170 protein-coding genes, 11 tRNA genes, 2 rRNA genes, 1 pseudogene and 1 riboswitch are annotated in these 193,726 nt (G+C 44.9%); of the genes and pseudogenes, 37 read left to right on the forward strand and 147 right to left on the reverse strand.

The features are described 5' to 3' along the window. Positions 1 to 499: 499 nt before the first annotated feature. The gene (locus tag M3636_RS24695) at positions 500 to 1,381 is read right to left on the reverse strand and encodes a nucleotidyltransferase-like protein (protein ID WP_251384338.1); all 882 of its coding nucleotides are present in this window, start codon (positions 1,379 to 1,381) and stop codon (positions 500 to 502) included. Between the two features lie 122 nt (positions 1,382 to 1,503). Here M3636_RS24695 and M3636_RS24700 point away from each other — a divergent pair, with 122 nt between their 5' ends. Beyond that, positions 1,504 to 1,875 carry a DUF2614 family zinc ribbon-containing protein gene (locus tag M3636_RS24700; RefSeq protein ID WP_128103538.1) on the forward strand — a complete coding sequence of 124 codons (372 nt, stop codon included), beginning with the start codon at positions 1,504 to 1,506 and terminating at the stop codon, positions 1,873 to 1,875. 215 nt (positions 1,876 to 2,090) lie between these two features. Here M3636_RS24700 and M3636_RS24705 read toward each other — a convergent pair whose 3' ends face one another. The 15 genes from M3636_RS24705 to uptA form a co-directional block, all read right to left on the reverse strand. Then, positions 2,091 to 3,842, reverse strand: a complete 1,752-nt coding sequence (locus M3636_RS24705) for a glycosyl hydrolase family 18 protein (RefSeq protein WP_483311543.1) — start codon at positions 3,840 to 3,842, stop codon at positions 2,091 to 2,093. A gap of 108 nt (positions 3,843 to 3,950) precedes the next feature. After that, positions 3,951 to 4,373: a peroxide-responsive transcriptional repressor PerR gene (gene perR / locus M3636_RS24710; RefSeq protein ID WP_056693464.1), complete on the reverse strand. Its 423-nt coding sequence runs from the start codon at positions 4,371 to 4,373 to the stop codon at positions 3,951 to 3,953. Between the two features lie 170 nt (positions 4,374 to 4,543). Then, positions 4,544 to 5,947 carry a DUF4097 family beta strand repeat-containing protein gene (locus M3636_RS24715; protein WP_251384340.1) on the reverse strand — a complete coding sequence of 468 codons (1,404 nt, stop codon included), beginning with the start codon at positions 5,945 to 5,947 and terminating at the stop codon, positions 4,544 to 4,546. Between the two features lie 26 nt (positions 5,948 to 5,973). After that, positions 5,974 to 6,540 carry a hypothetical protein gene (locus M3636_RS24720; protein ID WP_128103540.1) on the reverse strand — a complete coding sequence of 189 codons (567 nt, stop codon included), beginning with the start codon at positions 6,538 to 6,540 and terminating at the stop codon, positions 5,974 to 5,976. A gap of 147 nt (positions 6,541 to 6,687) precedes the next feature. After that, positions 6,688 to 7,398, reverse strand: coding sequence for an MgtC/SapB family protein (locus M3636_RS24725; RefSeq protein ID WP_128103541.1), 711 nt, complete (start codon positions 7,396 to 7,398; stop codon positions 6,688 to 6,690). Between the two features lie 99 nt (positions 7,399 to 7,497). Further along, positions 7,498 to 7,926 carry a GNAT family N-acetyltransferase gene (locus M3636_RS24730; RefSeq protein WP_186323562.1) on the reverse strand — a complete coding sequence of 143 codons (429 nt, stop codon included), beginning with the start codon at positions 7,924 to 7,926 and terminating at the stop codon, positions 7,498 to 7,500. 218 nt (positions 7,927 to 8,144) lie between these two features. Then, positions 8,145 to 9,584 (reverse strand): Asp-tRNA(Asn)/Glu-tRNA(Gln) amidotransferase subunit GatB, encoded by a 1,440-nt coding sequence (gene gatB / locus M3636_RS24735; protein WP_251384342.1) that lies wholly within the window; start codon positions 9,582 to 9,584, stop codon positions 8,145 to 8,147. A gap of 26 nt (positions 9,585 to 9,610) precedes the next feature. Beyond that, a complete protein-coding gene (gene gatA / locus M3636_RS24740; protein WP_128103544.1) occupies positions 9,611 to 11,068 on the reverse strand; it encodes an Asp-tRNA(Asn)/Glu-tRNA(Gln) amidotransferase subunit GatA in 1,458 nt (485 codons plus the stop codon). A gap of 27 nt (positions 11,069 to 11,095) precedes the next feature. Then, on the reverse strand, positions 11,096 to 11,383 hold the full coding sequence (gene gatC, locus M3636_RS24745) for an Asp-tRNA(Asn)/Glu-tRNA(Gln) amidotransferase subunit GatC (RefSeq protein ID WP_128103545.1): 288 nt from the start codon (positions 11,381 to 11,383) through the stop codon (positions 11,096 to 11,098). A gap of 276 nt (positions 11,384 to 11,659) precedes the next feature. Then, positions 11,660 to 15,823 (reverse strand): S-layer homology domain-containing protein, encoded by a 4,164-nt coding sequence (locus M3636_RS24750; RefSeq protein ID WP_251384343.1) that lies wholly within the window; start codon positions 15,821 to 15,823, stop codon positions 11,660 to 11,662. A 223-nt stretch (positions 15,824 to 16,046) separates the two neighbouring features. Then, positions 16,047 to 16,430 carry a hypothetical protein gene (locus M3636_RS24755; protein ID WP_056693448.1) on the reverse strand — a complete coding sequence of 128 codons (384 nt, stop codon included), beginning with the start codon at positions 16,428 to 16,430 and terminating at the stop codon, positions 16,047 to 16,049. A 499-nt stretch (positions 16,431 to 16,929) separates the two neighbouring features. Next, positions 16,930 to 17,190: a hypothetical protein gene (locus M3636_RS24760; RefSeq protein ID WP_128103547.1), complete on the reverse strand. Its 261-nt coding sequence runs from the start codon at positions 17,188 to 17,190 to the stop codon at positions 16,930 to 16,932. A gap of 293 nt (positions 17,191 to 17,483) precedes the next feature. Further along, positions 17,484 to 18,116 (reverse strand): MBL fold metallo-hydrolase, encoded by a 633-nt coding sequence (locus tag M3636_RS24765; protein WP_251384344.1) that lies wholly within the window; start codon positions 18,114 to 18,116, stop codon positions 17,484 to 17,486. 6 nt (positions 18,117 to 18,122) lie between these two features. Next, positions 18,123 to 18,692, reverse strand: coding sequence for a thioredoxin family protein (locus M3636_RS24770; protein WP_128103548.1), 570 nt, complete (start codon positions 18,690 to 18,692; stop codon positions 18,123 to 18,125). Continuing rightward, positions 18,692 to 19,309, reverse strand: coding sequence for an undecaprenyl phosphate transporter UptA (gene uptA, locus M3636_RS24775; protein WP_128103549.1), 618 nt, complete (start codon positions 19,307 to 19,309; stop codon positions 18,692 to 18,694). Before uptA ends, M3636_RS24770 begins: the two co-directional genes overlap by 1 nt. Positions 19,310 to 19,469: 160 nt before the next feature. Here uptA and M3636_RS24780 point away from each other — a divergent pair, with 160 nt between their 5' ends. Next, a complete protein-coding gene (locus tag M3636_RS24780) occupies positions 19,470 to 19,817 on the forward strand; it encodes a dehydrogenase (RefSeq protein WP_082560313.1) in 348 nt (115 codons plus the stop codon). A 93-nt stretch (positions 19,818 to 19,910) separates the two neighbouring features. Here the strand turns inward: M3636_RS24780 and M3636_RS24785 are convergent, their stop codons facing one another. The 5 genes from M3636_RS24785 to yyaC all read right to left on the reverse strand — a co-directional run bounded on the left by M3636_RS24785 (position 19,911) and on the right by yyaC (position 26,646). Further along, entirely contained in the window at positions 19,911 to 21,368 is a 1,458-nt protein-coding gene (locus M3636_RS24785) for an O-antigen ligase family protein (RefSeq protein WP_353056314.1), read from the reverse strand. A 1,504-nt stretch (positions 21,369 to 22,872) separates the two neighbouring features. Further along, positions 22,873 to 24,102, reverse strand: coding sequence for a class I SAM-dependent methyltransferase (locus tag M3636_RS24790; RefSeq protein ID WP_440131382.1), 1,230 nt, complete (start codon positions 24,100 to 24,102; stop codon positions 22,873 to 22,875). A gap of 95 nt (positions 24,103 to 24,197) precedes the next feature. Continuing rightward, entirely contained in the window at positions 24,198 to 24,902 is a 705-nt protein-coding gene (locus M3636_RS24795) for a DUF6483 family protein (protein ID WP_251384345.1), read from the reverse strand. A 302-nt stretch (positions 24,903 to 25,204) separates the two neighbouring features. Next, positions 25,205 to 26,002, reverse strand: a complete 798-nt coding sequence (locus tag M3636_RS24800) for an alpha/beta fold hydrolase (RefSeq protein WP_251384346.1) — start codon at positions 26,000 to 26,002, stop codon at positions 25,205 to 25,207. An 86-nt stretch (positions 26,003 to 26,088) separates the two neighbouring features. Further along, positions 26,089 to 26,646 carry a spore protease YyaC gene (gene yyaC, locus M3636_RS24805; RefSeq protein ID WP_251384347.1) on the reverse strand — a complete coding sequence of 186 codons (558 nt, stop codon included), beginning with the start codon at positions 26,644 to 26,646 and terminating at the stop codon, positions 26,089 to 26,091. A 155-nt stretch (positions 26,647 to 26,801) separates the two neighbouring features. On the opposite strand from yyaC, the gene M3636_RS24810 reads away from it, so the two are divergent. Next, complete coding sequence (locus tag M3636_RS24810) at positions 26,802 to 27,023, forward strand: DUF1128 domain-containing protein (protein ID WP_056693416.1); 222 nt, start codon at positions 26,802 to 26,804, stop codon at positions 27,021 to 27,023. Positions 27,024 to 27,257: 234 nt separating this feature from the next. On the opposite strand, the gene M3636_RS24815 is transcribed toward M3636_RS24810, so the two are convergent. Together M3636_RS24815 and M3636_RS24820 are read right to left on the reverse strand one after the other, a co-directional pair. After that, on the reverse strand, positions 27,258 to 27,983 hold the full coding sequence (locus M3636_RS24815) for a pirin family protein (protein ID WP_251384349.1): 726 nt from the start codon (positions 27,981 to 27,983) through the stop codon (positions 27,258 to 27,260). Between the two features lie 150 nt (positions 27,984 to 28,133). After that, positions 28,134 to 29,153 (reverse strand): asparaginase, encoded by a 1,020-nt coding sequence (locus M3636_RS24820; protein WP_251384350.1) that lies wholly within the window; start codon positions 29,151 to 29,153, stop codon positions 28,134 to 28,136. 177 nt (positions 29,154 to 29,330) lie between these two features. Here M3636_RS24820 and M3636_RS24825 point away from each other — a divergent pair, with 177 nt between their 5' ends. The 4 genes from M3636_RS24825 (at position 29,331) to M3636_RS24840 (ending at position 31,347) form a co-directional block, all read left to right on the forward strand. After that, positions 29,331 to 30,029: a phosphatase PAP2 family protein gene (locus M3636_RS24825; RefSeq protein ID WP_251384352.1), complete on the forward strand. Its 699-nt coding sequence runs from the start codon at positions 29,331 to 29,333 to the stop codon at positions 30,027 to 30,029. A gap of 146 nt (positions 30,030 to 30,175) precedes the next feature. After that, a complete protein-coding gene (locus tag M3636_RS24830; RefSeq protein ID WP_056693407.1) occupies positions 30,176 to 30,433 on the forward strand; it encodes a GlsB/YeaQ/YmgE family stress response membrane protein in 258 nt (85 codons plus the stop codon). Between the two features lie 64 nt (positions 30,434 to 30,497). After that, complete coding sequence (locus M3636_RS24835) at positions 30,498 to 30,905, forward strand: YtxH domain-containing protein (protein ID WP_251384354.1); 408 nt, start codon at positions 30,498 to 30,500, stop codon at positions 30,903 to 30,905. Between the two features lie 76 nt (positions 30,906 to 30,981). Further along, positions 30,982 to 31,347, forward strand: a complete 366-nt coding sequence (locus M3636_RS24840; RefSeq protein ID WP_440131381.1) for a DUF5665 domain-containing protein — start codon at positions 30,982 to 30,984, stop codon at positions 31,345 to 31,347. Between the two features lie 17 nt (positions 31,348 to 31,364). Here the strand turns inward: M3636_RS24840 and M3636_RS24845 are convergent, their stop codons facing one another. The 11 genes from M3636_RS24845 to M3636_RS24895 form a co-directional block, all read right to left on the reverse strand. Next, a complete protein-coding gene (locus M3636_RS24845) occupies positions 31,365 to 32,402 on the reverse strand; it encodes a magnesium transporter CorA family protein (RefSeq protein ID WP_251384355.1) in 1,038 nt (345 codons plus the stop codon). Between the two features lie 135 nt (positions 32,403 to 32,537). Then, a complete protein-coding gene (locus M3636_RS24850; RefSeq protein WP_056693399.1) occupies positions 32,538 to 33,311 on the reverse strand; it encodes a sigma-70 family RNA polymerase sigma factor in 774 nt (257 codons plus the stop codon). After that, positions 33,308 to 33,760, reverse strand: a complete 453-nt coding sequence (rsbW, locus tag M3636_RS24855) for an anti-sigma B factor RsbW (protein WP_128103561.1) — start codon at positions 33,758 to 33,760, stop codon at positions 33,308 to 33,310. Before rsbW ends, M3636_RS24850 begins: the two co-directional genes overlap by 4 nt. A gap of 18 nt (positions 33,761 to 33,778) precedes the next feature. Next, positions 33,779 to 34,117 carry an STAS domain-containing protein gene (locus M3636_RS24860; RefSeq protein WP_128103562.1) on the reverse strand — a complete coding sequence of 113 codons (339 nt, stop codon included), beginning with the start codon at positions 34,115 to 34,117 and terminating at the stop codon, positions 33,779 to 33,781. Between the two features lie 84 nt (positions 34,118 to 34,201). Then, entirely contained in the window at positions 34,202 to 35,875 is a 1,674-nt protein-coding gene (locus M3636_RS24865) for a response regulator (RefSeq protein ID WP_128103563.1), read from the reverse strand. A 15-nt stretch (positions 35,876 to 35,890) separates the two neighbouring features. Beyond that, positions 35,891 to 36,763 (reverse strand): CheR family methyltransferase, encoded by an 873-nt coding sequence (locus M3636_RS24870; RefSeq protein WP_251384357.1) that lies wholly within the window; start codon positions 36,761 to 36,763, stop codon positions 35,891 to 35,893. A gap of 256 nt (positions 36,764 to 37,019) precedes the next feature. Next, positions 37,020 to 40,739 carry a response regulator gene (locus M3636_RS24875; protein ID WP_251384358.1) on the reverse strand — a complete coding sequence of 1,240 codons (3,720 nt, stop codon included), beginning with the start codon at positions 40,737 to 40,739 and terminating at the stop codon, positions 37,020 to 37,022. Continuing rightward, a complete protein-coding gene (locus M3636_RS24880) occupies positions 40,736 to 41,905 on the reverse strand; it encodes a PP2C family protein-serine/threonine phosphatase (protein WP_128103566.1) in 1,170 nt (389 codons plus the stop codon). Before M3636_RS24880 ends, M3636_RS24875 begins: the two co-directional genes overlap by 4 nt. Before the next feature lie 336 nt (positions 41,906 to 42,241). Further along, the gene (locus M3636_RS24885) at positions 42,242 to 42,586 is read right to left on the reverse strand and encodes a YflT domain-containing protein (RefSeq protein ID WP_056693378.1); all 345 of its coding nucleotides are present in this window, start codon (positions 42,584 to 42,586) and stop codon (positions 42,242 to 42,244) included. 94 nt (positions 42,587 to 42,680) lie between these two features. Beyond that, the gene (locus tag M3636_RS24890; protein WP_128103567.1) at positions 42,681 to 43,214 is read right to left on the reverse strand and encodes a hypothetical protein; all 534 of its coding nucleotides are present in this window, start codon (positions 43,212 to 43,214) and stop codon (positions 42,681 to 42,683) included. A gap of 76 nt (positions 43,215 to 43,290) precedes the next feature. Next, positions 43,291 to 43,800: a DUF948 domain-containing protein gene (locus tag M3636_RS24895; protein ID WP_128103568.1), complete on the reverse strand. Its 510-nt coding sequence runs from the start codon at positions 43,798 to 43,800 to the stop codon at positions 43,291 to 43,293. Positions 43,801 to 44,020: 220 nt separating this feature from the next. Here M3636_RS24895 and M3636_RS24900 point away from each other — a divergent pair, with 220 nt between their 5' ends. Next, entirely contained in the window at positions 44,021 to 44,185 is a 165-nt protein-coding gene (locus M3636_RS24900; RefSeq protein ID WP_017692264.1) for a DUF1328 domain-containing protein, read from the forward strand. A 400-nt stretch (positions 44,186 to 44,585) separates the two neighbouring features. Next, positions 44,586 to 45,062 (forward strand): hypothetical protein, encoded by a 477-nt coding sequence (locus M3636_RS24905; RefSeq protein WP_128103569.1) that lies wholly within the window; start codon positions 44,586 to 44,588, stop codon positions 45,060 to 45,062. 119 nt (positions 45,063 to 45,181) lie between these two features. Here the strand turns inward: M3636_RS24905 and M3636_RS24910 are convergent, their stop codons facing one another. Next, positions 45,182 to 46,072, reverse strand: a complete 891-nt coding sequence (locus M3636_RS24910) for a cation diffusion facilitator family transporter (protein WP_251384359.1) — start codon at positions 46,070 to 46,072, stop codon at positions 45,182 to 45,184. A gap of 174 nt (positions 46,073 to 46,246) precedes the next feature. Between M3636_RS24910 and M3636_RS24915 the strand changes: the two genes are divergently transcribed. Then, positions 46,247 to 46,435 (forward strand): hypothetical protein, encoded by a 189-nt coding sequence (locus tag M3636_RS24915; RefSeq protein WP_145409877.1) that lies wholly within the window; start codon positions 46,247 to 46,249, stop codon positions 46,433 to 46,435. Between the two features lie 149 nt (positions 46,436 to 46,584). Here M3636_RS24915 and M3636_RS24920 read toward each other — a convergent pair whose 3' ends face one another. The 6 genes from M3636_RS24920 to M3636_RS24945 all read right to left on the reverse strand — a co-directional run bounded on the left by M3636_RS24920 (position 46,585) and on the right by M3636_RS24945 (position 55,535). After that, positions 46,585 to 48,210, reverse strand: a complete 1,626-nt coding sequence (locus M3636_RS24920) for an ABC-F family ATP-binding cassette domain-containing protein (protein ID WP_145409876.1) — start codon at positions 48,208 to 48,210, stop codon at positions 46,585 to 46,587. 396 nt (positions 48,211 to 48,606) lie between these two features. After that, positions 48,607 to 49,695 carry an MBL fold metallo-hydrolase gene (locus tag M3636_RS24925; protein WP_251384360.1) on the reverse strand — a complete coding sequence of 363 codons (1,089 nt, stop codon included), beginning with the start codon at positions 49,693 to 49,695 and terminating at the stop codon, positions 48,607 to 48,609. 64 nt (positions 49,696 to 49,759) lie between these two features. Further along, positions 49,760 to 49,912 carry a cytochrome bd oxidase small subunit CydS family protein gene (gene cydS / locus M3636_RS24930; protein ID WP_156395355.1) on the reverse strand — a complete coding sequence of 51 codons (153 nt, stop codon included), beginning with the start codon at positions 49,910 to 49,912 and terminating at the stop codon, positions 49,760 to 49,762. Between the two features lie 5 nt (positions 49,913 to 49,917). After that, entirely contained in the window at positions 49,918 to 50,952 is a 1,035-nt protein-coding gene (locus tag M3636_RS24935) for a cytochrome d ubiquinol oxidase subunit II (protein WP_128103572.1), read from the reverse strand. Beyond that, the gene (locus tag M3636_RS24940; RefSeq protein ID WP_128103573.1) at positions 50,949 to 52,295 is read right to left on the reverse strand and encodes a cytochrome ubiquinol oxidase subunit I; all 1,347 of its coding nucleotides are present in this window, start codon (positions 52,293 to 52,295) and stop codon (positions 50,949 to 50,951) included. Before M3636_RS24940 ends, M3636_RS24935 begins: the two co-directional genes overlap by 4 nt. Positions 52,296 to 52,682: 387 nt before the next feature. After that, positions 52,683 to 55,535 (reverse strand): ATP-binding protein, encoded by a 2,853-nt coding sequence (locus tag M3636_RS24945; RefSeq protein ID WP_251384361.1) that lies wholly within the window; start codon positions 55,533 to 55,535, stop codon positions 52,683 to 52,685. Between the two features lie 365 nt (positions 55,536 to 55,900). Here M3636_RS24945 and M3636_RS24950 point away from each other — a divergent pair, with 365 nt between their 5' ends. Next, entirely contained in the window at positions 55,901 to 56,596 is a 696-nt protein-coding gene (locus M3636_RS24950; protein WP_128103575.1) for a response regulator transcription factor, read from the forward strand. Between the two features lie 59 nt (positions 56,597 to 56,655). Here the strand turns inward: M3636_RS24950 and M3636_RS24955 are convergent, their stop codons facing one another. Next, the gene (locus M3636_RS24955; protein WP_251384362.1) at positions 56,656 to 57,084 is read right to left on the reverse strand and encodes a hypothetical protein; all 429 of its coding nucleotides are present in this window, start codon (positions 57,082 to 57,084) and stop codon (positions 56,656 to 56,658) included. 228 nt (positions 57,085 to 57,312) lie between these two features. On the opposite strand from M3636_RS24955, the gene M3636_RS24960 reads away from it, so the two are divergent. Then, positions 57,313 to 58,455, forward strand: a complete 1,143-nt coding sequence (locus tag M3636_RS24960) for a virulence factor (protein ID WP_128103577.1) — start codon at positions 57,313 to 57,315, stop codon at positions 58,453 to 58,455. A 144-nt stretch (positions 58,456 to 58,599) separates the two neighbouring features. Continuing rightward, positions 58,600 to 58,867, forward strand: a riboswitch (Lysine riboswitch). 125 nt (positions 58,868 to 58,992) lie between these two features. Then, positions 58,993 to 60,459 carry an amino acid permease gene (locus tag M3636_RS24965; RefSeq protein ID WP_251384364.1) on the forward strand — a complete coding sequence of 489 codons (1,467 nt, stop codon included), beginning with the start codon at positions 58,993 to 58,995 and terminating at the stop codon, positions 60,457 to 60,459. A 195-nt stretch (positions 60,460 to 60,654) separates the two neighbouring features. Here M3636_RS24965 and M3636_RS24970 read toward each other — a convergent pair whose 3' ends face one another. From M3636_RS24970 to xylA, 9 genes and pseudogenes are all read right to left on the reverse strand, one after another. Then, complete coding sequence (locus M3636_RS24970; RefSeq protein ID WP_128103579.1) at positions 60,655 to 61,782, reverse strand: transglutaminase domain-containing protein; 1,128 nt, start codon at positions 61,780 to 61,782, stop codon at positions 60,655 to 60,657. 200 nt (positions 61,783 to 61,982) lie between these two features. Then, positions 61,983 to 64,358, reverse strand: a complete 2,376-nt coding sequence (locus M3636_RS24975; protein WP_251384365.1) for an S-layer homology domain-containing protein — start codon at positions 64,356 to 64,358, stop codon at positions 61,983 to 61,985. Positions 64,359 to 64,564: 206 nt separating this feature from the next. After that, positions 64,565 to 65,488 (reverse strand): alpha/beta hydrolase, encoded by a 924-nt coding sequence (locus tag M3636_RS24980; RefSeq protein ID WP_251384366.1) that lies wholly within the window; start codon positions 65,486 to 65,488, stop codon positions 64,565 to 64,567. 193 nt (positions 65,489 to 65,681) lie between these two features. Beyond that, entirely contained in the window at positions 65,682 to 66,314 is a 633-nt protein-coding gene (locus M3636_RS24985; RefSeq protein ID WP_145409859.1) for a bifunctional 4-hydroxy-2-oxoglutarate aldolase/2-dehydro-3-deoxy-phosphogluconate aldolase, read from the reverse strand. Between the two features lie 201 nt (positions 66,315 to 66,515). Beyond that, positions 66,516 to 67,586: a glycosyltransferase gene (locus M3636_RS29845; protein WP_353056321.1), complete on the reverse strand. Its 1,071-nt coding sequence runs from the start codon at positions 67,584 to 67,586 to the stop codon at positions 66,516 to 66,518. Between the two features lie 426 nt (positions 67,587 to 68,012). Further along, positions 68,013 to 68,465, reverse strand: a pseudogene (locus tag M3636_RS29850) (glycosyltransferase); the annotation flags it as partial. Between the two features lie 16 nt (positions 68,466 to 68,481). Further along, complete coding sequence (locus M3636_RS24995; protein ID WP_251384369.1) at positions 68,482 to 69,198, reverse strand: glycosyltransferase family 2 protein; 717 nt, start codon at positions 69,196 to 69,198, stop codon at positions 68,482 to 68,484. Between the two features lie 352 nt (positions 69,199 to 69,550). Further along, positions 69,551 to 71,044 carry a xylulokinase gene (gene xylB, locus M3636_RS25000; RefSeq protein WP_251384370.1) on the reverse strand — a complete coding sequence of 498 codons (1,494 nt, stop codon included), beginning with the start codon at positions 71,042 to 71,044 and terminating at the stop codon, positions 69,551 to 69,553. Positions 71,045 to 71,458: 414 nt separating this feature from the next. Then, entirely contained in the window at positions 71,459 to 72,775 is a 1,317-nt protein-coding gene (gene xylA / locus M3636_RS25005; protein WP_128103584.1) for a xylose isomerase, read from the reverse strand. A 200-nt stretch (positions 72,776 to 72,975) separates the two neighbouring features. Here xylA and M3636_RS25010 point away from each other — a divergent pair, with 200 nt between their 5' ends. Next, positions 72,976 to 74,142, forward strand: coding sequence for an ROK family transcriptional regulator (locus M3636_RS25010; protein WP_251384371.1), 1,167 nt, complete (start codon positions 72,976 to 72,978; stop codon positions 74,140 to 74,142). Positions 74,143 to 74,286: 144 nt separating this feature from the next. Continuing rightward, positions 74,287 to 74,484: a hypothetical protein gene (locus tag M3636_RS25015; RefSeq protein WP_056693310.1), complete on the forward strand. Its 198-nt coding sequence runs from the start codon at positions 74,287 to 74,289 to the stop codon at positions 74,482 to 74,484. 148 nt (positions 74,485 to 74,632) lie between these two features. Here the strand turns inward: M3636_RS25015 and M3636_RS25020 are convergent, their stop codons facing one another. The 3 genes from M3636_RS25020 to trxB all read right to left on the reverse strand — a co-directional run bounded on the left by M3636_RS25020 (position 74,633) and on the right by trxB (position 78,097). After that, positions 74,633 to 76,618 (reverse strand): AraC family transcriptional regulator, encoded by a 1,986-nt coding sequence (locus tag M3636_RS25020; RefSeq protein WP_251384372.1) that lies wholly within the window; start codon positions 76,616 to 76,618, stop codon positions 74,633 to 74,635. A gap of 233 nt (positions 76,619 to 76,851) precedes the next feature. Then, positions 76,852 to 77,082: a glutaredoxin family protein gene (locus M3636_RS25025; RefSeq protein ID WP_056693307.1), complete on the reverse strand. Its 231-nt coding sequence runs from the start codon at positions 77,080 to 77,082 to the stop codon at positions 76,852 to 76,854. A gap of 73 nt (positions 77,083 to 77,155) precedes the next feature. Further along, positions 77,156 to 78,097 (reverse strand): thioredoxin-disulfide reductase, encoded by a 942-nt coding sequence (gene trxB / locus M3636_RS25030; protein WP_251384373.1) that lies wholly within the window; start codon positions 78,095 to 78,097, stop codon positions 77,156 to 77,158. 253 nt (positions 78,098 to 78,350) lie between these two features. Here trxB and M3636_RS25035 point away from each other — a divergent pair, with 253 nt between their 5' ends. Beyond that, positions 78,351 to 79,082, forward strand: a complete 732-nt coding sequence (locus M3636_RS25035; RefSeq protein WP_128103587.1) for a ZIP family metal transporter — start codon at positions 78,351 to 78,353, stop codon at positions 79,080 to 79,082. Positions 79,083 to 79,276: 194 nt separating this feature from the next. Here M3636_RS25035 and M3636_RS25040 read toward each other — a convergent pair whose 3' ends face one another. From M3636_RS25040 to M3636_RS25140, 21 genes are all read right to left on the reverse strand, one after another. Beyond that, positions 79,277 to 81,226 carry a heavy metal translocating P-type ATPase gene (locus tag M3636_RS25040; protein WP_251384421.1) on the reverse strand — a complete coding sequence of 650 codons (1,950 nt, stop codon included), beginning with the start codon at positions 81,224 to 81,226 and terminating at the stop codon, positions 79,277 to 79,279. A 422-nt stretch (positions 81,227 to 81,648) separates the two neighbouring features. Beyond that, a complete protein-coding gene (locus tag M3636_RS25045) occupies positions 81,649 to 82,956 on the reverse strand; it encodes a homocysteine synthase (RefSeq protein ID WP_251384374.1) in 1,308 nt (435 codons plus the stop codon). Between the two features lie 245 nt (positions 82,957 to 83,201). Next, on the reverse strand, positions 83,202 to 84,050 hold the full coding sequence (locus M3636_RS25050) for a sugar phosphate isomerase/epimerase family protein (protein ID WP_353056315.1): 849 nt from the start codon (positions 84,048 to 84,050) through the stop codon (positions 83,202 to 83,204). A 33-nt stretch (positions 84,051 to 84,083) separates the two neighbouring features. Continuing rightward, on the reverse strand, positions 84,084 to 84,836 hold the full coding sequence (gene kduD, locus M3636_RS25055) for a 2-dehydro-3-deoxy-D-gluconate 5-dehydrogenase KduD (protein WP_251384375.1): 753 nt from the start codon (positions 84,834 to 84,836) through the stop codon (positions 84,084 to 84,086). A gap of 43 nt (positions 84,837 to 84,879) precedes the next feature. Further along, entirely contained in the window at positions 84,880 to 85,638 is a 759-nt protein-coding gene (locus M3636_RS25060) for a DeoR/GlpR family DNA-binding transcription regulator (RefSeq protein ID WP_251384376.1), read from the reverse strand. A gap of 59 nt (positions 85,639 to 85,697) precedes the next feature. Next, positions 85,698 to 86,537, reverse strand: coding sequence for a 5-dehydro-4-deoxy-D-glucuronate isomerase (kduI, locus tag M3636_RS25065; RefSeq protein ID WP_128103590.1), 840 nt, complete (start codon positions 86,535 to 86,537; stop codon positions 85,698 to 85,700). Positions 86,538 to 86,842: 305 nt separating this feature from the next. After that, complete coding sequence (cyoD, locus tag M3636_RS25070) at positions 86,843 to 87,172, reverse strand: cytochrome o ubiquinol oxidase subunit IV (protein WP_056693282.1); 330 nt, start codon at positions 87,170 to 87,172, stop codon at positions 86,843 to 86,845. Beyond that, entirely contained in the window at positions 87,173 to 87,793 is a 621-nt protein-coding gene (gene cyoC, locus M3636_RS25075) for a cytochrome o ubiquinol oxidase subunit III (RefSeq protein ID WP_110898411.1), read from the reverse strand. Then, positions 87,794 to 89,764 (reverse strand): cbb3-type cytochrome c oxidase subunit I, encoded by a 1,971-nt coding sequence (locus tag M3636_RS25080; protein WP_251384377.1) that lies wholly within the window; start codon positions 89,762 to 89,764, stop codon positions 87,794 to 87,796. 20 nt (positions 89,765 to 89,784) lie between these two features. Then, the gene (cyoA, locus tag M3636_RS25085) at positions 89,785 to 90,756 is read right to left on the reverse strand and encodes a ubiquinol oxidase subunit II (protein WP_128103592.1); all 972 of its coding nucleotides are present in this window, start codon (positions 90,754 to 90,756) and stop codon (positions 89,785 to 89,787) included. Between the two features lie 318 nt (positions 90,757 to 91,074). Beyond that, positions 91,075 to 91,338: a hypothetical protein gene (locus tag M3636_RS25090; protein WP_056693273.1), complete on the reverse strand. Its 264-nt coding sequence runs from the start codon at positions 91,336 to 91,338 to the stop codon at positions 91,075 to 91,077. 360 nt (positions 91,339 to 91,698) lie between these two features. Beyond that, on the reverse strand, positions 91,699 to 93,045 hold the full coding sequence (locus tag M3636_RS25095; RefSeq protein ID WP_128103593.1) for a GH1 family beta-glucosidase: 1,347 nt from the start codon (positions 93,043 to 93,045) through the stop codon (positions 91,699 to 91,701). A 3-nt stretch (positions 93,046 to 93,048) separates the two neighbouring features. Continuing rightward, positions 93,049 to 95,442: a glycoside hydrolase family 95 protein gene (locus M3636_RS25100; RefSeq protein WP_251384378.1), complete on the reverse strand. Its 2,394-nt coding sequence runs from the start codon at positions 95,440 to 95,442 to the stop codon at positions 93,049 to 93,051. A 273-nt stretch (positions 95,443 to 95,715) separates the two neighbouring features. Continuing rightward, a complete protein-coding gene (locus M3636_RS25105) occupies positions 95,716 to 97,419 on the reverse strand; it encodes an ABC transporter substrate-binding protein (protein WP_251384380.1) in 1,704 nt (567 codons plus the stop codon). 189 nt (positions 97,420 to 97,608) lie between these two features. Continuing rightward, a complete protein-coding gene (locus M3636_RS25110; protein WP_128103594.1) occupies positions 97,609 to 99,300 on the reverse strand; it encodes an ABC transporter substrate-binding protein in 1,692 nt (563 codons plus the stop codon). Between the two features lie 540 nt (positions 99,301 to 99,840). Beyond that, positions 99,841 to 100,743 carry a carbohydrate ABC transporter permease gene (locus tag M3636_RS25115; protein ID WP_056693260.1) on the reverse strand — a complete coding sequence of 301 codons (903 nt, stop codon included), beginning with the start codon at positions 100,741 to 100,743 and terminating at the stop codon, positions 99,841 to 99,843. Between the two features lie 15 nt (positions 100,744 to 100,758). After that, the gene (locus tag M3636_RS25120; protein ID WP_056693257.1) at positions 100,759 to 101,742 is read right to left on the reverse strand and encodes an ABC transporter permease; all 984 of its coding nucleotides are present in this window, start codon (positions 101,740 to 101,742) and stop codon (positions 100,759 to 100,761) included. Positions 101,743 to 102,019: 277 nt separating this feature from the next. Beyond that, complete coding sequence (locus M3636_RS25125; RefSeq protein WP_251384382.1) at positions 102,020 to 104,917, reverse strand: glycoside hydrolase family 2 protein; 2,898 nt, start codon at positions 104,915 to 104,917, stop codon at positions 102,020 to 102,022. 206 nt (positions 104,918 to 105,123) lie between these two features. Next, entirely contained in the window at positions 105,124 to 106,728 is a 1,605-nt protein-coding gene (locus M3636_RS25130) for a response regulator transcription factor (RefSeq protein ID WP_251384383.1), read from the reverse strand. Further along, positions 106,721 to 108,511, reverse strand: a complete 1,791-nt coding sequence (locus M3636_RS25135; RefSeq protein ID WP_251384384.1) for a sensor histidine kinase — start codon at positions 108,509 to 108,511, stop codon at positions 106,721 to 106,723. Before M3636_RS25135 ends, M3636_RS25130 begins: the two co-directional genes overlap by 8 nt. 125 nt (positions 108,512 to 108,636) lie before the next feature. After that, positions 108,637 to 109,107: an Lrp/AsnC family transcriptional regulator gene (locus M3636_RS25140; RefSeq protein WP_353056317.1), complete on the reverse strand. Its 471-nt coding sequence runs from the start codon at positions 109,105 to 109,107 to the stop codon at positions 108,637 to 108,639. 206 nt (positions 109,108 to 109,313) lie between these two features. Between M3636_RS25140 and M3636_RS25145 the strand changes: the two genes are divergently transcribed. Next, positions 109,314 to 109,736, forward strand: a complete 423-nt coding sequence (locus M3636_RS25145; protein ID WP_251384385.1) for a carboxymuconolactone decarboxylase family protein — start codon at positions 109,314 to 109,316, stop codon at positions 109,734 to 109,736. Here the strand turns inward: M3636_RS25145 and M3636_RS25150 are convergent, their stop codons facing one another. The 5 genes from M3636_RS25150 to M3636_RS25170 form a co-directional block, all read right to left on the reverse strand. Continuing rightward, complete coding sequence (locus tag M3636_RS25150; protein ID WP_128103598.1) at positions 109,737 to 110,159, reverse strand: OsmC family protein; 423 nt, start codon at positions 110,157 to 110,159, stop codon at positions 109,737 to 109,739. A gap of 21 nt (positions 110,160 to 110,180) precedes the next feature. Further along, positions 110,181 to 110,927 (reverse strand): amino acid ABC transporter ATP-binding protein, encoded by a 747-nt coding sequence (locus M3636_RS25155; RefSeq protein WP_128103599.1) that lies wholly within the window; start codon positions 110,925 to 110,927, stop codon positions 110,181 to 110,183. Between the two features lie 17 nt (positions 110,928 to 110,944). Beyond that, on the reverse strand, positions 110,945 to 111,595 hold the full coding sequence (locus tag M3636_RS25160; RefSeq protein WP_056693229.1) for an amino acid ABC transporter permease: 651 nt from the start codon (positions 111,593 to 111,595) through the stop codon (positions 110,945 to 110,947). Positions 111,596 to 111,626: 31 nt separating this feature from the next. After that, complete coding sequence (locus M3636_RS25165) at positions 111,627 to 112,490, reverse strand: substrate-binding periplasmic protein (protein ID WP_145411298.1); 864 nt, start codon at positions 112,488 to 112,490, stop codon at positions 111,627 to 111,629. 199 nt (positions 112,491 to 112,689) lie between these two features. Continuing rightward, positions 112,690 to 113,322: a TetR/AcrR family transcriptional regulator gene (locus M3636_RS25170; protein WP_128103602.1), complete on the reverse strand. Its 633-nt coding sequence runs from the start codon at positions 113,320 to 113,322 to the stop codon at positions 112,690 to 112,692. A 215-nt stretch (positions 113,323 to 113,537) separates the two neighbouring features. Here M3636_RS25170 and bacA point away from each other — a divergent pair, with 215 nt between their 5' ends. Then, the gene (gene bacA, locus M3636_RS25175) at positions 113,538 to 114,347 is read left to right on the forward strand and encodes an undecaprenyl-diphosphate phosphatase (RefSeq protein WP_082560308.1); all 810 of its coding nucleotides are present in this window, start codon (positions 113,538 to 113,540) and stop codon (positions 114,345 to 114,347) included. A 162-nt stretch (positions 114,348 to 114,509) separates the two neighbouring features. Here bacA and M3636_RS25180 read toward each other — a convergent pair whose 3' ends face one another. The 6 genes from M3636_RS25180 to M3636_RS25205 form a co-directional block, all read right to left on the reverse strand. After that, on the reverse strand, positions 114,510 to 114,692 hold the full coding sequence (locus M3636_RS25180; protein ID WP_056693213.1) for a hypothetical protein: 183 nt from the start codon (positions 114,690 to 114,692) through the stop codon (positions 114,510 to 114,512). 223 nt (positions 114,693 to 114,915) lie between these two features. After that, the gene (locus tag M3636_RS25185; protein ID WP_128103603.1) at positions 114,916 to 115,242 is read right to left on the reverse strand and encodes a thioredoxin family protein; all 327 of its coding nucleotides are present in this window, start codon (positions 115,240 to 115,242) and stop codon (positions 114,916 to 114,918) included. A gap of 130 nt (positions 115,243 to 115,372) precedes the next feature. Continuing rightward, complete coding sequence (locus M3636_RS25190) at positions 115,373 to 116,281, reverse strand: aldo/keto reductase (protein WP_251384386.1); 909 nt, start codon at positions 116,279 to 116,281, stop codon at positions 115,373 to 115,375. Between the two features lie 279 nt (positions 116,282 to 116,560). Then, complete coding sequence (locus M3636_RS25195; protein WP_164848570.1) at positions 116,561 to 116,725, reverse strand: hypothetical protein; 165 nt, start codon at positions 116,723 to 116,725, stop codon at positions 116,561 to 116,563. A 299-nt stretch (positions 116,726 to 117,024) separates the two neighbouring features. Then, on the reverse strand, positions 117,025 to 117,768 hold the full coding sequence (gene gpmA / locus M3636_RS25200; RefSeq protein WP_128103605.1) for a 2,3-diphosphoglycerate-dependent phosphoglycerate mutase: 744 nt from the start codon (positions 117,766 to 117,768) through the stop codon (positions 117,025 to 117,027). An 83-nt stretch (positions 117,769 to 117,851) separates the two neighbouring features. Next, positions 117,852 to 118,436 (reverse strand): DUF420 domain-containing protein, encoded by a 585-nt coding sequence (locus M3636_RS25205; protein ID WP_251384387.1) that lies wholly within the window; start codon positions 118,434 to 118,436, stop codon positions 117,852 to 117,854. A gap of 372 nt (positions 118,437 to 118,808) precedes the next feature. Here M3636_RS25205 and M3636_RS25210 point away from each other — a divergent pair, with 372 nt between their 5' ends. Further along, positions 118,809 to 119,999, forward strand: a complete 1,191-nt coding sequence (locus tag M3636_RS25210; RefSeq protein ID WP_128103607.1) for a cation:proton antiporter — start codon at positions 118,809 to 118,811, stop codon at positions 119,997 to 119,999. Positions 120,000 to 120,194: 195 nt separating this feature from the next. Here M3636_RS25210 and M3636_RS25215 read toward each other — a convergent pair whose 3' ends face one another. The 11 genes from M3636_RS25215 to M3636_RS25265 form a co-directional block, all read right to left on the reverse strand. Beyond that, entirely contained in the window at positions 120,195 to 120,785 is a 591-nt protein-coding gene (locus M3636_RS25215) for a DUF6036 family nucleotidyltransferase (RefSeq protein ID WP_251384388.1), read from the reverse strand. Positions 120,786 to 121,255: 470 nt separating this feature from the next. Further along, the gene (locus M3636_RS25220; protein ID WP_128103609.1) at positions 121,256 to 121,741 is read right to left on the reverse strand and encodes a DedA family protein; all 486 of its coding nucleotides are present in this window, start codon (positions 121,739 to 121,741) and stop codon (positions 121,256 to 121,258) included. Between the two features lie 14 nt (positions 121,742 to 121,755). Beyond that, on the reverse strand, positions 121,756 to 122,301 hold the full coding sequence (gene pssA, locus M3636_RS25225; protein WP_145410543.1) for a CDP-diacylglycerol--serine O-phosphatidyltransferase: 546 nt from the start codon (positions 122,299 to 122,301) through the stop codon (positions 121,756 to 121,758). 21 nt (positions 122,302 to 122,322) lie between these two features. Further along, positions 122,323 to 124,083 (reverse strand): sensor histidine kinase, encoded by a 1,761-nt coding sequence (locus M3636_RS25230; protein ID WP_128103611.1) that lies wholly within the window; start codon positions 124,081 to 124,083, stop codon positions 122,323 to 122,325. Then, positions 124,080 to 124,760, reverse strand: a complete 681-nt coding sequence (locus M3636_RS25235; RefSeq protein WP_251384389.1) for a response regulator transcription factor — start codon at positions 124,758 to 124,760, stop codon at positions 124,080 to 124,082. Before M3636_RS25235 ends, M3636_RS25230 begins: the two co-directional genes overlap by 4 nt. A 240-nt stretch (positions 124,761 to 125,000) precedes the next feature. Next, positions 125,001 to 125,813: a bifunctional hydroxymethylpyrimidine kinase/phosphomethylpyrimidine kinase gene (gene thiD, locus M3636_RS25240; RefSeq protein ID WP_128103613.1), complete on the reverse strand. Its 813-nt coding sequence runs from the start codon at positions 125,811 to 125,813 to the stop codon at positions 125,001 to 125,003. 106 nt (positions 125,814 to 125,919) lie between these two features. Next, a complete protein-coding gene (locus M3636_RS25245; RefSeq protein WP_251384390.1) occupies positions 125,920 to 126,618 on the reverse strand; it encodes an ABC transporter permease in 699 nt (232 codons plus the stop codon). Beyond that, positions 126,611 to 127,534: an ABC transporter ATP-binding protein gene (locus M3636_RS25250; RefSeq protein ID WP_251384391.1), complete on the reverse strand. Its 924-nt coding sequence runs from the start codon at positions 127,532 to 127,534 to the stop codon at positions 126,611 to 126,613. The genes M3636_RS25245 and M3636_RS25250 overlap by 8 nt, the downstream gene beginning before the upstream one ends. A 386-nt stretch (positions 127,535 to 127,920) precedes the next feature. Next, the gene (locus M3636_RS25255) at positions 127,921 to 128,853 is read right to left on the reverse strand and encodes a sensor histidine kinase (protein ID WP_483311544.1); all 933 of its coding nucleotides are present in this window, start codon (positions 128,851 to 128,853) and stop codon (positions 127,921 to 127,923) included. Beyond that, a complete protein-coding gene (locus tag M3636_RS25260) occupies positions 128,853 to 129,527 on the reverse strand; it encodes a response regulator transcription factor (protein WP_483311545.1) in 675 nt (224 codons plus the stop codon). Before M3636_RS25260 ends, M3636_RS25255 begins: the two co-directional genes overlap by 1 nt. A 301-nt stretch (positions 129,528 to 129,828) precedes the next feature. Then, entirely contained in the window at positions 129,829 to 130,671 is an 843-nt protein-coding gene (locus tag M3636_RS25265; RefSeq protein ID WP_251384393.1) for a DegV family protein, read from the reverse strand. Positions 130,672 to 131,018: 347 nt separating this feature from the next. On the opposite strand from M3636_RS25265, the gene M3636_RS25270 reads away from it, so the two are divergent. Further along, positions 131,019 to 131,696, forward strand: a complete 678-nt coding sequence (locus M3636_RS25270) for a succinylglutamate desuccinylase/aspartoacylase family protein (RefSeq protein ID WP_251384424.1) — start codon at positions 131,019 to 131,021, stop codon at positions 131,694 to 131,696. A 105-nt stretch (positions 131,697 to 131,801) separates the two neighbouring features. Here M3636_RS25270 and M3636_RS25275 read toward each other — a convergent pair whose 3' ends face one another. From M3636_RS25275 to M3636_RS25315, 9 genes are all read right to left on the reverse strand, one after another. Beyond that, the gene (locus M3636_RS25275) at positions 131,802 to 132,227 is read right to left on the reverse strand and encodes a MerR family transcriptional regulator (RefSeq protein ID WP_128103619.1); all 426 of its coding nucleotides are present in this window, start codon (positions 132,225 to 132,227) and stop codon (positions 131,802 to 131,804) included. Between the two features lie 169 nt (positions 132,228 to 132,396). Next, positions 132,397 to 133,890, reverse strand: coding sequence for a glycoside hydrolase family 32 protein (locus M3636_RS25280; RefSeq protein ID WP_483311546.1), 1,494 nt, complete (start codon positions 133,888 to 133,890; stop codon positions 132,397 to 132,399). 297 nt (positions 133,891 to 134,187) lie between these two features. Beyond that, positions 134,188 to 134,997 carry a carbohydrate ABC transporter permease gene (locus M3636_RS25285; protein ID WP_440131394.1) on the reverse strand — a complete coding sequence of 270 codons (810 nt, stop codon included), beginning with the start codon at positions 134,995 to 134,997 and terminating at the stop codon, positions 134,188 to 134,190. Between the two features lie 17 nt (positions 134,998 to 135,014). Beyond that, complete coding sequence (locus M3636_RS25290; RefSeq protein WP_128103621.1) at positions 135,015 to 135,899, reverse strand: carbohydrate ABC transporter permease; 885 nt, start codon at positions 135,897 to 135,899, stop codon at positions 135,015 to 135,017. A gap of 187 nt (positions 135,900 to 136,086) precedes the next feature. After that, positions 136,087 to 137,409 (reverse strand): ABC transporter substrate-binding protein, encoded by a 1,323-nt coding sequence (locus M3636_RS25295; RefSeq protein ID WP_128103622.1) that lies wholly within the window; start codon positions 137,407 to 137,409, stop codon positions 136,087 to 136,089. Positions 137,410 to 137,521: 112 nt separating this feature from the next. Beyond that, complete coding sequence (locus M3636_RS25300; protein ID WP_128103623.1) at positions 137,522 to 138,502, reverse strand: LacI family DNA-binding transcriptional regulator; 981 nt, start codon at positions 138,500 to 138,502, stop codon at positions 137,522 to 137,524. A 96-nt stretch (positions 138,503 to 138,598) separates the two neighbouring features. Beyond that, positions 138,599 to 139,006, reverse strand: a complete 408-nt coding sequence (locus M3636_RS25305; RefSeq protein ID WP_186323614.1) for a FixH family protein — start codon at positions 139,004 to 139,006, stop codon at positions 138,599 to 138,601. A gap of 93 nt (positions 139,007 to 139,099) precedes the next feature. Then, positions 139,100 to 139,552, reverse strand: coding sequence for a disulfide oxidoreductase (locus M3636_RS25310; protein WP_056693144.1), 453 nt, complete (start codon positions 139,550 to 139,552; stop codon positions 139,100 to 139,102). A gap of 296 nt (positions 139,553 to 139,848) precedes the next feature. Then, complete coding sequence (locus M3636_RS25315; protein WP_251384425.1) at positions 139,849 to 141,480, reverse strand: copper amine oxidase N-terminal domain-containing protein; 1,632 nt, start codon at positions 141,478 to 141,480, stop codon at positions 139,849 to 139,851. A 524-nt stretch (positions 141,481 to 142,004) separates the two neighbouring features. Between M3636_RS25315 and M3636_RS25320 the strand changes: the two genes are divergently transcribed. From M3636_RS25320 to M3636_RS25325, 3 genes are all read left to right on the forward strand, one after another. Next, positions 142,005 to 143,009 (forward strand): hypothetical protein, encoded by a 1,005-nt coding sequence (locus M3636_RS25320; RefSeq protein ID WP_251384396.1) that lies wholly within the window; start codon positions 142,005 to 142,007, stop codon positions 143,007 to 143,009. A 105-nt stretch (positions 143,010 to 143,114) separates the two neighbouring features. After that, positions 143,115 to 143,315 (forward strand): DUF6199 family natural product biosynthesis protein, encoded by a 201-nt coding sequence (locus M3636_RS29855; RefSeq protein ID WP_353056319.1) that lies wholly within the window; start codon positions 143,115 to 143,117, stop codon positions 143,313 to 143,315. Between the two features lie 235 nt (positions 143,316 to 143,550). Further along, entirely contained in the window at positions 143,551 to 143,751 is a 201-nt protein-coding gene (locus tag M3636_RS25325) for a hypothetical protein (RefSeq protein ID WP_128103625.1), read from the forward strand. A gap of 42 nt (positions 143,752 to 143,793) precedes the next feature. On the opposite strand, the gene M3636_RS25330 is transcribed toward M3636_RS25325, so the two are convergent. After that, positions 143,794 to 144,672, reverse strand: coding sequence for an aminoglycoside phosphotransferase family protein (locus M3636_RS25330; RefSeq protein WP_251384397.1), 879 nt, complete (start codon positions 144,670 to 144,672; stop codon positions 143,794 to 143,796). 214 nt (positions 144,673 to 144,886) lie between these two features. On the opposite strand from M3636_RS25330, the gene M3636_RS25335 reads away from it, so the two are divergent. Beyond that, the gene (locus M3636_RS25335) at positions 144,887 to 145,996 is read left to right on the forward strand and encodes a stalk domain-containing protein (protein WP_251384398.1); all 1,110 of its coding nucleotides are present in this window, start codon (positions 144,887 to 144,889) and stop codon (positions 145,994 to 145,996) included. Between the two features lie 171 nt (positions 145,997 to 146,167). Here the strand turns inward: M3636_RS25335 and M3636_RS25340 are convergent, their stop codons facing one another. The 8 genes from M3636_RS25340 to M3636_RS25375 form a co-directional block, all read right to left on the reverse strand. Further along, a complete protein-coding gene (locus M3636_RS25340; protein ID WP_251384399.1) occupies positions 146,168 to 147,217 on the reverse strand; it encodes a hypothetical protein in 1,050 nt (349 codons plus the stop codon). 34 nt (positions 147,218 to 147,251) lie between these two features. After that, complete coding sequence (locus M3636_RS25345; protein ID WP_353056320.1) at positions 147,252 to 148,952, reverse strand: DUF6138 family protein; 1,701 nt, start codon at positions 148,950 to 148,952, stop codon at positions 147,252 to 147,254. Positions 148,953 to 149,390: 438 nt separating this feature from the next. Beyond that, positions 149,391 to 149,636 (reverse strand): aspartyl-phosphate phosphatase Spo0E family protein, encoded by a 246-nt coding sequence (locus M3636_RS29635; RefSeq protein WP_128103629.1) that lies wholly within the window; start codon positions 149,634 to 149,636, stop codon positions 149,391 to 149,393. Between the two features lie 220 nt (positions 149,637 to 149,856). Next, a complete protein-coding gene (locus M3636_RS25355; RefSeq protein WP_251384400.1) occupies positions 149,857 to 150,879 on the reverse strand; it encodes a hypothetical protein in 1,023 nt (340 codons plus the stop codon). 13 nt (positions 150,880 to 150,892) lie between these two features. After that, entirely contained in the window at positions 150,893 to 151,891 is a 999-nt protein-coding gene (locus tag M3636_RS25360) for a C39 family peptidase (RefSeq protein ID WP_251384401.1), read from the reverse strand. Between the two features lie 24 nt (positions 151,892 to 151,915). Further along, positions 151,916 to 152,836, reverse strand: a complete 921-nt coding sequence (locus M3636_RS25365; protein WP_251384403.1) for a helix-turn-helix transcriptional regulator — start codon at positions 152,834 to 152,836, stop codon at positions 151,916 to 151,918. Between the two features lie 115 nt (positions 152,837 to 152,951). After that, positions 152,952 to 153,140 (reverse strand): hypothetical protein, encoded by a 189-nt coding sequence (locus tag M3636_RS25370; RefSeq protein ID WP_251384404.1) that lies wholly within the window; start codon positions 153,138 to 153,140, stop codon positions 152,952 to 152,954. A gap of 187 nt (positions 153,141 to 153,327) precedes the next feature. After that, positions 153,328 to 153,651: an ArsR/SmtB family transcription factor gene (locus tag M3636_RS25375; RefSeq protein ID WP_145410560.1), complete on the reverse strand. Its 324-nt coding sequence runs from the start codon at positions 153,649 to 153,651 to the stop codon at positions 153,328 to 153,330. A 207-nt stretch (positions 153,652 to 153,858) separates the two neighbouring features. Here M3636_RS25375 and M3636_RS25380 point away from each other — a divergent pair, with 207 nt between their 5' ends. Next, complete coding sequence (locus tag M3636_RS25380; RefSeq protein ID WP_251384405.1) at positions 153,859 to 155,229, forward strand: MFS transporter; 1,371 nt, start codon at positions 153,859 to 153,861, stop codon at positions 155,227 to 155,229. A 215-nt stretch (positions 155,230 to 155,444) separates the two neighbouring features. On the opposite strand, the gene M3636_RS25385 is transcribed toward M3636_RS25380, so the two are convergent. The 3 genes from M3636_RS25385 to M3636_RS25395 form a co-directional block, all read right to left on the reverse strand. Continuing rightward, positions 155,445 to 155,894 carry a nuclear transport factor 2 family protein gene (locus M3636_RS25385; protein ID WP_128103634.1) on the reverse strand — a complete coding sequence of 150 codons (450 nt, stop codon included), beginning with the start codon at positions 155,892 to 155,894 and terminating at the stop codon, positions 155,445 to 155,447. 264 nt (positions 155,895 to 156,158) lie between these two features. Beyond that, positions 156,159 to 156,578 carry an Rrf2 family transcriptional regulator gene (locus tag M3636_RS25390; protein ID WP_128103635.1) on the reverse strand — a complete coding sequence of 140 codons (420 nt, stop codon included), beginning with the start codon at positions 156,576 to 156,578 and terminating at the stop codon, positions 156,159 to 156,161. A 184-nt stretch (positions 156,579 to 156,762) separates the two neighbouring features. Then, positions 156,763 to 157,599 carry an AraC family transcriptional regulator gene (locus M3636_RS25395; RefSeq protein ID WP_145410562.1) on the reverse strand — a complete coding sequence of 279 codons (837 nt, stop codon included), beginning with the start codon at positions 157,597 to 157,599 and terminating at the stop codon, positions 156,763 to 156,765. Positions 157,600 to 157,718: 119 nt separating this feature from the next. Between M3636_RS25395 and M3636_RS25400 the strand changes: the two genes are divergently transcribed. Beyond that, a complete protein-coding gene (locus M3636_RS25400; protein ID WP_251384406.1) occupies positions 157,719 to 158,723 on the forward strand; it encodes a Gfo/Idh/MocA family protein in 1,005 nt (334 codons plus the stop codon). 111 nt (positions 158,724 to 158,834) lie between these two features. Continuing rightward, complete coding sequence (locus tag M3636_RS25405; RefSeq protein WP_128103638.1) at positions 158,835 to 159,785, forward strand: aldo/keto reductase; 951 nt, start codon at positions 158,835 to 158,837, stop codon at positions 159,783 to 159,785. 159 nt (positions 159,786 to 159,944) lie between these two features. Here the strand turns inward: M3636_RS25405 and M3636_RS25410 are convergent, their stop codons facing one another. After that, positions 159,945 to 160,964: a Gfo/Idh/MocA family protein gene (locus M3636_RS25410; RefSeq protein ID WP_128103639.1), complete on the reverse strand. Its 1,020-nt coding sequence runs from the start codon at positions 160,962 to 160,964 to the stop codon at positions 159,945 to 159,947. A gap of 67 nt (positions 160,965 to 161,031) precedes the next feature. Continuing rightward, positions 161,032 to 161,808, reverse strand: coding sequence for a sugar phosphate isomerase/epimerase family protein (locus tag M3636_RS25415; RefSeq protein ID WP_128103640.1), 777 nt, complete (start codon positions 161,806 to 161,808; stop codon positions 161,032 to 161,034). Positions 161,809 to 162,051: 243 nt separating this feature from the next. On the opposite strand from M3636_RS25415, the gene M3636_RS25420 reads away from it, so the two are divergent. Then, on the forward strand, positions 162,052 to 162,870 hold the full coding sequence (locus M3636_RS25420; RefSeq protein ID WP_128103641.1) for a helix-turn-helix transcriptional regulator: 819 nt from the start codon (positions 162,052 to 162,054) through the stop codon (positions 162,868 to 162,870). A gap of 186 nt (positions 162,871 to 163,056) precedes the next feature. Here M3636_RS25420 and M3636_RS25425 read toward each other — a convergent pair whose 3' ends face one another. Next, positions 163,057 to 163,590: a GNAT family N-acetyltransferase gene (locus tag M3636_RS25425; RefSeq protein ID WP_251384407.1), complete on the reverse strand. Its 534-nt coding sequence runs from the start codon at positions 163,588 to 163,590 to the stop codon at positions 163,057 to 163,059. 351 nt (positions 163,591 to 163,941) lie between these two features. Here M3636_RS25425 and M3636_RS25430 point away from each other — a divergent pair, with 351 nt between their 5' ends. The 5 genes from M3636_RS25430 (at position 163,942) to M3636_RS25450 (ending at position 170,792) form a co-directional block, all read left to right on the forward strand. Further along, on the forward strand, positions 163,942 to 165,126 hold the full coding sequence (locus M3636_RS25430) for a hypothetical protein (RefSeq protein WP_251384408.1): 1,185 nt from the start codon (positions 163,942 to 163,944) through the stop codon (positions 165,124 to 165,126). A 241-nt stretch (positions 165,127 to 165,367) separates the two neighbouring features. Then, positions 165,368 to 166,066 carry a response regulator transcription factor gene (locus M3636_RS25435; protein WP_128103644.1) on the forward strand — a complete coding sequence of 233 codons (699 nt, stop codon included), beginning with the start codon at positions 165,368 to 165,370 and terminating at the stop codon, positions 166,064 to 166,066. An 18-nt stretch (positions 166,067 to 166,084) separates the two neighbouring features. Continuing rightward, entirely contained in the window at positions 166,085 to 167,527 is a 1,443-nt protein-coding gene (locus M3636_RS25440; protein WP_251384409.1) for a HAMP domain-containing sensor histidine kinase, read from the forward strand. Positions 167,528 to 167,626: 99 nt separating this feature from the next. Continuing rightward, positions 167,627 to 168,385: an ABC transporter ATP-binding protein gene (locus M3636_RS25445; protein WP_174715317.1), complete on the forward strand. Its 759-nt coding sequence runs from the start codon at positions 167,627 to 167,629 to the stop codon at positions 168,383 to 168,385. Positions 168,386 to 168,389: 4 nt separating this feature from the next. Next, positions 168,390 to 170,792: an ABC transporter permease gene (locus tag M3636_RS25450; protein ID WP_251384410.1), complete on the forward strand. Its 2,403-nt coding sequence runs from the start codon at positions 168,390 to 168,392 to the stop codon at positions 170,790 to 170,792. 85 nt (positions 170,793 to 170,877) lie between these two features. On the opposite strand, the gene M3636_RS25455 is transcribed toward M3636_RS25450, so the two are convergent. The 4 genes from M3636_RS25455 to M3636_RS25470 form a co-directional block, all read right to left on the reverse strand. Then, positions 170,878 to 172,080: a Ger(x)C family spore germination protein gene (locus tag M3636_RS25455; RefSeq protein ID WP_128103647.1), complete on the reverse strand. Its 1,203-nt coding sequence runs from the start codon at positions 172,078 to 172,080 to the stop codon at positions 170,878 to 170,880. Further along, positions 172,077 to 173,189 (reverse strand): GerAB/ArcD/ProY family transporter, encoded by a 1,113-nt coding sequence (locus M3636_RS25460; RefSeq protein ID WP_483311547.1) that lies wholly within the window; start codon positions 173,187 to 173,189, stop codon positions 172,077 to 172,079. The genes M3636_RS25455 and M3636_RS25460 overlap by 4 nt, the downstream gene beginning before the upstream one ends. A gap of 27 nt (positions 173,190 to 173,216) precedes the next feature. Beyond that, the gene (locus M3636_RS25465; protein ID WP_251384427.1) at positions 173,217 to 174,929 is read right to left on the reverse strand and encodes a spore germination protein; all 1,713 of its coding nucleotides are present in this window, start codon (positions 174,927 to 174,929) and stop codon (positions 173,217 to 173,219) included. A gap of 233 nt (positions 174,930 to 175,162) precedes the next feature. Further along, positions 175,163 to 176,083: a methyl-accepting chemotaxis protein gene (locus tag M3636_RS25470; protein WP_251384411.1), complete on the reverse strand. Its 921-nt coding sequence runs from the start codon at positions 176,081 to 176,083 to the stop codon at positions 175,163 to 175,165. A 303-nt stretch (positions 176,084 to 176,386) separates the two neighbouring features. Here M3636_RS25470 and M3636_RS25475 point away from each other — a divergent pair, with 303 nt between their 5' ends. Together M3636_RS25475 and M3636_RS25480 are read left to right on the forward strand one after the other, a co-directional pair. Beyond that, on the forward strand, positions 176,387 to 177,586 hold the full coding sequence (locus M3636_RS25475) for a glycosyl hydrolase family 28-related protein (protein WP_251384412.1): 1,200 nt from the start codon (positions 176,387 to 176,389) through the stop codon (positions 177,584 to 177,586). A 292-nt stretch (positions 177,587 to 177,878) separates the two neighbouring features. Further along, positions 177,879 to 178,385 (forward strand): hypothetical protein, encoded by a 507-nt coding sequence (locus M3636_RS25480; RefSeq protein ID WP_251384413.1) that lies wholly within the window; start codon positions 177,879 to 177,881, stop codon positions 178,383 to 178,385. Positions 178,386 to 178,402: 17 nt separating this feature from the next. On the opposite strand, the gene M3636_RS25485 is transcribed toward M3636_RS25480, so the two are convergent. Next, on the reverse strand, positions 178,403 to 178,783 hold the full coding sequence (locus M3636_RS25485; RefSeq protein ID WP_251384414.1) for a helix-turn-helix domain-containing protein: 381 nt from the start codon (positions 178,781 to 178,783) through the stop codon (positions 178,403 to 178,405). Between the two features lie 105 nt (positions 178,784 to 178,888). On the opposite strand from M3636_RS25485, the gene M3636_RS25490 reads away from it, so the two are divergent. Beyond that, positions 178,889 to 179,539: a nitroreductase family protein gene (locus M3636_RS25490; protein WP_251384415.1), complete on the forward strand. Its 651-nt coding sequence runs from the start codon at positions 178,889 to 178,891 to the stop codon at positions 179,537 to 179,539. A 404-nt stretch (positions 179,540 to 179,943) separates the two neighbouring features. On the opposite strand, the gene glmS is transcribed toward M3636_RS25490, so the two are convergent. From glmS to ppc, 8 genes are all read right to left on the reverse strand, one after another. Continuing rightward, on the reverse strand, positions 179,944 to 181,776 hold the full coding sequence (gene glmS, locus M3636_RS25495; protein ID WP_128103654.1) for a glutamine--fructose-6-phosphate transaminase (isomerizing): 1,833 nt from the start codon (positions 181,774 to 181,776) through the stop codon (positions 179,944 to 179,946). 189 nt (positions 181,777 to 181,965) lie between these two features. After that, positions 181,966 to 182,223, reverse strand: a complete 258-nt coding sequence (locus M3636_RS25500) for a hypothetical protein (RefSeq protein WP_251384416.1) — start codon at positions 182,221 to 182,223, stop codon at positions 181,966 to 181,968. A gap of 321 nt (positions 182,224 to 182,544) precedes the next feature. Then, positions 182,545 to 183,885 (reverse strand): phosphoglucosamine mutase, encoded by a 1,341-nt coding sequence (glmM, locus tag M3636_RS25505; RefSeq protein ID WP_145410809.1) that lies wholly within the window; start codon positions 183,883 to 183,885, stop codon positions 182,545 to 182,547. Between the two features lie 142 nt (positions 183,886 to 184,027). Beyond that, positions 184,028 to 185,515, reverse strand: a complete 1,488-nt coding sequence (locus M3636_RS25510; protein ID WP_251384417.1) for a CdaR family protein — start codon at positions 185,513 to 185,515, stop codon at positions 184,028 to 184,030. Continuing rightward, positions 185,508 to 186,347 carry a diadenylate cyclase CdaA gene (gene cdaA, locus M3636_RS25515; RefSeq protein WP_251384418.1) on the reverse strand — a complete coding sequence of 280 codons (840 nt, stop codon included), beginning with the start codon at positions 186,345 to 186,347 and terminating at the stop codon, positions 185,508 to 185,510. Before cdaA ends, M3636_RS25510 begins: the two co-directional genes overlap by 8 nt. A 424-nt stretch (positions 186,348 to 186,771) precedes the next feature. Beyond that, positions 186,772 to 187,386, reverse strand: a complete 615-nt coding sequence (locus tag M3636_RS25520; protein ID WP_128103660.1) for a zf-HC2 domain-containing protein — start codon at positions 187,384 to 187,386, stop codon at positions 186,772 to 186,774. Positions 187,387 to 187,519: 133 nt separating this feature from the next. Next, complete coding sequence (gene sigW, locus M3636_RS25525) at positions 187,520 to 188,086, reverse strand: RNA polymerase sigma factor SigW (protein ID WP_056693475.1); 567 nt, start codon at positions 188,084 to 188,086, stop codon at positions 187,520 to 187,522. Between the two features lie 268 nt (positions 188,087 to 188,354). Beyond that, positions 188,355 to 191,147: a phosphoenolpyruvate carboxylase gene (gene ppc / locus M3636_RS25530; RefSeq protein WP_128103661.1), complete on the reverse strand. Its 2,793-nt coding sequence runs from the start codon at positions 191,145 to 191,147 to the stop codon at positions 188,355 to 188,357. 638 nt (positions 191,148 to 191,785) lie between these two features. Between ppc and M3636_RS25535 the strand changes: the two genes are divergently transcribed. Then, entirely contained in the window at positions 191,786 to 192,109 is a 324-nt protein-coding gene (locus tag M3636_RS25535; protein ID WP_251384419.1) for a WGxxGxxG family protein, read from the forward strand. A gap of 303 nt (positions 192,110 to 192,412) precedes the next feature. Here M3636_RS25535 and M3636_RS25540 read toward each other — a convergent pair. The 13 genes from M3636_RS25540 to M3636_RS25600 form a co-directional block, all read right to left on the reverse strand. Continuing rightward, positions 192,413 to 192,483: transfer RNA gene (locus M3636_RS25540), tRNA-Gly, on the reverse strand. Between the two features lie 11 nt (positions 192,484 to 192,494). Further along, positions 192,495 to 192,568 (reverse strand) — tRNA-Pro (locus M3636_RS25545). Between the two features lie 16 nt (positions 192,569 to 192,584). Then, a tRNA-Arg gene (locus M3636_RS25550) sits at positions 192,585 to 192,661 on the reverse strand. Between the two features lie 5 nt (positions 192,662 to 192,666). Continuing rightward, positions 192,667 to 192,741 (reverse strand) — tRNA-Gly (locus M3636_RS25555). A gap of 10 nt (positions 192,742 to 192,751) precedes the next feature. Further along, positions 192,752 to 192,832: transfer RNA gene (locus M3636_RS25560), tRNA-Leu, on the reverse strand. Positions 192,833 to 192,838: 6 nt separating this feature from the next. Continuing rightward, positions 192,839 to 192,914: transfer RNA gene (locus tag M3636_RS25565), tRNA-Lys, on the reverse strand. 9 nt (positions 192,915 to 192,923) lie between these two features. Continuing rightward, positions 192,924 to 192,998: transfer RNA gene (locus M3636_RS25570), tRNA-Gln, on the reverse strand. A 9-nt stretch (positions 192,999 to 193,007) separates the two neighbouring features. Continuing rightward, positions 193,008 to 193,083: transfer RNA gene (locus M3636_RS25575), tRNA-Val, on the reverse strand. Between the two features lie 7 nt (positions 193,084 to 193,090). Next, positions 193,091 to 193,162: transfer RNA gene (locus M3636_RS25580), tRNA-Glu, on the reverse strand. 11 nt (positions 193,163 to 193,173) lie between these two features. Then, positions 193,174 to 193,246 (reverse strand) — tRNA-Thr (locus tag M3636_RS25585). A 3-nt stretch (positions 193,247 to 193,249) separates the two neighbouring features. After that, positions 193,250 to 193,325: transfer RNA gene (locus tag M3636_RS25590), tRNA-Asn, on the reverse strand. A gap of 83 nt (positions 193,326 to 193,408) precedes the next feature. After that, a 5S ribosomal RNA gene (rrf, locus tag M3636_RS25595) occupies positions 193,409 to 193,525 on the reverse strand. Between the two features lie 76 nt (positions 193,526 to 193,601). After that, positions 193,602 to 193,726, reverse strand: a 23S ribosomal RNA gene (locus M3636_RS25600); the annotation flags it as partial.

The following is a 193,726-nucleotide window of genomic DNA, read 5'->3' on the forward strand; positions in this document are numbered from 1 at the left end:
CAGCGTTCGTCCTGAGCCAGGATCAAACTCTCCAATAAAGTATTGAAAAGAGCGATTAGCTCATTTTGAATCTGACGAGATTAAAAATCTCATTTGTGCTTCGAAATCATCCAGTCCGAAGACATGTGCCAATTTCTTAGCGTCGATCTTGCAAGCAAGATCGTTACTCACTCGTTGTTCAGTTTTCAAAGATCAAACTTGAATCATGTTACTCATTTTTGTGTCAACTACGTTTTCAGCGGCGACTTTTATAATGTAACACATTTCAGTTATTTTCGTCAAGAACTTTTTTTATTTCTTTTTTTGAAGCGTTTTGTTCTCGATGTTCTCCAGCAGAATTTGACTGTTTGTTACAACATTCTGCGTTTGAGGAACGAAATATAATGTATCATAAATCATAATTAAGAGTCAACATTTTTTTATAAATTATTAAACAAACAAAAAAGGAAGGTTTCCCCTCCTCTTTTTACACAGTTAAACTGTAGAGTGCAGCAGTCATTTAACTCTCGATCCAGTAGCGGATCTCGCGCCCTTCTCCCCCGATCAAGGAAGGCCAGCCAGGTGATTCCTTCACTAATGAACGGAAAACCAGCTTACGCAGGACAAGTGGAAGATCTTTGGCTACAAACCTTAATTGAGGATGATGAACAAGTTCGTCCATACTCCAAGGTTCTTTCCGGCTACCAAGCACACGTAGTAGCAATCCCGAGCTTTCACTCATTTTAGACATGACAGAAAACTCGCAAGCTAGTAGAACAAGCTCCACACGTTGCTCCAGTGTCTCTGAGCTGACGGTAAGCTCCTGATATAGCTTCCATAATGCCCGATCCAAGCTCTGTACATGTGTCCAAACAGCATGATCCGGGTATATTCCCTGTTCGATTAATACGATTCTAGCCCAGTTCCCTAGAGCCTCAAGTACATTGTAATATGCATCCACCACATGCCCTTCCTGAATGTAGCGTTTCGACTCCACATACATTCTAAGAAAGCTAGCAAATTCATGCAGAAGCTTCTGCTCTCTCAATTCTTGGCTAAACGTAGACAGCTCATCTCGCAGGGCACTTATGGCACCGTCAACTTCCCAGATGATCTCTCCTTCTATAAGGCATTGCATCATGTTGTCATTGTCACCAGTGATCACACTGCTTCGCAGCTCGTGTCGACTTGCATACATGATCTGATAACGCAGATCACCATATTTATAGTGCCCTACCTTAGATGCAACCTCATCTGATTCACATATAATAAGTACAAGCAATTCGAAATCCTGAATCAGGGAGCCGTGGAATCGCTCTCCTGGGTGGGAATAAGCGATAGCCCCAACTGCTCCCGTCTCTTCCGACTGTCCGGATAAAAAGGCTAGGTTCTTTAATTCCACGAGTCCCTCCATACAATTCATGGCAGATATGCGCCAAGTCAGTTATAATATAATTCTACAAGCAGGCTGAAGTTTCCTTCTTTTCCAGGTACGATACTACTCATACGTTAGGAGCATTTTTCATGATTTTTAAATCAGCTAAAATTAATGCTTTTCGCACTTGGGGACTGTTGCTCACCATGCTAGGTATGGGTCTAATGGTCCTGGGTACGGCCGGAATTGTATTCTGGGGACATGCTGGCAAGGTATTTGCTGCTGTAGGACTCGTTATTGGGCTAGTTGCTATGCTAGCTAGTTTGGCGATCTACTTTTGGGCAGGGATGCTGTCAACGAGCGCTGTGCAAGTTGATTGTCCAGAGTGCGGCAAGTTAACCAAAATGCTAGGTAAGACGGATCGTTGCATGTTCTGTCATACCATCCTCACCCTAGATCCCACACAGGCCAATACAATTGCCCCACAACTGAAAGCGCCTTCTCCTTCGAGTACAGACTAGGAATTAAACAGACGAGAAAGATAAACTCAACTCCTTAGATACCCCTCATTCGCGACCGTTGTTAGTGCCCACAAGATTTCAATAACAAAAAGACCCGGAATAATCACTCCGGGCCTTTTTGAATTCAACAATGGGATTAACGAAACGAAGATTATAATCTTATTGCGTTGTTCATTAGGTTCTTAATTGTGTACCGATGATAAATTAAAATAAGTTCATTTGCCATAACCAGCTTGTTTCAATACTTCCCATGCAGAGGCGTTTGCAAAACTGCGATTCCACGCAGCAACGCCGCCCAGTTCCAGCGAATCAATCAGATCTACACGTGCCTGGAGCGACACAGCGTCTTCTATCCATATTTTCTTCGTTGCGCCATCTTCCTCATATTCCACATAGTTCTGTCCACTGGCTTGATCCAGCACAGGCTTTAATTTCTTTTCCTTAATCAGATCTGTAACAGTATTCATACCTACTGCCTTCGAAGAAACCTTGACTTCTCCCTGTTCATTCTTCTCTTCAGTCCATATCCGTGTGTATAACGGCACAGCCATAATTAGTTTATTGGCAGGCACTTCGTCTTCTTCTAAAATACGACGCATAGATGCCTCTGTCCATGGCAGTGATGCTACTGATCCCGCCTTTGGACTTGCAGCCCAGTGTTCATCATAAGCCATCACAACAATATAGTCTGCGAAAGCACCTAACGAACGACGATCTAGAAAAGCCGACCACATCTCACTGTTGGATTTTGGTGTCACATCAACAGAGAGCATCAAACCATGAATACGTGCCATCGCTTTAATTTCACGCACAAATTGAGTTATGTTAGGACCGTCATCCGTATAGACATTCTCAAAATCAATATTGATCCCATCTAGCTGATAGGTCTGCGCATATGTCAACATCTGCTCAATAATATGTGTCCGTGTCTCATACGATGCCATTGCTTCCTTCGTAATATCCGGATCAAAACTATTGTCCATCAGTCCCCATACTTCCATACCAGAGCGGTGAGCCCAGTTCACATAGCTTTTGTCTGCTTTGCTTCTCAGGCTGCCTTGGCCATCTGTAATGTGGAACCAGGTTGGACTAACTACATTCACTCCTGGCAACTTGCCAATGGACGCAATATCTGGTTGCCGATTATACACGGCCTCCCAAACCAAGTTTACAGGCTTACTCTGCCACTTCTTCTCGGCTTCGGTAAGTGTGAACTGGGGCTTGTCCAGCTCCTTTTGCTCAGTGAGGGTGATATTTTTATTGTCCATGTAACCGGCATACCCATTGTCGAGCTGTACAAAACTTTGTTCATCCCCCGTCTGCCATACCCGTACCCGGTCGTCTTGCAGCATATCCGCAATAATAGGAGAACGTTCTTCCCCTTGCTTGTAGAGTGGAACCGTCTTATCTGCTTTGGTTGAGCCGGTATTCACTGTGGCATATTGAATCGTATCTCCCCCGCGCATGAGTAGAACTGCACCGGTTGTTGAATCTTCTTGTATCGCTATGCCATAGACTTCCTTCAGAGGTTTAAGCGGAATGTAAGCTTCATCCCCCACTATCTCCGGCTCTACCGACATCGGAAAGTCTTTATGATTCAATTCTGCTTGTGTACTACCTACCTTCATATGCAGCACTCGTTGAGGCGAAGCAATAATAATATCACCTGTAGCCGCTTCATAACGAATGCCTGGATCAATTACGTCCTGCAAAACGCTGACAGGTAACTTGAGTTCGTTGCCTGTACCTGAAGCCTGCCCCTCCATACGCTGTCCTTCTACAAAAATAGGTTGCTTCATCCCAATCCAATCGGGTTCCTCATAGGTTGGATTAAGCCATACACTCGTAATGAGCCAGTACGCAGCGCCCGCAACGATACAAGCCCCAAGTAAACCAGGCCAGAACGAGCGACGTTTCTGTCGTGTATATCTGTTTTTTCTACTCAACAGTCTACCTCCGTTATTCATGCTGAATCTTAGTCACTATGCATACATAACATCATCTAATCGCCTTAAAAACAAAAAACGTGAAGAATTCAACCGAATTCCGCACGTTAATATTGTAATTCAACTCTCTTAAGTCCTGCAACTTTTACATACACCGTACACTTCCAGTCGATGACCATGTACTTCAAATCCAGTACTTGTCTCCGCCTGCAGCTCCACGCTTTTTAAAGAAGGATAGCTGAAATCTTCGATCTTGCCGCATTGATCACATATCACATGATAATGATCCGTGACATTGGCATCGAAGCGACTTGAGTTGTCTCCGTATGTTAATTCCCGAACCATGCCGGCTTCCAAAAACATCTTCAAATTGTTATATACAGTCGCCACGCTCATACTGGGAAATTGGGGTTCAAGCGCACGGTAAATTTCATCGGCTGTTGGATGCCCCATAGATTCCATCAGATAATTCAATATGGCATGACGCTGGGGTGTAATACGGACACCGGTCGTTTTCAGATGCTCCAACGCATGTTGGACACGTGTTGCCATAAAACCCACCGCCTTACCTTTCGTTCTCTGAAGGGAGATCACATTACCATGTAACGTCATTCAGAGTTTGATCTTAGGCAGGAACAACGGCCAACCGTCTATCCTACCGTGTCACCTTACCTTATGATAGTTATTGTACGGCGACTACAAGTTTGTTGTCAACGCGGCAGTCACGGAACTTCCGGTGGATTGTCCTGGGAATTTTGTTCATTCTCATTCACCTGTTCCACGTCATCCCCTGTGTTATCTACATCTTGTGCATCTACACTGGGTGTCATGACTTCAGGATTCTCATTAATCGTTAGATCGCTGTTTCCTTCAACTTTGACCGTATATTCCCCTTCGCCTAATTGACCTTCAATCGTTTTGTTCCGCACTGTAAACGGCAAATCTGTTACTAGGTCGCCATAGCTGCTGGAACCATTCAATTTATAGTCACCTAAATTTGGTATCAATATATTAATTGCGCCGACCGCACTGTACACTTCCCAATCGCCGCCTATCTTGGTCGAAGTAATACTAATGCTTCCATTTAACGATTGAGCTCTGATTCCCAGATTCGCATTGTCTAGGGTGATATTTCCGTTCCTAGTCTCCGCCGTAAACTCACCAACAGAATCGGTAATACTGATGCTGCCAACTTGTGTGGTTAGATCCACATCTCCAGATATCCCGCGGGCTTTCATATCTCCACGATTACTGTCCAAATCAACATTGCCGATTGCATTAGCTATAATCACATCACCATTAAGCGTTTTACCAGAAATATCGCCAACCGCATTCGTAATTCGAATACGCCCGTTTCCCGTCTCAGCCAAAATCGTGCTAATCGCTTCAGGACGATTTAATAAGATCGCTCCATTGGATGTACGAATATCCAGATTGAAACGACGGTCGTCAGGGACAGTAATGGTCATATTCATACGTGGCTGTGTTTTTTCATTTTCTCCATAAGTCTTGCCCGTAGCTCTGACATAAATAACCTTCGTGCCTTCTGTCTCAACAAAAGAAGCATCTGCTACAGCTTTAGCCTGTACCTCTGAAGCATTGTCCACCCAGACAACCGTACGAACTTCAATTTCGTCAGTGTCTCCGCGCTGAACGGCAATATCTCCATTCACGCCCTGAACGACTATATCCGACGTCTCCATCTCTACTGGCACACGTATGGTTCCTTTATCTTGCATGTATCCAGCAGCTTGGCTATAGTCCATTGATGCAGCTCCGAGATTAAGACTCACCCTGTTCCATAAATGCATGTAGTGATCCTGCTCTGTCACAATAAACACAGAAGCGGTAAGCACAAGAGAGGCCAGAATGCCTTTTGCATCAGGTCTAAAACGCATTTTCACCTTCTCGCCCTTTACTTCCTCGTTTAAGGTCTTTCTCTTGCGAAGATACCAAAGAAATAATAGGATGCACTCAAAACCAAATGCAATGAGCAGCAATGGCCACCAATCCACGATTTCATAGAAGTAGTCGGTTCCCCACTGCTTATCCATTATCAATAAAATACCAACTGTTATGATTAAGGAGGCAGCCGTATAGCGACCCACTCGGATTTTACGGTTCATCGTTTCCCCTCCTAAAATAACGTCATCTATACTTTCGTTTTACGCAGCATAACCCATATTTCACGACCGAATAAAATTAGGCCACCTATAATTAATAAAACTGCAAACACATATCCCCCATACAGCGCCAAAATCTCTTGGAACCAACGAGGCTTACGGAAGAAAAGTACCATAAGTGCTCCTCCTACAATGAGCAACAATCCAAATGATACCCCTCTCTCCCAGACCATAAGCGCCTCTCCTGCAGCACGCTCATTCGTTTCAGGCTTGTCCGAACCCCCAAGCACACTTACTCTACGCCTGCGCATCATAACCCAGTCTGCAGATTGTAAGACATCATACACATTGTAGAAATAAATAATCGGGATGAACAAAGCCAGAAGGATCAACAGTGGTACATTAATCTGTATGCCAATCGACGAGAAATACAAAAGCGCCGACAAGTCCAGTAGAATGAGCAGCATAAACGTAAGACCTCTCATATACAGGCGCAAATAGATATGCCCCATGCCAGGAATAATCGCACTTAATAACCCCGCGAGGAATTTATGTGTTCGATTCCGAACGGGTTTGGGTTGCTTCTTGCTTACCATGACATGCCCCTTTCCTCAAAAAATGATGCTCACGTTCTCGTGCATTTGGTTAGATAGTACCCTAAAGCGACAGAAGAGTAACTGGAAGAAAAATGGATACAAGCAAAAACCCTCCGCCACTACTGGCCTGGGGAGGGTTCAATTCATTTATTCTACAGATACCTTGGTAATATGCTCTCGTTGTCTCAATTTGGATACAAGCTGTACTGTACTATAATCATGCGGTACATGGACATGCAGTACAACTTCAATTTTACGCTCGACTGAGATTACTTCAGCAAAAGCCAAATCTTGTTCATTTACTGTAATTTTGCGTATTTTGATCTTCTCATGTTCCAAAAAGGCAGAGATCTGCTCCAGAAAGCCGGGTTCAGATAACGTATGAAGTGTGACGACATGAAGCTTGTTGCCCCGAATGTACCTTAACTCCAACTTGTTAAACACCCAAAGATTAAGCAGAACTAAAACTGTGGATACGATCGATGCAAAAAAGAATCCTGCGCCTGCGGCAAGCCCAATGGCTGCAACCACCCAGATTGATGCTGCAGTCGTTAAACCAGTGATTGATTTTCCGGTAAAAAGAATCGTACCCGCTCCTAGAAATCCGACACCCGTAATAACCGCCGTCGCTAGACGCGCCGGATCGATCCGTACATTTAATTCATTTGCAAAATCTTTAAATCCATAAACAGATAACATCATAATTAGTGCAGAGCCAAGACATACCAAGATATGCGTACGCAAACCAGCCGCATGATTCGAACGTTCTCGTTCTAATCCTACAAGCCCTCCCAATAACATCGCAAGTAATAACCTTAACAAAATATGCCACTCATCAATAAACCAAGGATTACCCAAAGCCGGTGTTCCCCCTCCAAGTTGTTAACAGCTTTAATCGTTAATATCTAATATTTATTCCCTAATTAATGTTTCATACCTAGGGTGGCTGAGATGAGACTATCTCTTATGAAACGTCGTTAGCTCCACGCCAGGTGCAATTTGGACAGTCTCTACGGGGTTGAAGCCGAATTTAGTGTACAGATTCACTGCGGGCTGGTTCAAAGTACCTGTAGACACGATATATCGAGGCACATGGGGATACTGCTCAAACACATGAGACATTAATGTAGCAGCGATTCCTTGACGAAAATGATCCGGATGCACCATCATTCGTGTGATCGTCAACGTATCTTCCTCTTCTTTAGCAACTGCGACAGCTCCGAGAAGCTCACCATCAGCATCTATGCAACCATAAAACGTCTCCCCACAGTTCTGGAGTGTCTCGATCGTATCCATCAGAGGAGGAATCTCTTGAAATCCGATGATTTCAGCTTCTAAGCGATATGCCACATGCTGAAGCCGCCAAAGCTGGCTCACGGTCTCCATATCGTCCAGTGCCAATGCTTGGATATGCACTTTTCTTCATCTCCCTCCTGCGTAATCTAAGTAAACCCTTGTGAATAAGGTGTCCAGCTGTAAAAAACATGTACATGGATACTCCATAGATAGAACATGCTTCTATCGTCGTTATCCTTAGTATATTTTTTACAAAAAAGAGGCTGTCACAGGGACGAGCCTCTTTCGATCCGGTCTCACCGGCTGGATTAGCGGTTCAGTACGTCTGTCAGTAGTTTATTGGCTAAGCCTGGATTGGCTTTCCCCTTACTTTCTTTCATAACCTGACCAACCAAGAAACCGATGGCTTTTTGTTTACCAGCCTTGTAATCCTCAACGGATTGAGGGTTGTTTGCAACAACCTGCTCAACAATCGTAAGAATAGCTCCCTCGTCACTAATTTGGACAAGACCTTTCTCTTCTACGATTTGTTGTGGAAGTTTGCCACTTTCCAGCATTTCTTTGAATACTGTTTTGGCAATCTTGCTGCTAATTGTGCCCTTCTCAAGCAGTCCAATCATCTCACCAAGACCTTGTCCTGTCAGTGGAACCTGAGACAACTCTAAGTTACTGGTGTTCAAGTGAGCGAGCAATTCACCCATGATCCAGTTGGATACCGTTTTGGCATCTTGTGTGTATTTCAAGCTATCTTCAAAAAGATCTGCAATCGCTTTGGATGAAGTAATGACCTCAGCATCATAACTTGGCAGCCCATAATCCGCAGTATAGCGAGCTTTACGCTGGTCTGGAAGCTCAGGAATTGAAGCTCTAATCCGCTCTTTCCAAGCATCATCAATATGCAGGTTAACTAGATCTGGATCTGGGAAATAACGATAGTCATGCGCTTGTTCTTTGCCACGCATCGTTAGTGTTTTGCCTTGAGCCTCGTCCCAACGACGAGTCTCTTGCACCACTTCACCGCCATCATCCAGGATCTCAGCTTGACGGAATTGTTCATATTCCAAACCACGCTGAACACCACGGAAGGAGTTCATGTTTTTGAGCTCAGCCCGTGTACCCAGCTTCTCTTGTCCATGTAGACGCAAACTGATGTTGGCATCACAACGAAGCGAACCTTCTTCCATCTTCACGTCAGACACTTCACAGTACTGCATAATTGCACGCAGCTTCTCAAGATAAGCACGAGCTTCTTCAGGTGAAGAAATCTCTGGTTCAGAGACAATCTCGACAAGCGGTGTTCCTACACGGTTGAAGTCCACCAATGACGCATAGCCGCCATCAACGTGAGTCAGCTTACCTGCATCTTCCTCCAAATGGAGACGTGTAATGCCGATCCGTTTCGTTTCACCATTCACTTCGATATCAATCCAACCGTTCTCACCAATAGGCTGATCAAATTGGGAGATCTGGTACGCTTTTGGAGAATCCGGGTAGAAGTAGTTTTTACGGTCAAATTTACTGACATCAGCAATCGTACAGTTCAGAGCCATTGCCGCTTTCATCGCGTAATCAACTGCTTGACGATTCAATACCGGCAATACACCTGGGTGTCCGAGACAGACAGGGCAAGTATGCGTATTAGGCGGTGCTCCAAAGGCTGTGGAGCAACCGCAGAAAATTTTGGAGTTCGTGTGCAACTCGACGTGGACCTCAAGTCCAACGACCGTTTCATATTTAGATGCGGACATTTCTATATTCCTCCGTTCCGGGCAGTCTACAGCTGCGGACGCTGCTTGTGGAATTCCGTATTTTGTTCAAACGCATGCGCTACACGCAGTACGGTTGTTTCATCAAAGGCTTTACCAATAATCTGCAACCCAACAGGAAGTCCATCTGAGAAGCCACATGGAATGCTAACTGCAGGTACACCAGCAAGACTGACCGGAATCGTCAGAATATCATTAAGGTACATTGTCAGTGGATCGTCCACTTGAGAACCTAGTTTGAACGCGGTTGTTGGAGCAGTTGGTCCGATAATCACATCATATTTAGCAAATACATTGTCGAAATCTTGCTTGATCAATGTACGTACTTTCTGTGCTTTCAGGTAATAAGCATCATAGTATCCGGAGCTAAGCGCATACGTACCCAGCATGATGCGTCGTTTCACCTCTGGTCCAAAGCCCTGACTACGGGACTGATGATACAGATCGAGCAGATTTTCAGGATTCTCTGCACGCACACCATAACGAACACCATCAAACCGAGCAAGGTTCGATGAAGCTTCGGAGGAAGAGAGCAAGTAATAGGTAGCAACTGCATATTCGGTATGCGGGAGTGATACTTCTTCCCAAGTTGCTCCAAGTCCTTCCAATACCTTGAGTGCCTCCATAACCTTATCTTTAACCGCTGGATCAACACCTTCACCGATGTATTCCTTCGGAACAGCAATGCGAAGACCTTTGACATCACCAGTAAGACCGCTCAAATAATCAGGAATGTCGACTTTGGCAGATGTCGAATCTTTGGCATCATAACCAGCAATAGCTTGCAGAACATAAGCAGAATCTTCGACATTTTTGGTCAATGGGCCGATCTGATCCAATGACGATGCAAAAGCTACCAGACCAAATCGAGATACTAAGCCATACGTTGGCTTCAGACCGACTACACCGCAATACGAAGCCGGCTGTCTAATTGAACCACCTGTATCTGATCCAAGGGTGAAATATGCCTCGCCGGCTGCAACAGCTGCTGCCGACCCACCGCTCGATCCACCAGGTACACGATCCAGTGCCCATGGATTACGAACAGGATAGAAGCTTGAATTTTCATTTGATCCGCCCATAGCGAATTCATCCATGTTCAATTTACCGATCGTCACAGTATCTGCCGCTCTAAGTTTCTCCACAACCGTTGCATCATACACCGGGTCGAAATTACTCAGAAATTGGCTAGCACATGTCGTACGCAATCCGTTCGTAACGATATTGTCCTTGATCCCTACTGGCAATCCAAAGAGCAGACCTTTCTCCTCTCCACTAACGAGACGGTCATCCAGCTGACGTGCACGGGTACGAGCGCGTTCCTCATCCAATGCCAAATATGCCCTTACCTTATCTTCACGTACACCAATGTTCTCATATGCCTGATTCACGAGATCGCTGACCGACAATTCCTTGGCGTGCAGCTTGTTATGTATCTCCGGCAACGATTGTTCAAATAAACTCACGATGTTCGTCCTCCTTCCGGTTATCGGTTATTCCATTACAGCAGGCACTTTGAATTGGCCTTCTTCTTCATCCGGTGCATTGTGCATGACCTGTTCGATTGACAAACTTTCTTTTGTCTCATCTTCACGCATCACGTTGCTTACGTGCAGAACGTGACTGGTAGGTGCAATATCGTCTGTGTTCAGCTCATTCAGCTTCTCTGCATATTTTAAAATCGCGTTCAACTGTCCTGTCAGCATCTGCTCTTCATCCGAGGTCAGATTGAGCCTAGCCAGCTTGGCCACATGCTGAACGTCATTGTTTGAAATACTCATTTTCGGATGGCCTCCTTCATTTCGTTCAACTTCCCGAAACCGCCTAAAACGAATCGCTCGTTTAACGGGCTAAAGTCCCAAGATAACTTTTTTTATTATAGGGGAGATAGTTCGACAATTCAATGCAAATGACCTGTTCTCCATACTATCCAATATTCGTTCTTGTTCATAACTGCCAAAAAGGCAGCGCTAAACGCACTGCCCTTGGTTACCAACCTGTTTAGAATTAATACTAGTGCGTGTTCAAAAAAAGGTTGGACTTTTGGAATTACCTTATTAAATAAGACCTGATTGCTGCAACAGCCGTCGAACAAGCACAGCTGTCTCTGCCCGAGTAATCATAGATTTCGGAGAAATGTTCTCGTTACTTCGACCAGATACAACTCCAGATTGTAGACTGATGTCCACCGCTTCTTTGGCCCAATCGGACACTTGATTCATATCGGTAAACCGTGAAAAATCTTGGCTTGCATTTATATCCAGCTTACGATCCAAGCCAGTGATTTTCATCGTCCGATGAATTATCATCATCGCTTCCTCACGAGTGATATCCTGTGCAGGATGGAACCCACCGTCTGTGTAACCATCGATAAGACCATAATCAGCCGCAGCGCTAATTACACCTGCATACCAATCACTTGGACTCACATCGCTAAACTGGTCATTAGCTGTATTGCTTGGCAGCCCCAACGCTCTTACCAGAACAGCCGTGAATTCAGCACGTGTAATACGCTCATCTGGGTTAAATATTGTATCCGTTACTCCACGAATAACCATACGTGAGCCCATATCGTTTACTTCTGCTTCTGCCCAGTGTCCCGCAACATCCGTGAAAGTTCGTGGATTCCAGACCAGACCATATACACTATTGGTCAAACTATTGATCTTCGCATAGTTCACACCGTTAATATTCGAAATCTTGGTTGGTACATGACGTATGCTGCCATCCTTCTCAACAACTACTCCTGTCGTCACCTGCATGGAATCGATCTCACTAGTTAGTTTTATTGCTCGTTCCACATACTCGTTAAATTGGTCTACACTCACAGATTTACCCTCATATGTGGCCGTGATATTGAATTCCAACAGCGAACCAATCAAGCTAAAGCCGTTTACACGTCCTGCTTCCTCCACTTCGGATACGCTATCTGCTGAAGCAGGGGAAATTTGCAAATGAAGAATCATATCCTCAAGATGGTTATCCACGCCAAGTTGTTGGGCTAGCATACTAATATCCACCAAACGCGAAGGCAAGGAATACGTAGCCGCATCTGTCTGTAGCACAAATACAGCTTCTTGATCTGCCATGAACTTCACTAATCTTCCAGTCAGTTCACCGTTAACCTGGTCTTTATCGCCGCTTTGCACAGGAAGGGTCACTATGGCTCCCTTGCCTTCTGCCTGCAATTTTTGCATAACAGCTTGCTCATCAACGGTCAAAGTCAACACATTCTGCCCATTCAATTGAGTTTTGCTCAAGGTTCCAACTGTTTCCGGCTTTCCATTTACTAAGATCGTGACACCCGAGTTGGTTGCACCCTCACCAGAAGATGATGCTCCTCCGCCAGATGGTGATGCACCTGTCGCTGCGTTTCCAGAACCTCCAGAATTGCTACCACTACCCGGAGTCGTACCACTTCCTCCATCGGATGATCCGCCAGAACCTCCAGATCCACCGGAGCCTCCAGATCCACCATTATTCGAAGCAGTCCACTTCGCGTACAAGATAACGTTAGATTTTCCTACGAGCAGAATATCCCCTGCACCATAGTTATGTCCACTACCATCGGCAGCCGTATTCCATCCTGCAAAAGTATGTCCTGTCTTCACTAGATTGCCTGTGTTACCCAAAATGGTCACCTGCGATTGTGACTTATACATCTGGTCATCTAAAGGTACACTTCCTGATATAGCCCCGTTACTGTCATACCGAATTTGATAGCTCTTAGATGGAACATAAGACATCACTGTTGATTTGGGTGCACTAATTCCTTCTCTAAACGCAAGGTAAAGGGCTCCATCTTTGTTAATCGCCAGTCTGGTATCCATTGCAATTCCTTCTGAGACTCCAGCTCCCCCTAACGCTTCCCAACCGTTAACCTCGCTATACTTCATAACCGTTGCTTTGTTCATATTGGCAAAGTCCATAAACGTTACATACGGATTTCCTTCTTGATCAAGCACCATTGAAAAATAATTGGCTTGGTGCTCTGAAAAATTAGGCTCTCCAACATTTTTCCATATGCCCGAATCATCAAATTTCATTACGGTTGGTTTAAGTCCACCTCGTGGATCTGTATAGCCTGCGTACACCGTTTCGTTCTGATCCACTGCGAGCGCAATTTCAGCTACATCCGTATGAGAAAATGCACGTTCACCAACCAACGACCATGAATCATCGGCTTCGTTGTATTTCGTTACGGATAATTTGAAGCCTGCATTAGTATCACTGTATGCAGCATACAGAGTACCGTTTGGACTTATAGATAGTGTTCCGCCCGCCGCGGCTGCCAGGTCGTAGCCCGGGTTACCGATGTACTCCCATTGATCCGATTCGTCATTATATTTCATCACCTTAAGATCATAACCCGTATTAGGTGCAACATAAGGCACACCATTTAGATCGAGTTTCAAATCAAGAGTCCTTAAACTATTCTGAGTGAAACCCGGTGATCCAACAACCTCCCAGCCATCATGCTCCGTGTACTTCATGACGGTGGCACTGCCAATACGATTGCCATCACTATAAGCAACATATATTGTTCCATTCTGGTCAATTGCTATTTTGTTTTTGGATGTAAAACTCTGAGTAAAGCCTGGTTCGCCTACTGCAATCCATCCGTTATCTTTGGTATATTTCATTACAGTCGCTCTATAGTCTTTAGCACTATCCGAATATATAACATATGGCGTACCATTCCCATCAACGGTAATATCCTGGTCTGAAGCTATTGCTTCTGAGAAGCCTGCTTGACCAAGAATATTCCATTTATCCTCCTCCAGATCCGGGTTATCTGTACCCCCAGAAGAAGACGGTGTCCAAATCGCATATAGTGTTACGTTGGAAGAACCCATGATTAACGGATCGCCAGCCTCATAGCTCGTTCCACTTCCATCACTTGCTGTATTCCAGCCAGTAAATGTATATCCCGCTTTTTCCAAAGCGCCTGTGTTGTCTTGAACAGTTACACCTGCTTGTTCATGGTATTGCTGATTATCGATGGGTGCACTGCCTGTCTGAGCTCCATTTCCATCGTAAGTGATGGTGTACAGGGGTTTAGATCCAAAACGCATCACGGTTGCTTTGGATTGCTCAGATGTATCCTGATAAACCACATAGGGTTTGCCATATTGAGGATCTAGTGCAAGTGCAGGCGTAGCTACCACATCTGCTGAGAAACCAGCTTGTCCTACATACTGCCAACCATTTTGGCTATAACTCATAACGGTTACTTTATGACCGTTTGCACCATCCTTAAAGGCAACATAAGTTACACCCATCTGATCTACTACAATTGACGGTGAAGCAATGGAACCTGGAGAGAACCCCGATTCACCAACGGTTTCCCAGCTTTCTGTCTCACTCTTGAATCTCATTACTGTCAATTTAGATGTATCGTCACTAAATGCGATATATGGCCTACCTGAAGAATTCAGTGCAAGCGATGGTGAAGAAGTATATCCTGGTGAGATGCCCGCTTGTCCTACCAATTCCCAAGTATCAGCGCTATATCTCATAACCGTCGTATTGGAGGAACTATCCTGAAAAGCTACATATGGTGTTCCTGCTTGATCAAGCACCAATGACACAGAGCTATTCACGTCTGGGGAGAAATCGGCTGTTCCGACCAAATCCCATCTCATCAAATCGCTGTTATATGCCATTACTGATGCCTTTCCACTAACACCGTCTTTAAAAGCAACATAAGGATTGCCCGCCTGATCCAGCGCAAGCGAAGGATAGTTCGCACTATTTGGTGTAAAACCAGCTTGTCCTACCGGTTCCCACCCATCATCGACCACATTATATCTCATAACTGTTGCTTTACCATCCGCATTATTATCCTGAAATCCGATATACGGAGTACCTTGTTGATCTAGTACAAGCGTAATTCCAATTGCTGAACCGCTCGATAAACCTCTCTCACCAACAAGCTGCCAGCCATCGGAGACACTATACTTCATCACCGTAGCTTTGAAACTGTCACCTAAATCCGTATAAGCCACATATGTATTACCTGATTGATCCATCGCCAGCTTGGGAGCAGAAGCTTCTCCTTCAGAAAAACCAGCATTCCCGAGCGATGTCCATTCTTCATCAACAGAAGCATATGCCTGGTCTGCAACCCATGTCGGAAAGATTGGAACGCCTCCCAAAATGACTACACAAGCCAACAACATCATAATGAATTTCTTACCATTCTGATGAATCCTTCTCATATTCATATCTTCCTCTCTCACCTACGTAAGATTGATAGGGATTACCCTTCTTCAACGGAAGATATTCTATCAAATATCTCTGAACCGATTCTGAACATTATATAAATAGATATCAATTTATTGATGAGTCCGATCTATATCAAGTTCTGCTTAAAGTAGCTAAAGATTTATCAAATTGATCATTATATTAGAAAATAAAAAAGAGTCGGCATCAGCCGACTCTCTAAATCCATGCTCGCAGATTAACCTGCTTTATAAAATCCGCCTGTGACATCACTTCGTCCGCGGTTTCCTCTTCCTCTTCCACAGCTTGAAAATCTCCGTTCATCAGATGATGAAACAGCTTCTCATTGTGTGTCGCAAGGGCGTAATCTATCAACGCTTCTCGCTCGACCCGCTCAGCTTCTTGCTTCAGCAGAACCTCTTCCAGATCAACGTCACCGGCTGGAACAAAAAAGTTCCGGTTCATTTGCGGCACTCGAAGCACGTAATCGAACGCATTGTCCGGATTCCGGTCATAAGCGATGATGAATCCATATTCCCCCACAGGAAGATTCTGCTCAAACGCATCCGCGACGATGACAACCTTCTCTCCTAAACGTAGCATCGTCTAACCTCCTGGTAGTCTAACTTTTAATTATTTGTATAGTCTACTAGAAAAGAATAGCGATGTCTAGGAATACTAGAATTATACAACATATTTGTGCAAAATCTTTTTGGAAGGTCATTCCTTAAACGATTGTTGCCGTGTTCTGCCCATTATCGCAAGGCTCAATTGATCCAGTGACCAGAGTCCACATGATAAAACTTTATTGTTTTGACTACACAACTTACATACAAACTAAATGAAAAGTGATTATAGCATGAACAGGTTAATTAAGAGTAGTGTATTCCATACCTCATTCATTTCCAGCAGTAAGTCAAGCAATCGTATCGAATCCCCTGGCTACAAGCATCTGAGCTTGAAAATCCAACTCCATCAACTATTCTTCAATTCTTACTTAATCGACCACGTTAGACTCAAAGAGAAGCAAAATGACATTGTCTAACCGCAATTCACCTCAAAAAACTCCATTAAAATTTAAACCTGACAATTTCCCGGGCAATCAGACTGGATTCCTGTAATCTTGCAACTTGTCAAACCACGGTTGGTTATGCGCTTTGTTTCTTAACACATGGCTTATCCATATATTCTGCTCAGACTTCAACTCTTCATTATTCACGCTAGGATTATGTATTAAATCTTGTTCGGTTCCTACTTCTCTTTTTCCACTTTCTATTATACGACAGCTCTCTTCAATGACCGGATACTTGAAACTTTGTGCCATTGGAATAACTCTTGTTTTCTCCACTTCTAGATTCCTCACTCTCATGATCTCCTATTTGCTATCTTCATCATCATTCTAAACAATCTCTACTTCCTAATTTCTACTGAATTGCAGTGATAAAATGTCTATAAACAAAAAAAGAACGCAAACCGGGTATAGACCACAGTCTGCGTGCTTCGCAAGGTTGGGTATTTCTGATTAACGCTTCAGTTAGATGATGCTGTACAGCTTGTAACAACTAATTGCTATTCTAATGAAAAAAATGTCACTTGTCCAGACTTTCTTCTCATCAAAATGACAGATTGTTATCATTCGCCCATAAGCTTGTCGAATTACCTTGCGGATACGTAAGGATTATTCTGCTTCTCATATCCGATGGTTGTTTTTGGTCCATGACCAGGGTGCACTCTAACTTCATCGCCAAAGGTGTACAGCTTATTCTGGATCGAATCGATCAGATCGCGTTCACGTCCACCTGTTAGATCGGTTCTTCCTACACCCATACGGAATAGAACATCTCCAGCAAATAGATCTTCACCACACAACAAGCTCACACTACCAGGTGAATGACCTGGAGTATGGAATACGTTGAATGTATGACCGATAAAGTTCAGTTTCTGTCCCTCGTCCATCGCATATTCGGCAGGATCTGTCGAAAGCGGCGGTGTTGCTTGTGGCCAGTTCATCGACCCATTTAACTTCGGAGATGACAACCATTCGCTCTCCAAATCGTGCAAGTAAACAGGACAACCCTTCAATTTGCGGATTTCGTCTACACCACCCATATGATCAAAATGAGCATGCGTCAACAAAATTGCTTCAATCTCCAGATCCTGAATCGCCTTCACCAGTGCACTCGGGTTCATTCCTGGGTCGATGATGACTGCTTTGCCCGGATCCTCCCCCTGCACAAGATAAGCGTTGGTCTGTAGCGGGCCGAGTGTAAACGTACGAATCTTCAACATATCGAATCAATAACCCGAAATCAGTTCACGCAGCTCGCTAACGATAACTGCATGTGATTCCGTCCCTTCCCCATAACGTTTAGCCATTTCCTGACGTGCCACAGCGATATTATCCTGATAATCTGCCGCTTCACGATCTGGATTGAGACGTTTGAACTCAACCATGACTTCTTGTACATGCTGTGGACGTGGTCCCCACTGACCAAGCACATGACCACCTGTGTCTGCAAAAATAACGATCGGCACAGAGCGTCCACCCATAGTCAAGAATTCATCCATTACTTCCGGGTGATTCTCCATAATAAGCACTTCTGTCGGTATACCAGAGATTTCTAGAGCCTGAAACACAACTGGGATATTACGTACAACATCGCCACACCAGTCAGCAGCAAGAATCAGAACACGCAGATCGTCACGGAAGTTAAGGCTTTCGAAAAACTCACGATCCTCTTCGCTAGCCCAAGTAAAGCTATCATAGTTGGCCTGAAATTCACTTTGGTTCTTGGTCATACTCTCAATAAATTCTTTCGGAGGCAGACCTTTACCGAATTTGTGAGATAAGTTAGGTTTACTCATTACTCAACACTTCCCTTCTTTTTACGAGCATTCATCCATTTAATTAGTACATAAATAATCATAAGTGCCAGTGCTACAAGCAAAATCGGCATAATGTACGGTGCCGCTTTCTCATCAATATGTTCCCATTGATCTCCAAGAATCATCCCTAAATATATAAACAAAGCACTCCAAGGTATAACAGCGAGGGTAGTAAGCAAGATGAATTTTCCTGTATGCATTTTCGTGATGCCAGCCGGAATAGAGATTGCATGCCTTACCACCGGAACAAACCGCGCCGTGAAAATGACACCTGTACCATACCTGCGGAACCACTCTTCGGAATGGTCAATATGTTTTTTCTGGATGAGTATGTATTTCCCGTAGCGTTCAAGTACAGGTCTGCCACCATAACGACCGATCCAGTAAATAAATAGCTGTGCGATCACACCGCCCACTGTACCGAAAATCATAGCACCGAAAAAGTTGATGTTTCCCTGTGATACGAGAAAACCTCCATACGCCAGCACAATTTCACTCGGAATGACCTCAAGCATTAATCCAAGCATGATTCCAAAGTATCCAAGACTTTGAATCCAATCGAACAATTGGCTGACTATATTATGAATAGCGTCCATCTCAACCCTCTTTCTTCATCCTGATTAGCAGTGCCCGTTCGCACGATGGATGTTCGTCCTTATTTTATCACAGGGCTGTAGACGTTGCTACATTGCCCGGCTGGGATTGTGTCCTGTAAGAGGAACTCCGCATATGGTATCGGAAGAGGAGCGTGATGAGATGTCAAGCAAAACCACACCCGGCACTCCCCCGGTAAAACATAACATGCCTGGTCAGAAGCTGCCCTCGGCAAGAGGCATTCGGCGAGCTTGTAGCAAGGAGCTATATCGTACAGCCAAACGACTTAAATTGTATGTTTCCCCGGAGCTGATGAAACAAGCAGAAGAGCTATATTACGGTAAAGTGATTGGCAATCTGCTCTGGATCGGGGAAAATCGTGATAATCGCAAAAAACTGTGTGATTGGTGGAACGCAGATGTAAGCTCAGAGCTTGCTGCATTATGGAGCGTAGAGCTAGAGCCTCTTCAGCGTGCATTTCAACAGGCGTTTGGTGGTTATCGTCTATAGAGAAGTGGAAGCAAGAGAGCGGGAGCAGCTTCTTTTCTACTGCCCTCTCTCTGCTCCTCTCTCATCCATGGTTAGGTGAACCTGTGTACATCGTTAACGATCGATACTGAAATCTTTAGAGGAATAAGTATTGGCAGCTATTGTAGCTATTGTGCGCAGGCTTGCTTCATACGCGGTCACCTCTGGATGAAACACGAAGTGGCGGTCATTACGATCATTATTTATCGCCACCTCTTCAACCAACTGCCTATAATGTTCAACAATATGCACTCCAGCCGCAGCAGTGTGCCTGGCTTGATCGAGTTGTCCTGCCTTCAACTCTCGCCGCGCGATCTGCTCCATCCAATATAAAGCCTCGGAATGAAGCATTGAATCATACCGATTCAATGCAATCGCCTCATTAAAGTAATGTATGGCTTGTTCGCTCTTAAGCGATTGGGCTTCAAGTCTTCCTACTTCAAAATACATTCTGGGATCGGATTGGACATGGGACAAGCTCTGTCGCAGCATCTTCTCTCCATCAACCGCAGGAAGTATTCGAGCTAGCGAAATAGCGATATCCGGACGGTATGGATTCGCTCGGTAGGCCTGAATAAGTATCGATGTTTCTTCCTCTGATAGATTCGGTGATTGTACAACTTGACGATAATGCATCTCCGCTGCAACCTGCTGCCCAGCAAGCCAAGCTGTTCCGCCAATCCAACAGAACGCAGTGAGTAGAATCAAACCGGATCTAGTCCATATATCCACCACTTGATACTTATGTACACTAGCCCCTATTTCATACCTGCATTCCGAGAGTGCCTTTTGCGAATAAGCTTCCTCATGTGTCGATCTCCGCCATTCACGCTGCCCTGAAGGAATTGGATTAGTGCTAAAATCGAACAGTGAAACAACAGGACTATGTTCCAAGTTACTGCCTTTGGCACGGTGCACAGATGGCTGTGCTTCCAGCGTTCGTTGCAAATTAAATCGCAAGGCATATGCCCAGCCACCAAGCCAGATAAACATCATCCACAGCAGCGTGAAGCTCCAGTCAAAGTCGATTGCACCATGAATAGCAAAAACCAGGATGCAAGGAATCAGGTGAGTGGCATTTTGCCATGCGATGCGTAGTGTAGAGATAAACCACAACGCAACGAGCACTAGTCCGATTATGCCAGTATCCAGAGCAAGATCAAGGATGCCGCTGTGAACCTCGCCGCCGACATACGGCGAGGATTGTATGGCGCGATACATGCCGCGCCAGGTCTCTCCCCCGTGGCCAAGCCATGCGGCCTCGGTCCACAGCTTCAGGGCGTCCTGCCACATCCGTAGGCGGGACAGCCCTGTGCCGACACCTGCCGTGAGACGCTCGGCGGTGGAGGTCACGGCCAGCGCGGCTGCGGCAACTGCCGCCAGCGCCGTGGCCGTTATGGCGGCTGCGCGCGAACCCGCGCGGCCGTGCCATAACCGGCACAGCAGCAGCGTGCCGAGCAGCGCAGCTGCCCATGCCCCGGCCAGTGCCAGCAGGCCGGGCACAGGTGCAGGCGCCAGTTGGGCAGCAGCCAACTGGCGATATAGCCACGCCGCGCTCGCCAGAGGCGCGGCCGTGGCCAGCAGCAGCGGCAGGCGGTATGCGCGCCGCTGTAGGGCGAAGGCGCAACCGGCCGCGCAGCCGGTTGCGAGCCAGGCGCCGCGCGACTCGCTCAGCAGGAGCGCGGCGATCGCGGGCATCAGCGGCGCCGCAGCCGCGATGAGCTGCGCGGCGCGCGGCGGATGCACGGCTGGCAACGGCCGCACGCCTTGCTGTGGTCGCCAGCCGATGACGCGCGCGGCGGCGCCTAGCCGCTCCAATGTGTACATGCCAACTACGGCACCGTACGCATTGGGGTATTGCAGCAATCCGCCGAGCCGTGCTCCGGCAGAGCTAATCTCAGGGTCGGCTGTTCGCATGACCCCAAAAGGCAGCGGTATGACACCACACACGGTTAAGATGCCGCTCAACACTAGCACGCCGCCTGTAATCTGCCAGCCGAGATTAAACCATCCTGCTCCTTGCGGGAGCCAAGCCAATATTGCTACCAACAGAGCAAAAATGGCTAGCAAGCTCCACCGGAGCATTTCATCTAAACTGCCCTGTGTACTGTGTGAGCCGATTAACGCATGCATGGCAAACCCTACCATCATACCTAGCGGCCACATCGTCGACGAAAAACATCTCAAGAAAGATAACTGTATTGACTTATCCTCTGGTCGGGTCAGATCTAATCCATTTATGCTCAGCAAACCTCGTTTAGAATTCGTTTGATCTGCATGATACAACAAGAAGATGAAAATGAAGAGGAATGCGAGTAGTGCCCCTGCACAAGCCATCAAAAGAGTTTCATAGACATCAGTAGCATAAAACAATCCCTGGCGTAGAGATGCCATCCACAAAAGCATACAAACGAGCAACCCCAATGCTGCGGTTAAGCATGATTCCAGCGAATTTCTCCCTTTTCGTTTGGACGTATCCCTCTTTGCCAACACATGACACCTCCTACCTGTAGTGCTTAAACCCTTTTAGAGGTTGTTCAAAAAGTCCTCTTTTGATTACGAAGGATGCGCGAGCGGCATCTCAGCGTCGAAGATGGAATTCAGCCGAAATGTCCGTTGCTCACGTAGGTTTGCCTACGCTCCGCTACTCCATTTCTATCTTCATCCCATCTTCTCGGTACTGAAAACCGACCTTTTTGAACACGCACTTTTATTGAGTCGTGAGATCCTCTATGTCAAACTGCCTTATATAAGCAATCTACGTGACGTAGCAATTCCGATACACTTCCATAAGCTTTCCATTCTCATTATCAGTATGGTCAGGATGTTTATGAAACATAAACGAGCATATCCACGTTTCATCATTCGACTCTATCCATTCGTTTGTTAAACTCTAACAATTTGATGCTGACGATCTCATCCACCCAATGAGTCACTGCACTGAAAGCACAAAAAAGGTCAACCAACAATTACTGACTGACCTGAAAACACAAAAAAGCCAGCCAGAACAATTCTGGCTGACCTCCACAAATATTCATTAACAGTCCTTACAATCACTTGAAGAAGGCGTACCCTCATCTGTACCAGATGCTTCCCGAGAAGCGCCTCCTGGCAACAGGTCTGCACAAGCTCGTTCCAGATACGGATCGGCATGAATGAAATCACGGAACGCTGTGTATTCATCCCACAACTGCTTCGTTGGACCTGCTTGGCCCCGTACAGCTCGTATGAGAATGTTTTTGGGCGTATGCTCCATATCGATAAATTCGAGCAACTGCGTTTTGTATCCCATTAGATCGAGCAACTTAGCACGAATGGCATCTGTCGCGAGCGCGGAGAAGCGCTCTTTGAGAATACCATGGGATAACAACGGATTCATAACCGTAGACTCGATCTGGTCAAACAGTTCATGCTGACAGCATGGAACCGATAAAATAACGGAGGCTCCCCAACGGACTGCCTTTTCCAGTGCAGCATCTGTCGCCGTATCGCAGGCATGTAGTGTTACAACCATATCTACTGCATTCAGCTCATCATAGTCTGCAATGTCTCCAACCAAGAACTTAAGATCACCATAATGCAGCTTGTTCGCTAGATCGTTACAATGTTCAATGACATCCGCTTTCAGATCCAGACCTATAACTTTCAAGGATCTGCGTTGCTGTACGGACAGGTAGTGATACAGAGCAAAGGTCAGATACGATTTACCACAGCCAAAATCAACAATGGTCAGCGGGCGACCTTCAGGCAGGTGGGGAATTACATCCTGCACCATCTCAAGGAAACGATTGATCTGTCTAAACTTATCGTATTTACGAGCGAGTACCCTACCTTCTTCATTCATAATTCCTAATTCAACTAAGAAGGAAACGGGTACTCCATCCTCCAGCACATATTGCTTCTTCCGATTGTGGGACAGATCCACAGCCGTTTTGGATGCAGATTTGGTTAGAATCGACACTTTATATTTTTTGCTGATCAAAATCTGATAGTCTGCTTCTGTAGTACAGAGCAGCCCTTGACGAAACGTCTCTTCGGCCAGTTCAGTCATGCGTTCAGTCGCTTCAGCCGGAGTCAAATTCTCATGCAACACTTTGTTGTTATAATGAAATGCGAATTGATAATGCAACTGATTTTTGAGCGTTACCGGCTTGACTTGCACTTTCGTATACGAGACATTGTCCCGTCTGCGCAGCTGGCTCCAGGTCGCCGTAATCAGCGAGTTCTGTTCAAAGATGTCTTGTATAAGCTTTCGCAATGAATCCACGGGGGTACATCTCACTTTCGATTTGGTTTGGTCAACCGTTACCATACCACAATTCCGTCCCCGCTCCAAGCAAGGACATCTAACAAGCTGTGTTCCTATCCGTTCGCCACTTCCCGATGTAACTGAGCAAGCCCCTCTTCCACTTCCTCACGAGGGAGTCCTCCCGCCGCAAGCTTGGTATCTTCAAGTTCACTTAGCCGTTCATAGAATGCCTGCACTTCATGACGATAATTCACAGGGTGCTCCTCACCAACATGTAACAGCCTATACCAGCTGTTCTCCGCCTGGTCATACCTTCCTTGCTGTTCACGGTACAGGGCAAGCTGCTTCTCCGTTCGTGCAGGTCGCTCGTATTCTTTCGTTAACTCCAGAATGGACTCGGTACGATCAGACGCATCAAGCAGCTTTGGATTAGCTCCGTTATTTAGTGCATATAGATAAAAATGAAGTGATTTCATTAATCGAATAAGTTTTTCATCCAATGAATGCTGTCGTTCCTCATCATCTATGCCTTCAACCCTCGCTTTTTCACCATATATATAAGCTTCCTCTTCAAGTAGGCGTGCCGCTTGCTGTAAGTTATCGACTTCAATCATGCCACGAAAACGGAATAACTCGATAACATCCTCTGAAGGCAATGAATTCAGCAAAGATGAATTCAAGCCAAAATTTCTGCGCAAAAGCTCATCCAGTTCAGACAGTGCCTCGGCATGTTTCCGCTGTTGCTTCAATGTAAACACTTTGCCGATCGCTTCAGTCATTTCCTCCATCATACGGAGCAGGTAGTCCTTTCTAAACATCCAGTATGCCCCCCCCTTAACGTTCGCTTGTCGATTCAAACCTCGGCCTAGCAGTCTATAAGTACGTGTTCAAAAAGGACGGACTTTTGAACAACCTCTATGAACATTATTTTAATGCATGTACTATCAAAAAGCCAAAGTACGTAGTTCCAACGTCCCCTCAACATAAGAACCCCCCTGCCTTCCCGAATAGGGAATTTGGCAGAGGGTTGATATGTGAATCATAGTAGTTGTTAAATAATTAGACAGATCATCACTTCAAGCTGTCAATGAAGCTAAGCAATCTTCCTCAGTTCCATGCGTTATTTCGATGAAGACAATCCATCCATGAATTGCTTAATCACCTGAATTAACTTTTCTGGTGCCTCATACATGCTCATATGACCAACCCCAGGGATTACCGCTTGTACGATATGTGGCTTATCACTTGTGAAAGTGCGTTCTGGTGGAATAACAGCATCCTTCTCTCCCGCAACCAACAATACAGGTAATGGTGTGGCTGACAATACATCACGACGATCTGGACGTTCACGCATAGCGAGCGCGGCGCCAGCAGCTCCTTGTGGTGCTGTCTGATACCCGATTTCCTTCACACGTGTAACCTGTGCCGACATGGACTCTACATGCTCTGGAGCAAATAACGCGGGAACCAAGCCATCCACGAATTTCACGATTCCCTCTGTCTGTATCGTTGACACAGCACGAAGTCGTTTTTCTTTCCCCTCTTCGCTATCCGGATAAGCCGTAGAATGAATCAAGCCAAAGGCATGAAGACGTTCCGGATGTCGCTGAGCAATAGACAAAGCAATGTAACCTCCCATGGAGTGACCCAGCAGGGTTGCCTTTTCTACTTTTAACTCATCCATTAATTGCAACACATCATTGCCCATCTGATCAATCGTATAACTACCTACAGGGGCATCTGTTTTCCCGTGTCCACGCAGATCAGGTACGATACAGCGGTAGCTCCGTGCAAGCTCGGGGACAACTTCATCCCAATAAGAGGAACTGCCACAGTATCCGTGGAGTAAGATCAACGTATCTCCTTGACCTTGCTCAGCATAACAAATTGTCGTTCCATCACACATCACTTTTTCCATATGTATCCCTCTCTCTACACATAATAAATGCACTTGCGTTCATTGTAATGAATCTGGTTCAGGTTGTATATTATTAAGCATTCCCATCAGGAATGAAACGTTTGGCCCGAAACTGCTGCTTGCAACACGGCTTCTGCGATCATCTGGGACATGTTCATCACCTGGTGAAGAGACGTCATTTGCAACACCGTATATGGTCTTGGCCCGTTCGCATTCACCACAGCGGCTACACTATAATGTCCAACAGACGGCAGATTGCCCCCTACGGATTCTGCTGGGGTCAAGGCTTGATTGAAAAGGTAAAAGTCGCCCACCGCAGCCTTCGGCCCAAGACATGCATCAATGGCTATGATGACATGATGTGGTGGGATGCATGCTAGCTTCTGCTGTAGCGTGTCTGCATCACAAGGATATGGCATTGTTCCTATAACATGCCCCGCCCCTTTTCCCTCTAACAAACTTCCTGTTAATGGCCCAAGTGCATCACCTGTGGAACGATCCGTACCAATACATACAAAGGTAATCTCATCTGGCGAGTGAAGCTGATATATGTTGTGAAAAAACAAAGCCAGCTCTTCTCCCTGCACACTTCTGCGGGTTTCTCGATTCTGTTTGCGGACCAATTCCCGCTTATATGCTGCCAAAACCATTTCCTCCTTCACACATCGCTTGCATGTGGACTGTTATTGTATCCATCATTTTACCTGATGCCTTCTTTTCCCGCAAAAGCATTCGCCTGAGCCTGTCCAATCATGATACAATGACAACAGTTTCCGATAGGGAAGGGATGGGCATAACGATGGATTTAACACAAGCAAGCACTGCCAACATGGAATATATGATTGAGGCAATCAAAACCAAATTGCGGATGGCGAGTGGAGCAGCAATGCAAGGATCGTCTTTTCCACTGGAAAAGTATGAAGACCTACACGATCTGTATGAGATGGTCATGGGAAAAGAACACTTGAGCATCTCTGAGGTTGAAGCCGTAGCTTCTGAACTTGGTAACCTGCGCAAGTAACCTTCTCTACTGTCAGCTTGTCAGACAGTTTGATAACTGACTGAAGCTGATCCTACATCACAGATTGTAGCGAAAGAAGCTGTGCAACAGAAGAGGATCTATTCTCCACATCATTGTGGGAACAGATCCTCTTCTGTTTGTTTATTTTCCAATATTCATATGAACAGGTTATATACAGATTCGTATCATCCTGAACAATAATGTTTACGAACATAATTCTCATGATAGATCATCTTATGGTAGATCAACCAGTACAAATTCAGCAGCTTCGCTACCTGTTCCCGTGATCTGCAGATCACAGCTCTTACGAATTCGTGCCGCATCTCCCGGTTTAAGATCAAAGTTGCCATCCGCGCATTCAATAGAGATATGACCACTGATCAGGAAAAGATGTGTCCGCCTATCTTCATGCTGTGGATACATTAGCTTTTTGCCAGATTCCAATTTGGCCAAATAACATGTAACGTCCTGATGAATCGGCAATGCACCCTCAGTGCCTTCCCCACCTTGCCCTGACACAACAGGGCATAACCGGTTCAGATGATCCTCTGGCTGAAAACGCCGGTTGGTATATGTTGGCTTTACTTTCCGTTCTGAAGGCAAGAACCACATTTGCAGAAAACGTACTGGCTCCTCTGTTGAAGGATTCGTTTCTGAATGCTCCACTCCCGTCCCCGCACTCATAACCTGCACGGTTCCTGGTTCCAGCAATTCTTCTGTTCCCATTGTATCTGTATGCTTCAACGTTCCTGAAATGACATAACTAACAATCTCTAGATCATGATGTGGATGTCGTTTAAAGCCCTCCTGCGGCATCAGCGTGTTGTCATTATGAGCTAACAGGCAGCCAAAATGGGCATTGCTTGGGTCATCATAATCTGCAAAAGAAAAGCTAAACTCACTGTGTATCCAACCGCGATCCGACGTGTGCCTCTCTTCCGATGTCACTACTTTAATCATGTTCATCCACCTCCAAGGGTTAGAGCTGCCAGTATCTCTCCAGCAGTCCTTCGTGTAAACGCATTGTATTGATTCATACCAGTTGGTATGTCATTTTTACCCTTGGTGAGACTATTCTAATCATGTACTTTAGACACGAACTAGTTCAGTTTATACGCTTTTTTCAGTTGATTGTAAAACGAATTCACTCTCTGCACGTCCTACAATTGTGCCAGCATCATTTCGGATATCCGGTGGATATACTTCGCTTAACCTAGTAATTGTTGCTCGGTTCGCATAACCAATCTGCTCCAGAATTGATTGGGCAATCCAAGCCCATTCTTCCTCTGAACCATCAAGGATCTTAAAGGCGATGCCTAATCTTTCTTTTTTGAGCGCAAAACCGAATACGCCTTTAAATCCGCCCTTAGCTACGATGTTGTCGTCTTCTAATAGAACAGAATCCACGCGATGAGTTCCACCAACCATGAGTGGGAATTCGTTCATTGCCGCTGTAATGGTCTCTACCGCACTGCGTGTGGAAGCATCCTCGATCAGATCCGGACAGGCCAATTTCAGATAAGCATTCGATAATGCTGATAAAGGCAACGAAAATACCGGAAAGCCGCAGCCATCCGTCCCAAGTTGAATTTCATGTTGCTCAATCCCGGCCATATAAGCCATTGTCTCCAAAATCTCGCGCTGTACAGGATGTTCTCGCTCAGCGTAACTGCTTAGATCAACTTTCTTCATCTGACTGTAACCAAGGATGCCTAAATGTTTCCCAGAACAGTTATGCAGAATCCGGCGTTTTTCTCCATGACCGCGCAACCATTCGTTTCGACTCTCCTCATTTAGAGGATAACTCGCCGCACAGACTAGACATTCTTCTCCCAGTCCGATTTTGGCAGATAACTGCTCCAATACTTGGATATGAGCTGGTTCCGATCGATGTGAGGATGCCATAATAGCAATCTCTTGAGCAGACAACCCATAGTGAGACGCCATTCCTGCACGAATGCCTGGAATAGCTTGAAACGGTTTGGCTGATGAACGAGTGAACGCTCTAAAATGTGGATTACCCACAGAATAAACCACTTCACCGTGTTCATCCGTAATACTTATGTGACCGTAGTGGGCGCACTCCATCTCGCCAGCACGGTATTCTTTAACTAACAGGGCACTCTCCATGCGAGTTCTCTCCTTTATGCTCCCATTATCATATCTGCTTTGCGTCACGACGCCGCATGGGATATCTTTAATTAGTATAGTACAAAAACTTCATTTTTACAGTTTTTTCGACATATCTTTCGGGTAAAGCATTAACCATATTCATACCTAACTACATCAACGGAGGAGATACTCATCATGCTACGTAACACCCAATCCTCATCAAGCTTTTTGGCTAAACCGAATTCACCGATGCGTGCCCTACTTATTTGGAGCATGGCAGGCATTGCCATGAGTTCTGTCGTTGTATTTCTTCTCGTTGCTCTCGCCTCGATCCTGGGGACGGATGTAATTGTGCAATGGGATCATCAGATCCAACGTTTATTTTATCTGCATTCTGAAACTCGCCTTCAATTGTTTCCCATCATCTCGTTTATTACTGCACTCGGATCCTTCAAAATTTCAGCACTTGCTGCCATAGGTTTCTCGATTCTTTTTTTCCTGCAACGTATTCCCAGGTTCTACTTCTATGGATATGCGTTATTGGGCAGTTTCGCCATCATGTGGGCGCTGAATACTGGATTGAAGGAGATTTTTCAACGAAGCAGACCCGAGCTTGAGCATCTATTGGTTGTTCACGGTTATAGCTTCCCAAGTGGACATGCCATGATATCTATGGGTTTTTACGGCATGCTCTTCGTCATTTGGGCTATTGAACAACAATTGCGGACATCCAGGCCAGGAATTCCTATTTTATGTGGCATCGTATTTGTAACGTTGATTGGTCTAAGTCGAATCATGCTAGGTGTTCATTACCCATCCGATGTTTTCACTGGATTCATGGCGGGGTTAGCATGGATTTTCTGCATGATTCCTGCTATTAGACAGCGGAGCTAAGAGCGTGTCCAAGATACATCACATATAAATTTCCAACTCTCTAACGACAAGTTTAACTGTTTCACCTCGAAGCACCGCGTTTATATACGAAGTAAGCAAACGCGAACAGACAACATCCTACATCAAGTTTAAAGGAGGCGGTTGTTATGTGGGGCATTATTATCAGCATAATCATGGCGGTCATTATTGGTTTGATCGGAGATGCACTTGCCGGTCACAACATGCCCGGAGGTATCATCGGCGCAATGATTGCCGGATTTGCAGGAGCCTGGTTAGGGGCACTTTTGCTTGGTAACTGGGGACCAGTTATCGGTAACTTTGCAGTAATTCCTGCCATCATTGGTACAGCGCTCTTTGTGTTCTTGCTGGGGCTTGTGTCCAGACTGTTCAGACAGGCTGCCTGATCGGTCAACAAGGTGTTCGTTGTTTCGTTAGCCGTTTCTTAATTTAAAGAAGGAGTGATTAAACATGAATAAAGCAGAAGAACAATATCCTGTACAGACGGGTTCTACTTTCGCAAAAGGTATTTTCATCGGAGGTTTGTTAGGTGCAGCAGCAGCATTGCTCTTTGCTCCTAAACCAGGACGTGAACTGCGTGGTGACCTTTCCGAAAAAGTAGGTATGGTTACTGATCGTACCAAGGAAGTGGCAAGCGTTGTAGGTGATAAAGCGTCTGAACTAGCCAAAACGGTATCATCTAAAACGTCTGATATTGCAAAAACCGTGAACCAAGGTCGCAATGACGTTATGGATTCCGTTCGCAAAGCTTCGACGGATATTGCTAATGAAACGTCCAAAGCTTCAAGCGAGGTCGCTGTAGCGGCTGAAGAAGCAAAGGATGATGCACGTAAAGAGCTGAATTCAACCAGTCTGTAAGGCTAATTGAATGTAAAATAGCCAGCTGAGTTTAGCTGGCTATTTCTCTTCCCATCTCATTATAGGAGGAATGAACATGAGTAAAGTTACAATTAACGGCAACTCGCCTATATCAGGAGACCCTCCTAGACAGCAATATGATACGTCAGAGCATCCTTTTGAATTACGACATGAGGTGAAAAAGCTCAATACCCGTCTCGATCAAATTGCAGATAGTCTTGAAAAGGCGCAGATTAAGGATATCATCGAGAACTATACCAATCCTAAGAAACGAATCATCACCAATTTCACAGCAGGTATGGCTCGTGGCTTAGGACTGACTGTTGGAACATTTGTAGTACTGGGTCTTCTTGGTTATCTCCTGAGTCAATTTGTGAACATGCCGATTGTTGGACAATACATTGCGGATCTGCTGGGCTACATTGAAGACTACAAAAATTAGGAGAGTGATTTCCTAGCCTATCCTTTCCTAACGGAAGTGGGACGTTTGTTCTCATCAACTGGAGGCTGGGAGGACTTCACTCTTAACAGATCCCCTGTCCAGCCTTTCATCATCATCCAAATGTACATGCCAGACATACTGGCCAGGATTAATGCAATGACCAGAACTACTCCCCAAGTTTTATCAATTAGAGGTAAGTTCTCAAAATTCATTCCCCAGATCGCACCAGCTGCAGTAGCGGGCGTGAACACAGAGGTTACGATGGTAAGTGTCTTCATGATCTCATTGCCTCGCACACCAGATGTTGCATTGTCGATAGATATTAACGTGTCGATTTCCTTCTCATAATGCTGAAAGAGTCGTTCGATTCGTTCAATTCGGTGCTGAAGCTGTCGAAAAAACCGATTATCCTGTATTTCATCCAGGTAAGCTTCCTTGGAGGCTGCGATTAACTCCGAAAAAGGAATAAACAGATTGCTCCAATACAGCAGTTCATAACGAGATACGAGGATCTGATCCATCAGTGTGCGTGCATTGCGTGATTCCATCTTCCGCTCCAGCTCGCGCAGGTTCATCTCAAAATGATCCATTCCGACGTGATAGTAGTGCAAAATTGCTCGAAACAAAACAAACATGCCGTCTTTTGCCTCATCACACTGATTCAGCATGGCAGCACGTTCTCCGGTGTTCATGATGCCTCTTGTATTATTGTCCATGTTGAGCGTAACAAGTGTGCTCTGGTCCACATAAAAAAACATCTGATTTTCTTTTCGTTCGCTATCCTTCTCATTCTTCACTGCATATAATAAAGAACCAAATATAACGGGCTCATCGCCATTCATAAATCGAACAGATAAATAATTGGAATGCACTTCAGGAATTTTGCGAAGCCAATATTGCATTTCAGGGAATGATTCCATCAGCTCTTGTAAAACCTCATCCATATCCTGCTTGTCTGGTGCTACCCAGTCCCACCATTGCCACTTATTCGAGAAAGACAATTGATCTCGTCTAACTTGCAAATCGACCTCATCCACGAGTTCTAATTCCTCCAATCCAGCATACGTTCATCCTATTACATACAGCACTCCCATCACTCACTAATCCATTCAAAAAAGGACACGTATGCATTCCAGTGGAATCACGTGTCCTTCATTATGCCGAGCTCAACTTCATCAAAAAATTACATCTCATAGCATCGAAGCATTTGACATAATCTGTTTTAATTTCTCGGTTGCTCGCTTCTGAATCCGGGATACACTCATTTGAGATACACCCAATTTCTGCGCGATCGCCCGCTGAGACTGACCATCTTGGAACGCCAAGATGAGCACTTTCTGCTCTTGTTCCTTCAACTGTCCTAATGCCTGCTGTAGATCCATCCGCTTTTCAACCGAATCAAAGTCATTGACATCCGCACTAATAAGTTCACCTAATGTCGCCGCACTCTCATCTTGTGATAGCGGGGAGTCTAGGGAAACATAATGGTAACACTCACGGCCAGCCAATACTTCAATGGTTTCCTCTGGGGTAAGGTCAAGATAATGTGCAATTTCGTCTACACTAGGTGAACGTTCCAGTTTCACGGTTAGTTCATCGATAGCATGCTGAACGAGAGCACCCTTTTCCTTAATCCGTCTAGGTACTTGAATGTACCAAGATTTGTCTCGAAGGTAGTTTTTCATATGACCGATCATACTCTTCATCGCGTAAGGCTCGAAAGGAATCCCTAGGTTAATATCGTATTGCTGGAGCAATCGAATCAACGCCATCTGTCCTGTCTGATATAAATCCTCATACAGATCGGGACGATTTCGGGCAATCTTGCCTGCTGCCATTTTTACCATCGGTTCATATTTGCGGATAAGAACAGTAGCAATTTCGTTATCCTTGGTCTGCTGGTATTCCCAGATCAAACCTACAGCTTCAGACATGGACTCTGGGGGAGTCACTTTTTCATTCATACTTTCTCCTCACTTCTTGCAAGACGTTTAACGAGTACTACTTTCGTACCTTTGCCCGTCTCACTCTCCACACTGACATCATCCATCAACGCTTGCATCAGATAGAACCCAAGTCCACCGATCTGAGCATCTGACAGTTCCTTGTCATGCAGGCCAGCACGTGTTGCTGCCGGGTTGATGTGGTCAAAGCTTGCACCTTCGTCTTTTACTGTAATCGCGAGCGTTTCGCCATCCACCTCAAATACAACTTCAACCATGCCGCCTTCGTGGGAGTAGGCATACAGTACAGAATTGTTACAAGCTTCGGATACAGCCACTTTCATATCCTCAATATCTTCATAAGAGAATCCCATTTTGGATGCTACCCCATAAAGATTAAGTCTTACGATATCCACATAATCAGCTGTTGCCGGTAAGTTAAGGGTAATTCTTTCAACTTCTGCATTCATTCCTTTTTCGATCCTTTCCTATTGGGAATTCTTCTGTGAGACAAAGAATTTGGCAATACCCGTCATATCAAAAAGCTTCTGTATCTGTGCAGGAACTTCTTGTACTTCGAAGCGTGCTTCCATTCCATGTCGTGCCTTCAGAACAGATAACAGGATTCCGATCCCTGTACTGTCGATATACTTGAGGTCCTTCATATTGATAATCAGATCTTGTTCCTTGTTGTCCACAAGCGGCTCCATGACCAAACGGAATTCAGGAGCAACCGACAAATCCAGCTCGCCAGTCAGATACACCGTGCATACGCCTTCGTGTGTCTCGGTCTTTGCGTTGAATTTTTCATTTTTATTTGTATTCATTAGACATCTCTCTCCTGATCAATGGTTTCCTTACTAATAACCCAACTTGAGCCCATGTGAAACAAAACAAATATTGGTAAGTTTTTAATTGGCGTGATTCATGGCTGACGATCTGGGTTTAAACATTTTTCGTTGTTCCTGAAATCGCGATAATTTCTGCTTCACACTGCCCATTTTGACAGGCTTGCTGATATAATCATCCATCCCTGCTGCTGAGCAGCGTTGTTGAATACCATCCATCACATTTGCTGTCATGGCCAAAATAACAGGCTGATGCGTCTGGGGAAGACGTTCACGAATGATTTTGGTACATTCCAGTCCATCCATGACAGGCATCTGCAGATCCATAAATATATAATCGTATTTTGGATGTTCTAGAACCATGTCGAGTGCTTTTTGCCCATCCTCAGCCAGATCTGAGACAAATCCAAGCTTGCTCAGCATGATCGACATCAGCTTTTGATTAATAGGATGATCATCCACAATTAACACTCTTGGCTGATGCTCGTAATTTTTCACATCAGACGGTTGCTCATCACCACCGCCAACCACAAACTCGGTTTCCACATATCGCTGTGCCTGGATCGTAAATACAAACGTAGCTCCGCGCTTCTCCGATGTATCCAGATAGATGTGACCACCCATCATCTCAACGAGAGTACGGCAAATAGCGAGCCCTAGCCCTGTTCCGCCGTATTTGCGTGTCATCGAGGTATCAAGCTGGGAGAATGGCTGGAACAGACGATCCACTTTGTCAGCAGAGATACCAATGCCAGTATCTTTTACGGCAAACTCCAGTGTCATTCTTCCGTCCTTCTCCTCATTGACCGATACGATAAGATAAACCCCGCCATGATCCGTGAATTTTACCGCATTAGCAATCAAATTCATTAATACTTGGCGCAATCTTGCCATGTCTCCATAAACAAGCTGGGGAACGGAAGATTCCAGGAAATAGTCCAGTTCGAGATTTTTTTTCCCTGCTTCCACCGTAAATAAACCTAATACCTCCCGAATGCAAGCAACCAACTCAAACGGATGCTCCTCCAGCTCCATTTTGCCCGATTCCATCTTCGTAAAGTCGAGAATGTCATTAATTACCGTAACTAGAGCATCGGCACTACGACGAACGATGTCCGCATATTCTTTCTGGTCTTCCTTAAGCTCCGTCTCCATCAGTAGGTCAACCATACCGATGACTCCGTTCATCGGTGTACGGATCTCGTGGCTCATCATGGCGAGAAATTCGGTCTTGGCATTGGCTGCAATCTCTGCTTCTTCCTTAGCCTGAATGAGTTGCTGGTTCATCTTCTCCAGTTCCTGCGTTTTTTGATGCAGCAGCATGGTCTGGGTCTTTAATCTTTTATTCGTCATAAACATCTCAACAAATCCCTCAATTTTCGATTTCAAAATCTGAGGAATAAACGGTTTAACCATGTAATCAATAGCTCCGGCTGAATAGCCTGCAAACAAATGCTCGGCTTCCCTGCTGTTTGCAGAGATGAATATGATGGGCACATCCTTAGACTTATCGCGGGCTTTAATTAGCCTTGCAGTCTCAATTCCATCCATTCCAGGCATTTGCACATCAAGCACAATGACCGCAAATTCGTCTTTCAGCAAACAACGAAGTGCCTCTTCACCTGAAGTTGCTTTGACGAGTTTATATCGTTCCGATTCCAGAACCGCTTCCAGAGCAAGCAGGTTCTCGGGGCGGTCATCTACCAACAATATATGGATTGGTTCATTAAGCCCCATGACTTGCCTAACCCCCTATTTTATCTTCCGGTATATTTTTTCCGTCCGGTCTAACGGCTCGTAGGCATCACTGAATTCCGTAAAATGTATCGATTCTTTAGACCCCAGAACTAGGACACCGAAGTGGCTTAAACTTTCATGAAATAACCCGTGCACCTGATTCCGCAGTTCATCATTAAAATAAATCATGACATTGCGGCAGAAGATCACATTAAATTCGTTAAACGAACGATCTGTAGCCAGGTTATGTTCGGCAAAAATAATATTTTTCCGCAGGTAAGGATGAAATATAACGGAATTGTACTTAGCTGTGTAATATTCTGAGAAGGCTCGAGTTCCTCCAGCCTCCAAATAGTTAGTCGTGTATAGTTTCATTTTCTCAATGCCGTATACGCCTTCCTTGGCTTGTTGCAATGAGCGATCATTCATATCTGTCGCGTAAATTCTTGCTTTGTCATACAATCCTTCTTCATGAAGCATAATCGCCATCGAATAGACCTCTTCCCCTGTAGAACAACCCGCATGCCATATTCGGATATAAGGGTAGGTTCGTAACACAGGAATGACCTGTTCTCGGAACGTACGGAATAACGATGGATCCCGAAACATCTCCGTTACAGGAATAGACAGATTCTGCACAAATCGTTCGAAGGCTGAGCGATTATGAAGCACACGCTCCTGCAAAGCAGATATCGTTTTTGCACCTTCTGCATGTGCATAATGCCAAATTCTTCGTTTTAAAGAAGGCAAGGCATAATTTCTAAAATCATATCCATATAGACGGTGCATACCTTCCAACAGCAATTCGATTTCAATCAGTTCGCGCTCTTCATCTTGTGCCAAGCGGTCTGATTCTACCCCCGCCTCGGTAGGTTCCCACGATGTCATAAATTCTCTCCACTCTTCTTTTGTTACTTACGTTTATACAAAATGAACAAACGATGATTACACTTGCCACTCCGATGACAGAACAGCCTTCCGATCGCTGTTATCCCCAGATTTTTCTGATTCCCTTCTCCAAAGGGAAAATCCGGGGATAAAGGCGAACGCTTTGCTTCTCCATGCTATTTCTGTCCTCTTCGTTTCCGTGTAATAATTATTCATTTTATATATCATATTGTCCTTCATTACCCAAACTAGTGGCTTACGAATACAGCCATACACGCATTAATGATAATAATTGATCCGTTTGGATCGGCTTTTTCACATAATCAGATGCGCCAGCCTCAATACACTTGCCACGGTCATCCTTCATTGCCTTCGCCGTTAACGCAATAATCGGCAATTTCTCGAATTTAGGAATCTGTCTGATCCGTGTCATCGCTTCATAACCATCCATCTCTGGCATCATCATATCCATCAATACGAGGTCAATTTCCGGATCTTGTTCCAGAATCTCTATTGCTTCTCGTCCATTCTCAGCAAAGGTAACATCCATGCGATATCCTTCTAATACACTGGAAAGAGCGAATACGTTACGAATATCATCATCGACAAGCAATATTTTCTTACCTTCAAATAACGTTTCTTTGTTGTGCAGCTTCTGCAGAATCCGTCGTTTATCTTCAGGAAGATTCGCTTCTACCCTATGCAGGAACAAGGTGGTCTCATCCAACAAACGTTCTGGAGATTTCACATCCTTGATAATGATGGATTCCGCATATTTACGAAGCTTCGTCTCTTCCTTACTATCAAGCTCTTTTCCTGTATAAATAATAATAGGCAGATCACTCAAATATTCGTCATCCCTAATCTGATCCAATAGCTCGAATCCGGTCATGTCGGTCAGCATTAGGTCAAGCACCATGCAGTCATACCGCTGGCTATGCAGCTCGGTTAAAGCTTCTTGTCCTGTGGAGACGGCTGTTATTGCCACATCATCATGACCTATCAATTCAATAATGGCTTTACGCTGAGTTTCGTCATCCTCCACAATCAACAAACGCTTCAATTGGTTCTCTGTATAGGATTCGATATGTGAGAAAGCTTTATCCAACGATTCTTTGCTGGAAGGCTTCTTCAGGTAGGCTATCGCACCCATCATCAACCCTTGCTTCATGTCATCAATGACTGAAATAACATGTACCGGGATATGACGAGTAGTCGAGCTGCTTTTCAGTTCACCCAAAATCGCCCAGCCATCCATCACAGGTAATTGGATATCCAAAATGATCGCGTCAGGCAAATATTCACGAGCCATTTCAAGCCCCTTATCTCCTTGCAGCGCTACAATCGCTTTGAAGCCTCTTCCTCTCGCCATATCCATCAAGATATGGGCAAACTTCACGTCATCTTCGATAATCAAGAGAACTTTGTCACCTTCTGCAATTTCACCTTGATCATCCTCTACCGTTGTTGATGCTGTAGCCTCTGGTGCTGACAGTTCAATAAGTGCATTGCTGTCAGGATCTGGCGTGATGACAGTCTGTCTGCTTGAACGCATCATTCGAGCTTCTCTTTGTCTAGTAGGCATTTCAGAAGTAACAGCTGCCTCAGCGAGTGACTCCTCTAAGGGAGCTTCATCTTCGTGATTATCAGGTAAATACAATGTAAACGCACTACCTACACCCTCAGAAGATTCTACCTGAATGGCTCCACCGAGCAGGCGAGCAAGTTCACGGCTGATGGATAATCCTAGTCCCGTGCCTCCATACTTACGACTCGTTGTACCATCCACCTGCTGGAAAGCTTCGAAGATCAGATCTGTCTTATCGGATGGAATTCCGATCCCTGTATCCTTCACAGTAAATCCTACGTATTCCTGATTATTGTTCAGGTACCCTGGAAGTTCTTCTGGGGCAATTTTACGTCCAATAATACTTACAGATCCCCGGTTCGTAAATTTAAAGGCATTCGACAGCAAGTTACGAAGAATTTGTTTCACACGATGGCTGTCTGTATATACCCAATCTGGCAGATTACTGTCGAAATCAATATGGAGATCAAGCTCTTTTTTGTTCGCCATGGCGCCAAAATTCTGTTCGACAAATTGAGTCAACTCTTCCATTCGAACGGTCTCATAGTTGATATCCATTTTACCTGCGTCTACTTTTGACAAATCTAAGATTTCATCAATCATTTTCAGTAGATCTGCACCGGACATATAGATCGTTTGAGCGTACTCTTGTTGTTTCGTACTTAAATTTCCATCCTTATTCTCAGACAATAACTGAGAGAGAATCAGTAGGCTGTTCAGCGGTGTACGTAATTCATGCGACATATTAGCCAAAAACTCTGATTTGTATTTGCTTGTCATCGACAACTGCATAGCTTGCTGTTCCAACTGCGTTTTGGTTTTCTCAATCTCGTCGTTCTTCTCTTCGACTTCACGCACCTGTTCTTCAAGAGCACGCGTCTTCGCAATCAACTCGGTATTAAAATGCTCAAGCTCCTCCTGTTGTCGCTGCAGTAACTCCTCAGAACGTTTGAGTGCGCCAGTCTGTTCCTCTAAGTTTTCATTAGAGCGTCGCAATTCTTCCTGCTGTGTCTGGAGTTCCTCGGATTGCACTTGGAGTTCCTCCGTGAGAGCCTGAGATTCACGCAATAATTCTTCCACACGCAAACGACGGCGAACGTTGTTAAGGATGACACCCAAATTCATAATCAACTGAGAGAACAATTGTTTATGCAGATCGGTAAACCCATCAAATGAAGCCAGTTCAACTACACCAATAAGTTCATCCTCGAAAACAACGGGATAGATCATAATGCTGGTAGCTCGCGATGATCCCGATGCGGAACCGATATGCACATAATCCTCCGGTGTATTCTCTACAACAATCGGATTCATATCCAGAGCAGCCTGACCGATCAACCCTTCTCCGATCCGGTAAACTTCTTTACCGACACTCCCATTCTCTTCAAAAGCATAGGCTCCATATCTTCTTAATTCATCTGGATGTTTCTCCTCATCCACTAAATAAACGACACCTAGTTGTGCACCAAGCACAGGCGTAAATTCACTAATGAACATTTGCGAAATCTGGCGAATCGAACCGATCCCTCTCAACAATTCGGGAACTCTTGCAATATTAGAACTCATCCAATTCTGATCCTGCTGTGCTTGCACATAAGCTTTTTCGATTTCCATCTTCTCTTCTAAGTCACCCGATACTTCTTTGAACACTGTCGCGATCTGACCAATCTCATCTGTCGACTTGATTTTAATCCGTCGAATGGTTCGATATCGTCCCTGGCCAAAGCTTGTAATCATCATGGATACCGTGTTCAGACCACGAGTAATGCTTGGCAGTACCCACATGATGACACCTAATGCCATTAACACCCCAGCGATCATAATGCCAAATGTGATCTGCACAGCTCGTGTATAAGCTTCATTGGCCGAAGTTATTTCTGTATCAATCTCCTGATCCTGATAGCGTGAAAGAGCATTGAGGCTATCTACCGCCTCTTTCTGAACAGCGAGCCCCGTCGAATTACGGTAGTTATTCGCATCCTCTACACGCCCCTGCGACATCAGGCTGAGCTGCCTCGTACCATAAGCTGCATAAGCATCCCAAGCCGTATTGACTCGGTCAACTAACTGATGCTCAGACGCACTGTCGGCTCGCTCACGCACCTCTGTGAGATATCCCTTGGCTTTGTCCATCATTTCCTTGAGTTCACCGTCAGCCGCGCTAATCGAATTGGTCGGGTTGAGCAACAAGTTAGCCAGCACTTTGGCCATATCGTTCACTTCTCCGCGTACAGCCGACGTAAATCTCACCTTCATATAACGCTCCTGATACATCTGATCCAATTGCTGATTACTGTTGTTTAGCCGCTCATAACTTATAAATGTAAGAACAATTAAGATTGCCATCAGAGCGGTAAAACCTATCAGCAGTTTGTTCCTGATTTTCACTCCGCTTCCGCCCCTTCACTTAACGTGATCCATACCAGACATTTATCGTCATCCCGCTCCTGAGGAATTTCGTCATCAAAGAACAAGGTTTGCATCAAAGGCTCGTTCCACCCATGTGGACCTTTCAACTGCTCCTTGAGAAATTCAATTTGTTCCTCCTGATCTCCTGGGACAGCTTCCGTTAATCCATCTGTGTATAGGGCAATATGACCTTCACCCTCATAATGAATCGTCTGAGGTTCAATATCCATTTTATCGAACAGACCTACTGGGCAGCACACGCTGTCAAATGTTGTGATCGAACCATCTTCACGGAAAAATAAAGCCGGTGGATGCCCTGCGTTAACATAGTCGATCCGCTTCTTCCGCGTATCAACGACTAGGTAGATCGCAGTGAAATAATACTGTACCAATTGTTTGCCTAGATGAAGCTGATTGAATCGCCGATTCAGCTCCTGAACTACCTTCTCTGGATCTACATACGTTGTCACCGTGTCCTTCAATACGGAGGCGATAAACATCGTAAATAATGAAGAAGAAATACCGTGACCCATCATATCCAGCAGTATTACACCATAGCGCCCTTCACCTAGGGGATACCACGAATACAGATCACCTGCTAGTTCGAAGGATGGTTTATAGATGGCATTCACATGAAATAAAGGATCTTCAATCGCTGGGCTAAGTACAGCGTTCTGAACCATGGCCGCAAGCTTAAGCTCATCCTGGATACGTTGATCGCGCTCCTTATGCCAATCCTTCTCCTGCTTCAGACGCAGTGCCAACCTAATGCGAGCCATCAGTTCCACTTTGTTAATTGGCTTCGTTACATAATCGGAGGCACCGGCATCTAGCGCTTCCGCCAGCTTTTTGGAATCCCCAATAGCCGTAACCATAATGATCGGAATGTCCTTGAGATTCTCAAACTTTTGCACGATGCTACAAGCTTCGATCCCGTCCATTTCAGGCATCATCATATCTAGCAAAATAAGGTCAATATCCGACGGTCTCGGACGAAGTTCATCACTTTCTCCACCTATTCCGAGGATTTCAAACATCTCCATCGCAGAACTAGCGGTTACAATGTCACGATAGTTCTCTTTTTTCAGAATTTCTCGAATGATAATGACATTCGTCGGATTGTCGTCAACAATAAGTATTTTCATTTCTATCTCCTTATCTGTGGCGTTCCGGGTTTGTCGATTCGTTGGTTTTTGTAATAACATGTAACAACCCTAATGTTACATTTTCTGCATTTTACACGACGGTAGACATAATAATTCCTACTATAACTATAAGCGTAAAAATGAAAAACTGCTATCTGTAAATGGCACCATCAGAAGGAAATTCCCCCGCTGGTTACCCTGTTTTTGCCGCGGTTCTGACCCGCTTCCAAACTTGCAAAAACATAGATAAGGAATGGGGAAATCCCCATTCCTTATCTATGTTTTTGATTCAATACGATACATTAGATGATCGTAACCACCGGAAGCTTGTACGCTTCAATCTTTCTTTTTGGCAATCACTAATACTTTACCTTTATCTAATTCACTTTCGTAGAAGTCCGCTTCCGCTTCAGTGAATCCCATTGATACGATTTTGGCTCTGAGCTCATCTCCACGAGAACGGAACAGATTAGCCATGGAATCAAACAATCCCTCTTCCTTGATGCCAATTTCATTCGCATCCGCTGTGTCTGCAATTCGATCCGTGCGATCCTTTTCATGGGCAAGAACGAAGATATGATCAGCAAGGTATCCGGTATTTTGCAGCTCTTTCACTGCTTCTACCGCCTGGACTCCGTTTTCTACCACTTTAGCATAAGCTTGCGCATTGGTTGAATTCATCGTTTCCACTCTCCTCTGATATTCTTCTTTCTCAAGCTACTTTTAATATATAACCATAGCATTTAGGGATGAAACGCTTTATGTTTTTTTGTCCCTAGGACAAGTTTGCATCAAATAGGTCGATCCCCTCAATTTCATCAGTTCCTGGCTTCAAATAAACTTTCAAAGCCTCATCTCCGCGAAGGTACACCTCTCCATCCTCTGCAATAACATAAGGTTCACCAAGCTCCTCTTGTATGGATCTAAGATCCATCTCTATCCACTCTTGATTCAACTTAAATCGTTCTTGAGAGGCATCAATATGAACATATTGAATCTCTCCAGTATTTTCGCAAAATCCCACTTTCACATCCTGAAAATTAAATTCAGGACATCCTAGATAAGGATCTTCATTTATATCAATCGGTTGGCCCTTTTGATACAACATTTGATGCATGCCGTCATCCAAAGAAATATCATTTAGAGTCCGAAATGCCTCAACTGGTTCGGATCGATCTACAGCCAGACTAACTTCTGGCGTTTTCTCTTCCAATACCGTCCATGGCAGATCATGAGCAGCGGTTGTCGCTGCCGGTTGAACGGAAAAGGGAGAAATTACGCTAAACATTACAAGCAATAGTTTCATCATGATTCTCACCCTTTCATGAAGTTCAGATTCGTCACCGCTCTAAATGACTTCCTTCAAGTTAACCTTATATTGTTAATTATTTACGAACACGTTGCCACAGGTTAGCCGCAAGATCCACATACTTCAACCAATTCTTCCCACCATTTGCTGCATCATTATATGTAGCATCATAGCTTTGCAGGGTACGATCCGTCTTGGTGGCTGGCGTTGCCTGTACATGGATTGGTTCAACAGCTTGTTCTTCTTGTTGACTGGAGCGTTTTGTCTGGAATTTAGCAATCATCGTAGAGGAAACTTGTTTCGCCGCAGCAGTTACTTCGTTGAGCACTTCGCCTAGGTTTTGAACAGATTCCATAACCGGATCAATCTTTTTCATTTTGTGTTGCACATCCGCCGTAATATCATTTGCATGTCTTACCGTCTGTTTCACTTCATAACTGAGTTCATCAATCGTTTTTTGGACTTCCTGTAACGTCTGGGATACATTGTCCAATGAACTCTGAGCGGATTTTAGAGTACGAATTAAAAAGAAAACCAAGACTGCAAAGGCCACCGCAATTAAAGCCACGCTAATTTGATAGATCATAGAAGAACCTCGCTTTCGATATACTATCTGAATTGTTATTGCTATAGTTACCCGACCATTTCCGGGACGAAACAAATGATAAAACCCACTTCATATATTCACTTTCTTGGAAAAATGATGAATGTTTCAACCTAAAAGTCCTCGGTTAAAGAACAACTACACAAGGCTGCGAGGTGAACAATTCTCGCTCCAAAATTCCTAAACGAAAGGATGAAAACTCATGTTGAAATGGTCTGTATTGTTTCTAATTATTGCACTTGTCGCAGGTATTTTCGGATTTTTCGGAATCGTTGAAGCAGCTGCTTCAATCGCTAAAGTCCTCTTCTTCATCTTTGTTGTACTGTTCGTAATCTCCCTCATTACGGGACGAAGCCGAATGCGATGAATGAGGCAACGCAATGAAAATCACGCAGTACATACAAAAGTCTATCGCGCTAACATTAGCCGGTAGGCTTTTGTTCGTTGTATACAGATGAATACATGGTTTGACATGCGAAGCAGCCACTATCCTCTATTATGTATTACACTCCCTTCTTCTCTATTCCTGAACCGCTCTCCCGGCAGTTATAAAATTACAACGTAAATAGGACCTTTTTGACATAGCCAACCTGAATTTATCCCACTGAAGTATGATTTTTACAAGCATCCCTAATACCCACAAATGCTCCAGTTGACTCTGGAGAATGCAAGAAAATATTGTTATAATTTGTGATTCATAGGTGAGCTTGCTTGGTTATTTTTAACACAGGACAACAAATTACATACCTACCGAGGAGGAATTACAAATGAAAAAAATCGTAAGTTTTGCCGCTGCTTTAACGTTGATGGGTTCGATGGCTGCTGCCGCAGGTGCTGAGGAAGCGGTTACTGGAACAGTAACTCCTGAAACTGGAACTGAAGCAACAACACCAGCAACCACAACTCCGGCTGTTGAAGTTAACAAACCGGCTGTAGAAACAGTAGAAGGCACGGTTGAGGGCGTTACAGGTACAACAACAACTGAAACTTCAACAACTACACCTGACAAAATGTTCGATGAGCCTGTTGTAAAAGCGGGAGACGAGGTTCTTGAGCCTACGATGCTGCTTAACCTGTTAGAGCGCACTTGGTTCTATGATGCTCCAAACGGCAAGCCAATCGGTGCACTTGGTTCACAAGTAATCGACACCACAGGTGAAGTTGTTGATGGTTTTGATGGTGGCGAGTGGGTACAAGTGTACACTTGGAAAGGTAAAGCTTGGATTCACGTTGCTATTCAGTAATATCGTATAATCCTTCTAGCCATAAGTAAAGAGGACAGCACGTGAACCCGTGACTGCCCTCTTTTTATTTTGGAAACTGAAATATCATGATCGTTAATCCTTAGCTTACTGTATCGTTTTCACTCATTCTTTGGAGTAGCGTTTGCTATTCTGGGTTCGACATGTACATGTACATGCATAATGTTGTGCGATCGTTTCAATCGTTCCTCCACCCTGTCACAGATCTGATGACCTTCAATCAGACTAAGTTTCCCGTCTACCTCAATGACGATATCCACTAACACATGACTCCCATGAACACGTGCCTTGACATCCTTAATTGTCTCTACGCCAGGAACACGGGCAACAGAAGAGCGAAGATCGGTTAATTCCTTCTGATCAAAACCATCGGTCAATCGGTGTGTGCAGTCTCTGAAAATCTCCCAAGCTGTCTTGCAGATCAGCAATCCTACAGCGATAGCTGCGACTTTATCAAGCCAAGGTAGACCGAATTGTGCACCGATGATTCCAATTGCTGCTCCAATACTGACCCACGCATCCGAACGATTGTCCTTGGCTGCTGCCATAAGTGCCTGACTGTTAATTTGCTTGGCTAGACGAGAGTTATAGCGATACACACCTAACATTGAAATCGCGCTTATAATCGCAACTCCCGCTGCCAAGAGATTAGGGGCAACAAAGCTGCCAACATACCAGGATCGTACCGCTTCAACTAGCACTTGAAGTCCCACCACAGCCATAATAAATGAAGCAATCAGTGCCGCAATCGTCTCTGCCCGAAAATGACCATATGTATGATCTGAATCCGGAGGCTTTTGTGAAATCCGGAGGCCGATCAGCACTGCGACAGAGGCTACAATGTCGGTAACATTATTATATCCATCGGCTACCAACGCACTAGAATCAAAAATATAACCACTGATTAATTTAAAAGCAGACAAGACGAGGTAAGCTGCTATGCTAATCCAGGCTCCCCGCTCCCCCTTACGAATTTCTTCATAAACATTCAAACCAGTGCTCCCCCTTTACGATCTCTCATATTGAAGTCCGTGCTCCACAACATCTTCAAGCTCATTCATCGCATTTTATCAGGTTGCCCTTGTAGGGCTTTTGTAAAACGTATAAAATAAGGACATCCCGTCCAAATCGGACGGCTTAACTGTAAGACCGGGAGGGAAATAACGATGAGCGATAATACTGAACAGAAAAAAATCAGTTTGCAGGATGCGATACGTCAAAAATTGGCGCAAAAGAAGGAACAATCAAAATCCGGTAACCAATCCAGCGCCTATTTTGAAGGCGGTCCAAAAGCAATGAAGAGTCAAAACAACAAAAAACCTAACAATCAGCGCCGCCGTACTGGCGGATCCTAGGCTCTTTGGGTATTTCCCAAGGCACGCTGTAGGGTGACCTCTAACGGCCTCTATGCTAGGTAGTTATGTATGTATGATGCAACCAAAAAAGAACCGCGACTTCCTCTAAGGAAGCTTCGCGGTTCTTTTTATATATCTATATCTTTTATTTACGCTTCAACCGGGTACATCTTATTCCGTAATTCCTTAATCTCGTCGCTCTCCAGGTATTCATCATAGCTCATTTGACGATCAATGATGCCTGTTGGCGTGATTTCAATAATACGGTTGGCAATCGTTTGAATGAACTGATGGTCATGGGATGTAAACAGCATTGTGCCGTCAAAATCAATCATACCATTGTTCAGCGCTGTAATGGATTCGAGATCCAAGTGATTCGTTGGCTCATCCAGAATCAATGCGTTAGCACCGGTTTGCATCATTTTCGCCAACATACAGCGAACTTTCTCTCCCCCGGATAGCACGCTTGCTTTCTTCAAGGATTCCTCACCCGAGAACAGCATCCGACCCAGGAATCCACGCAAATAGGTTTCATCCTGATCTTTGGAGTACTGGCGCAACCAGTCAACCAAAGTCATTTCGACACCGTCAAAGTATTTGGAGTTGTCTTTCGGGAAATAAGCTTGTGATGTCGTTACACCCCAAGTATATTCACCACTATCAGCTTCAACCTCACCCATCAGGATATCAAACAACAGGGATTTGGCATTACCGTTCGGTCCCACAAATGCGATTTTGTCGCCTTTGTTCACGACAAAGCTAAGTTCATTCAGCATGTTTACACCATCAATCGATTTGCTTACACGATCAACAGTCAACAGCTGTTTACCCGCTTCACGCTCAGGCTTGAAGTTGATGAACGGATATTTACGGTTCGATGGACGAAGATCGTCCAATGTAATTTTGTCGAGTTGTTTCTTACGAGAAGTTGCTTGCTTGGACTTCGACGCATTTGCTGAGAAACGTTGAATAAAGGCTTGTAGCTCTTTAATCTTCTCTTCTTTTTTCTTGTTCGCATCACGTTGCAATGCAAGTGCCAACTGGCTGGACTCGTACCAGAAGTCATAGTTACCTACATACAACTGGATCTTACCAAAGTCGATATCGGCAATGTGTGTACATACTTTGTTCAGGAAGTGACGGTCATGGGATACGACAATAACAGTACCTTCATAATCCATCAAGAAGTTCTCCAGCCATTGAATGGATTCGAGATCCAAGTGGTTGGTAGGCTCATCGAGAAGCAGGTTGTTTGGGCGACCAAACAATGCCTGTGCCAAGAGTACACGTACTTTTTCGTTACCACTTAGTTCAACCATTTTCTTCTCGTGCATATCACGGTCGATACCGAGACCAATCAAGAGTGCAGCAGCATCTGGCTCAGCATCCCAACCGTTCAACTCTGCGAACTCACCTTCAAGCTCACCTGCACGCAAACCATCTTCTTCCGTAAAGTCAGCTTTGGCATACAAAGCGTCCTTCTCCTTCATGATGGAATAGAGACGGCTATGACCCATAATTACAGTTTCGAGAACTGCATACTCATCATATTCAAAATGGTTTTGCTTCAAAACGGCCATACGTTCGCCCGGGGTGATGTGCACCTCGCCCGAGTTTGCTTCAATTTCACCTGACAAAATTTTCAAGAACGTTGATTTACCAGCACCATTGGCACCGATCAAGCCGTAACAGTTACCTGGTGTGAACTTGATATTCACATCTTCAAAAAGTGCACGTTTTCCGTAGCGGAGCGTTATGCCGCTTGTACTAATCATTAAGCATTACCATCCTTTATTTATTAATCTGCATTCTGCATGAATAGCAACTTGCATTAATCTTGGATTCAATATCCCGTAGCCTATTCTGGCACCATATTATAACACAAAAAAGCGGCAAATTCGAAAATTGGCCGCTTTTTACATTAAGATACATGTTCAAAAAGGACGGTTTTCAGTACCGAGAAGATGGGATGAAGATAGAATGGAGTAGCAGAGCGTAGGGAAACCTACGTGAGCAACGGACATTTCGGCTGAATCCCATCTTTGACGCAGAGATGCCACCCGGGCATCCTTCGTAATCAAAAGCGGACTTTTTGAACAACCTCTTAAAGATTTGGTAATGAATTATTCATGCGGATATAACCTTACATTAGCATATTTGGCTTGCTATTGTTAGTCCTGTTTATGTGTCTCATGCTTGATACGTAATGTCTCTCCGTGACCTAGCACACGAATTCGCTCCGCGCTTATCCCTAATTTCTCACGTTCCGCTTCCAGACGGTCAAGCGCCTCCTTAGGCGTATCATCGGCCAGTCTGAATGTTCCGTAGTGCATAGGCACCATAAGCTGGGAGCCACACTCCACGAATCCCTGCAATGCTTCTTCTGGTGTCACATGTTGAGAGGTCATAAACCATTCTGGATCATATGCACCAATCGGCATCAGCGTAACGCCTATATCGAAACGTTCACCGATCGTTTTGAACCCTGGAAAATACCCCGTATCCCCGACAAAATAAACAACGGGTGGCTTCTCTACGCTTTCCTGCGCCGCTAAGTGCTGCGATGCAGAAGCTTCGGATTGTTGTACATGAGACGTGTTACCTGTTGTATCTGCTGAATTGTTTCGCGTGTTCGTAGCAGCCATTTCTTCAGCGGCTTCAGAAGATGTGGGATGAACCACCTCCAAGACATAACCGCCCCAGTGAGAGCTGTTAGTATCAAACAAAGTACGACGAGTCCAGTGTTGAGCAGGTACAAAGCTTATTTTGACACCACCCAATGTAATATGTTCCCACCATTTCATCTCATGACACCGGTGAAAGCCTTTACGGATCATCTTCCGCTTGAGTCCATCTGGAACGATTAACAGCGTTTTGGCTGTAATCAGCTTCCGTAAGGAAGCCAGATGCAGATGATCATAATGGGAATGGGAGATCAAAATAATATCGAGCGGTGGAATATCCTGAATCGGAATACCTGGGGCACCCAATCTACGCTGAAATCCCATTTTCTCTGCCCATACCGGATCCGTTACGATATTTAAACCGTAGTATTGAATAAAAAAAGTGGAGTGACCAATCCAGGTAAGGGTCGTCTCCTCCCGATTGGCATGCAAGTAGTCTAACTCCGGTGGGTGCTTAGGTACAGTGTACGAATAATCCTTTACCTTTTTGCGCCGCTCTTCCCTCCACTGCTTGAATTCCTTCAACGTCTTATCCGTGCTTACATTATCAATATTGTTATAACGAATTTTCGGCATGAAAGGGTCCTCCTCCCTTCCTACTATTTTAACCCAGGATCAGCCCATTTGAAAAAAAAGCCTGTTAGTCCTTCGGGTTTTTGCACATCGCTAAGTACACGAATAAAAAGGCAATCGCGGCTACGATAATCAGTGGTGGAGCATACATGATCGTGAATGTCTCAAAAAAACTCAAACCTGTAATCCCGGGAATGCCGGATACACCCTCCAGATACATGAAATTCATCCCTTCTTCTTGCCCGAATATCCACGGACGTAATTCGCGTCAAATAGAAACAATTTCATAATCAAAACCAGTGATGGAATGAGCACCAGTAGTCCCAAACTGAACGCTGTAATCAGCGCAATGCCCATCGTTCGATTCGTAAAGCTATCATATATATTAATGTACGGATACAGGATGTACGGCAAATGGGAACGTCCATATCCATACCATGCGAAGGCAAATTGCAGCATCACGGCGATAAAACACCAGCCCAAATATTTTCGCTTCCACACAAGTGTCAGGGCGATGACAAAACAAATAAACGAGGCAATAAACATCCACGAGATATCGAGCATCCGTTCAAAGTGAAGCGGATTTTGTTTGTTAATTTGCAAAAACGCAAGAAAACTCGCAAAAATGGTGGGCAAGCTCCATAACAGCGCATACTCTCTCAACACCTCAAAAGCAATTTCATCCCCTGCCCGCTTGGCATAATAGGACAAAAACATCGCCGAAATGTATAGCACACTCACAAGTGCCAGCAATACAACAGACCAAGTGTAGGGGTTCGTCAGAAACTCTCTCCAGCGAAAAAATACCTGCTCACCAACCTGCTCAATAATGCCTCCTTCGGATATAGCCAAAATGGTGGAAAACACCGCCGGAATCAATAGCCCTGTCGCTCCGTATAAGGCCATATAAATCCGACTGTTCTTACCATGGTTACCATAGGTATTATAGGCGTAATACACACCTCGGATCGCCAGCAATACAATCGCAAGTGAGCCGGGCACTAGGAGTGCCGTGCCGTAATAGAAGGCACTGTCGGGATAAAACCCCACCAGACCCACAACAAAAAAGATAAGAAATACGTTCGTAACTTCCCACACGGGAGATAGATATCGTTGGATAATGTTGTGAATCTTATTCTCGTGACCAGTTAGCAGACTATAGAAGCTGAAAAAGCCTGCTCCAAAATCAATAGAGGCTACGATTAGATATCCAAATAGAAACGTCCATAAGATCGCAATGCCTGCAATTTCAAAGCTCAATGCACGATCCCTCCTTCAAGCCCCAGTGAGTCCAGCTCTTTCTCTGCTTCCTTGTTACGAAATAACTTGCTAAGCACCCGAATACAAGAGAAGCAGAGTATCAGGTACAGCACAATGAACAGCACCAGCATCCAACCTACAGATGAAGATGTCGTTGCCGCCTCGGATACTTTCATATATCCCCGTAATATCCATGGCTGCCTTCCCACCTCTGCAAACATCCAACCGAGCTCTATGGCAATCATTGCGAGTGGTCCGAGTAGAACAATGCCTAATAAGAGCCACTTCGGATACGGCTTGCGCCCTGGTAACCAACGACGAAACACATAGAGCACCGGTATCAATAAGATGATCACTCCTGTGGTGACTTTAAGATCGAACATATAGTGAATGGATAATGGGGGTCTAAGGTCTGCTGGATACTCTTCAAGCCCTTTCACTTCCGTATCAGGACGGTTCCCTGCCAAAATACTAAGTGCATACGGGATTTCCAATGCATACTTTACCTCGTTGTTCTCATCCAAAATTCCCCCATAGACTAACGGTGCATTTTTCATCGTCTTAAAATGCCATTCAGCCGCCGCCAGCTTCTCAGGCTGGTACTTGGCTAAGAATTTACCAGAAGAGTCTCCAATCATGACGGTACTTACCGCAAAGACAAGCGCGCTCACTGTCGTAAGTTTCAGCGCCTTTTTGTAATACACATGATCCCTTCCCCGAAGCAAACTGAATGCTGCAATTCCAGCAAGCACGCCTGCACTCAGCGTGTAAGAAGAAGCCAGTACATGAGATACTTTGGTTGGCGTAGCTGGATTCAGCATCGCGGCAATCGGATGGATATCCTTCATAATGCCGTTCACAAGCGTGAATCCCTGAGGCTGATTCATAAATGAATTAACGGTTGTGATAAATATGGCCGATGCCGATGATCCTAGCGCAACCGGGATCAGCAGCAGCATATGTGTGTATTTCTTTTTGAACCGATCCCACGTATACAAATAGATACCCAGAAAGATCGCCTCGATGAAAAACGCAAATGTCTCCATGAAGAGTGGCAGCGCAATCGCTTGACCTGCAACACGCATGAACATCGGCCAGAGCAAACTGAGCTGCAACCCGATGGATGTACCTGTTACTACACCAACGGCTACGGTAATGACGAATCCACGCGCCCATCTCCGTGCTAGCAATGTGTAATGAATATCATTGGTACGCAATCCGCGCCATTCTGCCAGAGCAATCATTAGCGGAACGCCAACACCGATTGATGCAAAAATGATGTGAACAAACAGAGTAAGACCAGTCAAAATACGACTTAATAGAACGGGATCCAGCGATGACATGGGTGACACTCCTCTTCAGCATAGTCAGTATGTATTGCTAAGCTTCGGTTATTAGGCATGAGAGAAGCCTTTCTCAATAACTCATGATCCGAATGATACTTTTCACAACGGCATATAACACCACAACGGCAGCTACCAGACAGACGATGATGAGCGTTTTCTCCTGTTTACGAAACATATCCCAGCCATCCTCCTTATTCACGAATTGCAAAAATTGGCTCTATAGACAGTTTGCAAAAGTTCATCTTTTTTTATCCCGAAAAATGTAAAATACCAAAAAAGCCTTTACCTTCGCAGTACGCCTCGCGCACCGAAAGGTAAAGACTTCATTGAACAAACCTTAAATTATAGCTTTTATGATGGGCAATGAATTCCTAATGTCAATTACTACAAGAGTTCATTCTGTTTAGGCAACCTGATCTTAAATGTACTTCCCTTACCCGGTGCAGATATGAAGCCAATTGTACCTTGATGATCCTCCACTATTTTCCGCGAGATGTACAGTCCAATACCGGTTCCACCAATCTGGCGATGATCCGAATTATCCACACGGTAAAACTTCGTAAAGAGCAGATCTTTCACGTTCTCTGCGATACCAATGCCGTAATCACGGACATCAATACATAACCACTCCTCTTCTTCCCACAGAGTGATATCAATACGATCCGTACCTGGAGAATATTTGACCGCATTGCCTATGAGATTGTGCATCACCTGTACCATTCGATTCTGATCCGCATAAGCGAAGAAATCACCATTAAATGCATGAACCTCAATACGCTGAACCGACTTCATGTTCCATTGCTCGGCGACACCCTCCACCAATTCAAGCAGAGGTACATATGTTTTGTGATACGTTAACCCTTCGTTATCCAGTCGCTGGATATCCAGAACATCATCAAGTAAACTGCTGAGCCTTGCCCCCTCAGATGAGATCGTCTCCATAAACTCCTGACGCTGGGATGCCGGCAGATCATACATCATCATTAACTCTACATATCCCATAATGGTCGCTACCGGAGTACGCAACTCATGGGATACGACACTGATCAACTCATTCTTCATTCGGTTCAAATTTTCTTCCTGTGTTCGATCTCGGAACACCAACAAAAATCCATGGTTTTTACCTGGCACATCGACCTGCTTGATATATAGAGAGAACACACTTTTCTCCACATCGTTAAACCAGAACTCCGTCTCCACAAAGGAACGTTCTCCGTTCAGGAACGCTTGGGTCTGCTCTGTCAGATTAAAGTCATCGGTTATGACGATCTGATCAATTCTTTGGGCAAAATCTTCAATCGACTTGCCTAGGAAATTTCCTAAGCCAAACATCTCTTCAATTCGTCTGTTCACGATTGTAATCGTGCCTGAACGGTCAGACATGACCAATCCTTCACGGACGGATTCAATAAAATGCTCACTAATGTCCCGCTGCTCCTGAATCGCATTCTTCTCATGGAATAACTCAGCATTTAATTGCTCTAGAGCAAGAGCATGCCTCACCCGTTCTTCTTCGGCTCTCGTTCGTTCGGTAATATCCTTAATAAAGAGGTTGTATAATGACTCATTGTTACCCAGACGAATCTCCACAATCTTGTATTCAATTGGAAACAACGCCCCGTTCCGGCGAATACCGGAAATTTCATCGACGATGGTATATCGCTTGCCCTGCTTATACTCGTATTGCTCAAGCATTTTTTTGATTTCAGCACAGCTTGCGCCTTGAAATAGAGACGGGGCATTCGTTTGCAGAATGACCTCTTCCCGCGTTAAACCGAACATTCTCTCGGCTTCAGGGTTGAATTCGATAATAAGTCCATTGGAATCCACTGCGATAATGGCATCAATGGAAGAATCGATAATGGCGCGCTTGATCTCCTCGCTATTCTTCAACTCTTTGGTTCTTTCCCTGACTCGATCCTCCAGCGTAAGTTTGTCTTGGCGAATCTGTTCGAATTGTTCAATAAGCACATCAGCCATTTTACGCAAATTACCAATAAGAATCTGTACTTCAGTGACGTGGCTTGTTGGCCACTCCATCTTGCCATTATTGCGGAATAACAACCGCGGCAGAGAGCCTGTCACACGAGTAAGTCGTTGCATCGGACTTACCACTTTGCGACTGAGCGGAGCAGCAACAATCATGGAAGTAACGATTATCATAAACAGACTCTGGAGCGTGGTCAGGTAGACCGATTCAATACGATTATAATAATTTTCAGAGCTTGTCTCGATGATGACCCGATAAGGGAAACCTGGTATCTGATTCGCTTCATAGATGAACGAAATCTGTTTCCAGAAATCGAGCACATTCCGCTGATGTGATTCAACAGAATGAATTAAAAGTTCATTTTCTCCTGCCTGGATCAGTCGATACTGCTCCAAATCGAGCACATCTCCATTCCTCAGATTGCCTAATCCCGAAGCAGCCACCCTGCCATCATCTGCATGAAGCAGTATTACATTCACACCTAATAGATGATGGTATCGCTCCACATTCTGAGTCAAATTGCCTGCCGTTACATATCCTCTGTTCAAATCCTCAACAACTGCCACAGCCGCATGCTCCAGATTCGAACGAATGGCATCATTAATCTGATCGAGTTGTCTACGGCTATCTGCCGATAACAAGGCTAGTGATACGATTACCACAAAAGCCACTACATATTTGAACGCAATCCGAGAAAGTGGAATTGTGCCCGTTCTTTTCGCCTTATCCTCTCCTGTCGTAATCCAAAAATCCACCACAATGCCCGCAATCAGTGCATTTACCATGCTAATGACAGCAATGTGCATATAGGTATACTTCACATCTTCCAGACTCATGCCCTGAATGAAGTAGCCATACGTTGTTATTGGCAACAACATCACTAACCAAAATACCGCATTGGCTTTAATGATACTGCCATTCTTCCAACGAATCTGCCACACTAACATCCATATGAGTTCAACATAACGTAGCATAGCGATGATCATCGTTTCAGGCTGTACTCCTGCAAACAAAAGTTTCAAGATAAGAATAACGGTCATAGCCACGAATCCATAGATACCACCATGTAAACGCAAGGCAACGAGCACCGCTGCACTTACCAGTACCAGATTTACGCCACAAAATAACGTCACCGGAAAAAAACTGCTCGCTGTACCCAAAAGGATAAGGATTGCTGTTCCAATCCAGGGCACACGCAGTTTCAATATGACCCACTCCAGTATCTGTCTTGCCTTGATCTTAGCCATAAGCACATATCCCTCTGATGTTTCTCTTATGTATTTTGAATGGCAAGCCTAGTTCCTCCCATAAATAACGGTAAATAACGACACTTTTCCCCCTAAATCGTCTCTAATCTATTATACTGTAGTTAGTCCATGTTATCTCTTTGGCAATTATTGATTGATCGCCAATTGTATTAGGCTCATGATAAAATATTAAAGTTTAGCTCCATCAAGAGGTTTTATACATATGTGTATCTATTATAAAATAGATTCATGCACCCTATATTTTGGAATAAAATCATTAAAAAATTTGCAGTTTTTCGAACAATATTTAAGTATGAACTTCGTATTTTCTTAACAAATTCAATTCACCCAGGAGTGTGACCTCAATGATCAAAGTACTTCTTATAGAGGATGAGAAAAATCTGGCGGACATGATCGCTTTCTTTCTAGAGGAGGAGGGGTACATAACAGAACGGGTTCATCATGCGAAGGATGCATTATTGCTTTTCCCTAAGTTTCAACCAGACATTGTGGTGACTGATCTCATGTTGCCTGAAACGGATGGCAATGATCTTGTAGATGCGTTTCGCCAGCAATCCACAGTACCTATTCTGATGATCTCTGCAAGCACGATGTTGAATGATCGACTTCGGGCTTTACATAACGGTGCGGATGATTTCCTATGTAAACCCTTCAGTCTGAAAGAGCTCGATGCTCGGATTAAGGCTCTATTACGTAGATCAGCCATTACTTATTCCGATAAACCGCTCCAAGAGGAAAAACCGGCCGATGTGGCCGGGCATGTGAGTGTCAATGAATATAGACGAACTCTGTTTGTAGATGGGCAAGAGATCGAGGTTACGCATATTGAGTTTGAAATCATGAAAGAATTATACGGTAATCCCGGCAAAGTATTTACACGGAATGAGCTCATGGATCGCATCAAAGGCTCAGAACGGGCGTATCTGGATCGTACGATTGATGTACACATATCCAGCCTACGCAAAAAGATTGAACCCGACCCCAAAAACCCTCGTTTTATTAAAACCGTTTGGGGAACAGGCTATAAATATGTTATCTAGCTTAACTATAGCTGCTTGAATCATCAAATCAAATGAATACATAGCCATTTCTTCCCCGGTCATGATCGAATGGACATGGTGGAAGGAATGGCGTTTTTATTTTCCTGCGGAGAGGTTTGAAGCCAGTGCTGAATCTCGCATACCCACTGATCTAATTGTCCGGGATGCCACAAACTAAGTTTAACTTCCCCTGAGCCCGAAATTTGCTGCAAATGCCGTTTGCGAATCAGTGATTGGAAATCAGTGATGACGAGCAATGGAATCTGCGGCATAAATGCCCGAATCGCATTGGCTGCGGATATGGCACAGGAGGCTTCCTTATAATCCACGATACAATAACGGGACTTCTCCCAGCCGTCCTGTTCATTCATTCTATCTTCTTGTTCTCGCTTGCATGTCGCCTCAGCGATCCATTGTCTTAACATTGGAATCATCACGTCATATGCAATGCTACGGCTTCCATCCGAAAGAACAGTAATGGGCTCCATAATGTTACCTCCATTAATTTCATTACTTCCATTGTGAGCTTTTTCATTTAAAAATGTTTGTGCGTGAACGTGAAAGAAGTGTTAACAATCTTCGTACTTCTTTACAATATACCTTTGACGCATAAGCGTTGATTTCGCAATTTAGACACATTCATGTAAAATATAGATATACTCGTGCTCAGTCACGGTAAACTTAATGATGAATCCGGTACAGGAGGTTATGAACCGATGAATATTGTTTCCATTGAACCAACACCCAGCCCTAATACGATGATGTTGCATCTGGATGAACGTCTGGAAGACGGAATCCGCAAAACATATACGCTGGATAATGAACGCTCTGCCCCAGCCTTTATTCGCCAAATGCTTCACATTCCCGGTGTAAAAAGTGTGTTCCACACCACCGACTTTGTAGCTTTGGATCGTAAAGGTAATGCCGACTGGTCAGTGATCCTTGGCGAAGTTCAGAGCCGTCTAGGACAACAGGGTCTAGACCTGGATTGGATTGACGGTGAAGATCATTCCGGCGAACACTTTGGTGAAGCCCAAGTATTCGTACAATTTTTCCGGGGTGTGCCTATGCAGATCCGGGTAAAAGCAGGTGCAAAAGAGGAACGCGTTGGACTCTCAGATCGGTTTGTCAAAGCCGTTACTGAGGTTGCCAGTGCTACGCTGATCAAAGAACGCAAGCTGAAGGACTACGGTGTTCGTTACGGTGAACTTCCAGATATCGCTCGCGAAGTGGAACAGGAGCTTGAAGCTGCGTATCCTGCTGAACGATTGAATCAGGTCATTCAGCAAGCCATTGCGCACGGCACCAATGCCGAGGAATTCGTAGAACGTCGTCGTCAGCTCGAAGGTGCTGAACTTGAAGAAGCTCTGAACAGCACTGACTGGAATGTACGCTATGCAGCGTTTGACGGCATGGAGCCAACAGCCGAGCGCTTACCTCTGGTTGCTCATGCGCTTAAGGATGAGAAAATGCAAATACGGAGATTGGCGGTTGTCTATCTCGGCGACATTCGCACAGCAGAAGCGATGGAACTGTTATATCAAGCATTACAGGATAGCTCGCCCGCTGTACGCCGTACCGCAGGAGATACGCTATCTGATATTGGTGATCCAGCTGCAACTCCAGCTATGACAGCCACGTTAACTGATAGTAGCAAGCTTGTACGCTGGCGTGCAGCTCGTTTCTTATATGAAGTTGGAACGGAAGAAGCGGAAGAAGCTCTACGCGTAGCAGCTGAAGATCCAGAATTCGAAGTAAGCCTTCAAGCGAAGATGGCCTTGGAACGCATTGAATCAGGTGAGCAAGCAGCCGGTACGGTATGGCAGCAAATGGCTGGTCGTAACAAAAAAACGGAATAGGTCAAAATGTCTCACCCAATATTTGTTATTGCACTGGGAAACATTGAGCGGTATACTGAGTCTCTGTTTAGAAAACCAAACAAAGCTTGTCATGTTTGGTTTCCAACCAATTTCATAAACATATAGATACACCTCATCCATTGATGATGAGGTAGAGGTCGCGGGTGCGATCAGTATGCTGAAGGAGGCGCGAAGGAGCCGCTTGAGATCTCAGCAGAAAGGTGCACCCGCCGAAGCTCACTGGACGCCTCCTTATTTCTGTCCAGTGTCGCTGGGGCTGTTGCCGAAAGGTGCAGAACTGTCACAGTTAGAGCACATATTGCTATGAGTACGTGTCCAGAAAGGTTAGGCTAATTTTTGGAACAATCCCTTTAAGCAAGTATGATTTCTACTGTGTTGAGCTATCTTAACATCGGGGACAATGTGGTGCGGACTAGATAAAGAGACCGCAGGCTAATGCCTGCGGTCTTTGTTATTGTTATATATCCCTTACCTATATGAACAACTCAGTATTTATTTGAATGAAGGAGTGTTTCCATGCAAGACCGCAACAATACTACATCAACTGGATCATCACTAAAAAAGGGACTTCGTGCCCGGCACATGACCATGATCGCTCTTGGTGGATCGATCGGTACCGGACTATTTCTTGCAAGTGGTACTGCCATCTCTACCGCTGGGCCAGGCGGCGCACTCATTGCTTATGCAGCCGTAGGAATCATGGTATATTTCCTCATGACAAGTCTCGGAGAGCTTGCTACATTCTTGCCTGACTCCGGTTCATTTAATACGTATGCCGCCCGCTACGTTGACCCTGCACTGGGGTTCGCGATGGGCTGGAATTTCTGGTACAACTGGGCTGTTACGATTGCCGCAGAGCTCGCTGCCGCTACGGTGCTGATTAAATACTGGTTCCCAGATAGTAATTCGATGCTGTGGAGTCTGTTATTTCTCGTATTGATCTTCTCCTTAAATATCCTATCAGTTAAGGGATACGGAGAATCGGAATACTGGTTCGCCATTATCAAGGTAGCCACCGTTATTATCTTCCTTACGGTTGGCGTACTTATGATCTTTGGTATTATGGGCGGAGAAGCTGTTGGCTTCAGCAACTTTACTGTAGGTGATGCCCCCTTCCATGGTGGTTTCTTCACTGTGCTTGGTGTATTTATGGCCGCAGGATTCTCCTTCCAAGGAACGGAGCTGATTGGTGTGGCTGCCGGGGAAAGTGAAAATCCTCGTAAAAATGTACCTCGTGCGATTCGACAAGTATTCTGGCGTATCCTTATTTTTTACATTTTGGCGATTACAGTGATCAGTCTAATCATTCCATATACACACCCGAATCTACTCAAAGGTGAGCTGAATAATATCGGTGTCAGTCCGTTTACCCTTGTGTTTGAGAAGGCCGGGCTAGCGATTGCCGCTTCTGTCATGAATGCCGTAATTTTGACTTCTGTACTGTCTGCAGGTAACTCAGGTATGTATGCCTCTAGCCGTGTACTCTACGCTCTTGCTCGGGATGGTAAAGCACCACGCTTCCTGGCACGATTGAACAAAAGAGGTATTCCTATGAACGCGCTGCTCATCACGACTGCAGTTGGAATGCTGGCCTTCCTTGCCTCCCTGTTTGGAGATGGGATCGTGTACACGTGGTTGCTCAATGCATCAGGCATGTGTGGTTTCATCACCTGGCTCGGTATTGCCATCAGTCATTATCGCTTCCGTAAAGCATATGTTGCTCAGGGTAGAGATCTGAACGATCTACCTTACCGTGCACGCTGGTTCCCGTTTGGCCCGATCTTTGCTTTTGTATTATGCATTATCGTCATTATCGGTCAGAACTATCAAGCCTTTACAGGAGATCATATTGATTGGAGCGGCGCGCTAGTTGCATACTTAAGTGTACCGTTGTTCTTAATTTTGTGGCTCGGCTACAAGTGGATTAAGAAAACCAAAGTGGTACCTTTGCAAGAATGTGATTTCACCTCTACAACAGATTAAATTACAGACAGCTTTCCTTCCGTGCGGAGGGAAGGCTGTCTTTTGTTATATTGAGATTTGCGATCTGCAATCTCCGATTGTTCGAGCCAACTGTTTCTCCTTCGGACAAAAAAAAGAACGCTTCTGCAAGAAGCGTCCTCGTTCGAAATAGTGAATCCTTTCTAATTCATATTGTTAGCAAATGATAGTCAGCAATTACATCGTCCATGTAATTTTCACACGTAAATCGGTGGTATCTGCCATGTTCGAAACATAATAGGATATCGACTTCATCCCTAACTGATATAAATCCTGTAGATCCTGAACCAAGCCTTGCTCTGTTCCCTTGTATCTGAATGTTAGCGATGTTCCGCCGTCCTTCATGACCGTTTGCACTTTCTTCTTCAAGGCAGCATGTTCCTGAATCGCATCACTCTCGTTATACAAGGCATAATCCAGGGTATGGTACAGCTTCTGATAAGCAGCTGTTTTACTGCCTCCCTCGGTAATCAGACCATGCAGCACTTCACGGTATAACGTTGAAGCCGCAGGATATTTACCATTATTCGTCCAGAAGTGATCACGCGCCATCTCCGTATCACTCAGCAAATAATAATTATAGCTGACCTTGCCTTTACGGTCAGGCGTAGGATCATCCCACGTGGTGTCCATGTGATACCATTTCCCATCCAGTTTGACCAAATTCCAAGCGTGAAGCTGGTCACCAGCTGTACCTTCAACGATACGATTCTCAATGCCCACTTGCTCTAACATGCGGTAAGCCAGCAAAGAATACCCCTGACATACGGTGCTACCCGTCACTAGTCCGTCGTATGCCGTATATTTCTTTAACGAGGTATCATAGGCGAGGTTAAGCACGATCCAGTCATGGATCACTTTAACCTTCTCGTGATTGGACATGCCTGGAACGATGATCTCCTTCAGGACGCTCGCAACTTTACGATTCACATAGTCCGTCTGTGCCTTCGTTTCCCGATAAGACAATTTAATATGTACCTCTGCCGATACATTGGAACCTTTATAATTAAATGCGTAACTCTTAACCGTATACTGAATATAAGGGTCGCTCTTCATCGCTTCGTCAATGGAGCTCTGCAACTGTTTTTTGAGGCCTTTCACATTACCCTTGTATGTAAAAACTAGTTCCTCTGTACGCTGAGACATCGCCGTTAACAACGTCTTGCGCAATTCCGCAGTCGTAGATATGTCCGTCGTGCCGGAAGCAGCATATAACTGATCCAGATCAACCGTACGCGGTAAAGCCACAGCAATCAAGCAGCTAGCTAGCAAAATGGTGATGATTCGTTTCCCATTCTTGCCCATGAAAGGATACCACCTCTCTTCGCAAAGTTCTCATGCCTCATTGTATCACAAAAGCAACTGACATCAGGCTTCTAGTTTTGTCGAAAAGAATCAAAAGAGACCTTCCACAGAAGGTCCCTCTTATCTTCAGCAAAATAAACATGATTACCGTTATTCTTATTCTATGAATTCAGCACGTACTTATGACATCTTGCTCACGTTTAATACAGACGGTTACCACTCATAAACGTGTCTGTCTTGCCTTGCAGCTTCGCAAGTCGTTCCAAAACCTGTGCAGCCTCAGCAACGGTTACCTTGCGAGCAGGCATGAAGCGGCCTTCAATGGAAGGTAACAAGCCTAGCTTCAGGCTGAGCGAAACTGCGCCTTTGTTCGTCACAGCTCCTGCATCTGCGATGTTAGGCAAGTCAGAAGGTAGCGTGTAGAACCCCGCCAATTTCTCATACCGCAAGATCCGAACGAGTAACACTGCCAGCTCTTCGCGTGTCATTTCTTCTTGGGGATTCAAATTCTTCTCCGGGTCAGATCCACCTAACCAACGTTGATCAAGCAACGTTCGAATCGCTGGATAGTAAGGACTATCAGACGTAATGTCAGCGAAAGGCTTGTCATCACTGTCTCCGCCGTAATACATATCCATACTCGGATTGATGGCTCTGGCCAGATAGTTGAACCAGTCCCCTTTTGTAATCACTCGATCTGGCAGAATACGCCCTTGATCATCAGCAATGAATACGCCGTGCTGAACCATGCTTGTAAGAGCAGTCTCTGCAACATGTCCTGCAATATCCGTAGGCTGTGTCTTGGAGGATGAATTCAAATCTCCATACATACTTCTCCACTCACCCGTGTTGGCATCCAGTACCTCATACAGACCATAGATCGAGTTTTCACTACGTGTTGGCACGTATGCCAATTTGATTCCCATAGGGACTGCTTCCCCATTCGTCATACCATATCCACCATAACGGGAATAGGCCAGAATCAATTGAATCTCTTTAAGATAAGTTGCCTTGGCATCCTCATAACTGATAGCAGGCTTCGCATCTGTAGGTAACTGCTCTGGAGTTGCAGTTACTCTCGCATAATATTCCGTGATAGAACCATCCTTCGCCACTTGAACCTGTAGAGAATCGTCTTTTACTAAAATTCCATTCATATATCGTTTGAACAGAAACGTTCTTGCTCCATCCATTTCAATGACTGTGGACAGGCGGAACTGCTTCGCTGCATCTGGAGCAAGTGCAATAGCCGTATTGACCGCCAGCTTCTCCGCCTCTGCCTTGGTTACAGACTTACTGCTTGTCTCCTCTGTAGCTTCCGCTTCTGTCGTTCCTGGCATGATGCGCTGATACACGTTAAAACTGTAGATCTGCCCTGTCACTGCATCAATCTGTGCCGAGATATCTCTCATGAACATGTATGAAGCACTGGCATTGCGATTACTCCAACTCAAACTCCAGACCTGACTATTAGGGCTTGCATAATAACCTTTGATCAGCTGGCTATGGTCTAATTGATATCCTTTGGGAATGTCGAAATTCTTCTTAATTAAGCTCTCGGCTTGAGATGCATTCAATTTCTGTCCTGTATTCGGAACAAAAGCAGCTACACTTCCCTTTAAGGGTTTGTCCAGTTGCTCCGAATCGGACGTCATTTCTTCACCAGTCATCGGGTTAATTGGATTCAGCGTGTTAGCATCCAGCCCATTGCCTGAACTTTTAGGTAAATAGCCAAGATAATACTTCTGCCCTTTGCGGGATGAGTAGCCATCTGGGGAAATATAAGCGAGCTCAACATCAAATTGCTCGTCAAATTTCTTCTTGGCCTGCTCGGCAGATAATTCCGGCTTCGATGAAGGGTAGTCGCTCTCAATGGTGCCTCGTGAGTAACCTGTGATTCTTCCCTGGTCATCAACGTTCACATAAGCTGTCTCAGCCTCTGATAACAGACCTTCATGCTTCAATTGGTAACGGTACTGATATTCGGTTCTGCCGAATAATGATTGTTGTACAGCGTATGGATAGGATTCAGAAATAGCTAAAAATGCGTCTTTCTCTAAATCTGGTATCGCTTCATATAAAAATGCTTCAGCCAACTTCTCTGCTTCGGCCTCTGTCACCTGGCGGTCTGATTCAGCACGCTGTTTGTCCAGCAGCTCCGAAGGCAGATGCACACTGAGTACCTCACCTGTGCCAGCATGTACAGTGGCGCTGAACCCCATGGAATGATTGCCTTCGCGAATTCCAAAACCAATCTCCCACGCTTTATAATCTGGCGGCGGAAAAGAGTTCGGTGAATCGAAATTGGCAGATGTAATGGTTGCCTTTTGGAGCAACGGAAATAGTTTCAATATGTTATCACTGGCTTGCTTAGAGGAGATCTTAGCTCCTTCCGGCACATCACTGTTTACGACACTTAATACATCTTCCCCCGTTGAAGCTTCGGTTACCTGTTCCGCTGTTGCGGCTGACACGCTGCCTGCAAATCCTGGAGCTTGCGTTGCCAGAAGCAAGGTTGCCATTGCAGCCGTTGCTGCTTTGGCGGTCATCATTTTGAATCGAACGTGAAAACTCAAATCTGTACCTCTCCCTTCAATCTCATACATGGACACACATCAAATAACCCCGCATGAATATTGCTAGTCTATTCTATGATACCATAAGCTTCCTTTTTAATCGTCCTTTTCCCAACAATTTTACAAATGTGAATTTTGGCAAATCATTCGCAAACGTAAGAAAAACGCCAACATCGTTGGCGTTTCACTGTTTATATATTTATAAATTAATCGTCACTAGCTGCCGCTTGGGGCTGATCTTGCACCCGAACATGCTTCTGTAGAAAAGGAATAACCGTCTCCCAGAAGACTGGATCTTCCTCTGAGCAGCTATGTCCACCACTGTTCACCCATAAATGCTCTACAGGTGGATCGGCTTTACTCATAAAATACTCAAGCTCGCTCGGAGGGATAAAATTATCTCCTTTGGAATGAACCATAAGTAGCGGTAACTGCATCCCCTTACGTCGTTCATTCAACAACATGACAGGATCGCGCTGGCGATAGGACTTGAGTGACTCTCCCAGTCGCCAGAACCAGATTCGGGGTATGAGCTGAGCCAGTGGAAATAAAGGGAGACGACGCCGTCTTAGTTCCGAACTTACGATAACCTCAAATTGAGATGGCATCGAGTCTGTAATCACTGCAGAGACAGGGAGATTCTCCGTTACAGCCAGAATGGTACCTAACCCTCCAAGTGAATGTCCCAGCACCCCGATGGCTTCGGGGTCAATCTCAGGTCTAGTAGACATATACTTTAACGCCGAGTTAAGATCATCACGGAATAGATAAGCTGAAGCCGCTCGAACGGCATCACTCTCTCCATGACTGCGAACGTCATACATAAATAGAGCGTATCCTGCTTCCCAGATTGGGCGTGCATAGCGGAGTACACGGGAGCGATTAGAACCCCAGCCATGCGCAATGATAACCAGCGGCCACGGCTTCGGTAGATGTGCAGCAGCAGGAATAAACCAGCCATGCACTCTCCCTCCACCACTATCAAAGGTTACATCTTCAAAGGGCATAGGCGGCGTCAACGTGATCGGAATTTTTTTGGGTGTCTGGCTGTTCACCGCTGCTTTCCACAGCCCTCCTGCAGTTAAGGCAGCAAAAGCAATCATTCCCCCAACCATCGTTCTCGTTTTCACAGGCATCTCTCCTCTCCGGCTCTTAGCATACCTTCATCATAAGATAGGAATATTAACTACACATTAAGGTTCATCGGTGAAATGGATCATTCTTACCCACCCATACTTTCTTTCGTTAAACTTATAGTGCATGTTCAGAAGTGGACTTTTTGAACAACCTCTTATATTTACCCAATTTACAAATGGCTTGTCACTATACTTTTATGCTAGCCGCATCTACGAATGCACGTGTACATGCCGCAATCTGCTCATGATTCCCACTTGCTAGTGCCTCTTTGGGGAGAAGCGCGCTTCCCAAGCCTACCGCTGCTGCACCTGCCGCGTAATACTCTGCTATGTTGTCCAGGTTCGCGCCACCAGTCGCAAGCAGTGGAATATGATTCAATGGCGCCTTGATCTCCCGCAAATACGGAATGCCTAGGCTTGCCATAGGGAACAGCTTCACTACCTTGGCACCTGCTTCATAGGCAGCAACAATCTCGGTGGGTGTCATTGCTCCAGGCCAGATCTCTACACCCTGTTCTACAGCATATTCAATAACGGATAGATCGACATTGGGCGAGACCAAAAATTGTGCGCCTGCAGCAACCGCTTCTCGTGCCATCTGTACATTTAATACGGTTCCGGCGCCTACATAGGCTTGTCCTTCATGTCGCTCTCGCCAATCGGCGATAATATGATGCGCACCTGCCGTATTGAGCGTAACTTCCATTAGACGTATGCCGCCCTCAGTCATCCCTTGGCCTGCAGTAACAGCAGCTTCCCGACTAATTCCGCGTACAATCGCGACCAGCCTTGATTCTAATAATGTTTCCGTTAAATTCATATTCCTATTCCCCTCGCTCCATCAATTCGGCTGAATATAACTATTGTAAAACATATCTTCCCCTGGTTGAACTACGAAAAGGATGTGACGGAGCTCCAATTTAACTTTTGGATAAAAAAGAAAAACGACGATAAGCGTTCCAACACTCCTAAGAGAGTTGTCCCGATCACCGTCGTTGGATATTAACGTTATATCGTTCCTTTATGCATTTTCTAATACACTGCCCTCATCCATCTCTCGAAAGTACTTTTCGTTATACAGCATGCTTGGATGTGTCGGATGGTAAGCCAGAGCAATCGTATTGTGTTCTTGCGCCTTTGTCCGATTACCCAACCTGTCATAACACACACACAATTGCAAATGAGGCATCCATGTCCACGCGGCTTCATTCACCGGTACGATGGGGTCAGCAGGTCGTATAGCCTGAGTCGCCTGTTCGTACCAGAACACCGCTTTGCGATAATCCTCACGGTCGGCAAAATAGCCCCCCAGACGGCAGCATATCTCTGCTCTCGGTAAGTCATAAACGAACGATCTTAGTAGCGCCACAATCTCTTGATCCGGACGTTTACGTGCTGCTTCGCAATCGGCCATCTTTTGACATGCAGTAATCTGATCCTCTACCCAGCCTAACCCAGTATCCAGAAACTTCGTATAATAGGATACCGCATCCTCATACTGTCCGTGATCTTTAAGCTCATTCCCAAAATAATATAAGTCACGCGGAGAAAAGTCTTCACCTGCCTGTTCCCGTTTGCGATAAATTTTCAGGTTGCGATCGGTATATACTTTATCTTTCTTATGTGTGACAGCCACATCACTATGCAGCAAATGCCCGCTCACTTCCAAATATTCATGCACTGCACCAATCCAGCGAAAATGACGATCCCGACGCACCAGTCGATTCCGCCTCAGACTGTATGCTACCTGACCATCTGCTGTAAATGAAAGATTATAATTCATCGTCACACTGTCCACTGCTGGATCAAGGGATCGTTTCAGGGCAATGAGCTTTGCCCGGTCTTGAGGTTCAAACACATCATCGGCATCAAGCCAGAGGATATATTCACTTGTCGCCTGATCAAAGGCAAAATTACGCGCAGCCGCAAAATCATCCACCCATTCAAAATCTATAATATGCTCTGTATACCTTGCAGCAATCTGACGGGTACGATCTGTCGAACCCGTATCGACAATAACCACTTCATCAGCAATGCCGTTAACTGAGTCCAGACAGCGTGCAAGGGAATTCTCTTCATTTTTCACAATCATACATAGCGTTATCGTAATCGTCTCTTCTTCGCGTCGAACCCTCCGATTATAAGCGGCTACCCCTGGCAGTTCAGACAAACGATAGATGTGATAGGCAGGATAATGCGTATCTACAAACAAGGAAAAGCCGAGTGCTTGCGCGCGAATGCAGAAGTGACGATCCTCCCCCCAGAATGAAATATTCGGAATTCGATCAAAAGTAACACCTGCCTCCAATACATTCCTGCGTATGAGCGTACATGCCCCGAGGCCACCTACTTCGTAACAGCCTGGATTGTGCAATTGCTGCAAAAAAAGCTCTGTCTGGATCGTATGATTATCGGTTTCCGTTCCCTCAGCTACCTTCACACCTCGGCGGTACAACTGATACTCATCCTGTAGCCAAACTTGGGGCATTTCCCTTGCGCCTGGTTGCCAGCGCGTCCAAAAGATATTGGATACAATCTCTTTCTCCGTGGAAACGAGTTGTTCCAGCGTTCGGGGATGTAACACCAAATCAGAATCGATCAGAAATACGGCATCATACTGGTGTTCACAGACGTGTTTCAAAATCTGATTCTTCAAGCGAGCTACTCGCCAGACTTGTTCATCCTGCCAATAGTGTCCACCCTCATCTTTGGTGTATGACCCTTCCAGAAGATCCTCATCTTCATTCAACACCGCGTCAACGGTAATAATGGTACCTTCGTTTTCTTTTACAAAATCTCGAAGCATAACCGAAGAAGCCGTTTCCTCATTATCGTCCACAAATAAATAATCTGTTCTTACCGTCGTTCGCTCCAGCGTACATAAGGATTCAAGAAATTCACGAAGTACGGCGGCAGTTTGACGCACTGGACTCGCAATCAGTATGTTTGGCGTAGCCTTTCCCTTCTTCAATCTTGTTCCTCCTCCCTTATTCTAACCATGGTAGAAGTCTTGGCTCCGGATCCAAAATGGACTCATACTGTTCCTTCCACCCATATCTCGCATCCGGATCTAGTGCCTGATAACGCTCCACCTTACGAATTCGGTCTTCTTCCCGTGCCCAGCCATAATGCTTCACCCGAGGTGCATGACAAGCGTAGGAAAAATGCTGAATCGTTAGCGGGAAACGGCCGCAATGCTGAGGTGTTTCCTTCCACTCATAGTCCCATTCAGGACGATACCTAATGAGAAATGGGCGATAGTAAGCATGAGCCTGCCAATACTGATCCTCTCGGTATGAAGTCTCGCTCCACATGTCAAACAAGCGGAAGTAGATCGCATCCTCTTCTCCACTTAATAATTGATCTCGTATCACTCCAAAATCAGATGTTACTATCTCATCCGCATCCAAATTCAGAATCCACTCTGGATTGGTAGAGATGGTTGCCTCCCACTGCTGTTTCCTCAAACTGACTTCATCCGCAAACCGAGGTCTAGAATTCTCTACTAATAATAAAGGTATACCCTGGAGTATCTCCCGGCACATCGCAACCGTGCCATCTGTACTGCCATCATCAATGATGACTGCCCGATCAATCCAGGGTCGATGAGTCTCAAGCGCCTGTCTTAAATAACGCTGCTCCTCATTACGAACAATCATCGATAAGGTCATATGCGGTCTTCTGTCGTCCTGATGATCTGTCAATGCTTCACCCCCCACCCTTTAATTCTGACCATGTATGTATGCTCGTTCATTGCGTAATAGAATTGGCTCTATTTCTTAACAGGCTGAATCATCTATCAGATGAACCATTCATGCTGTAATCATGTTGTACGCCATTCATCATTGTTCATTGAAACCAATCGTGTCCCTATAGCTACTGTATGCGCTCAAGGAATAAAGTTATGTCAGGCTTGCTTATTTCGTATATGAGCTGTGTGTACTACGCCGTTTATGTGCTATGCGATTGGCAAGTGTATATGGCAAAAAAGCACCCGCTTTCGCGGATGCTTAGGGTATCAAAAAGTATTAATGTATGAATTCACTCATTCTTTGATTAGCGATATTGAGCCAAACGATCATTCAGACTGCGTGTCTGTCCATAGACCTCTTGGTACAATGCAAATAACCCGTCATATACAGCAACTGTTTCTGGGTTAGGATCATAGGATTTCGCAGGGCGAAGGAAAGCCGTAGCGCATGCTTGCAATGATGGGAACCAGCCACATCCATATGCCGCCAACATCGCTGCTCCCATCGCAGGACCCTGTTCGCTCTCCAGCTTCACGATGGTTGCGTTGAAGATGTCTGCCTGCATCTGCAGCCAAGCTTCATTCTTAGCACCACCGCCGATGGATATGACTTCTGTCACGGTCTTACCAGACCGACGCAGAATATCAATTGATTCGCGAAGTGAGAAGGTAATGCCTTCCATTACTGCACGCCCAAAGTGCTCCAGCTTATGCCCAGCATCCATACCAATAAAGCTGCCACGAATGTTAGCGTCAGGGTGCGGTGTACGCTCCCCTACAATGTATGGCGTGAACAATAGACCCTGGCTTCCAGCCGGCACCTGGTCAATGCCCTGCAAGAGCACATCAAATGATTTGTCCGCTGCAAATGTATCCTTAAACCAGGATAAGCTATATCCTGCCGCCAAGGTTACCCCCATAATATAGAAGGCATCCTTCTCCCCATGGTTAAAAAAGTGGACTTTCCCTTCGAAATCAAGATCCTTGCGCTCTTCGTAGGACAAAATAACCCCAGATGTACCGATGCTGCACATCGTCTGCCCTTCACTCAGGATGCCTGCGCCAATCGCGCCGCAGGCATTGTCAGCACCACCTGCAAATACTTTGGTCGCTGCTGCCAGGCCCGTTTGATCCGCAATCTCCGGCAACAGTGTCCCCACTTCCTCGAAGGATTCCACAAGTCGTGGACAGAGTGAGATCGGCAGTTCAAACGCTTCTGCAATCTCTTGGCTCCATTGCTTGCCCGCAACGTCAAGCAACAACGTACCCGCCGCGTCAGAATAATCCATCGCGTAATCTCCGGTCAGGCGATAACGCACATAATCCTTCGGCAGTAGGAACACAGCAGCCTGTTGCAGGAGCTCAGGCTCGTTTTCTTGAACCCACAAGATTTTCGGTAGTGTAAATCCTTCAAGCGCACGATTCCGGGCGATGCTTAACAGCTTACCGTCAAGCACCTTCTCGATGCGGCGGCATTGTACCGTTGTGCGTGTATCATTCCATAGGATGGCATTGCGAAGTGGCTTGCCTGCGGCATCCACCAATACAAGTCCATGCATCTGTCCAGAGAAGCTCAATCCCTCAATTTCGGAAGGCTGTACGCCAGATACCTCCAGCAATTTGCGAAGCGACACAATCGTCTGCTCTATCCAATCCTCTGGATTCTGTTCGCTGTATCCAGCCTTAGGTTGGTAGAGCGGGTATGATTCAGAAGCTTCAAATGCCACTTTACCTTCACGGTTAACCAACACAGTTTTAACTGCGCTAGTACCCAGATCGACACCAATTACATAACTCATAAGTATACTCCTTTCGTTTGTAGCAGGATTGAAGAAATTTAAACCTTGGCATGTGAGATCACTCCATAATCAGAAGAGCCTTGGATCGCCGTTATCCCTGAATTTCCTTGATTCCCTTTTGAAAAGGGAGAAATCCGGGGATAAATGCGAGCACTTCGTTTCTACGGGTTCTTTCTGTCCACTTCGTTCGGCATGCCATATGACCACGCTGCTCACGTTTCAAAAAAAACCGTCCCCGCCTTCCCAGAGGAAAGCGGGGACGGTTTGAATGTCACGCTTGTTCAACGTCCAGGGTGCAAGATGTCTGTCCTTGCACCAAGTAGGAAGAGGTGTTTATGCTTACTGTGTGTTCGCTTATGATTTGCTCATAGGCGACACCAACAGAGCATAAATCCCTCTTGCTCTATGACTATCTTAGTCAGCCAGGATGTATTGGTTGAGTTTTGCTCTCAGCAATTCCTGACGTCCGGATTGGTTTTTGCGTGGGTTTTCGTTGTTCAGCGCATACTCAGCAAGGGAAGCAAGTGTTGCTTTACCTCCAACTACATCTGCACCAATGCCTTCGCTGAAGCTGCTGTAACGTTTTTCGATGAAGTCATCGAAGACGCGATCTTCGATCAGTTTCGCAGCTACTTTCAGGCCTTTTGCATATGTGTCCATACCAGCGATGTGTGCCAAGAACAGATCCTCAGGCTCGAAGGAACCACGACGAACTTTCGCGTCAAAGTTCACGCCACCACGGCCGATACCACCGTTTTTCAATACTTCGTACATCGTCAATGTCGCATCGTACATGTCCACTGGGAACTCGTCTGTATCCCAACCGATCAGCAGATCACCTTGGTTTGCATCCAGGGAACCGAGCATGCCGTTGATGCGTGCTACGCGGATCTCGTGATCAAACGTATGGCCTGCCAGTGTAGCGTGGTTCGCTTCCAGGTTCAGCTTGAACTGTTTGTCCAGATCATATTTTTGCAAGAATGCGATGGAAGTAGCTGCATCGAAGTCGTATTGATGCTTCGTTGGCTCTTTTGGTTTAGGCTCGATCAGGAATTGCGCGTCGAAGCCGATCTCCTTCGCATAATCAACAGCCATGTGGAACATGCGAGCAATGTTGTCTTGCTCCAGTTGCATGTCTGTATTCAGCAATGTGTCGTAACCTTCACGACCACCCCAGAATACATAGTTTTCTGCACCCAGACGTTTACCAACTTCCAGACCTTTTTTGATCTGTGCTGCCGCATGAGCATACACATCAGCGTTACAAGTAGATGCTGCACCAAACATGAAACGTGGGTTGGAGAACATGTTCGCTGTGTTCCAGAGCAGCTTTTTGCCGCTAGCTTTCATATGCTCTTCCAGCAGATCAACGATCGTATCAATGTTGCTGTAGAATTCGCGCAGCGTTGCGCCTTCTGGAGCGATGTCCACATCGTGGAAACAGAAGTACGGCAGATTCATTTTTTCCATAAATTCAAAAGCCGCTTCAACGCGAACCTTCGCTTTATCCAGACCGGAGTAGCTATCCCAAGAACGAACAGCTGTCTCCGCACCAAACGGATCACTGCCGCCTGCAGTTAATGTATGCCAGTAAGCCATACCGAAACGGAAGTGCTCTTCCATCGTTTTGCCAGCAACAACTTCTTCTGGGTTATAGTGTTTAAAAGAAAATGGATTCGTGGAATCTTTACCTTCGAATGCAATTTTATTAACGGATTCAAAATAGGCCATGTGTAAAATGCCTCCTCAATAGTTTTAAAGAAATCGTTTACACCGTTATCCTATCACATCGATTTTACTTTGTCTATCCATTAAACAAAGTTAAATAAAAATGTTTTTTACACGTTTGTTTACGCTATAATAGTCGAATAGCTTGTTACGGATATCATTGTGAACTCTTTTATCAGAGAGAATAGGAGTGCCTTGTTAATATGAAAATTACCGGAGACCAGATGCTGGTCAAAAAAATAAATAAATCGATTGTCCTTGATACCATTAGACGTCATGCCCCCCTCTCTCGTGCGCGAGTGTCCGAGGTGACAGGGCTTAACAAAGCCACGGTCTCTAATCTGGTCGCTGATTTAATCAATGACGAGTTGGTTCAGGAGATCGGCCCCGGGGAGTCAAGTGGCGGACGCAAACCACTGATGCTACTCTTTCGAGGCGCAGCCGGCTACGCGGTTGGCTTGGAACTCAGTGTCACACATTTGAAAGGTGTACTTACGGATCTGGAAGGCCATATTATTACTGAATATGCCGTGCAATTGGAGCATCATGATGTGTCGTCCGTATTCGAGCAGTTGACGCTTGCGGCTGATCATTTAATTCAAACTGCACCGCCTTCACCACATGGTGTAATTGGCATTGGCATTGGTGTACCGGGCATGGTCGATGAGGAAGGTACTGTACTGTACGCACCCAATTTACAGTGGGAGAAAGTTCCTCTACGCGCTATGTTAGAGGAAGCATTTCAACTACCTGTCACGATAGATAATGAGGCCAATGCTGGCGCTCATGGCGAACTGAATTTTGGCGCAGGTATCGGTGTCCGGCATCTAATCTACATCAGCGCAGGCATCGGAATTGGATCAGGCATTATGGTAGATGGCGAATTGTACAAAGGCGCTTGGGGTTACGCCGGAGAAACCGGTCATATGTCTATTGAATCCGAGGGCAGACCTTGTTCATGTGGCAATCGCGGCTGCTGGGAGTTATACGCTTCCGAGAGAGCCTATGAACATCCCGATGATCAACTACATCTGCCTGCCCACACAACCAAAGAGTTAATTGAATATGCCGCTGAGGGGCATGAGGCTGTATTGGCACTATACGAAGGCATCGGCCGTAAATTAGGCATTGGCATCACCAATATCGTCAATAGCTTCAATCCAGAGCGTATCATTATTGGTGGAGGATTATCCAAAGCACGACCATGGATTGAAACGGCATTAAGACAAGTTGTTGAGGAGCGAACACTACCCTATCATCGCCGCAGTTTGCAGATTGAATGGGCTGCTCTAGGCAGCCGTTCAACCCGAGTTGGTGCTGCTTACTCTGCCATTTCCCAATTTTTAGGTAGAATCAGAGTATCCGTTTAATAACTAATGAAATTGACATCATTTTGCCCCATTTCCTCCCTTTTTGTTAAAGAAATCCAGAGGTATAATGAATATATGTGATTTTTGTCATGGCGACATGTACGTCGTTGTGTTATTCCCTATAACGAAACGGAGTGAACACCTGTGACCTACGTAGATACTTCAGATATCTCGGCGCAAATGTTTGTCACCGTACTCCTGTTCCTGATCGTGCTTGCGCCAATGTTCAGCCTTGGCATCCTCCGATTGTTTCAGAGCAAAAAGAAGGCTGGTTTCATGTACATGCTGTCAGGCTTAGTGGTGTATGTAATATTTCAGACCTTTATGAGTATTTTTTTCTAGACGTAACAACTGGAATAGATGAAAAAATCCCCTTTGCAGTACTGTACAGAGTTCATGTGGCTACACACTCTGAAGTACGGATCAAAGGGGATTTTTCAGGTTTTTGTTTATTTACATTTTGAAATTTCATTACAGAGCTGTGAGAAAATCACTTTCGAGCGGAGTTTTCTTGAGCACGTTCTTCCATCATGTCCACAATGTCCTTAATCTGTCCCATAACTGAAATTGGATCGGAGAAGTAAAATTTATAACCGTCAATTTCGTACAATTCATTGTTTTTGACCGCATCTAACGTCTTCCATACTGGATCGCTGGCATAGTCGAATGATTCCGCCTTAGCGTCCACGGCCATAAATACACGATCACCTGCATAAGTACTAACAACCTCGTTTGAGATGGTAGCCCATCCTACTTTGGGATCAACCTCTCGTTTTACATTCTCATTCATGGGAATACCTAATTCACCGTGGATACCTCTGCCCGTAAATGCATTACCGTATAAAGTAATATTCTTGACAATTCCTCCAGCGAATACCGTTGCCGTCTCATCTTCCTTAATAATTCGGTTCAAGCGTTCTCTGGCTGCTGCCAAATTTTCCTCAAACTCCACCAACCACGCCGAAGCTTCAGCTTCTTTGCCCAAAATGATTCCAAGTTCCTTCACCTGATCACGAACCGGAGCCGAACTGTCCAGATATACGGTTGGTGCAATTTTTGAGTAAGCACTATACGTCTGGGCATCTCCAGTAACGATTAAGTCTGGATTCAGACCCGTAATCATCTCTAAATTATCCGAAATATCCTCAATCCCTGAAACTCGTTCCTCCAGGTAAGGATTTTGCATAAATAAACCATTACTACCCACAGGCTTCACATCCAAAGCCAGAATGTGACCCAAAAAGAAATCCGTTACGACACGCTTTGGATTAGAGGGCACCTCAACTTCACCCATCGAGGTATGAACCATACGTGTTATCGCTTGATCCGTCCCATTTGTAGTATTCTCACTTGAATTATTCGTCTGCGTAGTTGGAGCTTGCGATTGAGCTGTACTTCCTTCTCCGGTTGAAGCCCCCATGCTTCCTGAAGAGCTTCCGCTACATGCACTTAACAGCAACCCAAAAGCCATGAGCAACGCCATGGGTACTCTCTTTATACGATTAATCATTTCGTCAGACCCTCCATCTAAATATTGATAATAATTATCATTATCATAAAAAGGAATATAACATGGGTCTGAAATGCCAACAATGTGATTTCTTCCTCCGAAGGATATAATATCTTCCTCCATGATGTGTTTACGGTACTTTTGTGGAGAGATTCCATAATATTTTTTGAAGGCATTACTGAAATAATATGAATCCTGATATCCAATAGTGGATGCAATCATGCGTATTGGAAGCTTGCTTTCTGTCAAAAGCGTGCACGCTTTTTGCATACGCAAACGGATTAAGCAGTCAATTGGCCCCCGATTCAGCACCTGCTTGAAACAATTTGAGAGATGTCCCGGACTACGCCCCATTACCTCAGATAAAGAATCCAGCGTATGGGGTTTGGCGTAATTCTCCAACATATACTCCAAAGTCAGTGTGACTAGCTCGACAGGATTGGCCGTTTTTACAAGTGCAAGCTGTGAATGAAATTGATCCACCATGTGATATATCCACTGGTAGAACAATGCTTTAATCTGAAATGTAATTGACGGCTCCTGCCCTTGCTGCTGTAATTCCAGCATTCGGTCTGTTAGGTCATACAACAACATGGGTTGAGCTGGGATGACACGATATGTAATGTGCGTTGGATATCTACTTTTGTCCCAAATTAATGGCGCATCGCTTTCCTTTGCCGCACACTCTGCTTGGTACGAGATAAAAATATACTCCGCTCCCTCTGAGCCTGCGTGAACCTCAATATAGCTTTTGGCAGGCACATGCATAATCTCAAATGAGTTCATAGAATATGTCTTCTGATTGAGCACCACTAACACACTGCCTTTTCTAACACCCAAAAAATAGCTGGAGTGCATCCGATTTTGCACGCGTTCACCCTTTACAAGCTGCGCCTTTCTCACCATGATATCTTGTAATCTCACCTGTTCCCAGAAACGAAAATGCTCCTGTTGATCGATGTCCATGCTGTCTACTCACCTCCCTGCTAGCAACTTGATCTATGAAAAAGCATATCGTACTTCTGTCTATTCAACAATTATGAGGATGCTAAATTACGTTAGCCCAACGAAAAAAAGACCTTAATCCTAATCTGGACTAAGGCCTCTTTCATATTTATATTCAAACGGCTCGCGCGAACCGGAATAGCTATAGATTATCTTAATTCTTTCACCATTGGTGCTCAGACGATTCGTCCGATTTATGCGTCCAATGCTTTAGCGAATTGTGTTTTGTTCATTCCCAGGATGCGATGTTCGCCGATAACAGTCAAAGGTACAGCACGTACGCCCATATCCCATACTTGTTGTGCAAACTCATCGCTAGTTTCGATGTTACGCTCTTCATAAGCGATACCTTTGTCAGCCAAGAAACTTTTCACTGATTTGCAGTTCGGGCAGTTCGTCGATGTGTATACAATTACGTTTTCCATGATTTATTCACCTCATATAGTTTAGTTATTTTTTATTTATTGGTCTAGCGATCTTGCTTCATTCAGCAGACTCTTACAAGGAAATTGCAGTGTGCTCCAAGCTCTCGATATATTTCTCTGTATCCATTGCAGCCATACATCCGCTTCCTGCCGCTGTAATTGCTTGTTTGTAACGAGTATCCTGTACATCTCCACAAGCGAATACACCTGGGATGTTCGTCTCGGATGTGCCTGGTGTTGTCAAAATATAACCATGCTCGTCAGTCGTGATCTGTCCACCCAAGAAGCCTGTGTTAGGCGTATGACCAATCGCTACGAATACACCGCTCGCAGGGATCACTTCTTCTTCACCTGTTGCGTTGTTCAGCACTTTCAGTCCAGTTACACCATTCTCACCAGCAAGCACTTCAATCGGAGTACGATTCAAAGCCATCTCTACTTTTTCGTTGCTGCGTGCACGATCCTGCATGATTTTGGAACCACGCAGTTCTTCACGACGGTGTACCAACGTTACTTTGGAGCCAAAACGGGACAGGAAGCTTGCTTCTTCAAGCGCGGAGTCACCGCCACCAATAACGATAATTTCTTTGTTACGGAAGAAGAATCCGTCACATGTTGCACAAGTACTTACACCACGTCCAACGTTGGTTTCTTCACCGGGAATGCCAAGATATTTAGCGGATGCGCCTGTAGACAAGATCAGTGTTTCCGATACGAGTTCACCCATACCTTCAACTTGGATTTTGAATGGACGCTCGCTCATGTCGATGTTATTAACCCAGCCTGTGCGGAATTCTGCACCGAAGCGTTCTGCTTGTTTACGCATGTTATCCATCAACTCAGGACCCATGATTCCGTCAGGGAAACCTGGGAAGTTCTCAACTTCTGTTGTTGTTGTCAGTTGACCACCAGGTTGCGGTCCTTCAATAACGAGTGGGCTCAAGTTGGCGCGTGCCAGATAGATTGCTGCTGTCAGTCCCGCAGGACCTGTTCCAATAATAATTGATTTATACATGTATAGTTCCTCCCCCGGTTTCTACAAAAAGGTTCGACTCTCCAGCATCAAAAGCAAACGCCTTTGCATACACTAAAATGAGAGCCCAGATCATGTCCATATGACTGGACAGTTATGACAATTGCCCTATGCAGAAACGGAATTCTAATTTATAATCATTCTAATCTGTTGTTCATTATGATCTCTTTTGTGTAAGGTGTCAATGCTCTGCAGCGATTATGAAGAAGTCTTCATCAGGAGGGAAAATAGAAGCATGAACGAAGCACTCATTGGCAGCTTTATTTCAGCCATGTCCACCGGCCTTGGTGCCATACCGATTTTATTTATGCGCAAAGTAACACATCGACTCCGTGATATTTTGCTTGCCTACGCAGCAGGTATTATGACCTCTGCCTCCGTGTACAATCTCATTCCCGAAGCACTCGGTCAATCGAACCTTTTTGTACTGGCTGTTGGTATTTTGCTCGGTAGTATGGTTCTACTCGTATTAGAGATGAAGATTCCGCATGTGGATCTGGAAAATCCCGAGAAGATGCCATTCAAAATTGAAGCGAAAGCCTTCATGATTATCGCAGCCATTACAATGCATAACTTGCCGGAAGGACTATCCGTTGGTGTTAGTTACGCCAGTGACGATGCCAGTTTAGGTAACCTGATTGCGCTGTCCATTGGGTTGCAAAATGCACCTGAAGGTTTCCTGGTCGCGCTTTTCCTCGTTAATCAGAACATTGGTCGCTTCAAAGCCCTAGGCATTGCTACACTCACGGGAGCCGTTGAGATTATTACAGCAATGATCGGATACACGCTTAGCAGCCTGGTTGAGGGTCTTGTACCGTATGGTCTGGCATTTGCAGCAGGAGCAATGATGTTTATTGTCTACAAAGAGTTAATTCCCGAAAGCCACGGGGATGGTAATGCACGAGTGGCAACCGTCTCATTCCTACTCGGTCTTATCACCATGATTGGTCTGACTGAACTTTTTTAGTTCCACACATAACGCATACCATATCGCACAATGTATATATGAGATCCAAAAAGAGAACCCGATCCAACAGCTCAGCGCTGCCGATGGGGTTCTCTTTTTGGCCATAAATGAAGATTCCATGAAATAGTTGGAATTCATTGTAAGTGCCTACAGAACATCGAATCAGCATTGAAAGGATAATACCGTTTGATGGCCTAACGTAGCAGTCTAAGACCATTCAGGATGACCAGTATCGTACTGCCTTCATGTCCTACAACACCTAGCGGCAATGCTACATCCTGAAGGAAGTTTCCAGCTATTAATGCAAGGATAACGGTAATCGCAAACACCATATTCTGCTTAATGGTTCGCTGCGCACGTCGAGCTTGTGCAATCACCCATGCAATCTCCTCGATGCGATCATTCATCAGCACAACGTCAGCTACCTCTAGTGCCGTGCCACTCCCGGATACCCCCATGCCCATGCCTACCGTCGCTGCAGCAAGTGCAGGGGCATCATTAACTCCATCGCCGACCATCAACACCTGGCCATATTGCTTACGCAAAGCATGTACCTGTTTCACCTTATCTTCTGGGAACAGATCAGCATAGACGATACCTACGCCGGTTTCACGTGCAATGACAGTAGCAGCCTCTGCACGATCCCCCGTTAACATGGCTACACGGACACCCATCGCTTCAAGCCTTCTTACAGCCGCTGCTGCCTGTGGACGAACCGTATCCCGCATTGCGATCAGACCTACAATTTCCCTATCTGCTGTCACGACCGACACCGTCTTGCCTTCACCTCCTAGACGAGCACGTTCATCATACCAATGGGTGTCCCTATTTGAATCGATCTCATCTGTTTTCCCAATTCTCCAATGTACATCATCCACCTTACCTTCAATGCCCCAACCGGTTAGTGCCTGTACCTGCTCCGCTTCTGGAATTGCAATATTCTCCAGAATTGCCTGATCCACAATTGCGCGAGCGAGCGGATGCATGGAGAGATTCTCAATACTTGCTGCTGCAGCAAGCACTTGTGCACGGTCGTAAGCTTCTGCCGTTATGATATCCGTGACCTGAGGAGTACCCATCGTTAATGTCCCTGTTTTATCAAAAGCAACCACTTGGGTCTGTGCCAGGTTCTCCACATGTGCCCCACCTTTAAATAGAATTCCTCGACGGGCACTGCTGGACATTGCGGATAACATCACTGGCATAATGGAAGATACAAGAGCACAAGGAGAAGCTACAACCAGAAATACCATCGCTTTATAAAACGCATCCCCCCACGTCCAGCCAAGCAATACCGGAGTTCCTCCGATAATCAGCAATGTCACGACCACAACGATTCGAGCATAAATCCCTTCAAATCGTTCAATGAAACGTTGTGAATCAGGCACTTCCGCTTGCGCTTCCTCCACTAACTTAATAATTTTGCCAAAGAGAGAACCCTCCGCCGACTTGGTAACTTCGACATACAATGCCCCCTCACCGTTCACTGTCCCAGCATACACCTCGTCACCCGCACTTTTGTCTACTGGCAACGATTCCCCTGTAATCGATGACTGATTAATAAAAGAACTTCCGCGATACACGACCCCATCAGCAGGAATCAGTTCTCCTGGCTTGACTAACAGTAAATCGCCAGGCTGTAGCTCATCAATCGCAACAAGATTCATTTGTCCTTCCTCGATGCGGAGTGCTGTTTCAGGTTTCAGCGCCAGTAAGGATGAAATATCTTTATGACTGCGTTCTGTCGCATAACTTTCCAAGGCTCCACTAAGTGCAAAAATAAAGATGAGCATTGCCCCTTCATTCCAGTATCCAATCGTTGCAGCGCCAAGCGATGCGGCGATCATAAGCAAATTCACGTCCAGATCACGATCTTTGACGAGCGTCTCTATTCCTTCTTTTGCCTTTGTCCAACCACCCAAAGCATACGCCGCAATGTATAACTTGATGGATACTGGCTGAGACCACGAAGCCGTACTCCAAGCAATTAACATCAAGAGTCCACTGCCTAGTGCTGCCTGCATCTCCTTGTTGTGGAGCATCGCTCGAAAGTTTGGCCTACGGCCGCGGTTGGGGTTAGGCGAATTCGTTGAGCTCTTCTCTGCCTTAACTTGCTTATGAATGGGTTGATGGATAGCTTGCATGTTCATCACTGTCCTTTCTGAATGTTGGAACGAATATTCTGGCTGACTTCGCCATTTCGTATTCCAAAGATGAGTTGTATTGAGAATGAGATCCATTGTTAATGCCCTAAAAATGACACATGCTGCTGCGGGAATCCCGCAGCAGCATGGCGATCAAATGAGAATGATAATCATCTTTTGTACTTATGCAATTATTTTTACCTCAACCAACTTTTGATTATTATATGCCTGTGATCAACATTTGTAAATAAGTATTTGCAAAGTTGTTCGAAGAAAAAAAGCAAAAAGCCACCGATCCATAAGGATGGTGACTTAAATTTAGAGTCTTTGTCTTAAAGGTCAATACGACATATTAGTTCATCTGAGCTTCCAGATATCATCTTCACATGTAGTCTACATGAGAAGCTAAACTTCACACCAACTTATACACTAACGCTTGCTTGTTGACTCGCTTTGATTGCTTGCTCCAGATCATACAGGATATCTTGAATATTCTCCGTACCCACCGATAAACGAATCAGCTCCGGATTAACGCCAGCCGCCGTCTGCTCATCTTCTGACAGCTGTTGATGTGTTGTACTTGCTGGGTGAATAATGAGAGATTTGGAATCACCCACATTCGCAAGGTGAGAGAACAGCTTCACATTTTCGATTAGTTTACGTCCTGCATCTACTCCGCCTTTGATACCAAAGGTTAGAATCGCACCTTGACCTCTCGGTAGATACTTCTGTGCGAGTTCATACGATGCATGACTTGGAAGACCTGCATAGCTTACCCACAATACATCGTCGTGTTTTTCCAGATATTCCGCAACCGCCAGTGCATTGCTACTATGACGTTCTACGCGCAGATGAAGTGTCTCCAGCCCCTGCAGCAACAGCCATGAGTTAAAAGGTGAGATCGTTGCACCGATGTCTCTTAACAACTGCACACGCGCTTTGATAATATAGGCGATTGGTCCAACAGCCTCCGTGTATACTACACCATGGTAGCTGGAATCTGGCTCGGTCAGACCTGGGAACTTCCCACTTGCCTTCCAGTCGAATTTGCCGCTATCCACAATAACGCCACCGATGGATGTACCATGCCCCCCAATGAATTTGGTAGCAGAATGCACAACGATATCCGCGCCATGCTCAATCGGTCGCAGCAGATATGGACTTGGGAACGTATTGTCTACAATCAACGGAATACCATGCTCATGTGCAATCGCCGCTACAGCTTCAATATCTAGCACATTCCCTTGGGGGTTACCGATTGTCTCAGCATACAGTGCTTTTGTTTTCTCCGTAATTGCTTGCCGGAAGTTTTCAGGGTCACTGGAATCCACGAACTTCACGTCAATTCCCAGCTTCGGCAGTGTTGTGGAAAATAAGTTATACGTGCCTCCATAGAGACTTGCCGAGGACACAATCTCATCCCCCGCACCAGCAATATTGAGCAGTGAGAAGGTGATTGCCGCCTGACCTGAAGCTGTAGCCAAAGCCCCAGCCCCACCTTCCAGTGCTGCAATTCGTTGCTCAAATACATCCGTCGTTGGATTCATCAGACGTGTGTAGATGTTGCCAAACTCTTTCAATCCAAACAAATTGGCAGCATGTTCAGTATCACGGAAACCATAAGATGTTGTCTGATACAAGGGTACAGCACGTGCATGAGTTGTTGGGTCTATTTCCTGGCCCGCATGAATTGCCAATGTTTCAAATGAAAGCTCACGTTCGTTTGACATAAATCTGAATCCTCCCTTAGGTATACGTCTCTGAATCTCTGGATGTACTCACTTGGTGGCGTATGTTTTCCATATTCTCTCACAAGATGTCGCATTTGAAAAGAATTATTTCCGATTTTTCCGATAAGAAATTATAAATATAAAATTTATCATCTTGGTATACTAAAAAAACCTTTGCTAATGCAAAGGTTCCATAGTTATCTTTACTCGCTTCATTCAACCTGCGAATCAGCAAGAATTAGCGTTTATACCCGTATACTACTCCATACTTCACGCAGATGTTTAGCTGCAGGTACTGCCTCTTCCGCTGTCACACCTTCTAATGAAATATCGATATGCGGCTTATACTGCTTCAACAGTTCAAAAAATAACGGATAATCTAAAATGCCTGCACCAGGTACAGGATTAACCTTCTTCCCTTGGGCGTTAAAAGCAACATCCTTGGCATGAATTACAATGATCCGCTGGTACAGCGTCTCGATGACTTCACGTAGGAAGCCTGCCTGATCTGCTACGTGATGCTGTTTAATCAAATTACATGGATCGAACAACATCCCCAGATTGGAGGAAGGAATCTCTTCAAATAAACGTACCATATGTTCACGCGTATGCAGCGTGTGCGTTGACACAGGCTCAATCGCAGCATGAACGCCCCACTTCTCAGCCTCTTCCGCGATCTCCTCTACGGTTGCCCGTAATATATTCCATGCATGTTCCTCATACGTATCCGGATGTGTACTGAGATACGTGTCCAAACCACCTGTTTCCGTTGCAACCATGCTGCACCCAAAATCTCTAGCATACCTTAGATGTTCCTTAAATCGATCAATATCTGCACGCCGACTCACCGGATCGGGGTCAATCGGATTAATATAACAGCCTAGCACTGCAATCTTCACACCACGTTGTGCAAATTGGTCTCCAATCTCATTCGCCAGCCCAGGGCTTAGCTTACCATTCGCAGAATCAACATCGGAGAGAGCTTTGGCAAGCGCAAGCTGCACCGAATTGAACCCGTTATCTGCGATCGTCTGCGCAAGCTGTGCTGTAGGCTGCTTACCGAACGTATGCGCCAGAATACCAAGTTTCATCATTCATGTCTCCTTTATCATCGGATGGGTGGAAACTTAGCGAGCGAGCCAGCCACCATCGACATTAAGTACATGACCGTTCAAGTAGTCTGAGGCTGAAGATGCCAAGAATACAACCGGTCCTTTCAAGTCTTCTGGTGTTCCCCAACGGCCAGCCGGAATGCGCGCTGTAATATCACGGTAGCGATTCTCATCTGCCCGGATCTGCGTTGTATTGTCCGTTTCCATATAGCCTGGTGCGATTGCGTTAATCTGTACACCTTTACCTGCCCATTCATTTGCAAGTGCTTTGGTCAGGCCGGCAACACCATGTTTACTAGCTGTATATCCAGGCACATTAATGCCACCCTGATAGGACAGCATAGATGCAATGTTTATGATTTTACCGCTACCCCGTTCAATCATATGATTACCTGCCAATTGGCTCAGGAAAAATACACTATTCAAGTTAATGGCAATGACATCATGCCAATCCTGATGCCCATGATCTGCAGCCGGTGTACGGCGAATGATACCAGCGTTGTTCACTAGAATATCAATTTTACCTTGAAAGGATAGTGCCTCCTCGAACACCTTAGACAGTTCATCCTCAATACTCAGATCCGCTTCGATAACATAAGCTTTGCGTCCCAAAGCCTCAATAGCACTCGCTGTTTCCGCAGGTTTGGAATAAGACACCAGTACAACATCGGCTCCTGCTTCTGCCAGCCCGATCGCCATACCTTGTCCCAGCCCTCCAGATGTTCCGGTCACGAGAGCAACTTGTCCACTCAAATCAAATGAGTTCATATGTGATTCCTCCGCATGTTATGATATGCAAACCGTAATTAAGTTAACTTTGATAATCCACGTTGACACCACTCTGACTATATAGCGCCGCTGTCTCTTCATCTAGTTTATGATCGCTGATAATGCAATCAAGCTCTGAACAATTCGCAAAGGTTCGCAGTGCAAATTGTCCAAATTTGTGGTGATCCACAACGCCGTACACTTGTTGAGATGCCGAGATCATTGCTTTTTTCAACGGGACGAGATCACCTGTATAGATGGATAATCCGAAATCGGGATGAAGTGCAGTGGTGGAGATAAATGCTTTGTGAATATTTAGCCCCGAAATAAAAGCAGCCGTATCGTCCCCTACCAGCATATTTCGAACTCGCGCTCCCCCTGGCACAACCAATCGAACCTGTTCCTTCTTCGTTAACTCTGCAATAATAAACAGGTCATTCGTGACTACCGTCAAAGAGAGATTATCCATACGTCTAGCCATCTCTAGGGTCGTACTTCCGCCGTCCAATGCAACAATATCTCCAGGACGTATATAAGCAAGTGCCCGTTCGGCAATTTCCGTTTTTTCCGGATGGTGTTTCTCAATGACTCCGCGGCTGTTCAAAATACCATATTGGTCATTCTGAGCCAGCATTGCCCCACCGTGGACACGGACAAGTAAACCCATGCTCTCCAGCTTGGCAAGATCTTCCCTTACCGTCTTACCCGTAACCTGTAGCAGTTCACTTAGATCACTAACGGTCACTTCCTGACGTTGTAACAACGCCTCCATAATTTTTTCATGTCGCTTCAATGGATTCATCACAATCAACTTCCTATATAACTGAATTAAAATAAATAACCTGTCTCACGTACAATGGATTACTTCAGATCTTTCATTGCTACGCCGTCCATATCCTCGAAGGTTTGGTTCTCACCAGCCATCGCCCAACAGAACGTATAGTTGCTTGTACCTACGCCACTGTGAATAGACCAGCTTGGTGAAATGATCGCCTGACGATCACGAACAACGAGATGACGTGTTTCGTTTGGTTCGCCCATCATATGGAACACTACGCCATCTTCCGGCAGGTTCCAATACAAGTATACTTCGGAACGACGATTATGGGTATGTGCAGGCATGGTATTCCACATGTTACCCTTGTTGAGCTCTGTAATACCCATTACAAGTTGACAGCTCTGAATGCCACCTTCGCCTTGGTGGATATAACGATAGATTGTGCGTTCATTAGAGCTTTCGATGCTGCCCAGATGGTTAGGCTGTGCTTGCTCTTGTGTAGCTTTTACCGTTGGATACGTATGGTGTGCTGGTGTTGATACGAAGTAGAATTGTGCTGGCTGTGCATTGTCGCTGCTCTTAAACAGAACCTCTTTAACGCCACGGCCGATATACAGACATTCCTTTGCACCGATCTCATAGCCTTGACCATCAGCAGTTACCGTTCCATGTCCGCCTACGTTAATGATACCGATTTCACGACGCTCTAAGAAAAAGTCCGTTCCAATATCCTTGAGGTTCACTTCTAACGCAATATCCTTGCTCTGAGGTACAGCTGTTCCTACAATATAACGATCCACATGGGAGTATACTGTCACTAATTCATCTACAGCGAATAGCTGCTCCATCAAAAATTCCTCACGTAGACGGGATGTATCATATGTTTTTACTTCATTAGGGTGTGCAGCATAACGGTTTTGCATGTTTAATCCATTCCCTTCGTCATTTGAATGATGTTCATATAAGTTCATTTTAGTTCATTTTATATCTTTTGTGTACCTTTTTTTAAAAATAAACCGTTCTATGTAGTTAAATATGTACATTTGCATTCAAATTTGTATCATAATCTCATATCGATACAATCTCGCATAGCCAGCTCGTTCACTCAAGCCATCTGATTGCTGACTTCCATTGAGCTTTCCAGCATGCTTCGAGTTCTAGGTGCAAAACTCCAAACAAAAAAGGGACTTCCACGGATAGACCGGGAAATCCCTTTGTAATCTGAAACTTAATGTGCAACTGCGTTGTTAAGCATGATCCAGATCGAACCGATAACGATGGTCATCATCATCAGAAGCCCGAAAATGAGTGCCATAACATTCCAGCGTGGTTTCTCTGTCTCACGAATATGCATGAAGAAGAAGAGTTGAACCACAAACTGAAGTGCGGCTGTACCAAGAATAACAACCATTGTTCCTGTTTTACCCATCATGTCGTTCAGAACAACCACCAGCGGGATGATCGTCAGAACGATAGAGAGAATAAAACCGATGACATAGGACTTCAGCGAACCATGTTGTTCATGGCCATGGGAGTCATGCGTGTTGTGCTCTGCCATCTACATCACCCCCATCAGATAGACGATGGACAGAAGGAAGATCCATACAACGTCCAAGAAGTGCCAGTACAAGCTGATTACGTTGATTTTACCGCGAGTAACATCGGTAATCCCACGTTTTTTCAGTTGGAACATCAATCCAATCATCCAGATCAGACCGAGCGATACGTGAAGTCCGTGAGTACCCACCAAGGTGAAGAATGCGCCGGAAGCAGCACTCGTCGTGTAACTGAATCCTTCGTGAACCATCTCAACAAACTCATAAATCTCCAGTGCAAGGAAGCCTGCACCGAGAACGGCTGTAACGATAAGCCAGTTAATCAATTGTTTAACTTTACCTTGGTTCATTGCCAGAACAGCAAGTCCGCTCGTAAATGAACTTGTGAGCAAGAGGAATGTTTCAGCAATTACGCCAGGCATTTTAATCAACTCAGACAAGATTGGTCCGCCCGCCGTATTGTCGCGCAACACAATGAAGGTTGCGAACAATACGGAGAACAGGATTACGTCGGAAATCAGGAAGAACCAGAAACCGAGAATTTTCATTTCCTGTGGATCATGGTGGCCATGATCATGACCATGTGCATGATTCTCACCGTGCTTAGCGGCTGCTTGAGCCATCTATACCGACCCCCTTAACGACGCTTCGGTACGCTTAATTTCGTCAACCGGAATGTAATAATCCGTGTCGTATGAGAATGAACGGGCGATCATGCAGATACCCACGCCAGCGAGTCCGAGAATTGCCATCCATAGCCATCCAAAGACGAAGCCGAAACCAGCTACGAACCAGAAGACAGACATAATGAACGGAATCGAGGAATTTTTCGGCATATGAATTGGCTCATATACAGGCTCAGGCGGATGAATGCCTTTAGCACGACGTTCTTTCTCTTCCCACCACTCATCAATATCATCTCCGCGAGGTGTAACAGCGAAGTTGTATTCAGGAGCTGGTGAAGGAATCGACCACTCAAGCGTACGAGCATCCCATGGGTCGCCAGAAGCTTTGAGTGATTTGTATTTGCGAATACCGTCTGCGATTTGTGCAACTTGGAACAAGAATCCGACACCCATCAGGAACGCACCAATCGTAGAAACGAAGTTCAGTTCCCACCAGCCAGTGTCCCAGCCGTAAGTGCTCAGACGACGCGTCATACCCATCAGGCCGACAGCGTACTGCGGCATGAAGCAGACATAGAAACCGATATTCCAAGTCCAGAATGCCCATTTGCCCAGTTTCTCTTCCAATTGGAAACCGAACATTTTTGGCCACCAGTAGTACAGACCTGCGAAGTATCCGAAGACAACGCCACCGATCAATACTTGGTGGAAGTGGGCAATCAGGAAGTAACTGTTATGGAACTGGAAGTCAGCAGGAGCAACGGATAACAGAACGCCCGTCATCCCCCCGACGATAAAGCACGGGATAAAGGCAAGTGTCCACATCATCGGAGTGGCCATGCGTATCCTTCCTTTATACATCGTAAACAGCCAGTTAAATATCTTAACCCCTGTTGGAATGGCAATCAACATCGTCGTAACCGCGAAGAATGCATTAACGTCCGCTCCGGAACCCATCGTGAAGAAGTGATGCGCCCATGTGAAGAAGGACAGGAAGCTGATGATCAACATCGCGAATACCATCGATTTGTAACCAAACAGTTTTTTCCGCGAGAACGTACTTACGATCTCGGAGAACACACCGAATGCCGGCAAGACGACAATGTATACCTCAGGGTGACCCCACATCCAGATCAAGTTGATATACATCATTGGGTTACCGCCCAGATCAAGTGTGAAGAAGTGCGCCCCGGCAAACCTGTCGAGGAAGAGCAATGCAAGTGTCACAGTCAAGATCGGGAATGCAAACAAGATAATAATACAAGTGGAGAATACTGACCAAGTGAACATCGGCAGTTTCATCCAACGCATACCTGGCGCACGCATTTTAATGATGGTAACCATAAAGTTGATACCGGTAGCCAGGGAACCGATACCCGATATTTGGATACCCCATATATAGAAGTTCTGTCCTACCCCCGGACTGTGCGACAGCTCCGATAGAGGCGGATAACTCAGCCAACCTGCGTCAGGTGAACCACCAATAACGAAGGACAGGTTAAACAGCATCGCTCCTAGGAAGAACAACCAGAAGCTCAGTGCATTCAGGAACGGGAACGCAACGTCTCTCGCTCCGATCTGAAGTGGCACGATAACGTTAAATAGACCAAACATAAATGGCATCGCCATGAACAAGATCATGATCGTACCATGCGTTGTAAAGACCTGATTATAATGCTCAGGGTGTAAGAAATCCATATTAGGCATTGCTAGCTGAAGACGCATCATCAGCGCATCCACACCACCACGGAACAACATGATAATGGAAGCGATGATATACATAATACCGATCTTCTTGTGATCGACAGTAGTTAACCAGTTACGCCAGAGCCAGCCCCATTTTTTAAAATAAGTTAGCACCGCTACAATAGCAATCATCGTAATCCCGATCGATACCATCGCACCATAGATGAGTGGATCACCAGTTACGAAAAACTCCGATGCAAACTCTTTAATTGTCTCTAACATTGGGCTCTCCTTTCGAATCTTTAGTTAGCACTCTTGTCCTCGTCTTGCTTGGACTCTTGAGTGGCTTGATTAGCTCCAGCAGCTTCACTTGAGCTTTCGTGCTTACTATGAGCTCCATTACCATCTACAACATACTTGGTTACGATTTTCTGGAACAGACCTTCTGGGAAGGCTGAGTAATAAGCAACATTGCTTGTTCCAGGCTCAGTAAGCGCATCGTAGCCCTCTTGTGTCAGCTCTTGGGAATTTTGTTTCACTTCTCGAACCCAATTGTCAAACTCTTCGTCTGATGTAGCATTCACATCAAAACGCATTTTGCCAAAGTGCTCACCTGTAAAGTTGGCGCCTGAGCCCCAATACTGTCCTTCATGGTCAGCTTGCAGGTACAAGGTCATCGCCATACCCGACATTGTGTAAATCTGACCACCAAGTTGCGGAATCCAGAACGAGTTCATTGGTGAATCCGCGGTAAGTTCAAATTTCACGGGCCGGTCTGCCGGAATATTCAACGTATTGACCGTTGCAATCCCTTGCTCTGGATACATGAACAACCATTTCCAGTCCAATGATGATACTTGGATCGTCACAGGTGCTTTCTCAGAAGCCAGTGGCTTCGAAGGCTCTAGATCATAAGTGTAACGAACTGTTACAATAGCGAGTATTCCAATGATAATAATTGGAACCGTCCACCAAATGACCTCAGCTTTGGTACTATGAGACCAGTTCGGCTCATATGCAGCTTTATTGTCCGGTTTGTCGCGGTAACGCCATACGATTACTGCAGACAAAATCAACACAGGTACGATTATGACAGCACACAGAATGGTTGAAATTACGATCAAATCTCTCTGTGAAGCGCCAATCGGTCCCTTTGGATCCAGAACAACGTACTGCCCGCCTGCCAGCATTGGCCAGACAATCAATGCGATGGTAACCAACGTCAGGACAACCGGAATAATAATCCGGGCTAGCGACCTAGGTTTCTTGTTCATCTTGATCCCCTCTCCTTAAATTCGCTCATACTGAAAAATCAGTATACTACTCTATTCCTTCTAAAGATATCAGAAATGAGCAACTTTTTTGTTCTTGTTAACAAATTTGTCGATTTTACACCCTAAATGTGTGAATTTTTTCTCACAAATTACTTGCACACTTGATATTTCCGTATAATAAAACATCACATGTTACGTAAAAAAATAAAGCCCTTTGCAGTCTCGTTGAATAGGTCAACGAATCCGCAAAGGGCTATATTGACTGGATTCCGATTACTTATCCAGTCTTAGTATGGACGAATATCCTGCAGATTATAATTAATCCGCACCTTCGTCTTCATGACGTGTATGAACTAGTCCGATCGCTTTAGCAATAACGTAAATGAATACGCTACCAACCAGGAAACCAATACCCACCATCAAGCCAAGATTACGGTCATTAAATTCATTCAAGTTGATCAAACACATCACTACACCTGTAATAAGCGCGATCCAGGCAAAAACTGTCATCGTTAAGACTGCGCGCCGCATATTTTTATCCTTGCGCTCCAATTGGCTTACCATTGCTGTCTTCGATGCCATAGTAAACACTTCCTTTTCCCTTTTTGTAAGTTATTTACTGATACCAATATACCACATTAGTATGATTTTTAGTCAACAAATGTTCAAATTTTATTCGCAATTTGGACACTTTATTTATTGTTTACCTGTTGACAAAATAGATATTTTATCTTCTTGTTATGTATAACCCAAAAATGACTGCTTCATAACAGAAATCGTAAACAAGCTTTTGAAACATTCGTGAATGACCCGAAACCAACCGTTATATACACATTCCAAAAATAAAAAAACGGTGCTCCATTTAATCGGAGCACCGTTTCATTTGATTGCATATCAAGACCGAATCCATTCTAGTTCCAGTCTGATTCATGTTCCTTGCATTTAGCTGCGAATTTCCAGCCAATTGTTCTTAATCACGTTTTGATACCAATAGAAGCTTTCTTTCGGTGTTCTTACTAGCGAGCGGTAGTCCACATGAACGAGTCCAAAACGCATACGGTACCCTTCAGCCCATTCAAAGTTATCCATCAGCGACCAAGCCATGTAACCTTTGAGGTTGATGCCGTCATTGATGATCCGATGAATCTGAGCCAGATGCTGTTCATAATAAGAGATCCGGCGATCGTCATTGATTTTTCCATTATCCAGATCATCATTGATGCAAGCACCATTCTCTGTAATATACACATCCACATTTCCATACTTTTGAAGATAGTGCATAAATTCATACAGCCCGCGGGATTCGATAGGCCAGCCAATATCCGTTTTGGTCAGTCCCATATTTAATTCTTCCGATTGCAGCGCCCCTGCTTCCGGATTGAAGCGATTGAGTCCCATTGTGTAATAATTGATGCCAAGCAGGTCGATTGGCTGTGAGATGATCTCCATGTCGCCTTCCTGAATCGGCACAGTAGCACCAGCTTCAGCGAACCAGTCCACCATAAACTGAGGGTAACTGCCTTTGTAGATTGGGTCGAGGAACCAATCTGTATTCAGTGCAATGGAACGGTCACACGCAGCCTGATCTTCAGGAGACTTGCTGTAAGGCTCTGCCCAGCACACATTCGGAGCGATACCAATCTGTCCGGTGATTCCCATGCGACGGAATGATTGGACAGCTTTGCCGTGAGCAACGAGCAATCCATGAGCAACATTGATTGACGTTTGCAGATCACGATTCCCTGGCGCATGGATCCCTAACAGGTTGGACAAGAAAGCAATGCACCACGGTTCATTAAAGGTCAGCCAGAAATTAATTTTTCCGGAAAACTCCTTGAAGATCACTTCCGCGTATTTCACAAAAGCATCTACCGTTCTACGATTACCCCAACCCCCGTCATCCTCCAGCGTTTGTGGCAGATCCCAGTGATACAGCGTGCAGAACGGTTCAATTCCCGCTTCAAGCAGCTTATCCACGAACCGATGGTAGAAATCTAACCCTTCTCTGTTGATCTCTCCATCCCCATCCGGAATAATACGAGGCCAGGCAATGGAGAAGCGATACGTGTTGATACCTAATTTTTTCATCAGTTCAATGTCTTCTTCATAGCGGTGGTAGCTATCACACGCGACATCGCCGTTATCTCCGTTAAACACTTTACCAGGTGTACGCGCAAACGTATCCCATATGGATACCCCACGTCCACCTTCCTGAGCCGCCCCTTCGATCTGATAAGAAGCGGTCGCCGTTCCCCAGCGGAAATCCTTCGGAAATTGAAAAATAGTCATCGTTTATTCCTCCGTCTCTGTTGACACACGAACCGTCTGCCCGCCTGTCACCCCTATTGTCGTTACATAATCCCCTTGCGTTGTACGCTCTGACAAGCTCTGCTCATGACCTTCAATACGTACAGGACAAGTACTACGAAGCGTTAATGAACCACTGTGATCAGCGGTAACTTCAGCCGTCACCAACTTACTGTTCTCCCACACCATAGCCACCGTATAGGCTCCTCGTGCGCGTAAGCCCTTCACACTACCGCTCGCCCACGCTTCAGGCAGTGTAGGCAGGAGATGGATTTCACCCATATGACTCTGCAGTAACATCTCAGCAATGCCAGCCGTGCCTCCAAAATTACCATCAATTTGAAACGGAGGATGATCATCAAACAGGTTAGGATGGGTCGATCGCGCAAGCAAAGTACGTACAAATTGATGTGCATGCTTACGATCCAGTAGACGTGCGTAGAGATTGATCAACCAGGCACAGCTCCACCCTGTATGCCCTCCCCCTTGTGAAATACGACGCTCAAGCGATACTCGTGCAGCTTCAACAAGCTCAGGTGTATGCACTCTGTTGATCTGATCCCCCGGATACAGTCCATATAGATGCGATACATGGCGATGTCCTGGTTCAGATTCAGCAAAATCCTGGAACCACTCTTGCAGCTGCCCCTCTCTGCCAATCCGGAAAGGATACAGTCTGCTCTTCGCCTCTGCGAGCTCCTGTGCCCATTCCGAATCTAGCCCAAACTGATTCGCAGCCGTGATGCATCGGTCAAACAACTCACGAATTAAGCTCATATCCATCGTTGATGCCATGGATATGCTTCGTGCCTCCCCTTCCTCAGTCAAAAACTTATTCTCCGGCGAGGTGGACGGAACCGTAACCAGATAACCACCTGGCCCCTCAATAAGCCAATCTAAACAGAACAGAGCCGCTTCCTTCATGATGGGGTATGCACGCTCTGCCAAGAATTGCTGATCTCCTGTAAACAGATAATGCTCCCACAGATGTGAGGTCAGCCATACACCACCCATTGGCCAGAATGCCCAGCTAGCATCCCCTCCTGTAGGTGTTGATGTTCTCCATATATCCACATTGTGATGTGCAGTCCAGCCACGAGCCCCATAGTGGATACGAGCCGTTCTACGCCCGGATTGGCTCAGATCATCAAGCATCGCAAACAGCGGATCATGGCATTCACTCAAATTACAGACTTCCGCTGGCCAATAATTCATCTCCGTGTTGATGTTCGTTGTGTAATCACTGTGCCACGGGGGCTCCACCTGATGATTCCATATGCCTTGTAGATTAGCTGGCTGCGTGCCAGGACGTGAGCTTGCCATGAGCAGATAGCGACCATATTGAAAATATAACGCCTCCAGTCCAGGGTCTTCCGCCCCTTCCTGGTAAGCTAACAATCGCTCATCTGTAGGCAATTCACCATTGCCTGTCATGCCCAGATTCAGATCAACTCTTGCAAATAACGCTCTATGATCCTGCTCATGACGTTCCCTTAGCTGCTCTGGATTGAAGGACTTGGCTTTTGCGATGGTCTCACGACATGTCTGCTCTAACAACACGCCTTCTTTCACTGGCATGACATCATAACGTTCAAATGCTGTTGCAGCCGCCAGGTAGAACACCACCTGATCCGCTCCTAGAACACGCAGGCTGTCCTCTTCAGCCACAACCCGAGCCTCGCTGCCTACTATACTGATACTTACTCTAACAGCATAGGCGGTTCCACGGTCATCCTCATAAATGACGGATTCAGGATGATCTCGGAAATAGTTCGATTCGACATGACTCGGACAGCGACTGAACAATGTCATGCCATCTTCTGAAATCTGCGATGTATACGGGTGTGGACTGTCTAGTGAAAGGCTGACGTTCACTGCTCCTTCTTGATCGGCTGAGAGCGTACATACCATCACATCGTCCACAGCACTCGCATATACTTCACGTTTATAACGGATACCATTACAGCTATAACTTGTCGTCGCAATTCCAGCTTCCAGGTCAAGCTCTCGTTCGAATTCCTGAACAGGGGTTCCAATCAGTTGCTCCTGCTTCAATAGGAAGTGCCCCATCGGCTGATAAGCTTCAACGTCACGCCCCAACATTTCACGGTTCAGCAGTTCTTCCGCTTCACTGTACTGCCCTGCCATAATGAGTTCACGCGTCTTCTTCAGATATCGCTGACTGCTGTACTGTACTGTGTCGCGCGGGTATCCTGACCATAGTGTGTCTTCGTTCAGCTGAATGCGTTCTTCCACATCGCCGCCGTAGACCATACCCCCAAGACGCCCATTACCAATAGGAAGAGCCTCTTCCCAGCGGGTTGCTGGCTGACGATACCATAACCGATTCGGCTGTATGTTCTTCGTTAATGAGGTCATTACATAGCTCCTGTTCTTGAAGTAATGTTATTCTAGTCGTTCATGTCATAAAACGTTTTCGAAAAATAGTTTAATGACTAGCAATCTATCCGTTATTTCACCTTCATTGTTACTACATTCCAGCTCATTTTAGGTCATAATGAAAGTGCTTACACTAACAAAATTATAGGAGATTTCATCCTTAGCGTCAATGTAAAACATCACAGTAAATCGCAGAAAAGACCCTTCATCTCAGGGTCTTTTCTGCGGTTCAATGCCTTCAACTAAGACATGTTACTTAACGTCTTTACCTGTCCAGAGCGCAACGCGTTCTTTGACCCAAACCGTATATTGTTGCTCCATTTCTACAGCACCTGCTCGATCAAGTTCTGCGAGGAAATCATCGTATACTTTATCGAAATCTTCTTTTTTAGCAAGTACCGCTTCTGGAATACGTTTGCGGATGATGTCCTGTGTTTTCTGATACTGTACGTTGTAATCTGTATCTGATGGAACTGGCATATTGTAAGCCGCGCCCCACTCTTTAACTTCGAACTCATCCTCGGAAGGGAAGAAATCCTTCCAAGTTGTAATTCCGTATGCTTTTAACGTTTCTTTCTCAGCTGGAGTATAACCCGCGATGATCTGTTCAGGGAATCTCGTTGTGTAATAATTGTCCGTTGCATCCTTCACACCGTCACCATATCTTGCACTAAAGATGGAGTACAGCTCTACACCTGTTTCTTTGGTGAATGCAGCATTATCATTCGTTTTGCGATCTTGGATCTCTTCAGGAATGACACGTTTGCCATCAACTACGTTGTAATGCTTACCTTCGATACCCCAGTTTCGAAGCACTTGACCCTCATCTGAAGCAAGCCAGTCGAAGAATTTAATGATACGCACTGGGTCTTTTGCTGATGTCGAAATTCCGATACCGTAACCATCAAACCCTGTCGGTTGGAACGTCGTATCTTTCAGATCCTTATTCAACATGACAGAGAAGTGTGCATATGTGCTGTCATCTTTGCCTGCGGCTTTCAACGCATTCTCAGCGTCTGAATATCCCCACTCTGCATCGATGAGACCAAGCACACGTCCACTCGCAATTTTGGATTTATATTGATCTTCTTTTTGCACAAATGTATCCTTGTCGAGCAGTCCCTCATTGTACATATGGTTTAACCAGCGGAAATATTCTTTTTCGATTGGACGTTTAACATGCAGCATCGCTTCATACGTCTCTGGATCGATGTAATATTCTCCATCATTGCTACCACCTGTTGTTGCGGAAGCTGGGTTGGTCACCGTAATCATAATTTTCCAATCGTCTGCATTGAGCGACAGTGGAATGGTTGGTTGACCATCAATCGTTGGATATTTCTCAACATATGCACGCAGTACATTTTCATAATCCTGCAAGGTTTTCACTTCTGGATAACCAAGCTCTTTCAATACCTTTTGCTGAATCTCAAAACCGTCGGTAGCATCGAATGCAACGTTATCTACCCCCATATTTGTTGGGAGCGTGTAGATCGATTGATCTTCCAAGCTATACTTCAGACGATTCATCTGTTCGCCATAGATCTTCTTCAAGTTGGGAGCATGCTCCTCAATCAGATCGGTCAGGTCAAGCATAGCTCCTGCATCAACAAGCTTGGACAAATTACCTTTTGGATAAATGATATCCGGGTAATCTCCACTTGCTGCCATCAAGGCGATCTTCTGGTCACCACCATTGTTAACGTCATATTCCGCCTCAATCGTAACACCTGTTTGTTTCGTAATCTCTTGACCTACTTCGTCCTGCATTCTATTCCAGTTCGGACTAGCATCGGCTCCAAAAAATGTAAATGTAACTGGATCCGTGCCTGTTGAACCTTCGGACGAAGACTCTTTACTACCTGAGTTACCACAACCTGCTGTAACCAATAGCGCACTTGCCAGCATCAACATTGCAAATGTCTTTGGTGTCTTGCTTTTCATTTTGCCTCTCATTGTCTATATCCTCCTAGTTAGGCGAGCTTTGAATTAGTGCTAACCTTATCCTCATCAGAATAAAGCGTTTGCTGAAAATGATTGTAATAAAATTATAGGTGATCTTAAATTTCTCATCAATCTGTAGAAGAACCCCTTCGCAGGGGTTCTTCAAGGTAATCCCTATATCATTCGGTCTTCCATTCCGAATTACTTAACCTCTTCGCCAGTCCACAGTGCTACACGCTCTTTAATCCACACCGTATATTGTTGCTCCATTTCGACTGCACCATTTCTGTCAAGCTCAGCAAGGAAATCATCATACACTTTGTCGAAGTTTTCTGGTTTAGTCAGGATCGCTTCTGGGATACGTTTACGAACGATATCCTGTGTTTTTTGGAATGTTACGTTGTAATCTGTATCCGAAGGAACAGGCATGTTGTACGCTGCACCCCAAGGTTTCAATGGCAGTTCTTCCTCAGATGGGAAGAATTCTTTCCATGTTGTGATTCCGTATGCTTTCAACGTTTCTTTCTCAGCCGCAGTGTAGCCTGCTACGATCTGCTCAGGGAAGTTCGTTGTGTAGTAGTTATCAGTGGAATCTTTCACACCGTCACCATATCTTGCACTAAATACGTTATACAATCCAACACCTGATTCTTTGGTGAAAGCAGTGTTGTCATTTGTTTTGCGATCTTGAATTTCTTCAGGGATAACACGTTTGCCATCTTCCACTTTATAATGTTCGCCTTCAATACCCCAGTTTCTCAAAACCTGACCTTCATCGGAAGCCATCCAATCCATGAATTTAATAATACGTACTGGATCTTTAGCTTCTGTTGAGATCCCGATTCCGTAACCATCGAAACCAGTCGGTTGGAACGTATGATCCACGATGTCATCGTTCAAGGATACGGAGAAGTGAGCATAAGTCGCATCGTCTTTACCCGCTGCTTTCAGCGCGTTCTCCCCATCTTGATAGTTCCACTCTTGGTCAATCAGACCCAATACACGACCACTGGCAATTTTGGATTTATACTGGTCATCCTTTTGCACGAATGTATCTTTGTCGAGCAGACCTTCAGCATACATGTGGTTCAACCACCGGAAGTATTCTTTCTCTTCTGGACGTTTGTAGTGAAGCTGTGCTTCATACGTTTCAGGGTTGATGTAATACTCACCATCATCCGGCCCGCCTGTAGCTTGGAATGCTGGGTTCGTTACCGTAATCATAATTTTCCAGTCATCCGCATTCAGCGTCAGTGGAATCGTTGGTTGGCCATCAATGGTTGGATGTTTAGCCACATACTCTTTGAGTACATTTTCGTAATCCTGTAACGTCTTGATTTCAGGATATCCTAATTCTTTCAACACACGTTGTTGAATTTCGAATCCACCCGTAGCATCAAATGCAACGTTACCAACCCCCATATTTGTTGGGATGGTATAAATGGCCTGATCCTCCAAGCTATATTTCAGACGGTTCATCTGATCCCCATATATTTTCTTGAGGTTCGGTGCATGCTCTTCGATCAGATCTGTCAGATCCAGCATCGCCCCTGCATCAACCAGTTTGGACAGATTGCCTTTTGGATAGATCAGATCAGGATAGTCGCCACTTGCTGCCATCAAGGCAACCTTCTGATCGCCACCATTATTTACATCATACTCAGCTTCGATCGTAATACCGGTTTGTTTAGTGATTTCTTTACCGATAGCATCCTGCATTTTATTCCAGTTAGGACTTGCATCTGCACCGAAGAATGTGATCGTCATTGGAGATGTTGTATCCCCTGTATCTACTGGTGTTTCTGATGCTGTACTGCCTCCGCAACCGGCTGTGATTGCTAATGCACTGGCTAACAGCAGCATTGCAAACGTTTTTGGTGTTTTGCCCTTCATGTGTAATCCCCCTTATGGATATAATGAAGCTATATTTTGTATAACAGGCTGCCCTGCACATACCTTTACGTGGCTGACTGCACTCGATGTGACCCCTCTGGCTAGAGACATTGTTGTAAAAGCGCTTTCTGTTTTTTGGGTAAATCCACGAACGACAGGTCGTTATCCCCTGATTCAGTTTATTACCATTCACTCATTATCATGCAGGTTAGCAATCAAACAAGTTGTTAATGAAAGTGCTTTCATATCTGAATCATAAATGTTGTTAATAACCTTGTCAATAGTGAATTTATTTTACAGAAAACGTTTTTCGTAAACCGATATAATTGTTATATTTCTTTGAACATATTCATGCGATCTGTAACACTTTATTAATGGGATGATCGAAACCAAGTTTAGATTTCAAGCCATACACCAACTCGGTTTTGGACAAATGAAAACTTATCATATGATGATCCCCCGATACGGTAAGCGCAGCTCCTCAGCCACGCTTACACTGTGTATCGCAGGTCATCTACCCATCCTATTCGAGTCGATACATTATGCTTTAACAGCTCCGAGTGTCATACCACCTACAAAGTACTTTTGCAGGAATGGATAGACAAGCAGGATTGGAACTGTAGCGACGATGGTAATCGCCATCTTAATGGATTCCGGAGAAATCTGTGCCATCTGCTGCGCCATGTCATTGGCGTTACGTCCAGCGCTTGAGCCCTGTTGTGTACTTTGTAGTACCTTCATGAGCTCGTATTGGAGCGTCGTTAAGTTAGGTTTATTGTTGTTGTAGATGTACGTATCGATCCATTGATTCCACTGTCCTACCGCCAAGAACAACGCGATGGTAGCAAGTACAGGTTTACACAACGGAAGAATGATTTTGTAGTAAATGGTGAAGTCGTTTGCACCATCGAGCTTAGCTGATTCCTGCAGTGCATATGGCAGACCGTCCATGAATGAACGAATGACAAACACGTTAAAGGCAGAGATCATCAATGGGAAAATGTATACCCAGAACGTACCGATCAAGCTCAGGTCGCGCATGAGGATATATGTCGGGATCAGACCACCCGAGAAGTACATCGTCAGAGCGAGTGATACAGAGACAAATTTTCTAATTTTAAAATCAGGCCGACTGAGCGTGTACGCAATCATCGATGAACTCAGCAATCCGAGGAACGTACCGATTAGCGTACGTAGTACGGATATTTTCAAACCTGTCAGCAATCCTTCATATTGGAAAATGGTTTTGTAGTTCTCCAATGTAAATTCCCGCGGCCACAGATAAACTCCGCCACGCACTGTATCTGTTGAATCATTAAACGAGATCGCCAGTACGTTCAGGAATGGATACAGTGTTACAATCAGCACCATGGTCATCGCGAGGATATTAAATATATTGAACACTTTATCGCCCCGTGTTGCATTGAATGCTTTGTTCGCCATAATGTCGTCCCCTCCCTACATGATGCTTTCTTTAGTGATTTTTTTGAACAATCCGTTCGCTGCAAACAGAAGAAGAATACTAACTACGGAGTTAAATATCCCTATGGCTGTACCGTACGAGAATCGTCCTAGATATATACCGTAATTCAATGCATATAAGTCTAATACTTCAGCATAGTCGGTGACGAGACTGTTACCGAGCAAGAGTTGCTTCTCAAAGCCTGTACTAGTCAAGTGACCGATAGCCATGATGAACAGGACTGACATGGTTGTCCGAATACCAGGCAATGTAATGTGCCACATCTGTCTCCAGCGGTTGGCTCCATCCACACGAGAGGCTTCGTACAGCTCTTGGTCAATACCCGTAATAGCCGCCAGATAGATAATCGCATTCCAACCGGTTTCTTTCCACATATCTGAAGCGGTTACAATGTACCAAAACAGGTTACCTTGCGCCATGAATTGAATTGGTTCGTTAATAATATGAAGACCCATCAAGATGTCATTGATTACGCCTCCATCGGTGGAGAGCATTTTCGTAACGATCCCGGCAACAACGACCCAGGATACAAAGTGAGGAAGGTACGACACGGTTTGTACTGTGCGCTTCAAGAACACACCTTTTAGTTCATTCAAGAGAATCGCGAAGAAAATAGGCACGACAAAACCTACAACTAGACCCATTATGCTCATGGCTAGTGTGTTTCGTAGTACAAGATAGAAGCGTTCGTCACTGAACAATTCTACAAAGTGTTTAAAACCAACCCATTCTTGTTCACCGAACGATCTAGCTGGTTTATAGTTTTGGAATGCCATCGTCCATCCCCATAAAGGTAGATAGTTAAATACAAATACCCAAGCTACGAATGGCAATGACATGAGATAGAGAAACTTTTGTTGCTTAATGCTGTCCCAAATTCCGTTCCGGCCTTTTTTGGTAGGCGGATTGGGGTCACTGCTTCTTTTCGCGGAAGCGGATTTTTCTGTTAGCGTTTCCATCTCCGTTCCCCCTCCTCTGTTTTTATAAAATCATCATACTAGATAGAGCGTTTTCATAATACCATCTTGATTTTAGAGAAAATCATATAAAAATTAGATATCCCCCTATAGAATCCGACATATTTGAGTCAAAATCAGTTCATTTTAAGCATTTTAAATTCAATATATGAAATATAAAGGAATTTACACGCCATAATTACAATTTCCGAAAACGTTTTTTCGAAATCGTTTACTTTACATTTCTATAATAAAAAAGAGCCCTTTCAGGCTCTTTGAATTAGAGTGCAAAACGTATCGTTTGTAACTTCAATATGCCCAACAGCTCACCCACAGAAATAGCAGATTCTGGTTCGAATTGATCACTCAGCAGGTATGATACGACTTCTTGGAACAAATATGCGACCTCAGGGCGTTTCATCAGAGACAGTTCAGTGAATGGTAGAGAAGACACCAGTAATTTCCCCTGTCCAACCCTCGCTTCAAAGGCATAGGTGAGACGTTTCGCTCTGTGGAAGTGATCGATAACCTCAATCAATGGGCTTACTCCCTGAAGCGTATCCAAACAGATCGCAGGTATACCGTTAACGAGATGATACCATTGCCAATCCGAGGCATGATCGTAAGGAAAACGCCCTAACAGCGCGGTCTGCTCCTTCAAGTTTAACCCCATCGTTGCCCCTGGTTGAGTAGCAAACATTAGATAATTCCAGAACACAGGCAAATACTTCGTCTCTACCGGATCATATAGCCCTTCTGGTGGAGTCTGAATCCACACATGCCCCCCATTCACTAGATAATCCAGTACGTTTGGTGTAAGAGACTTAGCAATGACGAGCTGGAATTGTGAGCCTCTTCGTAGCGTATTTCCATCTAAATTGTCCACGTGATCCTGATGTGCGCCTAGAAAATGTGGCTGAAGCTCTGTCACACTATTCCAGATTCGGTGAGTTTGCTCATGGATCCGGTGATGTGGAAATGACCAGCCGTGCCATACGTTCGTCGCGATGACCTCGTCATCCGCTGATCGAATCTCTGCTTCGATCTTAAAGGCTGCCGCATGTTCAGAAGGTGCATGTACCGATAGGCATCCAAGAGGCCACACGACGCCTCGATCTACTTCTCCATAGTGCCAATGTCCTTCTTCTAAAACGACTTGATTGCTTATCAGCTTCCAATGAACGGATGCGTTCTGAAAAGGCTGCTGTCCATAATGGGACACACGTGCTTCGACTTGTATAGCTTCCCCAGCATAAAACGTTCGCTCTCTACAGCTTAGAAGTAAGACTGTATTCTCGTTAAATTGTTGAAAGTCTGCCGGCTCTGCAATCCCTTTGCTATCCCAGAACACATCCAGAATACCTGTCGTGGCATGCCCCTGTCCAGGGAAGTCACGGATATCCAGCAGCTGTATACCCGCTGCATTCGGGGTACGGCGCACGCGCTCCATCGCTTCTTTTAGTGATCGCACCAGATGTGCACCGCTCGCTTGCTGGTAGGGCTCCAGCTCCGCTGCCATGCCTTTACGAGTTAATGATTCTTCAACCGGTGGCAACCAGCTAGGACGAAGAACACCTGTATATTTCTCACGTTCCTGTGGACGCACATACATCGTGTATTGTGCATGTTCATGGCCAATTACCGGACGATCTGTCAGCCGGGTCACAGCTTGATAATCAAGTGTTGTATCCGGCACGGCAGACAATTCCGATTCCAGTGGAGGATGCCAGTTCAAGGATTGAATATAGAAGTCCCCTTCCCGACCTTGAGCTGGGAGCTGACCGAATCCTGTGTTATCTGTATACAGGCGAGACGGGTCAAGCGCTTGTGCCTTTCTCACCAGTTCATTTAATTCCGGATGACCGTTAGATCCAATCAACTCATTTCCCATCGAGAAGAGTACAAACGAAGGATGATCGTGCAGCGACGATAACAGACCTTCGAGCTCGTGGGTTAGATAGGTCAACACTTCTGCTGGCGCAGGCTGTTCTCGATCTTCGAATAATCTTGACCAATGCGGAAGTTCGGCTTGCACCAACATTCCCTCTTCATCTGCTGCTTCCCAGAAAGGTTGCGGTGCGCTCCAGCCATGCAGACGTACATGGTTGAACCCGTAAGACTTGGCAATCTGAAATTGCCGGACATAGTGCTGCTTGTCCCAGACTGGATAACCTGTGAGTGGGAAAATACAGCAATCTACGTAACCACGCAGAAAAATCGGAATGTCATTCAGCATAAGCTTCTGTCCATTAGCCTGGAAAGAGCGAACCCCAAATGTTCGATGTTGCTGATCAAGCTGCAAGTCCCCGTCATATAAACGAATCTTAGCTTGATAAAGTGAAGGTGACTCATCCGACCATAAAGCAAGACCTTGTTTCTGTGCAAGGTTTACCTGCAGTGGTTGTATCTCTACGATCCGTTGCCCTTCTGACTCTCTTGCTCCTTGTCTTAATTCATCCTGATGATCTTGTAACTCCACCTTAAAGCTGTGACAATCGAGCCAAGTTCCATCAGGATGCTCAATATCAATATGTAACCGCAGTGCTGATGCTGTAAAATGTGAAGCAACACTTATCGTTCCTTTAACCGTTAAGGTCTCCTGGCTGGTATCAGGAAATAGGCTTAGCTGGTTAATACGGTTCATTGGTATGCACTCTAATGTTGCTCCACCTGTAATCCCACCCCAAGCAGTAGCTGTGTGCAGGGAGTGGATATGACTACCCGCTAGAGGATACTTCATCGTGTTATCCACACGCAGCTTCAATTCGTTTACTGATCCTTCTCGAACCCAAGGCGTAATATCCCATTCTTGTACATTAACCAAACTGTCCCGCTCACCGACATATTGGCCATTGACCCAGAGATCCGTTGTCCAGCGCACTCCCTTTAGTCTCAATATATAGGCACAATCTGTATCCGTGGAAGCGATCTCAAAATTCCTCGTGTACCAGGCAGCTCCTTCGTACTCACGTACCTTAGTCCACGTATCCACACGTTGATAGCTTGGCTCTTCGCCGTATCCCTGTTCTTCCCACGAGCCGGGGACTTGAATCTCACCCCATGCAGGATCATCAGAGGATGGTGCAACTAGACTTGAAGAATCAGCAGCAAGGCAGAATTGCCAAGCTCCGTTCAGGTTATATGTTTGACGAATAGCATTAGGATCGAATGATTGCATCTGCTTTATCGCTCCTCACCTTATGATTTACATTCAGTTTAAGAGGTACGTTCTGGCCTGCACCATTGCATAAACACGGAAGAACATGGACTATCTCATGAAATGATAAGAACACCTACAGCGTAACCTGCAGGTGTTCAAGTCAATATTACTGAAAACGTTTTATTAATTCTGAATACGTACTAACATTTCTATATGTCTAACCGCTACTCGCTTGTAGTCTCTCCAGGCTTCTCTTTGGATTGTAATTTAGCATGTTCTCTGGCCTGTTTATATGCTGACGGAGATTCGCCTACATATTTTCTGAACTTTCCGTGGAAGTAATCCACATTGGCATACCCTACTCTTGCGGCAACCTGATGTACCTTTAATCCCTCGTTCAGCAATTCCTTTGCCTTCTCCATCCGCACTTTATCCAGGAAAGCGTTAAACGACTCACCTGTATGATTTTTGAACAGTTTCCCCAGATAACTACTATTGTAGTTGAATACCTCAGAGAGTACTTCTAGCTTCAAATTCTCGCCGGGGTTGCGTCTAATAAACTCAATCATTTGTTTCAACACCGTATCCGTACTGCCCCCACCCATACGCTGAGTAAGCCGGTTCAAATGCTCAGCAGCCATCACTTGCAGATCCCTTAGTGTATGCTGATGATACACCTCGGTAATTAATATTGAATGCTCCTGCAGAATAGACTGCATCTGCTGATTGGCAGCAGCAAGCTTATTGATCGCCAAAGAGAATATTTGGGAGAACGCGGTCTTGATTGCTTGTTCTGTCCGATGATACGGCACGATCCGATCCTGCATTTCGGCCAGAACCCTCATCACCGATTCATGACTTCGAATATCGAGTGCATAGTACATTTTGTCCGCAAGTTCAGCTTCATCTGGTTCAAAACCGTCTGATTCGGAACCCTCGATTGAATTGATGTGCTTCTCACCAATGACCTGATCATTCCAGAGCATCATTCGTTCTTCGGAGAACAAGAACCGATCAGCCAACATAGCGTTGGCCTGACGGTAGGACTTAGCAATCTCTACTGTAGATGAAACAGGTTGACCTGCCGCCACATACATGTAAATATTCCATTCCTCTAATAGACCACTCAGTTCATTATGAAGATCACGGGCTCCGCCAATAGAAATAACCGCTTCTTTGTACAACAGCCCTAATCCCGAATGGAACGAAAATACGATACCCCGCTGTTGCTGGTCAAAGGCTTCAACCAGTTTGCGCTTAAGAGCACTCCCACGTTGCAAATCAGGTGAAGCATGAATCTCCAACAAAATAATCTGATATTGAGGCCACTTCAGCCCGAGTGTATCTTCTTCAATAGTGCCAGTACCTTCCTGATTATCAAAAAGCAGCGCTTCAATCTGATGCTCACGGTATGCTGTATCCTCACCCGCATGGCGCGCATGTGTTTCACGTTCCCGTTTCAATACGACAGATATACGTTGAAGCTCGCTAATGATTTCTTCCTCATCTACCGGTTTAAGCAGATAACCATCTACACCGAAGCTGATCGCTTTTTTGGCATAATCAAAATCCGCATACCCGCTCAAGATGAGAAAATGTGCATTTCCATGCTGCTGGCGAACTTCTTCAATGACATCTAATCCCGTCATGCCAGGCATCCGGATATCAATAATCGTCAGATCTGGCCTCAGCTCGTCAAAACGTTCTATCGCTTCACGACCGCTTGCTGCGGTACCGATCACTTGAAATCCGTATTCTTCCCAGTTAATAATTGTCGTTAATCCCTCTCGAATACTGGGTTCATCATCTACCAAAAACACTCTATACATTCTGGTTCCCTCCTGCTGGCAAGGTGAAAGAAACCTCTGTTCCTTCCCCGTACACACTCTTGATCTGTAATCCATGAGGCTCGCCGTAAGTCAGCGTTAACCGCTGGTGTACATTACGTAGACCGATTCGGCTCTTCTCCTGTTCCTCAGGTCCACAGATGAACTGCATAACCTCAACCAACCGTTCTGGGGTAATGCCGGCTCCATCGTCCTTTACATGAACCTGAATTACCTCATCCATCGGATAGATGCTAATATTCACACGCACCGTACCCTCTTTATTCTCTAAACCATGCACGATGGCATTCTCCACAAGGGGTTGGATGATTAATGGAGGTATGGAGATTTTCTCTACCTCTGGATGAATATCAATGACGAATGCGAGACGATCACCATAACGAAATTTCTGTATTTCCAAATAAGAACGTACCATTTCGAGTTCTGCCTTAAGGGTTGTTTTGCCGCTACCAATCTCTAAACTCTTGCGCATGAGCTTGCCTAACAACCGCACGATATTGGCGATCTCCGCTTCTCCTTGGATATGGGCTTTCATACGGATAGATTCCAAGGCATTAAATAAAAAATGAGGATTGATCTGGCTTGCCATCATTTTCAGTTTAATCTCTTTTTGGGCGATTTCCAATTGCGTATTCTGCTCAGAGGTTTCCACAACCTGGGTCATCAGATCATTAATACTTTTTACCATATAATTGAATTGTCTAGAAAGTTGTCCAATCTCATCATTGCCGTCAATGCGTGACGTGACATTCAGATCTCCTAGCGCAAGTTTATTCAGATGTCTACTAAGCCGCAACAAGCGGTTAGACGTGAGGAATGAGATGATATACACCAGCAACAACGCAATTACCAGTACAAGTATCATAAAGCTCATACCGATCAAGCTGATTTTATTGGCATCCTTCACTATATTTTTGGTTGCAAACACTGAAATGACCTTCAGACTATTGATACTGTACATAGGGTTCAGTTCATCAATCACAATGTTGGAAGGTTCTCCTTGGAAGTCAGCCTCCAACGTGCCTTTTGCTTGATTCTGAAGATCAATACCAAAATCAAGCTGGTTCAGCGTTTGACCTACTAGCTCCGTATTTTTGGCTGCAACGATATAACCCTGCTCGTCCGTAATCAGCGTCTCAAACGGTTCTTGGCGTAATAATTCATTGAGTTCATCCTGATTAATCCCAATCATAAGAACGCCTTCGGTTCGGTATTCGGGAAAGGGAACCTTACGAACTAAGCTCAGTTTGTGTACTGGATTGTCTTCCTTGTTAGGGATGTAAAACCATCCGATGCTGGTTGAAGTGAGCGCCTTCTGATACCAGTAGCTATCCTTCGTTTGTTGATCCACCGGAATAATTTCCAGATTGTTAATTAACGTGGGGTTGGTCGAATAGAAACGAATGCCCGCGACCTCACGGTACTGACGCTTGTATTCCTCAAAATCCTTATATGCCAAATACGCTCTCGTCAGTTCCATCACCGATTCATATCGTGTGTTCACGATCTTCTCCAGATCCTTGTTGAACATTAGAATGTTGGATATATCTGTTGGCACACGCAGCAACGTAGCAGTTTGACTCTTGATTTTGTCCACGTTATTAATAGTCTGTTCGATGGCATTATCCAGCGCCTGTTGGCGGAAATATGCCGTGACAGCCAGACCAACGATCAAGACCGGAACCATGACGACGAGTACGTAGGAGATCAGCAATTTATGCTTCATTTTGAGATTGTTCGATATTTGTATTAACCTCTTTAACATGTCTGCACCTTCCGTCATCTTGTACAAGCGCTTACATATATAAGGGCAGGCTTACGGCAACCTCACCTTCTTATATATCTTATCATACCACGGAAAAAGCCTTAATCAGGGCTCAATCTTACTTTTCAACCTGAAAAAAGTTGCTCAGTCTTCAAAATAAGATCTGATAGCTGCACCTCGGAAAAGACCACATGGGTCACCGTGACAGCATACGGAGTGAGCTCTGTAATGCAGGCTTCCACCTCGGCCATACTCGGTGTACACAACATGACCATAAAGCACGCCTTGCCTGCCACCCGATATGCAAACTCTGTCCAAGGCAACTGACGAATATAATCAGCGAAGCGTTCATGCTCGCCGTTGCGTAGGGTTACCTCAATCATGCACCGCACCGTACATCCCAGCTTGGCTCGATCAATATCCACTCGATATCCCTTAATGACACCTTCATCCTCCAGCCTGCGTACTCGTTCACTCACTGAGGAAGGAGATAAGTTAACCTGTCTTGCTAATTGCCGTATGGACAGACGAGCATCTTCCCGAAGCTTTCTCAATATATGATAATCTGTGCGATCCAGGTTCATTTGTCTACCCATGCTCCTTTTTTCAAGACATTTGTCTTAGATTATCATACATTTGCAATCATTTGCAGTAGAGGGCACTTCCAACCATACGATAAAATTTAGTTACAGCGGTAATTTAGTCATGATTAGTGGGTGTTCAAAAGCTGAATTTTTGAGCTACTTCTATTATTACATTTGCTATGTAAACCCAAACTTCTCTAAAGGAGCGATCGCATCGTATGCCTATGATTTCTTATTCATCTCATGGAGACACGTCATTTCAACGCCTACTTGGCCACGATCCATCGATTATGCTGCACTGGAACGCATTGGGAGATACCCTAGCTGCGGACAAATTGTTATCAGCCGAGCTAAAAGAGCAGGTACGGCGCACACTCGCTCATCGGAATGGCTGCATGTACTGTCGTGCCAAAGGGAATCCTGATCCGAAACCCGAAGAGGCCGCCATCAGTATGGCGACCGGACTTGCGGAGTTATTTATTCAGACGGGTGGCAATGTGGACTCTGCCGTTTTCCCCGTTCTACGTGAACATTTTACCGACGCTCAGCTCAGTGAGCTGTGTGCCTGGATCTGTTTTACGATTGCATCCCAATGGTTCGGCGCGGCTCTTCAGCTTGAGGCACCGAATGAATCCGAGTAATTATGGACGTGGTGTCTCTACACCATTGAGAATCAATTGCGGATGAATGTCTGCACTTAGTGAAGCGGATACCGCGCAATATTTCTCTTCTGCCATCTGGATCGCTTTCCAGATCCGGTAATCCGGGATATCTCCATCGACTTTGAAGACCAGATCAATAGAAGTAAAGCCTTTTGGCATCCCTTCACTACGTGTACCTTGTGCCTCAATTTCAATCGATGAGATTTTGTCTAGAAAAGCGTCCAGAATCATCGTAATATCAATGCCCATGCAGCCGCCAAGACCTGCCAGCAGCAATTCCATTGGTGTAGCTCCTTGGCTATCTCCGCCATAAGCAGCCGTTGCATCCATACCTACAGCGTAGCCGGATGGTCCTTCTGACGTAAACGCGCGTTTGCCTTTCCATACCGTAGTTACATTCATGATGTTATCCTTCTTTCATATTTAAAATTCAGTGATTTGTTGTAAAAACTTGCGTGTGCGTTCTTGCTCAGGTTGTTCAAAAAACGCCTTAGGGCTTGCTTCCTCCACAATCGATCCGTCAGCCATGAAGACGATTTTGTTCGCTACATTGCGGGCAAACTTCAACTCATGGGTCACCACAAGCATCGTCATGCCTTCCTGAGCCAGCTCTTTCATAACAGACAACACTTCACCTACGAGCTCAGGGTCAAGTGCCGATGTAGGTTCATCAAACAGCATCACCTCAGGCTCCATCGCGAGTGCACGAGCAATAGCAACACGTTGCTGTTGTCCACCGGATAAACGGGAAGGATAAGCATCCTGCTTATCCGAAAGACCCACACGATCAAGTAAGAGCTTGCCTCGTTCGGCTGCTTCATCACGCTTAATCTTTTTGACGGTGACAAGCCCCTCCATCACATTGCCGAGTACCGTCTTATGCGGATAGAGGTTAAACTGCTGAAATACCATGCCCGTCTGACGACGTATTTCTAATACTCTCGCACGCTGTACACGCAGAGAATCAGCACTGTCGACCACAGTACCATTCACTTCGATTCGTCCACCAGACAGTTGCTCCAGACCGTTCAAACAGCGAAGCAATGTACTCTTGCCTGAACCGCTTGGTCCAAGCAGTACAACGATATCTTTGGCGTTCACGTGTAAATCTATATTTTTAAGTACTTCATTGTTCTCAAAGCGCTTGCTAAGCCCTGTCGTTGTAATCATCGGTTCTCCTCCTTCGATCAGTAAGCCCGAGCGAGCCTACGCTCCACTTGTTCCAAAATGGCCGAGAAGCCGATGCTCATGATCCAGTAGATCACACCGATTGCTAGATAAAACGGCATGTTCAGCGCATATTGAGAGACCAGTAATTGTGCCGAACGAAGCAGCTCGGTTACCCCGATTGCGGCCACAAGGGACGTTTCCTTCAACATCCCAATAAACGTATTACCCATCGGTGGGATAGCAATCCGGACAGCCTGCGGGAACACAATACGTCTCATCGTCTGAGCCGGTGTCATGCCTGTTGCATATGCCGCCTCTGTCTGTCCTTTGGGAACAGCCTGGATCGCTCCACGGAAGGTTTCAGACAAAAAGGCACCTGCATTCAAGCTGAGTGCAAGACAAGCCGCGGTGAGTGAGCCTAAGGTTACCCCGTAGTCCACTAACCCGTAGTAGATAACGAATAATTGCACGAGCAACGGCGTTCCTCGCATAATGGATACATAAAACCGGGCAATCAGCCGGAGCCACATCGGTCCTTTCAGACGAGCTACAGCGACGATTACCCCGATGATAAAGGCAAAAAACATTGAAATTACCGTTACATAAAGAGTGTAATACGCCCCCTTCAAAAAGAAGGGGACATTCTCAAGTATCAAATCAAGTTCCATGGATCAGACTTCCCTTCGCCTTGCAGGTTCATTATTGCGCAGGCTCTTCATTGAACCATTTTTTGAAAATAGTATTGTATGTGCCATCGTCCTTCATGCCTTTGAGCGCATCGTTCAGTGCAGCCACCAGTTCCGGGTTGTCTTTACGAACCGCGATTCCGGCTTGGTCGCTCTTGATTGGTTCGCCTACAGCTTTGATCTTGAACCCATTCGCATCGACAATAGGTTTGAGCGCATACAGGTTGTTGATTGTTGCATCAATACGACCTGCATCCAGGTCTTTCAGTGATGAGATGACATCGTCATACGTTTTGATCGTGAAATCGCCAACTTTGGGCAGCACTTCATTACGCAGATATGTTTCATCGTTTGTACCCAGACCTACACCAATCGTTTTACCTTTGAAATCCTCTAGCGTAGTAATATCGTTATTATCATTTTTCACAATGATTTTTACGGAGTTGGTAATGTACGGATCACTGAAATCCAGTGCCTTTTTGCGTTCATCGGTGATCGTCATTTGGCTAATGATCGCGTCCAGCTTTTTGGATTGCAGACTTGGTGTCAGCCCAGAGAACTCTTGGGATACAAATTCAACCTCAACGCCCAGACGCTTCGCTACCTCACGTGCGATATCCGCATCGAACCCATCCATTTCTTTCTTATCATTCAGGAAGTTGTACGGACGATACGTTCCCATCATCCCTACTTTAATAACGCCAGCCGACTTGATCTGTTCCAGTTCATTGCTCGCTGGTGCCGCAGCATTTCCATCATTATCTGTTGTTGCTTTGCTGCCGCAAGCGCTTAGTACCAGCACGGTAATCAGAAGCAACGCGGTTAGTGTCCAGCCTTTGCGAGTTTTGTTCTTACGAATGTTCAATCCAGTATTCATGTTGTGTTCTTCCTCTCAAGTCGTTATGTGGTTGTGCATACAGAAGCATGTTATATGTGGTACCTAATGCAGATCGATACAGTAGTTATCCCCATTATTCCCTGCTCGTGGCTGAAACATGTGGTAGGGCGTACTTCTATTTTCCCATTCCTATGCTCATCCTTATTTCAAAATAAATGCTTCGGAATCAGGCAATACTTCATGTGCCTAACAATCCGTAAAATTCAAAGCTTGCTGCCTCCGCCGCGAGCGACGATGCTGTCATGGAAGAGAACTCGTTGTGCAGATCCTCTGAACCAAATAGCCAGCGCGTGATCATGCCTTCAATCATGCTGACAAGCAATGCTGCTCTGAGCGGAATATCCATCGATTTTGGCAACATTCCCAGCTCCATGGCTCTCTCCATGTTGTGACGAAATGCCGTTTCCACCGCATTGCGTGTCTCCTCCACCAGACGGCGAACTGCATCTTCGGTAACGATGCCTTTGAGGAGCAACTCCATGAAGTAACGATTGTTTGCGGCAAAAGAGAACAAATCGGTAAACAGTCGTTCCGAAGCCTTTACCATATCTTCTACCGTCCCGGCATCCTTGCGGTATCCTTGTCCAATCGCTTCAAGAAGTTTCTCTCGGCCTGTAAGTACAATCTCGGAGGCAATGGCTTCCTTGCTTTTGAAGTGCCAATAAAAGGTTCCCTGAGCGACACCCGCTTCCCGAACAATATCGGAAATTTTGGTCTGATGATAACCCTGCGTTGCAAAACGCTCTAGTGCTATGCGTATAATCTGGTTCCGGCGGTCTTCGCCAGGTTCCAAAGTGTTACCTTTACTCATACGTTTAACCCTCCCGATTGATCAGTCAGTCAGTTAATGTATATCCTATGGGATAACTAGGTTTTTGTCAATATAGTTTTAAACAATAGATTCATGAGAGAAGTTGAAGTTGTATGCATTTCTGATCATAATAGAGCATAGCCATGTTCTAGAGGACAGGCATTGTGTAGCAGGGCAGCTCACTTCTGCCATCTGCATTTCAAGGAGGAAGAGAATTGGACTTTATATCATCTATTATTATGGGCATCATCGAGGGTTTGACTGAGTTTTTGCCCGTGTCCTCAACAGGACACATGATTCTGACCGCCCACCTGCTGGGTTTATCGGAGGACAACGAGTCAGTCAAAACGTTTGAGGTGGTTGTTCAACTCGGAGCTGTACTTGCAGTCGTGGTGTTGTACTGGAACAAGTTTATCGACATGTTCCGCTTCACTGGGGGAAAACGTAGTTATTCCCGCCGTCTAAACCTTGGACACATTTTTCTCGCTATGGTTCCTGCTGTAGTCATTGGACTAGTCTTCCGGGATTGGATCAAAGCACATTTATTCGGCCCTGAGACGGTACTGTACAGCCTTGTCATTGGGGGCGTTCTGATGATTGTAGCTGAACGCTGGAGCCACCGTAGTGAGCGCATCACTACCCATGATGTAGACGATATTTCGTATAAACAAGCTTTTGTAGTCGGGCTATTTCAGATTTTGGCGTTATGGCCTGGTTTCTCCCGTTCCGGCTCAACAATCTCTGGTGGCCTATTCGCAGGGATTAGCCGCGTAGCTGCTGCCGAATTTACGTTCCTGGTATCCGTGCCAATCATGATTGGTGCTACAGGGTATGATCTTTACAAAAGTATCGATCACTTGAACGGCAGTGACTTCCCGATCTTCGCTATCGGTTTTATCGCAGCCTTCATCGTTGCGATGCTTGCCATCAAAACATTCCTGTCCATTCTGAAACGTCTCAGTCTTACGGTGTTTGCGGTCTACCGCTTCGTTCTAGCAGCCGTATTCTTTATCATTCTCATGTAAAGTCAAATATCGTAGCGCAATATAAATGGCGGTCTCACGTTCCTCTGGAACGGAGCCGCCATTTTATTTATGTGTTACATGTGCTCTGTGCTAAATCCAATAAATCGAGTCCTATGTATAGATGACATAGAGGCTTTTTTTACTTTGGGTAAACCTATAGATCTAGTACCACTGCTTCACTTGAATTTCTCTTAATTTCTTCCGATATCTCATCTGCTCAATCAAATTATATCTATTCTGCTTCTGCTCCTCCAGCCGCCTTCTCACTCCTCGCATCAATAATTGATATCTTAGTTCATCATTACGACTCAGTTGATGCATTTCTTGAAAAATAGCTTTGCTCATAGTAATCTCTGTTCACTCCAGTATTAAATTTACTACATGAGTTGAACCTGTGTTCAGCTTATGTCGCATTAACATTGTACTGCTAGGGTCTAAACAAATTCTGAACACCAATAGAAAGTTATGAATTGGAGTAGGACATTAAAAAAACACCTTCAAATCATGGGTATGATTGAAGGTGTCTATGTTGGCTTAGATTCGTTTAGAACCAAACGCTACGTTTTAGTTAAACTTTGGATTCCAACGTAGTCAGATATTCCGAGATTTGAGCAGGCGTCTTTGCCCATTTGCTGTGCAGATGCGCGATTTTCTTGCCATTTTGGAAAACAAGCAAGCTTGGAATCCCACGTACACCATTTTCCTCAGCTAACGGCTGTAATTCTTCCGCATCCATAGCATAGAACGTTTTGTCGGCATGCTGGTCAATTACATCTCCGATAAAGCGATCCAGGTTTTTGCAGTCTACGCACCACGTCGTATCGAATTTAATAACCGTCAGGCCGTCGGAGTTAATGGTGTCACGATATTGTTGTTCACTTTGAATTCTTTCCATAGGTGTCCTCTCCCTTGTCTATTTATGTTCAGCCACAACAGTATTATGTGCAGTTGAACCGAATAGTACATTTTTTAACTTTATTTCATTGTACCTTGATTGGTTACATTTGAAAATAGGACTTCTCGTCTCAGCGGTGCTGCTTGTACAGGTTAGCCGGATTCGACTCCTTAATTTGTTGGATCTCTGCCGTTGTGAGTGGTGCTGATGCTGATGCAGCGATATTATGCAGCAATTGTTCTCTAGAACTTGCTCCGGGTACAACTGCCGCTACGGCTGGATGAGACAGGGCATAACGAATTGCCGTTTGGGTCAAGCTGCGTCCATCCGTCACGTAACGTCCCAGCGTTTCCCGAATGCTATGAAGCTCAGCCGGCGTATAGTCCAGATAGCCTTTATCAACTTTAGCTGTGCCAGAATCAGCAAGCACGCCACTTGCCACTGGTCCACGGGCGATAACACTGATTCCCTTTTGCTCCAATAACGGCAATACCTCTTCTTCCGCTCGGCGATCCACTAGGCTGTATTGATTCATGACACTTACGATCTGAGCTCTTCTCACATATTCCCGTATGACATTAGGTCGAATTGACGAAATGCCATAATAGCGAATGAGCCCCTCCTGCTTAAGTTCTTCAAAAGCCTCAATCGTCTCTTCCATTGGATCTTCAATGGTACCGCCATGCAATTGATACAGATCAATGTAGTCGGTCTGGAGACGTTTCAGACTGTCATGTACCGCCTGTTTGATATATGCCTTGGATGGATCCCATGCCCAACCTTCTTGACCCGGAATTCTGCGATTTCCCACCTTGGTAGCTACAATCACCTGATCCCGGCGTCCCTTGATGGCTTGTCCTACGATCTCTTCATTGCGGCCTGCATCATACAGATCCGCTGTATCCAGCAAATTCACACCAAGATCCAGCGCTTCATGAATCAGGGCTACAGCAGGCTCCACATCAGTTCCAAGTGACATACAGCCAAGACCAATCTCTCCCACCATCAGTTCGGATGAACCTAGACGATTTTTTTTCATATGTGCACCACCTCTCAACATTTCTGCAAGTATCCATTGTATCATTCTTCATTGCAAAAATCGCATCCTGCCCTTTGAAAAGTAACCATCTATATGTCGAGCTAAAGAATATTCACACTTGCCACTCCGATGACAGAATAACCTTTGATCCCTGTTATCGTGTAAATGTTTAGTTCAACATCTAGCTCAGCAACTAACGTCGAACAGAAAGTAAAGTGAACAGACAAAAACCCGGACTAAGAAGCTCCGGGCTTGACATTGCATGTTAATTTGCTGGATCTATTTAATATCGATACGTTGTGGTCTTTTGCCAGTAGACGAGCTTGAGCCTTTCATCATGCCTGAGACTGTCGAAAATAACTTATCCCTTGCCTGCTTGTTCCTCATCAGATACGTTACGCCTGCACCAATAGCTGTCATGATAATTCCTTTACGTTTAGACATGTGTTCTTCCTCCTTTTAGGATAAATGTACATCGTGTCTTGTTTGAAATTTACCCGTTGTGCCGAATTCGAAACGTCCAGAATAAGCCATTGATTAAATAAAAAAAATACGTTGAATCTCTCTCCTGTGTCACTTAAGACATAAATTATGCAAGTAGTTATATAGGCTAATCGAATGGGTATGATCCATAGCTTGTCCTGATCTAAAACCCAGCTAAAGTGTTAATTTATGAAATGAAGTTAATTCGATAAATGCACAAAAAAGACCCCCACATGTGAATGCAGGGGTCTTTTTTGACGTCAATCTGATGGTGTAGCCACATGAGTCATTTCTTCATGCTTATACGTTGAACCATCGGCTGTCAGGTAAAAGTGTCCGATCGGATGAAGATCCTCATCCAATTCGTAGACAAGCGGAATACCCGTTGGAATATTAAGTGCCATGACATCCGCCTCAGACATCTGATCTAAGTGCATAACCAATGAACGGAGCGTATTGCCATGAGCCGAGATAAGCACTCGTTTACCAGCCGATACAACCGGTTTGATCTCGTTGTCCCAATAATCCAGAACCCGCTTCGAGGTATCCAGCAAATTCTCCGTGCGAGGAATCGTACAGCCCAATCGGGCATACTTGTCCTGATCTTGTACGTACCGTTCATCCGTCTCATCTAGAGCCGGGGGCGACACGCTAATGGAGCGTCTCCACTCCATCACTTGATCTTCCCCGTACTTGACTGCGGTCTGTTGTTTATTCAACCCTTGCAGAGCGCCATAGTGGCGTTCGTTCAGTTTCCATGTCTTCGTAATAGGAATCCACATGCGATCCATCTCATCTAATGCGATATCCAATGTTCGTATGGAACGTTTCAGTACAGAGGCATAAGCATAGTCAAAATCAAACCCCTGCTCCTTCAAGATCTTACCCGCCTTACGAGCTTCTCCGTACCCGTCTGTTGTCAGATCAACGTCCGTCCAGCCCGTAAAGCGATTCTCTACATTCCACATACTCTGTCCATGGCGAATCAATACAACTCTATACATGACCGTGAACCTCCTTCCATGGAACCTTTACCCGCAAGTTCTATAGGATATTCTTTATCCTTCAATGAACATTGTTTATGACATTAATAGTATGGTGCCATCATCAGGTAGACTATAACACCCGTAGAGCTGACATACAGCCAGATCGGCATGGTCCAACGAGCAATTTTACGGTGCTTCTTCAATTGATTCGTCCAGCCCCATACCAGGGTGAATAGAGCCAATGGCACAATCAACGCCGCCAAAATACTGTGCGTAATCAGGATGAAGAAATAAATGGAACGAATGATGCCTTCTCCACCATATTTTGAAGTTTCCGGGGAGAGGTAGTGGAATGACAAATACGTTACAAGGAATAACATGGTCGTCGAAAATGCAGCAATAATAAACCGTTTGTGTAATTTCACATTTCGCTTGATAATGGCAATTAGTGCCGCTAGCAAGAAGATGAAGGTGAAGCTGTTGAATACAGCATTAAAACGCGGCAGTATGGTAATATCAAAGTCGACACTTCCCTTATAGCCGATCGATGGCGCGAAGAACAACAATAAAATAATGACATTGGCGAGAATGGAAATGGTGATGATAATACCTGCAAAATTTTTATTACTGGTCGGGGTAATTTGGTTCGATTGATTGCTCGGGTCCCCTTTGGCCTGTTTGCCCAATGTAAAATCCTCCTCATATCCTAACTTCTATGTTCTATGTCATTATATCTCGGCATTTGTCGGCTGTTAAGTGACAACACTCTGAACAAAAATGTCCACCACATGATGTTATGGTGCCCCATGCCGTAGATTCTAATGAATGCAGGGTGCTGCTTGTTTACCGTAGACTGTAATCCTGTTATAATTAATGTTATTAATCACATACGCGTTTAACAAGGAGGAGCCTGTCACCAAGGCCCCTTCTTGTCTTCTAATGGCATGTCAGGGTGCGGTTATCACTGCCCTAACATGCCATTTTTTTGTTTATACGCTGGTATGAAGCCGCCTTGGTGAGGCAACCTATAAACGCTATTGTCGGAGAGGAGTATATGTATGGAATTTATTTTATCTCTTGCTTTGATTCTAATTTTCACCAAACTCGCGGGTCACATATCCGTAAGGCTAGGTCAACCATCGGTGCTCGGGAAATTAATCGTCGGTGTTATCCTTGGACCTGCTCTGCTGAACTGGGTACCCAAATCCGATTTCATCCACTATATGGCCGAGATCGGAGTACTATTATTGATGTTCATCGCAGGCTTGGAGACGGATCTAGATCAATTGAAGAAAAATTGGAAGTCGGCATTTGCAGTTGCTGTAGGTGGAGTAATCCTTCCTTTTATCGGTGGTTATGGAGCGGCTGTTGGTTTTGGCATGTCCCAGACCCATGCTCTGTTCTTCGGACTTCTGTTCTGTGCTACCTCGGTGAGTATTTCGGTGCAAACGTTGAAGGACATGAATCAGCTCAGTTCACGTGAAGGAACGACGATTCTGGGAGCAGCTGTTGTAGATGATGTACTGGTTGTTGTGTTATTGGCTGTCATGATGAGCTTGCTTGGAACAGGTGCGGGGGACATTTCAATTGGTCTACTTATTGGTAAGAAGTTATTGTTCTTCGTAATGATCATCGCTGCCGGATGGTTCCTGGTTCCACGAATTATGAAGTGGATGGAACCGCTCAAGGTAACCGAAACCGTCATTACAGCAGGGCTAATCATCTGTTTCGGATTCTCCTACTTTGCAGAATGGATGGGCGTTGCTGGTATCATCGGTGCATTCGCTGCTGGAATCGCTATTTCCCAAACAAGCTTCAAGCATGAAGTGGAGACCAAGCTAGAACCGATTGCTTACGGTATTTTTGTTCCTGTATTCTTCGTGAGTATTGGGCTGAATGTACAATTTGACGGAGTTGGCTCCCAAATTGGGTTTATTGTCGTAATCAGTTTGATCGCCATTGTAACGAAGCTGCTCGGCGGTGGAGCCGGTGCTCTGCTCACTGGGTTTGATCGTAAGTCGTCCCTAGCTATAGGTTCAGGTATGATATCTCGGGGAGAGGTTGCACTTATTATCGCTTCAACAGGGCTTGCTTCTGGGCTGCTGGATTCCAAGTATTTCACCAGTGTTGTAATTATGGTTATTATTACGACCTTGGTGACGCCACCACTGCTCAAAATCACGTTTAGTCGCAAAAAGGGCGAACGCCGGATTGAACAGGAGATTCAAGATCCCAATATTTCTGGATAAACGATTGAGTCTTGATCGGGGCACCACATACGCTGGGAACAGCAAGGTTGCTTAAGTTTACATTTTAATTAATTTAAGCTGTCATTTATTAATAACAATTAAAAAACACGCTCTCCTTAATTACAAGTTAAGGTTTGAGCGTGTTTTTTATTTTCAATTTTATAAAAAACTTTATCAAAGAAATACAACAAAATTTTAGAATAATTTATCAAGGTTACGCCTGTAACGCTTCACTGTTCTTTGAAATTTCTCTATCGTTTGAAGAACTTCTTGTTCATGAGCAACCTTATGAATATATGACCAGTCAATGCTATCGTATAAAGCTCCCATCAACCTAAGTGCCCATTCTTTGGAACCAGTATCATTAGTAGAAACATGAGAATTGATTCGATCTAATATAAGATCTTCAACACCTAGAATATAGACAGGATAGTTTTCCCATACTTCATGAACTGTTATTTTTTCTGGACTACCAGCTAAATTTCCTGAAGGAAATTCTACGAGAACATCAAGATCATTATTGTAATAATCTTTACCAAATTTATTAAATTTCAATTCTAACATGTATGGTTGTACATCAACATACGACAACAAAATTAAATCAGTGTCATTTGTGGCATACAGCCCTTGAGAATAGATAGCTACAGCTGATCCACCTACTATTACGGGAACGGTACCATGCTCTTTTTCAATCATTTTTGTTAGAATAGCTACTATCTTTAATCTACGTTCAAACAGATCATGCGTTGCTTTTGTAGCCTCATACAGATATTCTAAATTTCTCAACTTGATCACCTACTCTTATGAGCTTGCCGTCTCTCATAAGCTTTGACTTTCCCAGTCTATTCGAGATTATTTTAATATCGGTCATTATAAGCATTTCACGTTGTTGTCTATCTCTTGGTTTGGTATCAGGTTGCTTCTCCATAAACGTACCGGACATAAAGAACCTAGAAGAACTTTCTGTACCCTTTAGTACATCCGATAATTTCCTCATATGAAGCCCCCTTAAATTCCCCACTTTTATATGGTAGTTTATACTGATAATCTTTTGCTTTTTTGAAAGTACCCAAAAGTCCTTCTACATATACTTATGTTTATATGTTTATTATAAACCAAATACATATTCATTATAATGGGTTTGCTTTAGTTTTCAGTTTATTGATCAATTGTATTTAAAAAAACAAAAAAAGACCCCTTCGCACACAAAAGGTCTTTAGCTTAGCTTGCCCATCGTGCCGACAGGCTGTCCGATTTTAAGTCAACACACCAACATAGAATCCAATCGATATGAACACGACGCACCACAGAAATGCACCGATGCCGGAGAAGAGGATATATCTCCCCATAGCCATACGACTGATTCCTGAGAAGCAGCACATCAGGTGACGAATCCCGGGAATGAAGTAGCCTAGAATGATCGACCAGTACCCATACTTCATAAACCAGGATTCTACCCTTCCCAGCCGTTTGGCGTTTACCCCCACCCATTTACCGTATTTCACGACTAGCGGCCTTCCGGCCTTCTTACCAATCATATAACTGAGTAGTCCACCGGTGAACGCACCACCAAAACTGACAACAATACTTACTGAATAATTCAAAACCGAGATCGAGGCAAGATAACCGACAAATGTCATCATCACCTCGTCCGGAATAGGCATACCGATTACACCCAGAGCCAGTAGTCCATAGATTGCGAAATAGCCGTACTGACCAATAAATTCTTTTGCAAATTCCATCACTGACTCGCTCCTTATTTCGGCTCCACGATATCCTTCTCTTGAGGGGTCAACACCTGTTTGAGAGAAGGGAATCGAATTTGGCTAACCATTAGACCAGATAACACTACGATGACGAGATAGGCTACACCAAGAGTAAAATAAGGACTCCATAGAGCGAAAAAGGACATCAGACCGCCCGCAAATGTGATCGGCATACCGACAAAACCATGACTCGCTGTCTTCTGGCAGTTGTAGCGTGCCAGTCGGAGAGCACCACAGATCGGAAACAGAGCTGTAAGTGCCATCCCCAAAATACTTCCTCCGTTCATAACGTTCAGATACAGAATCAATATTGGAGCTGTACCGAATGAGATCACATCAGCAAGGGAGTCCAGTGCTTTACCAAATTCCCCTTCACAGTGCAATTTACGAGCAGCATAACCATCAAACAAATCAAAGAACATCGCAACCCAAATCAGCGTTACAGCAAGTGCAAACTCCCCATGAATTGCCATAATGACTGCCAGCATACCCGAAGTTAAATTACCCAAGGTTAAAATAGATGGCAAAGATTTCATAAGACTTAACTCCCTTTCTAACTAAGCATTAGGAAAAATAATGTAAAAGCGGACTCCGTCTGGTGTGTTTTCAACACCATAACGACATCCATGTAGATCTAGAATCTGCTTCGCAATGGCCAGGCCCAGCCCGGTTCCCCCCATTTTGCGATTACGCGAACGTTCTACCCGGTAGAATCGTTCCCATATATTCTGACGTTCAGGTTCCGATATCCCTTCACCTTTGTTCTCAATGGAGATACGAACCTGCCCTTCCAATCGGCTGATCTCAATCAAGATATCTGATTGCGGTACAGCATGGCGGATCGCGTTCATCAGCATATTGTAGATCACTTGCTCCAGCTTACTTCGATCTCCCTCAACCGTCTGTTCTGTTGTAGAGACCAACACGACATGTAATTCTTTTCCCTTCAATTGTGGACTTAGACGTCCAGCAATATCTTCTATCATATCTCCGAGAGCTACTGCATCGGTGTTCAACTTAATAGCTTGCGATTCTAGCCGAACAAGATCCAACATCTCTTCAACCATCGTTTCCATTTTTACAGCTTCGTCTGCAATAATCTCGATGTATCGTTCACGTTTGTTCTCACTTACACCATCTCTCAGCCCTTCAGAATATCCTTTGATGATACTGATTGGCGTTTTGAGTTCATGGGAAGCATCTGCGAAAAATTCACGCTGTCGCTTCTCAATTCGCTGCTTCATCTCCATATCTGTGCGCATCTGACTGTTCGCCTGCCTTAGTTCCTCCAGCGTCTGTCCAAGTGTCGTTGATAGAGCATTCAGACTTTCAGACAAACTACCGATCTCATCATTACGCCGAATGGGTGATTTTACAGTGAAGTCTAACGTTGACATCTTCTTCGCAACATGATTCAGTGCCAATAAAGGCTTCGTAACAATACGGGACAGTAGCAGCGCCAGGAACAGGATGAGTACAAATGCAGCAATTCCGAAATACCCATAGAATAACCTTGTCGCTTCATTGGCTTCACGCATCTCCTGCAGAGATGTCAGCGAGAAAATGAGCTGCTGTTCCCCTGATTCAGCATTACGAACCGGAGCTATGGCGATTACATTTCGTACTCCACTCCAGCTATCCGTCCATTCCTGGTTTAACATCTTCCCATTCTTCAGACTAAGCTGATTCTCTGATGATAGGGGAAAGAAACTATCCAATGCTTGCACAAGCAAACCTTGTCGCTGACTCCAAGTCCCCAGGTTGGGAAGAACGACTTTCGTCAATATGCCAGACCACTCCTGCACAGGTTCATTCAATTCTTCGAAGCTCCCTGTACCCCATACCGAAGTGTTGTTGTCTTTGATCTTGAAAGGATAGATCATCGGTTCATGCAATCCATTAGCTGATCCCGTTACGGTTAATTGCTGTCCATACTTCAGGTGGGAAGCAATCCAGCCCGCATTTTCACTGTTGATAAAAAGGGACAGCGACACCTCGACCTCAGAACCATCCTCTTGCAGCAACGTAATGTGAAATGGGTCATTTACTAACTTGCCAGTGTTGGTCAGGATGACCAGATGAGACTGGTTCTGACGCATGAATTTGCCGGTTTCCTTCGCCAGTTGAATATCATTCCAATGCCCTGTGGAATACTGTTGTTCAAATCTCGACAATTTTTTCTTAATGCTGGTAATCTTCTGGTGTTGGTAGAAATCCGGGAACCATACGAGCTGAGCAATCACCGTGGTTCCGTACAGTAGGAGCAAGAACCCCGCCATCACCAGAAACAGCTTCATCGTTACACCCGTACGTCTCATGCCTCAGCCTCAAATCGATAGCCGGTACCAATTACCGTTCGGATACATTTGGCTTCTTCACCAAGCTTGCTACGAAGTTTCTTAATATGTGTATCAACCACCCGTGAATCCCCATCAAAATCATAGCCCCATACACGGTTTAGTATTGCATCACGGGATAACACAAGCCCCTGATTTCGAGTTAGGTAGAGTAATAGTTCATATTCTTTCGGTGCCAATTCAATCTCTACCCCGTTTCGCTCAAGCCTTCTCGCCCAAGGATCCAACGTAACGTGTCCAAATTGAATGACACTCTGATCTTTACTAACGGCACCTTCGACCCTTTTCATTAATGTCTCCGCACGAGCCACAAGTACTCGAGGACTAAACGGCTTAGTTACATAATCATCCACGCCAAGCTGGAAACCGTGAATCTTGTCATCATCCTCCGATCGCGCAGTCAGCATGATAATAGGTACGGTCGATTGAGATCGAATATGACCACAAAGTGTCCATCCATCCATCTCCGGCATCAGCACATCTAGAATAACCAAATCCACTTCATGCTGTTCTAACTGTTCAAGTGCCTCGAATCCGTGCTCGGCTTCTAGGACATTCCATTGTTCTTTTATAAAATAATCGGCCACAATCTCACGAATGCGGCTTTCGTCTTCCACCAGAAGCACTGTTCTGACCATGGCCGACTCTCCTTTTTAATTTCTGATAATAACATAACGATTCGGTGTGTCGTTCATGTGTCCAACTTCCTCTTAAAGGCTGTTTGTGCCATGATATATACGCCTAACCCATACCAAATGTTACTATTTTTAAAAAATAACACAAAAAGGTGGCCATCAATGAGCCTTTCACCGCTCATTGACAACCACCATGAAATTTAAAGACCTATCGTCTCTGGCATGAATCGCACCTGTCGCGAATTAACGTTGATGCTCCAGGCGGTGTGCCGCATGCAGTGTCGGGCCAACAAAACGATTCAGTGGGAATCCACCCGCAATCGCTTTGGTAATAAAGGCTTTCCCTTCACGAACAGCCTCTTTCACGGTCAGACCGCGCGCCAAACCTGCGGTAATCGCTGCAGAGGTTGTACATCCTGCTCCATGCGTGTAACCAGAGCCAACAACATCAGCTTCATACCATTCATAGTTTTTACCGTCATAGAGAAGATCCATCGCTTTACCCGGATTGATTACACCACGATCTTTGATCAGGACATGTTTCGCCCCTTGGTCATGAATAATGGATGCAGCAGCTTCCATCTGTTCCTTCGAACGAATTGGGCCACTTTTCGCGAGTTGTGAAGCTTCAAACAGATTCGGAGTAACGAGATCTGCGCCTGGCAACAAAAACTCAATCATCGCTTCTGTATTTTCAGGCTGCAGCACTTCATCCGTTCCTTTGCAGACCATTACCGGATCGATAACAATCTGTGGAAGTCCGCTACGACGAATATGTTTCGCCACAAGCTCAATAATGTCTACAGAACCCAGCATGCCCGTCTTCATGGCATCAAATCCGATACCGTCTAGAACCGTACGAAGTTGTGCTTCCACTACATTTAATTCAACAGGAAATACCTGGTGATCCCACGTTTCAGGCTCCATTGCCACTACAGTGGTCAATACAGTCATCCCGTACACACCTAACTCCTGAAAAGTTTTCAAATCGGCTTGAATTCCTGCACCGCCGCTTGTGTCTGAACCAGCTATCGTCAAAGTTTTTGGAATCGTCATGGTAGTTGCATTCTCCTTCATGTCTCAGTTGACATTATCCTATCCCTTGTACGAGCGGATGTCAATGGCATCTGAAGCCATACCGGGTATGCCTTTGAGCAGGATTTCAGTTCACATCTTTTGTCTCTAGACGAAGCATCGACAACGATGCAATCCATATACCAATTGCCCCCAAGGTTATAGGGATAATAATAATGGAGTTCACTGTCACGGAAGGCCCACCACCTCCTGAACAGACAATAAACACTAGGATGATCGAAGAGACCAGCGTGGCTGTAACCGACTTCTTGCGCATCCCGAAATATAATGGAATAAGCGCCATAGCCGCAGCAGAGAGGGAACTAATACTATACTTCAATAACAATCTCCATGCTTCATTCACCGTTAATACATCTGCGATAAAAGGATAGTAGTGATTCACTGTCAGTAGGATTGCACCCATCAATAGATTGGTGAACATGATCATACAGAAGGTAAATCCGAATATGATAATCAATTTGGCAGCGATAATTTTATGGCGTTTGATCGGATAGGTGAACATCACATTCATCGTTTTATTTCGATACTCTTGGATAATGAACTTCGCTAACAGCGCCCCGGCAAATACGATAAAGGTCGCTCGTGCGCATACATCAATGAGCATAAAGGATACGGAATAATTCGAGTAAGCATAATCCTCCGCCCCCCGGTCGAGTACACCAATCATGACTAGGAATCCCAGAATAACAATGTTGGCAACGCCCGCTGCAATCAGATTTCTAGAAAAATGGTGTTTCCGCATCTCCAGTTCTATGAGCTTAAGCAACGTCCCCATCTCCCTTCACGAGATTCAGGAAGTGTTCTTCTAATGAATGTGATCGTTTGAAGATGGATTCAATCTGTACGCCATGCTCGATTAGCTGGCTGGTTAACTGCGAAGGAACAAGACCTGTATCATAGATCCGTACTGTCTGCTCATCTACCAGCTTGAAGTTTTGGAGCCCAAGCTGATGTTCAATGACATACGTTGCTTTGCGAATATCCACAACCTGTAACTCCACATACTCGCTGTGGCGTCCTCGGATACTCTCCATCGACACTTCCTCCACTAGCCTTCCTCCGCGAATGACGCCTACCGTATCGGCAATCTGCTCAATCTCTCCAAGAATATGGCTTGAGATCAATAAGGTAATTCGATATTCCGTACTGAGACGTTTGAATAGATCTCGCATCTCCTTAATCCCTACAGGATCAAGCCCATTGATCGGTTCATCCAGAATGAGCAGTTCAGGGGTTGTAATGAGTGCCCGGGCAATACCGAGTCTTTGCTTCATCCCAAGTGAGAAGTCACGGACTGCTTTTTTTCCGGTATCCTTCAGTCCCACCTTTTCCATCATCTCGTTGATCACTTTCTTATTATGGAAACCCATATACTCACAATGCAGCTCCAAGTTATCCCTAGCCGACAATTTATCGTAGAAAAAGGGGTATTCGATAATACTTCCCATCCGTTTCAACACTTCGTAGGAGGTGGGCGTTAGCTTTTCTCCAAACAATTCGATCTCGCCAAAGGTTGGCTTCACCAGGTTCGTCAGCATTTTCATGATCGTCGTTTTGCCCGCACCGTTCGGCCCTAAGAAACCGTATATTTCCCCTTGCTTAATATTCATGTTAACGTCGGACACCACTTCTATTCCCTCATATGTCTTGGACACACCTATCGTACGTGCAATATAAGTCATATCTCTTGTTCTCCTTTACGATCCCTTTTGTGGTGCTCAAGAATCTATATAGAATCAACTAAAGAGTTTTACACTTACCACTGCGATGACAGAATAACGTTCCGATCGCTGTTATCCCCAGATTTTTTTGAATCCCTTCTGCAAAGGGAAAATCCGGGGATAAAGGCGAACGCTTCGCTTCTTCACGTTATTTCTGTCCTCTCCGTTCTCGTGTAAAAAAGTTTAGTTGAACATACGCAGCTTCATTCAGTCTTATTGATGAAACTGCTCTAAATGAACAATCACTACCGGGTTCTGATATCTGTATTGTAAAGAGAAATGTCTTCTTTTCTATTAATCATTTCTTACAAAAACCTTAATCTTGGTTTATTTCAGAAATTATTCTTCTAACAAGTATTTAAAGAGATTGAAAATACCGTTCGGTGGTTAGGAATACTCCGTAATTCAATGTTACCTCCCATGTGTTCAACCAGCCTTTTGGTAATGGTGAGACCTAGACCGCTCCCCTGATACTGTCGATTGCGAGAGTCCTCCAGCGTATACATTCGCTCAAACACGCGGCTGTGCTCACTTTCGGGAATGCCTTTGCCTTGATCCCATACTTCCAACAGTACACCATCTTTCTCATTATGCCGAAGGGAGAGTCCTAACATTTTGCCGTCTGCGCCGTACTTCATGGCATTGGTAATGAGATTGTTCAGCACACGGTCGAGTGCCTCCTCATTCGCTTGCACGAAGATATCCCCTTCAGGGATGTCCAGTTTTACTTCCAAACCAAGTCCAGTTAACATCTCATAAAAAGAAATCATCTTCAGTCGACATAGCTCACTTAGATTGACCCGCGTCATGGGCAGCTCCATATCACCCGACTCCAGCTTCGCCAGATCGAAGAAGGAGTGGATCAAACGCAGCACCTCTTGGGCTTTATCATGGATTTTGCCGATCATGGCCTCTCGCTCTTGCTGCGTCAATGTTGGGCTATGTAGTAGTGTCTCACTATATCCAAGTACAACGGTTAGCGGTGTTTTCAGATCATGTGAGATGTTGGACAGCATATTACGCATCTCTTTCTCCTGATTAGCATAACGCGCCCCAGTTAGGTGGGCGTAATCTAGAACTTGATTTATATCACGGAGAAGCTGCTGAATTGGAGCATCGTTGCTGAACACCAACAGGCGCTCGTATGTCCCCTGATCCAATATATGCTCCAGTTTAAGATGAATATAGTTCAATTGCTGACTACGCCCGGCCAATTTGATAGCTAAGATCGCGACAACAATTGCTAACCCTCCCGTAGAAATGCCCAAAAGGACGAGCATCATGTCTGATCCACCTCCAGCTTATATCCAATTCCCCACAACGTCTTAATGTATTGAGGCGCTGAAGGATCCAGTTCAATCTTCTCGCGTAGACGGCGCATATGTACGTTAATAATGTTCTCGTCCCCATAATACTGATCATTCCATACCGCAGCATAGATCTGAGCCTTCGTGAACACTTTGCCAGGATGGGTCACTAACAATTTCAGAATACCAAATTCTTTAGAGGTCAATCGAATTGCAGCGCCCTCTCGTTCCACCTCATAGGTGTCCATGTTCATTACCAACCCTCCGAACTCCAGACGTTCATGCTGCACGGGTGCGTTGGTGGTTTCTGCAGGTTGTACTGTATAGTTGGCACGCCTGATTGCTGCTTTGATGCGAGCAGTCAGTTCAATTAGTGAGAAGGGTTTACTTAAATAATCATCTGCGCCAAATCCTAGCCCTAGCGCCTTGTCTACCTCTCCATCCTTGGCCGATAAAATGAGTACTGGCACCAAGCTGACCGAGCGGATCGTCTGTAACACTTCCATGCCATTTTTGCGAGGCAACATCAGGTCTAGAATAACGAGATCGTATGCTTGCGTAGCCTGTTTGAACTGCTCTTCAGCTTCATAACCATCATAGGCATATGAAACGTCATAGCCCTCCTTTTCCAAATATGGCCCTACCATCTCACTAATTGAACGATCATCTTCAACAAGCAACAATCGGTGACTTGACACAGCATTCCCCTCCAACATGTTCATTTATCTTTATTACCTCACATTTTGTTTCAATTGGCAATGAAAGGATACTTAGGGCTAACACCTCCCCATCACTGCTCAAACATCGAAAAAAACCGGCAGAATACCTCTTGATCCAGCATTACATCGCAACTACTGCTGTACCTCAAGGGCTTCCTACCGGTATATGGAATGAATTAATGATTATTTCTGATCTGATCTTAGGAATACATGTTATCTAGAATCTAATCTAAACGTGCTCGTTTCTGAACCAGCATAGACCAATCGTGCCTGCGCCTGCATGAATACCGACTACAGGGATAAAAGGCATAATCTCAGTCTTAAGCCGTGGTAACAATTCGGAAATCTGCTGTTTGATCGTCACCGCTTCATCTGGATTGTTGGCATGCATGATGCATACATGCTTCACTTTCTCCATATCCACCTTCAACACATCCAGCATACGCTGCTTCGCGCGTTTGAATGTACGAATCTTCTCGTTCACCACGACTTTGCCTTCCTCAAATCGCAGCAGCAAATGAATCTTCAACAGTTGACTCAACACAAGCTGCGTTCCGGATACTCGCCCACTACGATGAAGATTCTGAAGGCTGGCCGGAATGAGGTAAAAGGACATATTCTCAATCATTTGTTCAATATTAGCTTTGATCTCGGCTGCACTAGCGCCTTGTTTCTGCCATTCCAGACCTTGCAGGATCATCTCCCGATGAGGATATGCACCTGCCATCGAATCAATTGCAGTCACCTTCACACCTGCTATTTCCGCGGCCTGCATCGATGTGTGTAATGTACCACTAAGCGCAGTGGAACAATGAATGGTTATGATCTCATCGTATTGATCCTTCAATGACTCATACAATTCAATGAACTCGCCGATTGGCGGCTGTGAGCTGCTCGCTTTGGATGCTGTCTCCAGCTTTTCATAGAATAGTTCCGGTGATATATCTTCTGATTCCCGATAACATTCCTCTCCAAATACAACACGCAGCGGTACAATATAAACATGATTTTGCTCAGCGAAAACAGGATCCAGTGTACTCGTACTATCGGTGACCCATGCAATTTTCTTCATGACATCCTTCTCTCTTGCCGGATTGGTCGTTCTGTATCTCCATTGGTCAGGCACATGCCCGGCTTAATATTTTAAATTTAAATAGTTTAAGTTGTAAACGTTTACGACATTACTTTCTTAATTATAAAGGAACAGACAGCCTGTTGTCTTGTGACGCACTCTTGAACAGGGGCATAAATGCCGAATTGTGGCAAAAAAATGTCTTCCCTGTGAAGGGATTAATTGGTATTTGAAAGGATGGGGTCTTTGGTGACCTACCCATTTTGCAATAGATAGCCAAGGAGGCTGTTCAAATGCCGTTACAGACAAGGAGGACATGACGTATGGTAGTAACGGAGGTGAGCCTCATGCTTGTCAATAAACATATTCTTGCTTCATCCAGCGTTCATGCTACCCCCTATTATGTTGTGCGTGGAGTGAACCCTGGCCCGGTAATGCTGATTACCTCAGGAGTTCACGGCAATGAAACAGCCAGTATGGCTGCTGCACAGCAGCTCGTGGATGATTGTATTGCAGGTCGCCGCATCATTCAGCGCGGGCTTCTCATCATCATTCCACGGGTGCACCAACAGGCATATCGGAAGAAGATCAGAGGCAAACCAGATCTGAATCGCACCTTTCCACGCCAAATTTCAGGTAAAGCCAGGCACCCTCTAGCTTCAGCAGTCTTTCATCTGGCCCGTCAATATCAACCCGATTGGTGGTTAGATCTGCACGAAGCCAATGGGTTATCCCAGCTCAGTTCCCGTGTTCTTGGACAAACGCTGATCACTAATCCAGGCAGTCGTGCCGTTCCGGTATGCAAACGCATTATTAAACAAATGAATCGCTCTATCGCGATCCAGAACAGACACTTTAATCTGAAGCAGCATGAATTGCCAGGATCGGCACGCACAGCTGGTGCAAGGCTTCTGCAGGCGCGCACCGTCACTGTGGAGACATGTTGGAGCTTGAAACGCTCCGTGCGGATCAAGTATCAGCGCGAGATTGTACATCATTTTCTGCGGGAAGCGGGTCTGATGTGAATGAACTCTGCATCGTATTGTAATGCAAACCAATAGAACCTCTTCTCCAGAACGTTGGCAAAGGGGTTCTTCTCGATATTTCTATCTAAATGCAGTGTATCCATGTCATTCTTCCGGCTTGGGAGAATCGTTCTCTTCCTCCGAGTTATTGCGGAAAGATTCTATATAAGTATGGATTTCGGATTCTGGCGTTAAAAGCAATGAAGCTAGAAGCGTCTGCATGTCCTTTAGGTTATTAATATGCTTTTGAATATCTGCAATTTGATCGCGAACCAGCACTCTCAGTGTCTCACTGTCCATATCCTCTTGGCTGAGTAAGTGTAACGTTTCTTTTATATCTTTCAAGGAGTAACCCAGCGCTTGAGCATCCTTAATAAATTTAATTTTGACCACGTAATCCTCTGAATATTTACGGTATCCATTCGATGCACGGATCGGTGCAGGTAGCACCCCGCTATCTTCATAATACCGGAGAGTCGCCATACTGAGTCCAGTACGCTTGGCTAGCTCTCCTCTCGTCATCATGCTCATCTCAACTTCATCGTCCTTTTACACGAGTATACTCTTGCACTGATGCGGTCTCTTGCTTAGTTCTGATACTTTTGAGATGAACCTCTCCTCCATCATCCCTGGGATACATATAAAATAAACCTTGAAGTATACTTCAAGGTCAAGGTTATTATTTCATTTTTCCTCAATATTAAACACGCAAATCCCATTTACGAAGCTCTGTCAGTGTGCAGACTCCAGAAGAGAATGCCTTAATGCCGGTTGAATTCGGATCAGGATAAATACGCCCCGTCATCACCTGCTCCCCCTGCTGAATGAATACTTCGACCGAGCTGGCATCTACAAAAATCTGAAGTTCCAGTTTCCCGTCACGCAGTTCAACCTCAATAGCACGTTCACCTCCAGGACCTTTCCCCGCACGTTCTCGGTCAAAACAAAGTCGGCTCTGAGCCACATCATAAGAGATGATGGTTTCCTCATTCTCGCCAGTACGCAATTTCAACCCGAATTGCTGTGCCTGTTCTGCTTCAAATACAGCATGTAATTCATAACAATCCCCGCTAATTGCTAGATCATGCTCTCCATCAAACAAACGAATATCTTTGTACTCCATACCATCTAAACGATATTGTTTAAGCTCAGGCAGCGGTTGGAAGGTCAATCGGTCTCCCTTGCGAATGAGCTCACGTGGTAACGTCATCGCCCCAGCCCACTGATGTGCGTTCTGTGTTGGAATGTCCGTCTCCCATGTCTCCATCCAAGCGATCAATATTCGCCGTCCCTGCGCGTCAACCGTAGTCTGCGGAGCATAAAAATCAAATCCGCAATCAAGCGGATAATAATGTTCGTAGTCCAGTACACCCTGCTCCTCATTCAACGTTCCCATCATATAAACTGTAGAGTGCAAATTACGATAATTGTCTCCTTGAGCCGGCATCCGTTGCGGGGACATGATTAATACATCTTTGTCTCCCATGGCAAACAGATCAGGACATTCCCAATTATCGCCAAGGGTTCCGTCACTTTGCGCCATCACGTTGACGAAGCTCCATTGCTGTAAGTCTGTTGAACGGTACAAAAGTATAAGTCCATTTCCTGCTGCATCATTTGATCCGAGTACACAGTAATACATCCCGTTTCGTTCGAACACTTTCGGATCACGAAAATCCTTCTTACTCGTATGTGCTGGGATCAGATCCAGTGGAATGACGGGGTTATGTGCGCTTTTCACAAAATCAATGCCGTTGTCAGATTCCGCGATATTTTGCGTCTGATAATAATCATGATCCTTGTTAGGTCCGGTGACTACATGACCGGTGTACATCAGCGCAAGCTTTCCATCCTTAATGATCGCACTACCCGAGAAACAGCCATCGATGTCATACGTATGATCTGGTGCAAGTGCTACAGGTTGGTGTTCCCATGTGACCAAGTCAGAGCTTACCGCATGTCCCCAATGCATTGGCCCCCATACCGGCGCGTAAGGATAGAATTGATAGAACAAATGATACACTCCATTGAAATAAATGAATCCGTTGGGATCATTCATCCACCCCACCTGAGGCATGAGATGATATCCCAGTCTGTAGGTTGGGTCAACCTCATGTTGATGCTGCTTGATGTAGGTATTCGCCCGTTCCCGTGTATATTTCACTTCTGTTGTTGAATGGTTAGGCTCCTGCATCGTTTCTCGTCCCTGCTCTTTATCCATCTTAAATGTCACTCCTGTCTCTATCTATATAAGTTGAACTAAAGAATATTTACACTTGCCACTCCAATGACAGAACAATCTTCCGATCGCTGTTATCCCCAGATTTTTTGATTCTTCTTTCCTAAAGGGAAATCCGGGGATAAAGGCGAACGCTCCGCTTCTTCAGATTATTTCTGTCCTCTCCGTTCTCGTGTAAATGTTAAGTTCAATTTATATATACGTTGATGTCTATTTATGCCTGTTCCAAAAGGGCAGTGTTGCAGTGGTTTTTTATTTAATGGAGCCTTGCATTACACCTTGAATAATATACTTCTGTGCAAACAGATATACGACCAACACAGGCAACAATGTCAGTACAAGTCCAGCCATCAGCGGGCCGTAATCGACTGTGTAGGTACCGTAGAAATAAAACGTGGATAGTGGCAATGTCCGCTGTTCGGAAGAAGTTAGCACCAAGGAAGGCAGCAGGAAGTCATTCCAGATCCACAGAACATTTAGCACCGCAATCGTAACACTTGTTGGCAGTAACACCGGTAACACGATGCGAAAGAAGGTCTGTACTCGTCCACACCCGTCCATGAGTGCCGCTTCTTCCAATTCCAGCGGAATGCTCTTGATAAACCCATGATAGATAAATACGGCAAGTGGGCTACCAAAACCGATATACATGTAAATAAGTGACCATTTGTTATCAAGCAAGCTCAAGGAACCATAGATTTTTACGAGCGGAATCATAATTGCCTGAAAAGGAATAATCATCGCTGCAACCATCAGGAAGAACAGGTATTGATTCAGCTTGCTATTGTGCCGTACAAAATAATGAGCCGTCATCGCTGCGAACAACGCAATCAGTACTACACCCAACACCGTAATCAGCAATGAATTGCCGAATGCAGATATATACCCCATTTTGTCGAAAGCGCTCACGTAATTATCCCATTGGAAGGATGCGGGTAGACCCAGCGGATCTGACGTAATGGCCTGATTAGCCTTAAATGAATTCGAGATCAGTAGTAGAAATGGGAAAATGAAGACTATCATCGCTACGATTAAGGAACATAATTTAGCCATGCCCAGCATACGAGATTGTCCAGCCATCATGCCTCCACCTCCAACTTCTTACTGAAATACACCTGGAGCAATGTAATGGTGGCAACAAGAATAAACAGTACAAACGCTTCTGCTTGACCCAATCCGTAATCCCGTGCCAGGAATGCTTGCTCGTACACATGCATGGATACCATTTCCGTGCTTTTGAATGGTCCACCGCTCGTTAACGAGACGTTGAGATCGTAGACCATAAAGCCACGCTGGAGCGATAGGAAAATACATACGATGAACGATGGTACCATGAGTGGCAATACGATACGTCCCAACATCCTGCGGTTACTTGCCCCGTCTATGCTGGCCGCCTCCATCACGTCTTTGGGTACATTCATCAAGCCTGCAATGTAGATGACCATCATATAACCTGCATATTGCCATACCGTCACGATCACTAGTGCCCAGAAAGCTTTGTCCGGGTCTGCCAACCAGGAGGCTTGGAACAGGGGAAGGTTCATCTTTTGTCCAGCAAATACGAATACCTGGTTGAAAATAAACTGCCAAATGAAGCCCAGCACAATTCCGCCGACCAGATTAGGTAGGAAGAAGCCCGCCCGGAACAAGCCCTGTGCCTTAATTCCACGAGTTACCGCATAAGCGAGCAGAAATGCAACAGCATTAGTCAGCACCACGGTAATAAATACGTATTCCAGCGTCATCACAAATGATTTCCAGAACACCGTGTCCTTGAACACGCCGATATAGTTATCCCAGCCCACGAGACTTTGCTCAACAGCAATCCCGTCCCAGTTCGTAAACGTCAGATATATCCCATACAAGAACGGAATAATCATGACTGTACCAAACGCAAACAGCGTCGGGCCGGTAAAGATGAGCCGGGTGCGCAAGCGAGCCCATAATCCTTTTTCGGTCAGCATCGTCATCCTCCACTCTATCCCAAGGTGTTTACCGTTGGTTGGCCTAAGACGAATCCAAGTGAGCATAGATCACCCCTCACCTGAATCGTCCAAGGCATACCAACCATTCTCTATGTGTCAATCAGGTGCTCTGCGACAAAGAGGTAGAGAAATCACACCGTTCTCTGCTCTGCCCAAAAGCTCCTATTTATTTCACGTTAGTCCAGTAGCTCTGAATTTCTTTGGCAAGTGCATCACGATCAATCACGTCAGCCAAATATTTCTGCATGGAAGCACCCAGTTTAGACCAATGATCGGCTGGTAGCGTACTCATGGATTCTTCAATGTTGCCAGCTTTGATGTAGTCACTAATAGACTTACCAAGCGGGTCAGCCGGTTCCAGTGTGATATTGCTGAATGCCGGAATGATACTTGCCTGATTCACAAGGAAATCCTGTCCTTTCGACTCATACACGATCCAGTCTAGGAATTTCTTCGCTGCTTCCTGCTGTGCGGGTGTATTCTTTTCTTTGTCGATCAGAATGCGTTTGGATACGGCTGCAGAGATTTGTTTATTGCCAAAATCGTCTGGATTGTTACTCACAGGCACTGGCAGGAAGCCATACTGTCCGTCTGCTGTATCAAAACTGTCGATCTGTGGCCATGCCCAGTTCCCTTGGAACCAGATACCGACCTCGCCTTTTCCTAAAACTTCAGGTCCACGCTCATATGTACCGGAGAGTGGAGAAGCTTTGTCGATATTGTTGGCTTTCATAAGATCAAACGTATCCATCAGGCCGTTAAAGACCGCATTGGAAGCCAAGTCCACTGTACCCGCTTTCAAATCAAGAATGAATTGATCGACTTTGGCACGATCCGGCGACTGTCCACCATAAGCAAGTGCAAGGTAGTGCGCTCCAAGCGACCAATCCATTGGTGAAACAATGAGAGGTGATTTGCCGGTCGCTGCAATTTTCTGGAACAGCTCATTAAGCTGTGCAGTCGTTTGTACCGTTTGTGGGTCAAATGTGCCGCCTACAGCCTCATCCAACACTTTCTGGTTGTAGATGAAACCATATCCCTCAATGGAGAGTGGAAAGGCATAGTTTTTGCCATCAAATGTCGTTGCTGCTGTGCTGTTCTCAACGGCATCCTTCATCCATTTTTCAGAGGTAAGATCCAGAACACGGTCCTTAAATTTCTCTACATCCCCTGTATCCAGCATCATCATCGTTGTTGGATTGCCGGAAGCGTATAAAGCGGATGCTTTCTCGAATGGCGACTGTCCGTTACCTACAGGTACAATCTCCACCGTAATGTTAGGGTTATCTGTCTGAAAGTCTTTTGCCGCCTGCTCTAGCTGGCTATTTATCTCTGTCTTAGAATTCAAAAACGTAATCTTCACGTTGTCACCAGATCCACTGGATGCATCTGTTCCCGATCCTGATTGTGTACCGCCACATGCCGAAAGAATGACCACCATAACTAGTGATAATATGGATAACTTCGCCCATTTCCGCTCTCTTCTCATCTGTTATTCCCCCCGTTTATGAGTATGCATGAAAGAAACCGCTTACAGGACTGATTATAATGTCAAAGGTTTGACATGTCAATCGTTTGACATAAATAAAAAAACGACCCGCTTAGGTCGTCTCTCTCTCCACCAAGGTCACTGGCAAAATGTTCTCGATTGTCATTTCTTCTTCTGCAATTTGACGACGAATCAGCTCCACCGCAAGTTCAGCCATGCGTTCCACAGGTTGCCTGATCGTCGTAATGCCTGGCAGCACATAACTCGCCGCGCGAATATCATCATATCCAATGATGGAAATATCCTCTGGAACTTTGCGCCCACGAGCGATAATTTGTTTTAGCGCATGAATTGCAATCAGGTCGCTAGTCACAAACAAACCGTCTACTTCAGGATGCTCCACCAGTAATTGTTCAACCAATTCCGTATATTGCTCCTGACTGAACACGTTCAGATTCGTTTCATGTGTAGCGATTGGTTTGATGCCGTGTGCCTCCAGCTTGTCCACAAATCCTGCTGTTCTACGATTGGAGAGCATCTGCAATCCTAGATTACCGCAGATATGCGCCACCTTCCTTCTGCCTTTTGCAAGAAGCAATTCAGCAGCCATAACCCCTCCCTGATAATTATCGGAGGAAATAAACGGAATATCCGTACCAATCTGACGGTCAAAGGTAACAATAGGCGAATGCAGATTCATATACTCGTCTACTTCAAGCGTATGGCTACCCATAATAATGCCATCTACCCGGTTTCCTTTAAGCATTTCCACATACTCTCGCTCTTTGGAGGGCTCCATATGGGAGTTACATAGCATAATCTTGAACCCATGCTGATACGCATAATACTCAATATAATTGGCCATCTCACCAAAAAACGGATGGGATACATCAGGAATAATTAAACCGATGACATTGGACTGCTTACGCAAAAGAGAACGGGCAATCTCATTCGGGCGATAATTCAATTCACTCATCGTCTGATACACTTTATCCCGGGTTTTCTGACTGATATAACCCCGGTTATTTAATACACGCGAGACGGTAGTTACGGACACTCCTGCTCTGAGTGCAACATCATGAATTGTTGCCATAACAACCTCTTTTCCTACAACTTTATTAAGTTCATTAATATCATTAAATAGTATAAACACATTTCGCGCCCTGAACCAATGACTGCTACACCCGCATTATTTCACTTCAACATTCTTTCTCGGCATACTGTGCATGGACCCATGTGTTACATGAGCTTGAACTACATAGGAGCCGGGCTCTTCAAATGTATACTCTACCTCGTAGATGCCATCTTCCACTTCGCTAGCCGTCAAAGCCCCTTGTTCCTCCAGCTTCTCAACGGTCATATAACCTTCTTCCGGTGACACCTGAGCAGGCTCATTAAGTTTGTTCCAGATCTGGAACTGCACTTGATCCGCATCGCTAACTGGTGCATCGCCCTGTGTAAGCTTCAGCTGTAATGACACAGGCTCATTAGGTGATGCCTGTTCCGGAACCATAAGCTGTACTTTGATCATGACTGGCATCTCGCCCGATGCATTCTGCTCCTGATAAGAGCAACCCGCGGTCAGTATAATTAACATGATAAAAGACATACACCTCAGAAAACGTCCGCTCATTAACTATCTACCCTTTCTTAACAGAGGTTGTTCAAAAGGTTCCTTTTGAACACACACTTACAAAGAAGATTTGGATGCTTTGCCAATGCCCCATAGCGCTACAATAATGATAATAAAGGCGATCAGAGCGAGCAATGGAATCGTAATGAAGCCGAACCAATTCAGATAATCGGTGTAACAAGGAACCTTACCACAAGCCACGGCATTGCCCGTAGCCGAGAAGATACGCTGAATCGTAACGTGATATAACGATATTCCGCCACCAACAAAGCTGAGCGGCAGTACATATTTGGCAATGCCCACATCATCCTTGAAGTAAGCAATGCCGAGCACAATCGTTAGCGGGTACATGAAAATGCGCTGGAACCAACACAGATCGCAAGGAATGTACCCCTTAATTTCACTAAAATATAAACTGCCGCCTGTCGCAATGACAGAAACGGCCCAAGCAATAAATAACCGCGTGTCCACATTTCTCGCCGAACGCTCCGGTTTGGAAGATGTACTCATTCCAACTGTCCCCCTTTGAATTTGCTCATACTAAATAGATCATACATCATTGTAGGCTACATCGGCTATCCAAGCTGTTATGTAAGTCATTACTTGATGATTATACCAAATATTTGAATTTATTTGGATTTATTCGTGGTCACATTGAATAGGTCCATCCTACTCCATAGTTTATCATCGAAACGAAATTGGTATATAACAAAACTGCCCACTACATCTTAGAGCAGCATGTAGTGGGCAGCACAATAATATTAGATGATGATTACCAGCTAAGGTTCTTGTTTCACTTTTCAGAATTACATGGATTGGGTCAGTGTAATGGAACCGTCTTTTTGTGCCCATTTCACGTCCCAGTTCAGCAACTCAGCAATGAAGCGCAGTGGTACTTGCGTACGACCATCTTTGTTGACAAATACGGTGGACCCTACGTTTTTCTTCACACCATTAACTTCCATCACATTGTTGTTCACCCAGAATTCGAGCGTATCGTTGCCAGCCATGACCGTGACTTGCTGTGCTTTTTTATCCCATTTCACGGTTGCACCAATACCTTCACTCAGGAAACGCAGTGGAATGTAGGTTGTGTTTTTCCAAAGTACTGGAGTTGTATCCATATTGGTTGTTTTGTCGTTAATTTTCAGCATTTTGCTGTTCACTTGCATCCATACCGTTGTCATATCTGGAGCTGGTGCAGGCGTTGTTGGGGCTGCTGGCTCTTGGAACTTATCGTTGAATTGAGTCACAATCGCGTTACCCAACGCTTGACCTACACCGAACATCACTTTGAAGCCTTCACGATTCGTGGTGTAAGAAGCATCATAATTGCCTGCTGCATATTGGTCGAGGACCTTTTGCACTTGATCTTCATGGGTTGTTAGAGCCTGTTGTGCTGCTGCTTTTGGCAGATTACCGGCTGTTGCAGAATCCAGGAATGATGCGAACTCGGTTGTGAATCCATCAATACGTTTCTGTACGGCTGCACGAGCCGTCGCATCGTTGTTTTTAACGGCTTTTACATAATCACTCTGTGCATTAACATGGTTGGTTACCCAAATTTTCTCGAACGCGTTGGCACCATCGTTTCCGTAAATGGAAGCAATGGCTGCTTTGAAATCAGCGGTGTTTCCAGCTTCAGCTGTAACCAGTGCGTTGGAAGCTGCTGTGCGTCCATCGTATTCTTCTTGCATTTGCAGAGCAGAGAGCGCAAAGTGTTCGGATGCCAAGTGGTTGAGTGCAGATCTCAGATCAGCTGCTTTTGTATCCGCTTTGGTGTTATTGAATTTCTCAGGCATTTGGGTCGTGATGGCAGTGGAAAGTGCTTTACTTACATCAAACATCTCCTTGAACCCTTCACGATATGCTTTATAGGCATCGCTATAATCTCCAGCTACGTATTCATCAAATACTTTTTGCACGAGATCTTCATGAACTTGCAAAGCCTGTTTGGCTGCTGCCTTTGGCAATTTACCTTCAGTGGCTGTACTGAGGAATGTAGAGAATTCATCCACAAAACCGTTGATGTTTGCTTGAGCTTGCTTGATACCAGCTTGGTTACCCATTTTGGTTGCTTTCACTAGATCATCGGTGTATTTGTTATGTGCACGGAAGATACGTTCGAATTCCTTCGCACCAGCTTCACCGTATAGGGAAGCGATCGCTGGCTGCATATCCAATGCATTCTGATCCAGTGCTTTGTATGCTGCATCGGCATCCTTTGCTCCATCGTAGGCTTTGGCCATTGCAGTTACGGCGAGTGCAAAGTGTTCAGACAATAGGTGATCCAGGTTCGCTCTAAGGTCAGCGGCAGGTGTATTCACCGATGCTTTCATCATTGTCATTGGTGTCTGTGGTGCGGAAGCGGCTCCTGCAATCCCTGGCATCAACAGTGTCAAACTAAGTACAGGTGCGATAAACTTCTTCATTTTCATCTTCATCATGTATTCACTCCTAGTGTCGTTTTGGGTATTATTTCTTTCCTTGTCGTCATCTTCATAGGGTGTAACGTAAGGATTGCAGATTCGGATCACTCCAAATTCAAAAAAAAATCGCAACCCCCATAAAAGAGAGTCGCGAAAGCCCGTCAGGACAAGGATTAATAATAATTTAAAAATATAAGATTTTGAGGTGACTCCATGCACTCATTGATCTATAAATTGTATATCAAGCTGCATAAAGTTTATCTCCGTAAAAGCTTTAAATTCAATAGCATGACAAAAGCTACAAGAATTAAAACTAGCAATTTAAGATAATATATTTGCTTTCTTCCCGAACTGTTGTTATATCACTCTTATAGTTTGACAAATTTTATCATAAAATGTACTATAAAATAGCAAATAAATGTATTATACAACCATTTTTTTTAAAAAAAGGAGATGATAGAATCTAGTTAATAGTTTTGTTATTTACTTTACTAATGTAACTAATAAAATTGTCTAAGAAGGGAATGTTTTTTTTGAGAAAAAGATTAGTAAGTTCTATATTAAGTTTTGCTCTATTACTGTCGTTCTCCTCTACATCTTTTGCTTCAGCCGACATTTCTCCTAACGAAGAACAATTAAATGCACAAGTAGAAGCAAATAAACAACAAATTATTGAAACAATGGAGAAATTAAATGAACACCGTGCAAATAAACTTTTAGAAGAGGCAAAAGGAGAGTCTACCGAGGCAATGTCTAGTAGCCTACAAATCCTATATCAAGATCCTTTAGAATTAAAACTTGAGCAGGATCTAAAAAAATTGGGAGTCACCTCTTTGTCTAATGATGAGGTAAACCAACGTTTCAGTGACCCCAATCTTGTCTTACCTCAAGTTACTGTCCCACCTTCCACTAGTGCCATAAAATGGTATGAAATCAACTATTCTATAACAAGAAATGGAATAACCTATAATTTACAAGATTTATATGCTCAAGGTCTTAACGGCAATTCAAAGCTTGCTGTAGGCGCAAATGGCAGTACACTATACACAAATAAACAAATTTTAGTTAGGAACGTAACAAACATCGCTTCCATGTATGCTCAAAAAGCTGTGGGATTGATTCCAGTGGTACAATGGCTTCCTTATGAATTATTGTTTAGTAGCAATACTAACGTAACCAATAATAGCCATGTAGTGACTCATAGAAGTCTGTCCACAGTATGCTTCACATATGTAAAAAAATCGGGGCAGAGTGATTCATATCAGAATTTAGGATGGATTAGCAATATGTTTACTGTAGCTTCTAGCCACACCTTGGCTGGATATAACAACGGATCTCCGTACTCAGAAACAAAAGATAAAACAAATACAGTATATGCAGACAACTATGCAAGCGGCTCTAGAGCAGTTGACTATCTCACCGGTGTGAGCCTACAGACAAGATCGTTTATTTCTTCCTACACATTCTACAACCATGATCGTTCAGCCAAATTGACATATTCTGTTGTCAATCCAAGCTTCCCATTACAAATTCAATAATTATTAGGAAGAGGATCTCCCTCTTCCTTTTTTTGTGTGTTATACTTAAGACACCCCTTTAATATCCAATTAATGTAATGACAAAAACAAGAAAGGAGCCTTCAATTGATTTTAACTATTGCCATTATCTTCAGTCTTGTTGGCTTACTTATGTTAATTGCTCCATCTGTTCTGTGGGTAATCACGGAAAAGTGGAAATCTTCTGACGCTACGGAACCTTCTGCTGTTTATAGATTTTCCGTTCGAATCGGTGGGACTGCCTGTTTAGTTATTGCGGCTTATGCAACATACGTTTTATTTGTATAACGATAATTGTGAATGTGATTCACTTTTTAGCAAATCCCGCCGCATGATCATGTATTACTTTACCATAGCTTCCCGACTTATCTGCCTCATCGTTTCATAGGTAATCCGAAAAAAAGGCAAGCGCCCCCGAAAGGTGCTTGCCTTCAACATTGCAATACATATAGAAACCATTCATCCCTGTGTACGATATGTACTGATTCATATCTATTATTTCGAAAGGGAGGTCGAGCATACGTTGTTGCCTTATATCTTAGTTATTGCGATCGCTTTATTTGGTGGAATTGCTACGCTGGTTATTGGTAATTCGAAAGCGAATCAAACTAGCAATCCGGATTATGACCGCAAAACCAAGCAAAATCTGAGCCGGCTTTCGTATGTATATGTTTTTGCAATCGTGTTTGGCGTAGGTGGATTAATCCTTTATTTAGTGAACTAAATCTTTCTCAGCCAGCAATTGATTCTCTCTACCACTCTGAATTCAACTCATTACCATCTGACATTTACCGAGAAACGCTAGATTCCGCTCGACATAGGGAATTGTTGGAGCAATGATTCCCTTCTCTCTTATAATGGCTAGCAATCCACGAATAACCCATAGATGGATCTGTTCGTATAGAATCACCCGATTAACGTCGCGCCCTTCAGAGCGATATCCACGTTCCAATTGAACCATTCGCTCCTCCAGCTCGCACACTGTGATTGAGGAAGAACAAGTAGAAGACAGTATAGCTGCTAGATCAAAATGATGGTTCCCACTCCGTACTTCTCCGACATCAATGATATACATATCACTCTCCGTGAATAGCACATTCCACAGTCCAAGGTCCCCATGTATTACAGCCGTATGCGTCGATTGATACACGCTGCACTCCTCCACATGATCTGCCAATCGCCGTATTATCTCTGATGATGAATCCAGCACTTCCCCACTTACCGCTTCCCATAATAAAGCTAGAGCAAACCGATCCTCCTGACCAAGTCTCGTCATATCCAGATGCATAATACGTTGATGGAAACGTGCAATCACTTCACCTAACTCAACATAATTCAGGCTTAGCGAGTGCTGTGGCACTACTTTTTCAATATAAGTCTGAACATTATAAATCATGCGATTGTGGGTAATATAGGGTAGACCTTCCTTTGTACACTGGATGCTTGGTGATATATTTGCAGGTGCCAGTGCCTGGTACACTTCATATTCAGCCAAAGCCTGTCGTTCATCCCTAAGCTGGCGCAACACATAGCTACCTGACGTGGTCTGCAGCAACATGGCCGTTGAACTTGTTCCTTGCTGCATCGTTGTGCAATTCATAATCTCCCCCATCACATACTGTGACGCTATATACCTCAGATCCATGTTGATCATATTCCCCTCTTCCTTTCGTTCATCGTTTTGTTTGCTCTCTCTTTAAGATCATCATAACCTTTCCCTCATCGTTAACCATGACGCATATGTTTACAAGTTGGAGATAATTCAGAATTATTCTGGATATGTTCGAGGTTTAATATAAAGCCATAAGGGACAACGAGCCCACAAGATACCAACCAAATTCAACTCTAAGGAGAGATAGATGATGAAAAAAAACATGAAGAAATCCGTAGCAACGATGATGGTACTGGGAATGACGTTAACTGGTGCAACGGGAGTATTTGCAGGTACACAACTGGAGAAAATCTCCGCCTATCTTAACCACGGAATCAGCTTCAACGTCGATGGTGCGGCTTACTCACCTACAGATGGCAATGGTAACAAACTGGCTCCAATCACATATAACAATTCCACGTATCTGCCTGTACGCGCACTGGCTGATGCACTGCATGTACCCGTATCCTATGACAGTCAAAAAGGACAAGTGATTATCGGTCAAGCGACTAACAATCCAACAGCTCTCACCAATGTAACGTATACTTCAGCGCAAAAAGAAGCGATCCAGAAAGCTTTTGCCCAATTTGACGGTTTCGAGACGGCTTATGCACCACAACAAATGACTACAGGCGACACGTTCAAAAGCGTAGGTGCTGGTGGCGACGGTGTCAGCTTTGTATTCAATCATATGAAGGTTGATATCTCACCAAGAGATTATTCAGACGGCTATTCGAGCAAAAATGTGAAACTGTCCAACGGAGTTACTGCTAAATGGTACACTCCAGACAAAACCGATATGCTGACTTTCCAACTGGATGATCGTTACGTTACCATTAGCTCCCCAGACCACAAGTTAACGCAAGCGCAGTTGCAACAAGTTGCGGTCTCTGTTCAGAAAACCAACAGCAACAATGATCAAGGCATCACGGCCTTCGCAGATGTGAATTACACCAAGCAACAACTGGATAACATCCGTAAGGCATTTGCGAAGTTCGACGGATTCAAAACCGCGTATGCGCCGCAGCATATGGTTGCCGGAGATGCATTCAAGAGTGTAGGCGCTGGTGGTGATGGTGTGAACTTTGTATTCAATCGCATGAACGTAACGGTATCACCCAAAGACTATTCATTCAGCTATGATGGCAAAACGGTAAAATTACCAAATGGCGTATCTGCCAAGTGGTATACTCCTGATCAAACCGATCTACTGACCTTCCAACTGGATGATCGTTATGTAACGGTAAGCTCACCGAACAACCAATTAACTCACGCTCAACTGGAGCAAATGGCAGTCTCTGTGCAGAAGCTGAAATAAGTTTGGGTTGATATTCGATACAAGGCTATCCTTGTCGAAATAGAATCATAGAAAGCCATACCCTTAGGAACGGATGATGTCCTTCTCGGGTATGGCTTCTGTTTTAGATTTAGGTTTTAGGTACAGTTGGTGCTACGTATATTCTGCCTTGTTACACCATCTAGAGCCAGACTAGGACTCAGCAACCTCTGCTAAACGGATCATTCTCCTGTAGTGCATACAATCCATCAGATCCTCACAGTCCAGATCACTCGCATTGGCATCACGATAAAATACGGTAGCGGCGGGAAGAAAGCCCACTAATGGCCCCATACCTCCACAGATCATGGAGCCACCGTCTCCACCTTTTGGCTGCATCTCTCCATCGTCATCCAGCGTAAGTTCGTACGTATATGGATCACCGACAAATTGCACGCCAAAAAAGTTGGGTAGCTCCAGATCATAAGGTCTGTCAGACTGATCTACTAAGGCAGTTAGAGGTTCAGTGGAATCATCCATGGGGTCGTCCGCTTCCTGTAAGTCACCAAAGTGTTTTAATTTTAAGGTGTAATCGAAGCTGTCGCCCCAAGGAAATAACGTACGGCATCCGCCTCCATACAAATACTCCCACTCATCCTCAGTTAGCACACCAAACCCCGCTTCCGCTTCTTCCTCCAGTAGTTCCTCAAGAGCCAAATCCTCATTGAACCAAAAGATCCGGATATCTTCACCCTGGCGAACTAAGCGAAACTGTTGGTATTGTTCGTATTCGTTCAGCTTACCGTGCCTGAACCCCTCCAACGCTGCTGCAAAATCAGTATCGTCCTGCTCTACTGCCTCTTCTTCTGTCACTTCGGTCCAGCCAAGGGAATGAGTGCGGCACTCTACCAGCATCGGGGCAATCTTTACCTCCCTTACAGGCGACATCTGATCGCTCAGAAACGAGTCTACATCCTCTACGCCATACTCACTCACCGTTTCAAGCATGTCGGCAGACGTTTCTTCGTTCATCCCCTCCTGCCAGCCATCCCAACCAAGCGTTACCCGATCTCCTGGCACAAATACAAACTGTTGCCCACCGCAGGCGAATACACCGGTCTCTGTTCGCTGACCGTAGCGTTCAAATGTCTGTAGCCCGTCATACTTCATCTGCTCTGGTAGCTGACGAGCAATTGTGTGCATCCATTCCTCTTTCTCTAGAGCAGATAGACCTTCCCACACGCTTCGCTGTAACGATTCCATTCTCTCATCCTCCTTGGTTGGCAAGCTTAACCGTTTATTTTCCCGCAGCTTGCAACAGTTCAAGCAGTAACTCTTTGCGTCTTCCATCCGCCTTACGAGCCAGTGTGGCTAATTTCTCCACCTTGCCCCAGATTGGATACAGCACATGCTCAACCTCATAAGGCTTTAGACCGTTCATCTGCTGCACAAGCAGAGCCAGCTTGTCTTCACTTTCCAGATCAGGAAGAATCTTCAGCTTTAAGCTATCCGTAGCACGGCGCAGACAATCAACTAATATAGGTGCAGAGTGGGTAGTTACACCATATTTCTCGGCAAACGCAGTGATGAATTTATCCTGCACCAGCTGGTGCTCATCATCTACATGATTCATGTAGTACGCTACCAATGGAAAACACTGCTCATCCGTGAGTCCCAGTCCAAAAGTTGCGTAGCTGCCCGTCATACAGTTCTTTTCCCCTTCTGTATCTGCATAGAATTCGAATTGTTCGATGGCTACACGAGCATATTGTTCAAGAAGCGAATGCAGACCTGCATATTGCAGGGCATTAGCGAAGAAGCGATGTGTATCGGACTTGGCAAGTCCTTTGATCGGTAAATATTGCTTATCACTAGATTTCAATTTGATTTTATAATGTTTCGGGAATCCCCGTTTCAGTAAGTGAATAATAAATGTAAGAGCTTGTTCATAGGCAGATGCTTCTTCCTGGCGTATGTGGATGGTGATGAGCGAATATACATCGTTTGCTTTGCCCTCAACCTGTTTATTTTTGACAAAGATTTCTTCCTTATCAAAAGTTCCACTACCTTCATCCATCATATGTACTGCTCGTTTACTGCCCAATTGCACGGCAAGCTCCATGAAGGTAAGACCTCTAGGTTTACTGTAGCTCGGTTCGTACCGAAGAATCATAACCGCTCCATATAACAGCAGATCAATCGGTTGTGAGAGCTGTTCTAGGTTTTCATTTTCATCCAGTTGACGGGTCTCCTGCTGCTCAAGAACTGCACCTGGCTTGAGCGTATACTCATTCGCACGGTAGGTAGAAGTTTGAATATCATAATATTTCGGCAAAAATTGATTCTCAGCCCAATCGGTTAGAGCATGAATCATGTTCATACGATGCTCCGCGAGTGCCTCCGGACGGCTCTTATTCAACTCCTGAATCCGATTATAGATCGCTATCGTTCGTGCTACATCTAATTCAGGAAACAAGTTCACGTCAAGAAGATGCCGTGTCAAGAAGAACGATTCCAGTGGCTTCGTGGGATATGTACCATTCTCCACCTTATTGACTACATAGGAATGCACACGTTCAAGTAATTGCTGTCTCTTCTCTTCATGGAGGTAGTCCAGCAACGTTAAGTGCAGCTTGCCTTCGGTTGTTGGGAATTTCCCGCGAAAGGTAAAATGGTAATCAATCATCGGAGTATGTACCCATTGCTCCAACTTGCCTTTGACCACCTCCACAAGCTGCGGTTGAATCACCGAACGTACCTCTTCCGGGGTAAAGAAGCCTGCATTCTTCGATGTAAAGCTATCGTCCAAGTCCAAGTCTGCACTATCTATCGTTGTTCGCCCAGGTTTATAATCTAGCAAAATATCGTTGAAAATACCCACTTGCAACGTAGTTCGTTGCACAATGCTGTCCAGATCTGTGCGTTTCGCCTGTTCATCGAACCATTCATGTATCTCCGCAACCATCTCTTCAACAGCTTCACTAATTGTTGTAGTCACTTGTTCTCCTGCCTTTCGCTATCTGTTATGTACTCTTTTATTACAGCATCTACTTCCTCTATACAATCAGATTGGCCCTAGGCCATCCTTGATATCTGCGTGTTAACATACGTCTACCACCTATTATTCTACTAGTACAAGCCTGATCGAAACAATGAGACTTACGAACGGTTGTTTTAGGCGAACGCTTCGCTTCTTCTGGTTATTTCTGTCCTTTCCATTCTCGTGTAGATATAGTTCAACTTATATATTGAATCAATAATGATATCGCTTACATTTATTTTCATGAATAGGTATGCTTTCTCTTTCCACCGGCATGCTGCCCCTTATGGAACCGGGAAGGGATGACGTTTGATGCTTCTTTCCTATTCGAATTACAGCTTCAGGGTTTAAGCTTGTCCCACGGCAGCGTTCGAACCAGCCAGATTCAGATTAGACCTAAATGGGCGAACTGCACATCCTGCTCGTCTGTTTGTTCTTACAACGTTTCTCATGATGAGGAAGCGTGCTCGATGTTTTTTTCATACGGGTCGCCTGGTTATATTCATTGATTAGTTCATCCAAGACCATAGACTGGCGAATCACCTCGGGATGCCATAGATCCGGGTATTGATTCGCAATCTGATAGAGTCGCTGTCTCGCTTTTTCAATACATTCCTGAATGGTTTCCGGATTCTGCACCATACTCCCGCCCCCTGTTGTCCTTCAGTATTGTTCATCCAAAAAAGACCATCTATTATAATATTCGGAATACTGATCGTTTTGGATTACCCCAAAATCGAATTTTTGTATTATTTTTCTTATTAAGGGCGAAATACGCACTAAATATGTACATTGGCTGTAGAGTGTAAAATAAAAAAACAGATAGGCGCTTATGCCTATCTGTTCTTGCTTACGAATCTGTTTATCTCAATCCAATATCCGCAAAACGATTACCAATCGTTTCGGGGAAGGTCTGTTTAATGGCATCAATTGCCCTTTGCTCTCTGAGCCCTGCCCGCTGAATCTGCTCAATTACCTCTTGTACACTTTGCGGTTCTCTTGCATCCCAAGCGGCTGAGTCATCTATCACCTCAACGATGTTGGAGTAATGATCAGCCAGCAAGGCATACTCCCGAATGACCCGATCCATATGTACCGACAGATGCTCCAACGCTGCAACATATAACGCGATATCCTGTCTGGACTTGGCGTAATAGCGTAGGACAATTTCCGCCTCAACGGTGTCATACGTTCCTGACTGAAGCGCTGCAGCAATGGTCGTATAGGCTTCTGCTCCGCAGGCATAATCTTGGGGTGGCAGCATGTAATCATGGGTTTCCCATTTGTAGACAGCCTGGATTAACGATTCCTTGCAGACTTCCCATACATCCACCGATTGGTGAGCTTCCAGTACTTGATAATACCAATAAGGGGATTCATTTTGTCCAAAAGAATGATATGGCAAGGGAAGCATCTCCTGTCCCTCACGATTACAAATATAGATCACTTGCTCGGTATCATCATACCCAGCAGCAATGACAAATTGATTATGCCACACAATAGCTCCCACGCCGCGGTTAATACTTGCCTTGATATCATGCAACGCCTGCTTCTGATATAGCGGAAAGGTGGGTTCAAACGAAAAACCTGCCGCCTGGCTCGCCGTTACACCTATGAAGTCAGCAGCCACAAAATTCTCTGCCATCCAATTGTATGCCGAGATTGATTCTGCGGTTAGACGCCGATCAACCACCAATCGAAAACTACTTGCTGTCATTCCCGCAATCATATCATGAGTGAAATCAATCCATCGTTGATGCTTCAAAATTCGATATAACACATCCGAATATGAGCTTTTGACCCGCCACCGTCTCTGATCATCTGATATATGCCGTTGCTGTGAATGATCTATTAATCCGTCCAATATGACCCTTGATTCCATCACCGTTACCTCCCTCCTATCTGGCTGAATGCGCTCCCCATCTGGGTACTGTAGAGCGTTTACGATCAGGGTATTGGGATGAGATCATTCGAAAATAATCGATGGCTTGCTCCTCCAGCCTCTTCGCCTTCAATAATAGCTGTGCCAGTTCATTAGTAGTGTCTTGGCGTAAGATCCGTCTACCCTCTTGCTGAACGATGCACACTTTCATCTCGTGGATTAATACGCCAATCTGGTCATAACATGCGTGAGCCTGATCCAGTTCGTTCCATAATTCTCGTACATCATGCAAATACATCTGAATCTCAGTGCGGGACTGACAATAGGTGTCCAAAATATAAGCCGCTCCTGATGCATCATAATCTGTACGTTGCAGCGCCTGCACCCACACATCGTAAGCCAACTTACCAGAAGCAATATTACGATCTGGCAGCAGACGATACGGAGTATCCCAATCCTCTATCGCTATTCGTAAGGATTCCAACACCATCTCCTGTTCTGCAATGTGGACTTGATCTCCGAATATCTGACAATACCAGAAGCCAGTGAAATTCAGCCCAAAATTGTCATACAATACAATTTGTGATTCCTCACTCCACCCATCCTGCACATAGAAGATTCGGTCATTGTCATCATAACCGTGAATGACACCGAATTCAGGAATCCAGTAGATCACACCTCTACCTTCATCCAGACTACGTTTCACCCAATTCACAGCATCCTGTTGGTAATAACTGAACGTAGAATGTCGTGTACGTCCACCATCCCAGATGGTGAAGGTACCCAGGTTATCAATGCCAGGACGATGCGCTTCTCCCCACTGTCCGTAGGCTGTTACCGACATAGGAAGTAACTTCTGATGCACCGCCAGTTTAAAAGCCATGCCAGTGTATCCAGCAAGCATATATTTTGGGCCTTGAAACTGACCCGTATGAGTCAATATGGCATGCAGGCTATCCACATACGATTTGGATTCCCGTTTCATCATGAGTTTATCTAATATGACTTCAGCCAAGACACGACCTCCTTTCTACGCTGTCTATTCCACGTTTGCTTCCCGCTGAACCGCTAATCTATCCAATAAGTGCTCTGCGCGTTGCTGAAGCTTTCTCCTGAGCCAACCTGGCGACAACAGCTCCTCCCACTCGCTACGGAACAAATGCTGGAGGAACGCTTCGGTATCATGAAATTCAATAAAATAAATCTGATCCTGTCGATCCCGAATCGCATATCCATGCCACAGTTCAAGTTGTTGTATTTCCTTCATGCGAATCTTCGCTACGAACGGTTTGCGGACTGGCAATGGCTCTTCCCACCCACCAAGCAGAGCATCCGCCTTGTATTCGAACCTCTCCTCCGAGATTGACATATGAACGATGCCTTCCAACCGAATGCTCATTTGCTGCACAGGGTCTGCTTCATAAGCAATCACATAATCGGCATTAAACTGTGAAATCAATTTGAGAGGGCACAAAGAAAGCTGCCTTTCTCCGGCATGATCCCTATAATGAATGTGTACTCGGCATGAATCGGCTATGGCATGGGTTAACAATTCAACCCATTGCAGTTGTTTCGGTTGCGCTGCAAATACGGGAAGTTCCCTATTCCCCATAGATTGTTCCTCCAACGTAAAACGCTCAAGCAGATGTGCGACACGTTTCACTGACTCTGCCTGCTCATAATCATAATGCCGATAACGATGTGCCAGATATTTTAACACTTGCTGCTCTTCCTCTGTCATATATAAATGGGGCAGACGATAAGTCTGATCCTCGTAACAATATCCACGGTACTTCGCCATATATAGCAAAGGAGCACGTAGGGAGATCGCCATATATTCAATATCCCGCTGCGCTTGTCGACGCGAAATTTCGAACTCTCTTGCGAGCCAGCCACTATTAGGAAAACGCCCACTCCGAATCTGCTCGTCAAACCAGTGAATACGGTGCATATTGCTCATCTTCCCACCTCCTTTTCACTTAAGCTCACTGCTTCTATTATAAGAGCATTCCGCTGAATTCCAATCCTGTCTGGTACACCAACAGAGCCTGTTCAATTGAACAGGCTGTGCTGCGTTATACAGTCACCTGATCCACTCTGGACTGTATTGCTTTCGAACATTTCTTGCATACTTTCAACATTGTGCCATCTGTCTTGGTTTGGGAATACAACAATTTGATACGTGTACTGCTACATACCGGACATGTTCCGCGTCCTCTGGATGGAAGACTCCACAGCACGCGTCCTCTTTTGGTTTTTGCCAACGTTTGTGAACCTCTTTTCAATAAGTTTTGGTGTGTTCACCGTTATTATAGAGGTCATGGTACGACACAGAATGTCGCAGCAGTTTGTGAAAACGCGGTGCAGGATGCCCTTAAGCGAGATTGAAGACACGCCCTGATTAGATGCAATAAAAAATGCCCCCTCTTCAGCTTGAAGAAAGGACAAATTCTAGGCGTGGTCGCTATTCGTTTGAGCTGCTGCCTGTAATAAAGGCTCTAAGAGCCCTGGGAAACGTTGTTCCAGATCTTCCGATCTTAAGGTCAGGAAATGCTGCGTTCCCTGTACTCTAACTCGAATTACGCCCGCTTCTCTCAACGTTCGGATGTGGTGCGACATGGTCGATTTCACAACAGGTGCATGGAAATGACTACAAGGCTGTTCTCCACTTCTCGCTGCCTCTGCGACAATACCAAGTCGTGTTGGATCACTCAAGGCATACAACACGGAAGAAAGCTCGATATCCTCCACTTGAGGATGATGCAATATTTTCATACTGTAGTCTCCTTTTTTCAGACTATCCATTGTATTTTAGCACAGATTCATGATATATTTCTAAAGTTCGATACCAATCGAACTTTATTTATTCATTACGTTAATGTACCCATGCTGTTAGGCAGGGGTTAACATCATATCACATTTTGCAAATGTTACATGTAGTTTCTGAAATATTGCGAAATACTAATTTATAGGAGGTTTTTTATGAACAGCACGGTCACTGCATCATCCGGAGAACAAACCTCCGGACTACAAGAAAGGTTACTCGTCAGCTTGCTTGGCTTCACGGTTGTACTCGTCGTGATGAACACGATGATGTTCAATCTGGCACTGCCCAAGATCGCAGCCGAATTCACGCTCTCATCCGTTGCTTCTTCCTGGATTGTTACAGGTTACTCTATTGTCTTTGCCATCTCTTCCATTACATTCTCACGCCTATCGGATTTTGTGCCGATTCGCACCTTGTTTACAACCGGGCTTACATTGCTCGGCGCTGCGTCGGTTCTCGGTTTTTTCAGTAACCACTTTATCGTGCTACTCATTGCGCGTTTGATTCAAGCGATGGGTGCGGCATCCATTCCGGGACTGGCTATCGTTCTTATTACTCGCTATATCCCAAGTGACCGCCGTGGTAAATCGATGGCTGTTATTATGTCTGCCAGCTCTCTTGGTCTTGGACTTGGGCCGGTCATCGGCGGAAGTATCACGCAGTTTTTAGGTTGGCATGATCTGTTTATCGTTACTGGACTATCTCTATTCCTAATCCCTGTATTCTTCAGACTGCTCCCAAGTGAGATGCCGAAAAAAGGTTCGTTTGACTTACTCGGTGCGCTTCTACTTGCCATTGGGACAACAGGCATTCTGTTATTCCTCACCTCAAGAGAGTGGATAACCATTGTCGTTGGGGTTGTTGCATTATTGCTATTCTGGTTACGGATTCGCCGTGCAGTGGATCCATTCGTACAGCCTGCACTGTTCCGTGACAAAAAATATATGGTTCTCAGCTCACTAGGCATTGTATCGTACATTAATAACTTCTCGACCTTGTTCCTATTGCCGCAGATTCTGGCTCATTTATATGCACTGACTCCTGCTCAATCTGGATTAGTTATCTTCCCGGGTGCAGTTGTATCGATGCTGCTGTCCAATCGAATTGGCCGCATGATTGACCGACATGGAAATACACTCTTGCTGCGATTTGCACCGTGGTTGTTGTTGGCGGCCGCTGGCTTGTTCGCCCTATTTGCACATAGCAGCATTTACGCCATCATGGCGGTATACATTTTGCTTAGTGTGGGCTTCTCCGCTCTGACAACCAGCGTGTCCAATGAACTGTCAGGCAATCTAACGATGGATCAGGTTGGTGCAGGCATGGGGCTGTTCCAATTAAGCCAGTTCTTTAGCGGCGCCTTCAGCGTAGCTGTGACGGGTGTTGCCTTGACGGCTATGCAACAATGGACACTGTCCTCAGCATATAGCAGTATTTTCTGGGGCATGACCGTTGTTGCACTTGCAGCGGTTATATTCTCTCAGTTGTACTTACGGATGCAATCACGCAAGAAAACGACAGCTTGATTCTAGAATGTGTTCACAGGTGAGCACGATTACAGCACAATATATCCTAAGCCAGGGAATTCCACGTAGGAATTCACCTGGCTTTTTGCGATATAGCGCGGTTATCGCTCGTAAGAAATATCCATAACAAAACGCCATAAGTACATATCATGCACTCATGGCGTCTTTATTTTCCTAATTCAATTGAACAATCAAATGAAGGTTAGATATTGAACCTATTCAAACATATCCAGACGAAGGCGTTTCAGACTTGTGTGCTGAATGTACCATTCCCCGTCGATCTTCACAAATGTCTCATGGTAATGCCCAAACCCGTGGAAGGATGTATTTTCATTACCTTCAGGGAAAGTTACCCAATCCTCCATCGGAGAGATAACTTTGGCTTCGTTCTCGGATACAAATTCTACTTCGGCGCTATGTACGTGATGCACCGTCACCGCTACATCGACAAGATCACGAAATACTTGTACGATCGTGTCGCGGCCGTTCAATACAGGAATAGGGTTACCTTCTGTACTAAAATCGGCTACAGCATCTGGAGCGAAAACCCCGCCCAGTGCGTCCCACTGTTTTGTATCAATAAAGCGGCAATAACGTGCTTTGGTGTTTCTAATGCTCTCCAGTGCAAGCAGTCGTTCCAGTCCAGTGATGGTTGATTGGCTCATGTGTTGTTCCTCCAGAGATGTAAGATATGTTCGTAAATACTTCGTGCTATGTATGCAATAAAACTCTAATTCATTGTACCATCCTGTTCTTACCAGGCACAACGACAGACCATACGTTTGAATATTACCCATCTGAGGTACGTATTGAAACACCTTATCTTCCCTACAAAAAAAGTCCAAGGGCAACAGCACACTTTAGCTGTTTAGACCTTGTTTGTTAGGACTTGTATTGGTTTGTAATCAACGACCCATCTTGTCCAGACTCTACTTCTCTGTGTGGGAAGAATGCCATGCCTTCATCTCAGCAGCCAGCTCAGACATTTTGCGATTATTCAGATAATCCTCCATCTGCTCTTCCGCATGCACCATCACCCTTTGGATCAAACAACTGCTGTTATGGTTCTGTGTACATTCAAACAAAGAAGCCTTTCCTTCAATGGCATGGATAATCTCAAGAAAAGAAGGGTCTGGATTTTTACGACTCAGACGATAGCCTCCATTCGCTCCCGAGGTCGATTCGATCATACCTGCTTTGACGAGTTTGGTCAGGATTTTGGACAGATAAGTAGGCGATACTTTCTGTAGCTCTGCGAGCTGATGTACGCTAACCAACTGCTCTGGCTCGGTAATTACAAGATGCAGCATCGTATGCAAGGCATAATTCGTAGCTTTAGAATATTTCATGAGGGCACCTCATTATATACGGATTTAATTTATCCATAATAGACCTGATTAGACGCAGTGTCAAACTTCTCATCTACTCCAGCTAGCACTCACTTATTTCGGCTGAATTCTATATTCGACGCTGAGATGCCGGCAGACATCCTTCGTAATCAAAAACAGACATTTTGGGACAACCTCTTTGATCCTAACTGTGGTACAAGCCACGGTAATCTGTAGGTGTCATGCCTTCTCTTGCCATAAACTGACGGTTAAAATAACTGGCATTCGGATACCCCGCCTCTTCTGCAATCTGTCCAATATTAGCTGTTGGCCGCTCCAATAACCATTGCTTCGCCATCTGTAACCGGGAACGTGTAATAAACTCCATCGGTGTCATCTCTACAGCGCTCTTGAACAATTTGCAAAAGTAGTACGAGCTTACTCCCGCCAGATCAGCCCAATCCTGTAGCAAGAATGGCTGACAAGCTTCCTGCTGCATCTGTGGAAGTAAGGCTAGCACACGGCTTTCGGCGTTGCTTGTACGTGTGTTTTTCAGTGGAACCGCATGCTGAACGAACTCAGCCAATACTGCATAGGTGAGCGTGGACAACTGGGCTGGCCGCAGCATTCGATTCTGTTCCGCTTCCGTGAGCAGTGCCAGATGTGCTTCTTCCCACGGGGCCTGCTGACGCAGCGTCCATAACAGGTTACGGTGCAGACCTCGCTCAATCATATAATCATGCAACCGATCACCATAAAAATGAACCCAACGCACATCCCATGGATCGTCTTCGCTACTGTAGTATCGCTGCTGCTGCTGCGGAAAATACAGGACAGCCTGTCCAGCTCGAAGCTCATGCACGACACCGTCTGCTTCAACGTATCCTTTGCCTGCGGCAACGTAGTGAATGTTGAAGTTGTTGAGCGCACCTGCTTCACGCCAAACGTTATGTTGGATGTGTTCTGTATAGTGTCCAATCGACTCGGGATAACAAAAATAAGGAATATTTTGAAGGGTCAGCAGCGTTGTTTGTCTTAACATAAACCGTTTCTCCCTACTTAACAATTTTGTGTTAACTATAATCAATATATTATCATTTTAATTCATTCATGTATCTCATATAATCACAATATACATTCATATACAGGAGGAATACAACTATGAATTCAGATCGTAAATTGCGTTGGGGCATTCTTGGTAGCGCTAGCATTGCTGTACGCTCCGTTATTCCGGGTCTGCAACAATCCGAGCTTAACGTAGTCACTGCCATTGCCAGTCGGGATGAAGAAAAAGCGAAACAGACTGCCGACCAACTAGGTATAGATCAAGCATACGGCAGTTATGAAGCATTACTTGCTGATGACTCCATCGATGCTATATACATCCCCCTTCCAAACCATCTGCACCGGGAATGGACAATTCGCGCCGCAGAAGCAGGTAAGCACATTCTGTGCGAGAAACCACTCGCGCTGACTGCGAAGGAAGCCGAGGAAATGGTTCAAGCATGTGCGGATGCTAAGGTACAACTTGCGGAAGCACTCATGTATCGCCATCACCCTCGTTATGATCAGATTAAAGAGATTATCGCTAGCGGTGAAATTGGTACAGTTCGCGGAATTCACAGTACATTTTCATTCAACAATTCCGGTTCGGATGGTAACGTTCGATTCAAACGGGAATGGGGCGGCGGAGCTCTATATGATATCGGCTGTTATTCCATCAGTGCTGCACGTCTAATCTTAGGGCAAGAGCCTACTGCAGCAACGGTGATTGGCCTGTTCTCTCCTGAACATGACCATGTGGATATGATGGCTTCAGGATTGCTGGAGTTCGATGGCCAAGTTGGTGTCACGTTTGACAGCAGCATGTGGGCTGCATTCCGTAATACGCTGGAGGTTCTCGGATCAGATGGTCTAATTGAAGTACCTTCTGCTTATATAAGCAATCCAGATGCAGGATCTAACTTCTACGTTACTTCTGGTGGAGCTCGTAGAGAGGTTGTTGTTCCGCAAGTGAATCACTATTCCCTTCAGGGAGATGATATGGCACGTGCTGTACTACATGGTGAGGCACTTCGCTTCGCACCTGAAGATGCCGTATCCAACATGAAGGTACTTGAAGCTTGCCTGCGCTCAGCAGAAGAACGTACACGAATCACACTTTAAGAGGTTGTTCAAAAAGGGCGGTTTTGATTACGTAGCATGCCTAACGGCATGATCAGCGCCCGATATGGGTTTAGCCAGAACACGAACTATATATAAGGACGGTGTGTAAATATGGAATATATTACGATTGATGGTGCAGGTAAACGCATCTCCCGGTTAATTAAAGGCACGGACTATTTTGTACATGACGCCTATGAGAAAGTTGCAGCGAATATGGATGCATTCCTGTCCATCGGTGGAAACACCGTGGATACGGCTCATATCTATTGCGGAGGACAGAGTGAAGAAGTGCTGGGACGTTACATGCAGGAGCGCGGCAATCGTGATGAAATTGTCATTCTGACCAAGGGTGCTCACCACAACCAGGACGGCCCACGGGTTAATCCTGATGCCATTCGCAGCGACCTACTGACGAGCCTGGAACGACTCCAGACCCCTCATGTCGAGTTATATGCCTTGCACCGCGATGACCCGAATGTTGCCGTTGGTGTGATTCTTGAAGCGCTGAACGAGCATATTGAAGCAGGCAAAATTGGTGCGATTGGTGCATCCAACTGGACTTGGCAACGCTTAGAAGAAGCCAATGCCTATGCCGCAGCCCATGGTCTGAAAGGATTTACATTCAGCAGTCCGAACCTCAGTCTTGCCAAAGCAAATGAACCGTTCTGGGCAGGCTGTGTATCCGCAGATGCAGAGACGCTGGCTTGGCACGAACGCACACAATTGCCTTTGCTGTCTTGGTCTTCTCAGGCTCGTGGTTTCTTCACAGGTCGCTTCACACCAGAAGTGCGGGATAATGCAGATCTGGTGCGTGTGTTCTATAGCGATGGCAACTGGGAACGACTGCACAGAGCTGAACAGCTGGCTGCAGCCAAGAAAACAACACCAATTCAGATTGCCCTTGCGTATGTCTTGAATCAATCCTTCCCAACGTGTGCGCTGATCGGCGCTCAAAACCAGGCAGAACTGCTGTCCTGCGACGAAGGATCACGCATCTCCCTATCCACTCAAGAAGTGAATTGGTTAGATCTTGGCAGTGATGAGAAGCCTTCATCTCTGTAGTTGTGTCATTGTAAAGATTATCTATTGAAACGAAAAGGCTCACTCCCAGATCTACTGGAAGTGAGCCTTTTCGATATATTTCAGGACATAAATGATATAGGGGATAAACGATCATGAATGCCTTTTTCTTTTTTCAGCTATTATAACGTATTTACAGTATTACAGTTTTACGATCTGACCTGTTTTCTCCGATTCGAAGGCAGCCAGAATGACTTGTAGGGAACGCAGGCCCTCTTCACCAGAGATGCTTGGAGGTGTGTTCGTAACAATAGATTCTACGAATGCATCAATGACACCACTTGGTACTTGCTTCTCATTCGTAGCCATAGCACCTACTTTGTAAGTTTCAACTGTACCATTTGTCAATTCAACGATAACCTCGTCACCATCGACTGTACCAATCTTCATCACACCATTCTCGCACCAAAGTACAGTACTGTTGTCTCCTGCACGATATTGCGTCCAGCTAGCTACCAAAGTACCGATTGCACCGCTCTTCATGCGCAGCAGGCATGTTGCGTTATCGTCTACTTTCGTACCTTCTTTGTGCAATGTGCTGATGAATCCAGCCACTTCGGATACTTCATCACTCAGCAAGTAACGGATAAAGTCGGATTTGTGTACGCCCAGGTCGCCCATCGCACCCATGATCGCTTCTTCTTTACGGAAGAACCAGCTTTCAGCGCCATCCACACTCCAAGCCTCTGGTCCAGGGTGTCCAAAGGAAGTACGGAAATTCAATACTTTACCCAGTCTACCGGAATCCAGAATTTCCTTCGCTTTCACGTGAGGAGGCATCAGACGTTGGTTGTGTCCAACCATAAGGAATACGTTATTTTTCTTAGCAGCTTCAATCATCTGCTCGCCTTCTTCAGTAGATACAGCCATCGGTTTTTCTACCAATACATGCTTACCAGCGTTCGCCGCAGCAATAGCCATCGGAGCATGCAGGTAGTTCGGTGTACATACACTTACCGCGTCAACCGTTTCGTTAGCAAGCAATTCTTCATAGCTGGAGTATGCCTTACCACCGTAAGTTTCAGCCATTTTCTCTGCACGCTCCACAATCGGATCGGCAAAAGCGACAAGCTCAACATGTTCATTATCAGCGTATTCTGGAATATGTCTGCGCTCGGCAATGGCTCCACAGCCGAATACAGCAACTTTAATTTTACTCATGTACAAATGTCTCCTTTGACAAGTAGATTAGCTTTGCATCTTCTGTTATGAATGCTTAATGCTCTGATTAAAATTGGTTCAAGTAGTTCTGTTTCAGCCAATTGTAGCTGTTGGCTACGCTTTCAAGAGGTGGATTCTGACATACATCCTGTTCTACAATCAGCCACTCTACGCCTGCATTGGTAGCTGCCTCAATCACGGCTGGCAGATCAACTGAACCTTGTCCCAGTTCCAGTGTTTTCATCTGACCCTGTTCGTCTTTGCTGAAATCCTTCAAGTGAAGCAGCGGCAAACGTCCCGCATATTTATTAATATACTCGATTGGATTTTGTCCCGCAAACTGAACCCAGCATACGTCCATCTCAACCTGTACGGACTCTGGCGTCGTTTGAGTAAACATCGCGTCAAAGGCATTCTCATCGCCAACTTGGCCGTGGAATTCAAAATCATGGTTGTGGTAACCAAAGATCAAGCCTTGTTTTGTAACCTCTTCCCCATATCCTTGAAGTTCAGCAAACAGCTTCTTCCAGCCTTCTGCGTCCTCTGGACGATCTTCTGGCATCAAGTAAGGGCAGATCATATATTGAGCCCCAATCGTTTTGAGGTAATCGATTTGTTGTTGTAGGTTCTCACGCATTGCATGCAGTGAAACGTGGCTGCTGAATCCTTTCAAACCTAGTTCGTCTAGTAGCGCTTTCATTTCTTCGGCAGGAATATCTCCATATCCAGCAAACTCCACGCCTTCATAACCAAGCTCAGCTACTTTGCGCAAAGTTCCACGGAAATCTGCTGCAGTCTCATCGCGGAGTGTGAACAATTGCAATCCAATATTACGTTTTCCCATGATATCTACACCTCTGCTCTAGAATTTGCTTTCATTGCTCTATCTGGTTTCATCCTACCGCAAAACAGGCTAGAATGAACATATACAATATCGTCAAACCATGAACTATTTGATCAAATTTTTCTGACGTGGGTTAACATGAATTTCCATGTTAAATTCCAATCATGAAATATACGGTATGACCGTGAATGAATCGTATTGTTGAGCATCATGCTACACCTACATACAGGAGGATTACATCCAATGGAAACTACAGTACTGATCTGCGACTACTCCTACCATTACAAAGCATTCAATCATAATATGAGGGGCAACCTACAGAGCTTTTTGTTCCGCCTCCAGACCGAAGGTACATGCAAGATCTATATCCAAGATGAGGAATTTACCATGACCAGCGGGGATCTCCTCTTACTTAAGCCTGGGGATGATTATCGTCTTGTCGTAGAAGAGCCACATAAAGAGGGACGTTTGTCGAGTGGGGATTATTATTTATTTTGCGAGGGAAGCTGGATTGAACAATGGTGGGGGCAAACTGCACGTCCTACCCTCAGCCGCATCGGCTTAGATGACAAATTGGTTAGTCTATGGCGGAACATGTTGCTGGAGAAGCGCCGCGGCCCCCTGGAGGAAAATGCAGAGCTTAACGATGCACTCCTTCGTGGCTTGTGCTTATACATTGACCGAGCGATCAAAGAAAACATTCAGACCGACCGTGCCGTCTCCTCGGCCTTGAAGCTGAAACGTTTCATCGAGGAGCATGCCACCGTAACGTTCAAACTGGAAGAGGCAGCACGATACGCAGGACTAAGCCTGTCACGTGCAGTACGTTTGTTCAAGGAGCACTATGGTCAGACTATGATTCAATATGCCATCGAAATTCGTCTGAATGCTGCGCTGGAGCGTATGAAATACAGTGAAATGACATTGGAACATATTGCTGAATCCTGTGGATTTGCAAGCTATTCCTATTTTCATCGGGTCTTCCGTACACACTTCGGGATGTCACCTGCGGAATATCGGGAATCGCAGTCCCATCCACCAATGGATCTAGAGCACGTTTGAATGAAGTGGTTAAGAAACATATTTTCGGACACACCAAGGAGCCTTACTCCTCTAGACCTGGCTTAATCACATAAGCTAAAGTTTAGAAGGGCAGGGCTAGGTGTCGTCTTCTCCTATTGTTATAGCGCTCACTCTAACGATAGAATTAGATATTTTTCCAGTTGAATTCTTTCTCAAACTAGATATTTACACACTCTCCACTTGTTGAACATGTGTAGGATATCTGAAGCAGATCGCACCGAACTCATCATTCCCAATATGGTAGTCCGGATCTTCTTCAAAACCAAATCGTCGATACAACGCTACGGCATTAAGCATACTAGGACTTGTATACAGATAAACATAATCACGATTGAACGCTTTGGAAGATTCGACGCAACGATCAAGCAATGCCCGCGCAACACCATGCCCCCGCCAGTCTGGATGAACAGCAAGTAAGCGAATAAACGGGTAATCAATTGGCGACTCGAAGCCGGCATACGCTTTTTGAGCCGTCTCAAACAATTGGACTGTGCCCACAATGCTTTCTTCTATTCGAGCTACCCATAATTGTGCAATAGACGGGTTATGAAGTGATTCTCTAATTTCCCCAATATACTTATCCCAGCGCTCCTTATCGTTAAACGCACTTTCATATTCGGTGTAACTCGTCACAAGCACATCTACAATCTCCGCATAATCTTTCTCATGCGCCAGCTCCACAGTTATGTTGATTGTCAATGTTAATCCCCCTCTATAATTACACAGGATCAATAAGTCGTTCATCGTTCATTCGTGATTAAGTTCCAGATTAAAAAAAGAGTACTCTCATAAAAACTTTAAAAATCCTAGTTATCAACTACGGATTATATGTTTTCGTCATTGTAGCATGCATCTTTCACAGTTGATGATTAATTGTTTCTATTCTTAGATTGATATTTTCTATAGAGGTAGAACATATCATCTTTATTTTCGCCAAAAGTATGCGGTTCTACAATTGTCCAAGAAATAGAACGCGATAATTCGACATATAATTCCAAAATGTTCCTTATGTGATATAGTATAAAATACCTATATTAGAGGAGTTGTTGCATGTTGAAATGGACGTTTATTAAATCGTTGCTTATTGCCAGTCTGATTAGCCCACTATTGGTACTAGGCAATTCCGCTGATGCAAAAGATCTTCCAGAGCCTGAATGGGTGTACAACATTGATAAGGGGGAATGGAGTCTCCCTTGGAATATAGTCCCTGGGGTCGTAGTGGATTCCCAAGGCAATCAGAGCCTACTTGGTTATAAAATGGTTGGAGGGAAACGTTATTTAGAAAATATAGATCCCTTATCGGGAACTCTCCGATGGTCTATCCTTGAAAATTTTGATTTTGTCCCTTCAGAAGACGGGTACATTTTCATGTTCGACAAGAACAACAAAGTCAGTGCCATGAACTTAGCAAGCGGTAAGAAAACATGGACGGGTACTCTACCCTTCAACAAAGATGTTGCATATCATTCCTATGAGAGTGACATGTATCCGGGTAAGGACGGAAGTCTGTATGTCGCTTCGCATTCAAAAGATTATAAAGCCACCTTATATCACTATGATTCTAATGGCCGGAGAACCAAAAAATATACATTGCCGTACTCCATCGTTGGCATAGAAGGTGATTATGTATTTGCCAAAACCTATAGTGATGACCCTAATACATATATTTTAAATCTTGCTACAGGAAAAAAAATCGTAACGGTGAAGAACGGAATATCATACATTCCCGTCAATGTACTAGGGGATGGTACTTTCGTTACTCAAAACGTTGTCAAAAATGCGGTAACACTCAAAGCCTACAATCCTAAAGGGCAGTTAAAATGGACAAAAAAGCTTCCATATGTAAGCGAACGGACGGAGACCTACACACTCCAGGATCGTCTGCTCTTTATGGATGGTAAAAACAATTCATTAAAGCTGTACGCTTCAGATGGTAAACTGCTGGCAAGCAAATCATACAAACCCATCGCTACAGGTTATAACCGTTTCATGCGACTGATCGAGGTTTCAAAGGATCAGCAAAGTATCATGTTCACCGTTAAAAAAGGAAAGGATTACGAAATCAACATATTGGATTCAACCAATCTGAATGTAATTAAAGCCTTCTCTGAAACAGAACGAGATTTCTATAGTAATGCAAACTACGAGCTCCTCAATAACAGAACCCATTTTATTGTAGTGGACTATACGGGAAAATCGATCGTGAATTATGACCTTACACGAATAGATTACTAACAAGTTATGAATTAGCAATATCGTTAGAGAAGCCGCCATCTCCTCGGAAAATGTATCTACGATACCAACTCCGACAGGTGGTGGTTTTTCCTTTGCGCGAACGTTGAAGTCTTCAAACTCCCCCATGACGCCTCTTCAACAAACCTGTATAGTTAACCATAGTACGCTAACACCAACCTCTGATTAATTCTTTTGTACATAGCAGAGCCATTCCATATTTTTTTGAACTGGAGCGATAGCCATGGAATCTAAACGCAAAGTTCTCATTATTGAAGATGAACAGGATATTTCACGCATTCTGCGAGACTATTTGATCAAGAACAACTACGAAGCTGCGATTGCGAGTAACGGTCAAGATGGATTGCACATCATGGATATGCTGCAGCCAGACTACATCATTCTAGACATTATGCTCCCAGATCTCGACGGCATCGAGGTCTGCCGTGAGATTCGGCGCCGTAACAATATTCCGATATTAATATTAAGCGCGAGGGGCAGCGATACGGATAAAGTGCTGGGGTTAGGCTTTGGCGCTGATGATTATATGACCAAACCCTTCTCGCTCAGTGAGTTACTCGCTCGGATCAACGCACACTTCCGCAGATATGATCGTCTGACAACGGAACGTGTCTCTACCGATCTGTTGAGGCTGTCTAACCTCGTCATTGATAAGAAGGGATACAAAGTAACGTTAGATGATCAAGAGATCTCACTCTCCGCCAAAGAATTTGAGTTACTTCACTATCTGGCAAGCAACAAAAATCAGGTTTTCTCGAAGTCACAGCTTCTAGATGCGATCTGGGGTTACACCGCTTATGGAGATGAGAATACCGTTACCGTGTATATACGCAGATTGAGAGAGAAAATTGAAGCAAACCCTTCCGAGCCGCTTCTACTGAAAACCGTTTGGGGTGTCGGCTACAAGTTCAACCATGAGTAAGCCAAAGGAGGCACCGAAATGTCACTACATATGTGGTCCAAACGTTGGCTACGCACATCCTTCATTCTGCTAATAATTTTGATGACATGCAGTCTATTGCTTTTCGTGAATCTGCTTATGGACAGGCAAAACAACACCTCCAATCTATCTATTAGTCAGGTGAGGCTTACGGTTAATCCCCTTCTTCTTGAACTTGGACAAAAACAGCAGCAATTAACGGATCCGGCAACGCAGGATCAATTGCGATCTATCGCGCAAGAAAATGGGATTGAGCTGACCTATGTTGGATTAGATGGTGTTGTGGTCGTATCTTCTAGCCCTTCCTTGGAGGGCACGCGGCTGAATCTGCAATCTGTACTGCATTATGATCTGAATCAAGCGGCACAGGTTAGGGATGAAAACAAATCACTCCACATCGCCTTTCCAGTCATCGATGAACGACAAGGAAGCCAGATCGGCAATGCCATCTTTACAGTTCCCCTATCTATGGTTGTTGTTGAGCAGCCGCTCACTTTCGCCTTTTGGGTCATGCTTGCATTAGCTGGTGTCTCCCTCGTGTTAGGCGCTTGTCTGATCGCTATGAAACGAAAGGTTAAGAAGAACCTGCTCTCTCCGATCAATCAATTGAAAGAACACGCAGCGTCTATTCTCAAAGGGAAGTACGATCAGCCCATTCAATACACCAGAGTAGATGAAATGGGTGAATTATACGCCATACTTGATCTGATGCGCGCGGAGATCATGCATCTGAGTGCAGAGCGTATCCGGCAGGAACAAGCACAGAAAGAACTGATCACTAATATATCGCACGATCTCAAAACACCCATTACAACAGTTAAGGCATACATAGAGGCAATTCTCGAAGGTTTATGTTCTGATGAACAAACGTTGATGGAGTATATGGAGATCATGCGAACACATACGGATAAAACGGCTAGATTGGTTGAAGATCTGCTCGTTCACGCTTTGCAGGAGCTAGGTCAGATCTCGGTCGAGCCTCGCGAAGTGTATAGCCTTGCCACCTTTCAACAGATGTTACAGCCCATTGCACACATGGTGGAGATGCGAGGTCTGAATTATGAAGAACCGGCATTGATCCCTAATGTGCTTATGCGGATTGACTCAACGAGAATGGAGCAGGTTCTATCCAATATCGTATTCAATGCCCTTAAACATACCTTTCCTGGAGATACGATTCGGATTATGACCGAGCTGAATGCTGAACAATTTATACTGACTATTGCCGATACGGGGCAAGGTATTCAGCCTCAGGATATGCCTTTTATATTTGAACGATATTTTAAGGGCGCATCTTCACCTTCTAATTCGTATGTGCAGGAGGGAACGGGTCTAGGTCTATCCATCTGCAAAAGCATTGTTGAAGCACATGGAGGTCAGATCACCTTTTCGAGTAAAGAAGGACAAGGTACGATTTTTCAGATTCATCTGCCCATCTGTTAACCTGCTGACCATGTAATACTTTATTCATAATTAGATAAGGTTTCCTCAAGGTGTCTCCCTTAGAATTGACACTAATATGAATCATAGGGAGTGATCTTCTTGGTCAAGTCAGCCATTATACGCGCTCAAAACTTATGTAAAACCTACAATACGGGTAGCGAGCAGTATCATGCGATACGTAATGTTGATCTGGATATATACGAAGGTGATTTTACCGTAATCATGGGCAACTCGGGTTCAGGCAAATCTACCCTATTGTACCTGTTAAGCGGCTTAGATCAGGTAACCGCAGGCGAAGTTTATTTCCGGGATCAACGCATTGACGCTTATACGGAACGGGAAATGTCTGAATTCCGCACCCGCCGAATCGGTTACATCTATCAAAGTATCAACCTTGTCCCAGACCTCTCCATTCAACAAAATATTGCATTACCTGGCTACATCGCCGGTTCCAAGAGGAGTGAGGTCGCCGCCAGAGCTAGTCAATTGATGACAGCCATGGATATCAATGAACAGCATCATCGCCTTCCCTCTGAAACTTCCGGTGGACAGCAACAACGAGCAGCCATTGCACGCGCACTAATTAACTCACCAGATATGTTATTTGCTGATGAACCTACAGGTAGTTTGAGCTATGAGCACGGCCAGGCTGTCCTTGATATCTTGACCGATATCAACCGCAAGGGACAATCGGTCGTTATGGTCACTCATGATATCAAGGCTGCATGTCGTGCAGACCGCCTTATTTTTATCCGAGATGGTAAGGTAGCAGGTATTCTTGAATTCAGCAAATATGACGAAGAGCAGATCCACGATCGTGAATCGATGATCTTCAATTTTGTGTCGAGGAAGGAATAGGACTATGGCGATCATGTGGCGATTGAGCCTTTCTTACCTCAGACAAAACAAAACGCAAAATGGATTTAGCACGCTTCTCATTCTCTTATCCACACTACTTGTAGCAACAGCCGTCATTATTCTGGCGAATACCGGCAATTTATTCAAAGAAATGCATGATCGTACCCATGGCTCCCACCAGATTCTTAGCTTTGAGAAAAACCTGAATGACCCTGAGGCTGTGTATCGTTGGTGGCAAGCACAAGAACACGTTGATGTCTCCCCTTTACTAAAATACAGGACACTGTCAGGGATTACGTTTGACGGACTGGATATTCCAAATCTCTATCTTTACATGATAGATACGCCTGCTCCCCCATGGGATGTGGATCAACTCGTTTTTGCCAGCGGATTGCAACCAACTTTGCCTGAACAAGGTTCGGTCTGGATCCCTACCTCCATGGCGAACTCATACCATATCGCCATTGGCGATACGATAAGCTTCAGAGCAGGCTCCACTAACCTCAATCTGACGGTTTCCGATATTGTCGTAGATGTTCCTTACGGTGCCCCATTTACCAATACTGCACGGGTCTGGATGAATCCAACGGATTATCAACATGATGTTCAGACACTCGCAGGAAATGACAATTATATGTTCGGCATTCATTTTGACGATTACAGTACGAATTCACAGTATTGGGAGAAGTATAATCTTGAACATGATGTCCCTTTTCTGGAGACCAAGATGGAATTTGAGAGCATATCCTCCTTCTATCTAATTATTAATCAGATTATCGGGTTCATTATGATTTTCCTCGGCGTAGTGATGCTAGTCATCGCTCTCGTTACGATTGGGTTCACAATTTCCGATGCAATCTTGGCTAACTATAGAACGATAGGGATCCTCAAATCACTAGGCTTGACTTCCCATAAGATGATTGGCACATATGTTATACAGTACGCTATGTTATCGCTAGTCGCCATTCTTCCTGGGCTTATGTTAAGTATATGGATATCCAAACCGTTAATCAGCATCTCTGTATCCTCGCTCAGAGCTGATAGTGGTGATATTCCAATGCAGGGAATTGGCGCAGCACTGCTTGTAGGAGCCTTGCTCTTCGCTATGGTCATCTTGTTCGTTATCCTGTACGCCAACAAAGCACGACATATCGAACCTGTGCAGGCCATTCGTTATGGAATGTCTGAAGCCGATCATATCCGTACTGCTCATCGAATGAATACACCGTTCTTCAATTCGATTGGGTTCTCACGATACCCTGTATCGGTCGTTATTGCCTTTCGCAACCTGATGAAGAATATCCGTAGCTCTGCTCTTATCCTGCTGCTCACGATGATGGCATCAGCTGTACTCGTTCTTGGTTATGTCGTTGTGACGAGTGTCAGCGGAATATATCAGACAGCCGCTAAATGGGGTTATGATAATGCCAACATCGCAGCCGTCGTGGTCAATAAGGGTAGCTTTTCCAGAGAACAACTAGAACAAGTCTTAGAACAAGATCCCCGCATTCAGAATGTGGGCTGGCAAGGCAATACCTCCGGCGTCATCCATCCTGACACTTTAGTCGATACGCAAAGTCAATCCACGAGTCTGTTTCTAAGTGTCTTGGACGGGAGCTATGATGAGCTTGGGTTTGAAAATCTAAGAGGAGCTAATCCACGGCTGGAGAATGAAATTTCGATTGGGATAAACATAGCCAGAACGTATCATAAGGATCTCGGTGATCTCATTGAACTCAACATTGAAGGACAGAAGCGCACTTTTGTGATCACAGGTATCTATCAAGCCATTGCCAACATGTCCGTCTCCGGACGAATTACTATGGATGCGATGCATAGCGTGAACTCCAACTACAATGATGTGGATGTTGCTTTTATGAATGTGAATGATTCGGTTCAGGTAGAACCTGTTGTGCATGAGTTGAACGAGCAATTCAAGGATTCTACTTCTGTTGTGACCCAGAAAACGCTGCTTGATTCAGTATATGCTGAAGCCGCTGGCATTCTGGTCTATCCGATGGCTCTGATCGGACTGCTGTTTATTCTGGTTACGTTTATCATTATCTTTAGTACTTGCCGGATCAGCATTCGCAAGGAAAGCAGAACGTATGGTATTTACAAATCCATTGGCTTGACGTCAAACCAAATCCGCTGGTCGATTGCGATGGGCATTGTGGTGTTGTCGTTCATTGGTGCTTTATTAGGCATTGTCATAGGCATATATGTGCTACCAGTCCTTCTGGAGCTTGTCCTTTCTGGATACGGAATCGTAGAGCTTCCCCTTATTCTGAACTGGGCTGGAATCCTATTATTCGCCTGCCTGACCGCACTTGCTGCAGCATATGGTTCTTGGGTATCTTCCCGAGTTATCCGTCATTCCTCTCCGCGCAATCTGGTTATCGAATAAGAAGAGAAGAGATAAAAGAACGGAACAAAAACAGAAGAAGCCCTCTCGTCTCCTTAAAAGGAACGAAAGGGCTTCTTCGTATGATCTACTCTGTTGAAGAACCAGGACTCGTAATATTGATCTTCACCTTATACGTAATCGGCACGGTACTGAAGATTTCATCCCAGTCATCCTTGACCTTCTTCCACACTTTCGGATATTTGATCCGTAAACTATCCCGGAAATCGGCAACATCTACTTTGTAGGTATGTTGAAGTTTGTGGAGCACCTGACCAATTTGTTGTTCCGCCATATCCGTGAAATTTTGTTCTAACTCTCTAAGGTAGGCTCCCTTCTCTTCTTCTTCAGGTGCACGCCAATCCTCCATCAGCCAACCTTCGGATTCTGCCTTTACGTCAAATGAAATTTCGTTACCAACTACTTTAGGTGTGATTTTGGTTTTTTTCTTCTTGATTTCATATAACACAGTGAAACCTTGTTTGTTGTATGTCTTGACCACACCACCGCGTTCTTTGGCCATGAGCCACGATAATCCCTCCAGATCTGTTTGGTTCAGCTCACCAATGAACTTCGTTGTATCTCCCTTAAAAATGCTAGCTCCAGAGAATTTGTCCTCGCCTTTAAAACTAAGTACATTCTGTAACAGAAAGCTAGAACCCGATTGCATCTGAGCATCTAACTTGGTTAACGGAACAGGCTCCATAATTTTATTGGACAAGTACGAGTTATTACTGATGCCCGTGAGGTAAAAAGCTGGAATTCGTGTGGGATCATCTGACGTAAGCACATCAACAGCACGTCGATGGCTAATTAATACCAGGCAATTAGGGCGAATATCATTATCCCGCAGTACAAAATCAAGCAGTTGGTCCAGGCCATACTTTTTGGCAATGTCCTTCGATATGACAATGACCTTCAGATGATGTCCGATGAGCGGACGATCTCGCCGTAATGCAAACTGACGAAAGATCTGCAACATCGAATCCCCTGTTAGCTGTTCATTGGAATACGAAGTTTTACCCGCAGCGGGAGAGCCCGATTGTCCACTTTTTTGACCACTCGCATACCCGGGGGCGATCTGAACCGTTGCAGTGACAACTTTCTCCTTAGCATAATCGCCCCCTTGAGCTGCGACGTTCTTTTCAAACTCTGTCTCTTGGGCGACATCAATGCCTAGACCCACATATAGACTTAGCTCCTCAATTTCTCTACTGCTCCAACAACCAGATACCAATAACAGAATGCATAAGCTAGTTATTGTACGTACAAACATACGGAATCGAATCATGCATGTTTGCCTCCTTTTTTGCGAATCAGACTTAATACCAGCAGCACCAGAGGTAAGATAGCAAACAAGAATACAGATGCATTGCCCAGCATATCCCCTAATGCAAAGGTCTGATCCACATTTTTGGGCATCAATGCTGTGATATAGATAAATGGAAGCAGTGCATACATAATAACTGGCATCTTCTTCGCACGAAATAAATCACGTATCCCAACCGAAGCGCAGTAATGAGTAATAACTGTTGTCGAGAAAATTTGCATAATCCAGATCACGAGCAATAAGGATTCGAAACGCTCAAAAATTAGACCTTGGATCTCGAAGCTTCTCACCAAATCCAGTGTTGGCCATGTTCTCGTCTTAATACCATCCAGAGACAGGCTACCCACAACCATAACAACGGTGATTAAGTAAACAATGGTAGAAGTCATCAATCCCCAGGTCATTGCCTTATTGCTTTTTTTCGGATTATGCATATATGCCGTTATGACCAGCATCACCTCGTAGCCGGTATACGATAGCAAAGAAGGCTTCAACCCTTTAAGCACTGGCATAATCCCATCTCCGAGTACAGGGCGTAGATTGCCAATCTCGAACAACTGATTACTAAGCAGAATTTCCATCACAAAAATAATCAGCGTAATTGGCAATATAATCTCAAACACACGCACAATAACGGCAAGTCCACCAGTAATCAGATAGATGCCTACCCACATAAAAACCATTACGATCGCCCAAGTCGGCGTACGCTCAAGCAGATACATTCCCGTTACATCCGCCATAACTCTAATTTCGAATGCAGCGATAACCGTGAAATACACAATCATGGCACAGCCCAATATGTAAGCAATCCAGCTCCCCGTGATCTCGCGGGTGAACTGGAAAACGGTTTTCCCTGGAAAGCGACGACACAAAGTGACCAGAATAATGCCAATGCCTGTAACGATCAGCCCAGCCAAAATAATGGAAATCCAGACATCTGGTGTTCCGACCGCTTTACTGGTTGTTCGAGGTAACGTTAAGATCCCGGCACCCAGCATGTAATTGACAATAATTACAACGGCCTGTGTCGTCGTAATTTTGCCTAGAGGGCTTTCTCCATTCAATGCAATTCACCTCCAGCCCTTTTGTAAATGAACCTATTTTTTACGATCCTCGTCTATAGGATTAGTCATAATCGGACGTTTTCTCATCATATTTAACGGAGCACGGATGAAGAAATCCTTCCATTCACCCAGGTGATACGGGACGGCTGGCGCAACATAAGGTACCCCGAAACTTGAGAGACGTGACAGATGTGTACACACAAGCAAAAAGAACATAACCACCCCGAATAATCCGAGTACCGCTGCACTAAACATCGCCACAAACCTTAGAATACGTAGTGTTAACCCTGCACTATACACAGGAATCGTAAAGGACGATATCGCCGTAACCGCTACAACAATGACGAGGAACTGACTGATAATTCCGGCCTGTACTGCAGCTTGACCAATAATTAGACCTCCTACGATTCCCATCGCAGGTCCAATTGGCTTAGGTAAACGAATTCCTGCTTCCCTCAGAATCTCAATGGAGAGCTCCATAATCAATACTTCAATTAGAGAAGGAAATGGTACCCCTGTCCGTGTCTCAATTATCGTCAATACCAGTTTGGTTGGAATAAGCCCCGGATGGAATGAAATAAAAGAGATATAGAGAGCAGGAGCGAGCAAAGCAAGCATTGCAGACATAAAACGCAGCATTCTTAGAAAAGTGCCCGGAATCCACCGCTCGTAATAATCCTCAGGCGATTGTAGCAGCATGCTAAAGGTCACAGGCACAACCAATACAAAAGGTGTCCCATCCAGCAAAATAGCTACCCGACCCTCAAGCAAAGCGCCCATTACCCGGTCAGGTCTTTCTGTATTCAGGATCTGTTGAAACGGACTAAGGGTACTATCTTCAATTAATTGCTCCACATAACCCGATTCGAGCATATCATCCATATCCATCTCTTGAATTCGCTTCTGCACTTCTGCTACGAGCTTAGGATCAGCAATATCCTGAATATAGGCAATCGCCAAATCTTTTTTGACACGTGAGCCAACTTCAAATTTTTCAATAAATAAACTCTGATTACTGCCATGGCGACGCAAAATCCCTGTATTATCGCTTAACTCCTCTGTAAAACCGATCCGGGGGCCACGAAGTAGCCCTTCGGATAAAGGTTCATCGACACCACGCGTTTTTCCCTTAGCCGTGCCAATTAACATCGCTCCAGGTAACCCATCCACCAATAATGCATTCTTGCCTAACAGCACAGCAATGGCCAGCTCCTGAAGAGATTGTGTCTCCTGCACCTGACTTACAGGAAGCAGTTGTTCCTTCAAATACGATGTCAGGAAGTCAGCGTTATTATGTTGCACGAACTCCCCCTGAGTCTGCTCAGGCACACCTTCGAACATCAATGATTTAATAAGGTACTCATCCATTAAATTCACATCTACCAGACCTTCGGTAAACATCACGGCAGCCCGCGTATTGGTGCCTCTAATCGTAAATTCCCGAAGATGCACATCTGCATTTTTACCGAATGTTTCCTTAATGCTAATCAGATCCGTATCGTATTTACCGGTTAATTTAATGTTGGCATAGTGCCCTGTCTCCGTTCCGCTTCCTATTCCCGCAGCGGCTGGTGAGATGTCCTTTGGGGATATCAACGGTTTGGTGGAGCGAGTGAAGCTACCACGCTTGATTGAAGTATTGATCCATCGTGTGATCAAGGTAATGCCAATGGGAATGATAATGACCAAGAAGGCCTGAATCCATACTGGCCATTTGGGTACATAGGAAACGATGGTAGACCACATATTCTCACCCCAACATTTCTCTGCATCGTTAGCTGCAGGTATTCGAGAGTATTGTTTCCCCGTTTCCACACAAACATTCCCGTTTTTGTAAACAAAAAAACGGTTCCCCTTAAGGAACCGCATCCAACTTTAAACGGATATACATTTATGCAATTCATTTATGTAGCTCATAGGAACCCCAGATATAAGATATGGCATGATTCAACCTGCAATCTGACACTGCCAGCAATTCATCACACGATTTTGGTTACTTGCTGCGCCTTGGCATCAAGTAACTGAGCAGCTGCAGCAATAGACGTAAAGTCATTCAAAGCGATCTCAATCCGCTCTTTACTCTGTCCCACGTATTCCTCAACCTTTTGTGTACCGCCCGAGATATTTCCGATCTCTTTGGTAATTCCAGTAACGCTATCACGAATTTCATTAATCGAATTCTCTACAATCCCGGATAGCTTTTTCACTTCTTTGGCAACAATATCGAATCCTCGCCCATACTCCCCCGCGTGTGCAGCTTCAATCGCAGCATTCAAAGCGAGTAACTGCGTTTGTGATGCAATTTCCCGGATCGTCTGTACCACCCCTTGAATCGATCCAGCTTGTTCCTGCAAATGAGTCAACGTTGTGCGATTATGAGCGGACACCTCTGAAATGATTGAAATACTGGACATTAATTCCCGACTCCGTCCAATTCCCCCGTCTGCTTGCTCGCTCAGCTCATGAGACATCGTTTTCAATTCATTCACAACTGTAGATATATTCGTTTGACGAGTGGTGATGTTGGTCGCTATTTTGGAAACACCGAGTATTTTTTGATTGTTTTCATCATAAACAGGCATATACGTAGCCTCAAGCCACACGGAATTGCCATTTGCATCCTTACGTTCTACCTTATCCTGAAAGCTTACTCCACTAAAAATACTGCTCCAGAACGCTTCATATTCCACACTGTTCACAAAGTGATCAAAGCAAAACTGTTCATGCTGCATACCGTACATCTCTTCTTTTTGATAGCCCATCGTTGTGGCAAATACATCATTCACATACGTAACCTTGCGTTTCATATCGAATCGAATAATCGCCAAACTTTTCTCCATCGCTTTGATGACCAAGTCATCTGTCACAACATCTTTTTTCATTACATCCACTATAGACACGCCATATCCCCCACTCTAAACCCATGATAGAAACCTCTTGCAATAACAGGCTAGGCTAAATAACACTTCATATAATATGTATCTCTATTAATTCAAGATAACTATATTAATGATACCCGGATTCGGGACTTTTGGATCACTAATTCGAACATAAATAATCATTGGCTTGATCATACAATAGCATTTCGATTTGTACCATACTTTAATTCGCACATTCTCTTAAATAATGTAGGAGAATAACCGACAATAAAAAAAGGGGATTTCTGTGATAAATCTCACTTTTTGGTCAGGAGGAATAGGTATATGTTTAAGGGTTTAAAGAGAACCGTTCGGCTTGGCTTGCTGCTTCTTGTCTCTACTGCCTTTGTTGTTCAAGGAGCTACAGTTGGGACTCCAGTAGTTCAGGCAGCGGACAATGTGATTAAAGCAACCGATTTGGGAGTCAAAGCGAATTCAAAAAGCGCTCAAACCAAGGAAATTCAAAATGCATTAAAGTATTTCTATGACCGAGGAATGGAAGGAACCGTTTATTTTCCAAAAGGTACATACTATGTCGATGAATCTATTCGTTTATACGCTGGTGTTAGTCTAACCGGTGATGGAATGGGACAAACCATTTTCAAAAAGACAGGCTCTTCTAGCCAATATGTCATCGGTAACCCAATTCTTCGTAATCAATCCAATCGAATCAATGTGAAGATATCTAATCTGACGATTGATGCCGATCGTGAAAATCGGGAAGCTCGCAGTGCTAGTCAGGTAGGTGGGATCATTATTGATGTTCCTGTCTCCCACCTCATCCTTGACCAGATCGAGATTCGGGATACCACCATTGGAGCCTTGCTACGTAGAACGAAAGATTCCGAGATCACCAACAGTCGCTTTGACCGAAACAATGGACATGCCATTGCCACAGGACACGAAAGCTTCCCTGCTGGTGAGTTTAGCAACGTTCAAATTATAAACAATCAAATTACGAATTCGGGCGGCGGTAGTGGAATTAATCTATCTCGCGCAACCAATACCACCGTGTCTGGCAATCAGATCATTAACCGTACCCACCAATCAGACGGCTATGCTGGTATTCGTATTCCTAATGACGGTGCCAACAACACCATTACAAACAATGTGATTGAAAACTATCCGCGGGGTATCTTTGTACTGACAGGAGCAACCGGAAATCATGTTTACGGCAATACGATCAAAAATGCTTCTCTTCAAGGTCTGCTGGTGCAAGCAAGTGGCAATACCTTTACAGACAATGAATTTATTCAAACGAATACTTCGCTTAAACCAGATGCTGTTATTCGTCTAGATGGCTCCAACCAGAATAAAGTGATTGGTAATGAGATGACAACCCACTCCGGTTTCTCCATTACCGGTATCCGTCTTACCAACTCTAGCTCGAATGAAATTAAGAACAATATTACCGATACTTCAGGCAAGTCCATCAGTATTGAAGGTGGAAGTGGGAACATAAATACAGGCAACCGTAATCGCTAAGCTAAGGAACAGACGTAATTTAGAGAGTAATTTAGAGAGTAATATAGTAAACAGAGACCAACATAGCAGAATATTAACCAAAGAGTAATACAGAAATATTAGAATATGCATCAGATACTGATGTGAGTAGCGAATAGCCTGAACAACAAGTAACTTATCTCAAAATCCCCTCTGCTACCTTTATGGAGCAGGGGATTTTTTATTGTTTCATTTGGTGAATTCATCAATAACAATAATATAAGTATCAAATATGGTAAAATTAAACTATACATACATGAGAGGGGAGATTATAATGATACTCCAATTAAAAGGGGCTTTATTGGCGATGCTTATCGTACTGCTTACCGTAGTTACGGGATGCGACAATTCTAAAGAGGTGAACCAGGCAATCCAAGCCGGCGAAGCATACAAAAGCGTGGAGTACACCGTTACTTATCAAGAGGATATTTTCTCAGAGCATTCTGTACTTGAACGAAACAAGTTAATTAAGCCGTACCTCACAGAAGAGTATTATGCCAAGGCTGAGCTTAACCGTTACACAACGATGCCATTTCTCATTGTACAAAAACAACAGTTATCCCTAGAGCCTGAAAATATTGCGTTCGAACCGCTTAATCAGCCAACTGAAGATACCTATGACCTGCATTATACATTAGACTTTGTATTGCTTGATCAGGATGGAAACGAGGTTAAACGGGTTCCGAGCAAAGGACTGCTCACGATGATGAAAGTGGACGGCAAATGGCTTGTTCAAGCCGATGAACCCGATTGGAAAGTCCTCGCAGATCTTAGTCAATGAGTCATACATGCCTATCGTTAGTGTTTCCCAAAGCCATCCTCACACGTAATGTTTGATCTAAGAATTTCGTTAAGACTTTGTTTCGCATGTTCTAATTTTTGCTGAGCCTCTTCGATTTCAGATATTTTCCCCTGAATGATAACACTTTGTTCGTTTTCGGAGAAACCGTTCTTCGAGATCATGGACTCTATATCCTGAATTGTAAAGCCAACGGCCAAGCATTGCTTAACCACTTCCAAGTGCTGAATGATGCCTGGCGTGTATATCCGATAATTGTTCGGGTCTCTCAGCACATACTCATCGGTAATAATCCCAACCTTCTCATAGTAACGGATCGTTGATATGGGGAGGTTTATTATTTTAGAAACTTCATTAATCTTCACTTGAGTCACCTTCATTTCTTTTGCTTGCTATAAAGTATACTTCATAGTTTAGACTCCTCATAGTGAGATAATTACAAAGTAACCACCTCACTATTATGCGTATAGAGGAGAGAAACCTACATGAATACAACGACTGACCACTTTAGCAAAACAAATGATTTTAATGCGATCGTCCTAGAACGTCGTTCAGTGAAAGAATACGATCCCGAAGTAAAAATTAGCCGCGAAGAAATGACGGAAATCTTGTCGAAGGCTTCCCGCGCTCCATCCGCCATTAACATGCAGCCATGGCGTTTCCTTGTCATCGACAGTGCTGAAGGGAAACAGAAAATTGCACCCCTAGCCTCGTTTAACCAGACGCAGGCACTAACCTCTTCGGCCCTTATCGCCGTATTTTATGATGCCCACAACACCGAATACATGGAAGAAATTTTCAGTAAATCTGTGGAGCTTGGTTATATGCCGCAAGAGATCAAGGAGATGCAGATGGGGCAGGCAAAACCGTATTATGATAGCCTGAGCGCATCTGATCTGCGTGATATCAACCTGATTGACTCTGGACTCATTGCCATGCAGCTCATGCTTATTGCCCGTGCTCACGGTTACGACACCAACCCTATGGCTGGTTATGATAAAGATCAGATCGCCGAAGTCTTCGGCCTAGACAAAGCCAGATTTCAACCTGTCATGCTAATCTCCATCGGTAAAGCAGCCAAAGCAGGTTATCCTTCCTATCGTCTCCCCGTTGATACGATTACAACTTGGGCTTGAATCAAGATTACTTTTGATTAAAAGGAGCTCTTGATCAAGGCTAGTCTTGATTCAGACGTACTTTCCAACAGTGTTATTACCTACTGTCACTATCGAAAACAAGGAACGTAACCTAGCTTATGGTTAATGTAAAAGTTGAATAACACTCATATAACTATTGCAAAAATGAGTCCCCCTCATTTATCTTACAATTAGATAATTTGTAAAATTTTATTATTTCACGTTATGTCATATATAATTAAAAGCTATCCCTATAAGTCATTATCAAATGACTCTGGACAGCTCCTTACACTCACAAAAAAAGCTCCTCACAACAAATGTCGTAAGGAGCTTTTCGTTATATACCTACATGGGACTGAGCAACCATTTGTCGCTCATCGTGTCCCTTTAAAATTTAAACCGAATTATTCAACCGTTACACTCTTCGCCAGGTTACGTGGTTTATCTACATCGTGACCCAGTGCAAGAGATGCGTAGTATGCAAGCAATTGCAGAGCTACAACGGACAGAGCTGGGCTCAGCAATGGCAACGTCTTAGGAATAGCAAATGCTTGATCCACGGATTTCAGCAAGCTTGCTACATGCTCTTCATACGTAATTGCCAGTACATCTGCGCCACGCGCTTTAACTTCCTTGATGTTGCTCACTGTTTTCTCAAGCACGTTCTCCTGTGTTGCCAGGGCAATAACAGGGATTCCATCCTCGATCAATGCGAGCGTACCATGCTTCAACTCACCCGCAGCATAAGCTTCGGAGTGGATGTAGGAGATCTCTTTCAGTTTCAACGAACCTTCTTGTGCTACAGCGTAGTCCAGACCACGGCCGATGAAGAAGAGATGTTGATGTTTCGAGATTTGCTCTGCATATCCTTTGATTGCATCAGCTTGCTCCAACATGGACTCTACTTGCTCAGGCAGGGCTTGCATTGCAGCAAGCATATGCTCGATTTCTTCTGCTGTTTGTGTACCACGTACTTGTGCCAGGTACAGACCAAGCAGATTGAACGCGATCAATTGTGATGTGTATGCTTTTGTGGAAGCAACCGCGATTTCCGGTCCTGCCAATGTTGCAATAACATCATTGGCATCACGAGCGATGGAGCTGCCCACAACGTTTGTTACGGCCAACACGTGTGCACCATTGGACTGTGCTTCACGAAGTGCAGCCAGTGTATCCGCAGTTTCACCAGATTGGCTCACAACGATTACCAATGTATCTTTGTTCACGATTGGTGAACGATAACGATACTCGGAAGCAACATCTGTTTCTACCGGAATGCGTACCAGTTGTTCAATGATTGTACGTCCAACCAGACCTGCGTGGTATGCAGTACCACAAGCAATGATCTGAATGTTACGGATATTTTTAATTTGCTCTTCCGTCATGCTCAGCTCAGGAAGTTGAACTTTTTTGCCGTCTGTGTCAATGCGACCTAGCATTGTATCACGGTATGCTTTTGGTTGCTCATGAATTTCTTTCAGCATGAAGTGCTCGAATCCGCCTTTTTCTGCGGTTACAGCATCCCAATCGACACGAATCATTTCCCGAGAAATAAAGTTACCTTCAATCGTCATCAATTCGACAGCATCATGTGTCAGAACAGCCATTTCACCATCATTCAGAATGTACACATCACGTGTATGTTCCAGAATTGCCGGGATATCGGAACCAATGAAGTTCTCGCCTTCACCAATACCAATAATCAATGGACTAGCTTGACGTACAGCTACGAGTTTCTCAGGCTCATGCTCTGTCAAAACACCCAGTGCGAATGCGCCACGCAACAACGTGATCACTTTTTGCACTGTTTTAACGATATCACCATTGTATTCACGTGCAATAAGGTGAGAGATAACTTCAGTATCTGTCTCAGAAGTGAACGTTTGGCCTTGAGCCATCAATTCGTCCTTCAGCTCCAAGTAGTTCTCAATAATACCGTTATGCACAACAGAGAACTTCTGACTTACATCCGTGTGTGGATGGGAGTTCTCATCCGATGGTTTACCATGAGTTGCCCAACGCGTGTGTCCGATTCCGGCATTACCTACCAGTGGTGCACCATCCAGCTTAGCCTCAAGATTTGCAAGACGTCCAAGCGCTTTGGTGATTTGCAGACCTTCAGGTGTAAATACAGCAATACCCGCAGAGTCATAACCACGATACTCGAGCTTCTTCAGACCTTCGACCAATACCGATTGAGTGTTCTTATTACCAATATATCCAACAATACCGCACATAATTTAAGTTCCTCCGATTGTATATGAATACTGTGTCACGAAGAAAGACTCCTCGGCGCGGCATAGCGGAAAAATGAATGATTGCCTAACGGTTCATGAATACTCGCTACTTATTCAATTATCAATGATCAGAGCAGCCTCTTGCCGCTCCGCTGTCATCATAAGCTGTTATGAATGTTATAACTGCAATCATGAATGTACATCATTTTCCCGTGCGCGCACCCATAGTGCTCTTCGTGCACATTCATTTGTATTTTTATTTATATCCTGCACCCACCGACGCGTTGTGTGGACAGTCACCCATCCATTTTCCGCAAAATCCGGTTCACGGCTCTGATGCATCACCGGGAGGTCCCCGCCGAACAATCCGAACACCTCCACCTCGTCAGCTTGATTGCCGTTGATCCTGTTCATCCATTCTCTATGTTCAAATAGATATGGTGACACAAGATGCTTCCCGCGCAACTTCAAGCTCTGGCGCTTGTGTAACTGATACCTTACGATCCTCACTTTCTGTGTCTGAATGACGACTCCACTCATTATATGCAGGTCAGGTTCATTTTGCAATGGAGCAAAGTACCTGTAACAATTTCAGCATATTTACCCACATGCCAGACCAGTTAAACAGACCGATGGTCTCACCGGTCTAGGATGTGAGTTTATGAATGTATTACTCTATTTTATCACAATATGGACGATACTTAGGGACTATACGCTTAGATCCATATATTGATCAAAATACCCCAGTAATCGTATATCCGCTGTGACTTATACTAATTCTTTTTGCACGACATCAGCAATTTGCGCTACAAATTGTTCCAGCTCTACCTTATCCGGTCCTTCCGCCATGACACGAATCAATGACTCGGTACCTGAGGCACGAACGAGTACGCGGCCGTTATCGCCAAGTTGCTTCTCAACAACGGCAATAGCTTCGCCGATTGCAGTATTTCCTTCATATTTACTCTTATCCTGAACACGCACATTGACCAACACCTGTGGGTACTGAGTCATAAGTGATTTCAGTTCGCTAAGCTTTTTGCCAGATGCCTTAAGTGTGTCCACGAGTTGAATCGCAGTCAGCATGCCGTCTCCTGTTGTGTTGTAATCCAGGAAAATAACGTGACCAGACTGCTCTCCGCCCAGATTGTACCCACCGCGGCGCATCTCCTCCATTACATAACGGTCACCTACTGCTGTCTTAGCTGTTTTGAGTGCCAGTTTCTCTGTGGCTTTGTAGAATCCGATATTACTCATTACCGTGGATACAACAGTACTATCCTTCAGCTTGCCGGCACGGTTCATCGCATCCCCACAGATACACAGGATGAAGTCCCCATCCACTTCTGCACCTGTCTCATCAATCGCAATCAGTCGATCCGCATCACCGTCAAAAGCAAGACCAAGATCTGCCTTATGTTTGAGCACCTCTTGTTTCAAATGCTCTGGATGTGTAGAGCCACATTGCTCATTAATGTTCAGGCCATTAGGCTCAGCACCAATCGCAATGACTTCGGCACCTAGTTCGCTGAACAATTTTGGCGCCAGCTCATAGGCAGCTCCGTTCGCACAGTCTAGTACAACTTTGAGTCCTGAGAACGATTCATTAACGGTTGTTTTCAAGAAATCCAAATATCGGAATCTGGATTGCTCATCAACAGTCACTGTACCTAGACCGCCACCTACAGGACGTGGCAATTCGTCTGTCTCAGCATCCATTAATTCTTCGATTCGGTTCTCCGTCTCATCAGATAGCTTGAAGCCATCTCCGCCAAAGAATTTAATTCCGTTATCCTCAACCGGATTGTGAGAAGCAGAGATCATAACGCCAGCATCGGCCTTCAATACACGTGTAAGATATGCCACACCTGGAGTGGATACAACACCAATTCGAATGACATCCGCTCCAATGGATAACAGACCTGCCACAAGTGCGGATTCAAGCATAAGCCCCGAGATCCGAGTATCCATACCGATTACCACTTTAGGTCTTTCCACGCCACCTGCAAGCACGTAGCCTCCGCATCGTCCAATGCTATATGCAAGTTCTGCTGTTAATTCTTTATTAGCAACCCCTCTTACACCGTCTGTACCAAAATATTTCCCCATGATCTAACTCCTTTTATTCGCATCATATAAGAGCATAAAATGTAATAGAGGTTATTCAAAAAGTCCGCTTTTAATTACGAAGGATGCCTCGGCATCTACCTTTTTGAACACGCACTAATATTCAAATTGACGATTCGAATCACTATGGATTCGATCCACTACTGTTTGCGTTACTATTGCTATTCGTATTTCCCCGATTCGGTACGTTGCCTTGTTGATTCTGCTCCTGTGTTTCCGTATTCGATTCGGTTTCTTCCTCCTCAGGAACTGGCTCCGTATTACCGTTCTCCACTTCTGCAGGTGAAGGCTCCGGTCCCACTGTATCTTCATCCGTAGCATCCTCGCTAGGAGTAACTGTGGTTTCATCCGCATTTTCCGTAATTTTGACCGTGGCACTCAAATTATCGGAAGATTCATCGAGTTCAGCAAATCGTGGCAGATCGGCGGATACCTCAACCTCGTGATTGCCCACCGCTAAACCACGAAGATCTGCGGATAGCTTGATATCATCACTACTCAGACCTTCGAGCATACTTGAAGAACCCTTGAGCGTAATATTCAACCCGCCACTCTTGGGTGTAACCAATTCGCTTTCCAACCCGTTTCCGATCCCTGTGAGGGTGATGGGTACGTTTGGAAAGACTTTGGTCGTCTCTTCTTTTTCATCGTACGGTGCTACAGTTACCTTAAGCTGAATCGAACTAGGCTCGATTTTCTCAAAACCGGGAGGCGGCGTCAAGTCCAGGTTAACTGTCGATTCACCAGTCTGTTCAAACTGAGTGAGATCCAGGGTTAGTTGGTCGTAGGACTGGATACCCGCAAGCGCCTCCTCTGTACCATAAACCGAGACTTCTTTCACGTTAGGTTCTACCTTGGACAGAACCAATCCTTCCGGGAGCTGTCCCGAATATTTGATCCTCAAGGGCACAGTTGTATAGGGCTGATTAACCGGAATCCGCACTTCCACCGTTTCTGGTGAAACCACTGCATTATCGATTACCTTGCCTTCCGCATCATATGCCTGAAGCTTCACTTTTTTCTGAGTGATATCACCTTTCGCATCCTTCACGCTCACACTGCCCTGTACCTTCGCTACAGCCTCCAACTGTCCTTCGGGGAGAGTGACCTTAACTGCACCTGAAGGCTCAACCACAGGCGTCCCAGCGCTGTATCCAGCGGCAGGTTCTCCTTCGGGTACAATATTCACATTGAAGGATTTGGTGCCCAGCTTTTCAACATTCACGGTGACCATCGAAGGCTCCATGCTGACAACCTCGACGCCGGATGGCAGATCGGGTACCAGTGGCAAGGTGTTCGAACCATCCTTGACCTCGCTGAGATCTACAAGCACTTTGTAATCATCATTAGTGAATATTGATGTCAGCATAGAACGCTGTCCCTTGATCTCCAAACGAACTTCATCCGTGCTCAAGGACGTAAGTACATACGAATTGCTGTCTAGCCCATAAGGCTGCACAGGTACCGTACGCTCCACAATGCGACTCGTTGAACCTGTTGCAATGGTTGGCGTCGTTGGAACCTCATCGAGATGAATCATGAACCAGAGTAGCAAACTAACCGCTAGTGCAAGAATTTTCGCAAAGTTATTGTTATTGAACCATTTATCCATTGTTACGTCCCCCCTTCCGTTTCCAGAAGGTAGTCAAGCCATTCTTTTTGTTCAGATTGGATGTAGGGCGCAGCTCCTCGTACAGTTTGGCAATAAGTGATTCTTCCTTGATGTCACGCACCACTTGTCCATTCATCGCCAGCGATACTTGGCCAGTCTCCTCAGAGACAACTAAACATATCGCATCTGCAACCTCGGTAATACCGATTGCTGCACGGTGACGAGTGCCTAGTTCTTTGCTGATAAACGGATTCTCGGATAAAGGCAAATAACAGGCTGCCGCGGAGATCTGTTTACCCTGAATAATGACCGCACCATCATGTAATGGTGTATTCGGAATGAAAATATTAATCATCAGCTCCGAGCTGACGAGAGATTGCATTTGTATACCTGATTCGGTGTAGTCATTGAGACCGGTTTCCCGTTCAAATACAACGAGTGCACCGATTTTACGTCGTGACAAATAATTCACAGACTTAATAATTTCACCAATTAACACAGTTAATTCTTCATCACTCGCTGCGGCTGATCGTCCAAACAGCTTACCTCGACCCAATTGCTCCAGACCACGACGAAGCTCCGGCTGGAAGATAATAAACACCGCAACAACACCAAACGTAAACATCTGGTTCATCAGCCACTTGAGTGTGTACAGGTTTAGCCATGTGCTTAGAGCCCAGATCAGCACTAGGAACAGAATCCCTTTGAGAAGCTGAACCGCACGCGTACCCCGTACAAGCAGAATCAGTTTGTACATAATATAGGTAACAATCAATATATCGATAACGTCCTTAATGGACTCTTTCCACGTTAAGTCAGCAAAATAATTCATAAGCCAGCCCCCGCTATCCCCATTGATGAGTAAAACCCTGATCTCATATTAACCCATTAGGATTTTAAGTAATCCTTTATCTCTGCACTTTGCAATATTCCGTCTGTTCGCTTCAAGTATTGAAGTGAATAGTAAGAAGTGTCCTAATTCCACCAGCGTGCAGGTATATGCTACCCAAAGATCTAGATCTGGCTAATGGAGAGAAGTTCTTAGGACTTATGCAAATGCTTATCTATATGTAGTAGTATGTTCTCTTTAGTATCTAGGTTATAACGTTCACGTTCAGGTTGCAAGTTACGGGGTCACAAACTTTACATAAACCATGCAAATTCAACGAATACAGTTAATCCATATAAAAAAAGAGTACCCCATGCAATCTTGAGGTACCCTGCTTGGTATTGACCATTGAAGAATTCACCCTGTATTAGCGGTAAGCTACTTCGTTCACCATATTGGTTATTTTGTACCAGAACCAATCTAGCGCCTGATCGATACTTTTTACCTGACCAGAAATATGCGCTGTTGATGCCTGAAACAATTGTCCGTCGATAATCGTCAAATTGCCGTCTACGTCACCGTATACCTGGGCGGTTCCATTCTCTATAGTAAGATCGCCCGCAATTGACTTGCCTGCCGGAACAATAACCGTATTTCCTTCGATGACGATCTGATCCAGATTATTGCCTTTAACGACCATTTCGTTATTCTGATCCCAGAAACTCCAAGCACTAAAGAGCATCACGACCAAAAAGAAGGCTGCCGCCGTCAGCGCGGGATGTCCTTTGACCCATTTGAGCCAAAACTGCTGTTTCTTGGGCTGGGGCAGAGCGTTCATAATTCGATTGGTCAGCTCATCCGAGGCAGACGGTGAATAATGTTTCATGGCAAAAAGGAGCATTTCCGTCTGTTCTAACTCTTTAAAGCGCATGCGACACTCCGGACACGTCACAAGATGACCTTTCAGTTCAATCTTCTGTGCCGGGGACAACGACTCATCCAAACATTCATGCATTAAAGAGACGGCCGAGTTGCAATCCATATGAGAGCCAATCCTTTCTTCAATCACTTAGTCCTTGCATCTGTAAAAAGCATACATAAGACTTGCATACATTACATACGCATCCGTTTCGGATATGTTTCAAATAATTTCGCCCAAAATTTTAAATGAGCAATTACAGCTTATATTCTAATTTTTTCCTTAAAAAATCACGACCACGGTGCACACGTGTTTTGATCGTTGTTACGGGCATGCCCGTGACATCACTGATTTCCTGTAACGACAAGTCCTGTAAATATCTTAAAATCATCACTGATTTATATTTGGCAGGTAAACTGTCAATGGCCTCACGAATGAGTGTTTGCGTTTCTGACAGAAGCGCTTCGCTCTCAGGAGTACGATCATCACTTGGGAGCATCGCATAACCGTCAGATCCTTCCTGATCATTCAGCTCCGCATCCAAAGAGTAAGAAGGCTTCTTCCTACGTAACCGGTCAATACACAAGTTCGTCGCGATCCGGTAGATCCAGGTGGAAAACTTCTGATTCGGATCATATTTCTCCATATTTCGAAACACACGCAAAAACGTCTCCTGCACAACGTCTTCAGCCTCATGACGGTTGTTCAGCATCCGGTATGCCAAATGAAACAGTTTGTCCTTATATAATTCAACGATCTCTGCAAAGGCTCGCTGATCACCCTTAAGTACCAGCTTAAGTAGCCTGTTCTCTAAATTGTCCACCTCTAATTCCCCCAGACATGCTGATGGGTCTTCCGCCTTCTGATACCCGTCCACACTTGTGATTCACCAATCAAATCGTAAATCAACTTTGGTCAAAAATCAAGACTGTGCCACAAAATATCCGCCAAAAACAGTAAAAACGGGAACTCCAGTTGGAGTCCCGTCTTATCTCTCGCTGAAACTGATGAGAGAATGGTTTATTTTACTGTACAAACATCCGGCGCTCAAAACGAATAGCTCATTCCGAATATTCCTCTAACTTGCTATATCAGCCTGTGTTCCGGAGACCTGCAGCAATACCATTAATGGTAAGCAACACTTCGCGAAGCAACTCTGTGTCATCTTCGCCACGTTCACGCATATCTCTCAGTTCACTCAGAAGCTGTACTTGCATATAGGACAATGGATCCACATACGGGTTACGAAGCCTAATTGATTCTTGAATAACGGGTACGTCATTCAGGATCTCGGTTTCACCCGTAATCTTCAAGATAAGTTCTTTCGTAAGCTTAAATTCCGCTTCAATCTGGCCATAGATGCGATCCCGTGCTTCTTTGTTGGAGGTCATCGCAGAGTATTCCTTGGCAATGACAAGGTCTGCTTTGGCAACCGCCATTTGCACCGTATCAATCAATGTACGGAAGAATGGGAAGTTAGCATACATTTCTTTCAGAACAGCAAGGTTTTCCTCTTTATCCTGATAGAAGCTTTGTAATCCCGTTCCTGCCGCATACCATGCCGGGAGCAAGTAACGACTTTGAGTCCAAGCGAATACCCAAGGGATTGCTCGAAGATCCTCAAATTTATCGCTATTTTTCCGTTTGGATGGGCGTGAACCAATGTTAAGCTCACCCACCTCAGGCAGAGGTGTTGATTCCTTGAAGAAATTGAAGAAATCTGGATCACGGAAAATGAGATCTTGATATTTCGTGAGTGATACTTCAGAGATCTCTCTAATGATGTCATCCCACTGTTGCTCAGATACTGACTCTTGTGGTTCCAAACCGTTGAGTGCAGCTGTAAGTAGCGCTGAGGTCGCCTGCTCTAAACTGCGGTAAGCGATCCCTTGGAGGGAGTAACGTGATGAGATAACCTCACCCTGCTCCGTAATTTTAATACCGCCTCCAATGGTGTGTGGTGGCTGTGCCAGGATACTACGGTTGAGTGGCATACCTCCACGCCCCAGAGCACCTCCACGTCCATGGAAGAATTTCAGTTTGACGCCGTGTTCGTTACCCACTGCAGTAATTGCGTTCATCGCAACGCGCAACTCCCAGTTCGCAGTAACTACTCCGCCATCCTTATTACTGTCCGAGTAACCCAACATAATCTCATGCAGTTCATTTCGGGCACTTACGCTTGCGCGGTATACCGGAAGGTTGAACAACTTCTGCATGATCTCAGAAGCAGCATGAAGGTCATCGATCGTTTCAAACAAAGGAACTGCTTGAAGCGTAGATTCGATCTCTCCATTTTGTCCTTTACGGAACAAGCCTACTTCCTTAGCAAATACCATTACCTCGAGAAGATCACTTGCACCTTGGGTCATACTGATCAGGTAACTTGTGATACAGGTTGAACCGTACTCGTTCTGAGCTCGTTTAATTGTACGGAAGACATCCAGACATTCCTTCGTTCCCTCACTGTATTGGTGATAAGGAGAAGTCAGTGGTCGTGGATCCTCCAACAATCGAGCAAGCAAATCGATTTTGCCATCCTCTGTGAGGCGAGCATAATCTTCTACAATGTTCATTTTAGCCAAAATTTCTGACATTGCATTTTCATGCTCTTTACTATGTTGACGCACATCAAGTGCAGCGGTGTGGAAACCGAACAATTCAACTTGGCGAATCATTTTGCGAATGGTTGTGTCTGCAACATAGTCTGCGAAGTGATGACGCAGGCTGCGATCAATAATCATCAGATCATCAATCAAGTCCTGAGCGCCACTATAGCGGTCTGGCTGACCTACTTTATTTTCATCAAGCACATTGTTTAATTTAGCGATCATATAGGCAAGTTTGATACGATAAGGCTCTTTCTCGTTGCGCCAAATATCCACTTTCTTCAATGTGACACAGTTACGATCCTGCTCGATCGACTGCACCAGCTCATCGGAAACATGAATAATATTGGTGCTGAAGCTGAGATGTCCCATCAATTCAATCATAATCCGCTGATACTCACGCAATGCGAGCTTGCGCTGCATCAGAAGCGTTTGCCATGTTACCTCTGAAGTTACCGAAGGATTTCCGTCCCGGTCTCCACCAATCCAGGAACCGAAGCGCAAATACGTCGGCACATGCCAGTCATGGTCAGGGTAAAATTTGTTCAGGCAGCGTTCAAGCTCCTGATATACGTCCGGAAGTACGTGGAACAACGTTTCATGAAAGTAATACATCCCGTTCCGTACTTCATCCAGTACAGTCGGTTTACGGTCACGGAGTTCATCTGTTTGCCAGAGGGTAATAACCTCATTCAACAACTTCTCACGCAACTGCTCACGTTCACGCAACGTTAGCGTAGGATTATCAAGAAGCATGACATCTTCTGATATCCGTTTATGGATGTCCAGAATCACTCGGCGCATTGCCTCGGTTGGATGAGCAGTCATAACCAGTTCCAGTGACAATTCATCTAGAATCTCTTCTACTTCCTTATGAGACAACCCACGTTCTTTCAGATCCTGTACGGCTTTCTCAATGGATCCTGGCTGTACAGTATCTCCCGCAGAGCGTTCATAATCCCTTTTACGCCGGATCCGATGGTTTTGTTCAGCAATGTTAACTAATTGAAAATAAATTGCAAAAGCTCGAATAACCTGGTGGCGATTTTCCGAGTCTAATTCCTGGATCATCGTTTTGAACTCTGTATACAGTTCAGGCAAAAATTCTGCACGTAACGACTTGCTCGTTTCCCGAATCTTCTCAACGATATCGAGAAGCTCTGTGCCCCCTTGGTGGACTAGAACTTCTCCGAGTATGTTACCCAGGAACCGCACGTCTCTCCGAAGCAGGTTGTTCGATTGGCTTTTGCTGGCGGTTACCATAGTTTCAGTCATGCTTATCCTCCCATCTGATCGTTCGCATTCGTACACGAAAATTTGACACCTTCATAACATCATACAATAAAATGGTACGAAAATCTTTATTTTTCTACTAGTAAAAATGGGGATTAACCCCGATTTTGATCATAAAAACGCGCTTTATTATGCATTTCCTTGTTCTGCTTCATTTAATGGACAATAGCTACTGCATGATACCTTTTTCACGTACTTTCCTCATCACCCAAAACTAATACCTATACTTAAAAATTCATAAATATACAGCCTAGATGGTTGAGTGTTGGTACGGAATAAAAAGTATCGATACACTTACTATTGTTTGTATAAGCAAGATACTGCACAAAGAAACATGACCGGCAAAGCAAGCTTTTGTATACTTTATCACAGTGACGCAATAAATTCTAGATTTTTTTTAACTTTCCTCTCTGTGTTATATCTTGATATCACCTACAGACATCTATTCGAAGGAGCTGCTTCGAATAATTATTTGCGCCCAAACCCATGCTCTATCTTAACTTATCCAAATCCCCATTAAAAAATTGGTTTTTATTAACGTATGAAATTACTACATAATGAAGGGCTTCCTTTGGGGATATTAAACACGCAGCACATCACTGAAGGGAGGATACATTATCATGAAAAAAGTTTGCACAATCGTTGCTTCTGTTGCATTGGCGGTATCACTTGCGGGATCCGCTTCTGCTCATACCACAACAAATAGTATGAACCACACGGAGAAGCAAATTACGGAGTACGAGAATAGCAACTACAGAAACAACAATTACACGAATCCCAATGCTTACAACGTACGCAATGGGGATTACCGTACCAACAGTATTCGTACGAATGCTGCAACAACAGACCGTGACAGAGGGATGGACTGGGGTTGGCTAGGTCTCCTTGGACTTCTAGGGTTGGCAGGCATGCGTAAAAGAGCAACAGACCACGATCACCGTTAAAATACGTGGCTCAATACAGTGTTAGCGCTGTACACGGTCTAGGCCATTCATCTTCATGAGCGAATGCTCAAAAGTGTTACGACTGCTGCATCCACTTTAACGAGATGAATGAGACAAAAGCCCTTCTCTTATGAGAGGGCTTCTGTCTGTTATAGCTAATTCATAATGCCATATTGAAATACTTAAGATGCTAAAAAGGAGGCCATTAGGTAGACCCGGGTTAAACATAAGGTAACTCCTAATAAAACTAATGTACTGAAAACAAAAAAGTCCTGCAAATGCAGGACTTTTCATCAAAATATAAGCGGGTGATGGGAATCGAACCCACGCTATTAGCTTGGAAGGCTAAAGTTCTACCATTGAACTACACCCGCATACGATAAAATCGGGATGACACGATTTGAACATGCGACCCCCTGGTCCCAAACCAGGTGCTCTACCAAGCTGAGCTACATCCCGATATAAAAAAAAATAATGGCGCGCCCTGAGAGATTCGAACTCCCGGCCTTTTGATTCGTAGTCAAACGCTCTATCCAGCTGAGCTAAGGGCGCAAATATGGAGCGGAAGACGGGAATCGAACCCGCGACCCTCGCCTTGGCAAGGCGATGCTCTACCGCTGAGCCACTTCCGCAAATAAAGGATGCGCGTGGAGGGACTTGAACCCCCACGTCAAAGACGCTAGATCCTAAGTCTAGTGCGTCTGCCAATTCCGCCACACGCGCATATAATGGTGAGTCATGAAGGGCTCGAACCTTCGACACCCTGATTAAAAGTCAGGTGCTCTACCAACTGAGCTAATGACTCAAAATAAAATGGCTGGGGATATAGGATTTGAACCTATGCATGACGGAGTCAAAGTCCGTTGCCTTACCGCTTGGCTAATCCCCAATAATTAAATGGTGGAGGCTGAGGGGATCGAACCCCCGACCCTCTGCTTGTAAGGCAGATGCTCTCCCAGCTGAGCTAAGCCTCCATCTATATGACCCGTAGGGGATTCGAACCCCTGTTACCTCCGTGAAAGGGAGGTGTCTTAACCCCTTGACCAACGGGCCTCACTTACCAAAGCTCTCAACCGGGATCGAACCGGTGACCTCATCCTTACCATGGATGCACTCTACCTACTGAGCTATGAGAGCAAATGGCTCCCCGAACAGGGCTCGAACCTGTGACAACTCGATTAACAGTCGAGTGCTCTACCAACTGAGCTATCAGGGAATGTTATGCATTTGCATGAGCAAATGCAATTCATCGTACAAATCCACATGCAGAGCCTGTTTCTATGTATGATGAAAGAGTTCGCTTGGCGGCGTCCTACTCTCCCAGGACCCTGCGGTCCAAGTACCATCGGCGCTAGAGGGCTTAACGGTCGTGTTCGGGATGGGTACGTGTGGAACCCCTCAGCCATCGCCACCAAACGCGTAGCTTACATCTCAGAGTGTTGTTCTCTGAAAACTAGATTCGAAACGAAAGTCTGCGATTTAGAACTTGCAATTGGATAAGCCCTCGACCGATTAGTACTGGTCAGCTCCATGCATTACTGCACTTCCACCCCCAGCCTATCTACCTCGTCGTCTTCAAGGGGTCTTACATACTGGGAAATCTCATCTTGAGGGGGG

Source organism: Paenibacillus sp. MER 99-2, assembly GCF_023714095.1.
Lineage (GTDB): Bacteria > Bacillota > Bacilli > Paenibacillales > Paenibacillaceae > Paenibacillus.

Bases quoted from the DNA above. Each gene is read 5' to 3' on its own strand.
- M3636_RS25210 (WP_128103607.1), top strand. From the start codon at position 118,809: ATGGAATTTATTTTATCTCTTGCTTTGATTCTAATTTTCACCAAACTC.
- M3636_RS25510 (WP_251384417.1), bottom strand. From the start codon at position 185,515: ATGGATAAATGGTTCAATAACAATAACTTTGCGAAAATTCTTGCACTA.
- M3636_RS25365 (WP_251384403.1), bottom strand. From the start codon at position 152,836: ATGAGCAATATGCACCGTATTCACTGGTTTGACGAGCAGATTCGGAGT.
- M3636_RS24765 (WP_251384344.1), bottom strand. From the start codon at position 18,116: ATGTTGAAGATTCGTACGTTTACACTCGGCCCGCTACAGACCAACGCT.
- ppc (WP_128103661.1), bottom strand. From the start codon at position 191,147: ATGACTGAAACTATGGTAACCGCCAGCAAAAGCCAATCGAACAACCTG.
- M3636_RS24885 (WP_056693378.1), bottom strand. From the start codon at position 42,586: ATGAATTCAACCAATGCGCAAGCTTATGCTAAAGTGGTAGAAAACGGA.
- M3636_RS25045 (WP_251384374.1), bottom strand. From the start codon at position 82,956: ATGTCAAACGAACGTGAGCTTTCATTTGAAACATTGGCAATTCATGCG.
- M3636_RS25120 (WP_056693257.1), bottom strand. From the start codon at position 101,742: ATGGAAACGCTAACAGAAAAATCCGCTTCCGCGAAAAGAAGCAGTGAC.
- M3636_RS24825 (WP_251384352.1), top strand. From the start codon at position 29,331: ATGCTACGTAACACCCAATCCTCATCAAGCTTTTTGGCTAAACCGAAT.
- cydS (WP_156395355.1), bottom strand. From the start codon at position 49,912: ATGTATCTGGAGGGTGTATCCGGCATTCCCGGGATTACAGGTTTGAGT.
- M3636_RS25270 (WP_251384424.1), top strand. From the start codon at position 131,019: ATGCTTGTCAATAAACATATTCTTGCTTCATCCAGCGTTCATGCTACC.
- M3636_RS25190 (WP_251384386.1), bottom strand. From the start codon at position 116,281: ATGAAAAAAAATCGTCTAGGTTCATCCGAACTGATGGTGGGAGAGATT.
- M3636_RS24895 (WP_128103568.1), bottom strand. From the start codon at position 43,800: ATGATCTATCAAATTAGCGTGGCTTTAATTGCGGTGGCCTTTGCAGTC.
- M3636_RS25290 (WP_128103621.1), bottom strand. From the start codon at position 135,899: ATGCTGACCGAAAAAGGATTATGGGCTCGCTTGCGCACCCGGCTCATC.
- M3636_RS25250 (WP_251384391.1), bottom strand. From the start codon at position 127,534: ATGACTTATATTGCACGTACGATAGGTGTGTCCAAGACATATGAGGGA.
- M3636_RS25415 (WP_128103640.1), bottom strand. From the start codon at position 161,808: ATGGGAAAACGTAATATTGGATTGCAATTGTTCACACTCCGCGATGAG.
- M3636_RS24970 (WP_128103579.1), bottom strand. From the start codon at position 61,782: ATGGGCAAGAATGGGAAACGAATCATCACCATTTTGCTAGCTAGCTGC.
- M3636_RS24800 (WP_251384346.1), bottom strand. From the start codon at position 26,002: ATGGAAAAAGTGATGTGTGATGGAACGACAATTTGTTATGCTGAGCAA.
- M3636_RS25410 (WP_128103639.1), bottom strand. From the start codon at position 160,964: ATGAGTAAAATTAAAGTTGCTGTATTCGGCTGTGGAGCCATTGCCGAG.
- M3636_RS25380 (WP_251384405.1), top strand. From the start codon at position 153,859: ATGAACAGCACGGTCACTGCATCATCCGGAGAACAAACCTCCGGACTA.
- M3636_RS25395 (WP_145410562.1), bottom strand. From the start codon at position 157,599: ATGTTAAGACAAACAACGCTGCTGACCCTTCAAAATATTCCTTATTTT.
- M3636_RS24810 (WP_056693416.1), top strand. From the start codon at position 26,802: ATGGATTTAACACAAGCAAGCACTGCCAACATGGAATATATGATTGAG.
- M3636_RS24960 (WP_128103577.1), top strand. From the start codon at position 57,313: ATGAATATTGTTTCCATTGAACCAACACCCAGCCCTAATACGATGATG.
- M3636_RS24900 (WP_017692264.1), top strand. From the start codon at position 44,021: ATGTTGAAATGGTCTGTATTGTTTCTAATTATTGCACTTGTCGCAGGT.
- M3636_RS25050 (WP_353056315.1), bottom strand. From the start codon at position 84,050: ATGATGAAACTTGGTATTCTGGCGCATACGTTCGGTAAGCAGCCTACA.
- M3636_RS24705 (WP_483311543.1), bottom strand. From the start codon at position 3,842: ATGAATAACGGAGGTAGACTGTTGAGTAGAAAAAACAGATATACACGA.
- rsbW (WP_128103561.1), bottom strand. From the start codon at position 33,760: ATGAATGCAGAAGTTGAAAGAATTACCCTTAACTTACCGGCAACAGCT.
- M3636_RS25420 (WP_128103641.1), top strand. From the start codon at position 162,052: ATGGAAACTACAGTACTGATCTGCGACTACTCCTACCATTACAAAGCA.
- M3636_RS25060 (WP_251384376.1), bottom strand. From the start codon at position 85,638: ATGAATCCATTGAAGCGACATGAAAAAATTATGGAGGCGTTGTTACAA.
- M3636_RS24890 (WP_128103567.1), bottom strand. From the start codon at position 43,214: ATGATGAAACTATTGCTTGTAATGTTTAGCGTAATTTCTCCCTTTTCC.
- cyoD (WP_056693282.1), bottom strand. From the start codon at position 87,172: ATGGCAGAGCACAACACGCATGACTCCCATGGCCATGAACAACATGGT.
- M3636_RS25535 (WP_251384419.1), top strand. From the start codon at position 191,786: ATGAAAAAAGTTTGCACAATCGTTGCTTCTGTTGCATTGGCGGTATCA.
- M3636_RS25400 (WP_251384406.1), top strand. From the start codon at position 157,719: ATGAATTCAGATCGTAAATTGCGTTGGGGCATTCTTGGTAGCGCTAGC.
- M3636_RS25485 (WP_251384414.1), bottom strand. From the start codon at position 178,783: ATGAAGGTGACTCAAGTGAAGATTAATGAAGTTTCTAAAATAATAAAC.
- xylA (WP_128103584.1), bottom strand. From the start codon at position 72,775: ATGGCCTATTTTGAATCCGTTAATAAAATTGCATTCGAAGGTAAAGAT.
- M3636_RS24940 (WP_128103573.1), bottom strand. From the start codon at position 52,295: ATGTCATCGCTGGATCCCGTTCTATTAAGTCGTATTTTGACTGGTCTT.
- M3636_RS25315 (WP_251384425.1), bottom strand. From the start codon at position 141,480: ATGAAAATGAAGAAGTTTATCGCACCTGTACTTAGTTTGACACTGTTG.
- M3636_RS25080 (WP_251384377.1), bottom strand. From the start codon at position 89,764: ATGTTAGAGACAATTAAAGAGTTTGCATCGGAGTTTTTCGTAACTGGT.
- M3636_RS25265 (WP_251384393.1), bottom strand. From the start codon at position 130,671: ATGAAGAAAATTGCATGGGTCACCGATAGTACGAGTACACTGGATCCT.
- M3636_RS24780 (WP_082560313.1), top strand. From the start codon at position 19,470: ATGTCAAGCAAAACCACACCCGGCACTCCCCCGGTAAAACATAACATG.
- M3636_RS25140 (WP_353056317.1), bottom strand. From the start codon at position 109,107: ATGGGTAGACAAATGAACCTGGATCGCACAGATTATCATATATTGAGA.
- M3636_RS25095 (WP_128103593.1), bottom strand. From the start codon at position 93,045: ATGACTATTTTTCAATTTCCGAAGGATTTCCGCTGGGGAACGGCGACC.
- M3636_RS24915 (WP_145409877.1), top strand. From the start codon at position 46,247: ATGAGCGATAATACTGAACAGAAAAAAATCAGTTTGCAGGATGCGATA.
- M3636_RS25170 (WP_128103602.1), bottom strand. From the start codon at position 113,322: ATGAGTAAAGGTAACACTTTGGAACCTGGCGAAGACCGCCGGAACCAG.
- M3636_RS24865 (WP_128103563.1), bottom strand. From the start codon at position 35,875: ATGGGGCTTAATGAACCAATCCATATATTGTTGGTAGATGACCGCCCC.
- M3636_RS25295 (WP_128103622.1), bottom strand. From the start codon at position 137,409: ATGAGAAGAGAGCGGAAATGGGCGAAGTTATCCATATTATCACTAGTT.
- trxB (WP_251384373.1), bottom strand. From the start codon at position 78,097: ATGTATAAATCAATTATTATTGGAACAGGTCCTGCGGGACTGACAGCA.
- M3636_RS25230 (WP_128103611.1), bottom strand. From the start codon at position 124,083: ATGAGACGTACGGGTGTAACGATGAAGCTGTTTCTGGTGATGGCGGGG.
- M3636_RS25025 (WP_056693307.1), bottom strand. From the start codon at position 77,082: ATGGAAAACGTAATTGTATACACATCGACGAACTGCCCGAACTGCAAA.
- M3636_RS24870 (WP_251384357.1), bottom strand. From the start codon at position 36,763: ATGACATCGTGGGAACCTACCGAGGCGGGGGTAGAATCAGACCGCTTG.
- M3636_RS25280 (WP_483311546.1), bottom strand. From the start codon at position 133,890: ATGCAGGAGCCTAACCATTCAACAACAGAAGTGAAATATACACGGGAA.
- M3636_RS25275 (WP_128103619.1), bottom strand. From the start codon at position 132,227: ATGAGCATGATGACGAGAGGAGAGCTAGCCAAGCGTACTGGACTCAGT.
- gatB (WP_251384342.1), bottom strand. From the start codon at position 9,584: ATGTCCGCATCTAAATATGAAACGGTCGTTGGACTTGAGGTCCACGTC.
- M3636_RS25490 (WP_251384415.1), top strand. From the start codon at position 178,889: ATGAATACAACGACTGACCACTTTAGCAAAACAAATGATTTTAATGCG.
- M3636_RS25450 (WP_251384410.1), top strand. From the start codon at position 168,390: ATGGCGATCATGTGGCGATTGAGCCTTTCTTACCTCAGACAAAACAAA.
- M3636_RS25300 (WP_128103623.1), bottom strand. From the start codon at position 138,502: ATGGCAACAATTCATGATGTTGCACTCAGAGCAGGAGTGTCCGTAACT.
- M3636_RS24715 (WP_251384340.1), bottom strand. From the start codon at position 5,947: ATGAACCGTAAAATCCGAGTGGGTCGCTATACGGCTGCCTCCTTAATC.
- gpmA (WP_128103605.1), bottom strand. From the start codon at position 117,768: ATGTATAGAGTTGTATTGATTCGCCATGGACAGAGTATGTGGAATGTA.
- M3636_RS25195 (WP_164848570.1), bottom strand. From the start codon at position 116,725: ATGTCTAAACGTAAAGGAATTATCATGACAGCTATTGGTGCAGGCGTA.
- M3636_RS25285 (WP_440131394.1), bottom strand. From the start codon at position 134,997: ATGCTGGGCATGGCTAAATTATGTTCCTTAATCGTAGCGATGATAGTC.
- xylB (WP_251384370.1), bottom strand. From the start codon at position 71,044: ATGAGTTATGTAATTGGTGTCGATCTGGGTACTAGCGCAGTTAAAACT.
- cyoC (WP_110898411.1), bottom strand. From the start codon at position 87,793: ATGGCTCAAGCAGCCGCTAAGCACGGTGAGAATCATGCACATGGTCAT.
- M3636_RS24925 (WP_251384360.1), bottom strand. From the start codon at position 49,695: ATGCCGAAAATTCGTTATAACAATATTGATAATGTAAGCACGGATAAG.
- M3636_RS25105 (WP_251384380.1), bottom strand. From the start codon at position 97,419: ATGAGAGGCAAAATGAAAAGCAAGACACCAAAGACATTTGCAATGTTG.
- M3636_RS24770 (WP_128103548.1), bottom strand. From the start codon at position 18,692: ATGAGTAAACCTAACTTATCTCACAAATTCGGTAAAGGTCTGCCTCCG.
- M3636_RS25480 (WP_251384413.1), top strand. From the start codon at position 177,879: ATGATACTCCAATTAAAAGGGGCTTTATTGGCGATGCTTATCGTACTG.
- M3636_RS25020 (WP_251384372.1), bottom strand. From the start codon at position 76,618: ATGGACATCGATCAACAGGAGCATTTTCGTTTCTGGGAACAGGTGAGA.
- M3636_RS24815 (WP_251384349.1), bottom strand. From the start codon at position 27,983: ATGATTAAAGTAGTGACATCGGAAGAGAGGCACACGTCGGATCGCGGT.
- M3636_RS25135 (WP_251384384.1), bottom strand. From the start codon at position 108,511: ATGTTAAAGAGGTTAATACAAATATCGAACAATCTCAAAATGAAGCAT.
- M3636_RS25335 (WP_251384398.1), top strand. From the start codon at position 144,887: ATGATGAAAAAAAACATGAAGAAATCCGTAGCAACGATGATGGTACTG.
- M3636_RS25220 (WP_128103609.1), bottom strand. From the start codon at position 121,741: ATGGAATTTGCAAAAGAATTTATTGGTCAGTACGGCTATTTCGCAATC.
- M3636_RS24950 (WP_128103575.1), top strand. From the start codon at position 55,901: ATGATCAAAGTACTTCTTATAGAGGATGAGAAAAATCTGGCGGACATG.
- M3636_RS25115 (WP_056693260.1), bottom strand. From the start codon at position 100,743: ATGGCGAACAAAGCATTCAATGCAACACGGGGCGATAAAGTGTTCAAT.
- pssA (WP_145410543.1), bottom strand. From the start codon at position 122,301: ATGAAATCTTTGCCATCTATTTTAACCTTGGGTAATTTAACTTCGGGT.
- M3636_RS24860 (WP_128103562.1), bottom strand. From the start codon at position 34,117: ATGAATACAAATAAAAATGAAAAATTCAACGCAAAGACCGAGACACAC.
- kduD (WP_251384375.1), bottom strand. From the start codon at position 84,836: ATGAACTCATTTGATTTGAGTGGACAAGTTGCTCTCGTGACCGGAACA.
- M3636_RS25130 (WP_251384383.1), bottom strand. From the start codon at position 106,728: ATGTATAGAGTGTTTTTGGTAGATGATGAACCCAGTATTCGAGAGGGA.
- gatC (WP_128103545.1), bottom strand. From the start codon at position 11,383: ATGAGTATTTCAAACAATGACGTTCAGCATGTGGCCAAGCTGGCTAGG.
- M3636_RS24985 (WP_145409859.1), bottom strand. From the start codon at position 66,314: ATGAATTTAACGGAAACATTATTAGAATCAAGGCTGGTCGCGATTGTA.
- M3636_RS25440 (WP_251384409.1), top strand. From the start codon at position 166,085: ATGTCACTACATATGTGGTCCAAACGTTGGCTACGCACATCCTTCATT.
- M3636_RS24820 (WP_251384350.1), bottom strand. From the start codon at position 29,153: ATGGAGAGTGCCCTGTTAGTTAAAGAATACCGTGCTGGCGAGATGGAG.
- cdaA (WP_251384418.1), bottom strand. From the start codon at position 186,347: ATGAATTATTTTGCTGACTTAACGTGGAAAGAGTCCATTAAGGACGTT.
- glmS (WP_128103654.1), bottom strand. From the start codon at position 181,776: ATGTGCGGTATTGTTGGATATATTGGTAATAAGAACACTCAATCGGTA.
- M3636_RS24830 (WP_056693407.1), top strand. From the start codon at position 30,176: ATGTGGGGCATTATTATCAGCATAATCATGGCGGTCATTATTGGTTTG.
- M3636_RS25260 (WP_483311545.1), bottom strand. From the start codon at position 129,527: ATGGTAGGGCCATATTTGGAAAAGGAGGGCTATGACGTTTCATATGCC.
- M3636_RS24850 (WP_056693399.1), bottom strand. From the start codon at position 33,311: ATGAATGAAAAAGTGACTCCCCCAGAGTCCATGTCTGAAGCTGTAGGT.
- M3636_RS25040 (WP_251384421.1), bottom strand. From the start codon at position 81,226: ATGCAAGCTATCCATCAACCCATTCATAAGCAAGTTAAGGCAGAGAAG.
- M3636_RS25305 (WP_186323614.1), bottom strand. From the start codon at position 139,006: ATGTTAATTATACTGACCGCGGGTTGCTCTTATCAGGAGCAGAATGCA.
- M3636_RS25010 (WP_251384371.1), top strand. From the start codon at position 72,976: ATGAAAATTACCGGAGACCAGATGCTGGTCAAAAAAATAAATAAATCG.
- M3636_RS25520 (WP_128103660.1), bottom strand. From the start codon at position 187,386: ATGGATTGCAACTCGGCCGTCTCTTTAATGCATGAATGTTTGGATGAG.
- M3636_RS25125 (WP_251384382.1), bottom strand. From the start codon at position 104,917: ATGCAATCATTCGATCCTAATGCTATTCGTCAAACATATAACCTGAAC.
- M3636_RS25390 (WP_128103635.1), bottom strand. From the start codon at position 156,578: ATGAAATATTCTAAAGCTACGAATTATGCCTTGCATACGATGCTGCAT.
- M3636_RS25160 (WP_056693229.1), bottom strand. From the start codon at position 111,595: ATGGAACTTGATTTGATACTTGAGAATGTCCCCTTCTTTTTGAAGGGG.
- M3636_RS25185 (WP_128103603.1), bottom strand. From the start codon at position 115,242: ATGGAAAGAATTCAAAGTGAACAACAATATCGTGACACCATTAACTCC.
- M3636_RS29635 (WP_128103629.1), bottom strand. From the start codon at position 149,636: ATGGTGCAGAATCCGGAAACCATTCAGGAATGTATTGAAAAAGCGAGA.
- M3636_RS24720 (WP_128103540.1), bottom strand. From the start codon at position 6,540: ATGGTAAGCAAGAAGCAACCCAAACCCGTTCGGAATCGAACACATAAA.
- M3636_RS24880 (WP_128103566.1), bottom strand. From the start codon at position 41,905: ATGAAAATACTTATTGTTGACGACAATCCGACGAATGTCATTATCATT.
- M3636_RS25430 (WP_251384408.1), top strand. From the start codon at position 163,942: ATGTTGAAATGGACGTTTATTAAATCGTTGCTTATTGCCAGTCTGATT.
- kduI (WP_128103590.1), bottom strand. From the start codon at position 86,537: ATGCAAAACCGTTATGCTGCACACCCTAATGAAGTAAAAACATATGAT.
- M3636_RS25155 (WP_128103599.1), bottom strand. From the start codon at position 110,927: ATGATTACAACGACAGGGCTTAGCAAGCGCTTTGAGAACAATGAAGTA.
- M3636_RS25180 (WP_056693213.1), bottom strand. From the start codon at position 114,692: ATGAGCAAAGCTATTTTTCAAGAAATGCATCAACTGAGTCGTAATGAT.
- M3636_RS25100 (WP_251384378.1), bottom strand. From the start codon at position 95,442: ATGACCTCATTAACGAAGAACATACAGCCGAATCGGTTATGGTATCGT.
- M3636_RS25455 (WP_128103647.1), bottom strand. From the start codon at position 172,080: ATGATTCGATTCCGTATGTTTGTACGTACAATAACTAGCTTATGCATT.
- M3636_RS25435 (WP_128103644.1), top strand. From the start codon at position 165,368: ATGGAATCTAAACGCAAAGTTCTCATTATTGAAGATGAACAGGATATT.
- M3636_RS25235 (WP_251384389.1), bottom strand. From the start codon at position 124,760: ATGGTCAGAACAGTGCTTCTGGTGGAAGACGAAAGCCGCATTCGTGAG.
- M3636_RS24750 (WP_251384343.1), bottom strand. From the start codon at position 15,823: ATGAGAAGGATTCATCAGAATGGTAAGAAATTCATTATGATGTTGTTG.
- M3636_RS25165 (WP_145411298.1), bottom strand. From the start codon at position 112,490: ATGAATACTGGATTGAACATTCGTAAGAACAAAACTCGCAAAGGCTGG.
- glmM (WP_145410809.1), bottom strand. From the start codon at position 183,885: ATGGGGAAATATTTTGGTACAGACGGTGTAAGAGGGGTTGCTAATAAA.
- M3636_RS24795 (WP_251384345.1), bottom strand. From the start codon at position 24,902: ATGTTTAGAAAGGACTACCTGCTCCGTATGATGGAGGAAATGACTGAA.
- M3636_RS25385 (WP_128103634.1), bottom strand. From the start codon at position 155,894: ATGAGCCAATCAACCATCACTGGACTGGAACGACTGCTTGCACTGGAG.
- perR (WP_056693464.1), bottom strand. From the start codon at position 4,373: ATGGCAACACGTGTCCAACATGCGTTGGAGCATCTGAAAACGACCGGT.
- M3636_RS24965 (WP_251384364.1), top strand. From the start codon at position 58,993: ATGCAAGACCGCAACAATACTACATCAACTGGATCATCACTAAAAAAG.
- M3636_RS24945 (WP_251384361.1), bottom strand. From the start codon at position 55,535: ATGGCTAAGATCAAGGCAAGACAGATACTGGAGTGGGTCATATTGAAA.
- M3636_RS25465 (WP_251384427.1), bottom strand. From the start codon at position 174,929: ATGTGGTCTACCATCGTTTCCTATGTACCCAAATGGCCAGTATGGATT.
- M3636_RS24955 (WP_251384362.1), bottom strand. From the start codon at position 57,084: ATGGAGCCCATTACTGTTCTTTCGGATGGAAGCCGTAGCATTGCATAT.
- M3636_RS24755 (WP_056693448.1), bottom strand. From the start codon at position 16,430: ATGCTACGTTTAGGAGAGAAGGTTGTCATCGTCGCGGATGCGTTTGAG.
- thiD (WP_128103613.1), bottom strand. From the start codon at position 125,813: ATGACGATTCCAAAAACTTTGACGATAGCTGGTTCAGACACAAGCGGC.
- M3636_RS25375 (WP_145410560.1), bottom strand. From the start codon at position 153,651: ATGAAAATATTGCATCATCCTCAAGTGGAGGATATCGAGCTTTCTTCC.
- M3636_RS24835 (WP_251384354.1), top strand. From the start codon at position 30,498: ATGAATAAAGCAGAAGAACAATATCCTGTACAGACGGGTTCTACTTTC.
- M3636_RS25150 (WP_128103598.1), bottom strand. From the start codon at position 110,159: ATGAATGTAACTACGGTATGGAAAGGCAAACGCGCGTTTACGTCAGAA.
- M3636_RS24920 (WP_145409876.1), bottom strand. From the start codon at position 48,210: ATGATTAGTACAAGCGGCATAACGCTCCGCTACGGAAAACGTGCACTT.
- M3636_RS24905 (WP_128103569.1), top strand. From the start codon at position 44,586: ATGAAAAAAATCGTAAGTTTTGCCGCTGCTTTAACGTTGATGGGTTCG.
- M3636_RS25340 (WP_251384399.1), bottom strand. From the start codon at position 147,217: ATGGAATCGTTACAGCGAAGCGTGTGGGAAGGTCTATCTGCTCTAGAG.
- M3636_RS24700 (WP_128103538.1), top strand. From the start codon at position 1,504: ATGATTTTTAAATCAGCTAAAATTAATGCTTTTCGCACTTGGGGACTG.
- M3636_RS25310 (WP_056693144.1), bottom strand. From the start codon at position 139,552: ATGAGTACATCTTCCAAACCGGAGCGTTCGGCGAGAAATGTGGACACG.
- M3636_RS24840 (WP_440131381.1), top strand. From the start codon at position 30,982: ATGAGTAAAGTTACAATTAACGGCAACTCGCCTATATCAGGAGACCCT.
- M3636_RS25330 (WP_251384397.1), bottom strand. From the start codon at position 144,672: ATGGATCTGAGGTATATAGCGTCACAGTATGTGATGGGGGAGATTATG.
- cyoA (WP_128103592.1), bottom strand. From the start codon at position 90,756: ATGAACAAGAAACCTAGGTCGCTAGCCCGGATTATTATTCCGGTTGTC.
- M3636_RS25035 (WP_128103587.1), top strand. From the start codon at position 78,351: ATGAACGAAGCACTCATTGGCAGCTTTATTTCAGCCATGTCCACCGGC.
- M3636_RS25090 (WP_056693273.1), bottom strand. From the start codon at position 91,338: ATGGCATCGAAGACAGCAATGGTAAGCCAATTGGAGCGCAAGGATAAA.
- M3636_RS25405 (WP_128103638.1), top strand. From the start codon at position 158,835: ATGGAATATATTACGATTGATGGTGCAGGTAAACGCATCTCCCGGTTA.
- uptA (WP_128103549.1), bottom strand. From the start codon at position 19,309: ATGGACGCTATTCATAATATAGTCAGCCAATTGTTCGATTGGATTCAA.
- M3636_RS25475 (WP_251384412.1), top strand. From the start codon at position 176,387: ATGTTTAAGGGTTTAAAGAGAACCGTTCGGCTTGGCTTGCTGCTTCTT.
- M3636_RS25145 (WP_251384385.1), top strand. From the start codon at position 109,314: ATGCCTATGATTTCTTATTCATCTCATGGAGACACGTCATTTCAACGC.
- M3636_RS24730 (WP_186323562.1), bottom strand. From the start codon at position 7,926: ATGGAGACCGTGAGCCAGCTTTGGCGGCTTCAGCATGTGGCATATCGC.
- M3636_RS25110 (WP_128103594.1), bottom strand. From the start codon at position 99,300: ATGAAGGGCAAAACACCAAAAACGTTTGCAATGCTGCTGTTAGCCAGT.
- M3636_RS25255 (WP_483311544.1), bottom strand. From the start codon at position 128,853: ATGCTCGTCCTTTTGGGCATTTCTACGGGAGGGTTAGCAATTGTTGTC.
- M3636_RS29845 (WP_353056321.1), bottom strand. From the start codon at position 67,586: ATGATTGTGAAAAATGAAGAGAATTCCCTTGCACGCTGTCTGGACTCA.